Annotated in this window: 232 protein-coding genes, 6 tRNA genes, 1 pseudogene and 2 riboswitches (1 of these 241 only partly in view); of the genes and pseudogenes, 82 read left to right on the plus strand and 157 right to left on the minus strand. The window is 61.7% G+C overall.

Annotation, left to right across the window (positions count from 1 at the left end; translation table 11 throughout):
* From ACFFP0_RS24920 to ACFFP0_RS24930, 3 genes are all read left to right on the plus strand, one after another.
* Positions 1–360, plus strand: partial view of a hypothetical protein gene (locus ACFFP0_RS24920; protein WP_377264918.1) — the 3' portion only. Its footprint begins 144 nt before the window's first position; 360 of the gene's 504 nt are visible here — the last part of the coding sequence; its start codon lies beyond the left edge, outside the window; its stop codon occupies positions 358–360.
* A 118-nt stretch (positions 361–478) separates the two neighbouring features.
* A tRNA-Glu gene (locus tag ACFFP0_RS24925) sits at positions 479–553 on the plus strand.
* A gap of 152 nt (positions 554–705) precedes the next feature.
* Positions 706–780: transfer RNA gene (locus tag ACFFP0_RS24930), tRNA-Glu, on the plus strand.
* Between the two features lie 3 nt (positions 781–783).
* Here the strand turns inward: ACFFP0_RS24930 and ACFFP0_RS24935 are convergent.
* Positions 784–1,041 (minus strand): hypothetical protein, encoded by a 258-nt coding sequence (locus ACFFP0_RS24935; protein WP_377264919.1) that lies wholly within the window; start codon positions 1,039–1,041, stop codon positions 784–786.
* On the opposite strand from ACFFP0_RS24935, the gene ACFFP0_RS24940 reads away from it, so the two are divergent.
* The gene (locus ACFFP0_RS24940) at positions 1,040–1,288 is read left to right on the plus strand and encodes a DUF982 domain-containing protein (protein WP_377264920.1); all 249 of its coding nucleotides are present in this window, start codon (positions 1,040–1,042) and stop codon (positions 1,286–1,288) included. The two genes, ACFFP0_RS24935 and ACFFP0_RS24940, sit on opposite strands and share 2 nt — an antisense overlap.
* Positions 1,289–1,409: 121 nt before the next feature.
* On the opposite strand, the gene recJ is transcribed toward ACFFP0_RS24940, so the two are convergent.
* From recJ to ACFFP0_RS24965, 5 genes are all read right to left on the minus strand, one after another.
* Positions 1,410–3,242 carry a single-stranded-DNA-specific exonuclease RecJ gene (gene recJ / locus ACFFP0_RS24945; protein ID WP_377264921.1) on the minus strand — a complete coding sequence of 611 codons (1,833 nt, stop codon included), beginning with the start codon at positions 3,240–3,242 and terminating at the stop codon, positions 1,410–1,412.
* 92 nt (positions 3,243–3,334) lie between these two features.
* Entirely contained in the window at positions 3,335–3,541 is a 207-nt protein-coding gene (locus tag ACFFP0_RS24950; RefSeq protein ID WP_377264922.1) for a hypothetical protein, read from the minus strand.
* A 182-nt stretch (positions 3,542–3,723) separates the two neighbouring features.
* Positions 3,724–5,046 (minus strand): homoserine dehydrogenase, encoded by a 1,323-nt coding sequence (locus tag ACFFP0_RS24955; RefSeq protein ID WP_377264923.1) that lies wholly within the window; start codon positions 5,044–5,046, stop codon positions 3,724–3,726.
* A gap of 63 nt (positions 5,047–5,109) precedes the next feature.
* Positions 5,110–6,327, minus strand: coding sequence for an LL-diaminopimelate aminotransferase (locus ACFFP0_RS24960; RefSeq protein WP_377264924.1), 1,218 nt, complete (start codon positions 6,325–6,327; stop codon positions 5,110–5,112).
* 103 nt (positions 6,328–6,430) lie between these two features.
* A complete protein-coding gene (locus ACFFP0_RS24965; protein WP_377264925.1) occupies positions 6,431–6,832 on the minus strand; it encodes a hypothetical protein in 402 nt (133 codons plus the stop codon).
* 124 nt (positions 6,833–6,956) lie between these two features.
* On the opposite strand from ACFFP0_RS24965, the gene phaC reads away from it, so the two are divergent.
* From phaC to radC, 4 genes are all read left to right on the plus strand, one after another.
* Complete coding sequence (gene phaC / locus ACFFP0_RS24970; protein ID WP_377264926.1) at positions 6,957–8,807, plus strand: class I poly(R)-hydroxyalkanoic acid synthase; 1,851 nt, start codon at positions 6,957–6,959, stop codon at positions 8,805–8,807.
* An 11-nt stretch (positions 8,808–8,818) separates the two neighbouring features.
* The gene (sfsA, locus tag ACFFP0_RS24975; protein ID WP_377264927.1) at positions 8,819–9,550 is read left to right on the plus strand and encodes a DNA/RNA nuclease SfsA; all 732 of its coding nucleotides are present in this window, start codon (positions 8,819–8,821) and stop codon (positions 9,548–9,550) included.
* A 139-nt stretch (positions 9,551–9,689) separates the two neighbouring features.
* A complete protein-coding gene (gene map, locus ACFFP0_RS24980) occupies positions 9,690–10,526 on the plus strand; it encodes a type I methionyl aminopeptidase (RefSeq protein ID WP_377264928.1) in 837 nt (278 codons plus the stop codon).
* Between the two features lie 2 nt (positions 10,527–10,528).
* Positions 10,529–11,332: a RadC family protein gene (gene radC, locus ACFFP0_RS24985; RefSeq protein ID WP_377264929.1), complete on the plus strand. Its 804-nt coding sequence runs from the start codon at positions 10,529–10,531 to the stop codon at positions 11,330–11,332.
* Between the two features lie 38 nt (positions 11,333–11,370).
* On the opposite strand, the gene ACFFP0_RS24990 is transcribed toward radC, so the two are convergent.
* The 7 genes from ACFFP0_RS24990 to ACFFP0_RS25020 form a co-directional block, all read right to left on the minus strand.
* Complete coding sequence (locus ACFFP0_RS24990) at positions 11,371–13,182, minus strand: ABC transporter ATP-binding protein (RefSeq protein WP_377264930.1); 1,812 nt, start codon at positions 13,180–13,182, stop codon at positions 11,371–11,373.
* On the minus strand, positions 13,179–13,943 hold the full coding sequence (locus ACFFP0_RS24995; protein ID WP_377264931.1) for a DUF1028 domain-containing protein: 765 nt from the start codon (positions 13,941–13,943) through the stop codon (positions 13,179–13,181). Before ACFFP0_RS24995 ends, ACFFP0_RS24990 begins: the two co-directional genes overlap by 4 nt.
* A 3-nt stretch (positions 13,944–13,946) precedes the next feature.
* On the minus strand, positions 13,947–15,731 hold the full coding sequence (locus ACFFP0_RS25000) for a gamma-glutamyltransferase family protein (RefSeq protein WP_377264932.1): 1,785 nt from the start codon (positions 15,729–15,731) through the stop codon (positions 13,947–13,949).
* A gap of 23 nt (positions 15,732–15,754) precedes the next feature.
* Entirely contained in the window at positions 15,755–16,630 is an 876-nt protein-coding gene (locus ACFFP0_RS25005; RefSeq protein WP_377264933.1) for an ABC transporter permease, read from the minus strand.
* A complete protein-coding gene (locus tag ACFFP0_RS25010; RefSeq protein WP_377264934.1) occupies positions 16,627–17,574 on the minus strand; it encodes an ABC transporter permease in 948 nt (315 codons plus the stop codon). Before ACFFP0_RS25010 ends, ACFFP0_RS25005 begins: the two co-directional genes overlap by 4 nt.
* Positions 17,575–17,648: 74 nt before the next feature.
* Positions 17,649–19,157: an ABC transporter substrate-binding protein gene (locus ACFFP0_RS25015; protein WP_377264935.1), complete on the minus strand. Its 1,509-nt coding sequence runs from the start codon at positions 19,155–19,157 to the stop codon at positions 17,649–17,651.
* Between the two features lie 64 nt (positions 19,158–19,221).
* Positions 19,222–20,001 (minus strand): FadR/GntR family transcriptional regulator, encoded by a 780-nt coding sequence (locus ACFFP0_RS25020; protein ID WP_377264936.1) that lies wholly within the window; start codon positions 19,999–20,001, stop codon positions 19,222–19,224.
* 219 nt (positions 20,002–20,220) lie between these two features.
* On the opposite strand from ACFFP0_RS25020, the gene sthA reads away from it, so the two are divergent.
* Entirely contained in the window at positions 20,221–21,714 is a 1,494-nt protein-coding gene (gene sthA / locus ACFFP0_RS25025; protein ID WP_377264938.1) for a Si-specific NAD(P)(+) transhydrogenase, read from the plus strand.
* A 41-nt stretch (positions 21,715–21,755) separates the two neighbouring features.
* Here the strand turns inward: sthA and ACFFP0_RS25030 are convergent, their stop codons facing one another.
* Positions 21,756–22,361 carry a TetR/AcrR family transcriptional regulator gene (locus ACFFP0_RS25030; RefSeq protein WP_377265138.1) on the minus strand — a complete coding sequence of 202 codons (606 nt, stop codon included), beginning with the start codon at positions 22,359–22,361 and terminating at the stop codon, positions 21,756–21,758.
* A 98-nt stretch (positions 22,362–22,459) separates the two neighbouring features.
* Here ACFFP0_RS25030 and ACFFP0_RS25035 point away from each other — a divergent pair, with 98 nt between their 5' ends.
* Positions 22,460–22,984, plus strand: coding sequence for a DinB family protein (locus tag ACFFP0_RS25035; protein ID WP_377264939.1), 525 nt, complete (start codon positions 22,460–22,462; stop codon positions 22,982–22,984).
* 163 nt (positions 22,985–23,147) lie between these two features.
* Here ACFFP0_RS25035 and rpsD read toward each other — a convergent pair whose 3' ends face one another.
* Positions 23,148–23,765: a 30S ribosomal protein S4 gene (gene rpsD, locus ACFFP0_RS25040; RefSeq protein WP_377264940.1), complete on the minus strand. Its 618-nt coding sequence runs from the start codon at positions 23,763–23,765 to the stop codon at positions 23,148–23,150.
* Between the two features lie 300 nt (positions 23,766–24,065).
* Between rpsD and ACFFP0_RS25045 the strand changes: the two genes are divergently transcribed.
* Positions 24,066–24,311 carry a DUF982 domain-containing protein gene (locus ACFFP0_RS25045; RefSeq protein WP_377264941.1) on the plus strand — a complete coding sequence of 82 codons (246 nt, stop codon included), beginning with the start codon at positions 24,066–24,068 and terminating at the stop codon, positions 24,309–24,311.
* A gap of 20 nt (positions 24,312–24,331) precedes the next feature.
* Here the strand turns inward: ACFFP0_RS25045 and ACFFP0_RS25050 are convergent, their stop codons facing one another.
* The 9 genes from ACFFP0_RS25050 to ACFFP0_RS25090 all read right to left on the minus strand — a co-directional run bounded on the left by ACFFP0_RS25050 (position 24,332) and on the right by ACFFP0_RS25090 (position 32,017).
* Complete coding sequence (locus tag ACFFP0_RS25050) at positions 24,332–25,849, minus strand: helicase HerA domain-containing protein (protein WP_377264942.1); 1,518 nt, start codon at positions 25,847–25,849, stop codon at positions 24,332–24,334.
* 118 nt (positions 25,850–25,967) lie between these two features.
* Positions 25,968–26,372, minus strand: coding sequence for a VOC family protein (locus tag ACFFP0_RS25055; protein ID WP_377264943.1), 405 nt, complete (start codon positions 26,370–26,372; stop codon positions 25,968–25,970).
* Between the two features lie 9 nt (positions 26,373–26,381).
* Positions 26,382–26,753 carry a GFA family protein gene (locus ACFFP0_RS25060; protein ID WP_377264944.1) on the minus strand — a complete coding sequence of 124 codons (372 nt, stop codon included), beginning with the start codon at positions 26,751–26,753 and terminating at the stop codon, positions 26,382–26,384.
* A 24-nt stretch (positions 26,754–26,777) separates the two neighbouring features.
* Entirely contained in the window at positions 26,778–27,416 is a 639-nt protein-coding gene (locus ACFFP0_RS25065) for a LysE family translocator (RefSeq protein ID WP_377264945.1), read from the minus strand.
* Positions 27,417–27,676: 260 nt separating this feature from the next.
* Positions 27,677–27,913 (minus strand): DUF1127 domain-containing protein, encoded by a 237-nt coding sequence (locus tag ACFFP0_RS25070; protein WP_377264946.1) that lies wholly within the window; start codon positions 27,911–27,913, stop codon positions 27,677–27,679.
* A gap of 416 nt (positions 27,914–28,329) precedes the next feature.
* Positions 28,330–29,568 carry an MFS transporter gene (locus tag ACFFP0_RS25075; protein ID WP_377264947.1) on the minus strand — a complete coding sequence of 413 codons (1,239 nt, stop codon included), beginning with the start codon at positions 29,566–29,568 and terminating at the stop codon, positions 28,330–28,332.
* A gap of 78 nt (positions 29,569–29,646) precedes the next feature.
* On the minus strand, positions 29,647–30,447 hold the full coding sequence (murI, locus tag ACFFP0_RS25080) for a glutamate racemase (protein ID WP_377264948.1): 801 nt from the start codon (positions 30,445–30,447) through the stop codon (positions 29,647–29,649).
* The gene (locus tag ACFFP0_RS25085) at positions 30,431–31,297 is read right to left on the minus strand and encodes an RNA methyltransferase (RefSeq protein ID WP_377264949.1); all 867 of its coding nucleotides are present in this window, start codon (positions 31,295–31,297) and stop codon (positions 30,431–30,433) included. The genes murI and ACFFP0_RS25085 overlap by 17 nt, the downstream gene beginning before the upstream one ends.
* A gap of 189 nt (positions 31,298–31,486) precedes the next feature.
* Positions 31,487–32,017 (minus strand): hypothetical protein, encoded by a 531-nt coding sequence (locus tag ACFFP0_RS25090; protein WP_377264950.1) that lies wholly within the window; start codon positions 32,015–32,017, stop codon positions 31,487–31,489.
* A 234-nt stretch (positions 32,018–32,251) separates the two neighbouring features.
* Between ACFFP0_RS25090 and ACFFP0_RS25095 the strand changes: the two genes are divergently transcribed.
* The 3 genes from ACFFP0_RS25095 to ACFFP0_RS25105 all read left to right on the plus strand — a co-directional run bounded on the left by ACFFP0_RS25095 (position 32,252) and on the right by ACFFP0_RS25105 (position 34,790).
* Complete coding sequence (locus tag ACFFP0_RS25095; protein WP_377264951.1) at positions 32,252–33,466, plus strand: NADP-dependent isocitrate dehydrogenase; 1,215 nt, start codon at positions 32,252–32,254, stop codon at positions 33,464–33,466.
* Between the two features lie 68 nt (positions 33,467–33,534).
* On the plus strand, positions 33,535–33,981 hold the full coding sequence (locus ACFFP0_RS25100) for a GNAT family N-acetyltransferase (RefSeq protein WP_377264952.1): 447 nt from the start codon (positions 33,535–33,537) through the stop codon (positions 33,979–33,981).
* A 179-nt stretch (positions 33,982–34,160) separates the two neighbouring features.
* Complete coding sequence (locus ACFFP0_RS25105) at positions 34,161–34,790, plus strand: glutathione S-transferase family protein (protein ID WP_377264953.1); 630 nt, start codon at positions 34,161–34,163, stop codon at positions 34,788–34,790.
* A 95-nt stretch (positions 34,791–34,885) separates the two neighbouring features.
* Here the strand turns inward: ACFFP0_RS25105 and ACFFP0_RS25110 are convergent, their stop codons facing one another.
* From ACFFP0_RS25110 to ACFFP0_RS25135, 6 genes are all read right to left on the minus strand, one after another.
* A complete protein-coding gene (locus ACFFP0_RS25110) occupies positions 34,886–35,098 on the minus strand; it encodes a hypothetical protein (RefSeq protein ID WP_377264954.1) in 213 nt (70 codons plus the stop codon).
* A gap of 209 nt (positions 35,099–35,307) precedes the next feature.
* On the minus strand, positions 35,308–35,478 hold the full coding sequence (locus ACFFP0_RS25115; RefSeq protein WP_377264955.1) for a hypothetical protein: 171 nt from the start codon (positions 35,476–35,478) through the stop codon (positions 35,308–35,310).
* 182 nt (positions 35,479–35,660) lie between these two features.
* Positions 35,661–36,047: a hypothetical protein gene (locus ACFFP0_RS25120; RefSeq protein WP_377264956.1), complete on the minus strand. Its 387-nt coding sequence runs from the start codon at positions 36,045–36,047 to the stop codon at positions 35,661–35,663.
* Positions 36,048–36,507: 460 nt separating this feature from the next.
* Positions 36,508–38,130, minus strand: a complete 1,623-nt coding sequence (locus ACFFP0_RS25125) for an ABC-F family ATP-binding cassette domain-containing protein (RefSeq protein ID WP_377264957.1) — start codon at positions 38,128–38,130, stop codon at positions 36,508–36,510.
* Positions 38,131–38,211: 81 nt separating this feature from the next.
* The gene (gene tig / locus ACFFP0_RS25130; RefSeq protein WP_377264958.1) at positions 38,212–39,702 is read right to left on the minus strand and encodes a trigger factor; all 1,491 of its coding nucleotides are present in this window, start codon (positions 39,700–39,702) and stop codon (positions 38,212–38,214) included.
* A 148-nt stretch (positions 39,703–39,850) separates the two neighbouring features.
* A tRNA-Leu gene (locus ACFFP0_RS25135) sits at positions 39,851–39,935 on the minus strand.
* Between the two features lie 728 nt (positions 39,936–40,663).
* Here ACFFP0_RS25135 and ACFFP0_RS25140 point away from each other — a divergent pair.
* The 3 genes from ACFFP0_RS25140 to trmFO all read left to right on the plus strand — a co-directional run bounded on the left by ACFFP0_RS25140 (position 40,664) and on the right by trmFO (position 42,773).
* Positions 40,664–40,810 carry a DUF1127 domain-containing protein gene (locus tag ACFFP0_RS25140; RefSeq protein WP_377264959.1) on the plus strand — a complete coding sequence of 49 codons (147 nt, stop codon included), beginning with the start codon at positions 40,664–40,666 and terminating at the stop codon, positions 40,808–40,810.
* 258 nt (positions 40,811–41,068) lie between these two features.
* Positions 41,069–41,212 (plus strand): DUF1127 domain-containing protein, encoded by a 144-nt coding sequence (locus tag ACFFP0_RS25145; protein WP_081952840.1) that lies wholly within the window; start codon positions 41,069–41,071, stop codon positions 41,210–41,212.
* Between the two features lie 151 nt (positions 41,213–41,363).
* The gene (trmFO, locus tag ACFFP0_RS25150) at positions 41,364–42,773 is read left to right on the plus strand and encodes a methylenetetrahydrofolate--tRNA-(uracil(54)-C(5))-methyltransferase (FADH(2)-oxidizing) TrmFO (RefSeq protein ID WP_377264960.1); all 1,410 of its coding nucleotides are present in this window, start codon (positions 41,364–41,366) and stop codon (positions 42,771–42,773) included.
* On the opposite strand, the gene ACFFP0_RS25155 is transcribed toward trmFO, so the two are convergent.
* The 4 genes from ACFFP0_RS25155 to yajC form a co-directional block, all read right to left on the minus strand.
* The gene (locus ACFFP0_RS25155; RefSeq protein ID WP_377264961.1) at positions 42,751–43,278 is read right to left on the minus strand and encodes a BRCT domain-containing protein; all 528 of its coding nucleotides are present in this window, start codon (positions 43,276–43,278) and stop codon (positions 42,751–42,753) included. The two genes, trmFO and ACFFP0_RS25155, sit on opposite strands and share 23 nt — an antisense overlap.
* 75 nt (positions 43,279–43,353) lie before the next feature.
* Positions 43,354–44,208 (minus strand): phytoene/squalene synthase family protein, encoded by an 855-nt coding sequence (locus tag ACFFP0_RS25160; protein ID WP_377264962.1) that lies wholly within the window; start codon positions 44,206–44,208, stop codon positions 43,354–43,356.
* 1 nt (position 44,209) lies between these two features.
* Entirely contained in the window at positions 44,210–44,596 is a 387-nt protein-coding gene (locus tag ACFFP0_RS25165; RefSeq protein WP_377264963.1) for an Mth938-like domain-containing protein, read from the minus strand.
* Positions 44,597–44,684: 88 nt separating this feature from the next.
* A complete protein-coding gene (gene yajC, locus ACFFP0_RS25170; protein WP_377264964.1) occupies positions 44,685–45,032 on the minus strand; it encodes a preprotein translocase subunit YajC in 348 nt (115 codons plus the stop codon).
* Positions 45,033–45,242: 210 nt separating this feature from the next.
* Between yajC and ACFFP0_RS25175 the strand changes: the two genes are divergently transcribed.
* The gene (locus tag ACFFP0_RS25175; RefSeq protein WP_377264965.1) at positions 45,243–46,112 is read left to right on the plus strand and encodes an ATP-binding protein; all 870 of its coding nucleotides are present in this window, start codon (positions 45,243–45,245) and stop codon (positions 46,110–46,112) included.
* A gap of 162 nt (positions 46,113–46,274) precedes the next feature.
* On the opposite strand, the gene ACFFP0_RS25180 is transcribed toward ACFFP0_RS25175, so the two are convergent.
* From ACFFP0_RS25180 to ACFFP0_RS25245, 14 genes are all read right to left on the minus strand, one after another.
* On the minus strand, positions 46,275–47,888 hold the full coding sequence (locus tag ACFFP0_RS25180; protein WP_377264966.1) for a peptidoglycan DD-metalloendopeptidase family protein: 1,614 nt from the start codon (positions 47,886–47,888) through the stop codon (positions 46,275–46,277).
* Between the two features lie 160 nt (positions 47,889–48,048).
* Positions 48,049–48,690 carry a protein-L-isoaspartate(D-aspartate) O-methyltransferase gene (locus tag ACFFP0_RS25185; protein ID WP_377264967.1) on the minus strand — a complete coding sequence of 214 codons (642 nt, stop codon included), beginning with the start codon at positions 48,688–48,690 and terminating at the stop codon, positions 48,049–48,051.
* 8 nt (positions 48,691–48,698) lie between these two features.
* The gene (surE, locus tag ACFFP0_RS25190) at positions 48,699–49,469 is read right to left on the minus strand and encodes a 5'/3'-nucleotidase SurE (protein ID WP_377264968.1); all 771 of its coding nucleotides are present in this window, start codon (positions 49,467–49,469) and stop codon (positions 48,699–48,701) included.
* A complete protein-coding gene (gene serS, locus ACFFP0_RS25195; protein ID WP_377265139.1) occupies positions 49,469–50,752 on the minus strand; it encodes a serine--tRNA ligase in 1,284 nt (427 codons plus the stop codon). The genes surE and serS overlap by 1 nt, the downstream gene beginning before the upstream one ends.
* 144 nt (positions 50,753–50,896) lie before the next feature.
* Positions 50,897–51,721: a twin-arginine translocase subunit TatC gene (gene tatC, locus ACFFP0_RS25200; protein ID WP_377264969.1), complete on the minus strand. Its 825-nt coding sequence runs from the start codon at positions 51,719–51,721 to the stop codon at positions 50,897–50,899.
* Positions 51,718–52,548: a Sec-independent protein translocase protein TatB gene (tatB, locus tag ACFFP0_RS25205; protein ID WP_377264970.1), complete on the minus strand. Its 831-nt coding sequence runs from the start codon at positions 52,546–52,548 to the stop codon at positions 51,718–51,720. The genes tatC and tatB overlap by 4 nt, the downstream gene beginning before the upstream one ends.
* 33 nt (positions 52,549–52,581) lie before the next feature.
* Positions 52,582–52,794, minus strand: coding sequence for a twin-arginine translocase TatA/TatE family subunit (locus ACFFP0_RS25210; RefSeq protein ID WP_377264971.1), 213 nt, complete (start codon positions 52,792–52,794; stop codon positions 52,582–52,584).
* A 40-nt stretch (positions 52,795–52,834) separates the two neighbouring features.
* On the minus strand, positions 52,835–53,935 hold the full coding sequence (locus tag ACFFP0_RS25215; RefSeq protein ID WP_377264973.1) for an ABC transporter ATP-binding protein: 1,101 nt from the start codon (positions 53,933–53,935) through the stop codon (positions 52,835–52,837).
* A gap of 48 nt (positions 53,936–53,983) precedes the next feature.
* A complete protein-coding gene (gene scpB / locus ACFFP0_RS25220; protein ID WP_377265140.1) occupies positions 53,984–54,628 on the minus strand; it encodes an SMC-Scp complex subunit ScpB in 645 nt (214 codons plus the stop codon).
* Between the two features lie 68 nt (positions 54,629–54,696).
* A complete protein-coding gene (locus ACFFP0_RS25225; RefSeq protein WP_377264974.1) occupies positions 54,697–55,542 on the minus strand; it encodes a segregation and condensation protein A in 846 nt (281 codons plus the stop codon).
* Between the two features lie 26 nt (positions 55,543–55,568).
* Positions 55,569–56,585: a beta-N-acetylhexosaminidase gene (nagZ, locus tag ACFFP0_RS25230; protein WP_377264975.1), complete on the minus strand. Its 1,017-nt coding sequence runs from the start codon at positions 56,583–56,585 to the stop codon at positions 55,569–55,571.
* A gap of 78 nt (positions 56,586–56,663) precedes the next feature.
* Positions 56,664–59,657 (minus strand): SPOR domain-containing protein, encoded by a 2,994-nt coding sequence (locus ACFFP0_RS25235; RefSeq protein ID WP_377264976.1) that lies wholly within the window; start codon positions 59,655–59,657, stop codon positions 56,664–56,666.
* Between the two features lie 66 nt (positions 59,658–59,723).
* A complete protein-coding gene (gene argS / locus ACFFP0_RS25240) occupies positions 59,724–61,481 on the minus strand; it encodes an arginine--tRNA ligase (protein ID WP_377264977.1) in 1,758 nt (585 codons plus the stop codon).
* 64 nt (positions 61,482–61,545) lie between these two features.
* Positions 61,546–62,763, minus strand: coding sequence for a deoxyguanosinetriphosphate triphosphohydrolase (locus ACFFP0_RS25245; protein WP_377264978.1), 1,218 nt, complete (start codon positions 62,761–62,763; stop codon positions 61,546–61,548).
* A gap of 161 nt (positions 62,764–62,924) precedes the next feature.
* Between ACFFP0_RS25245 and erpA the strand changes: the two genes are divergently transcribed.
* Positions 62,925–63,254 carry an iron-sulfur cluster insertion protein ErpA gene (gene erpA, locus ACFFP0_RS25250; protein ID WP_377264979.1) on the plus strand — a complete coding sequence of 110 codons (330 nt, stop codon included), beginning with the start codon at positions 62,925–62,927 and terminating at the stop codon, positions 63,252–63,254.
* 99 nt (positions 63,255–63,353) lie between these two features.
* The gene (gene xth / locus ACFFP0_RS25255; protein ID WP_377264980.1) at positions 63,354–64,142 is read left to right on the plus strand and encodes an exodeoxyribonuclease III; all 789 of its coding nucleotides are present in this window, start codon (positions 63,354–63,356) and stop codon (positions 64,140–64,142) included.
* A gap of 25 nt (positions 64,143–64,167) precedes the next feature.
* On the opposite strand, the gene exoR is transcribed toward xth, so the two are convergent.
* The 8 genes from exoR to ACFFP0_RS25295 all read right to left on the minus strand — a co-directional run bounded on the left by exoR (position 64,168) and on the right by ACFFP0_RS25295 (position 72,770).
* Positions 64,168–64,962 carry an exopolysaccharide production regulator ExoR gene (gene exoR / locus ACFFP0_RS25260; protein WP_377264981.1) on the minus strand — a complete coding sequence of 265 codons (795 nt, stop codon included), beginning with the start codon at positions 64,960–64,962 and terminating at the stop codon, positions 64,168–64,170.
* A gap of 483 nt (positions 64,963–65,445) precedes the next feature.
* Positions 65,446–66,675 (minus strand): OmpP1/FadL family transporter, encoded by a 1,230-nt coding sequence (locus ACFFP0_RS25265; protein WP_377264982.1) that lies wholly within the window; start codon positions 66,673–66,675, stop codon positions 65,446–65,448.
* 371 nt (positions 66,676–67,046) lie between these two features.
* A complete protein-coding gene (locus ACFFP0_RS25270; RefSeq protein WP_377264983.1) occupies positions 67,047–69,878 on the minus strand; it encodes a valine--tRNA ligase in 2,832 nt (943 codons plus the stop codon).
* A gap of 121 nt (positions 69,879–69,999) precedes the next feature.
* Positions 70,000–70,833, minus strand: coding sequence for a PopZ family protein (locus tag ACFFP0_RS25275; RefSeq protein WP_377264984.1), 834 nt, complete (start codon positions 70,831–70,833; stop codon positions 70,000–70,002).
* 248 nt (positions 70,834–71,081) lie between these two features.
* Entirely contained in the window at positions 71,082–71,735 is a 654-nt protein-coding gene (locus tag ACFFP0_RS25280; protein ID WP_377264986.1) for a protein-L-isoaspartate O-methyltransferase family protein, read from the minus strand.
* A gap of 140 nt (positions 71,736–71,875) precedes the next feature.
* On the minus strand, positions 71,876–72,073 hold the full coding sequence (locus ACFFP0_RS25285; RefSeq protein WP_377264987.1) for a hypothetical protein: 198 nt from the start codon (positions 72,071–72,073) through the stop codon (positions 71,876–71,878).
* A 175-nt stretch (positions 72,074–72,248) separates the two neighbouring features.
* Positions 72,249–72,322: transfer RNA gene (locus tag ACFFP0_RS25290), tRNA-Cys, on the minus strand.
* Positions 72,323–72,473: 151 nt separating this feature from the next.
* Complete coding sequence (locus ACFFP0_RS25295) at positions 72,474–72,770, minus strand: KTSC domain-containing protein (RefSeq protein WP_377264988.1); 297 nt, start codon at positions 72,768–72,770, stop codon at positions 72,474–72,476.
* A gap of 34 nt (positions 72,771–72,804) precedes the next feature.
* Between ACFFP0_RS25295 and ACFFP0_RS25300 the strand changes: the two genes are divergently transcribed.
* Both ACFFP0_RS25300 and ACFFP0_RS25305 read left to right on the plus strand, forming a co-directional pair.
* Positions 72,805–73,200, plus strand: a complete 396-nt coding sequence (locus ACFFP0_RS25300) for a DUF982 domain-containing protein (RefSeq protein WP_377264989.1) — start codon at positions 72,805–72,807, stop codon at positions 73,198–73,200.
* A 788-nt stretch (positions 73,201–73,988) separates the two neighbouring features.
* On the plus strand, positions 73,989–74,636 hold the full coding sequence (locus ACFFP0_RS25305) for an exopolysaccharide biosynthesis protein (protein WP_377264990.1): 648 nt from the start codon (positions 73,989–73,991) through the stop codon (positions 74,634–74,636).
* A gap of 19 nt (positions 74,637–74,655) precedes the next feature.
* Here the strand turns inward: ACFFP0_RS25305 and ACFFP0_RS25310 are convergent, their stop codons facing one another.
* Positions 74,656–74,925: a hypothetical protein gene (locus ACFFP0_RS25310; RefSeq protein WP_377264991.1), complete on the minus strand. Its 270-nt coding sequence runs from the start codon at positions 74,923–74,925 to the stop codon at positions 74,656–74,658.
* A 192-nt stretch (positions 74,926–75,117) separates the two neighbouring features.
* Here ACFFP0_RS25310 and ACFFP0_RS25315 point away from each other — a divergent pair.
* The 3 genes from ACFFP0_RS25315 to ACFFP0_RS25325 all read left to right on the plus strand — a co-directional run bounded on the left by ACFFP0_RS25315 (position 75,118) and on the right by ACFFP0_RS25325 (position 77,003).
* Positions 75,118–75,192 (plus strand) — tRNA-Asn (locus tag ACFFP0_RS25315).
* A gap of 170 nt (positions 75,193–75,362) precedes the next feature.
* Complete coding sequence (locus ACFFP0_RS25320; protein ID WP_377264992.1) at positions 75,363–76,685, plus strand: DUF6538 domain-containing protein; 1,323 nt, start codon at positions 75,363–75,365, stop codon at positions 76,683–76,685.
* Between the two features lie 78 nt (positions 76,686–76,763).
* Positions 76,764–77,003 (plus strand): hypothetical protein, encoded by a 240-nt coding sequence (locus ACFFP0_RS25325; RefSeq protein WP_377264993.1) that lies wholly within the window; start codon positions 76,764–76,766, stop codon positions 77,001–77,003.
* 95 nt (positions 77,004–77,098) lie between these two features.
* On the opposite strand, the gene ACFFP0_RS25330 is transcribed toward ACFFP0_RS25325, so the two are convergent.
* The gene (locus tag ACFFP0_RS25330) at positions 77,099–77,329 is read right to left on the minus strand and encodes a hypothetical protein (RefSeq protein WP_377264994.1); all 231 of its coding nucleotides are present in this window, start codon (positions 77,327–77,329) and stop codon (positions 77,099–77,101) included.
* The gene (locus ACFFP0_RS25335; RefSeq protein WP_377264995.1) at positions 77,326–77,643 is read right to left on the minus strand and encodes a twin-arginine translocation signal domain-containing protein; all 318 of its coding nucleotides are present in this window, start codon (positions 77,641–77,643) and stop codon (positions 77,326–77,328) included. Before ACFFP0_RS25335 ends, ACFFP0_RS25330 begins: the two co-directional genes overlap by 4 nt.
* A gap of 167 nt (positions 77,644–77,810) precedes the next feature.
* Here ACFFP0_RS25335 and ACFFP0_RS25340 point away from each other — a divergent pair, with 167 nt between their 5' ends.
* On the plus strand, positions 77,811–78,029 hold the full coding sequence (locus tag ACFFP0_RS25340; RefSeq protein ID WP_377264996.1) for a hypothetical protein: 219 nt from the start codon (positions 77,811–77,813) through the stop codon (positions 78,027–78,029).
* Here the strand turns inward: ACFFP0_RS25340 and gp17 are convergent.
* The 24 genes from gp17 to aztA all read right to left on the minus strand — a co-directional run bounded on the left by gp17 (position 78,023) and on the right by aztA (position 97,623).
* Positions 78,023–78,427 carry a tail completion protein gp17 gene (gene gp17 / locus ACFFP0_RS25345; RefSeq protein ID WP_377264997.1) on the minus strand — a complete coding sequence of 135 codons (405 nt, stop codon included), beginning with the start codon at positions 78,425–78,427 and terminating at the stop codon, positions 78,023–78,025. The genes ACFFP0_RS25340 and gp17 overlap by 7 nt on opposite strands.
* Complete coding sequence (locus ACFFP0_RS25350) at positions 78,424–78,843, minus strand: hypothetical protein (protein WP_377264998.1); 420 nt, start codon at positions 78,841–78,843, stop codon at positions 78,424–78,426. Before ACFFP0_RS25350 ends, gp17 begins: the two co-directional genes overlap by 4 nt.
* A complete protein-coding gene (locus ACFFP0_RS25355) occupies positions 78,840–79,541 on the minus strand; it encodes a hypothetical protein (RefSeq protein WP_377264999.1) in 702 nt (233 codons plus the stop codon). The genes ACFFP0_RS25350 and ACFFP0_RS25355 overlap by 4 nt, the downstream gene beginning before the upstream one ends.
* Positions 79,538–81,784: a tape measure protein gene (locus ACFFP0_RS25360; protein ID WP_377265000.1), complete on the minus strand. Its 2,247-nt coding sequence runs from the start codon at positions 81,782–81,784 to the stop codon at positions 79,538–79,540. The genes ACFFP0_RS25355 and ACFFP0_RS25360 overlap by 4 nt, the downstream gene beginning before the upstream one ends.
* On the minus strand, positions 81,777–83,426 hold the full coding sequence (locus ACFFP0_RS25365; protein ID WP_377265001.1) for a terminase large subunit: 1,650 nt from the start codon (positions 83,424–83,426) through the stop codon (positions 81,777–81,779). Before ACFFP0_RS25365 ends, ACFFP0_RS25360 begins: the two co-directional genes overlap by 8 nt.
* Positions 83,398–83,805: a phage terminase small subunit P27 family gene (locus ACFFP0_RS25370; protein ID WP_377265002.1), complete on the minus strand. Its 408-nt coding sequence runs from the start codon at positions 83,803–83,805 to the stop codon at positions 83,398–83,400. The genes ACFFP0_RS25365 and ACFFP0_RS25370 overlap by 29 nt, the downstream gene beginning before the upstream one ends.
* A complete protein-coding gene (locus ACFFP0_RS25375) occupies positions 83,805–84,152 on the minus strand; it encodes a phage head completion protein (protein ID WP_377265003.1) in 348 nt (115 codons plus the stop codon). The genes ACFFP0_RS25370 and ACFFP0_RS25375 overlap by 1 nt, the downstream gene beginning before the upstream one ends.
* Positions 84,149–84,565, minus strand: coding sequence for a gp17 family tail completion protein (locus ACFFP0_RS25380; RefSeq protein ID WP_377265004.1), 417 nt, complete (start codon positions 84,563–84,565; stop codon positions 84,149–84,151). The genes ACFFP0_RS25375 and ACFFP0_RS25380 overlap by 4 nt, the downstream gene beginning before the upstream one ends.
* A complete protein-coding gene (locus tag ACFFP0_RS25385) occupies positions 84,562–84,999 on the minus strand; it encodes an HK97-gp10 family putative phage morphogenesis protein (RefSeq protein WP_377265005.1) in 438 nt (145 codons plus the stop codon). Before ACFFP0_RS25385 ends, ACFFP0_RS25380 begins: the two co-directional genes overlap by 4 nt.
* The gene (locus ACFFP0_RS25390; protein WP_377265006.1) at positions 84,999–85,313 is read right to left on the minus strand and encodes a head-tail connector protein; all 315 of its coding nucleotides are present in this window, start codon (positions 85,311–85,313) and stop codon (positions 84,999–85,001) included. The genes ACFFP0_RS25385 and ACFFP0_RS25390 overlap by 1 nt, the downstream gene beginning before the upstream one ends.
* 90 nt (positions 85,314–85,403) lie before the next feature.
* Positions 85,404–85,763, minus strand: a complete 360-nt coding sequence (locus ACFFP0_RS25395; protein WP_377265007.1) for an HNH endonuclease signature motif containing protein — start codon at positions 85,761–85,763, stop codon at positions 85,404–85,406.
* A gap of 8 nt (positions 85,764–85,771) precedes the next feature.
* On the minus strand, positions 85,772–86,152 hold the full coding sequence (locus ACFFP0_RS25400) for a hypothetical protein (protein WP_377265008.1): 381 nt from the start codon (positions 86,150–86,152) through the stop codon (positions 85,772–85,774).
* 97 nt (positions 86,153–86,249) lie between these two features.
* Positions 86,250–86,681 (minus strand): hypothetical protein, encoded by a 432-nt coding sequence (locus ACFFP0_RS25405; protein WP_377265009.1) that lies wholly within the window; start codon positions 86,679–86,681, stop codon positions 86,250–86,252.
* 15 nt (positions 86,682–86,696) lie between these two features.
* Positions 86,697–87,761, minus strand: coding sequence for a phage major capsid protein (locus tag ACFFP0_RS25410; protein ID WP_377265010.1), 1,065 nt, complete (start codon positions 87,759–87,761; stop codon positions 86,697–86,699).
* Positions 87,754–89,007 (minus strand): phage portal protein, encoded by a 1,254-nt coding sequence (locus tag ACFFP0_RS25415; protein ID WP_377265011.1) that lies wholly within the window; start codon positions 89,005–89,007, stop codon positions 87,754–87,756. The genes ACFFP0_RS25410 and ACFFP0_RS25415 overlap by 8 nt, the downstream gene beginning before the upstream one ends.
* Positions 89,008–89,110: 103 nt before the next feature.
* Positions 89,111–89,353 (minus strand): hypothetical protein, encoded by a 243-nt coding sequence (locus ACFFP0_RS25420; protein WP_377265012.1) that lies wholly within the window; start codon positions 89,351–89,353, stop codon positions 89,111–89,113.
* Positions 89,354–89,616: 263 nt separating this feature from the next.
* Entirely contained in the window at positions 89,617–91,260 is a 1,644-nt protein-coding gene (locus ACFFP0_RS25425; protein ID WP_377265013.1) for an AAA family ATPase, read from the minus strand.
* Positions 91,257–92,528, minus strand: a complete 1,272-nt coding sequence (locus ACFFP0_RS25430) for a hypothetical protein (RefSeq protein ID WP_377265014.1) — start codon at positions 92,526–92,528, stop codon at positions 91,257–91,259. The genes ACFFP0_RS25425 and ACFFP0_RS25430 overlap by 4 nt, the downstream gene beginning before the upstream one ends.
* Before the next feature lie 167 nt (positions 92,529–92,695).
* Complete coding sequence (locus ACFFP0_RS25435) at positions 92,696–92,854, minus strand: hypothetical protein (RefSeq protein ID WP_377265015.1); 159 nt, start codon at positions 92,852–92,854, stop codon at positions 92,696–92,698.
* A 600-nt stretch (positions 92,855–93,454) separates the two neighbouring features.
* On the minus strand, positions 93,455–93,775 hold the full coding sequence (locus ACFFP0_RS25440) for a hypothetical protein (RefSeq protein WP_377265016.1): 321 nt from the start codon (positions 93,773–93,775) through the stop codon (positions 93,455–93,457).
* Positions 93,772–94,842 (minus strand): CobW family GTP-binding protein, encoded by a 1,071-nt coding sequence (locus ACFFP0_RS25445; RefSeq protein ID WP_377265017.1) that lies wholly within the window; start codon positions 94,840–94,842, stop codon positions 93,772–93,774. Before ACFFP0_RS25445 ends, ACFFP0_RS25440 begins: the two co-directional genes overlap by 4 nt.
* Before the next feature lie 150 nt (positions 94,843–94,992).
* The gene (gene aztC, locus ACFFP0_RS25450) at positions 94,993–95,931 is read right to left on the minus strand and encodes a zinc ABC transporter substrate-binding protein AztC (RefSeq protein WP_377265018.1); all 939 of its coding nucleotides are present in this window, start codon (positions 95,929–95,931) and stop codon (positions 94,993–94,995) included.
* Between the two features lie 20 nt (positions 95,932–95,951).
* Entirely contained in the window at positions 95,952–96,818 is an 867-nt protein-coding gene (aztB, locus tag ACFFP0_RS25455; protein ID WP_377265019.1) for a zinc ABC transporter permease AztB, read from the minus strand.
* Positions 96,811–97,623: a zinc ABC transporter ATP-binding protein AztA gene (aztA, locus tag ACFFP0_RS25460; protein WP_377265020.1), complete on the minus strand. Its 813-nt coding sequence runs from the start codon at positions 97,621–97,623 to the stop codon at positions 96,811–96,813. The genes aztB and aztA overlap by 8 nt, the downstream gene beginning before the upstream one ends.
* A 207-nt stretch (positions 97,624–97,830) precedes the next feature.
* Between aztA and aztD the strand changes: the two genes are divergently transcribed.
* Complete coding sequence (aztD, locus tag ACFFP0_RS25465) at positions 97,831–99,069, plus strand: zinc metallochaperone AztD (protein ID WP_377265021.1); 1,239 nt, start codon at positions 97,831–97,833, stop codon at positions 99,067–99,069.
* A 166-nt stretch (positions 99,070–99,235) separates the two neighbouring features.
* On the plus strand, positions 99,236–100,441 hold the full coding sequence (locus ACFFP0_RS25470) for a GTP-binding protein (protein ID WP_377265022.1): 1,206 nt from the start codon (positions 99,236–99,238) through the stop codon (positions 100,439–100,441).
* 98 nt (positions 100,442–100,539) lie between these two features.
* Here the strand turns inward: ACFFP0_RS25470 and ACFFP0_RS25475 are convergent, their stop codons facing one another.
* From ACFFP0_RS25475 to ACFFP0_RS25510, 8 genes and pseudogenes are all read right to left on the minus strand, one after another.
* The gene (locus tag ACFFP0_RS25475) at positions 100,540–101,484 is read right to left on the minus strand and encodes an ABC transporter substrate-binding protein (protein ID WP_377265023.1); all 945 of its coding nucleotides are present in this window, start codon (positions 101,482–101,484) and stop codon (positions 100,540–100,542) included.
* Positions 101,481–102,263, minus strand: coding sequence for an ABC transporter permease (locus tag ACFFP0_RS25480; RefSeq protein ID WP_377265024.1), 783 nt, complete (start codon positions 102,261–102,263; stop codon positions 101,481–101,483). The genes ACFFP0_RS25475 and ACFFP0_RS25480 overlap by 4 nt, the downstream gene beginning before the upstream one ends.
* 133 nt (positions 102,264–102,396) lie before the next feature.
* A riboswitch (TPP riboswitch) is annotated at positions 102,397–102,499 on the minus strand.
* 98 nt (positions 102,500–102,597) lie between these two features.
* Complete coding sequence (gene nrdF, locus ACFFP0_RS25485; protein WP_377265025.1) at positions 102,598–103,572, minus strand: class 1b ribonucleoside-diphosphate reductase subunit beta; 975 nt, start codon at positions 103,570–103,572, stop codon at positions 102,598–102,600.
* 174 nt (positions 103,573–103,746) lie between these two features.
* A complete protein-coding gene (nrdE, locus tag ACFFP0_RS25490) occupies positions 103,747–105,900 on the minus strand; it encodes a class 1b ribonucleoside-diphosphate reductase subunit alpha (RefSeq protein ID WP_377265026.1) in 2,154 nt (717 codons plus the stop codon).
* Positions 105,882–106,286 (minus strand): class Ib ribonucleoside-diphosphate reductase assembly flavoprotein NrdI, encoded by a 405-nt coding sequence (gene nrdI / locus ACFFP0_RS25495; protein WP_377265027.1) that lies wholly within the window; start codon positions 106,284–106,286, stop codon positions 105,882–105,884. Before nrdI ends, nrdE begins: the two co-directional genes overlap by 19 nt.
* 12 nt (positions 106,287–106,298) lie before the next feature.
* On the minus strand, positions 106,299–106,520 hold the full coding sequence (gene nrdH, locus ACFFP0_RS25500) for a glutaredoxin-like protein NrdH (protein WP_377265028.1): 222 nt from the start codon (positions 106,518–106,520) through the stop codon (positions 106,299–106,301).
* A 242-nt stretch (positions 106,521–106,762) separates the two neighbouring features.
* Positions 106,763–106,987: riboswitch (cobalamin riboswitch) on the minus strand.
* A gap of 189 nt (positions 106,988–107,176) precedes the next feature.
* Positions 107,177–109,072 (minus strand): annotated as a pseudogene (locus tag ACFFP0_RS25505) (bifunctional sugar phosphate isomerase/epimerase/4-hydroxyphenylpyruvate dioxygenase family protein).
* Positions 109,073–109,302: 230 nt separating this feature from the next.
* Entirely contained in the window at positions 109,303–109,944 is a 642-nt protein-coding gene (locus ACFFP0_RS25510) for an alpha/beta hydrolase family protein (protein ID WP_377265029.1), read from the minus strand.
* Between the two features lie 179 nt (positions 109,945–110,123).
* Here ACFFP0_RS25510 and ACFFP0_RS25515 point away from each other — a divergent pair, with 179 nt between their 5' ends.
* Positions 110,124–110,363 carry a DUF982 domain-containing protein gene (locus ACFFP0_RS25515; RefSeq protein WP_377265030.1) on the plus strand — a complete coding sequence of 80 codons (240 nt, stop codon included), beginning with the start codon at positions 110,124–110,126 and terminating at the stop codon, positions 110,361–110,363.
* Between the two features lie 50 nt (positions 110,364–110,413).
* Here ACFFP0_RS25515 and ACFFP0_RS25520 read toward each other — a convergent pair whose 3' ends face one another.
* Complete coding sequence (locus tag ACFFP0_RS25520; protein WP_377265031.1) at positions 110,414–111,052, minus strand: ChrR family anti-sigma-E factor; 639 nt, start codon at positions 111,050–111,052, stop codon at positions 110,414–110,416.
* A 338-nt stretch (positions 111,053–111,390) separates the two neighbouring features.
* Between ACFFP0_RS25520 and ACFFP0_RS25525 the strand changes: the two genes are divergently transcribed.
* From ACFFP0_RS25525 to ACFFP0_RS25550, 6 genes are all read left to right on the plus strand, one after another.
* The gene (locus ACFFP0_RS25525) at positions 111,391–112,428 is read left to right on the plus strand and encodes a cysteine synthase A (RefSeq protein ID WP_377265032.1); all 1,038 of its coding nucleotides are present in this window, start codon (positions 111,391–111,393) and stop codon (positions 112,426–112,428) included.
* 21 nt (positions 112,429–112,449) lie between these two features.
* A complete protein-coding gene (locus ACFFP0_RS25530; protein ID WP_377265033.1) occupies positions 112,450–113,187 on the plus strand; it encodes an alanyl-tRNA editing protein in 738 nt (245 codons plus the stop codon).
* A 50-nt stretch (positions 113,188–113,237) separates the two neighbouring features.
* Positions 113,238–114,104, plus strand: a complete 867-nt coding sequence (sseA, locus tag ACFFP0_RS25535) for a 3-mercaptopyruvate sulfurtransferase (protein WP_377265034.1) — start codon at positions 113,238–113,240, stop codon at positions 114,102–114,104.
* A gap of 5 nt (positions 114,105–114,109) precedes the next feature.
* Positions 114,110–114,670 (plus strand): GNAT family N-acetyltransferase, encoded by a 561-nt coding sequence (locus ACFFP0_RS25540; protein ID WP_377265035.1) that lies wholly within the window; start codon positions 114,110–114,112, stop codon positions 114,668–114,670.
* Between the two features lie 55 nt (positions 114,671–114,725).
* Positions 114,726–115,379: a hypothetical protein gene (locus ACFFP0_RS25545; RefSeq protein WP_377265036.1), complete on the plus strand. Its 654-nt coding sequence runs from the start codon at positions 114,726–114,728 to the stop codon at positions 115,377–115,379.
* A gap of 67 nt (positions 115,380–115,446) precedes the next feature.
* The gene (locus ACFFP0_RS25550) at positions 115,447–115,950 is read left to right on the plus strand and encodes a DUF1203 domain-containing protein (protein WP_377265037.1); all 504 of its coding nucleotides are present in this window, start codon (positions 115,447–115,449) and stop codon (positions 115,948–115,950) included.
* Positions 115,951–115,998: 48 nt separating this feature from the next.
* Here ACFFP0_RS25550 and ACFFP0_RS25555 read toward each other — a convergent pair whose 3' ends face one another.
* Together ACFFP0_RS25555 and ald are read right to left on the minus strand one after the other, a co-directional pair.
* Positions 115,999–116,691, minus strand: coding sequence for a PadR family transcriptional regulator (locus ACFFP0_RS25555; protein WP_377265038.1), 693 nt, complete (start codon positions 116,689–116,691; stop codon positions 115,999–116,001).
* 196 nt (positions 116,692–116,887) lie between these two features.
* The gene (ald, locus tag ACFFP0_RS25560; protein WP_377265039.1) at positions 116,888–118,006 is read right to left on the minus strand and encodes an alanine dehydrogenase; all 1,119 of its coding nucleotides are present in this window, start codon (positions 118,004–118,006) and stop codon (positions 116,888–116,890) included.
* Positions 118,007–118,162: 156 nt separating this feature from the next.
* Between ald and ACFFP0_RS25565 the strand changes: the two genes are divergently transcribed.
* Both ACFFP0_RS25565 and ACFFP0_RS25570 read left to right on the plus strand, forming a co-directional pair.
* Positions 118,163–118,630: an Lrp/AsnC family transcriptional regulator gene (locus ACFFP0_RS25565; RefSeq protein ID WP_377265040.1), complete on the plus strand. Its 468-nt coding sequence runs from the start codon at positions 118,163–118,165 to the stop codon at positions 118,628–118,630.
* A gap of 306 nt (positions 118,631–118,936) precedes the next feature.
* On the plus strand, positions 118,937–119,281 hold the full coding sequence (locus tag ACFFP0_RS25570) for a PilZ domain-containing protein (protein ID WP_377265041.1): 345 nt from the start codon (positions 118,937–118,939) through the stop codon (positions 119,279–119,281).
* 11 nt (positions 119,282–119,292) lie between these two features.
* Here the strand turns inward: ACFFP0_RS25570 and ACFFP0_RS25575 are convergent, their stop codons facing one another.
* Positions 119,293–120,006 carry a hypothetical protein gene (locus ACFFP0_RS25575; RefSeq protein ID WP_377265042.1) on the minus strand — a complete coding sequence of 238 codons (714 nt, stop codon included), beginning with the start codon at positions 120,004–120,006 and terminating at the stop codon, positions 119,293–119,295.
* A 183-nt stretch (positions 120,007–120,189) separates the two neighbouring features.
* Here ACFFP0_RS25575 and ACFFP0_RS25580 point away from each other — a divergent pair, with 183 nt between their 5' ends.
* Together ACFFP0_RS25580 and ACFFP0_RS25585 are read left to right on the plus strand one after the other, a co-directional pair.
* Complete coding sequence (locus ACFFP0_RS25580; protein ID WP_377265043.1) at positions 120,190–122,178, plus strand: bifunctional 2',3'-cyclic-nucleotide 2'-phosphodiesterase/3'-nucleotidase; 1,989 nt, start codon at positions 120,190–120,192, stop codon at positions 122,176–122,178.
* 88 nt (positions 122,179–122,266) lie between these two features.
* A complete protein-coding gene (locus ACFFP0_RS25585) occupies positions 122,267–123,103 on the plus strand; it encodes a PhzF family protein (RefSeq protein WP_377265044.1) in 837 nt (278 codons plus the stop codon).
* A 12-nt stretch (positions 123,104–123,115) separates the two neighbouring features.
* Here ACFFP0_RS25585 and ACFFP0_RS25590 read toward each other — a convergent pair whose 3' ends face one another.
* Positions 123,116–124,027, minus strand: a complete 912-nt coding sequence (locus ACFFP0_RS25590; RefSeq protein WP_377265045.1) for an alpha/beta fold hydrolase — start codon at positions 124,025–124,027, stop codon at positions 123,116–123,118.
* A gap of 8 nt (positions 124,028–124,035) precedes the next feature.
* A complete protein-coding gene (locus tag ACFFP0_RS25595; RefSeq protein ID WP_377265046.1) occupies positions 124,036–124,596 on the minus strand; it encodes a DUF2087 domain-containing protein in 561 nt (186 codons plus the stop codon).
* 298 nt (positions 124,597–124,894) lie between these two features.
* On the opposite strand from ACFFP0_RS25595, the gene ACFFP0_RS25600 reads away from it, so the two are divergent.
* Entirely contained in the window at positions 124,895–125,923 is a 1,029-nt protein-coding gene (locus ACFFP0_RS25600) for a CorA family divalent cation transporter (RefSeq protein ID WP_377265047.1), read from the plus strand.
* Positions 125,924–125,963: 40 nt separating this feature from the next.
* On the opposite strand, the gene ACFFP0_RS25605 is transcribed toward ACFFP0_RS25600, so the two are convergent.
* Complete coding sequence (locus tag ACFFP0_RS25605) at positions 125,964–126,932, minus strand: LysR family transcriptional regulator (RefSeq protein WP_377265048.1); 969 nt, start codon at positions 126,930–126,932, stop codon at positions 125,964–125,966.
* 145 nt (positions 126,933–127,077) lie between these two features.
* Between ACFFP0_RS25605 and ACFFP0_RS25610 the strand changes: the two genes are divergently transcribed.
* Positions 127,078–127,695 carry an FMN-dependent NADH-azoreductase gene (locus ACFFP0_RS25610; RefSeq protein WP_377265049.1) on the plus strand — a complete coding sequence of 206 codons (618 nt, stop codon included), beginning with the start codon at positions 127,078–127,080 and terminating at the stop codon, positions 127,693–127,695.
* On the opposite strand, the gene ACFFP0_RS25615 is transcribed toward ACFFP0_RS25610, so the two are convergent.
* Both ACFFP0_RS25615 and ACFFP0_RS25620 read right to left on the minus strand, forming a co-directional pair.
* Positions 127,692–128,972: a GGDEF domain-containing protein gene (locus ACFFP0_RS25615; RefSeq protein WP_377265050.1), complete on the minus strand. Its 1,281-nt coding sequence runs from the start codon at positions 128,970–128,972 to the stop codon at positions 127,692–127,694. The two genes, ACFFP0_RS25610 and ACFFP0_RS25615, sit on opposite strands and share 4 nt — an antisense overlap.
* A gap of 285 nt (positions 128,973–129,257) precedes the next feature.
* Complete coding sequence (locus ACFFP0_RS25620) at positions 129,258–129,581, minus strand: HlyU family transcriptional regulator (protein ID WP_377265051.1); 324 nt, start codon at positions 129,579–129,581, stop codon at positions 129,258–129,260.
* Positions 129,582–129,684: 103 nt separating this feature from the next.
* Here ACFFP0_RS25620 and ACFFP0_RS25625 point away from each other — a divergent pair, with 103 nt between their 5' ends.
* A complete protein-coding gene (locus ACFFP0_RS25625) occupies positions 129,685–130,704 on the plus strand; it encodes a glycerophosphodiester phosphodiesterase family protein (RefSeq protein ID WP_377265052.1) in 1,020 nt (339 codons plus the stop codon).
* Between the two features lie 56 nt (positions 130,705–130,760).
* Positions 130,761–131,759 (plus strand): alpha/beta hydrolase, encoded by a 999-nt coding sequence (locus ACFFP0_RS25630; RefSeq protein ID WP_377265053.1) that lies wholly within the window; start codon positions 130,761–130,763, stop codon positions 131,757–131,759.
* Here the strand turns inward: ACFFP0_RS25630 and ilvA are convergent.
* The 3 genes from ilvA to ACFFP0_RS25645 form a co-directional block, all read right to left on the minus strand.
* Positions 131,752–132,966: a threonine ammonia-lyase gene (gene ilvA, locus ACFFP0_RS25635; protein ID WP_377265141.1), complete on the minus strand. Its 1,215-nt coding sequence runs from the start codon at positions 132,964–132,966 to the stop codon at positions 131,752–131,754. The two genes, ACFFP0_RS25630 and ilvA, sit on opposite strands and share 8 nt — an antisense overlap.
* Before the next feature lie 104 nt (positions 132,967–133,070).
* Positions 133,071–133,721, minus strand: coding sequence for a metallophosphoesterase family protein (locus tag ACFFP0_RS25640; RefSeq protein WP_377265054.1), 651 nt, complete (start codon positions 133,719–133,721; stop codon positions 133,071–133,073).
* A 56-nt stretch (positions 133,722–133,777) separates the two neighbouring features.
* Positions 133,778–133,863 (minus strand) — tRNA-Leu (locus tag ACFFP0_RS25645).
* A 118-nt stretch (positions 133,864–133,981) separates the two neighbouring features.
* Here ACFFP0_RS25645 and ACFFP0_RS25650 point away from each other — a divergent pair.
* Positions 133,982–134,878, plus strand: a complete 897-nt coding sequence (locus tag ACFFP0_RS25650; protein ID WP_377265055.1) for a TylF/MycF/NovP-related O-methyltransferase — start codon at positions 133,982–133,984, stop codon at positions 134,876–134,878.
* A 214-nt stretch (positions 134,879–135,092) separates the two neighbouring features.
* On the opposite strand, the gene wrbA is transcribed toward ACFFP0_RS25650, so the two are convergent.
* Complete coding sequence (gene wrbA / locus ACFFP0_RS25655) at positions 135,093–135,692, minus strand: NAD(P)H:quinone oxidoreductase type IV (protein WP_377265056.1); 600 nt, start codon at positions 135,690–135,692, stop codon at positions 135,093–135,095.
* Positions 135,693–135,951: 259 nt separating this feature from the next.
* Here wrbA and ACFFP0_RS25660 point away from each other — a divergent pair, with 259 nt between their 5' ends.
* The 9 genes from ACFFP0_RS25660 (at position 135,952) to prmB (ending at position 148,839) form a co-directional block, all read left to right on the plus strand.
* Positions 135,952–136,728: a competence/damage-inducible protein A gene (locus tag ACFFP0_RS25660; protein WP_377265142.1), complete on the plus strand. Its 777-nt coding sequence runs from the start codon at positions 135,952–135,954 to the stop codon at positions 136,726–136,728.
* Between the two features lie 112 nt (positions 136,729–136,840).
* On the plus strand, positions 136,841–137,683 hold the full coding sequence (locus tag ACFFP0_RS25665; protein WP_377265057.1) for a putative universal stress family protein: 843 nt from the start codon (positions 136,841–136,843) through the stop codon (positions 137,681–137,683).
* Between the two features lie 111 nt (positions 137,684–137,794).
* Positions 137,795–138,292 carry a xanthine phosphoribosyltransferase gene (gene gpt, locus ACFFP0_RS25670; protein WP_377265058.1) on the plus strand — a complete coding sequence of 166 codons (498 nt, stop codon included), beginning with the start codon at positions 137,795–137,797 and terminating at the stop codon, positions 138,290–138,292.
* A gap of 821 nt (positions 138,293–139,113) precedes the next feature.
* Positions 139,114–142,935 (plus strand): vitamin B12-dependent ribonucleotide reductase, encoded by a 3,822-nt coding sequence (locus ACFFP0_RS25675; protein ID WP_377265059.1) that lies wholly within the window; start codon positions 139,114–139,116, stop codon positions 142,933–142,935.
* A gap of 431 nt (positions 142,936–143,366) precedes the next feature.
* Complete coding sequence (locus tag ACFFP0_RS25680) at positions 143,367–145,745, plus strand: putative bifunctional diguanylate cyclase/phosphodiesterase (protein WP_377265060.1); 2,379 nt, start codon at positions 143,367–143,369, stop codon at positions 145,743–145,745.
* Positions 145,746–145,813: 68 nt separating this feature from the next.
* Positions 145,814–146,539 (plus strand): substrate-binding periplasmic protein, encoded by a 726-nt coding sequence (locus ACFFP0_RS25685; RefSeq protein ID WP_377265061.1) that lies wholly within the window; start codon positions 145,814–145,816, stop codon positions 146,537–146,539.
* Between the two features lie 84 nt (positions 146,540–146,623).
* Positions 146,624–147,367, plus strand: coding sequence for an aminoacyl-tRNA hydrolase (pth, locus tag ACFFP0_RS25690; RefSeq protein WP_377265062.1), 744 nt, complete (start codon positions 146,624–146,626; stop codon positions 147,365–147,367).
* Positions 147,368–147,370: 3 nt separating this feature from the next.
* Positions 147,371–147,835 carry a GNAT family N-acetyltransferase gene (locus ACFFP0_RS25695; RefSeq protein WP_377265063.1) on the plus strand — a complete coding sequence of 155 codons (465 nt, stop codon included), beginning with the start codon at positions 147,371–147,373 and terminating at the stop codon, positions 147,833–147,835.
* Between the two features lie 62 nt (positions 147,836–147,897).
* A complete protein-coding gene (prmB, locus tag ACFFP0_RS25700; protein ID WP_377265064.1) occupies positions 147,898–148,839 on the plus strand; it encodes a 50S ribosomal protein L3 N(5)-glutamine methyltransferase in 942 nt (313 codons plus the stop codon).
* Between the two features lie 34 nt (positions 148,840–148,873).
* Here prmB and clpS read toward each other — a convergent pair whose 3' ends face one another.
* The gene (gene clpS, locus ACFFP0_RS25705) at positions 148,874–149,182 is read right to left on the minus strand and encodes an ATP-dependent Clp protease adapter ClpS (protein ID WP_377265065.1); all 309 of its coding nucleotides are present in this window, start codon (positions 149,180–149,182) and stop codon (positions 148,874–148,876) included.
* A gap of 182 nt (positions 149,183–149,364) precedes the next feature.
* On the opposite strand from clpS, the gene ychF reads away from it, so the two are divergent.
* From ychF to ACFFP0_RS25720, 3 genes are read left to right on the plus strand one after another with little or no spacing between them, the layout of a single operon-like run.
* A complete protein-coding gene (gene ychF, locus ACFFP0_RS25710) occupies positions 149,365–150,468 on the plus strand; it encodes a redox-regulated ATPase YchF (protein ID WP_377265066.1) in 1,104 nt (367 codons plus the stop codon).
* A gap of 21 nt (positions 150,469–150,489) precedes the next feature.
* Positions 150,490–150,960 (plus strand): MaoC family dehydratase, encoded by a 471-nt coding sequence (locus tag ACFFP0_RS25715; RefSeq protein ID WP_377265067.1) that lies wholly within the window; start codon positions 150,490–150,492, stop codon positions 150,958–150,960.
* The gene (locus ACFFP0_RS25720; protein ID WP_377265068.1) at positions 150,957–151,424 is read left to right on the plus strand and encodes a MaoC family dehydratase; all 468 of its coding nucleotides are present in this window, start codon (positions 150,957–150,959) and stop codon (positions 151,422–151,424) included. Before ACFFP0_RS25715 ends, ACFFP0_RS25720 begins: the two co-directional genes overlap by 4 nt.
* 190 nt (positions 151,425–151,614) lie before the next feature.
* Here the strand turns inward: ACFFP0_RS25720 and ACFFP0_RS25725 are convergent, their stop codons facing one another.
* The 4 genes from ACFFP0_RS25725 to petA form a co-directional block, all read right to left on the minus strand.
* Positions 151,615–152,154, minus strand: a complete 540-nt coding sequence (locus ACFFP0_RS25725; RefSeq protein ID WP_377265069.1) for an adenine phosphoribosyltransferase — start codon at positions 152,152–152,154, stop codon at positions 151,615–151,617.
* 115 nt (positions 152,155–152,269) lie between these two features.
* Positions 152,270–153,154 carry a cytochrome c1 gene (locus ACFFP0_RS25730; protein ID WP_377265070.1) on the minus strand — a complete coding sequence of 295 codons (885 nt, stop codon included), beginning with the start codon at positions 153,152–153,154 and terminating at the stop codon, positions 152,270–152,272.
* Positions 153,155–153,183: 29 nt separating this feature from the next.
* Complete coding sequence (locus ACFFP0_RS25735; RefSeq protein ID WP_377265071.1) at positions 153,184–154,452, minus strand: cytochrome b; 1,269 nt, start codon at positions 154,450–154,452, stop codon at positions 153,184–153,186.
* Between the two features lie 14 nt (positions 154,453–154,466).
* Complete coding sequence (gene petA / locus ACFFP0_RS25740; RefSeq protein ID WP_377265072.1) at positions 154,467–155,045, minus strand: ubiquinol-cytochrome c reductase iron-sulfur subunit; 579 nt, start codon at positions 155,043–155,045, stop codon at positions 154,467–154,469.
* A gap of 392 nt (positions 155,046–155,437) precedes the next feature.
* On the opposite strand from petA, the gene ACFFP0_RS25745 reads away from it, so the two are divergent.
* The gene (locus ACFFP0_RS25745) at positions 155,438–156,382 is read left to right on the plus strand and encodes an endonuclease/exonuclease/phosphatase family protein (protein WP_377265073.1); all 945 of its coding nucleotides are present in this window, start codon (positions 155,438–155,440) and stop codon (positions 156,380–156,382) included.
* A gap of 16 nt (positions 156,383–156,398) precedes the next feature.
* On the opposite strand, the gene ACFFP0_RS25750 is transcribed toward ACFFP0_RS25745, so the two are convergent.
* Both ACFFP0_RS25750 and ACFFP0_RS25755 read right to left on the minus strand, forming a co-directional pair.
* Complete coding sequence (locus tag ACFFP0_RS25750; protein ID WP_377265074.1) at positions 156,399–158,261, minus strand: ABC transporter ATP-binding protein; 1,863 nt, start codon at positions 158,259–158,261, stop codon at positions 156,399–156,401.
* Positions 158,262–158,582: 321 nt separating this feature from the next.
* Positions 158,583–160,436: an ABC transporter ATP-binding protein gene (locus tag ACFFP0_RS25755; protein ID WP_377265075.1), complete on the minus strand. Its 1,854-nt coding sequence runs from the start codon at positions 160,434–160,436 to the stop codon at positions 158,583–158,585.
* A 382-nt stretch (positions 160,437–160,818) separates the two neighbouring features.
* Between ACFFP0_RS25755 and ACFFP0_RS25760 the strand changes: the two genes are divergently transcribed.
* Positions 160,819–161,292, plus strand: coding sequence for a tRNA (cytidine(34)-2'-O)-methyltransferase (locus ACFFP0_RS25760; protein ID WP_377265076.1), 474 nt, complete (start codon positions 160,819–160,821; stop codon positions 161,290–161,292).
* A 139-nt stretch (positions 161,293–161,431) separates the two neighbouring features.
* Positions 161,432–163,084, plus strand: coding sequence for a Na/Pi cotransporter family protein (locus tag ACFFP0_RS25765; protein ID WP_377265078.1), 1,653 nt, complete (start codon positions 161,432–161,434; stop codon positions 163,082–163,084).
* A gap of 160 nt (positions 163,085–163,244) precedes the next feature.
* Here the strand turns inward: ACFFP0_RS25765 and ACFFP0_RS25770 are convergent, their stop codons facing one another.
* Positions 163,245–163,814 (minus strand): NADPH-dependent FMN reductase, encoded by a 570-nt coding sequence (locus tag ACFFP0_RS25770; protein ID WP_377265079.1) that lies wholly within the window; start codon positions 163,812–163,814, stop codon positions 163,245–163,247.
* Between the two features lie 93 nt (positions 163,815–163,907).
* On the opposite strand from ACFFP0_RS25770, the gene soxR reads away from it, so the two are divergent.
* Positions 163,908–164,387: a redox-sensitive transcriptional activator SoxR gene (gene soxR / locus ACFFP0_RS25775; RefSeq protein ID WP_377265080.1), complete on the plus strand. Its 480-nt coding sequence runs from the start codon at positions 163,908–163,910 to the stop codon at positions 164,385–164,387.
* Between the two features lie 85 nt (positions 164,388–164,472).
* Here soxR and ACFFP0_RS25780 read toward each other — a convergent pair whose 3' ends face one another.
* On the minus strand, positions 164,473–164,730 hold the full coding sequence (locus ACFFP0_RS25780; RefSeq protein ID WP_377265081.1) for a hypothetical protein: 258 nt from the start codon (positions 164,728–164,730) through the stop codon (positions 164,473–164,475).
* Between the two features lie 177 nt (positions 164,731–164,907).
* Here ACFFP0_RS25780 and hemF point away from each other — a divergent pair, with 177 nt between their 5' ends.
* The 3 genes from hemF (at position 164,908) to ACFFP0_RS25795 (ending at position 166,514) form a co-directional block, all read left to right on the plus strand.
* Complete coding sequence (hemF, locus tag ACFFP0_RS25785) at positions 164,908–165,816, plus strand: oxygen-dependent coproporphyrinogen oxidase (RefSeq protein WP_377265082.1); 909 nt, start codon at positions 164,908–164,910, stop codon at positions 165,814–165,816.
* A gap of 134 nt (positions 165,817–165,950) precedes the next feature.
* A complete protein-coding gene (locus tag ACFFP0_RS25790) occupies positions 165,951–166,220 on the plus strand; it encodes a hypothetical protein (protein WP_377265083.1) in 270 nt (89 codons plus the stop codon).
* A 102-nt stretch (positions 166,221–166,322) separates the two neighbouring features.
* Entirely contained in the window at positions 166,323–166,514 is a 192-nt protein-coding gene (locus ACFFP0_RS25795; RefSeq protein ID WP_377265084.1) for a DUF1059 domain-containing protein, read from the plus strand.
* 14 nt (positions 166,515–166,528) lie between these two features.
* Here ACFFP0_RS25795 and ACFFP0_RS25800 read toward each other — a convergent pair whose 3' ends face one another.
* Genes ACFFP0_RS25800 through ACFFP0_RS25810 form a run of 3 tightly spaced genes read right to left on the minus strand, consistent with a single transcriptional unit; the run spans position 166,529 to position 169,052 of the window.
* Entirely contained in the window at positions 166,529–167,800 is a 1,272-nt protein-coding gene (locus ACFFP0_RS25800; RefSeq protein ID WP_377265085.1) for a CCA tRNA nucleotidyltransferase, read from the minus strand.
* Entirely contained in the window at positions 167,797–168,432 is a 636-nt protein-coding gene (locus ACFFP0_RS25805; RefSeq protein WP_377265086.1) for a CoA pyrophosphatase, read from the minus strand. The genes ACFFP0_RS25800 and ACFFP0_RS25805 overlap by 4 nt, the downstream gene beginning before the upstream one ends.
* Positions 168,429–169,052, minus strand: a complete 624-nt coding sequence (locus ACFFP0_RS25810) for a DUF1285 domain-containing protein (protein WP_377265087.1) — start codon at positions 169,050–169,052, stop codon at positions 168,429–168,431. Before ACFFP0_RS25810 ends, ACFFP0_RS25805 begins: the two co-directional genes overlap by 4 nt.
* A 196-nt stretch (positions 169,053–169,248) precedes the next feature.
* On the opposite strand from ACFFP0_RS25810, the gene ACFFP0_RS25815 reads away from it, so the two are divergent.
* From ACFFP0_RS25815 to ACFFP0_RS25840, 6 genes are read left to right on the plus strand one after another with little or no spacing between them, the layout of a single operon-like run.
* Positions 169,249–170,262: an AAA family ATPase gene (locus ACFFP0_RS25815; protein ID WP_377265088.1), complete on the plus strand. Its 1,014-nt coding sequence runs from the start codon at positions 169,249–169,251 to the stop codon at positions 170,260–170,262.
* Positions 170,263–170,289: 27 nt separating this feature from the next.
* Positions 170,290–171,210, plus strand: coding sequence for a DUF58 domain-containing protein (locus tag ACFFP0_RS25820; protein ID WP_377265089.1), 921 nt, complete (start codon positions 170,290–170,292; stop codon positions 171,208–171,210).
* Positions 171,207–174,053 (plus strand): DUF4159 domain-containing protein, encoded by a 2,847-nt coding sequence (locus ACFFP0_RS25825; RefSeq protein ID WP_377265090.1) that lies wholly within the window; start codon positions 171,207–171,209, stop codon positions 174,051–174,053. Before ACFFP0_RS25820 ends, ACFFP0_RS25825 begins: the two co-directional genes overlap by 4 nt.
* Positions 174,054–174,065: 12 nt before the next feature.
* Positions 174,066–176,132 (plus strand): hypothetical protein, encoded by a 2,067-nt coding sequence (locus ACFFP0_RS25830; protein ID WP_377265091.1) that lies wholly within the window; start codon positions 174,066–174,068, stop codon positions 176,130–176,132.
* 6 nt (positions 176,133–176,138) lie between these two features.
* Positions 176,139–176,558 (plus strand): GNAT family N-acetyltransferase, encoded by a 420-nt coding sequence (locus tag ACFFP0_RS25835; RefSeq protein WP_377265092.1) that lies wholly within the window; start codon positions 176,139–176,141, stop codon positions 176,556–176,558.
* A gap of 45 nt (positions 176,559–176,603) precedes the next feature.
* A complete protein-coding gene (locus ACFFP0_RS25840) occupies positions 176,604–177,029 on the plus strand; it encodes a GNAT family N-acetyltransferase (protein ID WP_377265093.1) in 426 nt (141 codons plus the stop codon).
* Positions 177,030–177,041: 12 nt separating this feature from the next.
* On the opposite strand, the gene ACFFP0_RS25845 is transcribed toward ACFFP0_RS25840, so the two are convergent.
* Complete coding sequence (locus tag ACFFP0_RS25845) at positions 177,042–178,355, minus strand: MFS transporter (RefSeq protein WP_377265094.1); 1,314 nt, start codon at positions 178,353–178,355, stop codon at positions 177,042–177,044.
* 124 nt (positions 178,356–178,479) lie between these two features.
* On the minus strand, positions 178,480–178,995 hold the full coding sequence (locus ACFFP0_RS25850; RefSeq protein ID WP_377265095.1) for a GNAT family N-acetyltransferase: 516 nt from the start codon (positions 178,993–178,995) through the stop codon (positions 178,480–178,482).
* 266 nt (positions 178,996–179,261) lie between these two features.
* Between ACFFP0_RS25850 and ACFFP0_RS25855 the strand changes: the two genes are divergently transcribed.
* A complete protein-coding gene (locus tag ACFFP0_RS25855) occupies positions 179,262–180,251 on the plus strand; it encodes a glutathione S-transferase family protein (RefSeq protein ID WP_377265096.1) in 990 nt (329 codons plus the stop codon).
* A 17-nt stretch (positions 180,252–180,268) separates the two neighbouring features.
* Here ACFFP0_RS25855 and ACFFP0_RS25860 read toward each other — a convergent pair whose 3' ends face one another.
* Complete coding sequence (locus ACFFP0_RS25860) at positions 180,269–180,757, minus strand: NUDIX domain-containing protein (RefSeq protein WP_377265097.1); 489 nt, start codon at positions 180,755–180,757, stop codon at positions 180,269–180,271.
* A gap of 66 nt (positions 180,758–180,823) precedes the next feature.
* On the opposite strand from ACFFP0_RS25860, the gene ACFFP0_RS25865 reads away from it, so the two are divergent.
* From ACFFP0_RS25865 to ACFFP0_RS25875, 3 genes are all read left to right on the plus strand, one after another.
* Entirely contained in the window at positions 180,824–181,777 is a 954-nt protein-coding gene (locus tag ACFFP0_RS25865) for a metallophosphoesterase family protein (RefSeq protein WP_377265098.1), read from the plus strand.
* Between the two features lie 100 nt (positions 181,778–181,877).
* Positions 181,878–182,357, plus strand: a complete 480-nt coding sequence (locus ACFFP0_RS25870) for a sigma factor (protein ID WP_377265099.1) — start codon at positions 181,878–181,880, stop codon at positions 182,355–182,357.
* 2 nt (positions 182,358–182,359) lie between these two features.
* The gene (locus ACFFP0_RS25875) at positions 182,360–183,199 is read left to right on the plus strand and encodes an anti-sigma factor family protein (RefSeq protein ID WP_377265100.1); all 840 of its coding nucleotides are present in this window, start codon (positions 182,360–182,362) and stop codon (positions 183,197–183,199) included.
* A 330-nt stretch (positions 183,200–183,529) separates the two neighbouring features.
* On the opposite strand, the gene ACFFP0_RS25880 is transcribed toward ACFFP0_RS25875, so the two are convergent.
* The 3 genes from ACFFP0_RS25880 to ACFFP0_RS25890 all read right to left on the minus strand — a co-directional run bounded on the left by ACFFP0_RS25880 (position 183,530) and on the right by ACFFP0_RS25890 (position 187,558).
* The gene (locus tag ACFFP0_RS25880; protein ID WP_377265101.1) at positions 183,530–184,306 is read right to left on the minus strand and encodes an alpha/beta fold hydrolase; all 777 of its coding nucleotides are present in this window, start codon (positions 184,304–184,306) and stop codon (positions 183,530–183,532) included.
* Positions 184,307–184,310: 4 nt separating this feature from the next.
* The gene (leuA, locus tag ACFFP0_RS25885; protein ID WP_377265102.1) at positions 184,311–186,047 is read right to left on the minus strand and encodes a 2-isopropylmalate synthase; all 1,737 of its coding nucleotides are present in this window, start codon (positions 186,045–186,047) and stop codon (positions 184,311–184,313) included.
* A gap of 326 nt (positions 186,048–186,373) precedes the next feature.
* Positions 186,374–187,558 carry a benzoate/H(+) symporter BenE family transporter gene (locus ACFFP0_RS25890; protein WP_377265103.1) on the minus strand — a complete coding sequence of 395 codons (1,185 nt, stop codon included), beginning with the start codon at positions 187,556–187,558 and terminating at the stop codon, positions 186,374–186,376.
* Between the two features lie 201 nt (positions 187,559–187,759).
* Between ACFFP0_RS25890 and ACFFP0_RS25895 the strand changes: the two genes are divergently transcribed.
* A complete protein-coding gene (locus ACFFP0_RS25895; protein WP_377265104.1) occupies positions 187,760–190,456 on the plus strand; it encodes a bifunctional diguanylate cyclase/phosphodiesterase in 2,697 nt (898 codons plus the stop codon).
* Positions 190,457–190,563: 107 nt separating this feature from the next.
* Here ACFFP0_RS25895 and ACFFP0_RS25900 read toward each other — a convergent pair whose 3' ends face one another.
* The 3 genes from ACFFP0_RS25900 to ftsZ form a co-directional block, all read right to left on the minus strand.
* On the minus strand, positions 190,564–191,196 hold the full coding sequence (locus ACFFP0_RS25900) for an outer membrane protein (protein WP_377265105.1): 633 nt from the start codon (positions 191,194–191,196) through the stop codon (positions 190,564–190,566).
* A 341-nt stretch (positions 191,197–191,537) separates the two neighbouring features.
* Positions 191,538–192,323, minus strand: coding sequence for a class I SAM-dependent methyltransferase (locus ACFFP0_RS25905; protein ID WP_377265106.1), 786 nt, complete (start codon positions 192,321–192,323; stop codon positions 191,538–191,540).
* Between the two features lie 134 nt (positions 192,324–192,457).
* The gene (ftsZ, locus tag ACFFP0_RS25910; protein WP_377265107.1) at positions 192,458–193,483 is read right to left on the minus strand and encodes a cell division protein FtsZ; all 1,026 of its coding nucleotides are present in this window, start codon (positions 193,481–193,483) and stop codon (positions 192,458–192,460) included.
* 221 nt (positions 193,484–193,704) lie between these two features.
* Here ftsZ and ACFFP0_RS25915 point away from each other — a divergent pair, with 221 nt between their 5' ends.
* The 3 genes from ACFFP0_RS25915 to ACFFP0_RS25925 all read left to right on the plus strand — a co-directional run bounded on the left by ACFFP0_RS25915 (position 193,705) and on the right by ACFFP0_RS25925 (position 195,781).
* Positions 193,705–193,923 carry a hypothetical protein gene (locus ACFFP0_RS25915; RefSeq protein WP_377265108.1) on the plus strand — a complete coding sequence of 73 codons (219 nt, stop codon included), beginning with the start codon at positions 193,705–193,707 and terminating at the stop codon, positions 193,921–193,923.
* Between the two features lie 82 nt (positions 193,924–194,005).
* Complete coding sequence (locus ACFFP0_RS25920) at positions 194,006–195,007, plus strand: ketopantoate reductase family protein (protein WP_377265109.1); 1,002 nt, start codon at positions 194,006–194,008, stop codon at positions 195,005–195,007.
* A 459-nt stretch (positions 195,008–195,466) separates the two neighbouring features.
* A complete protein-coding gene (locus ACFFP0_RS25925; protein WP_377265143.1) occupies positions 195,467–195,781 on the plus strand; it encodes a DUF1883 domain-containing protein in 315 nt (104 codons plus the stop codon).
* 6 nt (positions 195,782–195,787) lie between these two features.
* Here ACFFP0_RS25925 and ACFFP0_RS25930 read toward each other — a convergent pair whose 3' ends face one another.
* Both ACFFP0_RS25930 and ACFFP0_RS25935 read right to left on the minus strand, forming a co-directional pair.
* Positions 195,788–197,104, minus strand: a complete 1,317-nt coding sequence (locus ACFFP0_RS25930) for a replication-associated recombination protein A (RefSeq protein ID WP_377265110.1) — start codon at positions 197,102–197,104, stop codon at positions 195,788–195,790.
* Positions 197,101–198,504 carry a DegQ family serine endoprotease gene (locus tag ACFFP0_RS25935; protein WP_377265144.1) on the minus strand — a complete coding sequence of 468 codons (1,404 nt, stop codon included), beginning with the start codon at positions 198,502–198,504 and terminating at the stop codon, positions 197,101–197,103. Before ACFFP0_RS25935 ends, ACFFP0_RS25930 begins: the two co-directional genes overlap by 4 nt.
* 138 nt (positions 198,505–198,642) lie before the next feature.
* Between ACFFP0_RS25935 and ACFFP0_RS25940 the strand changes: the two genes are divergently transcribed.
* Together ACFFP0_RS25940 and ACFFP0_RS25945 are read left to right on the plus strand one after the other, a co-directional pair.
* Positions 198,643–199,023 carry a YkvA family protein gene (locus ACFFP0_RS25940; protein WP_377265111.1) on the plus strand — a complete coding sequence of 127 codons (381 nt, stop codon included), beginning with the start codon at positions 198,643–198,645 and terminating at the stop codon, positions 199,021–199,023.
* Positions 199,024–199,058: 35 nt separating this feature from the next.
* Positions 199,059–199,421, plus strand: coding sequence for a lysozyme inhibitor LprI family protein (locus ACFFP0_RS25945; RefSeq protein WP_377265112.1), 363 nt, complete (start codon positions 199,059–199,061; stop codon positions 199,419–199,421).
* 11 nt (positions 199,422–199,432) lie between these two features.
* On the opposite strand, the gene ACFFP0_RS25950 is transcribed toward ACFFP0_RS25945, so the two are convergent.
* On the minus strand, positions 199,433–199,840 hold the full coding sequence (locus ACFFP0_RS25950) for a DUF3024 domain-containing protein (RefSeq protein ID WP_377265113.1): 408 nt from the start codon (positions 199,838–199,840) through the stop codon (positions 199,433–199,435).
* A gap of 43 nt (positions 199,841–199,883) precedes the next feature.
* Here ACFFP0_RS25950 and ACFFP0_RS25955 point away from each other — a divergent pair, with 43 nt between their 5' ends.
* Complete coding sequence (locus tag ACFFP0_RS25955) at positions 199,884–200,321, plus strand: SWIM zinc finger family protein (protein WP_377265114.1); 438 nt, start codon at positions 199,884–199,886, stop codon at positions 200,319–200,321.
* Positions 200,322–200,336: 15 nt separating this feature from the next.
* On the opposite strand, the gene ilvD is transcribed toward ACFFP0_RS25955, so the two are convergent.
* The gene (ilvD, locus tag ACFFP0_RS25960) at positions 200,337–202,172 is read right to left on the minus strand and encodes a dihydroxy-acid dehydratase (RefSeq protein WP_377265115.1); all 1,836 of its coding nucleotides are present in this window, start codon (positions 202,170–202,172) and stop codon (positions 200,337–200,339) included.
* Between the two features lie 321 nt (positions 202,173–202,493).
* Here ilvD and msrP point away from each other — a divergent pair, with 321 nt between their 5' ends.
* A complete protein-coding gene (msrP, locus tag ACFFP0_RS25965; RefSeq protein WP_377265116.1) occupies positions 202,494–203,438 on the plus strand; it encodes a protein-methionine-sulfoxide reductase catalytic subunit MsrP in 945 nt (314 codons plus the stop codon).
* Positions 203,439–203,440: 2 nt separating this feature from the next.
* A complete protein-coding gene (gene msrQ / locus ACFFP0_RS25970) occupies positions 203,441–204,091 on the plus strand; it encodes a protein-methionine-sulfoxide reductase heme-binding subunit MsrQ (protein WP_377265117.1) in 651 nt (216 codons plus the stop codon).
* 71 nt (positions 204,092–204,162) lie between these two features.
* Here msrQ and ACFFP0_RS25975 read toward each other — a convergent pair whose 3' ends face one another.
* The 28 genes from ACFFP0_RS25975 to rpsJ all read right to left on the minus strand — a co-directional run bounded on the left by ACFFP0_RS25975 (position 204,163) and on the right by rpsJ (position 219,944).
* Positions 204,163–204,744, minus strand: a complete 582-nt coding sequence (locus ACFFP0_RS25975) for a DoxX family protein (protein WP_377265118.1) — start codon at positions 204,742–204,744, stop codon at positions 204,163–204,165.
* Positions 204,745–205,145: 401 nt separating this feature from the next.
* Positions 205,146–205,571, minus strand: a complete 426-nt coding sequence (gene rplQ / locus ACFFP0_RS25980) for a 50S ribosomal protein L17 (protein ID WP_377265119.1) — start codon at positions 205,569–205,571, stop codon at positions 205,146–205,148.
* A 47-nt stretch (positions 205,572–205,618) separates the two neighbouring features.
* Entirely contained in the window at positions 205,619–206,629 is a 1,011-nt protein-coding gene (locus ACFFP0_RS25985) for a DNA-directed RNA polymerase subunit alpha (protein ID WP_377265120.1), read from the minus strand.
* Positions 206,630–206,828: 199 nt separating this feature from the next.
* Positions 206,829–207,218 (minus strand): 30S ribosomal protein S11, encoded by a 390-nt coding sequence (gene rpsK, locus ACFFP0_RS25990; protein WP_007766864.1) that lies wholly within the window; start codon positions 207,216–207,218, stop codon positions 206,829–206,831.
* Positions 207,219–207,344: 126 nt separating this feature from the next.
* Positions 207,345–207,713 carry a 30S ribosomal protein S13 gene (gene rpsM, locus ACFFP0_RS25995; protein WP_377265145.1) on the minus strand — a complete coding sequence of 123 codons (369 nt, stop codon included), beginning with the start codon at positions 207,711–207,713 and terminating at the stop codon, positions 207,345–207,347.
* A gap of 298 nt (positions 207,714–208,011) precedes the next feature.
* Positions 208,012–208,662 (minus strand): adenylate kinase, encoded by a 651-nt coding sequence (locus ACFFP0_RS26000; protein ID WP_377265121.1) that lies wholly within the window; start codon positions 208,660–208,662, stop codon positions 208,012–208,014.
* Complete coding sequence (secY, locus tag ACFFP0_RS26005) at positions 208,659–209,999, minus strand: preprotein translocase subunit SecY (protein ID WP_377265122.1); 1,341 nt, start codon at positions 209,997–209,999, stop codon at positions 208,659–208,661. Before secY ends, ACFFP0_RS26000 begins: the two co-directional genes overlap by 4 nt.
* A gap of 237 nt (positions 210,000–210,236) precedes the next feature.
* On the minus strand, positions 210,237–210,716 hold the full coding sequence (gene rplO, locus ACFFP0_RS26010; protein WP_377265123.1) for a 50S ribosomal protein L15: 480 nt from the start codon (positions 210,714–210,716) through the stop codon (positions 210,237–210,239).
* A gap of 16 nt (positions 210,717–210,732) precedes the next feature.
* Positions 210,733–210,939, minus strand: a complete 207-nt coding sequence (rpmD, locus tag ACFFP0_RS26015; protein WP_377265124.1) for a 50S ribosomal protein L30 — start codon at positions 210,937–210,939, stop codon at positions 210,733–210,735.
* A gap of 12 nt (positions 210,940–210,951) precedes the next feature.
* Positions 210,952–211,521, minus strand: coding sequence for a 30S ribosomal protein S5 (rpsE, locus tag ACFFP0_RS26020; protein WP_046792680.1), 570 nt, complete (start codon positions 211,519–211,521; stop codon positions 210,952–210,954).
* Between the two features lie 129 nt (positions 211,522–211,650).
* Complete coding sequence (gene rplR, locus ACFFP0_RS26025) at positions 211,651–212,013, minus strand: 50S ribosomal protein L18 (RefSeq protein WP_377265125.1); 363 nt, start codon at positions 212,011–212,013, stop codon at positions 211,651–211,653.
* A 12-nt stretch (positions 212,014–212,025) separates the two neighbouring features.
* Positions 212,026–212,559 (minus strand): 50S ribosomal protein L6, encoded by a 534-nt coding sequence (gene rplF / locus ACFFP0_RS26030; protein WP_377265126.1) that lies wholly within the window; start codon positions 212,557–212,559, stop codon positions 212,026–212,028.
* 43 nt (positions 212,560–212,602) lie between these two features.
* Positions 212,603–213,001, minus strand: coding sequence for a 30S ribosomal protein S8 (gene rpsH, locus ACFFP0_RS26035; protein WP_377265127.1), 399 nt, complete (start codon positions 212,999–213,001; stop codon positions 212,603–212,605).
* Between the two features lie 12 nt (positions 213,002–213,013).
* Positions 213,014–213,319: a 30S ribosomal protein S14 gene (gene rpsN / locus ACFFP0_RS26040; RefSeq protein ID WP_377265128.1), complete on the minus strand. Its 306-nt coding sequence runs from the start codon at positions 213,317–213,319 to the stop codon at positions 213,014–213,016.
* A gap of 33 nt (positions 213,320–213,352) precedes the next feature.
* Entirely contained in the window at positions 213,353–213,910 is a 558-nt protein-coding gene (rplE, locus tag ACFFP0_RS26045) for a 50S ribosomal protein L5 (protein WP_377265129.1), read from the minus strand.
* Entirely contained in the window at positions 213,903–214,211 is a 309-nt protein-coding gene (gene rplX, locus ACFFP0_RS26050; RefSeq protein WP_248684926.1) for a 50S ribosomal protein L24, read from the minus strand. Before rplX ends, rplE begins: the two co-directional genes overlap by 8 nt.
* Positions 214,212–214,226: 15 nt before the next feature.
* The gene (gene rplN / locus ACFFP0_RS26055) at positions 214,227–214,595 is read right to left on the minus strand and encodes a 50S ribosomal protein L14 (RefSeq protein ID WP_007770138.1); all 369 of its coding nucleotides are present in this window, start codon (positions 214,593–214,595) and stop codon (positions 214,227–214,229) included.
* 249 nt (positions 214,596–214,844) lie between these two features.
* Positions 214,845–215,081, minus strand: a complete 237-nt coding sequence (gene rpsQ / locus ACFFP0_RS26060) for a 30S ribosomal protein S17 (protein ID WP_003495195.1) — start codon at positions 215,079–215,081, stop codon at positions 214,845–214,847.
* An 11-nt stretch (positions 215,082–215,092) separates the two neighbouring features.
* Complete coding sequence (gene rpmC / locus ACFFP0_RS26065) at positions 215,093–215,293, minus strand: 50S ribosomal protein L29 (protein ID WP_037151107.1); 201 nt, start codon at positions 215,291–215,293, stop codon at positions 215,093–215,095.
* A gap of 12 nt (positions 215,294–215,305) precedes the next feature.
* On the minus strand, positions 215,306–215,719 hold the full coding sequence (gene rplP, locus ACFFP0_RS26070; protein ID WP_377265130.1) for a 50S ribosomal protein L16: 414 nt from the start codon (positions 215,717–215,719) through the stop codon (positions 215,306–215,308).
* A 38-nt stretch (positions 215,720–215,757) separates the two neighbouring features.
* The gene (rpsC, locus tag ACFFP0_RS26075; protein ID WP_377265131.1) at positions 215,758–216,495 is read right to left on the minus strand and encodes a 30S ribosomal protein S3; all 738 of its coding nucleotides are present in this window, start codon (positions 216,493–216,495) and stop codon (positions 215,758–215,760) included.
* Positions 216,495–216,884, minus strand: coding sequence for a 50S ribosomal protein L22 (gene rplV, locus ACFFP0_RS26080; RefSeq protein ID WP_377265132.1), 390 nt, complete (start codon positions 216,882–216,884; stop codon positions 216,495–216,497). The genes rpsC and rplV overlap by 1 nt, the downstream gene beginning before the upstream one ends.
* Before the next feature lie 2 nt (positions 216,885–216,886).
* Entirely contained in the window at positions 216,887–217,165 is a 279-nt protein-coding gene (gene rpsS, locus ACFFP0_RS26085) for a 30S ribosomal protein S19 (RefSeq protein ID WP_029620128.1), read from the minus strand.
* Positions 217,166–217,183: 18 nt separating this feature from the next.
* The gene (gene rplB, locus ACFFP0_RS26090; RefSeq protein ID WP_377265133.1) at positions 217,184–218,020 is read right to left on the minus strand and encodes a 50S ribosomal protein L2; all 837 of its coding nucleotides are present in this window, start codon (positions 218,018–218,020) and stop codon (positions 217,184–217,186) included.
* Between the two features lie 11 nt (positions 218,021–218,031).
* Positions 218,032–218,325, minus strand: coding sequence for a 50S ribosomal protein L23 (locus tag ACFFP0_RS26095; protein WP_046792692.1), 294 nt, complete (start codon positions 218,323–218,325; stop codon positions 218,032–218,034).
* Complete coding sequence (gene rplD, locus ACFFP0_RS26100) at positions 218,322–218,942, minus strand: 50S ribosomal protein L4 (protein ID WP_377265134.1); 621 nt, start codon at positions 218,940–218,942, stop codon at positions 218,322–218,324. The genes ACFFP0_RS26095 and rplD overlap by 4 nt, the downstream gene beginning before the upstream one ends.
* A gap of 14 nt (positions 218,943–218,956) precedes the next feature.
* Positions 218,957–219,598, minus strand: a complete 642-nt coding sequence (rplC, locus tag ACFFP0_RS26105; protein WP_377265135.1) for a 50S ribosomal protein L3 — start codon at positions 219,596–219,598, stop codon at positions 218,957–218,959.
* A gap of 37 nt (positions 219,599–219,635) precedes the next feature.
* Positions 219,636–219,944 (minus strand): 30S ribosomal protein S10, encoded by a 309-nt coding sequence (gene rpsJ, locus ACFFP0_RS26110; RefSeq protein ID WP_003547547.1) that lies wholly within the window; start codon positions 219,942–219,944, stop codon positions 219,636–219,638.
* Positions 219,945–220,225 lie beyond the last annotated feature (281 nt).

A 220,225-nucleotide genomic window follows, 5' to 3' on the forward strand; every position in this document is an offset into this window, starting at 1 on the left:
AATCTCTATGTCGATCCGGTCGTCTCCAAGGCTCCCGGGCAGCAACAGGCCCAAGCGCCGGCCCCCGCTGCGGTCCCGGCCGCCGAGAACGCCTTCCCGCCCGCACCCGCCGCGCAGCAGCAGGCCTCGATTGCCGGACTTGCCACCCAGCCGACCGCCGTCCGGGCTGGCATCGGCACGATCTTCTCGGCCAACCCGCCGATGCCTGCCGCGGCAGCCCCTTCGGCAAACGGGCCGGTGCCGGCCGAGCTGCCACGACGGAATTTCAACGCTACGACCGCCAGTCTCTTCGGCCTGCAGCAGCCGGCGCCGGCCGCAGCTTGCGGCACCGACGAACGGGGAAATCCGATAAGCTGCTGATTTGGCAATCCTTTCGCGCCTTCCTCATGACGAAAACGACTTGTCATTTTTTTGCAAAAAAGATGGTTTTGGCGCTTGCGGGAAAGAAATCACCTCTCTATAAGAGCGCTCACCGCACGCGCCCTTCGTCTATCGGTTAGGACGCCAGATTTTCATTCTGGAAAGAGGGGTTCGACTCCCCTAGGGCGTGCCACTCTCCCCCTTACAAGTCATTGCTTTTTCTGGTTTATCAGCCTTCGTGGAAGCGCATTCGCGCGCGTGATTTTTTTACGTTGGCGAAGCGAAAAAGTGCAATTTTGCGCTTGCGGGAAATCAGCTCCCTCACTATAAGGGCGCTCACCGCACGCGCCCTTCGTCTATCGGTTAGGACGCCAGATTTTCATTCTGGAAAGAGGGGTTCGACTCCCCTAGGGCGTGCCAACATCACCTCAAGTCAAATATTTGGAAAAGGCCGGACAGAAGTCCATCCTTTGGGATTTCGTTGATGCTCATGCCATAGAGCCGCCGTGCGTCCGCACGGCGCCCCAAACCTGTCGAATCCACGCGTCGCGGATGCCCGGCAAGACGGCAGCGCTCCCGGATCGGTCCAAAAAACTGATCCACATCAATGACATCGCCCTCCATTTCGTGTTTGACGAACGCTCGCCTTGCGCCGATCGGCGCACAAAGGAGCATGGACATGGCACCTCGCGCTTTCGCACCAGTCAGGATCGGCATGTATGGGACGACCGGCGATGTCAGGACGGTCAGGTGCGTGTTCGGGGCCTCCGAAGTCCTACTTGAGCAGTGGCCCTGTTTCAGCGGCGACGGGTACATTCACGCGCTTCAGTCCTGCATAGACGGCATAACCGGCAGGGTTCCCCCGGAAGCCGTAAGAGCCGCACTGATCGCGGCTGCCCAGGAGGCGAATATCGCATTCACTGGCTGAACCAGCAGCGCTTCCCCGGGGATTCCACCGCCATGACGAAAATGGGATTGTTCCGGAGGTCGGATAAGACGGCTTGCGGCGTGCCCGCCCTATTCTCGCTCCCCCGTGACGGCGCCTGCCGTTACATAGCCTTCACCGCGTCGAGCAGACGAATCTGGATTCGGCGGTTGCCCTGCCAGTGATCGGCGGTCAGGCAGCCGGCGGCGTGGATCTGCGATCCCCGCGAATTGAGCAGCAGGTTCCCGAGCGGCGTCTCTGCCGCGCGGAATGCTATTCCCTCGATTCGCGAACCGTCCGCCGCCTCCAGCGTCACCTTGACATGCGCGGCGCCGACAAGGCGCGCATCCTTCAGGCGATGGGCGGGAATGACGAAGACCGGCTGCGCATGTCCGGAGCCATAGGGGCCGGCCTGTTCGAGCATGTCGAAAAGCTCCAGCGTCGCGCCGGAGGCGGAGAGCGCTCCGTCGATTTTCAGAACATGGCTGGCCACCAGCGACGGCACGCTTTCGCCCGCCATCTCCTCGAAAAATGCTCGCAGGCGGCCGAGATTGACGCGCTCGACCGTCAATCCCGCCGCCATGGCATGGCCGCCCCCCTTCACGAGAAGGCCAGCCTCCACCGCGGCCCGCACCATGCGGCCCATGTCGAAACCGTTGATGGAGCGGCCGGACCCGGTTCCCTTGCCGGACGGATCGAAGGCGATCGCGAACGCGGGTCGCTTGAACTTTTCCTTGAGCCTTGCGGCGATCAGCCCGACGATGCCGGGGTGCCAGTTGTCATGCGCCGTCAAAAGCACCGAGGCGTCCTCGCCCGTCCCATATTCGGCGAGCACTTCCGCTTCCGCTTCCGCGAGCATGGCCGCTTCCATGGCCTGCCGTTCGCGGTTCAATTCGTCCAGCCGCCCGGCTATCTCTTCGGCCTCGATCGCGTCATCGAGCGTCAGCAGCCTGCTTCCGAGCGCGGCATCGCCGATACGGCCGCCGGCGTTGATGCGCGGACCGATAAGGAAACCGAGATGATAGGGCGTCACTGGTCCACCCAGCCCCGCCTTGCGAAAGAGCGCCGCAAGCCCCGCATTTCCCATATGGCGTGCCGCAAGCAGGCCTTTGACCACATAGGCGCGATTGAGCCCCTTGAGCGGCACCACGTCGCAGACGGTCGCCAGCGCCACGAGGTCCAGCCAGCCAAGCAGGTCCAGTGATCTGGCGCGCGGATCGCCACGTTCGCGCAGGAAGCGGGCCGCAGCCACCAGAACCATGAAGACGACGCCTGCCGCGCAGAGATGGCCCTGGCCGGAAAGATCGTCCTCGCGGTTCGGATTGACCAGCGCCAGGCATGGAGGCAGTTCGTGGCCAAGCTGGTGATGGTCGATCACCACGACATCGCATTTCTCCTCGCGGGCCGCCGCGAGCGCGTCAAAGCTGGTGGAGCCGCAGTCCACGGTCACGATCAGCTTCGCGCCGTTGGCGATCAGCTGGCGGATCGCTGCGGGATTAGGCCCATACCCCTCGAAGATGCGGTCAGGGATGTAGATTTCCGCCTCGACACCGAAATGCCGCAGGAAGCGATAGAGCAATGCGGAGGAGGCCGCCCCGTCGACGTCGTAGTCGCCGAAGATCGCAACCTTCTCCCGTCTTGCGACCGCGTCGGCCAGCCGCGTCACCGCCTTTTCGCAGTCGGTGAGAGTGAACGGCTCGGGCATCAGCGCGCGGATCGTGGGATCGAGAAAGGCAGGCGCGTCGTCGAGGGAAACGCCGCGCCCGGCGAGCACGCGCGCGACGAGATCGGGAATGCCGTGGACCTGGGCAATCGCAAGCGCCCGGTTCTGGGCGGCCTGATCGAGACGCGAAATCCAGCGCTGGTCGCCTGCTGAGCGTTCAACACCGAGGAATGCGCGCGGCACGGGATCAACCGTTTCCGCCGCCGAGGAAAGCGCGGAGATAAATCTGGTCATCGACCGCTTTTAGCGTATCCGGAGCAAAACAGGAATCCACCTTACCGAAGCATCATGTGGATTCAGCAACCTGTCTGAAGCTTCTGCACAGGTCAGATGAAAGACCAGATCGCAGCCGAACTGGTCACACCCGCCAAGGCTGCGAACAGAACCAGCATGAAGCTCCAGTTCCTCCGCCCTTCGAAGTCGTCGCCGCTGTACTGGTCGTTGGCGTGAACCAGATGCAGGGTCCGTGAACGCACCGGTCCGTCAACGGGTCCACCGATTTCCAGCCGGCATGCCTTATTCCTCGTGCTCATGATCATCACGCAAGCGCCTCCCTCGCTCTAGTGACTACATGATCAGTGTAAGCCCGCCGATTTTCTACCGCTAGTCATGAAATCTTCACGATGCGTTTTTTATTTCCGGCCGGTGGATATCCCTGCCGCACCGCAACAACGGAATGCCGGCGGCAAATCCACTTTCCGATAAAGTGCAGATTTCAGAAGGCTTTAGGCCGTTCGATGCGAATGACCTGCGGCTCGCCGACCAGATAACTTTCAGCCTTGATCGCATCGACCGCCTTGCGGATCGAAGCCTCGGTCGTTGCATGGGTAACCAGGATGATCGTCTTCGGGCTGTCGTCGGCCGTTTCCGGATTCGCCCGCTGCATGATCGATTCCAGCGATATATTGTTTTCGGCCATGCGGGCCGCGATGCTGGCGAAAACGCCAGTGCGATCCACCACCGTGATTCGGATGAAATAGCCGCCTTCATGGCTGCGCATGCGCGCCCGCTTGTAGGGGGCAAGCGCTGCCGCCGGCGTGCCCAGGACCGGGACGCGCTGGGCGCCAGGACGGCTCTTGGCGATGTCGGCGATATCGCCGAGCACGGCGGATGCGGTCGCGTTGCCGCCGGCGCCCGGACCGACCATCAGCAGTTCGCCAAGGATATCGGATTCGATCGCCACCGCATTGGTGACGCCATCGACCTGGGCAATCACCGAATCATGCGGCACCATGGTCGGATGCACGCGCTGCTCGATGCCGCTCTCGGTCTTCTGGGCGACGCCGAGAAGCTTGATCCGATAACCGAGATCGGATGCCGCCCGGATGTCCTCGATCGAGATGTTGGTGATGCCTTCCAGATAGATCTCGTCGGCGGCAATCTCCGTGCCGAAAGCAAGTGTCGTCAGGATGGCCAGCTTATGGGCCGTATCATTGCCCTCGATATCGAAGGCGGGATCGGCTTCGGCGTAACCCAGACGCTGCGCTTCCCTGAGGCAATCGGCAAAGGAAAGCCCCTCCTTCTCCATCCGGGTCAGGATGTAGTTGCAGGTGCCGTTCATGATGCCGTAGACGCGTGAGACGGTATTGCCCGTCAGCGATTCACGGAGCGCCTTGATGACCGGAATGCCGCCGGCAACGGCCGCCTCGAAATTGAGGAGCGCGCCCTTGTCTTCGGCGATCCTGGCAAGTTCCACGCCGGAAGCCGCAAGCAGCGCCTTGTTGGCGGTCACCACATGGAGACCCCGTTCCAGTGCTGCACGGACGGATTCCGCGGCCGGACCATTGGCGCCGCCTATCAATTCCACGAAAACATCGATATCGGCTTCCGCCGCGAGCTTCTGAGGCGTGTCGAACCAGGTGATGCCAGAAATGTCGATACCGCGGTCGCGCTTCCTGTCGCGCGCCGTGACTGCGGTGATCTCGATCGGACGACCGCACGTCACAGCAAGCTCGTTCGCGCGGTTCTGGATGATCCGGACGAGCGAGGCACCCACGGTGCCGAGACCCGCAATGCCGACTTTGAGGGCATCTGCCATGCTATTCTTCCTGGTTTGATGAAGGTGGCGGCCCGCGCCGGGGCCGCCCTATGCAAAATCCGGTCAGCGGCGCGTATTGAGCGAGATGACGTTATGCATCGTGTCATCCGCCGTCGACAGGAACTTCTTGATATTGCGGGCAGCCTGGCGGATGCGATGCTCGTTCTCGACGAGCGCCAGACGGACGTAGTCGTCGCCCATCTCGCCGAAGCCGATGCCGGGGGCGACCGCGACGTCCGCCTTCTCGACGAGGAGCTTGGAGAATTCCAGCGATCCGAGATGGCGGAACTTTTCCGGGATCTTCGCCCAGGCGAACATGGTCGCGGCAGGCGGCGGCACTTCGAAGCCGGCCTTGCCGAAGCTGTCCACCATCACGTCGCGGCGGCGCTTGTAGACGTTGCGGACCTCCGCGATGTCGGAGCCGTCGCCGTTCAGCGCGTGGGTCGCGGCCACCTGGATCGGCGTGAAGGCGCCGTAATCGAGGTAGGACTTCACCCGCGTCAGAGCCGAGATCAGCCGCTCGTTGCCGACCGCAAAGCCCATGCGCCAGCCGGGCATGGAGAAGGTCTTCGACATGGAGGTGAACTCGACCGTGACGTCCATCGCGCCCGGCACCTGCAGGACGGACGGCGGCAGCACGTCGTCGAAATAGATTTCCGAATAGGCCAGGTCGGAAAGGACGATGATGTCGTGCTTCTTCGCAAAGGCCACGACTTCCTTGTAGAAATCGAGCGTCGCGACGAAGGCCGTCGGGTTGGACGGGTAGTTGAGGATCAGAGCCAGCGGCTTCGGGATCGAGTGCTTCACCGCACGCTCCAGCGGCGGGAAGAAGCTGTCGTCCGGCTCGACCGACATGGAGCGGATCACGCCGCCAGCCATCAGGAAGCCGAAGGCATGGATCGGATAGGTCGGGTTCGGGCAGAGGATCACGTCGCCCGGCGCGGTGATCGCCTGCGCCATGTTGGCGAAGCCTTCCTTGGAGCCGAGCGTCGCGACGACCTGCGTCTCCGGATTGAGCTTCACGCCGAACCGGCGTGCATAATAGGCGGCCTGGGCGCGACGCAGGCCCGGAATGCCCTTCGACGAGGAATATCGGTGCGTGCGCGGGTCCTGCACCACTTCGCACAGCTTGTCGACGATCGCCTTGGGCGTCGGGAGGTCGGGATTGCCCATGCCGAGATCGATAATGTCGGCGCCACCCGCTCGCGCGCTCGCCTTCAAACGGTTGACCTGTTCGAAAACGTATGGCGGCAGTCGCCGGACCTTATGAAACTCTTCCATGGCTCCCTCGAAGATGGATGCTGCAAGCAGGCGTCATTGCGCTGCTTCGTGGCGCATCTTAGGCGATTTGTGCTTTGCGGCCAAATACGGCGAAACGCAAGCGCTATTTGGTGATATTGGCCAATGCGTCGCTGCCGTGTTCGGCGGCAAGCTTGCGGTATTCGGCCACGCGCCGCTGATACTCCGCTTCCGAGATCGAACCGGCCTTGCGGGCGCGGGCGAGAGCGGCGAGCCTGGGCTCGCTCTTCTTGTAATCCTCGTCCTCGATCTGCTCGGCGGCTGCGGTCAGCGTCGGATCGAAGGTGGGATAGGCGCCGGTGTCCCTCCTGACGACGGGACCGGGCGGCGGCGCGGCCTTCGACTGGGCGATCACGGCCGGCGGCGGCGTGTTGGGGATGCCGTCGTCGAGCGCAAACCCCTTGCTGTTGCAGCCCGTCAAAAGAGGCAGCGCGCCGAGACCGACAAAAAGCGGTAAGCCTACGATCCTATGCCTCAGTTTTTTCATGTCCGTTGCCCAGTTCTCACCCCTCGAATACATCCACCTGGATGCTCCGATCGCTGGCACTTGTATTCGCTTTCAGGCACAATGTACAAACGAAAACAAACGACAGTTCACCGGGAGGTCGCGCGTGGCGGAAAAGACCGAGGACAAGGGTAGCGCCGGACGGGAATTTCCGGGCTTCGACCCCAAATCGGTCGAGGCCTACATGGTCAGGGACCCGCAGGCGCTTGCGATGAATTTCGCCCGCGCCGCCGAGAATCTCGGCAAGGCGGCATCCGAATGGCTCGGGCCTCGCGAGCGCGGCGAAATTGCCGAATCGGTCGCCGATCCCCTCACCGACCTCGTCAGGACGCTTTCCAGGGTTACGGAATACTGGATATCCGAACCGAAGCGCACGCTGGAAGCGCAGACCATGCTCTTCGCCAGCTACATGGGCATCTGGACGCGCACGCTCAGCCAGTTCTCCGGCGAACCTGCGGCCGCAACGGAAGCGGACGCGCTGCCGAAGGACAAGCGTTTTTCCGATGAGGACTGGGTGAAGAACCCGTTCTTCGCCTTCCTCAGGCAGGTCTATCTCGTCACCGCCTCCTGGGCCGAGAAACTGGTCAGCGAGGCCGAAGGGCTCGACGAACATACCCGGCACAAGGCCGCCTTCTACGTGAGGCAGATCACCGCCGCTCTCTCGCCGGTCAATTTCGCCCTCACCAATCCCGAAGTCTACCGCGAGACCGTCGCCACCAGCGGCGCCAATCTGGTGGCCGGCATGAAGATGCTTGCGGAGGATATCGCCGCCGGCGGCGGCGAGCTTCGCCTGCGCCATACCGACGCGACGAAATTCGCGATCGGCCACAATCTGGCGCTGACGCCGGGCAAGGTGATCGCCCAGAGCGACATATGCGAGATCCTCCAGTACGAACCGTCGACCGAAACGGTGCTGAAACGGCCATTGATGATCGTGCCGCCATGGATCAACAAGTTCTATATCCTCGACCTCAACCCGCAGAAGAGCTTCATCAAGTGGTGTGTCGACCAGGGACATACCGTCTTCGTCATCTCCTGGGTCAATCCGGACGCGCGGCATGCCAGGAAGGACTGGGAATCCTACATGCGCGAGGGCATCGACTTCGCGCTGCAGACGATCGAGAAGGCGACCGGCGAGAAGCAGGTGAACGCCATCGGCTATTGCGTCGGCGGGACGTTGCTCGCCGCCACGCTCGCCTACCACGCGAAGGAGAAGAACCGCCGGATCGCCTCCGCCACCTTCCTCACCACGCAGGTCGATTTCACCCATGCGGGAGACCTGAAGGTCTTCGTCGACGAGGAACAGCTCGCCGCGATCGAAAAGCAGATGAACGCCGCCGGCTATCTCGAAGGGTCGAAGATGGCGATGGCCTTCAACATGCTGCGCGCCTCGGAACTCATCTGGCCCTATGTGGTGAATAATTACCTCAAGGGACAGGACCCCCTGCCCTTCGACCTGCTCTACTGGAATTCCGATTCGACGCGCATGGCGGCCGCCAACCACGCCTTTTACCTGCGCAACTGCTATCTCAACAACAACCTGAGCAAGGGCGAGATGACGCTCGGCGGCAAGACGATCTCGCTGAAGGACATCAAGATCCCGGTCTACAATCTCGCCACCCGGGAGGATCATATCGCGCCCCCGAAGTCCGTATTCCTCGGTTCATCGCTTTTCGGGGGACCGGTGGATTTCGTGGTGACCGGCTCCGGCCATATCGCCGGCGTGGTCAACCCGCCTGACAAGCAGAAATACCAGTACTGGACCGGCGGCAAGGCGAAGGGCGAATACGAGGACTGGATGGCCGCGGCCGAGGAAACCAGGGGCTCATGGTGGCCGCACTGGCATGCCTGGATCGAGGACAGGAACGACCAGCGCGTGCCGGCCCGCAAGCCCGGCGGCTCGGCCCTGAATGCCATCGCCGACGCGCCCGGCACGTACGTCCTCGCCCGCGTCTGAACACCCATCCGATGCGTTTTCACCCGCCGCTCGTCCCCGCGACCCTCCTGCAGCGCTACAAGCGCTTCCTTTTCGACGCCATCGCCGAAGACGGCACGCCGTTCACCGGCTCATGCCCGAATACCGGCTCGATGCGGGGGTTGACCGCGCCCGGCTCGAAAATCTGGGTTTCGCTGCACGACAGCCCGACGCGCAAGTACCGCCATATGTTCGAGATGGTCGAAGTGGACGGAGAAGTGGTCGGCATCAATACCGGCCTGCCGAACAAGCTGGCGGACGAAGCAATCCGGGCCGGGCTGATCCCGAGCCTCGCGGACTACGAGACCATCCTTCCGGAACAACGTTACGGCCGCAATTCGCGCATCGACTTCCTGCTTTCGGGGGCCGAGCTGCCCGACGCCTATGTGGAGGTCAAGAACGTACACTACAGCCGGACACAGGGACTGGCGGAATTTCCCGATACCGTCACGAAGCGCGGAGCCAAGCATCTGGAAGAACTCGGCGACATGGCTGACCGGGGTCACCGGGCGGTGATGATCTACCTGATCCAGCGGCACGACTGCGAACGCTTCTCGATCTGCGCCGACCTCGACCCGCTCTATGCGGCTGCTTTCCAACGGGCAAAGGGCCGCGGTGTTGAAGCCTATGCGGTTCGCTGCCGGGTTTCGCCGGACGAAATCGCGCCTTCCGGACTGATCCCCGTCGATGATCTCGCCGAACCTCACGCCTGGTGGCCCTCTTGACAGAGGACATTTCGGTCGCGCCGGCCGGCTGCAATCACCGGCACCGGAAGTTGCCGAGAAACCGGTCACAAATCGCTGATCCCGATAGACGAACCGGGGGCTGCTGCTTTATGAACGGAGAAATTGCGGGAAAAGAACCATGGTCAACTATATCGAGGCGGTTTCCGCCCCAATGAAGAACACGGGCGCGATCCGGCTCTATACACCGGAAGACTTCGCCGGCATGCGCAAGGCCTGCCTGCTGACGGCGCGCTGCCTTGACGAACTTGCGGCGATCGTGAAGCCGGGTATCACCACCAATGCGATCGATCGTTTCGTGTTCGAATTCGGCATGGATCACGGCGCCCTGCCTGCGACGCTGAATTACCGGGGCTACAAATACTCGGTCTGCACCTCCATCAACCACGTCGTCTGCCATGGGATGCCCGACGACAAGCCGCTGCGCGAAGGGGATATCGTCAACATCGACGTGACCTATATCCTCGACGGCTGGCATGGGGATTCGAGCCGCATGTATCCGGTCGGCCAGATCAAGCGCGCCGCCGAGCGCCTGCTCGAAGTCACCTATGAATGCCTTCTGCGCGGCATCGCCGCCGTCCGTCCCGGCGCCCGCACGGGTGCGATCGGCGAAGCGATCCAGACCTATGCGGAGGCGGAACGCTGCTCGGTGGTGCGCGATTTCTGCGGCCATGGCGTCGGCAAGCTTTTCCATGACTCGCCGAACATCCTCCACTACGGCCGCGCCGACGAGGGACCGGAGATGAAGGAAGGCATGATCTTCACCATCGAGCCGATGATCAATCTCGGCAAACCGCATGTGAAAGTGCTTTCGGACGGCTGGACCGCCGTCACGCGCGACCGGTCGCTTTCAGCACAATACGAGCATGCGGTCGGCGTGACGGCCACGGGTTGCGAAATCTTCACCCTGTCGCCTGCGGGCCTCGACCGGCCAGGCCTGCCGTCGCTTCCGAGGTAGTCATGGCGAACCGCTCGGCTCCTCCGCCGGACGACCAGACCTCTTTCATCGACGATGAACGCGGCTTTTTCGCCGAGCAGCTTTCGAAGCCGAAAGCCATCAAGAAATCCCCCGCTCCCCCCAAGGAGGAGCCGGGCGCCCATTACCATGGGCATCGCGACCGGCTGCGTGCGAAATACCGTGAGCATGGCGATACGGCGCTGGCCGATTACGAGATGCTCGAACTTCTTCTCTTCCGCTCCATTCCCCAAAGAGACACGAAACCCATCGCCAAGGCGTTGCTCGACCGGTTCGGCAATCTCGCCGGCGTCTTCGGCGCATCGGCCGCGCTGCTGCAGGAGGTCAAAGGCGTCGGCGAGTCCGTCGCGCTCGACCTGAAGCTCGTCGCGACCGTCGGCCAGCGAATCCTGAAGAGCGAGTTGCGGGACAAGCAGGTCCTTTCCTCCTGGTCGTCGGTGATCGACTACTGCCATGCGGCCATGGCCTACGAATCCCGCGAACAGTTCCGCATCCTCTTTCTGGACAAGCGCAATGTGCTGATCGCCGACGAGGTGCAGGGCCATGGCACGGTCGACCATACGCCGGTCTATCCCCGCGAAGTGGTGCGCCGGGCTTTGGAGCTTTCGGCCACGGCGATTATCCTGGTCCACAATCACCCAAGCGGTGATCCGACGCCTTCGCGCGCCGATATCGACATGACGAGGACGATCATCGATACCGCAAAGCCGCTCGGGATCACGGTGCACGACCACATCATCATCGGCAAGGACGGGCATGTCAGCCTGAAAGGCCTCAGGCTGATCTGAGCGGGCATCAGGCCGGATATCCGATGCCTGCCCGAATCCTAGGCCATCTGGACCAGATGGCCTGCCGAGACCTCGCGATATTCCCGTTTCGGCGGAAGGTAATCCATGCCGCGGACAGGGCTCTTCAATTCGTCGCTGGAAATGCCCCGGCGGATGCCGCGGCGCGCCGGGTCCGGCACCGGCACGGCCGCCATCAGCTTCTTCGTATAGGGATGCTGCGGGTTCTCGAAGACCGCGGCGCGCGGGCCGATCTCGACGATCTCGCCGAGATACATGACCGCGACGCGGTGGCTGACGCGCTCCACCACCGCCATGTCGTGGGAAATAAACAGGAACGCCAGATTGAGGCTCTGTTGCAGGTCGAGCAGGAGGTTGCAGACCTGCGCCTTGATCGACACGTCGAGCGCCGAGACGCTTTCGTCGGCGACGATCACCTTGGGGTCGAGCGAAAGCGCACGGGCGATCGCGATGCGCTGCCGCTGGCCGCCGGAGAACTCGTGCGGGTAGCGGCTTGCCATGTCCGGCGAAAGCCCAACCTTGCGCAAGAGGTCGACCGTCTTCTCCCTTGCCTCCTTCGCCGTCCCGAGCTTGTGCTTGATGAACGGTTCGGCGATCGCCGCGCCCACCGTCATGCGCGGGTTGAGCGAGGAGAACGGGTCCTGGAAGATCATCTGGATCGTCTTGCGCATGTTGCGCAGGCCGATGCCGTCCAGCCGCAGGACGTCGTAGCCATCGAGGGCCACCTCGCCGCCGGTCGGCTCGATCAGCCGCATGATCGAGCGGCCTGTCGTCGACTTGCCGCAGCCGGATTCACCGACCAGTGACAGCGTCTCGCCCTGAAAGAGATCGAAGGAAATGTTCTCGACCGCATGCACCGCACCGGTCTGGCGAGCGAAAAGGCCGGAACGGACCGGGAAGCGCGTCACGAGATTGCGGACCGCGAGGACCGGTGTCCGGCCCCTGGCGACGGTATCGGCAATCTCTTCTGGCTCAGCCGTCTCCCCCGTCTTCATGTCGACGACGGCGAAGCGCGTCGGCCATCTATGGTTCCGCATGGAGCCAAGCCTGGGCACGGCGGAAAGCAGCGCGCGCGTGTAGGGATGCTTGCCGTGCTGGAAGATCTCTTCCGTGGGACCGCTTTCCACCGCCTCTCCGCGATACATGACGATGGTGCGATCGGCGATCTCAGCCACCACGCCCATGTCATGGGTGATGAAGAGCACGGACATGCCCTCCTCTTCCTGCAACACCTTGATAAGGTCGAGAATCTGTCCCTGAATGGTGACATCGAGCGCCGTGGTCGGCTCGTCGGCGATCAGCAGCTTCGGCTTGGACGCCAGCGCCATGGCGATCATCACGCGCTGGCGCATGCCGCCCGAAAACTGGTGCGGATAGTCGTCGAAGCGCGACGACGCGTTGGGTATGCGGACCTTTTCCAGAAGCCGCACAGTCTGCGCGCGCGCCTCCTGTTTCGACAGGCCCTTGTGGCGGGTCAGCACCTCGGAGATCTGCCGGCCGATCGTGAAGATCGGGTTGAGTGAAGTCATCGGCTCCTGGAAGATCATCGAGGCGCCGTTGCCGCGCACGCCGCGCATCTCCTTTTCGGGGAGCGCGAGAAGGTCCGTGCCGGCAAGCTCGATCCTGCCTTCGATGCGGCTCGACCCCGGCGCCAGCAACCGCATGATCGACAATGACGTGACGCTCTTGCCGGAACCGGACTCACCGACGATCGCCACTGTTTCGCCCGGACGCACGTCGAAGGAAACATTGCGCACGACGCTCTTCCATTCGCCGTCGATGAGAAAGGACGTCGTGAGGTTCTGGACGGAGAGGACGGGGGTCGAGGTCATGCCGGTTTCCATGGGGTCGCGAAGGAGGCGGAGGGCCGGCCTTCCGCCTCGCGGGCGGCTTCCAGCTCGGCGATCTTCTGGTCGATGATGCGGCGGTCGATCATGCCATGCGGGTTTTCGCGGGTCGGCATGGTCTCGGCGACATGCAGGAAGCGTTCCTGCGCCACGGCGTAGAGCCGGCGCAATTCCTTCAGCGGGTCCGCATGATCATCCGCGTGGATGCGCAGCCAGGCATAGTCCTGGTCGCGGCAGAGGACCATGGCGGCGGACTGCCTGCCGCGCTTGTCGCCGCCGGCCGCCTCGCCGGCATCCATGGCGTCGAGCAGGCGTTCGGCAAGCGGCACGCCTGCCGCGGCCTTTTCCCTGTAGACCCTCAGCGTCTCGGCGATCACCTGTGGACCGGCCAGCATGTTGCCCGCGACGGAGACACCGTCGTCCACCAGATGCCCGGCCCAGTCGACGCAGGCATCGCCGGTATAGGCGACATTCCGGCCGTTCGCGTCGATCAGGTGAAACTGGCGCTGCCGCCGCCCGTCGTCGCGGGAAGTCAGCGCCTCGACGATCTCCTGCGGCGCCTTGCCCTCTTCGAGCAACTTCAATCCATCGGTGCCATAAAGCGGGCTGACGAAGGCCTGCGTGGCCACGGCCCCCACCCTGCCCTTGATATGCGGCACGGCGCTGCCCACCGCGAAGAAACGGCTCGCCACGGCAATGCCGAGATGGCCGGTCTGCGGATCGCGTGCGACGATCGACCAGGTCATGGATTACCTCCCTACCGCATAGGCCTGCATCAGGCGCGGCGTCGCCGCCGCCCGCATCAGGCCGTCGGCATCGCGGCGGGCCGCCGTCAGCCGGCCGACGCTCCACGGATCGGCCACCGTCACCTGATGGCCGCGGCGACGCAGCTCGTCGAGCACGTCCACGCCGATATTGCTTTCCACCATGATGTTTCCCGGCTGGCTGGTGCGCGGATAGAAGGAGCCGGGGAAATGCGTCGTGTGGAAGAGCGGCATGTCGATCGCCGCCTGCAGGTTCTTCCTGTGATGGACGTAGCGCAGGAAGAAGGGAAGCTGCCATTGATCCTGCTGGTCGCCGCCGGGCGTGCCGAAGACGAGCGTCGGCCGCCCCTGATGCAGCGCGAGCGACGGGGTGAGCGTGGTGCGCGGCCTCTTTCCCGGCGCCAGGGATGTCGGCAGGCCGGGTTTCAGCCAGAACATCTGGGCGCGCGAGTTGAGCGCGAAGCCAAGGCCCGGCACGATCGGCGAGGACTGCAGCCAGCCGCCGGACGGCGTGGTCGAGACCATGTTGCCCCAGCGGTCGATGACATCGATATGCACCGTGTCGCCGCGCTTTTCGGTCAGGTGCGACATGGTGGGTTCATAGACCGCGCCCTTGCCGCTCACGTCCGCCAGCATCGCCATGGTGAGGTCGAACTGATTGTCGTAACCCGGTACGCGCCCGGGCCGCAGTTCCAGCGATGCGGTTTCACCGATCAGCTTGCGCCGTTCGGCATTGTAGCCTTCCGAGAGCAGGTATTCCGTCGGAATCTGCGCGAATTCCGGGTCGCCGTAATAGACTTCACGGTCGGCATAGGCGAGCTTCATCGCCTCCACGACCACATGCACGAAATCCGGGCCGGCGGGGTCGATGGCGGAGAGATCGAAGCCCTTCAGCAGGGCGAGCGATTGCAGGAGGACCGGCCCCTGCCCCCAGGCCGGCGTCTTGGCGATCGTCCAGTCGTGATAGTCGTAGGTCTGCGGCGCTTCGACCGTCGCCTGCCAGTTCGCCATGTCGTCGGCGGTCAGGACGCCCTTGTGGCGCGCGCCGCTGGCGTCCATCACCGCCGTGGTGCTGGCATACCGGTCGATCGCCTCCGCCACGAAGCCCCGGTAGAAGGCATCGCGGGCGGCTTCGATCTGGTTTTCGCGGCCTGTCCTGGCTTCCGCCTCGGCGATGATCCGCTTCCAGGTCTCCGCCAGGACCGGATTCTTGAAATTGCCGAGCGGTTCGGGCACCGCCCCGCCCGGCAGCCACGTCGCATGGGATGTCGGCCATTCCTTCTCGAAGAAGCCGGCCAGCCCCCGGATGGTGGCGGAAACGCGGGCGAGCATCGGATGCCCCTGCCCGGCGTAATAGATCGCCGGCTCCAGAACCTCGCGCACGCTCATCGTGCCGTAGTCGCGCAACATCAGCATCCAGCCGTCGAAGGCGCCCGGAATGACGGTTGCGAGCAGGCCGTCGCCCGGGATCAGCTTCAGGCCTTCGGAGGTGTAGTGCTCGATCGTGGCACCTGCGGGCGCGGTCCCCTGCGCGCAGATGACTTCGACCTTGTCCTTGCTCCTCGAATAGAAGACCGCCGGCATGTCGCCGCCCGGACCGCACAGATGCGGCTCGACGATCTGCAGCACGAAGCCGGTCGCCACCGCCGCGTCGAAGGCGTTGCCGCCCTTTTCGAGGATCGCCATCCCGACGGCGGACGCAATCCAGTGGGTCGAGGTGACCACGCCGAACGTGCCGAGGATCTCAGGTCTTGTGGTGAATTCGGTCATTTTCGGAAATCCTTGTTCAAAACTCATGCTTCGCGCGGATCGAGTGCGTCACGCAAGCCGTCACCGAGCAGATTGAAGCCGATGACGACGAGGAAGATTGCAACGCCCGGCCACATGGCCATCCAGGGCGCCTGGCTCAGGAAGTTCTTGGCGACGTTCAGCATGGAGCCCCAGGACGGGGCCGGCGGCTGCTGGCCGAGGCCGAGGAAGGAAAGGCTCGCCTCGGCGATGATCGCGGTCGCGATCGTCAGTGTCGCCTGCACGATGATCGGCGCCACGACATTCGGCAGGATGTAACGGACCATGATGTCGAAGTGGCTGAGGCCTATCGAGCGGGCGCCCTCGACATAATCCTCCGTCTTGACCGCAAGCACCTGGCCGCGCGTCAGCCGCACGAAGATCGGCATGGCCGAAAGGCCGATCGCGATCATCGCATTCATCAGGCTCGGCCCCAGGAAGGCCGCGAGCGCGATCGCCATGATCAGGAACGGCATGGCGAGCAGCGCCTCGGTGATGCGCGAGATCACCATGTCCACCCAGCCGCCGAAATAGCCGGCGACAAGCCCGAAGGGCACGCCGATGCAGACGGCGATCGTCACCGAGAAGATGCCGGCCATCAGCGAGGCCTGCGCACCCCAGATCATCCGGGAGAGAATGTCGCGGCCGAGATCGTCGGTGCCGAGCCAGTGCGCGGCCGACGGCGCCTTGCGGATCGCCGACCAGCTCGTGGCGACCGGATCGGCGATCGGCAGGATGGGCGCGGCGATGGCAAGGACCGCGAAGAACAGCACGATCGCCGCGCCGATCACCGCACTTTTGTTCCTCTTCATCTTGCGCCAGGCGCGGCTTTCGGCACGGCTGGCCGCCGCGACGGGCGGGGCCTGGTCGATGGTGGTCATATCGTTGCCCTCAGACGCGGATTGAGCAGGACGTAAAGAACGTCCGCAATGAGGTTCATCAGGATGAAGCCGACCGCCGTGCAGAGCACGACGCCCTGCACCACCGCGTAGTCCCGGTTGAAGACGGCATCGACGATCAGCTTGCCGAAGCCGGGGATGGTGAAGATCTGCTCGGTCAGCACCGCACCGGCGAGCAGTTCGCCGAAGAGCAGCGCCGAAAGCGTCACGACCGGCAGAAGCGCATTGCGGAAACTGTGGCTCAGGACCACCTCGCGCGGCGAAAGCCCCTTGGCGCGGGCGGTCCGGATGTAGTCGGCGCTCATCACGCCCACCATGGCCGAGCGCGTATGGCGCATCAGCGTCGCGGCCAGCGCGTTGCCGAGCACGAAAGCCGGCATGACCATGGTCTGCAGCGACCTCACCGGATCGGCGAAGATCGATTCATACCCGGATGCCGGCAGCCAGCCGAGCTGCACGGAAATCAGCAGGATCAGCATGATGCCGAGCCAGAAATTCGGGATCGACAGGCCCGAAAGAGCAACGATGTTGGCGACATAATCGATCATGGTGTTCTTCTTGACGGCCGCCAGGATGCCGATCGGAATGCCGATCAACATGGCGAAGAACATGGCCATGACGGCGAGCTGGATCGTCACCGGAAGCTTCTGCAGGACGAGCTCCAGGACAGGCTGGTTGGTGCGCAGCGAAACGCCGAAATCGCCGGTCAGGATGCCGCCCAGCCAGTAGAAATACTGCACGATCACCGGATCGTTCAGGCGGTATTTTTCGCGCAGGAATTCGATGACGGCGGGATCGCGCTCCTCGCCGGCCATGGTCAGGACCGGATCGCCTGGAAGCAGCTTCTGCAGCGAGAAGACGAAGATGGAGATGATCAGCAGGGTCGGGATCGCGACCAGCAGACGCTTTCCGATGTAGACAGGCATTGCCGCCCCCTTTGTTGCAAAGGCGGGTTGGAAAGGTGCCGCACGGGATCACTTCCCCGCGCGGCACAAGCGGATCAGCCCTTCTTTACGCCCTGAAGGCGGATCATGCCGTCGGGAGAAGGCACGAAACCGGTGACGTTCTTCTTGTAGGCCCAGATCCACGACTGGTGGCCGAGATAGATGACCGGCAGCTCGTCGTTCAGGATGACGCCCGCCGCATCGTATTTCTGCTTGCGGACCGCATCGTCGGTCGAGGCGCGCGCTTCGTTGAGCAGCTTGTCGACTTCCGGATTGCAGTACTTGGTGTCGTTGATGCCACCCTTGCAACTGATGAACTGGTGGATGTTGCCATCCGGATCGACACGGCCGGACCAGTCCGAACGGCTGAGCTGGTAGTTGCCGCGGGTCTGCTCGTCGAGCAGCGTCGCGAATTCCGTCGACTTCAGGCTGACGTCGAAACCGGCTTCCGCCACCATCGACTGGACGATCTGCATCATCTGCGCCGCGACCGGGTTGTTCGGGATCTGCAGCTCGACCGGAACCCGGTCCAGGCCCGCTTCCCTGATCAGCGCCCTGGCCTTGTCGACATCCCGGGCAGGAACCGGGATCGCCTTGTTGTACCACGGGCTGTTCGGCGGATACGGCTGGTTGCCGCCCACGGCCGTGCCTTCGTAGACGATCTGGTTCAGCGCATCGCGATCGATCGCCAGCGAGAAGGCCTGGCGCAGGCGCTTGTCCTTGCCGAACGGATTGTCGGCGCGCGGGCCGTTGCCGATATTCGCATAAAGCGCCATGTAGCCGATATTGACGACGGAATCGAATTTCAGGCCTGCTTCCGACTTGACCGACGCGACGTCGGTCGGGGCCAGGCGTTCGATGAAATCGAGGTCGCCGGAGCGGAGGTTGGCGAGGCGCACGGTCGTATCCGGGATCGGCAGATAGGTCACCTTGTCGATCAGGATCTTGTCCTTGTCCCAGTAGTCGGCGAATTTTTCGAGCACGATACGGTCCTGCTGGACGCGCTCGACGAACTTGAACGGACCGGCGCAGACGGGCCGGGAGCCGAAATTGGCGCCGAGCTCCCTGGCCGCCTTCGGCGAGACGATCATGCCGGCGCGGTCGGACAGCTGGGCAAGCAGCGTGACGTCGGGAGCCTTGAGGGTGAACGTGATTTCCAGCGGGCCGCTCGCCTCGACCTTCGCGACCGAGGTCAGCTCGCTCTTCCGGCGCGATTCCGGCAGGGTCATGTTGCGTTCGATGGTGGCGACGGCGGCGGCGGCATCCAACGCGGTGCCATCATGGAACCTGACGCCGTCCCGGAGCTTCATGGTGAGTTCCTTGCCGTCGGCGGACCACTTCCACTCGGTCGCAAGCTGGGGAACGATCTTCAGGTCCGGCGAAACGTCAACCAGCTTGTCGCAGAGCGCGGTGTAGACGATGCGGCCCACGAAGGTTCGGGACTGGGCCGGATCGAGGACGTCCGCATCATCCTGAAGGCCAATGCGCAGTTCGGCGGACATGGCCGGAAAGGCGAGAAGCGCGCCGGCAAGCAGCGCTGTCGTCAGCTTGGCAAGTCGTTTCATTTGGTCATTCCTCTCTGTTTAGCTTGGTTCCTGTTTTGCTTCGTCCGGTTTTTTCACCGGCTTCTCATGCGGTCGCGTCCTGCGCCCGAAATTCTTCCGCGCCATCCGCTGCATCCGGGCCGGGTCCGATATGATCGTCCCCCATGGAGGTCGCCCGGATGAGCCGCTCCTGCAGCGTCAACATGTGTTCGCGCATCGCCTCCCCCGCGCGCACGGGATCGCGCGCCGCGATGGCCTCGATGATGTTCTGGTGCTGGGCAAAGGAGACCTGGACCGCATTCCTGCCGGAACGGGCGCGCTCGCGCACCGCGCGCCACGCCTCGTCCTGCCGCACACGATTGATCACGTCGAAAATGGAGAGGAACAGCTGATTGCCGGCACTTTGCGCGATCAGCCGATGAAGCGCGCCGTCCCAGAGCTCGCGGGCGTCGGCATCGCTGCCCTCGATGATCTTCTGGGCGAGCTCGCGCATCTTTTCCACGTCGCGTAGTCTGGCGCGCATGGCCGCGAGCTGGGCCAGCTGCGGCTCGATGCGCAGGCGGACCTCCATCAGCTCCATGAAATTGGTTCCGGCCACGATGTCGCCGAGCTGCTCGCTCCAGCGGTCGGGACGTTCGCCGACAAAGGTTCCCGATCCCTGGCGGCGCCAGATCAGCCCCTCCGCCTCCAGCACTTCCAGTGCACGCCGCACGGCCCGCCGGCTGATCCCGAGCATTTCCGCCAACGCCCGCTCTGTCGGCAGGCGACCCTCGGAGCCGAACTCGCCAGCCGAGAGCAGCTCCCTCAGCCGGTCGAGCGCATAGTTCGAATTGTCGTGGGCTTCGCCCGCCTTCCCCTGCACCATTTTGTGTACCAATCTTTAATTGGTTCAAAAAGGAGGATATTTCATGGACGGCGTCAAGTCATATTTTCGGCAATTTCCGCATTGCACAATTTATGGGCATTCGCGCCGGAATCGAGGCTTGGACGTGTCGCAATCAAACCTTTAGAATAAGCGGCTACAAAGGGATTCGTGAGCGCCGCCGCGTCGCGGCAGCCTAGAGATTTCGAAGACGGAGCACCCATGAACCAATACGACCTGATCGTCGTCGGCAGCGGTCCGGCCGGCCGCCGCGCAGCCATCCAGGCAGCCAAACTCGACAAGAGGGTGCTCGTCATCGAGCAGGGACGACGGGTTGGCGGCGTTTCCGTCCATACCGGCACCATTCCCTCGAAAACGCTGCGCGAAACGGCCCTCAACCTTTCCGGCTGGCGCGAGCGCGGCTTTTACGGGCGCGCCTACCGCGTCAAGCAGGAGATCAGCGCCGAGGACCTGCGCCGCCGCCTCCTGATCACGCTCGACCACGAGGTGGAGGTGCTCGAGCACCAGTTCGCCCGCAACCACGTCCAGCACATTCGCGGCAAGGCGAGCTTCGTGGCGCCGGATACGCTCCAGGTCCTCAAGGAAGACAACGAGACCGTTCACGTCACCGGCAAGAGCATTCTGCTTGCCGTCGGAACGCGGCCGTTCCGCCCCGAATCCATGCCGTTCGACAACAAGACGGTCGTCGACAGCGACGAACTGCTGGAGATCGAGGAGCTGCCGCGCTCGATAATCGTGATCGGCGCCGGCGTCATCGGCATCGAATATGCGACGATCTTCAGCGCGCTCGACACCGCCGTCACGGTCATCGACCCGAAGCCGACCATGCTCGATTTCATCGACAAGGAGATCGTCGAGGACTTCACCTACCAGCTCCGCGACCGCAACATGAAACTGCTGCTGGGCCAGAGGGCCGACAAGGTCGAGCGGCTGCCGGACGGCAAGGTGTCGGTCACCGTCGATACGGGCCGCAAGATCACCGCCGACATGGTGCTCTATGCCGCCGGGCGCGTGGGCGCGACCGATTCCCTGAACCTCGCCGCCGCCGGCCTCGAAGCCGACAGCCGAGGCCGGCTGAAGGTCAATCCGGAAACCTTCGAGACCTCCGTTCCCGGCATCTATGCGGCCGGCGACGTCGTCGGCTTCCCGAGCCTCGCCTCGACCTCGATGGAACAGGGCCGCGTAGCAGCCCGCGTCGCCGTCGGCGCGATCGCCAAGGAGCCGCAGAAATATTTCCCCTACGGCATCTATGCCGTGCCGGAAATCTCCACCTGCGGCCTGACGGAAGAGGAAATGAAGGAACGCGGCATTCCCTACGAATGCGGCATCGCCCGCTTCCGCGAGACATCGCGCGGCCATATCATGGGCCTCGACACGGGGCTTCTGAAGCTGATCTTCTCGCTGAAGACCCGCCGTCTTCTCGGCGTCCATATCGTCGGCGAAGGCGCGACCGAGCTGGTCCACATCGGCCAGGCCGTCTTGAACCTCAAGGGCACGGTGGAATATTTCGTCGAGAACACCTTCAACTATCCGACGCTTGCCGAAGCCTACAAGATCGCCGGTCTCGACGCCTGGAACCGCATGGGCGAACTGCCGAAGGAAGCGCCTGTCGCAACCGAACAGCCGCTCGACACGACGGAGACCAGCACGGTCGAGCCGGCCCCGGTCGAAAAGAAAAAAGCCGCCTCGAAATGAGGCAGCCCTGACGGGAGAAAACCGGGTCGGGGCCTCGCACGTCAGGCCCCGACCGGTTCGCCCGGATCTGAAAGATACAGGCTGACCAGCCGTATAAGCTCGTCCTGTACCGCGGGGTCTCTCAACGCGCCGCGGCGCGCCGCATTGTGGATCACCCCGTCGATGGCATCGGAAACGATCAGGGCGGCAGTGCGGTCTTTCGCGTTGGGCGCGCGCTTCCGATAGGTCGCGACAGCTTCCGCATAATAATCCAGATATTCGATCTCAAACTCGCTGTTGGGATTCCTGTAGTCCTCGGAACCGGGCGCCTCGTCGAGTAGCACCCTATGCAGCCCGGGATAGGCGCTATGGGCCGCGATCATGTCCCGCACGAGGCTTGTCGCGAATTCCACCGGCGACAGTCCTTCCGCGCGAAATTTCCGCACGACGGCAAGGCAATCGTCGAGATGGCGGCGGCGGATCGCGTCGACCAGCGACAACTTGTCCGGAAAATACTGATAGAGCGAACCGATGCTCACTCCGGCCAGGTCCGCAACCTTGTTGGTGGTGAACCCCGCCCATCCCCCATCACTCAAAATGCGAGCACCGGCCTGGACAATCGATTCAACGGTTGCCCGGGAACGGGCCTGGCGCGGCTCCTTCCGCATGACCTGCTGCGGGTTTGCAATGCGAGTAGACAATGGAACTCCCTCATACAGAATATGAAGACATTGCTCACATTTATAATTTGGAAGGACCCGCGACAATGACGATCTTGCTCCGGAAGCTTTACAGCTATCACGCCTGGGCCAACAACGACCTGTTCGACAAGCTGGAAACCCTGCACCGGGAGCAGCACGAGACCGCGCTGAACACGGCCCTGCGCCTGATCAACCATTTCCATGTGGTGGCTCGGATTTTCGCCGCGCATCTCAGCGGCGCGCAGCACGGCTACACCTCGGACAATACGGCCGAAACGCCAGCGCTGGACGCGCTGCGCGCCGCCGTATCGTCGTCCGATCAATGGTATCTCGGCTATCTTCGTGAGGTTACGCCGGCGAACCTCTCCGAGGCCATCGCGTTCACCTTCACCGATGGCGACAAGGGGTACATGACCAGGGAAGAGATGCTCCTCCATGTCGCGCTGCATGGGGGCTATCATCGCGGCGAAGTCGGCCGGATACTCTGGCAGCTTTCCGTCACTCCGCCCTGGGACACCTTCGCCGTCCACCTTCACCAGACCGAACCGGTGCGGCGGCTTCAGGGCGGCAGACAGTCCATTCCGGCTTGAGGGGAGTTGGTGCGGCTTCCACCTGCGAAGCCGGACCCGATTGCCGCCCGCTTTGGGCAATCAGGAAATCTGCGGCGCAAAGCCGCTCGAAAGAACAAGGGTTCGGGACCGATTTTGCGACCCGGATATGAAAATGGCCCCTTTCGGGGCCATTTCCTTGCGATTATCGCGAATAGAATTCGACGACGAGCTGCGGTTCCATGACGACCGCATACGGTACATCGGACAGGCCCGGCGTGCGAACGAAGGTCGCAACCATCTTGTTGTGGTCGGCTTCGATGTAGTCCGGAACGTCACGCTCGGCGAGAGCGACGGATTCAAGAACCGTGACCAGCTGCTTCGACTTCTGGCGCACTTCGATGACGTCGCCGGCCTTGCAGCGGTAGGAACCGATGTTGACGCGAACGCCGTTAACCGTGACGTGGCCATGGTTGACGAACTGGCGGGCGGCAAAGACGGTCGGAACGAACTTGGCGCGGTAGACGATCGCGTCAAGGCGCGATTCGAGCAGGCCGATCAGGTTCTCCGAGGTATCGCCCTTGCGACGGTTCGCTTCGTCATAAATGGCGCGGAACTGCTTTTCACGCAGGTCTCCGTAGTAGCCCTTCAGCTTCTGCTTGGCGCGCAGCTGCACGCCGAAGTCGGAGAGCTTGCCCTTGCGGCGCTGGCCGTGCTGGCCCGGGCCATATTCGCGGCGGTTGACCGGGGACTTCGGACGGCCCCAGATGTTTTCGCCCATACGGCGATCGATTTTGTACTTGGACGACGCGCGCTTGCTCATCGCATTTCCTTCTCAAACGGTTACACCGGTTTGTTGCCAAACCAGATCAAGGAAACACGCCCTCCTCTGAACCCTGGGTCAAGGGCTCTGACAGGTTTCTCACGAAAGCGATCGGAGATAACCACGGGACATGTCAAATGAAACACCGGGCGTTGCCACCCGGTGCTGGCGGGGTCTTTAAGCGGATGTCATGGAATTGTCAACAGCGCGCGGTCTTAACCATTCGGCAAGCCCGTTTTCAGATCCGATTTGATTTTTCCTATATTCGGATCATCTCATAATCATGGGAGGTAATGTGTCATGGTACGCACAATCTGGACCACCCCGCTCAAGATCGAGAACCCCGAAACCGGCCTCATCAGGACCGTCAAGACCGTACGCGAGGCCAAGACCGTGCTGGATCGCTTCTGGCCCGCCTATCACGGCAGCCAGCATCATCGGGCCGAACAGGTCTGCGGCGACGCCCTGAAAGGGAAATCCCAACCTTCGGAAGCGCGCCGCGCCTTTATCGCAGCCGCGGTGGAAGCGCATTTCCACATTCAGTAGAGTTTCGATCGGCAACAGGTCTATTCGGCGGCCGCCCTCGCCTCGCCCTCGTCCGGCGCATCGGCATTGCCGGGCGCGGTTTCAGCCTGCAGGTCCGGGAAGGCGACGATCCGTTTCCCGGAAAAATCCGCGTGGACCACGATCAGGCCCTGTTCCTCGAAATAACCGAGCAGGCGGCGGGCGCGGCGGGCGGAATGGGTGCCATAGGCCTTGGCGATCCGGGCGTCCGAGGGGCAGTCCTCGCCGCAGATCGCCGCCTTCGCCATCATCAGGAAGACGCCCTGCAGATCGTCCGAGACGCCGACAGACAAAGACAGGGCCGTCGCCCAGGCCTCTCCCGCCGCCGTCTCGGCATCGATGCCCGAACGGGCGATCGCCGCGCGGCGGCGGAATTCGGAAAGCGACAGCGGCGGACCGGGAAGCCGCCGCATGCGGGCGCGCACCAGAAAATCCTGATAAAGCACCGAATCCGTCCTGTAGCCCGACTGAGGATCGTCGAGGATTTCCGACAGCACGGCGCCAAGCCGCTCCTCGCGTTCCTCCGGCGTCAGTTCCGGCTGGGGCGCGCGCGGCTCCTGCGGGGCGGGCGCGCCGGCCGGCATGGAGCGGGAAAGCTCCGCCAGGATATCCGTCGTCGGGCGCGGCTGCGGCGTCGCGCGGCGAACGACGGGCGGCCGGGCGAACTCTTCCGGATCGGGCGTGAAGATCAGGTCCTCGACATCCTGCGGCGCATCCGGCAGCGGCATCAGCTTCGGGCTCGACGAGCGCGCGGAGGTCTCGACCGAACCGATCACGATCGGCAGCGGGCGGCGCGACAGGGCCGGGCCGAGCGCAACGAAATTGCCGCGCTTCAGGTCGCGGAACATTTCCGCCTGGCGGCGGTCCATGCCGAGCAGGTCGGCGGCGCGCGCCATGTCGATATCGAGAAAGGTGCGGCCCATCAGGAAGTTCGAGGCTTCCGCCGCCACGTTCTTGGCGAGCTTCGCCAGGCGCTGGGTGGCGATCACCCCGGCAAGCCCGCGCTTGCGGCCGCGGCACATGAGGTTGGTCATGGCGCCGAGCGAAAGCTTTCGCGCGTCTTCCGAGACGTCGCCGCCGACCGAGGGGGCGAACATCTGCGCCTCGTCGACCACGACTAGGACTGGATACCAGAAATCCCGGTCGGCATCGAAAAGCCCGTTCAGGAAGGCGCCGGCGGCCCGCATCTGTTCTTCAAGATCGAGGCCTTCCAGCGTCAGCACGCAGGAAACGCGATGCTGGCGGATACGGTTGGCGATGCCCGCAAGCTCCGCCTCGGTGCGCTCCCCATCCACGACCACATGCCCGAACCTGTCGGAAAGGGTGACGAAATCACCCTCGGGGTCGATGACGACCTGCTGCACCCAGGGCGCGGACTGTTCCAGCAGGCGGCGCAGCAGATGCGACTTGCCGGACCCGGAATTGCCCTGCACGAGAAGGCGCGTTGCCAGAAGCTCCTCGATATCGAGCTTGGCCGGAGCGCCTCCGGACACAATTCCCATATCGATACCGACCTGCAATGCACTTCCCTCTCATGCCGTCTCTTGGCGGTGACCCATTGCACCGCGACTCCGTGGCCTTAACAGAGATCGGGATTCGTTTCGCCGGGCAAGAGCGAAAATGCACAGGGTTTGCACCCTATTCGAAATTGATTTGCCAGGAGACGCCGAAACGGTCCTTCAGCCAGCAGAATTTCCGGCTGAACCCGTAGCTGTCGATCGGCATCAGGAACATGCCACCCTCACCGAGCGCCGCCGCCAGCCGATCGAGTTCCTCCCCGGCCGCGCATTCCACGAAGAAGGAGAAGGACGGGGTGAAGTCGAAGGCATGCTCCACCGGGCTGTCGATACAATCCACCTGCTGACCCACGAGTTCGAAGGTGGCACGAAATACCGTGCCCTCCGGCCCCATCTCGCCCGGTCCGTAGCGCTTAATGTCAACGATCCGGCCTTGCGGCAGCACCGACGTATAGAAGGTGATCGCCTCCTCGCATCTGCCGCCCTGGAACATCAGGAACGGCCGGACTGATTTGACCGAACTCATCCTTTTCTCCTACCAGAGGTTCCGGCCGTCGATGACCGTATGTGGCCATTCCTCGGCATCGAAATCGTCGAACAGCCTTGCATTCACGCCGAAGCGGCGGGTCCTGCCGTCCCAAGTGCCATCCATCTGGAAATCGGGGCTGTCGCTATAGGTCGTGCAACCGCAGGTGCCGCAAAAGTGGTGTTCCACCAGCATGGAATTCCAGCGATAGATCCTGTCGCTCGCCGGATCGGCCTTCACATGCACCTGCTTCGGCTCATAATAGGCATAAAGCGTGCCGCGCCTGGAACAGAAGCTGCAGGTGCAGCGGGTCAGCGCCTGCGGCGGCTCGCCGTCGATCGTGAAAGTGGTTTCGCCGCAATGGCAGCGTCCTGTCAGCATATGCTCCTCCTCCCGGATGATAGCTTATGCGGCCGTGCGCTTCAAACCAACCGACAGAATACCGGCGCCGATCATCAACGAGCCGCCGGTACGGTTGACGATCCTCTGGACCCTGGGCTTGCGGATCGTGTTCCGGGCCATGGCGGCCAGCAGCCCATAAAGCGTCGCGTTCAGTGTCGCCAGAACGAGGAACGTGGCCTCGAACACCACCATCTGCAGGAAGAGCGGCTTCGAAAGGTCGAGGAATTGCGGAAGGAAGGCCACGAAGAAGACGATGCTCTTCGGGTTCAGCGCCGTCACGGCATAGGTGTGCAGGAAGATACGGAAGGGTTTTTCCGGGGTTCCCTCGGCGTCTTCGATATCCGCTGCCCGTTCGGAAACCGGCGCGCGCCAGAGCTTGATACCGAGATAGACAAGATAGGCCGCCCCCACCCATTTCAACACGGTGAACAATGCCGCCGACGTCGCGAGCAGCGCCCCGAGGCCGAGCATCGAGGCTGTCATGGCGGTGAAGTCCCCCAGCGCCACGCCGGCAACCGTGGCGGTCGCGACCTTGCGGCCATGGCTCAGAGCATAGGAAATGACGAGCAGGATCGTCGGCCCCGGGATGGCGAGCAGAACGGACGATGCGGCGACGAAAGCAAGCCAATGTTCAAGCGACATTGCAAAAAACTCCTCCTGGAAAGGAGGCGAGCAAGCCACCGAATTCCGAGCTTTGCAAGCGGTGATTTACTAGCTGCATAGGCCTATTGGTTTCCTACGGGATTGCGAACGGATAGCGGTTCCGGCGGCCTGTCCGCCGGAACCGCAATGCGTCGTGACCCGAAGCAGGTCGCCATCTTCCGGATTCGCCTGTCCCGGCTTCTGGTCTCCGTTCTTGCGCATGTCATGCAAAACCGAACCATGCTTTTGCATGACATGCTTCAAACCCGAATATCCCAGAAGGGAGGCCTCACCTCTCCGCGTGCATCCTCGATTTCGGGCAGGCCGATATCACGGCGCATCCGGTTGGACAGATCGGAGATGTGATTTTTCATCCGGCAGCGTTTCCAGGCGACCAGCACCAGCGCATGCACGGTCTTCCGGACACCATATTTCCGATACAGTTCATCGACCGTTGCCGAAAGCGTTTCAGCAACCAAAGATTGTGATTCACGCATGGTCTTCCGCCCCGGCGCAGCAACGCAAGCCGGGTCCTCTCGAAAGTCAGGGACGTGAACATCGACACTCAAACGCGGCAATGCGCTTCGGTCGCCGATCACGTCAGGTCAAAATCATGAAAATGCCAAAACGGCAGGAAATCCGGGCTTAGAAGGCTCGGAGGCACATACCGGCCGGCATCGGCGCGCTCTGCGCCGAGCCCATAAGGGCCGATCCGCCAGAAAGGCGCATAGATACGATAATGAATTGCATTTCACGCCTCCTGTATTCGAATTGCGGATAAGGCTATCATACACGAGCCTCCGATATCGGCAAGCGCACAATCCCGAATTGCAGGCATCCAGCGGAAAGCGTTGCAGGAAAGCCACATCCCTGCCCTGCGGCGGCATGACCTGCAACAAAGAAGGTTCGGGCTTCAGTCCCGTTGCGGCAGGTTGCTCATCCGGCGGTGCAGCAGCAAAAGGCCGAGAAGCGTGCAGAAGGCAAAGATCGAGATCGCAAAGGCCAGCCACAGGGCGGCGTGGGGACCGGCAGACGTCATGATGGCGGCAAATGCCGGTGGCGCGGCGGCAAAGGAGAGGTTGAGCGGCACCGCCAGCTGCGCCGACGCGCGGGCATAGGCGCCGGTGGGGAAAATCTGCAGCGGCAGCGTGGCGCGGGTGACGGCGGTGACGCCGCTGGCAATGCCGTAGAGCGTGGCGAAAAGCATGGCGCCCACGAAATTGCTGGTCAGCAGAAGAACGACGAAGCTCAGCGGAAACAGGGCGAAGGCGGCAAGGCCGGTGACGAAGCCGGACCAGCGCCGGCCGCCGAGGAAATCGACCATGCGCCCCGCCCATTGGGCAATGCCGATGAAGGCGGCCGCCGCCAGCGCGCTGGCGTGATCGAGGCCCGCGGCCTCGAACAGGATGATGATCGTGAGGGCGAAACCCCAGGTCACGAAGCCATTGGCGGCAAAGCTCATGGCGAGCAGCACGAAGCGCGGCCGGTCGATGGGAGCAGGCTCGGCCGCCGTCTTTTCCGAGGGTCTTCCACCGGGATTTCCCCGGGGCCGGCGGGCAAGCGAGGTCCAATGCAGCGGCATGCAGACAAACAGCATGAGGGCGGCAAAGACAAGTGTCGTCGCGCGCCAGCCCCACCCGGACTGCAGAAGCCCCGTCAGCGGCCAGACGATGGTCGACGTCAGCCCACCGGCCAGGATCAGCACGCCGAGCGCCTGACGCGCCTTCTCCCCGGCGATCTCGGTCACCGCGATCTGCGCCGGCGTCGTTAACATGCAGGCACCGGCGAGGCCGAGAATGATCCACGACAGGACATAGGACACCGGACCATTGGCCAGTCCCATGACCAGCAGGCCGGCGGCTCCCAGGGGCGATCCCGAGGTCATGATCGGGCGCGCGCCATGGCGCTCGAAGACGATGCTCAACGGCCAGGACACCATGGCCATGACGACGAGCATGACCGTCGGTCCCGCCATGACCACGGGCAGCGACATGCCCAGGTCGCCGGCCATGGCGGGTCCCGTGACGGCGGGCAAATAGAACGTGGCGCCCCAGCCGATGAGCTGGGTCAGCGACAGGGCGGCAACAGCACGGACTGTAGGCGAGCGGAACGGCATGGGGGAATCGACGGCAGGAGGAGTGACCGCCGGCATGATGATGTCTGGCGGTTGAAAGTCCAGACCTAAATCGACAGGCGTCACATCCGGGTGTGGCTGCGGCGCGTCGTGGCGTTAAGCCACGTCGAGCCCGAAACCCTGCATCAGCCGACGCGTTGCGAAATCCGGATTGCCGGAGGTGAAGACGGCGAAATCGTAGTTGTCCGGATGCTCCGCTTCTTCGACCAGCGGCACCTTTCTCCGCGCCTGGCGGGCGATCGCCTCGGCCGGATCGAGCCAGTCTACCGGCCACGGGGCAAGGCGCCGGAAAACATTGGCCATGAAGGGATAATGCGTGCAGGCGAGCACGACGATATCGGTCTTCCGGCCATCCTTTTCGATGAAGCACGGGGCGATCTCGGCCATCACCGCCTCGTCGGCAATCGTTTCCCCGCGGATATAGGCCTCGGCCATGCGGGCGAGGTTTTCCGAGCCGACAAGCCGCACATGGCATTGGGTCGCGAAGGACTGGATGAGATCGCGGGTATAGGCGCGTTTCACAGTGCCGGGGGTCGCCAGCACGGAGACGAGACCGGAACGGGTGCGCTCGGCCGCCGGCTTGATCGCCGGCACGGTGCCGACAAAGGTCATGTGCGGAAAAGCCTCCCGCAGGTCGGCACCGGCCAGGGTGAAGGCCGTGTTGCAGGCAATGACGCAGACTTCGGGATCATGGTCGTCCAGCAGCTTTTCGAAGAGCGAAAGAATGCGCTGCTTCAGCGCCGCCTCCTCCCAGCCGCCATAGGGAAAGCCGGCGTCGTCGGCCACGTAGATGAAGCCCCGTTCGGGGATCAGCACGCGCGCCTCGCGCAGCACCGTCAGCCCGCCGATGCCCGAATCGAACATCAGCACCGGCTTCAGCTCATTCTTCTGCGACATTCCCCGCATTCTCCCCTGAAGCCCCCCGGGCCTCGCCGCCCTTTTCCTGTTTCGGGCCTTCCTTCTTCGGCCCCCCGCTTTTGCGCCATTGTCGCGGAAAGCGGTCGAGCGAATTGATGACGCCACGGAACACGCTGATCTCCTGTTCCGTGAATCCCCGCCGCGAGATGACGGCACGGAGATTGTCGATCATTTTGGGCTTTTTCGCGGGCGGATGAAAATAGTTGCGGGCGTCGAGCGCCTCCTCCAGATGCTTGAAGAGGCCGAGCACCTGCTCCTTGGTCGAAGGCCGCTGTTCGACGGGCTGGAATAGCGTCCCGGACAGATCGCCCATGCCGGACTTCATCCATTCGTAGGACATGAGGAGCACGGCCTGGGCGATGTTGAGCGAGGCAAAGGCCGGGTTCACCGGAAATGTGACGATCTCGTCGGCAAGCGCCACTTCCTCGTTGGTCAGCCCCCAGCGCTCGCGCCCGAAGAGGATGCCGGTCCGTTCTCCCGCCCGGAATTTCCCGCGCAGAGTTTCGGCTGCCGTCACCGGAGAACGCACCGGCTTGAAACCGTAGCGCTCGCGGGCGGTCGTCGCATAGACGAAGTTCAGGTCGGCGATCGCCTCTTCCAGCGTCTCGTAGACCTTGGTCCCGTCGATGACGTGGTCGGCCTTGGAGGCGGCCGAACGGGCCCTCTCGCTCGGCCAGCCGTCACGCGGATTGACGAGCCTGAGCTCGGCCAGCCCGAAATTGGCCATGGCGCGCGCCACCATGCCGATATTCTCGCCGAGCTGGGGCTCCACCAGAATGATCGCCGGTCCTTCGGCGATCAGTTCGCGCTCGCTGTTCGTGCCTGACATGGTCCCTTTCCGATGATTGTCCGGCGGAAATAGCCAGCGATCCCGATATGGGCAAGGACATTGTGGCTCACGTATCCGGTGAACGCGGAACGAGATGTCATGAGCATCCCTTCAAAGAGCTCGCGACTGCTCATATGACGCACGGCGGAAGACCGTCCAATTCGAACAGATCCTTATTCGCCCTTGTTTTCATTCTCCCTTGGCGATCGACTGCATTTCCTCGATGACCGAATCCCGCTCGTCGTCCACGACCCGATGGATATCGTCGATGACCGGCTTGCCGCCTTCCTGGATCACGTCGAAATGCAGCTCGTTGACGCTGTCCTTGACCTCGGCCTCCTCGACACAGGTCCACATCTTGAAGGTGACGGTCACGTCTGTCACGCCGTTGGCGCCGGACGCCGCGTTCATCGTTATGTCCTTCAGCGGACAGCCGTCCTGGGAACTGGTGACGACGTCATAACCGAAGGGATCGCCCGGCTGGTTGTTCTCGGTCTCGTAGGCGGGGTGCTTGGCGGCCTCCGCATAGGCCGCCTGGAACTTCTTGCTGAAGAGACGCGCCAGCGGATCGGCGTCGAAGATATACTTCCATTCGCTGTCGACGGTGTTCCAGTTATCCTCCGTAACCTTCATCACCTCCTTGACGGGATCGGTGGCGTCGGCCGCCACGGCGAAGGTGGAGATCAGCGAAAAGGCGATGGCAAGCGGCATGGTCCGCATGGAGAAGATCCGATCGTTGGAGGGATTTGGAGCGGACATTAAACAGGGTTTGGCATTTGGCAATGGGCAATCTCCCATACCGTCCCGATCGCCGGAAGACCGGGGCTGATTATCACGCAAAAGCTGGCTTTATGAAGGCTTGACGCCTTTGCGTTCCGGCCGGTCGATGCTATAGCGCACCCACTGGTGTCCACCCTCGGGATCCACGATCCCTTCAGTCTCAAGAGGAATTCCATGCAAAAGATCAAGGTAGCAAACCCGGTCGTCGATCTCGACGGCGACGAGATGACCCGCATCATCTGGCAGCTCATCAAGGACAAGCTGATCCTTCCCTATCTCGATCTGGACATCGAATATTACGACCTCTCGGTCGAAAACCGCGACGCCACCAACGACCAGGTCACCATCGACGCCGCCAACGCCATCAAGAAGCACGGCGTCGGCATCAAATGCGCGACGATCACGCCGGACGAAGCCCGCGTGAAGGAATTCAACCTCAAGGAAATGTGGAAGAGCCCGAACGGCACGATCCGCAACATCTTGGGCGGCGTCATCTTCCGCGAGCCGATCATCTGCAAGAACGTGCCGCGCCTCGTTCCGGGCTGGACCAAGCCGATCGTCGTCGGCCGCCATGCCTTCGGCGACCAGTACCGCGCCACCGATTTCAAGTTCCCGGGCAAGGGCAAGTTGACGATCAAGTTCGTCGGCGAGGACGGCCAGGTCATCGAGAAGGAAGTCTTCAACGCGCCGGGCGCCGGCGTCGCCATGGCGATGTACAACCTCGACGAATCGATCCGCGAATTCGCCCGCGCCTCGATGATGTACGGCCTGATGCGCAAGTGGCCGGTCTACCTCTCCACCAAGAACACCATCCTCAAGGCCTATGACGGACGCTTCAAGGATATCTTCGAAGAAGTCTACCAGACCGAGTTCAAGGCGAAGTTCGACGAGATCGGCATCACCTACGAGCACCGCCTGATCGACGACATGGTCGCTTCCGCGCTGAAGTGGTCCGGCGGCTACGTCTGGGCCTGCAAGAACTACGATGGCGACGTCCAGTCCGACACGGTCGCGCAGGGCTTCGGCTCGCTCGGCCTGATGACCTCGGTCCTGCTCACCCCGGACGGCAAGACGGTCGAGGCGGAAGCCGCCCACGGCACCGTCACCCGCCACTACCGCCAGCACCAGAAGGGTCAGGAGACCTCGACGAATTCGATCGCCTCGATCTTCGCCTGGACCCGCGGCCTCGCCCATCGCGCCAAGCTCGACGACAATGCCGAGCTCGCCAGGTTCGCCCAGACGCTCGAGGAAGTCTGCGTCGCCACCGTCGAAGCCGGCTTCATGACCAAGGACCTGGCTCTCCTCATTGGCCCCGACCAGCCCTGGCTCTCCACCACCGCCTTCCTCGACAAGATCGACGAGAACCTCCAGAAGGCCATGGCTGCCTGAGCTTTCGAAATGCTGTAGAACCGAAACGGCGGGACAGGCTCCCGCCGTTTTCTTTTCCGGAGACCGTCATGACGAACACCGTCCGACCGCTTGAACCATCCGACCGCGCCCAATGGGAACCTCTCTGGGAGGCCTATCTTCGTTTCTACGAAACCGTGCTGCCGAAGGAGCAATATGACCTCACCTGGAGCCGGCTCCTCGATCCCGCGGAGCCGATGCATGCCTTCGGAGCCTTCAACGGGAACGGCCGGATGGTCGGCATCGTTCACGCGATCTTCCATCGCTCCTGCTGGCTGCCGGACTGGACCTGCTACCTCCAGGATCTCTACGTCGACGCCGGCCAGCGCGGCAAGGGCACCGGCGAGGCGCTGATCGAGGCCGTCGCCGATCTGGCGCGGCAGAACAAGGCCGGACGGCTTTACTGGCTGACGCATGAAAGCAATGGCACCGCCCGCCGCCTCTACGACCGCGTCGCGCAGAATTCCGGTTTCATCCAGTACCGCAAGCCGCTCTGAAGGCGATCCGGCCCACTGGCTTGACCAACAAAGATCTCTCCCTGGAGCGCCGGACATCCTTTCGGGCGCACGAGTAATATTCGCCTCTATTAGATCGACGCATCGCGCCTTCCAAAAATCGATTCCGGTTTCTGCGCCGATGCTGTAGACCTTCGGGCGCAGGAACAAGGGAGAACACGATGACGGACGAACTGGTACTCTACACCAATCCCATGTCGCGCGGGCGCATCGCGCGCTGGATGCTGGAAGAGATCGGCGTGCCCTATCGCACCGAGATCCTTCATTTCGGCACGACGATGAAGGGCGATGCCTACAAGGCCGTCAATCCGATGGGCAAGGTGCCGGCCGTCAAGCACGGCAAGCACGTCGTAACCGAATGCGCCGCGATCTGCGCCTATCTGGCGGATGCCTTCCCGGAAGCGGGCCTTGCTCCGCCGACGGAGCAACGCGCCGATTATTACCGCTGGCTCTTCTTCGCTGCCGGTCCGCTGGAGGCATCCGTCAGCAATCGCGTCCTCGGCTTCGAGGTGCCGAAGGAACGCGAGCGGATGATCGGCTACGGCACCTACCAGGATGTGATGGACGTGCTCGAAAAAGCGGTGCGGACCAGCGCCTATATCGCCGGGAACACGTTCACCGCGGCGGATGTCTATGTCGGCTCGCATCTCGGTTACGGCCTGCAGTTCGGCACGATCGAGAAGCGCCCGGCCTTCGAACAGTATTTCGGCCGTCTCACATTGCGCGATGCCTACCAACGCGCCAACGAAAAGGACAATGCCGCCGCCGCGGAACTGCAGAAGGCCGGATAGTTTTTTACCACCGACTGAAGATTCGTGATGAATCCCGGTCTCCGTTGCTTGTGAAAGCAGGATTTCCACAGCCCCCGGATCGCCGGGCCAACGCCCTATTTCTCGGCATCGAAAGCAAGAGATGTCGCGAGGTAACCGAGACCGAAGATCGAGCCGAGACCGTAGACCATCAGCCATATCGCGATCAAACCGATCATGGAGAGCGCCGGAAAGTCAGGCGCCTGCGCCAATATCGCCACGGCAGCGGCGGCCCCCAGGGTAAACCCGATCGATATGCGGACAAGCATGTAACTGATCAGAGGAGGCATGTGTCGCTCCCGGGCGCGCACCGTCCGCCGATACGGGGCGCCGACACTATAAACGGGAGAAACCCCGTGGAAGTTCCGCGGGGGTATGTGGACATGCAGGCAGCACGCACCACCCCGCGGGCAGGAAGCGATCAGGCCTCAATGGCAGAAGCATCGCGTCAGTCCGGTATCGCATTGAACGAGACGACCGGGGTCGCCCCGGCCGCACTTCAGTTCGAAGGCGCAGGCGTACCGGGAGCCGGTGCCGGCGTCGAAGGTGCTGGCGTGGTTGGCGCAGTCCCCGTCCCAGTCGGCGCGGTCGTCGGACGTGGCCACAGGAAAAGCGCCAGCAGAACGACGACGATGACCACGATGATCCCGATGATGGCGTTTCTGCTCATGGATTCCTCCCTCTCGAAACGATCGGAGAAACAATCATGAGCAATTGCTGTGGCGAGAGTGTGGATGTGTAGCGGTTATCGAAGACAAGCGGGAATTGCCGGAAGATACAAACCTCGCATCCGCTGGCCTCCACCCGGGAACGGCAAGATGCATGGTCGATACCTCCGGCAAATTCGCATGCTTAAACGCGATCGCAACCAAAGCCCGTGGAAATCCGAACATCGTCGGGATGGCCACGCCGGCGGCCGCTCTTGCCGTATCCGTCGATATAATAATATCTGCGGTTCGCCGACCTGATGCGCGGATCGTACAGATATCTCGTAGCGGCATTCAAAGCCTGGCCGGGGCTGCAGCCCGGACGACTATAGCGCCGCTCTCCGCGCCAGTCATCGCGACGGTCATCGCGACGATAATATCGCCGCTCGTAATCATCCGGCCGCATGACGCGTACGCCGCCGTCGTCAAGGTCGAACTGTACCACTTGGGCCACGGCAGGCCCGGGCAGCATGCTCATCCCAACAAACAAGGCGGACATCCCCGCCAGCAAAGCCATATGTTTCGCTTTCATCTCTCTCGCTCCGCCAGATTCAAGGCACACCGCCATTCTAGCGAGAGAAAAATGAACGATAGCAAAACAAGTTCCCTAACCCTGCAGGTATCAATCGAGAAAGTCCTGGAACAGACATCGTCATCGGCCTGCGGAGGGTCACATTTCGCCAGAAGACACGGGTTCCACCCGTCAGGCAAATGAAAGAGCGCATCCTCATGCGCTTCTCCGGACTGTTCCTTGAAAACCACCGCAAGAAACCGGGCGAGGAACGGCACCCCTCAAAAGCTGCCTTCTCACCAACAAAATCTGTGACTTGGCTGAAGCTAAGATCGTGATTTTGCAATCTCTCCCGCCAAGGGAGAGGTGGGGTGCCGAGTTCGCGGCGCCGGCATCCCTCCCCTTGTGGGAGAGAAAGCAATGTCGAAATCGTAGCGAGGCCAAGTTTCAGAAGTTGCAAGTGAGGGGATAGCTCTTCCGCTCAGCTCCGCAACCCCGGCGCTTCGTAACCCGTGCGCTCCACATATTCGGTATAACCGCCGTCATACCGGTGAATGCCGTCCGGCGTCAGTTCCAGCACGCGATTCGAGAGTTCGGCCAGGAAATGCCGGTCGTGGCTGACGAACAGCATCGTCCCCTCGTATTCCGACAATGCCTTGATCAGCATTTCCTTGGTGTCGAGGTCGAGATGGTTGGTCGGCTCGTCGAGGACCAGGAAATTCGGCGGATCGAAGAGCATGGCCGCCATGACGAGACGCGCCTTCTCGCCGCCCGAAAGCACCCGGCACCTTTTCTCGACGTCGTCGCCGGAAAAACCGAAGCAGCCGGCGAGCGTCCTCAAAGCCCCCTGCCCGGCGCGCGGAAACTCCGCCTCCAGCCATTCGAAGACGGTGAGGTCTCCGTCGAGCAGATCCATGGCGTGCTGGGCGAAATAGCCCATCTTGACGCTGGCGCCCACTGTCACGCTGCCCATGTCCGGCTCGGTCGTACCCGCCACCAGTTTCAAAAGCGTCGATTTGCCTGCGCCATTGACGCCCATGATGCACCAGCGCTCCTTGCGGCGGACCATGAAATCCAGCCCCTCATAGATCGGGCGGCTGCCATATTTCTTGTGAACGTTCTTCAGGCTCACCACATCCTCGCCCGAGCGCGGCGCCTGCTGGAATTCGAAGGCCACCGACTGGCGGCGGCGCGGAGGCTCGACGCGTTCGATCTTGTCGAGCTTCTTTACCCGGCTCTGCACCTGCGCTGCATGGCTGGCGCGCGCCTTGAAGCGCTCGATGAACTTGATCTCCTTGGCGAGCATGGCCTGCTGGCGCTCGAACTGCGCCTGCTGCTGCTTCTCGTTCTGGGCACGCTGCTGCTCATAAAAACCGTAATCGCCCGAATAGGTGGTGAGCGAACCGGCATCGATCTCGATGATCTTGTTGACGATGCGGTTCATGAACTCGCGGTCGTGCGAGGTCATCAGCAACGCGCCGTCGTAGTTCTTCAGGAAGGCCTCGAGCCAGATCAGGCTTTCAAGGTCGAGGTGGTTGCTCGGCTCGTCAAGCAGCATGACATCGGGGCGCATGAGGAGAATACGGGCGAGCGCGACGCGCATCTTCCAGCCGCCGGAAAGCTTGCCGACATCGCCGTCCATCATCTCCTGGGTGAAACTGAGCCCTGCCAGCACCTCGCGGGCGCGGCCCTCCAGCCCATAGCCGTCGAGCTCCTCGTAGCGCGCCTGCACCTCGCCGTAGCGCTCGATGATCGTGTCCATCTCGTCCATGCGGTCCGGATCGATCATCGCGGCTTCCAGATCGCGCAGTTCGGCGGCGACTTCACTCACCGGCCCCGCCCCGTCCATCACCTCGGTGACGGCGCTGCGGCCGGACATCTCGCCGACATCCTGGTTGAAATAGCCGATCGTCACATTCTTCTCGGTGGCGACCTGGCCCTCGTCGGGAATTTCCTGGCCGGTGATCATCCGGAAGAGCGTCGTCTTGCCGGCGCCGTTCGGGCCGACGAGGCCGATCTTCTCGCCGCGATTCAGCGCCGCGGACGCCTCGATATAGAGAATGCGGTGGCTGTTCGACTTGCTGATGTTCTCGATGCGGATCATGGGGCGGAACTTTGGTGGAGGATGGCAACAAAAAAGCCGGATCGTCGCCGACCCGGCTTTTCTATCTCTTGTCTGCGAAGCTTATTCGGCGCTGTCTTCAGCGGCCTTCTTCTTCGGAGCAGCCTTCTTCTTCGGCGCGGCTTCTTCGCCTTCACCGGCGTCGGCAGCCTCGGCCTTGGCGGCAGCCTTCTTCGGCGCAGCCTTCTTCTTGGCCGGCTTCTCGGCGGCGTCGCCGTCCTCGTCTTCAGCCAGCAGCTCTTCCTTCGTCACGGTCTTGTCGGTGACGTTGATCTCGGAGAGCAGCTTGTCGACGACCTTTTCTTCGAAGATCGGGGCGCGAAGCGAAGCGGAAGCACCGGGGGTGTTGCGGAAGAAATCGAGGATTTCCTTCTGCTGGCCCGGGAACTGCTGGAGCTGAGCGTAAAGCGCCCGCTGCATTTCCTCTTCGGTCACCTCGACACCGGCCTTCTCACCGATCTCGGAAAGAACCAGACCCAGGCGAACGCGGCGCTCGGCGAGCTTGCGATATTCGGCGCGCGCATCCTCTTCCGTCGTGTCTTCGTCCTCGAAGGTCTTGCCGGACTGCTGGAGGTCGGTGTTGATCTGGCGCCAGATGTTTTCGAATTCCGCGTCGACGAGGCCCTGCGGGGTGTCGAACTGGTACATCTCATCGAGCTGGTCGAGGATCTGACGCTTCACCTTCTGGCGGGTGACGTTGCCATACTGGCTTTCGATCTGGCCGCGGACGATCTCCTTGAGGCGATCGACGGATTCGATGCCAAGCTTTTCGGCGAGTTCGTCATTGATCTCGATGGCAGCCGGTGCGGCCACGTCCTTGACGGTGATCTCGAAGGCGGCTTCCTTGCCGGCGAGATTGGCAGCCGGGTAATCGGCCGGGAACGTGACGGTGATCGTCTTCTCGTCACCAGCCTTGACGCCGACGAGCTGGTCTTCGAAGCCCGGGATGAAACGGCCGGAGCCGAGAACCAGTTCGGCATCGTCGGCAGCGCCACCATCAAAGGCTTCGCCGTCGACCTTGCCAAGATAGTTCATGGTGACGCGGTCGCCCTCGGCAGCCTTGCCCTTCTTGGTCTCGAAGGTGCGGGCGCTTTCGGCGATCTTCTCGATCTGCTCGTTGACTTCGTCCTCGCTGACCTCGACGACCTCGCGCACGACGGAAAGGCCGTTGGTCGGCTTCAGCTCGATCGGCGGAATGACTTCATAGGAGAGCGTGAATTCGAAATCGACCTGCGCGTTGAGGATCTTCTCGGCTTCGGCCTCGTCCTCGGTCATGGCGACCGACGGCTGGGTCGCCGACTTCTCACCGCGCTCAGAGAGGATCTGGCCCGGACGCTCGCGAACGATCTCGTTGACGAGGTCAGCCATGATCGACTTGCCGTACATCTTCTTCAGATGCGCGACCGGGACCTTGCCCGGACGGAAACCGTTGATGCGGACCTTGTCCTTGGCGTCGGCGAGGCGCAGGTTGAGCTGCGCTTCCATATCCTGCTTCGGGATAACGACCTTGATTTCGCGCTTCAGCCCTTCAGCGAGCGTTTCGGTAACCTGCATTTTCAAACCTTCATATCGTGGCGGCAGTGCCCAGACAGCCGTTTGTTTCCATGAGCACATCGCCGGAACTGTTCAAACCGGCCGCGGCTTCAAGGAGCGCCGGTCCCTTGGAAGCCGAAACCGGCTCGGACCGCACTCCCGGCGGTTCTGGTGCGGGTAGAGAGACTTGAACTCCCACGCCTTGCGGCACCAGAACCTAAATCTGGCGTGTCTACCAATTTCACCATACCCGCGCCCCAACCGCGTCGAAAATCCTCGTGGCCAGAGGCCTTCCGGAGCGCGCGTCTCTATATCACCCGTTTCAGCACACGCAAAGGGAAAATGACGCTTTCTTGGCAGTTCCGGAAAAGTGCAATCCGGCGCCTTCAAAAGAAGGAAAACCGGGCCGATGCCGGCCTTGCAGACGGAAGCGGTTAACCTGTCGTTAAATTAGAATGTGTAAATTTAAACTCATCCCGCGATGGAGCCATGCAAGGGTCGCATGCCATCCATTCAGATATTGCACTGCACAATGAGGATGCGATTTCATATTATGCAAATGCAGGGATTGATCGAAACCGACTGATCTCCCTGTTTCGGGCAGTCTGGCACCTGCACGAAAATAGAGTGCCCTCGGGATGTCTCCCGTGACAGAAATTCGGGCCGCGCACTCCTCCTCCCAGCGCGGTCCCGATGGGACTGGCGATCCTCCTCCTCCCAAGTCGCCAGTCGTTACAAATGACGCCCACCGGACCTCCTCCCCCGGTGGGCGTTATTTTTTTGCCTTGCGGTACAAAGCCCTGCAAATATGCCTACCGTTTACCCAAGGATACCATGGTTAATCGTTTCGCAATGCGCAAAATGCATAGGTGGCATACCAAACGGGCGCTGTTCATTTTTGCAGCGCAGCATATATTAGCGGTCATGAGATCGAAGTCAGCGCCGAAGGGGCTGCTGGCAAGGCCTAGAAAAGGACAGGACCATGAACATCGCTCAGAAGATCACCACCTGGCGCAAGTACCGCGAAACCGTCAACGAGCTCGGCCGCATGACCGACCGTGAGCTCAGCGACCTCGGCATCGGCCGCGCCGATATCCGCCGCGTTGCCCGCACGGCAGTCGGCTACTAAGCCGTCGACTTCATTCACGTCAGCGACTTTTGAAAGCGCCTCCTTCGGGAGGCGCTTTTCGTTTGGGTCTATGACGGCCGTCCTTTCCGAAATACCTGCCTGATTTTCAGGCTTAGCCGCATATTTCACCAACCCATTGCACATTTGCATGGCAGTCGCACACTTTTTGCACTGCACTTTTTTATTATGCGGCTGTATAAGACGCTCATCGCTGATGACGATAGAGCATCAGGACAAAGATGATTTGAGGAAACAACCATGAACCCGATCCGCATCGCTAAGAACTGGATCAGCTACCGCCGCACGATGAACGAGCTTGGCAATCTTTCGAACCAGGCGCTCAACGATATCGGTCTGACCCGTTACGACATCCGCCATATCGCGGCACGTTCCTTCCGTTAATCCGCTTCTCGCAGGCGGACCCGCGCGGCATCAGGCCGCTGCGGCGAGAGGGATCGGCAGTCTCAGGAATACATCCAAGGACGTATCAAAGGCACCTTTTCAGGTGCCTTTTTGATTCCGGTCGGACACACAGCGTGATATTGAGCCGGCCATGAGCAATAATTCCCTCTCTCCCATTCATATCGTCGGCGGCGGACTCGCAGGCTCCGAGGCCGCATGGCAGGCGGCCGAGGCCGGCGTGCCGGTGATTCTCCATGAAATGCGCGGCGTGCGCGGCACCGACGCCCACAAGACCGACGGCCTTGCCGAGCTCGTCTGCTCCAATTCGTTCCGGTCCGACGACGCCTCGGCAAATGCCGTCGGCGTCATCCATGCAGAAATGCGTCTTGCCAATTCCCTGATCATGGCTTCCGCCGACCGCAACCAGGTGCCGGCCGGCGGGGCGCTGGCCGTCGATCGCGACGGCTTCTCCGAAGCGGTCACCGGGGCGATCGAAAAACATCCGCTGATCACCGTCGTCCGCGAGGAATTGCAGGGCCTGCCGCCCAGGGAATGGGATCTGGCGATCGTCGCGACAGGTCCCCTCACCTCGCCATCGCTCGCGGCGGCGATCCAGGCCGAGACCGGCGAGGACCAGCTAGCCTTCTTCGATGCGATCGCACCGATCGTGCATCGCGATTCGATCGACATGGACATCTGCTGGTACCAGTCACGGTACGACAAGGTCGGCCCCGGCGGCACCGGCAAGGACTATATCAACTGCCCGATGGACGAAGCGCAGTACAACGCCTTCGTCGACGCGCTGATCGCCGCCGACACGGTCGGCTTCAAGGAATGGGAAGGCACGCCCTATTTCGACGGTTGCCTGCCGATCGAGGTGATGGCGGAACGCGGGCGCGAGACGCTCAGGCACGGGCCGATGAAACCGATGGGCCTGACCAACGCCCACAATCCGACCGTCAAGGCCTACGCCGTCGTGCAGCTGCGTCAGGACAATGCGCTCGGCACGCTCTACAACATGGTCGGTTTTCAGACGAAGCTGAAATACGGGGCGCAGGTCGACGTGTTTCGCCTGATTCCCGGCCTGCAGAACGCCGAATTCGCCCGCCTCGGCGGGCTGCACCGCAACACCTATATCCACTCGCCGGTGCTGCTGGACAGGACCCTGACACTGAAAAGCAGGCCCGGCCTCAGGTTCGCGGGCCAGATCACCGGCTGCGAAGGTTATGTGGAGAGCGCGGCGATCGGGCTGCTGGCCGGCCGCTTCGCAGCCGCCGAGCGCAAGGGCGAAACGCTCCCGCCGCCGCCGGCGACGACCGCCTTCGGCTCGCTGCTCGGACATATCACCGGCGGCCACCTGGTTTCGGAAGACGAGCCGGGCAAGCGCTCGTTCCAGCCGATGAACATCAATTTCGGGCTGTTTCCGGAGCTGGAGCCCGGTTCGATCGTCAAGCCGGAAGGCGTCAAGCGCTTCCGCGGCAAGGACAAGACCGTGATGAAGCGGCAACTGCTCGCCGCGCGGGCATTGACCGATTGCGCTAATTGGCTCGGTCGGGGGTGATGCCCTCGACCTTGGCCTCCACGCCACCCGGCGCTTCCGAGGCATCGGGCGCTTCCGGCTGGTCCCCGATCTCGCGATCGGTAACGCTGACGTAATTGTCGAGCAGCCAGAGCGAAACCTCGGCGGCTTCCTTCTCCGTCGAGAAGACGAAAGTACCGTTCTGGCTCGGCGCATCCAGGAACTCGACGCTGAAACCCTTTGCGTCCGGCAGGGGCGTGATGCGCGCCCGGCCGGGGTCGATCAGGTGGCAGGCGTAATGGTTGCGCTGGCTACGCATGAAGCCGGCCTTGCTGCCGTACAGGCGCACGAAAATCGCCTCGCCATCGGCGGTCACATGCAGGCTGCGAATCGCCTCGTTCGGAAACGCGCGGCCGAATTCGAGGATGGCCAGCCCGGTATCGTGGCGGTTTCCCTCGGGACGTTCGCTGCTGACCAGGCCGGTCACGTAATAGGCGAGCCCCATCAGGAGCACGAAGATGATCGACCAGACGATGACGGGGCTCACATCGCTTCTCCTTTGATGGGCCTATCTCTGCCGATGCCCCTTTAGCCCATGAGGCTTGTGCGAATTTGGCGTCTCTCAAAAACGGCGCGTGACGGCAGCCTTGAGGAGCCGCAATTGCCGGCGCCATTGCGGCGGCTGCAGGGCCGTGTCGAGCACCGCAGCACCCGCCCTGGCCGCCCGGAGCAGGACGGGTTCCGCAAGCGTCACCGGCAGAAAGGCCGGCAATATGGACGCCCTTGCGGGGCCGGCCTTTCGCGCCTTGGCCAGATGCTCGAGCCCAAGCCCCGCGAAGGCCTCGACGGCGGCCGAGATGCGCTGCCTGTCCTCGCCGCGAAGGAATGTATCACGATCAAGCCCGGTCGCCGAGAGGATGTCGAGCGGCAGGTAGAGTTGATGGCGGCGGCGATGGACCGGCATGAGGAGCAGGAGCCCCGCAATCGACTGCGCCACGCCCGCATGGCCGGCGGCCTCCGCCGAATGCGCGGCATCGTCAGGATTGAGGACGAGGCTGGCAAGCTGGATCAGCGCCGATGCCGTCTCTCCGGCATATCCTTCAAGCGCATTCCTGTCGGCCAGCGGGTCGTCGTAGAGATCGAAGGTGCGTGCCTCGATCATGTCGATGAGCGTCCGTCTCGGCAGGCGGTTCGCCCCGATCGCGTCGAGCAGGCCGGTTGCGACCGGATTGCCGCCGCTGTCGCCGGGGGAATTGCCCTCCAGCAGATCATGCCACCACTGCAGCCGGATTTCGCCGGGCAACGGTTCTCGCACGACATCACGCACACGGGCAATCTCGGCATTGAACGCATAAAGCGCGGCGAGTGCGCCGCGCTTGTCTTCCGGCGAAAGAAGGCAGGCGAGATAGCGGTCGCGGTCAGTCTCCCGAAGCGTCGCAAGACACAGATCGGCAGTTTCTTTTGCAGCTCCAGCCATCTCAGACCGCGATCAGGGCGACCGCAACGGCGCGCGATTCGGCAAGCATGATATTGAACGTGCGGACCGCGGCACCCGTGCTCATGGGATCGGACGCAATTCCCCGCCCCTTCAGCGCGGCCTTCAAATCGGCGGGTATCGGCTTCAGATTCCGGCCGGTTCCGACCAGCAGCACCTCGATCCCGTCGGATTCGGCGAGCACCCTGGAGAAAGCCTCGACCGTCAGCGGATCGCCCTCCTCGATATCCCAGCCGTAGATTCCGGACGGCAAGCAGAGAAGAGAACCGCGATGCGACATATCGGCGAAACGGAAACCGCCATTGCCATAGGCATCGATCGGAGCGCGACCGGGAAAATGGGCTTCGCGGATTTCGATGCCTTTCGCCATGATGTTACGCTCTCTTGAAAAATTTCGGGCCGGACGATCCGGCCCTTCTGCTCAACGGGTTCGCGACAGGCACGTTCCCGCCCTGGGGTCAGGCTTCGGTCTTGACCGGTTCGCCCTTGACGCGGACTTCCGCGATATAGGCGCGCATGGCGCGGATCTTCACGCCGTCCGCGATTTCGATTTCCAGTTCCGCGTCGTCGACGACTTTCGTAACCTTGCCGGTGATGCCGCCGCCGAGCACGACCTGATCGCCGCGACGGATATTGGCAAGCGTCTCTGCCCGCTTCTTCTGCTGGGCGCGTTGCGGGCGGATCAGGAAGAAATACCAGACCACCATGAGCGGGGCGAAGAGGAAAAGCATTTCAAGGCCGGAGCCGAATGCGGAGGCTCCGGGGGCGGCGCCTTCGGCCTGGGCGAATGCTTCGGTAATGAACATCGACAACTCCTAAGATTACCGGAGACGTCGAAGCCCCCGTTTCAAGCCGCCGGAATATAGTTGCGACGGGCTGGAATGCAACAGAAACAAGCCTTTCGGCGTACCGAATCCACGGCTCTCAGGCTTTTGAGACGAAAAACCACATGTTACCGCCTTACCAAGCCATGCCAGCCGGCGCGGGCTACGGAGAAAAGACCGGAGGTAAAATCGATGAGCGACGAGATGAACGCCCTGATCCTGGCCGAGGTCCGCAGGCTCGCGGACGCGGTGGAGCGACTTGCCGGACCGCCGCCCGCGGTCAACGACTGGAATGCGGCCGATTGCTTCGTATGGGTGCCGGCGAGCCAGCGCCTCCAACCCGTGCCGCGCCCGAACCGCGTGTCCTTGAAGCTGATCCGCGGCGTGGATCACGTACGCGACATCCTGCACGAGAACACCCTGCGCTTCACCGAGGGTTTTCCGGCCAACAACGTGCTGCTCTGGGGCGCGCGGGGCATGGGAAAATCCTCGCTCGTGAAGGCCGTGCATGAGGATGTGCGGGCGGCAACCGGCGTATCGCTGAAGCTTGTCGAGGTGCATCGCGAGGATATTTCCTCGCTGCCGGATCTTCTGGAGATCCTGAAATCTTCCGGCCATCGCGTCATCGTCTTCTGCGACGATCTTTCCTTCGATCACGACGACACAGCCTACAAATCATTGAAGGCGGCGCTCGACGGCGGCATCGAAGGACGGCCGGACAACGTGCTCTTCTACGCCACGTCCAACCGGCGCCATCTCCTGCCCCGCAACATGATCGAGAACGAGCAGTCGACGGCCATCAATCCATCCGAAGCCGTCGAGGAAAAGGTGTCGCTGTCCGATCGTTTCGGACTCTGGCTCGGCTTCCACAAATGCAGCCAGGACGATTACCTGACGATGATCGACGGTTACGCCGACCATTTCGATCTGGGACTGGACCGGGAGACACTGCATACGCAGGCTCTCGAATGGGCGACGACCCGCGGCGGACGTTCGGGGCGTGTCGCCTGGCAATATATCCAGGGTCTCGCCGGACGGCTCAGAAAGCCGCTGGACAGGTAGTGGAACCATGTCGCGCAGAGTGTCGTGCGGTTTTACGACCACGGCATGCGCAAGAACAAAGGCCTTGAGCATAGCAGGCAGGCCTGAAGGACGCGGTACGCCCTGACGCAAAAAAGCCCGGCATTGCCGGGCTTTTCTTCATCCCCCTTGAGACGCACTACTCTATTCAAGGTAGGTGATCGGGTTGACCGGGGTCGCATCCTTGCGGACCTCGAAATGCACCTGCGGACGCTTGGCGTCGCCGCTCATGCCGGACGCTGCGAGCGTCTGGCCGCGGGTGACCTTCTGGCCGCGGGTGACGTTGATGTTGCCGGCATGGCCGTAGACCGTAACCCTGCCGTCGTCGTGACGGACGAGAACCGTGTTGCCGAGCTGCTTCAGGCCGTTGCCGGCATAGATGACCACGCCGTTTTCGGCCGCCTTGATCGGCGTGCCTTCCGGAACCGAAATATCGATGCCGTCATTGCGGTTTCCGTCGACATTCTGGCCGTAACCGGCGATGACGGCGCCATTGACGGGCCAGCGGTATTTGCCGATGCCCGTGGACTGGGGAGCCACGGCCGCGACATCGGCCTTCTTCTCGACCTCGGACACGGACGCGGTTTCGGCAACCGGCTTTGCCGCTGCCGGAGCAGATGCCTGCACCACCGGAGCGGCGGCGGGAGCAGCCGGCTTCGGCGAAGCTGCCGGCTTATCGGCAGGCTGCTTCGGAATGGAAGCGGTCTTGACCATGTCCGCAGCCGGCGCGGCCGCACCCTTGCCGATCTTCAGCGTCTGGCCGATGCGGATACCGCCGGCGGTCAGGTTGTTTGCGGCCTTGAGTTGCTCGACCGGCGTGCCGGTTTCGCGGGCGATCTTAGTCAGCGTGTCGCCGGGCTTCACCGTATAGGTGTCGCCGACCGGCTTGCCGCCGGCAGGAGGCGTGAGTTTCGCAGGCTCGGCGACCGCCTTGTCGCGGGCGGGCGACGGCAGCACGGCGACTTTCTGCTCCGGCTCGCGGACGGGAGCAGGCATCTTGTTCTGCAGGTCGATTTCACCGGCGGCCGTCTTGGCCGAATTGGCTGCGGTGCCGAAGGTCGGAATGATGACGGCCTGGCCCGGAGCGACCGCGCCGCCATTGGCCTTCAGGATTTCCTTTTCCGGAACCCCGTAGCGCCTGGAGAGCGTCGAGACGGTCTCGCCCGGCCGCAACGCAACCTTCGGAGCGTTGACCGTCGACCAGCCGGACATCGGCTTGACCTGGGCCTTGACAGTGCCGGTGACGAGATTATCGGCCCTGGCCGCCGCGGACGGAGGCACAAGCGCCTGCGAGCCGGACCGGCCACCGGGGAACGGCTGGGCCAGCGCTTCCTGACGGGTCGCGGGATCGCGGGCTGCGACAGGCGCGCTGCGCGGGGGGCTCATGCTGCCCGGCGCGGCAAGTTCGGAACGCTGGACGGAGGCCGGAGCCGAGGCGACGCGGGCCGGAGAAGAATATCCGCCGTAATTGCCGGGATAGGGCTGAGCCGCGGCGTTGCGCGAACCGTAGTCATTCTGCGGGATCGGAGGCAGGGCCGAACCGTTGCCCAGATCGGCCTGCGGCGTCGGCACCTGGCCATAGGCCCCGCCGCCCTGCCGCTGCGGAATGGACGCCGTCATTATGTTATCGGATTTGGAGAAAAGGCCTGAGAAGCGCGTCGCGTCCGAACTGCACCCTGTCGCCGCACTGGCGAGAAGCGCCGCCACGGCAAATTTGGCAACGGACTTTCCGGCTTTCGGAGAACTCTTGAAACGCATGACTCGACCTACAGATACGCAACCATCGTGTAAGTCATTAAAACCCGTTAGTCTTACCGTCGGGTTAAAGCGCGGGGTCCGCTCCGATTTTTTTGTCAAATTGATAACCATGACTCGCCGAAGGCTTCCTTGTCATGGAACAAACAGCCCTGTCCGATAATCAAAGGGCTGCCGCGATGTGCGGGACGATCGGCAGATAGGGTACGGCGAAGAGGTCTTCCCGCTCGAATCGGCTGCCGGTCTTGGTCAGCCGCATCATCATGCAATTCTCTTCGTCGATCATCAGCGGGGCGACCATGGAGCCGCCATGGGTCAGCTGTTCGGCATAAAAGCGCGGCGGGGCCGAAAACGCCGCCGTCACGAAAATCCGGTCGAAGGTTCCCTCGCCCGGCATGCCATTGCTGCCATCGGCCTGGCGCACCACGACATTGCGCAGGCCCAGCGCATCCACGCGGCTTTGGGCGCTGGTGACGAGCGTGCGATACCGCTCGATGGTCAAAACCCGCTCGGCGATGCGTCCCATCACCGCTGCGGTAAATCCGCTGCCTGTGCCGATTTCGAGCACCCGGTGCCCCGGCTTGACCTGCAGGCGGTGAAGCAGCCGCACGACCAGGTCTGCGCCCTCCATGAAAGACCCGCATTCGATCGGCACCGTGCGGCTGGAATAGGCGTCTTCGGCAAAGGGCGCCGGCACGAATTGCGAGCGCGGGGTCTGCTCGACAGCCGTCAAAAGGTCCAGGTCGGAAATGCCTTCCGACCGCAGGCGCAGTACGAGCGCGGCAAAACCTTCTTTTTCGACCATGCCCGATTTCAATCGGCCGCTCCGAATCCCAATGCTGTCGCGACCCGATCCTGAACCGAATGGTCGGTCAGGTCCAGCTTCAAAGGCGTTACGGAAATCTTGTTTTCCTTCAACGCCTGAATATCCGTGCCATCGCGGAACTGCCCTTTCCGCTCGCCGAAGCGCAGCCAGTAATACGGCAGGCCGCGCCCGTCCTCGCGGGCGTCGATCGTCAGGCCGAAATCGAGCTTGCCCTGGGATGTCACCTGGATGCCCTGCACGTCCTTCGGCTCGCAATTCGGAAAATTGAGATTGAGGAACGTGCCGTCCGGAAGATCCACGTCGCTCAGCTTGCGGATCAGATCCGGGGCGTAGGATTCAGCCACTTCCCAAGGAGCGTAGCGGCCGTTCTCCCGGCGTACCGCCTGGCTGAGCGCGAAGGAGCGCACACCCTGAAGCGTCCCCTCGATCGCGCCGGCGACCGTGCCGGAATAGGTGACGTCATCCGCCATGTTGGCGCCGTCATTGACGCCCGAAAGCACCAGATCCGGCTTTTCCGGCAGGATTTCGCGGATGCCCATGATGACGCAATCGGTCGGCGTGCCGCGGAGAGCAAAGCGCTTTTCCCCCGCCTTGCGGAGCCGGAGCGGTTCGGACAAGGTCAGCGAATGGGCAAGGCCGCTCTGGTCGGTCTCGGGCGCGACGATCCAGACATCGTCCGAAAGCGTCCTTGCGATGCGCTCCAGCACCGCAAGGCCTTCGGCGTGAATGCCATCGTCATTGGTCAGAAGGATACGCATCAGGCCGCACGCTCGATCTTGGTGATCCCACCCATATACGGCAGAAGCGCGTCCGGAATTGTGACCGAGCCGTCCTCGTTGAGATAGTTTTCCATGATCGCGATCAGGCAGCGACCAACGGCGACGCCGGAACCGTTCAGCGTGTGGACGAATTTCAGGTTCTTCTCGTCCTTCTGCCGATAACGCGCATTCATGCGGCGCGCCTGGAAATCGCCGCAGACGGAGCAGGACGAGATTTCGCGATAGGTATCCTGGCCCGGCAACCATACCTCGATGTCATAGGTCTTGCGCGAGCCGAAACCCATGTCCCCGGTGCAGAGCGTCATCGTGCGGAAATGCAGGCCGAGACGCTTCAGCATGTTCTCGGCGCACTCGGTCATGCGCTCGTGCTCGGCGACCGAGCTTTCCTGGTCGGTGATCGAGACGAGTTCGCACTTCCAGAACTGATGCTGGCGCAGCATGCCGCGCGTATCGCGGCCGGCCGAACCGGCTTCCGAACGGAAGGACGGCGTGAGCGCCGTGAAGCGCAGCGGCAGCTTCTCCTGCTCCAGCACCTCGCCCGAGACGAGATTGGTCAGCGTCACCTCCGCCGTCGGGATCAGCCACCGGCCGTCGGTCGTGCGGAACAGGTCCTCGGCGAATTTCGGGAGCTGGCCGGTGCCGTACATGGCCTCGTCGCGCACCATCAGCGGCGACGAGACTTCCGTGTAGCCATGCTCGGTCGTGTGCATGTCGATCATGAACTGACCAAGCGCCCGCTCCAGCTTGGCGAGCGGGCCAGTCAACACCGTGAAACGGGCGCCGGAAAGCTTTGCGGCGCGCTCGAAATCCATATAGCCGAGCGCCTCGCCGATTTCGAAATGCTCCTTCGCCGCGTGGTTCCAGCGCGGCCTCTCGCCGACCACATGCTTCACTACGTTGTCGTGCTCGTCCTTGCCGACAGGCACGTCGTCGAGCGGGATATTCGGAATGCGCGACAGGGCATCGTCGAGGGCAGACACCACCTCGCGCTCCTCCTGCTCGGCGGCCGGCAGCGTGTCCTTGATCTGCGCGACCTCGGCCTTCAGCCTCTCGGCGAGCTCGGTGTTCTTCTGCGCCATGGCCGCGCCGATCTCCTTGGAGGCGGCGTTGCGGCGGGACTGCATGTCCTGGACCTTCTGGATGACGGAGCGGCGCTTGTCGTCCAGCGCCAGAAGGGTCGTCGCCATGGGTTCGGCGCCACGTTTCCTCAGCGCTTCGTCCAAAGCCCCGTCGTTTTCACGTATCCACTTGATATCGAGCATCGTTCGGCCTCTCATTGCAGGTCTCCCGACACGCAGCGGTTCGGGATGGCGCCATGCAATAAACAAAACTCAAAGCGCGCCGCAATGATCAATTCCGACGCGCTTCGGATAAGAACACCGCCTGTCCGGCAAGAAGACGAAGGCTCAGGCCTCGTCGGTCGTCGCAAGGTCCGAAGTCGCCTCCTTTTCAAGCGACTCTTCGGCCCGCCTGCGCTCGACGAGTCGGGCGGCGTAGATGGAAATTTCGTAGAGAAGGATGGTCGGCAGCGCAAGGCCGATCTGGGACATGGGATCGGGCGGCGTCAGGACGGCCGCGACGATGAAGGCGATGACGATCGCGAACTTGCGCTTCTGCCTCAGCCACTCGCTGGTCAGCAGACCGACGCGGGCAAGCAGCGTGGTGACAACCGGAAGCTGGAAGACCAGCCCGAAGGACAACACCAGCGTCATGATGAGGCTCAGATATTCCGAGACGCGCGGCAGGAGCGAAATCCCGAGCTCGCCTTCGGTCGGAGCCTGCTGCATGGCCAGGAAGAACCACATGACCATGGGGGTGAAGAAGAAATAGACGAGCGCGCCGCCCATCAGGAACAGGACCGGCGATGCCACGAGAAACGGCAGGAAAGCCTGCCTTTCGTTCTTGTAGAGGCCGGGCGCCACGAACTTGTAGAGCTGCGATGCGATCACCGGAAAGGCAATCACCAGCGCGCCGAACATGGCGACCTTCACCTGCGTGAAGAAAAACTCCTGCGGAGCGGTGTAGATCAGCTCGGACTTTGCAAGATCGAGCCCCGCCCAAAGGACCGCCCACTTGTAGGGCACCACGAGCAGGTTGAAGAGCTGCTTGGCGAAATAGAAGCAGACGATGAAGGCGACGAAAAATGCGCCGATAGACCAGATCAGCCGGGTGCGCAGCTCCATGAGGTGCTCGATGAGCGGCTGCGGCTTGTCTTCGTAATCACCGCTCATGCGTCACCCTTCGGGGTCTCTGTCTTCTTCGCCGCGCGCTTGCGGGCCGGAGCCTTCACCGCCGCCTCTTCCGTGGCCTGTATCGTCGGCGCAGGCTTTGCCGGACGGCTGCGTTTCGGCGTCTCCGATACGGAAGAAGCGACCGCGGACGCCGGTTCTGCGACCGGGGCCGGGCTCGCCTTAGCAGGAGCGGTCTTGCGCACCGGCTTCGGCTTCCCGGCGACGGGGGCCGACGCTTCCGGAACGGCTGGAGCCGGTTCCGCGGCGGGCTTTACCCTGGCGGCGGCCTTGCGTGCGGGCTTCGCCTTTCCGGCATCCGCAGCGGGCGCGGTCGGGTCTGCGGCAGCCGGCGCCGCCTGTGCGGACGCAGATGCCGGAGCCGTTGCGGTCGCCGGCGCCGATGGCGAATTCATGGCGGGCAACGGGAAATTGGCGGGAACTTCCGGAACCGGATCACCCGAAGACGACCCCTCGACCGCCTGCTGTGCTTCGACATCGGCCCCAGCGGCTGCGGGTGAAGGAACCTGCGTCGCCTTTTCCAGATCCGCACGGATCTCCTGCCCCATCTGCCGCAGCGGATTGATGGCGTCGCGCAACGCATTGGTGGGGTTCAGACGTTGGGCATCCGAGATCGTCTTGCGGACGTCGTCAAGTTCCGACTCCCGCAGGGCCTCATCGAATTGCGTACGAAATTCGCCGGCCATCTTGCGCAGATTGGCCGTCATCTTGCCAAACGCCCTGAGCATGGGCGGCAAGTCCTTCGGGCCTACGACGACAATCAGCACGATGGCGATGACGAGTAGCTCGGTCCAGCCGATATCAAGCATTCAACGAGGCTCCTGGAACCCTCACCCCGATCCTTACGACCGGCCGGTTTCCTTGACCTCTTCAGGCTTGTGATCGACAGTCTTCGCCGTCGTCGCTTCCTGGGCGTCGTCGTCGGTCATGCCCTTCTTGAAGCTCTTGATGCCTTTTGCGACGTCGCCCATCAATTCCGGAATCTTGCCGCGTCCGAAGAGAACGAGCACGATGACCAGAACGATCAGCCAATGCCACACACTAAAAGAACCCATAGTCCAACTCCATTAGAACCGTGTATTCGATGTAAGCTCTTTATGATGCTTTTTCAAACACCAAAATGTCCTCGGGCGCGACCGATATCGAGACATCGTCAACGCCTGCCGGCAACCGGTCGGCGCGAATGCGGGCGCAGATCGGTTCCTCCATGCCGGGCACCGCAAGCGTCACGAATTCCACCACGCCCAGGAACCGCCGGGACAGAATGCGCGCCGGGGCAGAGCCGCCTGCAGGCCCCACGTCGACATCCGACAGGCGAACCGCGACGGAGACGGCCCTGCCCTCGCCGATGCCGCTCGCCGATGCGCTTCCGAGCGGCGTCGCCACCATGCCGGCTTTCACCGCGCCGCCGAACTCGTTGATTTCCGAGAAGAAGCCGGCGGCGAACAGGTTTACGGGCCGGCGATAGAGCTCTTCCGGCGTGCCCTGCTGCACCAGACGGCCGTCCCTCAGAAGGGCGATCCGGTCGGCCATCCGCATCGCCTCCTCGGCATCATGCGTGACGACGATCACGGTCGCGCGGCTTTCCTTGAGGATCGCCAGCGTATCGGTGCGGATGGCATCCTTTAACCGGGAATCGAGGCCGGAAAAGGGCTCGTCCATCAAAAGCACGCCGGGCCGGGGCGCGAGCGCGCGGGCCAGCGCGACACGCTGCTGCTCTCCGCCGGAAAGCGCATGCGGATATTTTTCCGCGTAGTGCGACAAGCCGACGCGCTCCAGCGCCATGCCGGCTTCCGCGACAGCCTCCCTGGAGGAAAGAGCGGTCAGCCCGAAACGGACGTTTTCCAGAACGGTCATGTGCGGGAAAAGTGCGAAATCCTGGAACACCAACCCGACACCGCGCTTTTCCGGCGGGAGAAAATCCTTCGGGCCGGCCACGTCCCGTCCGTCTATGACGATCCGTCCGTGGCTTTGCGCTTCCAGTCCGGCCGCGATGCGGAGCAATGTCGTCTTGCCGGAGCCGGAAGGACCGAGCAGGCACAGGACCTCGCCCGGTTCGGCCGCCAGCGAAATGCCGAAAAGCGTTTCCTTGCCGTGATAGGAGTGACGGATATCCTCGAAAACCAGCCGCGACGCAAAAGTCACGTTGCTCCTTCGTCTGGTCTCTCTGCTGGCTGACTGCGCCGGTATGCTCATCCCACTGCCCGTCCACACCCGGAAAGCGGGCTCCAAGAAGATATGAGGCTATTCCTCCGCATCCCCTCCCGGTGTCAAGAGGCCCAGTTCCTCCAGATCGAGCTGCGTGATCGGGTCCTCGTCGTCGGCAAGCTCGTCAACATTCGGCGGAATGGGGATTGTGAAGCCCGGCGGGATGCGGCCGGACAACAGTCCCGCCCCCTTCAATTCTTCGAGACCAGGCAGATCTCGCAGTTCCTCCAGTCCGAAATGGTCCAGGAAATCGGACGTCGTGCCGAGCGTCACGGGCCGGCCGGGCGTGCGCCGGCGGCCACGGAAACGCACCCATCCGGCCTCCATCAGCACGTCCAGCGTGCCCCTGGATGTCTGGACGCCGCGGATTTCCTCGATCTCGGCACGGGTCACCGGCTGGTGATAGGCGATGATGGCGAGCACTTCGAGTGCCGCGCGCGACAATTTCCTCGCTTCGTTGTCATCCTTACGGATGACGAAGGAAAGGTCGGCCGCCGTGCGGAAGGCCCACCGGTCGCCAGTCCTGATCAGGTTGACGCCGCGCGGGGCGTAGGCATCAACGAGCCGTTGCATGACGGCGCCGACATCGGTGCCGCGGGGCAGGCGCTCGGCGAGGAAGGCTTCCGAAACCGGCTCCGCCGAGGCGAAGACCAGTGCTTCGGCGATCCGCTCCACTTCCATCAACGAAAAAGGCTCGAGCCCGGCATCTTCCTCCGGCGCAACCGGCAGGTCCTCTTCCTCGTGCGGCTTCAATCAGTGTCTCCCGTGCCGGGTTGCGGCGGGGCCGGCTTGCGCGGCCCTGTCCCCTTGCGCAGGTAGATCGGCTGGAAGGCGCCGTCCTGACGAATTTCGAGCTTGCCCTCGCGCACCAGTTCCAGGGACGCGGCGAAGGCGCTGGCCGTCGCGGTAACCCTGTCTTCCGGCGGAAGGTAGGGGAGCAGATAGTGCTGCAGGGCCGTCCAGTCGGCGATCTCGCCCAACATGCGGGTCAGGAGTTCGCGGGCGTCGACAAGCGACCAGACCTTGCGCTTCTCGATCGTGACCTGGGTAACCGCATTGCGCTGGCGCAGGTTCGCATAGGCCGAAAGCAGGTCGTAAAGGGTCGCATCGAAAGCGGACTCGATGCGATGGGGAATATGCTCCGGCGCGCCGCGGGCGAAGACATCCCGCCCGAGGCGGTTGCGGTTGACGAGGCGGGTCGCCGCTTCGCGCATGGCCTCCAGGCGCTTGAGGCGGAAGGCGAGCGTCGCGGCCATTTCCTCGCCGCTCGGGCCGTCGTCGCCCTTCGCCTGCTGCGGAATGAGGAGCTTCGACTTGAGGTAGGCGAGCCAGGCCGCCATCACGAGATAATCCGCCGCAAGCTCGATGCGCACCCGCCGGGCGCTCTCGACGAACTGCAGATATTGCTCAGCCAGCGCCAGAACCGAGATGCGGGCAAGATCGACCTTCTGGTTGCGGGCAAGATGGAGCAGCAGGTCCAGCGGCCCTTCGAAGCCGCCGACATCGATCATCAATCCCGGCTCGTCCGTCGCCCGTTCGGCTCCCTGCCAGAGCTTGTCCATCGGAATGGCATCCTGCGATGTGTTCATGGCCATTCCAAACCTCTTGTTCCCAAAGGCCATCAGGAGACGGCAAGCAGTCCGTGAAATTCGGCGCGGACGGCCTGCTCGTCGGCACCGTCGCCCGGTCCGAAGGCCGCCTCCACCGCACGGGCGCGCCTCAGCGCCTCGCCAGCAAGCGGGATCGCTTCCTTCACCACCGCCTTCATTTCCTCCATGAGGCCGTTGCAATGCAAGACGATATCGCAACCGCCCCCAACGATTCTCGCCGCGCGCTCGCCGATCGTGCCCTTCAACGCATTCATCGACGTATCGTCGGACATCAGCAGGCCGTCGAAACCGATATGGCCGCGGATGATCTCCTCGATCACCTTGCGGGAAATGGTCGCCGGCTCGTCGGGATCGATGGCCGTGAAGACGATATGGGCGCTCATCGCCATCAGCTCGTCCTTCATGGCTGCGAAGGGCAGAAAATCATGCGCCTCCAGCTCGGCACGCGAAGCGGCGACGACGGGAAGCTCGTGATGGGAATCCGCCATGCCGCGGCCGTGGCCCGGCATGTGTTTCATGACAGGCAGCATGCCGCCGGCCTTGAGCCCTTCCGCCCCCGCCCTGCCCATCTCGGAAACCGCCTTCGGATCGAAACCATAGGCACGGTCGCCGATGACATTGCTCGCCCCTTCGACCGGCACGTCGAGAACCGGCAGGCAATCGACGTTGATGCCGAACTTCTTCAGATCGAAAGCATGCAGGCGCGACATCAGCCAGGCGGCGCGCAGCCCCTTTTCGCGGTCCCCGCGGTAGAGTTCGCCCAACACGGCGGCAGAAGGATAGCGCTCGATCATCGGCGGGCGGATGCGCTGCACGCGCCCTCCTTCCTGATCGATCAGTACCGGCGCATCCGGCCGGCCGACGCTATCGCGCATGGCCGCCACGAGATCCGCGATCTGCGCCGGCTCAACGCAGTTGCGGGCAAAGAGGATGAAGCCCCAGGGCCGTTCGTCCCTGTAGAGGGAGATTTCGTCCGGAGTGAGTGTCGGGCCGCTGGAGCCCAGGATCATTGCTTTTGATTCGCTCATGGTCCGACCATAGAGGATTGGGGGACAACGAAAAACGGGGCGCCAGACGCCCCGTTCGATCTTCGCAGGCCAGGCCCCTTATCTGGCGACCAGGCAACTCCCGCCGGCGGCGCGGTAGCGTTCGCAAAGCGCGACGGCGTCGTTCTTGCTGCCAGCCGGGATGCGGACGCGGTAGAAGGTTCCCTTGCCGGCAATCTCGGCGGCCTTGATATCGACACCCCGTCCGCCGATCACGCCGCCGAACTTCGACGACAGGCTCTGATAGGATTTCTGGGCTTCCGCCTGGGAGGGCAGCGAAGCGATCTGGATCACATAACCGCCGTCGCCGACTGAGGCGGTTTGCGCGGAGGCAGCCGGAGCGGCATTCGGGGCGCGGACATTGCCCTGATCCGTCACGGCGGCGACCACGTTGACCGGCTGTTCGGCCGGGCGCGCGATCGGGACCGGAGCCTTGACCACGGCCGCGGGCGCGGAGGCCTGGGCAGGCACCTCCGCAGCAGGCGCAGCTTCAGCCGGAGCAGCCTGGAGCGGAGCCGACGCAGCGGCAGGCGCAGCAGGAGCCGAGACCGGGATGGCACCGGCGGTTCCGGCATTCGGCGCAGCGGGAGCCGGATGAGCCTGAACGGGTGCTGCCGGAGCCGAGGCCGGAGGATGCTGCGACACCGCCGCGACTTCCGCAGGCTTCGTCCCGGCCGCCGGGACCTTTCCGGGTTCAGACGCAGCCAATGCCGGAGTCGGGACTTCCTGCTCCACCAGCTTGCCATCCGGTCGGACGATCATCGTCTTGACCTTGCGCGGCATGACCGCCACCGGCTGCTGCGCGCCTGAGACGGCGGCCTGTTCCTGCTGCTGCGGCAGGAGACGCGGATCGTCGGTTTCTCCGATATCGGTCGGCTCGATGTCGTTTTCGCCCTCGAGAGGCAGCGTATCGGGCATCAGCGTCTTCTGGACGACGTCCACCGGCTCCTCGTTGGAGGAGATCAGCGACTGCTGCTTCGGCTCCTGCGACGCGACGCCCGCAACACGGTCATAAACGGCCTTGTCCTGATTGGGCACGGTCTTGCCGCCCGGATTTTCCGGGGCAATCTTCACCGGATCGGGGTCGGCGGCGATCACCACGGGCTCGCCGCCCGATACGACGGCCGAAACACCGTTGCCAAGCCAGGCATAGGCACCGACACCACCGAGAACGACGACACCCGCCAGTGCCAGGGGCACGGCCCATCTGCCGATGGCGGAGCGGCGCGCGGTTTCCACCGTCGCGACGTAATCGGCCTCTGCATATTGCAGCTCTTCATGATCGGCCTGCGGCAGGGGGGCCGCAAGGCTGCGACGGAAATCCTCCTCCAGAGCCCGCTCGAAATCGTCGAGATCGGCAAGGTTCGTCTGCCGGCCGGCCTGTCCGGCGGCTGCATTCGCAGAGGTGGCGATATCGATTTCCGGCTTGCGGGCCGGTGCCGCATCCGCCTTGTCCGGCGTCATCAGCAGCGTAGCAAGCTCGGCATCGATATCAAGGTCGTATTCCGGCCGATAGACCTGGGGCTGTTCCGGCTCCTCCACCGGCAATGCCGGGACATCGAGTTCGGCGATCGCCTCTACCTGATCTTCGGAATCGGCGATCTGGGCAGGATCGAATGGCAGGTCCGTCACTTCCGCATCGTCTGCCGCTTCGGCAGCCGCGGGTGTGGCTGCCACAGCCGCAGCAGCCGCGACGGCCACGGGCGCAACCTGCTCCACCGGCGCTTCCGGCCTGGGAGCGGCGACCTCAGGCCTCGGAGCCGCTGCGACGACCTTCTCCGGCTGGGTGCGGGTCTCTTCCACGACAATATCGGCAAGGTCGAGTTCCAGATCATCGAGCGCCAGCTCGAACTCCTCGTCGGAGAACGGGTCTTTTTCCTCGACAGCCGGAACCTTGGCCGCCGGAGCCACGGGGGCTTCGACCACCGGCAATACCGGCTCGACGAAGGCGGCCTGCGCAACCGGCGCAGACGAGACGGCCTCTTTCGGCTTCGCGTCGGCGGCCGATACCTCGTAGCGCTGGACGTCGTAGATCAGTTCGTCAAGCGCGGAGAACCGATCCTCCGCCTGTGCCGGCTCGGCGACCGCAGCAACGGGCGCTGCTGAAGGGGCAGTAGACGCAACCTCGACGGAAACGACAGGCCGGGAAGCGGGAGAAACCGCCGGCGCAGGGACCTCGGCAACGGAAACCGGCTCCTGCGGTGCGGCTGGAAAATCCTCCCGAGCCGACAGACCGGCGGCATGCTCACCAAGTTCCGGCGCAGCAGGCTCCTGTCGTGGAGCAGCCGGCATCGACGCGCGAGCAAAATTGGCAAGCGGCATGCGGAAACCGGGAACGTAACCGCTCCCGGCCTTCGGCGCAGGCACCGCTTCGGATTCCGTCTCGACAATCGCCTCCGCGCCGATCGAGCTTTCAAGCTCTGCGGCAAGATCGAATTCGTCGAGAAGCTGTTCTTCCGGGGCCGGCGCCGCATGCCCGACCGGCGGGACAGGCACGACCGCAGAAACATCAGCGGGATCGAAGGCGGGTTCGACACGGTCGGCCTGCGGGAGAGGCCGGGCGACAACCTCGACGGCCGGCTCGACATAGGCCGCCGCGGGCGGTTCTTCATCGCCGAAACCGAAATCGTCGAGATCCTCCACCTCGCCTACCGGCAAAGGAGAAGCCGGCGACGTTTCCGCAGCGTTGGGAACGACCGGAACGAAATCCCACTCTTCGGCTTCCGGCGAGTGACGGGGAGCATCCGCCGGCTGACCGGAAACGGAAACAGCAGGCGCCGGCTCTTCGGAGCCATAAGGCGCATCGTCCAGAGCGATATCGTGAACGGGATCGAGACGCGGCGCATCATAGCGCTCGAACTCGCGCAGGAGTTCGTCTTCGAGATTGAGCGCGGGCTCGCGCCGCGATTGAGACGCGGCGTCGCCCGACGCTGCGTGTTTTTGTGCAGGCCGATCCTCGTAACCTACGATGCGGGCGAGTTCTGCCAGCGGGTCGTCATCGGCAAAGAAATCCGGCAAATCATTCCGGCTACGCGCAAGGTTGTTATCTGCCATTACCTCGTCCACTCACCTACACTAGAACACATATGCCAGTGCAATGTGGGGAAATGGTGGCGTTTTTTACCGCATTTCTTCCGGTGCCGCAGTGCCTGTGATCGTAAGTCCTGACTTCAAAACAGAGGCGACTGCATGCACCAGCCCAAGCCTGGCAATGCTCAATTCTCGGTTTTTATCGTTAACAAAACGTAATTCAGGTTGTTCCTTGCCCTTATTCCAGTGGGCGTGGAAGAAACTTGCCAGATCGTAGAGGTAGAAAGCAAGCCGATGCGGCTCCTGCGCAAGGGCTGCAGCCTCAATAATCCTGGGATATTCGGCAAGCTTGGCGACGAGCTGCAACTCGTTGGGGTCCGCGATCAGATCGACCGATGCGGGAAGATCGAGCGAATCAAAATCGAGATCCGGAAACGCTTCCTTCGCCTGGCGGAAGACCGATGCGCAGCGCGCATGCGCATACTGCACATAGAAGACCGGATTGTCCTTCGACTGCTCGGTCACCTTGGCGAAATCGAAGTCGAGGGGCTCGGAACTCTTGCGATAGAGCATCATGAAACGCACCGCATCGCGCCCGACCTCGTCGACCACGTCGCGCAGGGTCACGAAATTTCCGGAACGCTTGGACATCTTCACCGGCTCGCCATTCCGGAACAGCTTGACGAGCTGGCAGAGAAGAACGGTGAGCTTGGCCTTGCCGCCGGATACGGCGCGCGCCAGCGCTTCGAGACGCTTCACGTAACCGCCATGGTCGGCCCCGAGCACATAGATCATCTCGTCGTAGCCGCGGTCGTACTTGTCCTTGAAATACGCGACGTCGGCCGCGAAATAGGTGTAGCTTCCATCCGACTTGATCAGCGGCCTGTCGATATCGTCGCCCACTTCGGTGGACCGGAACAGCGTCTGCTCGCGGTCCTCCCAATCCTCCGGCAACTGCCCCTTCGGCGGCGGCAGCGTCCCCTTGTAGACATGTCCCTTGAAGGTCAGATCGTTGATCGCCTGACGGATGCTCTGGGCTCCGTTCGCATGCAGCGTGCGTTCCGAGAAGAAGACGTCGTGATGGACGTTCAAGGCCTCCAGATCGTCGCGAATCATCGCCATCATGGCGTCGATCGCCTTGTCCTTGACGATCGGCAGCCAATCCTCCTCCGGCATATTGTGCAGCCGCGGGCCGTATTCAGCCGCGAGCTCCTGCCCGACCGGCACCAGATAATCACCTGGATAGAGCCCCGAGGGGATCTCGCCGATGTTTTCGCCAAGCGCCTCCCGGTAACGCAGGAAAACCGAACGGGCGAGCACGTCGATCTGGCTGCCGGCATCGTTGATGTAATATTCCTTGGTCACGTCATAACCGGCGAACTCCATGAGGTTCGCAAGCGCATCGCCCACAACGGCGCCGCGGCAATGGCCGACATGCATCGGACCGGTGGGGTTGGCCGAAACATATTCGACGTTCGCCCTCCTCCCGGCCCCCACCCCGGAGCGGCCGTAGCTCAGGCCTTCCCTGACCATTCCCGCGAGCACCCGCTGCCAGTAGCCGGTCGAAAGACGAATGTTGATGAAACCGGGACCCGCGACCGAAACCTCGCTGATATCCGCGTCGCTGCGCAGCGCCGCGGCGATAATATCGGCCAAAGCGCGCGGATTGGTGCCGAGCGACTTCGCCAGCACCATGGCTGCATTGGTCGCGACATCACCGTGGCTCTGGTCCCGCGGCGGCTCGACCGCGACACGGCCGAAATCGACGTCGCTTCGCTTTTCCTTGATGATATCAAGAGTTTCCAAAGCGTTCTTAATTCTTGTGTCGAAGTCGGCGAACAGATTCATGTCACTCATCCGCGCGGGGCGCGCCGCGCGGGCCCTTGAAAAGCCGTTGTTATTGGCCGGGTGCCTAGCGCAAATCGGGGGTGTGGTCAAACAGCTCGCCATGCGCCTTGATGGCGTATGTATCGGTCATGCCGGCCAGATAGTCCCCGACATGCCGCGCCCTCGCCGTCTCGCCAAGCCCGGAGATGTGATTAACCCAGTAGTGGCTGCGCATCAGCGTCGGGTCGTCCATGTAGGCCCTGAAGAGATCCGAGACGATCTGCGCGGCGCCGGCCCGGATGCGCATGATGTCCGGATGACGATAGATGCGGGAGAAGAGAAGCCTCTTGATGCAGCGGTCCGTCTCGGCCATCTCCGCGGAAAAGGTCGCGATCACATGATCGGCGGCCCGGATATCGGCAGCATTTTGCGGCTTCAGGGCCTTCAGATTGTCCTGCGCGACGCCGATCACATCCTCGACCATGCGGGTGATCTGCCGACGCGTCATCTCATAGGTGAAACGGCTCGATTCGAGGTACGGATAACGCTCCCTCACCTCCGCCATCAGACCCGCCAGGAAGGGGACCTCTTCAAGCATGTCGAAGGTGAGGAGGCCGGAGCGCAGCCCGTCATCGATATCGTGGGTGTTGTAGGCGATATCGTCGGCAATCGCGGCGACCTGCGCCTCAAGGCTGGCATAACTTGCCAGTTCCAGATCGTGCAGCTCGCAATAGTCCCGGATCGGCTGCGGCACCGGACCGTGTGTGCCCTTGCCATCCTTCGTCAGCAGCGGACCGTTGTGCTTGACCAGGCCTTCCAGGCTCTCCCATGTGAGATTGAGCCCGTCGAAATCCGCATAACGGCGCTCGAGCTTGGTGACGACCCGGAGCGATTGCGCATTGTGGTCGAACCCGCCATAGGGCTTCAGCATCTCGTCGAGCGCGTCCTCGCCCGTGTGGCCGAAGGGCGTATGGCCGAAATCATGCACCAGCGCGACGCCTTCGGCCAAGTCCTCGTCCAGCTTCAGGGCGCGCGCCAGGGCGCGCGCGATCTGCGCCACCTCGATCGTATGGGTCAGCCGCGTGCGGTAATGGTCGCCATCCGGGCTGATGAAGACCTGCGTCTTGTGCTTCAACCGGCGGAACGCCGTGGTATGGACGATCCGGTCGCGGTCGCGCTGGAATTCCGAGCGCGTCAGGCTGCTTTCCTCCGGGAACATCCGGCCGCGCGACGCCCAGGGATTGGCGGCATAGGCCGCGCGCTCGCCGCTGCCGAACCCCAGCACCCCGGTATCGATCATCATGCCTTCACCTGTCTGTTCGCGTGCAGCCAGCCCATTGACGCGCCGTTCACGTCTTCATACCTATAGTTCAGCCGCGCGCAATGCCGGTGACGGTTTATCTCCGGGCATTACCCGGAACTCACTGTGTCAGCCCCGGGCCTTGAACCCGGCAGGAGACGGATATGGATGCAAGTGTAACTCTCTCGGATGCAGCGGCAAAGCGCATCGCCGAAATCGTCGCCGGCGAAACCGGCAAGCAGGCGCTTCGGGTTTCGGTCGAAGGCGGCGGCTGTTCCGGCTTTTCCTACAAGTTCGATCTCGCCGGAGCCCCCGAGGCCGACGACCTCATCGTCGCCAACGGCAATGCCAAGGTGCTGATCGACAGCCTCTCGCTGGTCTATATGGCCGGCTCCGAGATCGACTTCGTCGACAATCTGCTCGGCCAGTCCTTCCAGATCCGGAATCCGAATGCCGTCGCAAGCTGCGGCTGCGGGACCAGCTTCTCCATCTGATATCGATCAGGCTGATATCGATCAGGCGCGGCCACTTTGGCCTTCCCAACGCTTCCTCTTGCGATAAAAGAGGAAGCGGAAAGACGGAAGGACGAGGCCATGAAGATCGCCACCTGGAACATCAACGGCGTCAAGGCGCGCATCGACAACCTGCGCCAGTGGCTCACCGATTCCCAGCCCGACATCGTCTGCCTGCAGGAGATCAAATCCGTCGACGAGGCCTTTCCGCGGCTGGAGATCGAGGCGCTCGGCTATCATGTCGAAACCCATGGCCAGAAGGGCTTCAACGGGGTGGCGCTGCTGTCGAAGGTGCGGCCGGACGAGGTGCTGCGCGGCCTGCCCGGCGGCGAAGGAGACGAACAGTCGCGCTATATCGAAGGCGTCTTTTCCGTGCCGGGAGGAGCGATCCGCGTCGCCTCCATCTACCTTCCGAACGGCAATCCGCCCGATGATCCGGTGAAGTATCCCTACAAGCTCGCGTGGATGGAGCGGCTGCGCCAGCATGCGCGCAACTGCCTGCTGCTGGAAGAACCGCTGATTCTCGCCGGCGACTACAACGTCATTCCCCAGCCTCACGATTGCTTCGACCCGGCCGTATGGGCGACGGATGCGCTTTTCCTGCCCGAAACGCGCGCCGCCTTCCGCCGGCTTGAAAACCTCGGTTTCGTCGACGCGGTCCGCGCCACGACGGACGCCACCAAGCTCTATTCGTTCTGGGACTACCAGGCAGGCGCCTGGCAGAAGAACAACGGCATCCGCATCGACCACCTCCTCCTGTCACCGGAGGCGGCGGACCGTCTCAGATCCACGGCCATCGAAAAGCATGTGCGGGCCTGGGAAAAACCCTCCGACCATGTACCGGTCGTGGGAGTATTCGATTTCGGCTGATTCCCCCGGCGAAAGAGAGCGCCGCCTATTCGGCGCCCTGGGCAAACTGCTGGGAGAGCGCGACCGCGCCGCGACGATCCTCTTCGCCGGCCACGGAGAAGGCCTGCTCCTGCAACTGCTGCATCCAGACACAGTCCTTCGGAACGCATTTGTCGAGCGCCGCCGTCATGAAGGCAAGGCCGCGCACCGTCTGGCCTTCCTGAAACAGCACATTGCCGAACACCGCCATAGCGCCGGGATGCCCATTCCGGCGAGCCTGGTTCAGCCATTTCTTCGCCTGCTGGATGTTGGCGCCGCCGCCCTCGCCCGAAAGCATCATCTTGGCGAGCTGGAACTGCGCCTCCGCCACGCCGAAGGTCGACGCGACCTGGAAATAAAGCTGACGCGCCTGCGAAAGATCGGGCTTGATCGGGCTGCCGGGAATGCCGCGGCGGTAATAGTTGGCCAGGGACAGAAGCGCGTTGATGAAGAAGCCGGTGTCCTCCGAACCGGGCTCGACACCCTGGGCGGCGATCTCGTTATAGATCTTGAAGGCTTCGAAATCGTCCTTCGCCACCCCATCGCCATAGGCATACATGTTGGCGAGCGCCCAGCGCGAACCCGTGTGGCCCTTCTCGGCAGCGTAACGATAGGCCTCGACCGCATCTTCCTTCTGGCCGTTCTTGTAGGCCTTGAAGCCGAATTTAAAGAGGTCGAAGGGGCCGGATTCCTTGGTAACACCCGATTTGATGTCAAAAGCCGCAGCCGATCCCGCCAGAACCGAGGCGAGCGACATTCCAAGAAGCAATACTCTCAAGGATACTATGTCAGACTTCGGCATGTTTCAGTTTCTTTCACTCCGCGCGCGGTTACCTACCGCAGCCCGAGTTTTGCCCGCCGCCGGAAAAGGGTACGTCCGGGAATTTCCGGTGCCTGCTCCTCCCGAGCGACGAACGAAACTGTAGGTGCCGTTTTCGGCAAGACTTGGACCCGATGCCGCAGCTTTCGCCGCAAAACAGAACGGCATCAGAATCCGTCCGCCAGTGCCCAAAAAGCCCAGCTTTTCATTAAGAAACCCGCCCATGATGCTCCAATTGCACGCCCCGCCCCCGCGGTCCGCGTCTGTTACCCCTCTACCGCTGCGCCCCGTTTGTGGCGGGAAATGGACAGAACGCCCCCTCTCAAGACGCCTGACAATAGTCCCCCAAAAGTGTTGCGAAATCGTCACAACTTGAGCGGCTAATCTTCTTCATCATGAATCATTCTTCAACGCACCAGAAAAAGCCCGGCAGTTGCCGGGCTTTCACTTCGGAATGCTTTGGGATCAGAACCTGATTTTGAGCGATGTCGAGAGCGCCGCCACCAGGTCGTCGTCGAACTCGTAGGCCGCCTCGTCGCCGGCAGCGACGCCATCGATCGTCGTTGCATTGGAATCCCCGCCGGTCAGGATGCCGATCACGCCTCCGAGGCGTATCTCGACGTTCTTGTTCGGGGAATAGGCAATGCCGGCGCCGAACAGCCAGCTATCCGTCTGGGCACCGAATTCCTGCGATGTGCCGCGGTCCCAGGTGACGCTGACCGCGCCGCTCCACTGCTCATTGAATTTATGACCGATACCGCCGGTGATCGTCCAGCCGTCGCGGTAGCCAAGGTCGAGAGAGGTGATCTCGACGCCGCTATTGTAGAACGGGATGCGCTGCAACTGGCTCCAGTCCGTCCACTTGACCGAACCGAAGGCAAGCCAGTCCGGGGCGATGCCCGATTGAAGCTTCAATTCCACGGCATCGGGCATCCTGGCCGATCCCTCGACGGGAATGACGAGCCCCCCAAGCGGGTGGACAAAGGCCGGCACCTGCGTCAGGTCGACCGTTCCGGTGACCTCCTTGAGCTTGACTTCGCTGTAGTACATCAAGCTGGCCCGCAGAGCGTATTCCGGAATTTCGTACGCCACACCGGCCCGCCAGCCCCAGCCGTCCCCCTCGAGATCGAGACGGCCAACGCCTGAAGCCGCGAAACCGATCGCCTCCGGCGGCACCAGCAGACGTTCCTTGAAGCCGTCCATCTCCAGATAGTTGACGCCGCCGATGACGCGGAGCTGCCCCGGCCCCATATCGAAACGGTAGGAGCAAGTCAGAGCGTAGTTGTCGCTGTTGACCTTGGTCTCCATGTTGTCGCTTGCGCCCGCCCAGCGCGCGCCCGGATTGGTATGGGCTCCATAGGGCTGCGAATAGTCGAACATGCAGTCCGCCGCGTCGCCGATCGCCGCCTTGACGCCGATACGCGGAGACCAATAGTTCTCGCTGTCGTCCGCCGAAGTGGAATATCCCGGGATCGCATTGAGATTGCCGTTGGCGGGATAGATATCCCGCACGTTCTTCAGCTTGCGCTGCGGCATCACGAAAGTTGACGTGGATTCGACTGCGAACTGCGAGGGATCGAAAAGCAGATCGATATTGTAACCGCCCCGCTCAAGCCCCCCTGCCAGGGCCTGCGACTGAAGGGCGCACCCCGCCGCCATCGCCCAAAGCCCCCTCCTCACGTATTTATTTATCATAGTTGCTCCCACTCCCTGTCACTCCCTGGTAAGTGATCGGAATCACTGTAGATGTCCCCTTTCAAAAGACAACTTTCGGCTGTCGGGCTTCTCGCAGTGCAAAAACGTGACAGATTTACGTAAAAAACTCTGGAACCGGACACTCGGCGGCGATTCTCGCATTAAATTACTATTTAACGGTCTTGCTTGCCCGGGCCTGTAGAATTTTCTCGCTTTGCGGAATTGAATTGTGTCAATCCGGCAACATGCCGGCTTTCTCCCCGTGAGCAGCCGCACATAGCGGGCATGAAGCGCCCGAACACTGTCCCGGAAACGCAAATGCCGCGCCCATTCCTGGACGCGGCATTCGATTCGATGTCCCGAACCTGAGATCAGCCGGCTTCGGAGACCCGCAACAAGGCGGTCCTGAGATTCGCCATCTGGATTTCGAGCTCGGCGAAACGCTCCCGCTCGGCCGCAACCACTTCGGGGTTGGCGTTGGCGACGAACTTCTCGTTCGCCAGCTTCTTGCCGATACGGTCCATCTCGCCTTCCGTCTTGGCGATCGTCTTTTCGATACGCGCCTTCTCCGCCGCAAGGTCGATCAGACTGCCAAGCGGCAGGCAGGCCGTCGCCTCGCCGACAACGATCTGGGCCGCTCCCTTCGGGGCGACATCGGCGGGCTCGATGTTTTCGACGCGGGCGAGCCGCCGGATGGCAGCCTCATGGCGGCGCATCCGGAATGCCGTGACCTCGTTGGCGCCGACCACGATCAGCGGCGCGACCGCCGACGGCGGGACATTCATCTCGGCACGGGCCGAACGCAGGCCCGAAACGAGATCGACCAGCCAGTTGATCTCATCGGCGGCGACCTCGTCGACGAAGGACGATGCCGGCCAGTCCGCATGGCAAAGCAGGTTGTCGCGGGTGTCCGTATGAGCCCAGAGCTCTTCCGTCATGAACGGCATGAACGGATGCAGAAGCTTGTAGGTCTCTTCCAGCACGTAGGCCATGCAGGCCTGGGCTTCCGCCTTCGCCTGCTCGTCCTCGCCGGAGAAGACCGGCTTCAAGAGTTCCAGATACCAGTCGCAGACCTGGTTCCAGACGAAGCGGTAGAGCGAGCCCGCCGCATCGTTGAAGCGCAAGGCTTCAAGCGCGTCGGTCACATCGCGAACCGCATTCGAAAGCTCGGTCAGTATCCAGCGGTTGACCGTCTGCCTGGCCGCCTCCGGCCTGAAGGCCGGGTCCCGCTTCATGCCGTTCATCTCGGCAAAACGCGTGGCGTTCCAAAGTTTGGTGCCGAAGTTGCGATAGCCGGCGATGCGGGCGGGGTCCAGCTTCACGTCGCGGCCCTGCGCGGCCATGATCGCCAGCGTGAAACGGAGCGCATCGGCGCCGTATTCCTCGATAAGGCTCAGGGGATCGATGACGTTGCCCTTCGACTTCGACATCTTCTGACCGTTCTTGTCGCGCACCAGGGCGTGAATATAGACGGTGTGGAAGGGCTCGATGCCGTTGCCTTCCTTGTCCCGCATGAAATGCAGGCCCATCTGCATCATGCGGACAACCCAGAACGGAATGATGTCGAAGCCGGTGACCAGAATGCTGGTCGGGTAATAACGGGCGAGTTCCTTCGTCTTCTCCGGCCAGCCGAGCGTCGAAAAGGGCCAGAGCGCCGAGGAGAACCAGGTGTCGAGCACGTCCTCGTCGCGGACAAGGATCTCACCCGGTTCGTAGTTCTCGATCTTTTCCTGCACCCAGGCTTTCCACGGGCCTTCATGCGAGAGATAGTGCTGGACAGCGGCCTCCAGCGCCTCCTCCTCGGTCTTTTCGACGAAGACCTGACCATCCGGGCCATACCAGGCCGGAATCTGATGACCCCACCAGAGCTGGCGGGAAATGCACCAGGGCTGGATGTTCTCCATCCACTGGAAGTAGGTATTCTCCCAATTCTTCGGGACGAAATTGGTGCGCCCTTCACGAACCGAGGCGATCGCCGGCTGGGCGAGCGTCTTGTTGTCGACCCACCACTGGTCGGTCAGGCGCGGCTCGATCGGCACGCCGCCACGGTCGCCGTGCGGCACCATATGCTTGTGCGGCTCGATCTTGTCGAGCAGGCCGGCCTCTTCGAAAATCTCGACGATGACCTTGCGCGCGAAGAAACGATCCTGCCCTTCGAGACGATCCCAGGCGCCGTGCAGGGCAGCCGGATGATCGAGGCCCTCCAGGAAGTCCTCGTTGTCCTTGATGGCGATGGTGCCGTCGACATTCATGACGTTGATGGCGCGCAGGCCCGCACGCCGTCCGACCTCGAAGTCGTTGAAGTCGTGAGCGGGGGTGATCTTCACGGCACCGGTGCCGGCGGCCGGATCGGCGTAGCTGTCGGCGACAATCGGGATCTTGCGACCGACAATCGGCAGGATGACGTGCTTGCCGATGATCGCCTTGTAGCGCTCGTCGTCGGGGTTAACGGCAACGCCGGTATCGCCCAGCATGGTCTCGGGGCGGGTCGTCGCAACGACGATATAGTCGCGGGTCTCGAATTCCGTCGGCTTGCCCTCTTCGTCGAAGGCAACCGGATATTGATAGGTGACGCCCGGCTCCAGCGGATAACGGAAATGCCAGAGGTTGCCGTTGACCTCGAGCTGCTCGACCTCCATGTCGGAAATCGCGGTCAGCAGCTTGGGGTCCCAGTTGACGAGGCGCTTGTCCTTGTAGATCAGGCCCTGCTTGTAGAGCGTGACGAAAACTTCAAGGACGGCTTCGGAGAGCCCCTCGTCCATGGTGAAGCGTTCGCGCGACCAGTCGCAGGAGGCGCCGAGGCGCTTCAGCTGGTTGAAGATCAGGCCGCCGGATTCCGCCTTCCATTCCCAGATCCTGTCGACGAAGGCCTCGCGGCCCATCTCGCGCCGTCCCGGAAGCTGGCGCTCCATCAACTGGCGCTCGACGACCATCTGGGTGGCGATGCCGGCATGGTCCATGCCGGGCTGCCACAGCACGTCCTTGCCGCGCATGCGTTCGAAGCGGATCAGGATGTCCTGCAGCGTGTTGTTCAGCGCGTGGCCCATGTGCAGCGAACCGGTCACGTTCGGCGGCGGGATCACGATCGTGAAGGTCTCCGCTCCCGGTTTTGCATTGGCACCGGCGCGGAAGGCGTCCGCTTCGTCCCACGCTTTTGCGATCTTCGGTTCTACGGCTGCGGAATCATAGGTCTTTTCGAGCATTTCCTGACCCGGTTTTCTTCTTCAGGGATATCGCGGTGTAAACAGGATGGGGTGTTCCAAGTCAATAAAAAAGCCGCCCCGTCGCCGGAGCGGCCGTCCTGGCCGTAGTCCCGGAGGCGTATCAGCGGCGTGGACCGCGCGCCACCCGCTCGATTTCCTCGCGCACGAGGCGCTCGACGAGCGTCGGCAGGTTGTCGTCCAACCATTCCTGCAGCATCGGGCGCAGCATGTCTCCCGCCATCTCCTCCAGCGAGCGACGCTCGATACCGTTGAACACGGCGGCAAGTTCGCTGAACGACTTCGCGACCTGCGCGCCGGCCTCGGCGGAAAGAAGGTTCGCAGCTTCCTCGATCTTCGCCGGAAGACTTTGCGGCGCAGGCTCGGGTGCCAGTTTCGGCATCTGCCGAAGCGGAGCCTCCGCTCTCGGAGCCGGACGCGGAGGCTCGAAAGCCGCCAGGGCCTGGTGAACGGGCTCCGGCTGCACCATCACCGGCCGGGCGGCGGCAGGTGCGGCCTGCTCCACCGGATCGGCCGCGACAGGCAGCGCGCCGCGGAATTCCGCCATCGGAAGCTGCGGCTCCTCGTAACGCATCGCCGCCGCAGGCGCGGGCGCGGCAGGGCGCGCCTCCTGCTGGCGTGCGGAGGCAGCCCTTACCCTTGCGGCGACATCCGCAAGCGACAGCGTGCGTTCCGGCTGCTGACCCTGCTGGGCCGCCAGCCCCGGGGATGCAAAGCTTACCGGCTCGTTGCGCAAGGGTAGACCGGGATCGTTGGCTGCCATATCCGGACCAAAGTTCATCTCTTCGGAATCTTCTATTTCCTCGTCGCCATAAGCCTGCGGCAACGGATGGGGGAGCGCGTTCTCGGCGTTCGGCTCATTGCTCTCAATGATCCGGCGAATGGACGCCAAGATTTCTTCCATGGAGGGTTCACGCGCTACATTTGGCTGAGCCATCTTCATCCCCACTGTTACCGGCACTCGATTCGGCTCCGCGCAGGAGACGCCCGAATCGCAGTTACCTTAAGGTGTTGGGGGGGCTGGAAACAATGACAAGTGCCCCAGACGCACTACCGATACACAGTTTTGTTGGCGATGTGAATCCCTCAAGTCACACTCGGTTCAAACAGGCATGTTTCGACAGCCCTGGAACGACAAAAGGGGCCTCCGAAGGCCCCTTTCCGGTAATGCCGATGGCATCGCCTTCAGAACACGAATTCCTTCGCCTTGCGGAAGCCCGGCAGCGGTTTCACGGAGGCGTTGAAATAGTCGCTTTCGGAAACCACCCCCTGTTCCCGGACCAGAACCTTCGCCTTGGCGGCATTGCCATAACCCACGACGGCAACGAGGCGACCACCGTCGCGGAGCTGCTCCAGCAGTGCCGCCGGCACTTCCTCGACCGCACCGTTGACGAAGATCAGATCGTAGGGCGCCTTGGCGGCATACCCCTTCTCCATCTCGGCAGTTACGACCGTCACGTTGCCACAGCCCAGCGAAGACAGTTTCTCACCGGCCTGGGCGGCCAGCGCCCCATCCGCCTCGACCGAGACGACGGAGCCTGCAAGATCGGACAGGATGGCCGTCGCATAACCGCTGCCGGTGCCGACTTCCAACACGGCATCGTCCTTGGTGATCACGGCAAGCTGCAGGAGCTTGGCCAACGGCGAAGCTTCCATCAGATAACGGCCCGGCGCCACCTCGATATCGGTATCGATATAGGCAAGCGACTTGGCCTTTTCCGGCACGAAGGCTTCACGCGGGACCGCATAAAAGGCCCGCAATACCGAATGCGACGTGACATCGGTGGTGCGAACCTGATTTTCGACCATCTTTGTCCGTGCTGCTTCGAAATCCATCATCTCAGTCGTCCCAAATCACCCGGCCATCTGCCGGCCCACGCACGTTCGTCTTACTGACGGCGGGACACGCTTTCAAGACATAGCCCGTCCTTGACGCAAAAAAGCGTGGGGCATCGCGCCGCAGCGGCGAGCGGGGACAATCAGGCGTAAGCCGGCGGGGGCTCCGCCAGCCTGGAGGCGACGTGATAGTCCTGGCTGTAGGAGGTCCGGAGACCATGCCCCTTGTCGAAAGCGAACTGGTCTGCGGAGGTCAGCGGGAAAATGCCATCGGCGAATGTACCGGTGCCTTCACCCTCGTTGGCCGGCTGGCGATGGACGGTGATAATCCTGGTGATCATGGTGCGTTTCCCTCCGTTCCGCGCTTAAAGCAATGAACAGGCCTTTCTGTTCCGGAGACTAGGACGAGAAAGTTAAAAATTAACCATGTTGCGGCGCACACAAGCGTGCATGGTAAACGCTTGATGGAAAAGAAGAAACGGATTTAAGAAAGAGATCCGGAAAGCCGGAATGTTTTGGAGGCCTCGTCCGGAATCGAACCGGAATAGAAGGATTTGCAGTCCTCTGCGTAACCACTCCGCCACGAGGCCGTCCGAACGCATGAAGAGCGAGTGGTGTCGGGCGTTTAGAACGAATCGAATGACGGTGCAAGCGGGTTCGTCTCGATTGTCGTCATCTTTTTCCTGCAAGGGATAAAAACGAATCTTCACGCGGGCGGTTCCAGCCTTTGCGAACACTATCCTAAAGCAGGAAGCCATGTGCTGACAGCAGCAGCGCGCCTGCTCCCAGCATGCCGATCTTCAGCAGGTATCCGGCGATGGAAGCCGCACCTTGCCGGTCGGACACGAGCGATGGCGCTATATAGATACGGTAATAGAACTGCTGATCGTTCGAGGTGACGAGGTTCTCGAACATGTGCGGCAGGATACCCCTGTGATTGCGGATGGAACCGTTTGACGTCCTGATCAGGAGCTCTTGCCGTTCGGCATCATAGGAGGCCGCTTTCAGATGCTTGGCATTCAGGGATACCCACTGCATCACGACCTCCGTTCGCTACTGCAGCATTTGCGCATTGGAAACTGCGCCAGTCAAGTTTTGCGACACGGAAGAGAACGTCCGGCATCCCGGCCTTCATGAAAAATTCACCAAGAACCGCGGAACCAAATCCGATCCGATGAGTTTTGCCCGCCGCAATGCAGGGTATGGAATGATGAATGACGTAACCGAAACAGACGAAGTCCTGTGGAGTTCTCCTGTCAGAGTACGTGTCGGATATGGTTTTCCAGAAACGATCCGCGGCCCCCGGGAGGCTCTCGAATATCTCAGGTGGCGCTGGCCGGTGCGGGAAGGAACCTATTACATCAAGGCGTTGAGAGAATGCGCAGCGGGATTGCAGCGCAAGCTTCCCCTGGAGAGGGTCAGGGAGACCTTCGTTCTCGCAAGCATAGAAGCCAAAATGCTGGGCTGACCGGCAACTCCCGTCCCAATCCGGCCGCCCCGTCGCCTCAAGGCGGCAAGGTCCGCCGCGCTGCCGATTTAAGAGATCGTTAAGCCTCCTTACCGGCCGCTTTATTAAAGAGTCCTCATTAAGGATGACGGATAGCGGCGATGTTGCCGTCGATATCCTTATGAGAAGGATCGCCATGACGGCGATGATCAGTATGAAGCTTACCGCCTCAGACGCCGTCGCGGCGTGCGCAACCATCGGTTCGATTTCCGGCATCCTCTATGTAGGGCATCTGTTCATGGCCCTCTTTTAAGCGCGCGAGCCGAATTCCCGCCGCCTGCCTGAGCCGTTGGATATCGAGATGGAAATCTCCGGATTCCGGCCATCCGGCCTGTTGCTTCGGTAACACCCATTTCCGCCATCATTCCCGCCCCGCCAAACATGCCGGCGGTTGAAAGAATGGCACTTTACGGCACCCTGCTCCTTCCAAAGTAGAAAAACTGCAGGAACCATGTTATGATTTGTCCGTTGCCGGGTGGGGGAGACACCGGGCGGCAAACATGCGGCAGGAGGAGACCGCCATGGAATATCTGGAGTTCGTTACGGCTATCAATCCGGTCGTTCTCGCGATCCTTGCGATGGTTCTGGTCTGCGGTGCCTACGACCACTGGGTGCAACCCAAATAGGACCCGACACCAGGACCGAATGAGACTTCGCGCATATCCGTGATCGTTGCGGATGTCGGCTACAGCCTTTGCTCGCCGGTCGAATGCTGGTATGCATCCGGCCCTACAGAGACTGTGCGGAGCATGACCTTGGACGAAAGCATCGAATTCCGGGATACTTCCACCTCGCTGAGCGACACGTTGCGCCGGCTCGTCAACGGCATCAAGGGGCAATCGATCACGCTGCGGGAGATCATGGACGCGGTGGGAGAACAGGGCCTGCTGCTCATCTGCGCCGTAGCCTCCCTGCCCTTCCTCCTTCCTGTATCCATTCCCGGCGTCAGCACGGTCTTCGGCGCCGCCATCATCCTGATCAGCCTCGCGATCACGGCGAACCGGCTGCCCTGGCTGCCCCGCAAGATCCTCGATCGCCAGCTTGAGACGAAAACGCTGGTGCCGGCCCTGGAAAAGGGCATCAACATCGTCTCCCGGTTCGATCGCTTCCTGAAGCCGCGCCTGTCTTCGCTGACGAGCGGCGCGCTGGTCAACCGGTTGAACGGCCTAGCGATCACCTTTGCGGGCGTGCTGCTGATGTTCCCGCTGGGTCTGGTGCCCTTCTCCAACACCCTGCCGGGCGTCGCCATCCTCCTGCTGTCGACGGGCATGATCCAGCGCGATGGCGCGATCGTGCTTGGAGGCTACCTCTTTAACGTCATCACCGTCGCCTATTTCGGCGTGCTCGCCTATGCCGCCTTCAGCGCCGGGCAGGGAATCGCGTCGCTGTTCGGCTGAGCGGCCGGCAGCACTCCTGTCACTTCCGGCCCCGCTGGGCCCGATCTGCCTTCCGCGCCCGGCGCCTCGCCCACCAGATCGTCGTGCGCCGCCGCTGACGCCGGACGAAGGACAGGTCGTGCGACAGAACCAGAAGACCCAGCGGCAGCATCCAGAAACCGAGAACCGGCAGGAAGCCGAGCGTGCCGCCTACCATCAGGCTGAAACCGACGCCTATACGGCCGATCCGCGAACGCGGCATGGGAATCTGCCAGTTTCCGAGCGCGAGCTTGCCGCTTCGCGGGTCCATGCCGAATCTCGTCGATTTGGGGTCCTGTGCCACCGGCAACGGTTTTCCTTCTCTCAAAAGGCCGAGGTTGCCGGGCAGATGGGGCTTAAATGGGGACAAAACAAGCAAGTTCGATTTTTTTTCAAAAACCGCTTGGCAAAGCGGCAAAGCATTTGTATTACCCGCCGCACACGCCGCCACCGACGCGGATGATCCCTGGTAGCTCAGCGGTAGAGCATTCGACTGTTAATCGACAGGTCGCCGGTTCGAATCCGGCCCGGGGAGCCAAGTTTTAAGGCGCTTTCGCAGAAAATGTGAGAGCGCCTTTTCATTTTAAATACAATACCTTAATGACCAAACCAGACTGCTGCGAGCAGGTCGATGGCATCTCCTGATCTTGCAATTTTGGTTACATTCTGTCTACATTTCGGCTTCTAACCGAACCGAAAGGCATCGTCATGCGGTGGGATGACATCGAGAAATACGTCATCAAGCACAAGGCCAGCGGCATCTACCGTTATTACAGGCGTGTGCCGACCGAGGTGCAGCACCTGGAGAGCCGAACCCACGTCAAGGCATCGCTGAAAACAAAGAACCTCAAAGAAGCCTTGGAGCGAGCGGAGACCATTCACAGGGCCACGGAAAAGCTTTGGCGGGCGATGCTGGCCGGCAATGATAACGCCTCGTCCATGGCGCAGTACGGGGCGGCGGTGAAGGCGGCGCAATCGCTCGGCTTCACCTATCAGCCGATGATTGACGTAGCTGACCTTCCAATCGCGGAATTGGAGCGGCGGGTCGCTATAGCGCAGCAACACATAGACAGGTCTAGCACCATCGTCCACGCGGTCATGGGGACCGCTGCAACGCCCTCCCCGCGCATATCTGACATCTGGTCTCTGTATGAGGAACATAATCGTGCAGGCTTGCTTGGCATGTCCCACGGCCAAATGGCGAAGCACAAGATATCCCGCGAGCGAGCACTCCGGTATGCACAAGACCTTCTTGGCGACATGGAACTATCAGCGATCAAGCGGACGGACGTTCTGCGCTTCAGGGACTGGTGGACCAGCAAAATCGAATCGGAGGGCCTGAAGGCGTATTCGGCTAATCGAAGTTTCTCCGACATCGCCGGCATGTTGGCGGCGATCGACACGGCGCTCCATACCGAATATCGGAAGCCATGGACGCAAGCTCGCATCAAGGAAACCAACGCCACCAAACTCGGCAAGCGGGAATCCTTCTCCAATGAGTTCATTCAGGAGAAGCTTCTCGCCCCAGGCGCACTGGATGCGATGAACGAGGATGCACGCCTTATAGTTTACACGATGGTGGAGACCGGCTGCCGCCTTGGCGAAGTCTGCAACCTTCGTCCGGAAGATATTAAGCTAGACGACGAGATTCCGCATATCGAAATCGCCGAACGCGATGATCGCCGCCAGAAGACCAGCCATTCAGTTCGGCGCATCCCGCTTGTGGGCATAAGCCTATGGGCGATGAAGCAGCGTCCGAACGGCTTCCGGCGCTATCAGGATAAAGCAGACGTTGCCTCTGCCCTTATCAACAAGGTGCTCAAGTCTTCCGACCTACGCCCGACAACTCGGCATACAATCTACAGCCTAAGGCACAGCTTCCAGCAACGGATTGAGAACGCCGGAGCGTCTGACCGAATGCAAACCGATCTCATGGGCCATAGCTTCGACAGGCCCGTCTATGGCGATGGCTCGGAGATGAAGCGGCGGCAGGAATTCCTGGACGGCATCAAGTTCAATTGGCCCCAGTGATCCCTGCCCTTGCAATCGGTGCAAGCATAAACAAGAGTAGTTGCAGCGGATGAACCGCGCAACTGAGGGAGGGGGAAGATGTCATTGGATGACGAATCGGAGATGGAATATGCGAAGGCGGCGATCCCGCTTCTTATGAAGGAGCGAAAGCAACTTCTACATGACCTGACATACCACGAGGATGGACCTGTCGACCACGAGTTGCTGAATAAGCTATTGAAAGTCGTCGAAGCGATTTCGATGGTAGAGGCTATCGCTAGAGGGAAACCAGAAGATCCCTACCTCAAGCGGGGAATAATAGGCTTTCCAGAGAGCTAGATTCTTTTTCCAGCGTCACGGAAAAAGCCGCCCCCGTTGAAGGGAGCGGCCGCGTCGGTTATTCTCCTAGAGTGCCCCGATTGGCGGGGCTGACATCACCTGTCGCTGAATGCCATCATCGTCTTCCCCATTTCTTCCTTGGCCTTTTCAAGGACGGTGTAGACGACGTCGAATTCTTCGACGTTGAAGTTCCGCGTTTCCCTCGGGTTGCCTTCCAAGGCGTCACCGAGAAGCGAAAAGGCTGCGGCGATCAGTCGGCGGGTGTCGTTAAGGCAGGTTTCGAGATCGCCATCGCGCTCTGCTTCGGTTCGAACGTTGGTGTTCACGCGCTCACTCCCTCAACCTTTATAAGATAGTTGCTGGACCTTGTTCCTTCCGCGTTTGGATCTTCACCGTCGCGATAGTATCCGACGCTCATCCACACCTCTCCGTTGTAACGAGGCATGACGAAAATGAACTGGCTATGCCCCAGTGTCCCTGCCGCCTGGAACAGTTCTCGCGCATGAAACTGCATCGCGTCGGCGGGGTTCATCGGCTGCGGTGGCGCTGCCATGGCAACGGCAGGTACGGCGGCAGCAGTGGCCGCCGCCGGGATCAGTTTCAGGACATTTCTACGTGTGGTATTGGCATCATTAGCCATGATCGATCCCCTATGATCGGTTTCGGTTAGCGGCGGAAAAGTGGGCCAACACCTTTCCGTCGCGCCTAAGAATCGTCCGCCAAGATCATTCGGCGGTCAATGTTCTGACCATAGAAAAGAATTTCAGTGTTTTTGCCTCAGCATCTCAAGGAATAGAAAGCCAACTTATGACTATTGAAATTGACGTTATCAGGATTGCATTGGAGGTCGCCGGCCGCGTTGCTAACGGCTCTATTGCAATTGATGAAATCGGCGAAGAGGTGACGGCATTAATCGATACCGACGGTCTTGATCAGGATCAGCATGAGACCATAACGACACTGGTAACTTCGTTCTGGCTTTTTGCGAGAAACGTTAGAATTGGAATGGCAAGCCCGGATCATTGACCACTTGAGGATCGGTATCTCATCGTGAAACCCTGCCGCCTTCGCCAGATGGTTCCGCTCTGTCCCCTGTCAAAGAAGTCGAGATCGTCGGTAAGAACATAGTCAACCTGATGGCCGGCAATAGTTCCCCTATAATCACGTAGGCAAGTCTTTACCGCTTCGCCTACAGCATCGGCAACGGCATAAGATTCACCGCAGGCATCGGTGATGAAATCGGCGACTGGGTATTGATCCTGACCTTGCAAATGCCTTCCATCAACCTCCCGCGACAGATGCAGCACGATAGCGGGCAATGGTCCCGTCTGCGGAAGTTCGATTGGATATATGCGGCTGGCAACCATTGTCGTTACCGGCGCATTCGCTGTCAGGACAGCGCGGACAATGGAAATGGCGCTCATGCGAGCGGCTCCTTTTCATTCTGCACCGCTATGTTCCGCTCATGCTGCTTCACGGCCATGATGGCTTCTTCCAGGGGGATGCCCTTCAGGACGCGTATCTGCGCGTCGAAAAGCCGGGTGCCAAGCTGTTCCAATGTCAGGCCCCACGGCGCTCCATCCGGTTCAGCGCCCTTCAAGCATACCGCCAGGCAACGGCTAATGATGAGTGGCGAAGGCTTCTGGAATCCGGCAGAAAGGATCGTCCAATAGTCCTCGCCAAAATCTCGCTCCAACTGCGCTAGGGCGTCGATGTCCATGTGGACATATGCGCCGGGAGCGACCTCTGACATCGGGACATGGAAGATGCTGGTAACGGTTGGCGCCGGGTTTTCTTCCGTGATTCCGATCATGGTCTTTATCTTCTCAACGATGTTCATGCCGCCACGACCTCCATGGAAACGGGGTTGATCTTTTGGCCGATCCTGTCTTCGGTCCAAGTCTTCAACCGTTCAGTTTCGCAGCCGTTCGTAGTGACGGTAGTCAATTCGAGGAAGCCGCCAATACCGTGGAGTGGAGGCTTTTCCGGAGCCATCCAGTTCTGCATCTTCTTCCGGCGCATATGTTCGGCGAACACGGCTCCATAAAGTCTCAGGAAGTCGCGGCCGGCGGCTTGTGCCATCTGAGGTGTAACTCCCATGGCGGCAATGTCGTCGGGATTGATGATGGCACCGCTGCCGATGTCCGGCGTGCCTGGATGAAAAAGTGTGTAGGCCGGCGCATCGTAGGGCGGCTTCGTGAAAGCAACGAAATGGCTGGGGCCACGATTCTCGGAGATGCCGGAGATTATAAGCATGAAATCATGGCCGGTTGGCACATGGCCTTTCAGCCGTTCGACCACCTGTGCCGCCAAGGAAATCGTCATGTCGAATGAGCCTATCTCGCTGAGTTCGACAATGCCTTCGCACACAGCCTTGCCCACCGCGCTGCTGCCAACGGAGATCACCGCGAGTGGGATAAATGGCGAGGTGTGAACCTTCTGCTGGATATCGACCAGCGTGCCGTCCGGGAGGTAATGCGCGGCATCGGAAAGGATCTGCACGCAGTCGCTATGGACCAGCGAATATGCGAGGGTCATGCTGTTTCACTCCATAAATTGAGGGAGAAGATTTCACCGCCGGCACCGCCTCCGCCGCCGGTCTTGCCGACGCTGAAGAGGCCATCAAGCGCCATATCGATGAGCTTGTCGGTAACTCTGTCCAAGACGTTACCCAAGGCTTCGGCGGCAGACTTCCCGTTGCGAAGATCGTCAATGAAGCCCTTCGTGGCATCCTTGGCGGTGCCTGCCCATTCCTCTGCCGATTGGCGTAGTGCATCCTGAGTATCGTGCAGGCGAGCCGCATTGGCTTCCGTCTTGGCATAGGCTTCCGCCGTCGACTCGATCTCTTTCCGCAGTTCCGGCGTGATCGTCCTGCCGGCTTCCATGGCTGCGTTCAAAAGCTCGTGCTCCGTCCTCGCCTTCAGGACGGCATAGCCATAGTCTTCAACGGTCGGATTCAGCGCCTCTTGCGCCTGCGTCTCTGCGATCGTCGCGGCGGTGGCCTCAGCAATCCGCTTCGATAGCCGTTCATATTCATCCAGGCGGGAGCCTTTGCCACCCTTGCCTTTGCCCGATCCGGAGCCGCTGTCCGAAGGCTTGACGCCCCCACCGCCCTCGCTATCGCCGAAGGTGGTGTTCAACGCTTCTTCAAGCTTGCCGGCGCTGATTTCTGTCAGGGACATCTCAGCCCGGATCTTCTGAATCTCGGCAGTGATCGGGCTGGCATCGATGACGGCCTGAGTCTTTTCCAAGCCGGTGATATCGTCGGGAAGGCGGACATAATCGCGGTTAGCATCACCATAGCCGCGTTCAACAGCGCTGTTCCGCGTGAAGACGCTGCTTCCGACTTCGGCTTTCAGGGCCGCCCCCTTCTGCCCGAGTTCGGCCTGCTGCACGGCAATCAATGCTCGCTGGCGTTTCAACTCCAATTCCAGAAGGGAGCGTTTCGCATTGAATTCTTTGAGGGTATCCGCGACAATGCTCTTGCTGGCTTCCGTCTGAGTGTTCGCCGTGTTCGCAATGGCGTCCTGATATGCCTTCTGCGCCTTGGCGACGTCGGCGATCATTCCTTCGATGGCAGCACCGCTGCCCGCCTGATCGGCAAGGGCACGGGTGGCGTCGTCAATGGCGCCTTCCCAGTTATTGAAAGCCAGGTATGCGGCGGTGGCAGCGCCGGCTATAAGACCAATCGGCCCAAGTGCAGCGGTGAAACCAGCCGCTGTGAGCGTTCCAGCTCGCATCGCCGTCACGAGCGCGACGACGGCGGAAGCAGCCTGCGGGATGGCGGAAAGCATACCCGCGATGCTGCGGCCGACAAGGGCACCGGCAAGGACGGACGCAAGCTGCAACGTTACGTCCGCTGTCTGGTCAAAATTATCCGCAAGGGCGTTGAGGCCCTGCACCAGCCGTTGCGAAGCACCGAGCGATTCATCTGTCTGGCCGATGTATTTCAGGAAGGCGTTAGAGACCTTCGTGACGCCTTGGTCGATTGTCTGGGTCGCATTCGCGGCCATGGACTGGATAGAAGGCAAGCCTTTCAAGAAGGCTTCGAAGAACTGCCGGCCGGAAACCTCACCGTCGTTGACCAGTTGCTTCAGCTTGTTGACGGAACCGCCTGCCTTATCGAGTCCGTTGGCAACGGCGATCAAGATGGGGCGGGCACCGTCGTTGACGCTGTTGAATTCCTCTGCTTGAACTCTGGCAGAACCAAGAAGCTGCCCGAGCTGGGTCAAGGCACCGGATGCCTGACCTGCGGAGGAGCCGGCGACACGGAGAGCGACGGCAACACCATCGCTGAATTTCAATAGATCCTGCTGACTAGCACCGAGATTGTCGGACGCTTGCGCGGCCTTGCCATAGAGATCGGCCATGGCGGAAAGCGGCGTCGCATTCGCTTGCGCCGACTGATAGAGTTGGTCGAGGATTTTGGCCTGTCTCTCTCCGGTGACACCTGCGACAGCAAGACTGTTTTTCGCCGAAGTCCAAGCGTCCGCGTAGGCCAAGACCTCACGAGCGGACAATGCGGCGCTGATGGCACCAAGGGATGGAAGCAGCGATCGGCCGAAATTGGCAAAGCCCCGGTCCATGCGGGAGAAAGCAGCTTCGAACTTCGCCGTCCTCGCCATGGTCTGTTCGAACTGCGCAACGCTGCGGTTGGCCGAATCCTTGACCGTGTTGAAGGTCTTGGCCGTGTTCTTCTCAACCCGGACCAGTGCCTTTTCAAAGGCAGCGGTCCTGGCTTCGAGCGTGAGCAACAAGCCTGTGTTGGCATCGTCAGCCATTGGCGGCGATCTCCTGATTTCCTACGATCATCTCGGCTGATAGATAGCCGTGCTCTTCCGCCACCGTGGCTAGGTACACCGCCATCATCGACGCTACCGCGCCGTCGATCTTCAAAGAGCGTGATTGCGATTTAGAAGGCTTGATGTTGCCATTCGGATCGGGCTTCGGGACCGGCACATTCATGAAGTTCCACTTCAGGACCGGATGATCCCCGTGGATGAAGCGACCGTCGATGACCGCCTTTTCCGTGCCCTTCATGGCAGGCGACATATGGCTGTATCGCTGCGCGATCTCGATCACTGGAAGGCCAGCGTCCAAAAGACGGCCCATCATTTTCTTGAGATTGTAGGGATCGAAGCCGATGCCGTGTACATCGAACTGGTCACAAAGCTCGATTAGCTTTTGTTCGATAACATCCTCATCAATGGAAGCGCCTTCGGTCTCTTCGATGAAGCCATTCGCCGCCCATTCTGCATAAGGCACGCCTTCTTCTTCCGATCGCTTCACGATGGATTCAGCGGGACACCATATATACGGGACCGCGTAGAAGGTCCGGGCGTCGACGTCATGGAAGACGGCGACAACGGCGGTCAAGTCCGATACGGCACCGGCATCGACACCTATGAAGCAAGGCAGGTAACGAACATCATCAATGTCGAATTTCTCAGCGCCTTGAGCATAAGCCTCCCGAGTGATCCAGGGATCAAGCGTGCCGTCGTGCCAAATATTAAGATGATACCGCTCGAATTCTCTCCGGGCGGTGACACTGGTCTTTGCCTCCAGAAACAGGTTCCGAAGCGTCGATAACCGCTTGAACGAACCGAGCGCAAAGTTAACGCGGTGCCAAACGGATTCGTCGTGCCAATCGTCGTCCTTGTCTGCCTCATAGATGACCGGGCACCAGGATTCGTTCTTCACTTTCCCGGTGGCAATATCCTTGGCTTGCGAATAGAGATCGAAGCCGACGCCGCCATGGCCAACGCCGGCCGTGGTGGCGACAACGGTCAAGGGCGAGGTTTTGCGGACCTTTGCCTGCGATTTGCGTAGCACCGGCCATAGGCGCGGACGGTTCCACGCATGGGTTTCTTCCGCGATCAAAAGATAGACCGAAAGCCCTTCCTGAGATTCCGGTGCGCGGGAAAGGACCTTGAGGGTGGAGCCGCTGGCGATATGTTCGATGGATTGCTCCACCGCGTTCGACACGATCTTGAAGCGGGATTCCATCGCTTTCGGCTCATGGTCCCATATCGGCTTGGCGAACTCCCTTTTGATGAAGTTCTCCACCATTCCGAAGGCTGTGGCCCGCGCCTGCTGCTTCGTCGCTGCCGCAACCACGATCTGACCGTTCGGGATACGGAAATCGACGTGGCTGAGCATCATGAAGGCGATTGCCGCCGCCAAGGTCGATTTCGCCTGTCCGGATGGCAGGTGCAGATAAAGGGTTTCGATATAGCGGTTGCCGTTCGGATCGACGTTGCCGAAGACATAGCGCAGAATCCGCTCCTGGACCGGATGCAGGTCGAACGGCTCGTCACCTTCCAGAAGAAGGCTCGAAACGAAATCGACCGCCTTTTGACCGAGGCCAAGAGGATCAGGAATCGGGCTGTTTAGATCAGTCAAATACTGAGGCAACGGAACCATTCGTTCCCTCTTTGTTCTTAGACTGTCTAGCCTTCGCCGTTGCGGTGATACCGAGGGATTCAGCGTAGCGGAGCGCCATCGCCTGGTACTGTAGATGTTGGCGAACGGCGGGATGCGCCCTTGGTGGCTGCCCGCGACGATGGACAATACGACCTTCCTTGCGGAGAATTTTTGCGCAATCGCTCGCTCCTTCCACCGCCTCGCAATACAAGGTGAGGATGGTTTTCATCTCTTCGGTGAGGACACCCGAAGCAGCAAGCGCCGGAACCACCTTACGCCACTCCGCCTTACCGACGTCGCCAAGGGTGGCCGGAGCGCGGGGCGAGCGTACCGGGTGATCGTTGTCGCTGACGATGACGAAAGGCTTGCGTCCGCGCATTACACGGCCTCCGGAGGTACGCTGTCATTGGCGACAGCCATCAGCAGAAGGCCATCCTTGAAGCCGAAGGGTGCAACCGACTTGATGTCCCACACCCGGCCGCCGCCGCGACCGAGATGGACGATGCGATCAACCTGGCGGAGGCCCTCGCGATAGTTGACGGCGAATGTGGCGCGTTCCTCACCGATGATGACACTGCCATCTCGGAATTCGCGACCAGAGGCAGGGCGGAACTCCGTCCAGAACTCTCCGATCGTCTCATACGTTTGGCCAAGCCACGGGTCGTATTCACCAGCCTTCTGCAGGCGGATTCGGTCTAGCATCTTTCCCGGATCAAGCGGCATCATCCGATCTCCCGCCTGAACGTGATGGATGCGACGGCGGAGCCGGCCGTGCTGTTACCAGGACGCTGGAAACCAGTCGAGACATGCTCGAATGAGGCCGGAAGGGCGTGCTTTATGGCGTCCGCAATCGCGGTCGTCTCAGGTGTCCATCGCCCCCACGCCTCGATTGTGATGGAGACCGCGCCGTATTCCTTCTTGGCATCGGCGATGACGATGAAGGGCCATGCGGGATTCTTCGGAACCTCATGTGCATTCCAGACGCGGCCGAAGACGAACGGGGCGACACCTTTGCCGATGGTGAGATGGAGCTTGGTCAAATATGCGACAGCATCGACGGCCGTATTCATGGTCGGCATCGGCAGACGGTCATGGCCAAGCGTGCGGAGCGGTTTTTCGATTGCGCTGAAGACTGTCATTTCCCGCTCCATATCTTCTTGGCGGCCTTGTTGATGGCCCTTGCGGTACGGTTGCGGATGCGCTTCTTCTTCGACCTGTAGGCGGGCCAGAAAAACGGACGTGGCGCAGCTCCGTCGGGCTTGCCGTCGCCGTCGTGGCCGAACTCGACAGGTGCGGCGTAGCGGACAGCGGAGTTCCCAGCCGTGACGGCCACGGCCATGTCACCGACCTTGTGCGAGCCGCCTGACGAATAGAGCGGCGTCAGCTTTTCCGGTTCGGTAACAACGATGGAATCCTTGAGATCACCGTCATCAACAGGCGCCAGCGCGCGGGCGGTATCGGCGATCTCGTTTGCAGATTGGACCAGCGATGCCCGCACCTCTGCTTTGATGGCTTCCGGCATAGCCTTCAGCTTGGCTCGGAGGGCTTCAAGCCCCTGTATCTTCACGCCCATCAGCCGAAACCCCAAACACGGTGATTGGCGATCAGCGCGAAATATTCGTCGGGCATTTCCGGCGCCAGGCGGTTCCGATAGTGGACCAAAACGTCAAGGATCACAGCTCGCTGGATCGATGACGGAATGCCGTCCTCGAATTCGGAAAGTTCTTGATCCACATAGCCCTCGATACGCTCTTCCGCCGCCTCGATCAGCGTTCGGATGAAGGCTCTGTCCACCGGAACGAGCTGCGGCGGGCTGCTACCGTCTTCGGCCAAATCGACCTGAAGGGCGTCCCAGACGTCGGCCTCCGCTATTGAAATCTCAGCCATTTTTCAGTTTTCCCATTTCGGCGGGCAGTGTTTTTTTGTGCTTGGCGGCGGTCATGGAGCGCCCTCCCATTGTCTGCGCATACCCAGGGGTCATGGTTTCGATCCCCTTTTGTTCCGGGCAAAGCCCTGCGTCGTCGCCGTGATGCGGGAATGGCAGGGCTTGCAAAGGCAGATGGTGTTTTGCCAATCGAGGCGGAGGTCAGGCCGATCACGTACCGATTGGATGTGGTGAACTTCCTTTGACCGATTGGCGCATCCTGGCGACTGGCACCAAGGATTGGCGGCAAGGCGGTCCATGCGGAAGAGACGCCATGCGTTATCGTATCCACGCTTGTCCGCGCTACCACGCTGGCGGTCATATTGGACTGTGGCTTCCGCCTTGCAGACGCACCGCTTCCCTGCCGGGACAGGGCGGCCACATTGGCAAAGTCGGGGTGCGAGTGATGGCATCTCCGACCTCACTGCAATTGACCATAAAGCCAGAACTCTCCGTCTGGCATTCGAGCGATGCCACCAAGAGCGTACTGACCACCAGATGTATCGGAACCTCCAAAGGAACGGATGGTGACGCCATCACCTGCGACGAAGGTGATTGCATCCTCTGATGCTTGCGCCCATCCGCAAGAGAAGCCGGGGCGCAGGTCAGCGGGGATGGTCACTTCACATTCGCCGGTGAGGATTACCAAGCGCCCCTGATGATTGTCGGAGAGGGTGACCGCGCTTTCCGGGTGATACACGCAATTCGTACCAACGGCCGGCATCAGCTCCTCGATCGAAACAAGACCATCAGATTCATGGGTTGTTCCAGAATTGCGTCTGATCTTAACTTTGTCGGTCATATTGAGATCCATGTGAGAGGTGCCCCTCACGCCGTATTGCCGGCGGCGCAAGGGGCGGATTGCCGGGTGAATCTGGCGGAAGCCCCGGCAATTCTGGTTAGGCAACCGGAGCGACGGCCGGATTGCCCTTGATGACAATGGCGGAGATCGGCGTCGGGCTGCCGTGCGTCCCGGAGAAATCGGCAAGCAATTTCAGATATCGGCGGTTGCCGATGTATCCGACCTTTGTCACCGTCGCGGCGGCATGGGCTGCGGTAAGGGCGTAGATGATGCCGCCCGTACCGACAGTTTCAACGCCTTGAACGTCGTCGATCGTCACCGCATCATAGGTGTCGTCGTCATCGCTATGCGACAACTTGAATTCAACCTTATTGGAACTGGTGAAGGTGATGCCGCCGACACCGACTTCGATGGCAACGACGGCGCTATTGAAGCCAAGCAAATCGATCACAGCCGGCGTGTTGTCGGCGTCGAGTGCCGCCGGGGCGATGGCCGTAACCAGGCCAATGTTCGAGACTAGATCGCGCATTGTACGTTTCTCCTGTTACGCGGCAGACGTTTTGAGCTTGCGGAAGCGAGCGCCCTGAAGGACGCGGCCCGATGTTCTTCGAGTCGCATGGATGCGGGTGACGCCCCTGCGTGCCTGGGTGTACGGGTCGGAAAGGATGCTCAGGGAAAGACGATCCACGATGCGGTAGGCGCTGAAGTCACCGAAGATGATCGGGAAATTGCCGTCACCGATGTCCGGCATATCCACCATTTCGACAACCGGCTTGCCCAGAATGGTTTCCGGCTGACCGGCGACATAGGCGGGCTGCCAAAGATAGTTCTGCTGACCGTCCTTGAGCTTCCGCACCGCTGCAAGCGTGGTGCCGTTCATAGCCCATGCTGCACCGGGAGCGTTGCGGTAGGCGGCGGGCAGTGCATAGAGCAGGTCAATAAGCTTGTCCGCGCTCAGGTTCGTGGCATGGCCGTTGACGGTGAAGCCGATATCGGGGTTGGTCATGAGACCTTCAGGCTGCTTCACACCGGAGCCATTGACGAACGCAACCGCCTCCTTCTGGCCGAAATCTTCGGCAAGAGCGAGACGAACCTCTGCCTCTGCCTGGCCGTGAGAGTCCGCAAGCAATTCGTTGCTGATATCAACGAATGTGCGGATTCCGTGAATCGGAACCTCCAGCATCCCAAACGTGACGTTCGATTCTTGCGATTCCTCGGTTTCGCCTTCCCACATCGCATTACCGATACCGGTACGTTTCGGGTACTTTACCGAGGGTGCCCCGGTCGTGCGGACAGATGCATATCGACGGATCGGAGAGAACTCGACAAGGTTTCGGATGAACTCGCTCGACATCTCTTCCGGTGCCAGATAGCCGCCCTGCGGGTCCGACGATACGGTCAAGGCACGGGTTTCGGTTTCCGGCGTTTGGTTGCCAAGGCGCAGATAGGTGCCGAATGCGCGCTGTTCAGCGGTCGGTTCCTGGCGCTGCTGGCCGGTCGGGCGCTGCGCCCTGATTTCGGCATCATCAAGCGCCTTCTCCATGGCTTTCTCAAGCATGTCGATAGTGGTATCCAAGTCCTCAAGTCGTTTGTCGAGGGGTTTAGGCATTGCTGTCTCCGTTGTTGTTCCCGGTCGCCTTCGGGGACGCGCCCGCAACCGGATAGAGTTTGTCACCGCCATCGATACGAGGCAGATTGAGGCGGGCGCGGGCGTCATTCGGGGTCAGGACCGGTCCACCGGCCAAGTTCTTCAAGCCTTCCGAAACGCTTTTGAAGTCGCCGGATGTGACGGCGGCGGTCTCGAATTCGACGTAGACGGAAGTCCGGTCCTCTGGATCGATGAGGGGAACGCTGATCGCGTCTACCCAAGCAGAAAGCCAAGGGCCGAGGGTGAAAGCCAAATACTGCTTTCCAAGAGATTCAGAATTGTTGAGGCTTGCATCTGCAAGTTCGCCTGCAAGCGTCGGAGAGATACCAAAGAACCGTAGAACATCGATCACCTGATTCTTGCGAAGCTCAAGCGTCTGCGCGTCAACACTGCTGAAGGTAATAGGTGTCCACTTCGCATCTTCGCCAAGGACGGAGGCACCGCCTGGATTCTCGGTACGCTGTAGCTTCCATGCTTCCAGAACGTCTTGAGATGACTTTGCGGTGAGCTTGCCCTTGACGCTGAGAATGCCGACTGGCTGACCGCCATTACGGAAGAGTTCGGACGTCGCCTTCTCAATCGTGAGGCCAAGATGGATGGCCTTAGCCGCCTGCTTGGCAGGGGCGTCGCCGGTCGGGGATTCGAGGCGAAGGATATCGCGGTAGGACAGGGTTTCGGAACCGCCGCCCTTCTTTGAGACGACGTAGCGCGGTTCGGAAGTCCACTCGTCGACCTCGACCTTGACCGCACCGTTTGCGATCTGGTGAATCTCACGCGGAACGCCGCGAACCCGAACGATCCTGGCGAAGGCGTTGCCTTCTAATAGGCATGTCTCCGTCATCTTACGGAGGAAGCCGGGGGCAAGCTGCCATGGGTTCGGATACCCATTGAAAAGCGTCTCAATCGGATGGTCGCGAAGGCGCTCCTTGTTCCGGTCCTTGCCGTCACCGACATTGCGGAAGGCATGAACGGGGCACTCTGCAACGCTGGTGGCAATCAATCGGATTGCGGCGGCGCTGGCGCTATACCACTTGGCAGCGTGGTCGCCGGTGGGGATACCGTCGATCAGCGCGACACCGAACAACTCGCGCAACCAGTCTTCCGGGTCGGCGAGCGAACGAACCTGCCCGTTGGCAATCAGGAAATGCCGCGCTTCGGCTTGTGCCGACTCGGGCTGAGATTCGCGCTTTCGGGTCCAAAGGGCCATGGGGTCACATCCGTAAAAGATGATGTGACAAAGATGGCGATCAGGAAGCGACTAGAATAGCCCAAGTCTTAGTCGTCATTGGTCGGCAATGATCGGTTTTGAATCAGATTTTACCTTCCGCACTCAAAACCATGTACGCGAACAACTCTGACTTGATGCTGAAGATTCGGCCTGCCCGACTGTAGACCGGTGCTTTCTCATCTTTCAAGAGCGTCTTCACGTAGTGAGGGGTGCATCCAAGGAAGCGCTCGATAGCTTTGCTTCCCCATAGAGAATCCTTGGCGAGGGAATCGGGAATGCGGGCGATATTCGACACATTGTCGTTCGCGACGTCTGTCTGGGTCATATTGTAAACTCTGCTGATATCGGCCATCGGCCTTGATCAGCAATATAGCATGAGAACGAATAAAGAACAAACCTAGTGAATGACATCGGACTTCAGGTTCTTTGGATTCGCAAAGCGTAGGACTTCCCTACCGATTGCAGAAATCCTTACAGGGTCACCTTCCGCCCAACGGAGCGCCAGCAACTCCGGCACTATCGAAGGGTCAGGTTTCTTGCTCAGAGCTAGTTGAAAGAGCGCCTTGATTTGCTCGTGACTAGCTTTCTTCATGCAGTCTCCCCCACGGCGGAAAGCAGGTCCATGATATCGATCTGGCTCGGGTCATGGATTGCTTGATGATAGGCCGCGTTTCCCGCGGGAGTGACGTCGTAGATGTTATTGTTCAACGTGTCCTTTTCTTCATCGATCTTCTGGACAGTGATGTATTCGACCTCCATCAGCCAGTTAGATGCTTCTTTGATCTCTGCGGCGTTCATGAACTTACCGAGCGTTTTGAAGAGCCTTCGGTATTCGATCGGCCGCTGACTATTGACCATGGATTCCAAGAGACGGAAGGCGTTTGGGGGGAAGGTGTCACATGTCACACCTTCACTATAAACCATTGTATTTTCAACGACTTCACCTGTGACATCGCCGATTTCAACAGATGTCACACCACCACTGTAAATGTCACAGCTATCGGGTTCTAAGCTTTCACTCTGTTGGGAATCCTTCGGATCGCCTTCGGCGGTTCGATCTACGATCTCACCCAACTCCTCAACCGTCTCGGCAAGAATCTCTTTCTTGTCCTGTGACAGGTGACTTTTTTCTTCCTGCTGTGACATTGCCGATGTCACAGGCTTTTCGTTGTTCTTCTCCTTGTTTCCCTTTGGTTTTTCTCCTTCATGGGAAGGCTGTGACATTGGTACACCTACCCCCCTGATGACGTACTTGCCGTTTCCGACAGACATCGCCTCGCCGATCTTTCCATCCCTTCCCATCCTGCTCAACATCTTCCGCACAGATTGGCGTGGAAGATTGGTTTCGTCTGAAACCTCTAAGGGAGAGAGCGGCCCATATTTACGGAGGGCCTCAAGGATGTCGGATTTTTGCTTTGATGTAGCGATATTGGCGGCGTCACCGAGAACCCGCAACCAACCATTGTCATGACCGATGGCAACCAGCCTGTTACCGGAAGGCAAGCCGCGACCGCCTGCCCAGAGCGTGTTTTCGCTATCTGTTTTTCTCAGCACTAAACGGCAGTCAGGTGTGCCAATGATCGCGGTGCTACCAACAACATTGCCAAGATTTGCTAACGGATCATCGCGACTAATAGGTTTTTTCGGCGTAAGGTGAACCAGCATGAAAACGCACACGTTGTTTTTCTCTGCCCACGCTCGCAGCGGCACCAAGGTTTTGTTGTCGTTCTTCGGTGCTGTACTTTTCAAGGGTGAATCGTCGGGTTCGGCCTTGCTGTAAACGTCGATGACAACAGCACGCGGATTATCGGCCCAAGCGATCCAGGCATTCATTTCATCCCAAAGTCCGCCGACAGGGTTGCCGTCCTTGTCTCTGGTGAGGGCAAGCGTCGGCTGTTCTCTGAGTATGGTGAGCCTGTTCAGGTCAGGCTTGTTACCCCGGAACATGCTATCTCGGGAGGCGCAGTAATTGTCATGACTATCCTCATAATCGAGGTAGAGGACGCTACCGGGCGGGCGAGCTGTACCGATTCCAAGCAGCGGCTCACCCAGCGCAATATTGAAACATATCGACCTCATGAGCGTCGACTTACCTTCACCGGGTCTACCGGCAAGCAGGATCAGTCCGCGCCCCGGAATCAGGCGATCGATAAGATCAGGATAGCGGAACTCGGGCGGCGCATCGTTGCCGTTGTTCGCTGTCCCTTGCTTCGGCTTATAAGGCTCCTTCATGCCTCACCCCCGTAGCTTTTCCGCTCGCGAAGCACGGCAATATGGTCGATCAGTTCCATGTCGCTGTGCACCAAGGCCAGCGGCAGTGGGAGGTCGATAAACGGCTCCGGCAGGTGGAAGGTTGGAAGGTTCATGTCAAGGCTGTTGATCTCGCCGCGAATGTCTTCCACGCTAGACTTGAACAATTCGAGCGCGGTGTCCGCTTCGGCAATCTTGGCCGCCAATGCTGTTGACGCACTCTGCCGAGCAAATTCAGCAGCAGCTTGTTCAAGCCATTCGTCGCGCGCCTCGCGGACACGATCATCAAGAGTGCGATCAATCCATGGATCAATGGCGTTCGTGACAATGGAACGGAGCACGTCCGGCCGGAGAGTAGCCAATGCGTCGATTTCCGTCTGTTCCACGCCGAACCGTTCCCGCCACCGGCTGGCGCGCTTCTCCGTCTCCTTGAGCGGCGTTGAAGGAAGACCAAGATCCTTGACCTGTTCGACTGTCAGGCCGATGGGGATCAGCCGAAAATCAAGGCTTGGGTAGATGCTATCCTTCATCGCCCTGAGCTTGTGAGCGATTGAAGTGGACATTTGATAGCCGCTTGGGTCGGCGTCCGCGAGCGTGAAGACAACTATCGGGCGCCCGTCGTTCATGGCGTTGGTGGCCATGCGATAGATAAACGTGTCGCTGATCTCCCCGGAAGGAAGATAGAGGTCGGCACCGTATTGTTCCGCCACCGGCCACAGGACGGTTTCAAGGGAGGTCTTCTCGCCGAAGATCACTACCTTATACATCTGACGAGCGTGGAAGTCGCACAGATCGATACGAGGGCGAAGTTCGGCTGGATCGAAGGCGTAGCCGTCCACGTCGAACGCAATCGCCGAATAAGGCGACAACGGCTCCGAAGTGCGGATGACTGGATCAGAATTGCGAGCATCGAAAATGCGCTCCCACGGCACGTATCCTAGCCATCGGGCAGCCTTTGAGGCTTGCTCAAGGAAAGACCAGCACTCATCGTCATTGACGAAGGGTATGCCGTCAGGCTTGAGGACATCGCCAGCGGCAACAAGGGCGTAGAAGACACCGCGATTGTGGGTTCGCTTCCAAGGCTTGAGAAGACCGGCAGCCTCCATGTGTTGAGCAAGCCACTGGCCATTGCGGTGGTTGGTCTTCGTATCGAGTCGATACGGGTCGTTCTGGGCAGACAGAACCGTCAATTCTTGAAGGCTTGCCTTATGGAAAGACTTCGTAATGCGAATAATGTTACCGAGGGTCAAGGGCCACTCCTGTCGTGGAAAGTTTGTGCGCAAGGGCGATGGCCTGGCAAGCCTGCAAGGCGGTCAGGTCAAATCGATCCTTCAGGACGGGAACGGCGCGGTGCGGGCGTTCTGTCTCGCTGAGGAGCCACATGGCTGCGGCATGGACAGCGGGCGCGTCTTGGTGGTCAGTGCTCATCGGCACCACCATCGGCTTCGAGCATTGCCCGGATGCGATCGACCTCGCTTCCCTTTTTCAGGGCCGCGTATTCTCTTTCCATCCGGTCTAGCAACGGTTGTGCGACTGGTCCGAAGCGATCGACCAGTTCAGCGGCAAACAGCAGCATTTCCGCAATTCGAGTCGCGGAAACGCTGCCATGGGCAGAGCGGCAAATTTTATTCAAGGAGGTTGTCTAGGATAGCGCGGACGCATACGCCACCGGGCACCACACCTGGCGAACATTATGCGCGACGTGCGCACGTCGCGGAGCCCTAGAACTTTTTGAGCGAGACGCTAAGTCTCTATGTCTTCGCGGTATGCGATTTGGCGGGCTGAGCCGTGCCGGACATCGACACGGAATCTGAAATTTCATACTAGCCTTAAAAAGTCAAGAGCCTTTTTAAGGGCAAGCACAAAGAATACATTTTGGTTACATTACGGCCACATGATACGGGCGAAATTGGGAGGAAATTCTACCATCATATTGAAATTACTTATACTGATTGCTCCCATTAGTTCGAAACCACACCGGCCCGGGGAGCCAGTTTCAAAAGGCCTGTCCATAACCGGACGGGCCTTTTCTCGTTACAGATCAAGAAATTAGGCTTTGCGGCGACGCATCCCGCAGGTCCGTCGCAGCTTCCCGATTTGCTTTGAATGACTGCGTTACAGGCCCCTTGATCGTGGTTCCCGCGCGGTCCTCGACGATATTCGAAGTCTTTCAAGGTTACCTTGCAGGAGAAATCGGCAGCGAGCCCCTCGCCCCGGTTTCTGCCGCAGTTGTCCATGCAGCAAGGACATCGTCGCGCGTCGCCTGACGCATCGCCTTGTGAATCGACGCCTGCAGCGCCTGCTCTCCGGGGCGCATGACGAGGATAACCGTTTCCCGAGGCGGGCAATCGGGCAAGGCGCAGGCAAGCTCGTTGACCGAGACGACCACGTCGTCCGGAAGAGCCAGGATTTCACGGGTCCATTGCTTGATGGCGCGGGCACTGCTGACAAGCGCCGGATCGTTGCGTGCCAATGGATTGGCGAACGCGCGCTTCATGCCCGTTTCCTCTTCCGCCCCGCAGAACGTGGCGCGAGGACATCGAACAGCTCACCGATCGGCTCTCTCGGCATATCCTGTCCAATCAGGACCACCCGCGTCTGCCTGCGGCCGTCGGGCCAGCGGTCGAGACGGTGAAGAGGATAGAGACGATGCTGGACGGCATGCGCGACCAGGGGACGGTCGGGATTGTCGGCCATGGCGAAGATGCCCTTGAGACGCAGCAGGCCGGAGCCGATATTGCTGGTGACAAGCTCCAGAAACGTCATGACGGATCTGGGCGCCAGCGGTTCGTCATGGGTCAGGATGAACGCCTCCACCTCGTCGCCGTGGCGATTGGGGTCGTGTTCGTGGTCCGGATGCCTCACCAGTCCCTCCATGGCCAGCCAGGCCGGCACATCCTCTGCCTTGTACTGGGTGGAATAGGCTCGCGCATCCATCAGGTTCTCCAGACGGAAATCGGTGGAATGGCTGTCGTGAAAGGTCGCAGCGGGATTGAGGGCGCGCAGTTCGTCCACCCAGGATATCCGCTCTTCGGCGATATCGGTCTTGGTCAGGACGATGTGATCGGCGAAGGCAAGCTGCTTCCATCCCTCCATGAAGCTGTCGAGCGCCAGCCGCCCCGCAACCACGTCGAAGGCGGTGATCACGCCGGCAAGGTAGAAATGCCGCGCGACCACATGATCCCGCATCCCCATCGCGGGGGCGCCGCCCGGGATCAGGCTGTTGATGATCGGCGCCGGATCGGCAAGGCCGGTCGTCTCGATGACGACGCGTGAGACCGCCGGGATCTCTTCCCGCCGGCAGGCCTCGTGCAGCTCGAACAAGGACGCGCGGATATCGCTCGTCGCCGTGCAGCAGATGCAGCCGGTGGTCGTCCGGAAATAGCGCTCGGAGCCGGCATGGACGAGGTCATGATCGATCGGGACAGTCCCGAATTCATTGACGATCACGGCGGCATCCCGCATTCGGGGGCTCGACAGCAGACCGTTGAGAAGCGTCGTCTTGCCGGAACCGAGGAAGCCGGTCAGCAATGTCACCGGTGCGGGCTCATAAAGCTGGTTCATTGCGTTCTCCGGCGCTCTTCCATCCGGCTTGCGCCGATATCCGAACAGGTTGCCGATCATCGCCGCTCCGTCTTTTCGACCGTCATCATCGTGTATCTGTGGCCGCGTGATGGAAATGGCCCACCCGGTACCGGGTGGGCCGGGCTCCGCTCAGCTTCCGAGGATGGCCGCCTTCATCGTGCTGATATTGTTCCGGAACATGTCGATATAGGTGGAGGCAGGACCATCCTTCGCCGAAAGGGCGTCGGAATAGAGCGTGCCGCCCACCTTGAGACCGGTTTCCCTTGCGATCTGCTCGATCAGGCGCGGGTTGCTGATGTTCTCGACGAAAATCGCCGAGGCCTTGTCCTCCTTCACCTGGTCGATCAGTTTCGCGACATCTGCGGCGGAGGCTTCCGCTTCGGTGGAGACGCCTTCCGGAGCGATGAATTTCAGACCGTATTCATGCTCGAAATAACCGAAGGCGTCATGCGAGGTGATGATGGTCCGCTTGCCGGCGGGGATCGATGCGATGGCTGCCTTCACCTCCCCTTCGAGCGCAGAAAGCCTGGCGACATAGGCACTGGCATTGGCCGTATAGGTCGCGCAGCCGGCCTTGTCGGCCTTGCAGAAGGCATCGGCGATGTTCTTCACGTAGATTTCCGCATTGTGGATCGACTGCCAGGCATGCGGATCGAACTCACCGTGATGATGATGCCCTTCATGACCATCGTCGTCATGATCATGTTCCTCTTCGCTCGCCTTCAGCGGCTCGATGCCCTTGGTCAACTCGACGACCGGCGCCTTGGTGCCGCTCGTCCCGATCAGCCGGGACATGAATCCTTCGAGCTGCAGGCCGTTGACGAGAACGACGTCGGCCTGCTCCAGAGAGACCGCATCGGCCGGGCGCGGCTCGTAGACATGCGCGTCGCCGTCAGGCCCGACGAGCGTCGTCACCTCCACGCGGTCTCCGCCGACATTCGTGGCGAAATCGGCGATGATCGAGAAGCTCGCAACCGCCTTCAGCTCGGCTGCGGAAGCCGTTGCGGCCCAACCTCCCGAGAGCCCGAGAAGGCTGACGCAGGTTGCAATGCGGATGGTCCTGAACATGGAAATCTCCTTTTCGTCTATCAGGCTGTTCTGTGGCCGCGCGAAGCGAAGGCGTTGCGGAGAACGCCCCTCCGCCCGGCCAGAATGGAAAGGATGTAGATGCCGCCGGCCGTGAGAATGATCGCAGGCCCGGAGGGCAGCGACGCATGATAGGAAAGCAGGAGACCTCCCAATGAAGAGGCTGCGGCGATGGCAATCGCAATGAAGCACATCGAACGTACCTGGTTGGACCAGAAACGCGCCGCCGCCGCCGGCAGCATCATCAGGCCGACCGACAGCAGGGTGCCGAGCGCTTGGAACCCGCCGACCAGATTGAGCACGACCAGTACCAGGAAAAGGAAATGGACGGGCGCTCCGACGCGGCTCACCGAACGCAGGAAAAGCGGATCGAGGCATTCGGCGACCAGAGCCCGCCAGAATATCCCGAGTGCCAGAAAGGTCAGTCCGGCAATCATGGCGATCAGCGCCAGGGCTTCGTCGTTCAAGGCGAGAACCGAACCGAACAGGACGTGCATGAGATCCACGCTGGAACCGCGCCACGACACGAGCAGCACCCCGACCGCAAGCGATATCAGGTAGAAAGCCGCCATCGTGGCATCCTCCTTCTGGACGGTGAAGCGCGACACGACCCCCGACCCGATGGCGACGAGAAGCCCGACCGCGAGACCACCGAGCGTCATGGGAACGATCTTGAGGCCGAACAGGAGGAAACCGACCGCCGCACCCGGCAGGATCGCATGCGACATGGCATCACCCGTGAGGCTCATGCGCCGCAGCATCAGGAAGACGCCGACCGGTGCGCAGCTCGCCGACAGCAGCAAGGAGCCGACAAGGGCGCGCTGCATGAAACCGTAGCGGATGAAGGGCTGGAGCAGATCGTCATACATGGGCGCCAACCTTGTTCAGGCTCCGCGCGGCGGGCGCATTCCGGTCCGCAGGGCGAGGATCGGTCGAAAAATTCCCACCGGCGTCGCACCAGCCGGCGTCTTCGTCCCATGCCTCCTGGAATTGACGCGCCCGGAGCAGGTTCTCAGGCTCAAGAACCTCGCTCGTCGGCCCCAGGGCGACGAGTTCACGCGCAAGAAGCAGGGTTTGCGGAAAGCGTTCGCGGACAAGATCGTGATCGTGAAGAACACAGAGCACCGTCCTGCCCTCCCCGATCCAGCATTCGATCAGCCGGAGGAGGTCATCGACGGTACGTGAGTCAATCGCGTTGAACGGTTCGTCCAGAAGGATGAGATCGGCATCCTGCAACATCGTGCGCGCAAACAGCGCTCGCTGCATCTGCCCTCCGGAAAGGCTGTCCAGGGGCCGTTTTTCGAAGCCTGCGAGCCCTACCGCCTCCAGACATGCGGCAAGCGCGGCCCTATCCTCTCTGCCGATGCGCCCGAGCAGGCCACACTTTTGCCAGAAGCCGAGCGAGACGAGATCGATGACGCGTGCCGGAAAGCTGCGGTCGATTTCCGATTGCTGCGGCAGGTAGGCCAGGCGCCCGCAACGGGCAAAGCAATTGCCGCCGATCGGCTTCAGGATGCCCGCTATCCCCTTCATCAGGGTCGATTTGCCCGAACCATTGGCGCCAATCACGGCCGTCAGAGTGCCGCGCAAGATCCTGCCCGTCAGATGGTGGACGGCCGGATGGCCGTGATAGCCGAGCGTGAGATCGTCGAAGCGCAGGCAGGTGTCGGTCATGGTCACTCCGGGGGTTGACACCGCCTGTGTATGTAATGTTATTACGTTCGTCAAACGGAAAGTTATGTAATAACGTATCATTTATATGTAGCGACGATGTATCCGCCGGCGGCAGGAGAGAGGACACGAAGCCGCCGCAGGCCGATCCAGGCCGCATCGCGATCCGTTTTATCCGCACTTCTTTTTGCAACCAGGGAAGGGAAACCCATGAGTTTGAATGTCACCCGAAACCGCCTGATGGCAGCCGTCGCGGCCGGTCTCGTCTTCGTCGCGCAGGCAACTCTTGCCGACGACGATCACGAGACGAAGGAAGCGTGGCGGCTCTTCGTCGCCGATCATACCCAACCGGTCGTTCGCGCCATCGACTTCGAGAGCGGCAAGGAACTTGGCCGCTACGACACGAAGGGTTATGCGGCGTTGACCGCCAGCGCATCCGGCCAGACCGTCTTCGCGACGCAGTCGGATTCAGATATCGTGCATGTGATCAGGACCGGCATCGAGTTCTCCGACCACGGCGAACATCGCGATCTGGATGTATCGGATGCCGGCCTGCTGCCGGTAACCTTCGAGGGGAAACGCCCTTTCCATGTCGTGCCGCACGACGATCACGCGATCCTTTTCTACGATCGCGGAGGCAAGGCCGAGATTATCGATGAAGCCGCGCTTCTCGAAGGCAAGGCCGACGTGCGAACGATCGATACCACGGCTCCCCATCACGGCGTCGCGGTCACGATGGGCAAATTCGTGCTGGTGTCCGCCCCCGATACCGAAGCCAAGACGAAACCGGACGAGCTGCCGCCACGCATCGGCCTGAGGGTCATCGACGAAAAGGGCGAACAGGTCGGCGACATCACGAAATGCACAGATCTCCACGGCGAAGCCACATCTGCGCGCCTTATCGCGGTCGGCTGCAAGGAAGGCGTTCTGGTCGCGCGGCCCGGCGGCACCGGGGGACCGAAGCTCGAAATGCTGAACTATCCGGAAAACCTTCCCAAGGGTTATGTCGGCACCCTGCTCGGGGGCAGGACGATGCAGTTCTTTCTCGGCAACTACGGCGAGGACAAGGTCGTGCTGATCGACCCCGACGGCAAGGAGCCCTATCGCCTCGTCGAACTCCCGACCCGGCGGGTGGATTTCATCCTCGATCCCGCCGATCCCCGCAATGCCTATATCCTCACCGAAGACGGCAATCTCCATGTCCTCGACGTCATCAAGGGCGAAATCGTCCGCAAGGCGAACGTCACCGAGCCCTATAGCAAGGACGGACACTGGAGAGACCCGCGGCCGCGCCTGGCGGTCGCCGACGGCCGGATCGCCCTCACCGATCCCCGCCATGCGCTCGTGCGCGTCATCGACGCCGAAACGCTGAAGGAAACCCGCACGATCCCGGTCGAAGGGCAGCCTTTCTCCATCGTCGCGGTGGGCGGTTCCGGCGCATCTCATTGATGTGAGATGTGCAGATACGGGGTCGAGACGGCGGCCCCGTATCCTGGCCCGCCGAAAACAGCGGAGCGTCGAAGGTCCGAAGCCGACCGGGGCCAAAGCCCTGAAACCCTGTGCCCCGGCTACGTCGCCCGCTCGTCGAACTACAAACATGAATGGAGATGGACATATGAAGAGGAAGCTTCCGGTCACGGTTCTTTCCGGCTTTCTCGGCGCCGGCAAGACGACATTGCTCAACCATATCCTCGCCAACCGCGAGGGGATGCGGGTGGCGCTCATCGTCAACGACATGAGCGAGATCAACATCGACGCCGCGCTTGTGCGGGAGGGTGGCGCCAACCTTTCCCGCACACAGGAACAGCTTGTCGAAATGACCAACGGCTGCATCTGCTGCACGCTGCGGGACGATCTTCTCAACGAGGTGCGGGCGCTCGCCGAACAAGGCCGCTTCGACTACCTGCTGATCGAATCCACCGGGATCGCCGAACCGCTTCCCGTTGCTGCGACCTTCGATTTCCGCGACGAACAGGGCCGGAGCCTCTCCGATGTCGCCCGGCTCGATACCATGGTCACGGTGGTCGATGCTGCGAACCTGCTCGCCGACTACGGTTCCGCGGACTTCCTCGCCGATCGCGGAGAGACAGCCGGCGACGGCGACAACCGTACCATCGTCGATCTGCTCGTCGAACAGATAGAGTTCGCCGATGTCGTCGTCCTCAACAAGGTCAGCACCGCCACGGCCGCGCAACGGGACGCGGCGCGGAAGATCATCGTCGCACTCAACCCGGATGCGAAACTGATCGAGGCCGATTTCGGCAGGGTGGACCTCGAGGACGTGCTTGGCACGGGCCGCTTCGAGTTCGGGAAAGCCGAGCAGAATCCTCTGTGGTTCAAGGAATTGCATGGCTTCAAGGACCATGTGCCGGAGACCGAGGAATACGGCATCCGCTCTTTCGTCTACCGGGCCAGGCAGCCCTTTGAACCCATGCTCTTCCAACGCTTTGTCGAGCGGTCGTGGCCGGGCGTGGTGCGGGCAAAAGGTTTCTTCTGGCTGGCGACGCGTCCGCTCCATGTCGGTGAGATCAGTCAGGCCGGATCGCTGGTCAGGACCGGCAAGATGGGGCTGTGGTGGGCCGCCGTGGCGAGGGAGCAGTGGCCGCGCGATCCCGGTTTCGCTGCGATGATGAAACCCTATCTCGACCCGGTATGGGGCGACCGGCGGCAGGAAATCGTCTTCATTGGCGCCGATCCGATGAGCGAGGAGAAAATCCGCACCGAACTCGACGCCTGCCTGATCGACAGCCCCGTTTTCATGCCGGAACTGTGGCGCAACCTGCCCGATCCTTTCGCAAGCTGGGATCGCCAGGCGGCCTGAGGCCGACATGAAGCCGGCGCGATGTCCTGCGCAATGAGCAACCGCCTCTTCCGACTGAGGCGCTCGGATATCATTGCGCGGGACTTCATTGTGGCGATCTAGCGGATCTCGACCGCGACGTCGTCTGGAGCCGGTGCAGCCTCGATCAGCCCCATCTCCTGCATGAAGGCGCCGAAACGGGCGTAGCGGGCACGATCGAGAGCGGACGGGCGCTTTGCGAAACGCGGCAGCGTATCGAAGAACGCCGTCCGGTTCAGTTCGTCGTCGAGGTTGGGATAGGCCTTGACGAAGAGACGCCATGCCTCCTGCGGATGGTTGGTGATATAGATCGAGGCCTGTTCCACGGCCGCGAGAAACCGCGGCAACCTGCCGTCCTGCGCGAGATCGCGGCGCGTGACGAAGATCAGCTCGTCATAAGCCGGAACGCCATGCTCCTCGGGAAAGAAGGCGCGTCCCTCATGTCCTTCGAGCTTCATCTGCGTCAGTTCGAAGTTGCGGAAGCCGCCGAGCGTCGCATCCACCTTGCCGCCGATCAGCGAGGGAGACAGGGAAAAGTTGACGTTGATCAGTTCCACGTCCTCGTTGGTGAGACCTTCGGAGGCCAGCATGCGCTTCAGCATGGCGTCCTCGAAACCGGTCACCGAAAAACCGACCTTCCTACCCTTCAGGTCCTTGAGACTTTTGACCGGGCCGTCCGCCAGCACCGTCACCGTATTGAGCGGCGTTTCGACAAGCGTCCCGAAGCGAACGAGCGGCAGGCCGGCTTCGTGGTCGAGATAGAGATTGGGCTGGTAGTGGATGCCGATATCCGCCTGACCGGCAGATACCAGACGCGGCACCGCGGAGGGGTCGGAGGGAGGGATCAGTTCCACATCGAGGCCCGCAGCGGTGAACAATCCCCGCTCCCCGGCGATCACCATCGGCGCATGGTCGGGATTGACGAACCATTCGAGAAGCACGGTGAGCTTGTCGGCGGCTTGCGAGGAGGCAGGCGCAAGCGCGCCGGCAAGCGCCACGAAGGAGGCGAAAAGGATGCGGATCATGATCGTGCAGAACTCCTGAACGAGGGTGAGGATGTGGGATCGGCTTCGCTGGCCCAGGGCGCCAGGCCAACTGTCAGCCGATCGATGAGAAGCCGTAGTGCGAGCGTGAGGATTGCGAGCACGGCCATTGCCGCAAACACCATATCGGTCTGCATGCGGGCATTGGACTGAACCATGACGAAGCCAAGCCCGCCGGACGCGCCGACCCATTCGCCGACGACGGCGCCGAGCGGCGCCAGCGGCCCGGCAACCCGAAGGCCGGAAACGAGGCTCGGGATCGCCAGCGGCACCCGGATGCCGACAAGAGCCTGCCAGTGATGGGCGCCGTCGAGCGAAACGGCATCGAGGATTTCCCGGTCGGTGCGCCGCAGCCCGTCGGCGAATGCCGAGGCAACCGGGAAGAAGATGATGATTGTCGTCATTGCCACCTTCGAGGCTAGGCCGAAGCCGAGCCAGAGAACCAGGATCGGAGCGAGTACGAAAACGGGAAAGGCCTGCAGGATCAGAACCATCGGCCAGACGAGGCGGCCGAGAAGCGGCAATGCCGCAACCCCGAAGGCGGTGGCGGCGCCGAGGACGGCGCCGAACAGCAGCCCCAGGACGATCTCCGTCAGGGTGATGATGCTGTGCCGCAGCAGAAAGCCGGGCTGATGCAGAAAGGCGGCGGCCACCGCCATCGGCGACGGCAGAATATATCTCGGCGGCGCAAACAGCCAGACGCCCGTCTGCCAGAGAGCGACAAGCACGATGATGCCAAGACCTGCATGAGACGCGCGCATGACGTGGTCAGCCGCGATGATAGGCCGCTACCGGACATTCCTCGAATAAAAAGCGAAGCGCAGATATCATCGTTCGATCTCCAGACAAACCAATCACGGAGATCCAGGTGAAGCGGAGAAGAGAAAGTATCGTCGGCGACGCCATTTCCGTTCCTACGCCGGCATAACCCGGATCAGGTTCAAGGGTCCGGCTCACCGCCATCTCAGCATCGTACGATGCTCCCCTCGGAATGGTACGAAACTGTCGACTTTCCAGGCGCCTGTCAATGGGCACGGAAAGATCGACAAAAAGCGCGGCAACAGCAGCGCCGGGACCCAACGATACACGCAGTCGTCAGAAATTCCAGTCCTCGTCCTCGGTCGCCACCGCCTTGCCGATGACATAGGACGATCCTGACCCGGAGAAGAAGTCGTGGTTCTCGTCGGCATTCGGCGAGAGCGCCGAAAGGATCGCGGGATTGACCTTGCAGGCTTCGGACGGGAACAGTGCCTCATAGCCAAGGTTCATCAACGCCTTGTTGGCGTTGTAATGCAGGAATTTCTTGACGTCCTCGGTCAGTCCGACGCCGTCATAAAGGTCTTCCGTGTACTTTGCCTCGTTGTCGTAGAGTTCGAGCAGCAGGTCGAAGGCGAAATCCTTGATCTCCTGCCGCCTTTCCTCGCCCAGCCGCTCAAGCTCGCGCTGGAATTTATAGCCGATGTAATAGCCGTGCACCGCCTCGTCACGGATGATGAGGCGGATGAGATCGGCAGTGTTGGTCAGCTTGGCGCGGCTCGACCAGTACATCGGCAGATAGAAGCCGGAATAGAACAGGAAGCTTTCGAGGAAGACGCTGGCGACCTTTTTCTTCAGCGCATCACCGGATGCATACTGCTCCATGATCAGCGCGGATTTGCGCTGCAGGAATTCGTTCTCCTCCGACCAGCGATAGGCATCGTCGACATCCGGCGTCAGGCAGAGCGTCGAGAAGATCGATGAATAGGAGCGCGCATGCACCGCCTCCATGAAGGCGACATTGGAGAGCACGGCCTCCTCGTGCTGCGTGGCCGCATCCTCCATCAACCGCACGGCGCCGACCCCGTTCTGGATCGTGTCGAGCAGGGTCAGGCCCGTGAAGACCCGGATGGTGAGTTGCTGCTCCTCGGGCTTCAGCGTCGCCCAGGAGGGGATGTCGTTCGACAGCGGCACCTTTTCCGGCAGCCAGAAGTTTCCTGTGAGGCGGTTCCAGACTTCGAGGTCCTTGTCGTCCTCGATGCGGTTCCAGTTGATGGCTCGGATGCGTGAGATCGGCCTGATGGCGACGTTCATTGATGGATTTCCTCGACAAATTGTGATGGTGCCCGGAGCCCCCTCACCCTGCCCTCTCCCGAAGGAGAGAGGAGGACGCCGCGCATGCCGCATCTGTCTTCTTCCCATCGGGAAGAAGGTGCCGGCAGGCGAATGAGGGGGCCACGCGCTCGAAGGCCCGCGGCTGAAATCAGGTCAGAGCGTACAAGACACGCAGCCCTGCACCTCGGTGCCGGACAGCGCCATCTGGCGCAGCCGGATGTAGTAGATGGTCTTGATGCCCTTCCTCCAGGCGTAAATCTGCGCCCGGTTGATGTCGCGCGTCGTCGCCGTGTCGCGGAAGAACAGCGTCAGCGACAGGCCCTGATCGACATGCCGGGTGGCCGCAGCGTAGGTGTCGATGATCTTTTCCGGACCGATCTCGTAGGCGTCCTGATAATATTCGAGATTGTCGCCGGTCATGAAGGCGGCCGGATAATAGACGCGGCCGATCTTGCCCTCCTTGCGAATCTCGATCTTCGAAACGATCGGATGGATCGAGGAGGTGGAGTGGTTGATATAGGAGATCGAGCCGGTCGGCGGCACCGCCTGGAGGTTCTGGTTATAAAGACCGGAGGTCATGACCGCCTGTTTCAGCGCCAGCCAGTCCTCCCGCGTCGGGATGTGGATGCCGGCCGTCTCGAACAGCCCGGCGACCTTCTCCGTCGCCGGTTTCCATTCGGCCTCTGTGTATTTGTCGAAATACTCGCCGGATGCGTATTTCGAATTCTCGAACCCCCTGAAGCTCGTACCTCGCTCGGCCGCCAGAAGGTTCGAGGCGCGCAGCGCGTGATACGTCACCGTATAGAAGTAGATGTCGGTGAAATCGATGCCCTCTTGCGAGCCGTAGAAGATGCGTTCGCGGGCGAGATAGCCATGCAGGTTCATCTGCCCGAGGCCGATCGCGTGGCTTTCGTCATTGCCCTTCTCGATCGATGGAACCGAGGCGATATGGCTCATGTCGGAGACTGCGGTCAACGCCCGGATCGCCGTCTCGATCGTCTTGCCGAAATCGGAGGAATCCATCGCCGCCGCAATGTTCAGCGAGCCGAGATTGCAGGAGATATCCTTGCCCATATGTTCGTATGACAGGTCGTCGTTAAACGTGCTTGCCTCGCTCACCTGCAGGATCTCCGAGCAGAGATTGCTCATGGTGATGCGCCCCGCAACCGGATTGACCCGGTTCACCGTGTCCTCGAACATGAGGTAGGGATAGCCGCTCTCGAACTGGATCTCGGCGATGATCTGGAAGAACTCGCGCGCCTTGATCTTTCTTTTGCGGATGCGGGCATCCTCGACCATCTCGCGATATTTCTCCGTCACCGAAATCTCGGTGAAGGGCATCCCGTAGACGCGCTCCACGTCATGGGGCGAGAACAGGTACATGTCCTCGTTGTTCCTGGCGAGTTCGAAAGTAATGTCCGGGATGACGACCCCGAGCGAGAGCGTCTTGATCCTGATCTTCTCGTCGGCATTCTCACGTTTCGTATCGAGGAAACGCATGATGTCGGGGTGGTGTGCATGCAGGTAGACCGCGCCCGCCCCTTGCCGTGCGCCGAGCTGGTTGGCGTAGGAGAACGAATCTTCCAGGAGCTTCATGATCGGAATGATGCCGGAGGACTGGTTCTCGATCTGCTTGATCGGCGCACCAGCCTCGCGGATGTTGGTGAGCGACAGCGCAACGCCGCCGCCCCGCTTCGATAGCTGCAGGGCCGAGTTGATCGAGCGGCCGATCGACTCCATGTTGTCCTCGACGCGCAGCAGGAAGCAGGAGACGAGTTCGCCCCGCTGCTTCTTGCCGGCATTGAGAAAAGTCGGGGTCGCCGGCTGGAAGCGGCCGGAAATGATTTCCTCCACGAGACCGCGGGCAAGCTCCTCGTCGCCGCGCGCCAGCGTCAGCGCCACCATGCAGACGCGGTCCTCATAACGCTCCAGATAGCGTTTTCCGTCGAAGGTCTTCAGCGTGTAGCTGGTGTAGTATTTGAAGGCTCCCAGGAAGGTGGGGAAACGGAATTTCCTGGCATAGGCCTGATCGAAGAGATCGCGGACGAAATTGAAGGAATACTGGTCCAGAACCTCCTGCTCGTAATAGCCTTCGGTCACCAGGTAATCGAGCTTTTCCCGAAGGTTATGGAAGAAGACCGTATTCTGGTTGACGTGCTGGAGGAAATATTGACGTGCGGCCAGCCGGTCCTTGTCGAGCTGGATTCGGCCCTGCTCGTCGTAGAGGTTCAGCATGGCGTTCAGCGCGTGGTAATCCAGCGCGGGTTCCGCGGCCTTCGCCGGCCTGTCTAGCGTAAGCGTGTCCAAAATCGTTCCAATCCATGTCTGACGTTAGCGACGTCCTCGACCGTTCCAAGAAGCTCGAAACGATAGAGGAAGGGCACGGCGCACCTGGCGGAGATGATGTCTCCGGCAAGCGCGAAAGCCGCGCCGAAATTGGTGTTGCCCGCTGCGATGACGCCACGAAGCAGATTGCGGTTGCCGGCATCATTCAGGAAATGGATCACCGGTTTCGGCACCGCCCCTTTCGTGCCTCCGCCGCCATAGGTCGGCACGATGAGCACATAAGGCTGCCGTACCGAAGGCGGAATCGCGCTGCCGTCCATCGGCAGGCGCAGCGCCGGCATGTCCAGCCTCTCCACGAAACGCCGCGTGTTCTCCGACCGGCTGGAGAAATAGACGATATCGCCCATGGCTGGGACGTATCAGACGAGACTGCCGATCATGTCGGGCCGGAAGCCGGCCCAGTGCCGCTCTCCCGCCACGACGACCGGGACCTGGCGATATCCGAGCCTCCGGACGAGCTCGTAAGCCGCGGCGTCAGCGGACACGTCGATGACGGTGTAATCGATCCCCTGGCGATCGAGCGCGCGGGTGGTCGCGGTGCACTGGACGCAGGCAGGCTTGCTGTAGACGGTAATGTTCATTGTGTTCCTCGTGTTTCGAAAAAGCATGCAACATCGTTCGGGCATCCGCCGATGCCCGGGCAATGAAACTGGAATGGACGCAGCCGTAACCGGCAGCCGGACGCAGAGCGTCCGTCACGCCTTACGGATCAGTACTGTTCAACATGGACTTCACCCCGAAGTGGCTCTGCGGGGTATTCGGGAAAACGGCGCCCACAGGTTTCATCCCGCAAACCGCCGTTCGCCATCCGGACACCCCGCCCGTGGACGTTCTGCTCGAGGCAGGTCTCCTGGCTCGCGGGTCGTCGCATCCGCCCCTCGCCTTCCCGAAGCCTTCCGGCCCAGTGGCTTTATCGGACGTATGCTCTCCGCCTACAGTTGCGGGGGCAGCTCCGGACTTGCAGCCTTCCTCATGAAGGCCACGCACCGTATTCCCTCTTAGCTCCCCATCCTTACGAATCGGAAGCACCTCGAACACTAGATATAGTAGACGAGGTTAAAATCACGTCAATAGCTATGAAAATCACACATCAAGAGCAGGCAGCAGCGGAAAGCCTCCCGGACGGTGGACGGGCATGGCGAAACGGCCCTCGCGATGGGGCCTCGCTCGTCGGAGGAACGCTATGGATATGGCGTGACATGGCCAGTTGCAGTTCAGGCGACAAACGCGGTTGCCGTCAGATCCTTGGTATGCCGTCCGGTCTCAGGGCTTTCTTGAGCGCCGCGATACGGAAGATCGCGTTGGGGGCGCCATAACCGCGATATCCTCGCCTTTCGACGATCTCGAAGAAGAAGCCTTCTCCGTAGGTCATGCTGTAGAGCTGGAAATATTCGCCGTGTTCGTCGCGATCGTAGAGGATGTTGTCGGCCTTCAGCCGCTCCGTCAGGTCCGGATCGAGGCCGAAGCGCGCCTCCACGTCGCCATAGTAGTTCGGCGATATCTGCAACGGCCGGAAACCGTTCCGGCGGAGCGCCGCCGCCGTCGCAAAGATGTCGTCCGTGTGAAATGCGAGATGCTGGACGCCTGAGCCGAACTTTTCCGCGATGAAGTGCCCGGCCAGCGTCCGACGGTTCGGCGCCGTTGAGCGTGATCCGCAGCGATCCGGAACCATTCTCCACCACCTGGCTGCGCACAACGCCGGCGGGATCGATGATGTCGACCATCGGCGTTTTCCGCATGCCGAAGATCGAGGTATAGAACAGAAGCTAGGTCAGCATCTCGTCATAACCGACGGTCTGGGCGATGTGATCCACATGCAGGAGATGCGCCGGCATCACCGCGGCATCGTCCTCGATGGGCATGAAATCGATCTCGGAAAACCTGCCGAGCTCGCTTTGATCGTCGATGAGATAAACCAGCCCGCCGCCGACGCCACGGATTGCCGGTATCTCCACTTCGCCGGGGCCGACCGGCTGGCTGAACGGCTCGGCGTCCAGCGCCACGGCACGCGCGAGCGCAGCCCGGGCATCATCGACGACCAGCGCCATCGCATAGGCCGAGGTGCCGTGCATGGCAAAGGAGGCATTGGGAACCCCTTCCCCTCGGTGTTGACGAGAAGGCGGATATCCCCCTGACGGAACAGATCGACCTTCTTCGCGCGATGCGACGCCACCTTCGCAAAACCCAGCGCCCTCAGGATGCCGACGAGATCGGCCGCCTCCTTTTCATCGGCGGAGAACTCCACGAAGCCGACGCCCCTGACCTCGGCCCGGTCCGGCATGGCGGCTACGGTCAATCCCGTCGCATCGGGTATGCGGCGCACCCGATCGCCCAGGTAGATCAGCGAGCGGTGACCGTCCGCGGCAATCGACCGGGTCGAGCCGCTGCGGAACTGGTCGTTGAAGATCTCCAGCGAAAAATAGCCGTCATAACCGGTCTCGGCGACCGCGGCCGTGAAATCCGTCACGGGAAGGTCCCCCTCGCCCGGCATGTTGCGGAAATGCCGGCTCCAGTAAAGCAGGTCCATGTCGATCAGCGGGGCATCGGCAAGCTGGACGATGAAGATCTTGTCCCTGGGGATGGAACGGATCGAGTTGATGTCGATCTTGCGCGCTTGCGCGACAGCGTGTGGAAACTAGCGAGGATGAGCCCGATATTCGAATGGCCGGCACGGCGCACGATCTCCCACGCGTCGCGATGGTCGTTGATGTGGCGCCCCCAGGCAAGCGCCTCATAACCGATCCTCAGACCTCGTCTGGCGGCCCGTTCGCCGAGCTCATGGAAATCCGCAGCCGCCCGGTCGATACCACCGAGCGATACCGGCGAGACATTCGAGCAGACCAGCAGAAGATCGGTACCGAGTTCCTGCATGACATCAAACTTGCGTTCGGCGCGGTCGAAAGTGCATGTCCGCAGGGGTTCGGGCATGCCTTCGAAATCTCGGAAGGGCTGGAACAGAGTGATCTCCAGTCCGAAATCGCGCACCATCCTGCCCACATCTGCCGGACTGCCGTCGAAGGCCAGAAATCGTTTTCGAATATCTCCACCCCCTCGAACCCCGCCTTCGCTATCGCCTCAAGCTTCTCGGGCAACTCCCCGCTGATCGATACGGTCGCGCGATCGACGTCTTCATGCATTCCTCCATTCCCCCGGAACGGCTCGGAGACATGAAGGCGCCGGCGTGTCCGAAGTCGCATGTCCAACATCGCAACCTTTATCATATCCATTATTTGTACCAAATAGTTCGTAAGGGAAATAATGGCTGCCCGGCTCCGCGACGCCCGCACGTCTCCTTTCGGAGACATTGGTACTCATGCCTCCTGCAGGCGCTCCAGATTCCAGGAAGGCGCAATGACCTCCCCGCTAGACTTCCAATCCTCCAGCCCAGGCGAATACCGCTTCCGCCATGGCGGCGAGGTGATCGGCCGTGGAGAAGCCGGAGATCTTCCTGCGCGGCTTCAGATCGTGGTCGCCATCCTCCAGCCAGAGGATTTCGATCGTTTCGGACAAATGATAGCCGGGTACCTCATCCCGGGCGCCGAACTCGTCACGCGTTCCCTGGCAGATCAGGGCGGGCGTCTTCAGTTCCTTCAGGTGCTGCGTGCGGAGTTGGTCGGGCTTGCCCGGCGGGTGGAATGGATAACCGAGGCACAGGAGGCCCGCGATCCTGCCCTCCGCATGAAGTTCATCGGCGACCATGCTCGCGACCCTTCCGCCCATGGACTTCCCGCCGATGATCAGCGGGCCTTTCGCGTGAAATTCGGCGATGGCCGCCTTGTATTCCGGATTGAGGGTCTCCGCTCGCGGCGGCGGTTTGCGGTCCCCCGACATACGCCGGGCCGCCATGTAGGCGAATTCGAAGCGCGCTACGCGGAACCCTTTCTCCGACAGCGCTTCGGCCGACGCCGTCATCGAGGCGGAATCCATCCGAGCACCGGCGCCATGTGCAAGCAGTATGGTGAAACGCGCCTCATTCGGTCCCTTGATCAGAAATCGGTCCGACATCCTATTCCCTTCATTTCGCAAGTATTCCCCAAAATCCCGCGCCTGAGAATAACAGATGGACGACATGCCAGGGGCGTCGCCGCAATCGTCCATGATTGCAAATTTTTCTCATTCTCGCGGAACCAAACTTCATCTAAATTGTTTCTACGGGTTGGGTACTCAGGGAGGAGGCGAAAGACATGCAGACTAGCTGGCAGAAACCTGTTCGTGTTGCGTTTGGACATCTTGGGACCGAAGTCATCAACGGGCCGTTCGAAGCACTGGCCTTGTTGACCGACCGCTGGCCCGATATGCGCGGGCCTCATTTCGTCAAGGCACGCAGCGCCTGCCGCGCCGCGCTCGACGGACGGAGGTCGCCGGAAGAAGCGCGCCAGCAGTTCGAACAGGCCGTGAGCGAAGCACAGCTTCATTTGAACTGAGAATACGAAGGAAAAGCTGGCCGGCATCGCCGGCCTTTTTCTTTTCCGCTTCAGATGCCGAGAATATCCGCGACCAGCCTCAATCGAGAGCCGGAAAGCGTGATCGGCGCGAAAAGAACGGAAAAACAGATGCACGGCCCCTGCTTTCCCGCAACCGGCCGATGTTCCAGCATTTCGTCGGCAATCGAGACATCCCCGCGGCTGAAATTGCCGCGGTGATCGTGGAATTCCCCTTCCAGAACCAGGGTCAGTTCGAGGCCGCGATGACCGTGATGGGGCAGCGCCCTGCCCGCCCGCACCCACAGAAGACTCGCTTCGACATCCGGCACCTTTTCGATGACGTACTGGCGAAATCCGGGCAGCTTCGTTTTCCAGGGAATGTCCGCGAGGCTGCTTCCCGTATAGGCCTGCATCGATGAGGGAAAGCGCTTTTCCGCGTCCATCCGGGGCGCCGCCGGCAAGGGAGCCGAGTTCAGGATCGTCGTCAACTGCAAGTCGCGGGAGGACATTGCAACCGGGTCGCTGCGCCGCAAGGCGGCGCCGGCCAGTTCGTCAAGGGTATCGGCAAACCGCAAGGCCGTGGCCTGCATCTCCAGATGAGCCCCAACAAGGACATGAGCCGGCTCCGGAAGGGAACCGGCAACGTAATGCGCGATCAGAAGATCCAACCTTTCAAGGTTCAGCAGCATGTCCGTGGCCAGTTTCGCGAGCGGTATTTAAGCACCGCACGACAAATTCACGAATGGCATGGATCAGTATTTGCTTCAACAACATTCGCGCCATGCGCGGCAGGAAGTTGATATTACTATTTCCGATATAATAACGGGCGGGTTTCCGTGATCTGCGCACCGGCCGAAGAGCCGGCCGCGAAACCTCTTTACCGTCCTCCATCGCCTCGGCCAGGCGGCCCGCAGGGAGATGAATTTTACCGGGCCCCAACCCGAACGGAAACAGAATTTCTTGCCCTCGGGTGCTTGTGCGCGGAAAAGACCCGTCTTAAATCTCCAGGGAACAACAAGGTGCCGCGATGACCTCTCACTCCTCCGTCCTCAGCGTGATCGGCAATACGCCCCTTATCCGGCTCAAGGGCGCCTCGGAAGCGACCGGCTGCGAAATCCTCGGCAAGGCGGAGTTCCTGAACCCAGGCCAGTCGGTCAAGGACCGCGCCGCGCTCTACATCATCCGCGATGCGGAAAAGAAGGGCCTTCTGCGTCCGGGCGGCGTGATCGTCGAAGGCACGGCCGGCAATACCGGCATCGGGCTCACGCTGGTCGCCAAGGCGCTCGGCTACCGGACGGTCATCGTCATCCCGGAAACGCAGAGCCAGGAGAAGAAGGACGCGCTGAAGCTGCTTGGCGCCGAGCTGGTCGAAGTTCCCGCCGTTCCCTACAAGAACCCGAACAACTACGTGAAGATTTCCGGGCGCCTGGCCGAAGAGCTTGCCAGGACGGACCCTGCCGGCGCGATCTGGGCAAACCAGTTCGACAACGTCGCCAACCGGGAAGCCCATATCCAGACTACAGCACCTGAAATCTGGGAACAGACCGAAGGCAAGGTCGATGGCTTCATCTGCTCCGTCGGCTCGGGCGGTACGCTCGCCGGCGTTGCCATGGGACTGAAGGCCAGAAACCCGAACATCAAGATCGGCATCGCCGATCCGGAGGGTGCGGCGCTCTACGATTATTACGCCCATGGCGAGCTGAAGGCCGAGGGCTCCTCGATCACCGAAGGCATCGGCCAGGGCCGCGTCACCGCCAATCTCGAAGGCTTCACGCCAGATTTCGCCTATCGCGTCACGGATGCGGAAGCGTTGCCGGTCATTTTCGACCTCGTCGAGAACGAGGGCCTCTGCCTCGGCGGTTCCACCGGCATCAACGTCGCCGGTGCGATCCGGCTCGCCAGGGACCTCGGTCCCGGGCACACGATCGTGACGATCCTCTGCGACTACGGCAACCGCTATCAGTCGAAGCTCTTCAATCCGGACTTCCTGAAGTCGAAGGGCCTGCCGATTCCCGCCTGGCTGACGCGAAAGCCGAACATTCCCGTCCCCTTCCAGACTGCCTGATATTCGGGATTCGAGTGATCCATGCCCGTTGAAACCCTTTACCGCGACGACTTCTACCTTTCGACGGCCGAAGCGGTGGTGACGGCGCTTCACGAAGACGGCGGCATAGAGCTGGACCGCACCTGCTTCTATGCCACGTCCGGCGGGCAGCCCGGCGATACCGGTTTCCTCGAGCGCGCCGATGGCACGAAGATAGCACTCGGCCAGACCAGGCACGGCGCCACCAAGGATATCGTCATCCATGTGCCGCTTGAGGGCGAGCAACAGCCGCTTGTCGGCGAAAAGCTGGTGCTGCACATCGACTGGCAGCGGCGCTACCGGCTGATGCGCATGCACACCGCCTGCCATCTGCTTTCGGTCGTGTGCCCCTACCCCATCACGGGCGCAGCCGTCGGAGAAGAGGAATCGCGCGTCGATTTCGACATGAGCGAGACGATCGACAAGGACGAGGTGACGGCGAAGCTGATGGAGCTCGTCCACCAGAACCACCCCGCCTATGTCCAGTGGATCACCGACGAGGAACTGATCGCCAATCCGGGAATCGTCAAATCGAAGAACGTCCGCCCGCCGCTCGGGCTCGGGCGCGTCAGCCTCGTCTGCATCGGGGAAAATTCCAGCGTTGACAGCCAGCCCTGCGGCGGCACACATGTCTCCGAAACGCAGGAGGTCGGAGCGATTCATATCGCCAAGATCGAGAAGAAGGGCAAGGAGAACCGCCGTTTCCGCATCAGGTTCGGCGAGCCCGGCGCAGAGGTCTGAGCGACAAATCCTAACCGTCCGGAGCCCCATGGGCCCAAGGGAGACATATCATGAGCGAAACCAGCCGTTTCGTCGTTTCGTCCGAGTGGCTTCACAAGGAACTCGGCAGCCCGGATCTCAGAATTCTCGACGCGTCGTTCTACCTGCCGGCACAGAACCGCAATGCCGATGCGGAATATGCTGCCGGGCATATTCCCGGCGCCATCCGCTTCGATCACGACAAGGTCGCCGACCATTCCACCGGTCTGCCACACATGGTCCCGTCGCCCGAGGTCTTTGCGGAAGCGACCGGCCGGATGGGCATCAGCGAAAAGGATCGCATCGTCATCTATGACGGGCCTGGCATCTTCTCCGCGCCCCGCGCGTGGTGGCTGTTCCGCATCATGGGCGCCAAACAGGTCTTCGTGCTCGATGGCGGGCTCGACGGATGGAAGGCCGAGGGACGTCCCCTGGAGACGGCATTGCCTTCCTCCACGCCCAGCACCTTCAAGACAGATTTCCGGGTGGACAAGGTGATCGACTTCCAGACGATGCTGTCCATCGTCGGAGACGGTTCGCGGCAGATCGCCGATGCCCGGTCGGCCGGACGCTTTGCCGGCACGGAGCCGGAACCCCGCGCCGGCATGCGCTCAGGCCATATGCCCGGCGCTCGCAGCCTTCCCTCCGGCACATTCTCCGTAAACGGCAAGCTGAAGTCGCTGCCGGAACTGCGGAAAGCCATAGAAGATGCCGGGATCGACTTCGGGCAGCCTGTGGTGACGAGCTGCGGTTCGGGCATCACCGCCGCGATCATCACCCTGGCACTCGAGTCCCTCGGCCATGAGGACAACGCGCTTTATGACGGCTCGTGGACCGAATGGGGCAACCGTCAGGATACGCCGGTCGTCACCGGCCCGCCGTCGCCCAGCGCGGCCTGACGCCCATGGCCAGGAAGCCCGCTCCGCTCACGGCCCATGTCACCCAGCTGGAAATGACCGCACCGCCCAAGGCTAGCCTGCCGGTGCCGGTCAACATCCAGACGGCGATCATTCGCGCGCCTGACATTCCGCTCCATTACTACCGCTATCTTTACCGGCAGGTGGGCAAGCGCTGGCACTGGTACAAGCGGCTCCGGATGAGCGACGAGGAGCTGGCTGCGGCGATCCACAGCCCGCAGGCGTCCGTCACCGTGCTCTACGTCAACGGCGCTCCGGCTGGTTTCTTCGAACTCCGGCAGGAGAATGAGGAAATCGTCGAGCTCTCCTATTTCGGGCTCTTCGAACGTGCGATCGGGCTCGGCATCGGAAAATGGTTCCTGCTCCAGGCGCTCTATGCCGCCTGGCAGAACAATCCGGCAAAGGTCACCGTCACGACCAACACGCTGGACCATCCGCGGGCGCTGCAGCTCTACCAGATGATGGGCTTCTCGCCGGTTTCGACCTACGAGGCCCTGATCCAGCCCATGACGGACACGGAATTGCTGGCGCTGATCAAGAACAATTGAACGGTGCGACGCGCGGCTTGCCCTCTCCGGCGAGCCGTCATAAAAGCGTCACATAATGAACAGTTTTTCCGATCGGCGCCCTGCGGCCGCCGGACTTCTCAAAATCCTGTCGCTCCTGATCATCATTCTCGGCACTCCGCTGGGTATCGCCCTGCCCGGCTGGTGGGGTTGGGAGAACGGCCCTGTCGAGAACATTCAGGCCGCCATCCTGATCTTCGGGCTGATCCATGCGGTGCGGTTCTACCGCCGGTCGGACGACCGTTCGAAGTGGCTCTGGCTTGCCGGCATCCCGCTCTGGTTCGTGCTGGTCGCGCGGGAATTCAGCTTCGGCGCGACCTTCCTGCCGCCGACCGCGATGTCGGCGCATGGTCCGGCCTATTCGGTGGGCCAACTGCCCTACAAACCCTTCATCACTCCCGCGGTGCTTGTCCTGATCGCTTTCAGCGTCGCAATCATCGTCATCAAGAGGCTGGCGGAACTTGGCCTCGAACTCGCCCGCGAAGGCACCGCACCATGGGTGTCCCTCGGCCTCGTCGCCGTCGGCATGCTGCTTTCCAGCATCGCCGAGGGCCACATGGGAATCAAGCTTCCGTTCGACGGAAACACATCGCAGAATATCGAGGAAATCATCGAGTTCGGCGCTTACCTTGCCCTCTGGGCCGCCCAATTCGAGATTTTTCACGCTCTTTCCAGTCGCAGGCCTGTTTGACGCAGGTATCGGGTGGCGGCGCGTCCCCGGCAGGCGCATTCCTGTACGACAAAAACAGGAGAGTTCCATGACGATCGCCTTCACCGCCATGCCTGCCGAAACCGCAGCACATTTGTGGAACGGCGGCGCCGACGCCTATGGTCGCCCGCCGGAGACAACGGTTTCGGATGGCCCCGGCCACCCCTGCCGCCATTGCCTGAGGAATATCGGGGCCGGCGAAGAAATGTTCATCCTCGCCTATCGCCCTTTCCCCAAGCTGCAGCCCTATGCGGAAACTGGGCCGATCTTCCTGCACAGGCAACCGTGCGAACGTTATCGCGCGACGGAAATCCTGCCGCCCATCCTCTCCAGTCCCGATTACATCGTCCGGGGTTACGGTCATGACGACCGGATCGTTTATGGCAGCGGCGCGGTGACGCCGACCGAAAAGATCGCCTCCCGCGCCGGGGAACTGCTTGCCCGCGACGAGATCGCCTACGTGCATGTCCGCTCGGCGCGCAACAACTGCTACCAGTGCCGCATCGACAAGGGCGACGAAGCCGCATTCGCGGATGCGGGACTGGCGATTTGACAACGAAGGCGCGCCGCCCTTCGGAAGGGGCGCGCCATCATCAAGGGTTCAGTTCTGGCTTTCGCTGCCCCGGGCGTCATCGCCGCGCTCGATGCGGTCGGCAAGGTCGAGCAGGAGCTTGACGAACTCGCCGCCCTTCCTTTCGTCTTCCTCGATCTTGCGGGCGATCACTTCCCGCAAATTCAGCATGGCGGCATCGACGCTACGCGGCAGCACGGGGCCGGAATCACGGCCACGTTCGTGACGCTCCTGGCGCTCCCTGATCCGCTCGGCGACCTGTGAAAGCCGATCGAGGATGGTCGCGGCAAAGCTGCGGTTCTCGTCGAGGAACTTGCGCCCCTCGTCGGTGATCCCATAACGCTTCTTGTTGCCGTCGGCTTCCGCCACCACGTAGCCCGCCTCTTCGAGATAGGTCAGCGTCGGGTAGATCACGCCCGGGCTCGGCGCATAGAAGCCGTAGGTCAGATCCTCGATGTGCTTGATGATCTCGTAGCCGTGGCGCGGCTCCTTCTCGATCAGCGCAAGCACGACGAGACGCAGGTCGCCCTGCATCAGGAAACGGCCGATCCGGCCATCGCCTTCATCACCGAAACCGCGGCCACCCGGGCCACCCCGGCCGCCGAAACCACGCCCGAAGCCGCCGCCGAACGGGCCGCCCCGCGCGGCAAACATTTCCTCAAACTTCTGGCGACCACCGCGTTCGCGGCAGCCATGGCGTCCATCAAACCTGTGTCCAAACATATCCTGTCTCCTTCAGACTGCCTTTCGATATATCTAAAGATAGCCCGAATGCGGCTTGCGTCAAGTTGTTCGATATATCTAAATCATATCGGATTGGTTTTGAACGCAGAAAAACGCCGGATGCAAGGCAACCGGCGTATCAGAGCGAGCGGACGACACGGCAGGCGCCCTACGCCATAGCAGGACGCAAGGCGCCTTACGCCACGTTCAGCAGGCTTTCCGGCGCGAATGCCTCGTAACCCAGCGCTTCGGCGACCGGCCTGCTGGTCACCCTGCCCTTGTGGACATTCAGGCCATTGCGCAGATGCTTGTCCTCTGCAATCGCGCGCAAGCCACGGTCGGCAAGTGCCAAGCCATGATGAAGGGTCGCATTGTTCAGCGCCTGCGCGGACGTGATCGGCACGGCGCCAGGCATGTTCGCCACGCAGTAATGCACGATGCCGTCGACCTCGTAGGTCGGGTCGGAGTGCGTGGTGGCATGCGAGGTCTCGAAGCACCCTCCCTGGTCGATCGCGACATCGACCATGACCGCGCCCTGCTTCATGCCGGACAGCATCTCGCGGCTGACCAGCTTCGGTGCGGCAGCCCCCGGGATCAGCACGGCGCCGATGACGAGATCGGCGGAGAAGACTTCCTCTTCCACGGCGTCGATCGTCGAATAGCGCGTGTGGACGCGGCCGTTGAAAATGTCGTCGAGCTGGCGGAGCCGCGGCAGAGAGCGGTCGATAATGGTGACATCCGCGCCAAGGCCCGCCGCCATCCTTGCTGCGTGCAGGCCGACGACGCCGCCACCGATCACCGCGACCTTGGCCGGCAGGACGCCCGGCACACCGCCGAGCAGGATGCCGCGACCGCCATTGGCCTTCTGCAATGCGGTGGCGCCTGCCTGGATCGCCAGCCGGCCGGCGACTTCGGACATGGGAGCCAACAGCGGCAAGCCGCCGCGCTCGTCGGTTACCGTCTCATACGCGACGGCGGTTACGCCGGAGGCGAGCAGGCCCCTGGTCTGCTCCGGATCGGGTGCGAGATGGAGATAGGTATAAAGAAGCTGCCCCTCCCGAAGCTCGGCCCATTCGGCCGGCTGCGGTTCCTTGACCTTCACGACCATGTCGGACTTTTCGAAGATTTCCTTGGCGGTGCCGACGATCCTGGCGCCTGCGGCCATATAGGCGGCATCGTCCGCGCCGATGCCCGCGCCCGCCTTGGTTTCGATCAGGACCTCGTGGCCGTGCGCCACGTATTCGCGCACCGCACCGGGCGTCAGGCCCACACGATATTCATGATTCTTGATTTCCTTCGGGCACCCGACACGCATGCAGCGCTCCTCCTTGTCCGTCGGCTTTCGCCTGTTACAGTTCCCACCATCCAGCTAACCAGAGAATCCGTGGAATGTCCTTGCGAAGACGAATTGCGGGGAACCCGTTTTTCGTCGATTATTGCATCTGGAGAGAATTTTTCGAAGGAACTTCGAATGAGCAGCCTGGATGCCATCGATCTTGCGATCATGCGGACGCTTCAGGAGAACGGCCGCATCTCCAATGCCGAGCTTGCGGAGCGCGCGGGCCTGTCACCCTCGGCCTGTTCGCGCCGCCTCGACATCCTGGAGAAGAGCGGCACGATCAGCGGCTATCATGCCCGCCTTTCCAACAAGGCGCTCGACTACAAGATGATCGTGATCGTCCACATCTCGCTGTCGGGCCAGTTCGCCAAGACGCTCGCCGAATTCGAGGCGGCGGTCAAACTCTGTCCCAACGTGCTCGTCTGCTACCTGATGTCCGGCGAATACGACTATATCCTGCGTATCGCGGCCAAGGACCTGGAAGACTACGAACGCATCCACCGCGACTGGCTTTCGGCCCTGCCGCATGTGGTGAAGATCAATTCCAGCTTTGCACTTCGCGAAATCATCGATCGCCCGAATATCAATGTCGGGTTGTGACATGCCGGCTCATTAAATGCCCTCGAGGATTGCGCCTGCTGCAACGACACAGGCGGCAGTATATTCTCGCGGTCGGAGTTCCCCTGGGAATAACCAGCCCAACCGGAACAGCAACGGTGGCCTCACGCAGCACCGGGACGGACAGGTCCGTATCAGGCCTGCGATGTCCTCCGAAGAGGCCGCCAAACCGTTTCGAATCTTCTCGCGCGGCGGCGGGAATTGGTCGACTTTTAAAGATCGCTCTAAACGGGCTGAAACCTGTGCCTGTTATCAAGCGGGCACAGGGAACAACCATTTGGAGGTGTCATGCTGAGCAAGACCATCGGGATGAAGATCCGCAGCACCCCGCGCCGGAAAACTCGCGTCCTCGGCACGGTGAAATACTACAGCCAGGCAGCCCAGGGCCGTATCGTGGATCTCTCCGCCACCGGCATGGCGCTTGACATTACCGGCCCTTTCCACGCCGCGAACGGGAGCACGGTCAAGATCGAGAGCGACGAACTCGGCGTTCTAGAAGGCACGGTCAAATGGCGCCGCAGCGGTCGTCTCGGCATCCAGTTCAGGCCGAATTCAAACGCCTCCGCGCAGGTGTCATCCTATTTCCGCTTCTTCCACAAGGATGTGAAGACCACGCTCACACGGGAGCGGTAATCCCGTAGCGATCATCTCTCGATCTGCACCCTGAAGTCATAGGGCTTGACGGACCTGGCGCCGAATGAGCGCGTCAGGTCGTTCCAATAGCTTCGGTTGACATCCACGCCGAGGGTCACGGGACCCGATTTCGGCGCCGCGCCCACCTCGAGATCCTTCACGTCGATCGATGCGGCATTGGTATTGGCCCCGGAGAGGACGATGGTTGCGGCCTCCTTCGGAACGGCGATGGCCGTTGTCTGCTCCTCGGGCGACAAGGGCTGAGCGGAAAGCACCTTGCCATCCCGGCCCAGGAACGTCACGCCACAGGTGGGGCACTCTCCCTTGCTCCAGGAGGAATCCACCTTCAATTCGAACTGGCCGGGAAGTTCGTTCGTCACCCCCTGGGCATAAGCGGTTCCGACAAGGCTGCCGATGAGCCCCCAGCCGACCTCGATCGGTTTCGGGGCCTGCGCATCTCCCTGCGTGGCCGCCATGATCAGCGCCGGCGCACCTATTCCCAGCAGCAGCGCTTTCTGCAACTCCTGCTCCTTGTAGATGACGGCGATGGCGGCCCCTATCCCGAAATAGACGGCAACCGCGACGGAGGCGCAAAGAACGGAAATCAAGGGATTGGGCGCGGAAACCAGCCACCGCTCGATTTCACCGCTCGCGAAAGCCTGCGCCTTGTCCACCAGGCTCGGGGCGACGCCACCGAACCCTCCGACCAATGCAATCTTGAACATCTCAACCCCTCCCATAATATTCCCCGTGGATTAAATCACAGATTGAATAATATATCAATATTCCCCTTATGCGAGATTATTTCAACTTGCATGTGGAACGGTTTCCGCCTGTCATTTTACTGATGCAAGCTTGTGCAATTGCGCTAAGCTGACCCTGGCCAAAGACCAGAGAGGGAGATAACCATGTCGTTTCCAACCGGCTTTCAATCCATGACCCGCCGCTCGCTTCTCGGCGGCATCGCGGCGTCCTCGGCGCTCGTGGTGCTGCATCCGTTCGCCGCCCGCGCACAGGCCAATCAGGCACATTTGCGGATCATGGAAACGACCGACATCCACGTCCATGTCTTCCCCTACGACTACTATGCCGACAAGCCGAACGACACGCTGGGCCTGGCCCGCACCGCCTCGATCATCGATGCGATCCGTGCGGAGGCCGGCAACTCCATGCTGATCGACAACGGCGACTTCCTGCAGGGCAACCCGATGGGCGACTACATCGCCTACGAGCGTGGCATGAAGGAGGGCGACAGGCACCCAGTCGTCAAGGCGATGAACGTGCTCGGCTACGATGCCGGCACGCTGGGCAACCACGAATTCAACTACGGCCTGGATTTCATGTTCAAGGTCCTGGCCGGCGCGGGCTTCCCCTATGTCTGCGCCAACCTGACCAAGGGCCAGCTTGCCTCCGATCCGAAGAAGGACGAGCTTTTCCTGAAGCCATACGTCATCGTCGAGAAGCAGATCCGTGACGGTTCGGGCGCAACGAGCCCGATCAAGGTCGGGTTCATCGGCTTCGTGCCGCCGCAGATCATGGTCTGGGACGCCAAGAACCTCGAAGGCAAGGCACAGACCCGCGATATCGTCGACGCGGCAAAGGCGTGGGTGCCGGCCATGAAGGAAGAAGGTGCCGATATCGTCATCGCCCTGTCCCATTCCGGCATCGACGGTTCCGGCTCAAGCGAGCGGATGGAGAACGCTTCGCTTTATCTGGCCGGCGTCGAGGGCATCGACGCCATCTTCACCGGGCACCAGCATCTCGTCTTCCCGGGGCCGAAGGACTTCGAAGGCATTGCGGGCGCCGACGCCAAGAAGGGCACGCTGATGGGCAAGCCCGCCGTCATGGGCGGCTTTTGGGGCTCGCATATGGGCCTTATCGACCTGCTCGTCGAAAAGGACGGAAAGAGCTGGAAGATCGTGGACTCCACGTCGGAGGCGCGGCCGATCTACCACCGGGACGAAGCGAAGAAAGTCGTCGCCGATTTCAAGGACAAGCCGGAGGTCACCGCCGCGGTCAAGGAGGAGCACGAGGCGACGCTTGCCTATGTGCGCCGCCCGGTTGGCAAGACGTCTGCGCCGCTCTATTCCTATTTCGCCCTTGTCGCCGACGATCCCTCCATCCAGATCGTTTCCAACGCGCAGACCTGGTACATCAAGGACATGCTCAAGGAAGGCCCGTACAAGGATCTTCCGGTGCTTTCGGCCGCGGCCCCCTTCAAGGCCGGCGGGCGCGGCGGCGCAGAATATTTCACCGACGTGCCGGCAGGCGACATCGCCATCAAGAATGTCGCCGATCTCTATCTCTATCCGAACACCGTCCAGGCGGTGCTGATTACCGGGGAGCAGGTCAAGAACTGGCTGGAGATGTCGGCCGGCATGTTCAACCAGGTACCCGCCGGAGCAAAGGACGCGCCGTTGCTCAACGACAGCTTCCCCTCCTACAACTACGACGTGATCGATGGCGTCACCTATCAGATCGACCTGTCGCAGCCAACGCGGTTCGACAAGGACGGCAAGCTGGTGAACCCGGATGCCAACCGCATCGTCGACCTCAAGTTCGACGGCAAGCCGATCGACCCAGCCCAGAAGTTCGTGGTCGCGACCAACAATTATCGCGCCGGCGGCGGCGGCAAGTTCCCGGAAATCGCAGGCGACAAGGTGATCTTCGTGGCCCCGGACACCAACCGCGACGTCATCGTGCGCTATATCGTCGAACAAGGCACCATCAACCCGTCCGCGGACGCCAACTGGTCGTTCAAGCCGGTGCCGGGCGCAACGGCGATCTTCCAGACCGGTCCCAAGGCCCGCCAGTTCGCATCCGCAGTCAAGGGCGCCAAGATCGAGGATGCCGGCGACGGCGAGAACGGTTTCGCCAAGTTCCGGCTGGTGCTGTAAGCCGCAGGGCTACATAGTGACGATGCGACGGCAGCCTTGTGGCTGCCGTCTTTCTTTGCGGTCTTTTCCTTCCGATCGGTTTGAAACCATGCCCACATTTCCCTTCCAGCAGGTTGACGTGTTTTCGAGCCAGCCGATGCGCGGCAACCCGCTGGCGGTCGTCGTTGGCGCAGATTCCCTGACGGACGCGCAGATGCAGGCTTTCGCCAACTGGACCAATCTCAGCGAAACGACTTTCCTGCTCGCTCCACGAGATCCAGGGGCTCATTACCGGGTCAGGATATTCACCCCGAAGCAGGAGCTGTCCTTCGCCGGTCACCCGACGCTCGGCAGTTGTCATGTCTGGCTGGCGCATTCCGGAAAGTCTCCTGATAGAGACATCGTTCAGGAATGCGGCGCGGGCCTCGTACGCATCCGGCGCGAAGGTACGAACCTTGCTTTTGCAGCGCCGCCTCTCCGGCAAAGCGGACCACTCGACGCCATCACCATGCTGCGGATCGCCAGGGGTCTCGGTCTCAGTGAAAACGCGCCGATGAAGGCGGAATGGGTCGACAACGGACCCGGCTGGACGGGCGTGCTGCTCGGCTCCCGAACCGAACTCCTGGCGTTGCAGCCCGACTTTTCCATTCTCGCAGGCCTCCGCGTGGGCGTCGTCGCTCCGGTGGACCGGACGCAGGACGACACCGACGCCGATTTCGAAGTGCGTGCCTTCACAGCGGCGGGCTTCGAAGATCCGGTTACCGGCAGCCTGAACGCCGGGCTGGCGCAATGGCTGATCGGGAGCGGCATCGCACCGGTAACCTATGTCGCAAGCCAGGGGACTGTGCTCGGGCGCGCCGGGCGCGTCCATGTCCGCCAGGATGGCGACGACATCTGGGTAGGCGGCGGCGTCACCACCTGCATTCGGGGCACGGTCCAGATCTAGGCCGATCCGGGGTCAGGACGGCACGGTTTCGGCGAAGAAAGACGAGACCATGTCCCGGACATCCCGGAGATGCGTGAACAGCACGACATGCTCGCCGCCCGGAATGGCGCAAACCCTTGCATGCGGGGCATGTTTCGAAACCTGCTCCGCGTGGCTGAACGGCACTACCGGATCATCCGTGCCATGCAGCACGAGAACCGGCACGTTCAGCCTGTCCAGAGGCAAACCCGGCAATGTCTGGAGCAGCCGGGTATCGTTGGCGGTCCCCGGCAGGCGCTCCGCCGTCCTTGTCATCGCGCTCTCCTGCAAGGCGAGGAAAAGCGGCCCCGCCTCCGGATGGGCAAGCGTCCGCTCCAGCACGGCGGGATCACTGATCGAACGTGCCGCCGTGCCTCTTTGATCGCCCAGAGCCCTGCGCCTCAACCACGCCTGCATGCCCGGAATCCTGACCAGCAACATCACCATCCGGAGACGTCGAAGCACGCGAACCGGAATGTCCAGCATGCCGGTCGCGGCCGAAACAAGGATCACCGCCTTGCATCGGTCGGGATGCCGCAGGGCGAACTGCAGTGCCGACGGACCGCCTGCCGAAACCGCCGCCATCACCGCCTTGTCGATCCGGAGCGTATCGAGCAGAGCCGCATAGGCATCCGCCTGGGCTTGCGGCGTTTCGCCGACAGCAAGCGGCGTGCCGAGATATCCGGGCCGGGACAGTGCCAGCACCCGCCATGACGCAAGGTCGGGGAACAGCGCCCGCGCAAGAAGCCAGGACTGGTCGCAACCACCCAGGCCACCATGCAGCGACACCAGGACCTGCCCCTCCCCGCGTTCGATAAGCTCGATCGGGCCGCACCGGGTCGATAGGACTTTCGCGGCCTGCATGGCGATGCTGCCCGCCGCCAACGGCGCCTGGGATGACGTCATCGGCCCCCTCAGGCCGCTTCCGCCCGGGCGATGCCCACCCGGGAGAGCAGGAGCCTCAGCTCCGGCGGCGGCTTTTTCTCGATACGCCGGTAATCGCTCCCGTCCCGCTTGCGCTGCACAAGGCCGAGGTCGAAAAGATCACGCCGCAGCAGCGCGGCATCCCCAAAGAGATGCTGCGTGTTCAGGAACTCGCCGATCTCACGTTCCGTGAACGTACGGCCCCGTGGGATTTTGGACCAGAGGAACCACAGGCACAGCTCCTGCTGCGACCGCTTGCCCGGCCAGCGGACGAGACGGCCCTCACGGTCGAAAACGCGAAGGGTCTTCAGGACGCGCGCTTCATCGGCCACAGGCTCCGGCTCCGCCGCGACATTCCAGTTCTCGATGACTTCGGCGGTCGTCGAAACGGAACGGAAATGCTGGTAGTTGCGAAAACCCGCGGCACGGCTGAGAAGATTGAGCATTTCCACATGACTCGGCCTGCGGTCGAGCTTTTCGAGCTGCTCACGAACGGATTTTGCAAAGGCCGAAATATCGGCGATCGCCATCGGAAAGATGGATCTCGGCATGTCTTATCCTCGAACGTGCCGTTCCTTCGGTGAGGTGTCGCTGGTCGCCGGCTTTCGACTTCGGCACAGGATAAGTGCTGATCATCTTTTGGAGAGCAGGTTTAGCTTCCCTTTCGGGACGGCGACGCCTCGGTGAACTGCAGACCGTGGCCCCGTTATAGCAGAGGATGGCACGTCGTCAACTCGGCACCCATGCGTCCCGACCACCCATCTTTTCGCAGGCCACGAACACACTCTTCGTCGGCGAAGGATTTGCTGGTAAAATCGATTGAAAATCGCGCGGGGAGGAAGCGCACCGATGCTGGAAAAAGCAAAAGCGACAGTAAGCTACGGCGACGAGCCTGGATTGCGCTTCGCCCTCATCCTCGACGGCCACGGCGGCTGCAGGACGGTGGACATGGCCCAGGCCTGCACCTGGAGACCGGATGACGGCATCGTCTGGCTGCATTTCGAACGCGATCATCCGGCGGCGGCGGAATGGATCAACACGAAAGGCGGCTTCGACCCGCTGGTGGCCGAGGCGCTTCTCGCGGAGGATTCCCGGCCGCGGGTGGAGCCGGTGGACGACGGACTGCTGATCATCCTGCGCGGGCTTTGCGCGGCTCCTCCGGAAGAGGCGCAGGAGCCCTCCTCCGAGATCGACCTGGTCCCGCTGCATATCTGGGTGGACGAGCGCCGCCTGGTGACCTTGCGGGACAGCGGCCACTACATCACCGCCCTGCGCGATATCCGGCAGGCCCTTGAAAAAGGCAAGGGTCCGCGGCAGGCGGGCGAGCTTCTGGCGCTCGTCAGCGACAAGCTGGTCCGCGACCTGGAGCCCGTGCTGGACGGCATGGACGAAGAGGTCGACGAACTCGACGAGCTGATTTTCAAGGGGGAAGCAAGCGAGGTTCGCCAGAGGCTGAAGCTCTTGCGTCGCCGCTCCGTGCAGCTACGCCGTTATCTGGCGCCGCAACGCGATGCGCTCAACAGGATCGAGCACGACGATGCCCCATGGCTGAAGGAGCGGGACAAGCTCCGTTTTCGCGAGGTGATCGACAAGCTGATGCGGTTCATCGAATATCTCGACGCCATCCGCGACCGCACCGGCATTCTTCATGACGACCTCTCCACGGTCATCGGCGAGCGGATCGCACGCAATTCGAACAGGCTTGCCGCATTGGCCGCATTGCTCCTGCCGCCGAGCGTCGTCGCCGGCCTTTTCGGTATGAATGTCGGTGGCATTCCGGGCGTCAACGACACCTGGGCTTTCCTGATCATCGTCGTTTTTGTCGCCGCCATTTCCGCGGGCACATTGTGGGTATTGAAGCGCATCGACTGGCTTTGAAACCCGCCTCGACCAGGCCCCGATCGACGTTACATTCGGGTTATTCCGCCGCGACAGGCATGACATGCGGGCTGTCCAGCCCGAGCTTGTCCTTGAATTCCCCATGGGACGGGCAGGACGAAAGCCGGCGCTGAAACGCCTCTATCAGCCACTGCCCTGCCGGTCCGGGGGGATGGGAAGTCCTGCGGATCGCATAGATCGGATATTCGCCCTGTTCATAGGCGTCGAGTTTCAGGGCGACGAGCGTCCGCTCCATGATGTCCCGGCCGGCGACGGAGGCCGGCAGGCCGCCCCATCCAAGTCCTCCCCTGATCAGCTGATGCTTGGTCGCGATGTCGCTCACCCGCCAGGTCCTGTAGGAAAGAACGTTGAAATCCCGGCCCTTGGTCAGGCCGGACGCATCGGTCACGACCAGTTGCACTTCCTCCCTGACGTCTGCAAGCGTCAGCGGACGGTCAAGCCTGGCGAGGGGGTGGTCGGGCGCGGCAACCGGGATCATGAAGGAATAGCCGATCTTGTCGGCGACGATCGCATCGTCCTGCCTGAGCAGCGCTCCGCCCAGCCCGATATCGGCCCGGCCGCTCATCACCATGTCCATCACCATGCCGAGCTCACCGACATTCAGGTTGAGCGATACGCTCGGAAACCTTTCGCGAAACTCACGCAATTCCGTGACGACGGCGGCGGAAGGCACCATGACGCTGATCGCCAGCGAGATTTCGGCTTCCAGACCCTGCCGGATGCTTTTCGCCCTGGCGCGCATGACCTGAAGATCGGCAACGATACGGCGCGCATCGGTGAGCATCGCCTTGCCTGCTTCCGTCAACCTCGGCTGCCGCGCCCCGCTCCGCTCGAACAGCGGCACTTCAAGCTGGGCCTCGAGATTGCCGATCGTGTAACTCACGACGGACTGGGCCCGGTTGAGCACCCGCGAGGCCGCCGAAAAGCTTCCCGTCTCGGCAACGGCGAGGAATACCTGCAATTGATCCAGGGTCGGATTTGCATCCATAGATCACCATCCAAATTATCGATAGATTACTTCGATATTATCTCAGTTTAATCGATGGTCGTCCATGCCTATCTTGCGCTGCGAAGCGGACGAGCCCTCCCACTCGTTCGGGAAAACCAGAAATCTCCAGGTAAGGAAGCAACGAATGTCCTCCATTCTCCTCGTCACCTCCAGCCCGCGTGGCGATGATTCGCTGTCCAGCAAGGTTGCCCATGACCTTGCCAACGAGCTGAGCGCGCGTGACAACGGCACTTCCATCGTCCATCGCGATCTCGGCGCCAATCCGATTCCGCATCTCGACAGCGTGACGACCTCCGCCATCCGCAAGGCTCCCCAGGATCGCACGCCGGAAGAAGCCGCAGCTGCCGACTATTCCGACAAGCTGGTTGCGGAACTGCTCGCCGCAGATACCGTCGTGATCGCCACCGGCCTTATCAACTTCAACATCTATTCGACGCTGAAGAGCTGGATCGACAACATCGCCCGTGCAGGCCAGACGTTCCGCTACACCGAAAACGGCCCCGTTGGCCTCGTCACCGGCAAGAAGGCCTACATCGTCATCGCCGCCGGCGGCGTCTATTCCGAAGGTCCAGCGCGCGGCATGAACCACGCCGTACCGTACCTCACCACCGTGCTCGGCTTCATGGGCATGACCGATGTGGAAGTCATCTATGTCGAAGGCCTCGCCTTTGGCCCGGAAGCCGCGGAAAAAGCCATCGCTGCTGCCCAGCAGCGTAACCGGCAGCTTGCTCTCGCCGCCTAAATCCCCGTCCCTGACGGAGCAAGCCTGCCAAAACGGCCGTGGACATTGTCCCGGCCGTCATTTTTTGCGCGGTAGAGACGCTCGTCGGCGCATCCGAGCAGCGCGTCGAGCGTGAGGCCGTCTTCCGGCGCCGTTGCAACGCCGAGCGACACCGTCACATGCTGCCCGTCGGGCCGCACGATCGCACGGCGGATTTCCACACGCAAACGTTCGGCGAAAGTCAACGCGCCGTCGTGACCGGTAGATGGCAGAAGCAGGACGAACTCTTCGCCGCCAAAGCGGGAAAGATGGTCTCCGGGCCGCAGGACAGCCTGCAGCCGCGCGGCCACCTCCTTCAGGACCTCATCGCCTTTCAGGTGCCCGAAGCGATCGTTGACCTCCTTGAAACGATCGGCATCGACAATGACGAGACTGACCCCTCTTCCCCGATCGAGGCAGTTGCGGATCAGAAGCGGCGCGTCCGTTTCCAACCGGCTGCGATCGAAAAGGCCCGTCAGCGCATCGACGCCGCTGCGGGCGAGAAGCGCCTGATAGCGTTCGCGGAATGTCAGGTCGTTGAAAATGTCGGAGATTTCGCGTGTCGATTTCGTGAGCCGGGGAATTTGCTCAATCTTGAGATAGGCCGCGAACAGCAGCGAATAGATCGCCACAGCGAGAAGCTTGGCCCACCAGCCACCCAGGAAGACCGAAGCCGGCGCGTCGAACAGGATGCTCAGCGCCGAATAGAAGCCGACCTGGTCAAAGGTCAGCACAACGGCTCCACTTAACGCGAACCGCAGGACCAAATGGCCCCGGAGAAGACGGCCAAGCCGCTCATAGAGCAGAATGATGCCGATCGCGTCTATGTAGAGGAGCGCGGTCCCCCAGACCATCAGCCAGCCCATCTCGTTCAGGAAGCCCATGTCGACGGAGCGTCCGGCCGGCAGCGCCACGACCTCATGGCTCTGCAATATCTGCGCGATACCGACGGTCAGGAGATTGCCTAGGAAAAGCCCATAGATCGGCTGGCGGACAGTCGCCGCATCCTCCTTCAGATAGAGCAACAGGATCATCATCAGCTTGCCGGCGAAGAAGACGGAAGAGCCTGGAGAAACAGTGCCGAACGGAAGCTCGATATAGAAGACCGCTGCGAGATAGGTTTCCATGAAATGCATGACGCCAAGCGCGGCCAGAAAGACGCCGAGGCCAAGCTGGCGCCGGAAATGCAGGAAGGCCGTCATGACGGTGAAATAAACGACCGCCTCCAGCAAGAACAAGCTGAGATTGAACACTTGCATTCCGATCCACTCTCAACCTGTGCGGGTGCCAAGCCGCTGTAACAATTACCTTTTCGAAAGCTCGAATCTGCCGGGAATTATCGCCGTTATGCGTTGCGTTGCAACAATGGCCGAAGCATTTCATCCCGAAGGCAGGCGCACCCGATCAATATCCGGTACGTTTCCCTGTCGTTTCGAGACTTTTCCTGCAGCGTCATCCCGCAGGCCGTCGCATCGGCGTGAGCGAGGCGGCTTATTGCTCCGGTGGGGACGCTTGCGGCGCTCCTGGGTGCAAGCCTGCACCCATCAGGCGGAGCGCGATTTCTCCCCGTCGGCGAACAGCGATGCACCGTTCTGATCAATGATCTGCTGGGCCTTCTTGACCGTATATTCGACGGCATCGTCCATGGAGGTGAAGACATCGGCGCGGACGAAATCACGCACCAGCACGTCGCCGTTCACTTCCTTCTCGATACGGCCCGCCAAACGGAACTGAGAACCCTCCCGGATCGGAGCGGCATAGATGAGGCAGCCGCCATGCTCGACGGGCTCAACGGATTTGCCCGCCGGTTCGGCGGATTTGCCGCCGCCGGAGAAAATGGAGAAGACATTTGATAAAAACGAAGCCATGGCGGCTGCCTAGCACATTCCTTAGCAGGCAGGAAGAAGGGACCAAGGAAAAGTCGCGACGGGACGTCTCATATATAGCCGCAGCTTTCAGGAGCCCATCCGCATGAAATGGAAGATCGTTGCACCCGTGCCCGCCGTGATCGCCGCCGCGCTCTGGATCGGCAATACATCGCTGTTCTCGCATTTTCCGGACGACAAGCCGCTCGGGATCATCGCCCACCGCGGACAGCACCAGCTCTTCGACAAGACCAATGTCCGGAGCGACACCTGCACGGCAAGCCTGATGCTGCCGCCAACCCATGATTTCCTCGAAAACACCATTGCCGGAATGAAAGCCGCCTTCGATGCCGGCGCGGACGTGGTGGAACTCGACGTGCATCTGACACCAGACAAACAGTTCGCCGTTTTCCACGACTGGACGCTCGACTGCCGCACCGATGGCAAAGGCGTTACCGAACAGACGCCGCTGCCTGTTCTGAAAACGCTCGACATCGGCTACGGTTATACGGCGGACGACGGCAGGACCTTTCCCTTCCGCGGCAAGGGGGTGGGGCTGATGCCGACGCTGGCGGAGGTCTACGAAACGCTGCCGGACGGCCGCTTCCTCGTGAATTTCAAAAGCCGCCGCGTGGAGGAAGGCGAGGCGCTCGCCGCGCTGCTGACTGCGCAGACCGCCTCCCGCGAGGCGACCTTCGGGGTTTATGGCGGCGCCGAGCCGACCGAGAAGAGCATCGCGCTGGTCGCCGGCCTGCCTGGCTATTCAGTACGCACGGCGAAGTCTTGTCTTCTCAACTACCTCGCGCTCGGCTGGAGCGGTCATGTGCCCGAGGATTGCCGACACGGCCTCGTGCCGGTGCCTGCCAACTATGCCTTCCTGCTCTGGGGCTGGCCGGAGCGTTTCTACAACCGCATGCGGGCGGCCGGTTCCGATGTCGTGCTGATCGGTCCGTACGAAGCGGGCGACGCGGGCAGCACCGGCATCGACGACCGGGAGACCTGGGACATGGTGCCGGATCGCTTTCCCGGCTTTGTCTGGACGAACGTCATCGAGAAGACACGCGTCGAGGTCGACCGCCGTGGTTTCTGCGCCCTGCCTGCCAAACCGGCGATCTGTGCGAAGTAGACTTTTCGTCGTCATGAGGTCCGCCTATCATTCTCTCGGTTCGGAGGAAGCGCCGGATGCGGATGGGATTTTCATTGTGGCGGGCTGTCATCACAGTTTCGATGGTGATGATCGTCGCCTTCGGAGGCATGCTGATGATCGGGCCGAGCCTGCCCTCCGAAGGTTTTCCTGCGTTTGACCGAAGTCGCCTGGGCGCCGATATAGACGCCTATCTCGCCGCCGGCGAGAGCGCCTTTCCCGATATTCGTCCGGGTGCTGCCAAGCGCATCGTCTGGGCCAATCCGGATACGAAAACCAGGACGCCTTTCGCGATCGTCTATATCCATGGCTTTTCGGCATCGGCGGAGGAACTGCGCCCCCTGCCCGACCGCGTCGCGACGGCTCTCGGCGCCAACCTCCATTTCACCCGGCTTGCCGGCCATGGCCGCGCCGGTGAGGCCATGGGCGAAGCGACGCTTGAAGACTGGATGGCGGATTTCTCCGAGGCTCTCTCGATCGGCGAAGCGATTGGGGAAAAGGTAATCGTCATCGGCACCTCGACCGGCGCTTCGCTCACTACGCTGGCGCTCGCCGAGCCGCAGATCGCGTCACGGATTTCCGCCACTGTCCTGCTCTCCCCCAACTACGGCATCAACAGCTTCGGCGCCTTCCTGCTGACAACGCCGATCGCGCCGCAGCTTTCCCGGCTCCTGCTCGGTCCGACGCATCGTTTCACGCCCTATAATGAACGGCATGCGGCGCATTGGACGACGGAATATCCGACCAGGGCGCTCCTGCCGATGGCCGCGCTGGTCAAGCTTGCCGTGAGGAGCCCGGTCGAGGGGATCAGCACGCCTACCCTCTTCCTCTACTCTTCATTCGATCAGGTCGTCCGCCCCGACAAGGTGCGCGCGATCGCCGGCCGCTGGGGCGCCCCGCATGAGATTGTCGATGTCGGCACGACAGGCGATCCGGCAAACCACGTGATTGCCGGCAACATCATCTCGCCGGCGACAACCGGCCCGATTGCCGACCGTGTTGCCGCATGGCTGAAGAAAACGCTTGCGATCAGATGATGAGGCTCGCCAGGATATCGTTTTCGGTAATGTCCTGATAACCCATGCCGGCCGCTTCGAAACGCCCGATCAGCGCCGCGAAATTCTCCGGCCTCGTCGTTTCGATGCCGATCAGGATGGAACCGAAATTGCGGGCGGATTTCTTGAGGTATTCGAAGCGGGCAATGTCGTCCTCCGGCCCAAGCAGGTTGAGGAAGTCGCGCAGGGCGCCGGGACGCTGGGCAAGCCGGAGGATGAAATATTTCTTGACGCCGGAATAGCGCATGGCGCGCTCCTTCACGTCCGGCAGGCGCTCGAAGTCGAAATTGCCGCCGGAAACGACGCAGATCACCCTCTTGCCGGCCAGCCTTTCAGGCCCCAGGGCCTCCAGCGCCGCGATGGACAAGGCGCCCGCCGGCTCCAGCACGACGCCTTCGACATTCAGCATTTCGGTGATCGTCACGCAGATCGCATTTTCCGGCAGAAGCAGGACCTGGTCCGGGGAAAAGCGTTTCAGCGCCTCGAAATTCAGATCGCCGATCCGCGCGACCGCCGCGCCGTCGACGAAATTGTCGAGCTTTGCGAGCGTCACCGGCTCCCCCGCTTCCAGGCTCTTCTTCAGGCTTGGCGCACCCTGGGGTTCGGTGAAGACGAAATTCTCCGGCGCGACCACATCCTTCAGGTAACCGGTCATCCCGGAAGATAGCCCGCCTCCGCCGACAGGCATGATGACTAGGTCGGGCAGGACGCCTGCCGGCAACTGTCCGACGATCTCGGCCGCGACCGTCGCCTGTCCCTCGATGATGTCGGGATCATCGAAGGGCGGCACCATGACGCCGCCGATTTCCTCCACATGGGCGCGCGCCGCCGCATAGCATTGATCGAAAATATCCCCGACCAGCCGGATGGTTATGAAATCGCCGCCGAACATGCGCGTCTTGTCGATCTTCTGCTGCGGTGTGGTCACCGGCATGAAAACCACACCCGGCACTTCGAAATGGCGGCACACGAAGGCAAAACCCTGGGCGTGGTTGCCGGCCGAGGCGCAGACGAACGTCCTGTCACGGGTGCCGGTCGCGATCGCCTTGCGGAAGAAGTTGAACGCGCCGCGGATCTTGTAGGAACGGACCGGCGACAGGTCCTCGCGCTTCAGCCAGATCTCGGCGCCGTAACGCCGGCTCAAATGCTCGTTCATCTGCAGCGGCGTTTCGGCAAAAATCGTCCGCATCGCCGCCCTGGCTTCGTCCACACCCGCTTTCGTCACGACAAACCATCCTTCGGAATTCAAGATTACCGGCTCGCTATGCCACAGGCCAAGGGCCTGTGTACAGGTCAGGATCGGGCCGGAACGCGCAGGAAGCGGACAGGACCGCCAGGCTTGTCGTCATCGAAGACCGCGCAGGAAAGCGCATCGCCGAACACACAGCCGCTATCGATATTCGTGCGGTTACCGACCGTTCTCGGATTGCCGGGAACCGGCGTATGGCCGTGGCAAAGATGATGCCCCCAGAAATCCGCCGTGTAATCGGCCGGAAAGCGTTTCCAGATCAGGTCGCGCTCGCGCTGCCCGTAAAGAGGCATGGTCTCATCCACCCCGGCATGCACGAAGATACGATGTTCATCGACATGGATCAGCGGAAGTTCCGCACACCACCGCAGGACCTGATCCGGGACGTGTCCGCCAAAGGATTGCAGAGCCCTCTGCCCGCCGTTTTCCTTCCACACGTCCGCGTCGAAACCACCGTGATGGGCGCCGACCATCATGTCCTCATGGTTGCCCTTGAGAGCGGTCCATCGCCAGCCCTGCCTTTTCGGCCCCGCCATGACGAGATCGATCACGCCCTTGCTGTCAGGACCGCGATCGATGTAGTCGCCGACGAAGACGACATGGCCGGCAGGCGCCAGATCCTCCACGCGGGCGAGCATGACCTCGAGCTCCCGAAGGCAACCGTGGATATCGCCGATGGCAAACGTGAAGCCCAAGGCATAACTCCCTGATCTGCGGGCCAAAAAGAAATTCTAGCAGAAAACCGTGGAGATGGTGCGGACGGCGGGAATCGAACCCGCATGGGATATACCCGAGGGATTTTAAGTCCCTTGCGTCTACCAGTTTCGCCACGTCCGCGCCGGAGCTTTTTCAACGGGTTACACGAAAAAAGCAAGGGCGATTTGCGACCCTTCGCTTATGCTTTGCAAATGCTGATTCACGAGGTGTTCCTGTAGGCGGAAGATTGGATTCTGCCATGGGGCCGATCGAAGGCCCGCGCGATTGCAGCAGAACTGGCAGTCGGACAACACGCAGTGGCGCCGAGCCCTATATATTTGCCGCATTTTCAGAACGCGATATAAATTCGCTACTGCAAAAGCATGGAGGGCAACACATGGGTGTGCGGGAGTTCAAGAGGCGCGTAAACTATTTCCTCAACGGCGACAGATCGCTACCCGGGTTTCATTCCGACAATCTTCGCGTGGTGCGGAAAAATATCGGGTTCCTGGATGAACCGAAATTCAAGAAGGCCTGGGAATTCGCACGCGACGGCAATATCAAGGCATGGGGCAAGAAACGCAGCGTGCCGGATATTCGCTGGCGGGCTCATGTCTGTTGCTGGGCGGCAAGAAATGCGCTGAATCTCGAAGGCGATTTCGTGGAATTCGGCGTCAATGCCGGCCTATTATCCGCTACCGTATGCAAATATCTGGATTTCCAGACGTTAGATCGTTCATTTTGGCTATTCGATACCTTCGCCGGCATCCCGATCGAGCCTCTGACCGGCAAGGCCGCGATCAAAGCAATCAAACAAAATGACGGTCTTTATTCGGATATCTACGATATAGCCGTGAGGAATTTTTCCGATTTCCCAAACGCGAAACTGATACGCGGTCGCCTTCCGGAAACGCTGGACGGTACACCGATCAGAAAGATCGCCTATCTCTCCGTCGATCTGAACGTCGCCCAATATGAGAAAGAGTGCATTGAACGGGTCTGGGACCGGATTACCTCCGGTGCGCCTATCATCCTGGACGACTATGCCTTTGCGGACCACGAGGATCAGTATCAAATGTGGAATGAATTCGCGGCGTTGCGGGGCCAGATGATCTTGACCCTGCCAACAGGCCAAGGGCTTCTCATCAAGCCTTGAAACTGGCATTGCGACCGGCAGCGTCACGACGGACCGCAGCGGTTTTCCCGGCGCCGCGCTGTAAGGAGGGTGACGACGTAGCGGACCTTGTTGTCCACGTCATCGGCCTTGAATCGAGCTTCGTCACGGGATCATCGACAACAGCTTCCAGCACAAGGAAAAAGCGCGGCGATTTCTCGCCGCGCCGATTCCATGGGGCTTCCTGATCTTGGGATCAGCCAGCCAGCTTGGCTGCCAGTTTCGCGACATGCGCGCCCTGGAACTTGGCGCCTTCCAGTTCGATATCCGAAGGCTGGCGGGAGCCGTCGCCGTCGGTGATGGTGCTTGCGCCATAGGGCGAGCCGCCCTTGATGGCGTCGACGCCCATCTGGCCGGCGAAAGCGTAAGGCAGGCCGGCAACGGCCATGCCGTGATGGAGCAGGGTCGGGATGAAGCCGAGGATCGTCGATTCCTGGCCGCCGTGCTGGGTGGCGGACGAGGTGAAGACGGAGCCGACCTTGCCGACGAGCTTGCCGTTGAACCAGAGGCCACCGGTCTGATCCCAGAAATTGCGCATCTGGGAAGCGACCGTACCGAAACGCGTACCGGCGCCGACGATGATCGCATCATAGTCGGCAAGCTCATCGACCGTGGCGATCGGTGCGGCCTGGTCGAGCTTGAAATGAGAAGCCTTGGCAACCTCTTCCGGCACCAGTTCCGGCACGCGCTTGACCGTCACGTCGGCACCGGCCGACTTTGCACCTTCCGCAACGGCGTAAGCCATCTTCTCGATGTGACCGTAAGCGGAATAATAAAGGACGAGAACCTTCGCCATGATCTTCTCCAATGCCTCTCTGTCTGTCTTAACAAGGCCGTGTCCGGCCGGACCAGGCGAAGATGTAACGGGTTCCTCCGTCGGCGACAGTCCCTCGCCCGGTCAACGCACCGTTCAACATCTGGAGACGACTTTCCGCTTACCGATCATAAATCCGTAACAGACGGCAGTTCCCGGAACGAACATCACGAAATCGCTTCTGCCGTGAAAATTTTGGGCTTAGGAGTGTGGCATCCTTGGAGGAACATTCATGTCAGAAATGCCGCAATCGCCCTCGATCGTCACCGCCGCCATGCTCGCCATCGGCGACGAACTTCTGTCCGGCCGGACCAAGGACAGGAACATCGGCCATCTCGCCGACTTGCTGACGCTGTCCGGCATCGATCTCAAGGAGGTGCGAATCGTGGCCGACGAGGAGGATGCGATCGTCGACACCCTGAACGCCCTGCGCGCACGCTACGACTACGTTTTCACCTCCGGCGGCATCGGCCCCACCCATGACGACATCACCGCGGATGCCGTTTCCAGAGCCTTCGGCCTGCCCTGCATCTACGATCCCGACGCCATGACACTGCTCGGCGACATGTACAAGCAGCGCGAGATGGAATTCACGCCGGCCCGTCAGCGCATGGCCCGCATGCCGGAAGGCGCGAAGCATATCGCCAATCCGGTTTCCACGGCTCCGGGCTTCATCATCGGAAATGTCTACGTGATGGCCGGCGTGCCACAGGTCTTCCAGGCGATGGTGGACAACGTCCTCCCGACGCTGCGTTCCGGCGCGAAGATGCTGTCGCGCGCCCTTCCCTGCCCTTACGGCGAAGGCGACATCGGCACGCTGCTTGCCGCGGTTCAAAAGGCGCATCCGGAAACGAGCATCGGCTCCTATCCGAAATACGACGGCCAGCGTTTCTCGACGGAGATCGTCGTGCGTGCCCGCGACCCGCAAGTTCTCGACGCGGCCGCCGGGGCCGTTGCCGAGATGATCGCAAGCATCGACCGGGCAAAGACGCCGACCAATCCCACCGCGGACGCCTGACCTCTTTTGGCGATGCCCTGCCCTCTTCTTGACCAGCATCAAAGTGCGCCCCAGGTAATTGTCTGAGACTGGCTTTCGAAAGATCAGTCCAGCGCCGTCAGGAGACACCGCCATGGCCTACAAGACCATTCTCGCCGTCCTCGATACCCCGCAAAATGCGAGGCAGATTGCGGATTTCAGCATCGCACTCGCGGAAAAATTCTCCTCCCACCTCATCGGTGCGCATGCGGAAACGCTGGCCGCCGTGCCGCTGATCGCGCCGATGGAGATTCCCGACCCCGCAGCCGTGCAGGTCCTCCAGGAAGTGGCGCAGAAGGAGACGGCCGAAGTCGAGCGGATTTTCAAGGAACGGACGGCCCGCGAAGGACTGTCCGCCGAATGGCGCAGCTTCATGTCGGCTGCTGGATACAGTTCCGCTTCGGTCATGGAAACGGCCCGGACGTCCGACCTGATCGTCGCCAGCCAGAGCGACCCCGCGCATGCCGACCACCGCGCGGACCTCGAGACATTCCTGTTCGAGAGCGGCAGGCCGATGCTGCTCGTCCCCTACACGATGAAGGAACCCGTGGCGATCAATCGTATCCTGGTGGCTTGGAACGGATCGCGCGAGGCGGCACGCGCCACTTTCGATTCGCTGCCCTTCCTGAAAGCCGCGACGACGGTCGAGATTCTTCTGATCGATCCGCCGGATCGCGGCGACCGGGCGCCGGAGCTGGCGGGAACGGAAATCGCCGCGACCCTTGCCCGCCACGACATCAACGTGACGCTTACGACGCAGGAAACCGGAGGCTCGCTTCCCGCCGCGGCGGTGATCGAAAACCGGCTTTCCGACAACAGCATCGATCTGCTGGTCATGGGCGGCTACGGCCATTCCCGCTGGTGGGAGATGCTGTTCGGCGGCGTCACGCGCAGCCTGCTCGATTCGATGACGGCGCTTACCCTGCTGTCCCGCTAGCGCATTCCCGGTACTGGAAATGGTGTGCAGCACCATACGAAAACTTGCGTAACGACCTGAATTGCCGCTATTAGCGAGAGCCAACGCAGCTCTCGCTAACGGCACCCGATCATGTCTCTTCCCGAAAAAGCCTTTCCCGTCTCCTGGGATCAATTCCACCGCGATGCCCGGGCGCTTGCCTGGCGGCTCGCAGGCCTCGACCAGGATTTCCGCGCGATCGTCTGTATCACCCGCGGCGGCCTCGTCCCGGCGGCGATCATCTCCCGCGAACTCAACATCCGCCTGATCGAAACGGTCTGCATCGCTTCGTACCATGATTACGTCAACCAGGGGGAAATGGCGCTGCTCAAGGGTATAGCCCCCGAGCTCGCAAAGGACGAGGGCGCCGGCGTGCTGGTGGTCGACGACCTGACGGATACGGGCAAAACCGCGTCGGAAGTCCGCGCCATGCTGCCCAAGGCGCATTTCGCCTGCGTCTATGCCAAGCCGAAGGGCGTGCCGACGGTGGATACGTTCGTGACCGAAGTCAGCCAGGACACCTGGATCTACTTCCCCTGGGATATGGGCTTCACCTACCAGGAGCCGATCGCCAAGGGCAGCAAGGGCTGATTCTCGCCTGCCCAATTCCCCTTCCTGTCCGAGAACCCGTCCTGCCGGAATCCACATGGCTTCGTTCATCGCCGGGATGCGCCCTATGGCGGTCGCCATGCGAATGCCAGCTCCGAAATGCCCCTGGAATCATAAGGTTGCCGGTGTCTTCTGGATTCCGACGTTCGCTTGGGGCTGCAACAAGATGTAGCGACGATCGGAAACGGGCACGAACAGGCACGGAATCCCGAGACGCCTCAATATGGTATGGGGAATTCCTCATTCTCCCGCCCAACCGGTGCATGCGAGCGCCTCCGCTTTGCGAAAATACCGGCAGCTCCGCTACACGGGTTTCAAACCGTTCTCGCAAAACCTTGAGATTCCTGCGCTATTTTTCATCCCCGTTATCCACAAGCAGAAAGCACAATATCTTGTGGTTATAAAACCGTTGCAATCTACGCCTTGACGAATCTCTCCGCTCGTCCGACAGTGGCCTTTATGTTGCGGCGGCGACTGGACCGGAGGTAACGAGGCCGGTTCTCTTTCGGGTTGAACGGAACAGACGATGGGTATGGCCGGCTGTGAGGGGCGGTCCTGCCAACGCCTTGTCGTGTACTCGATTTCCTGCCCCGGAACGACGGTTGGGACTGGCATAAAGATTCTGTTAATACTATATGTAGTAGTGTTGCAGCCGTCATCACCACAACATACAGGTCGACATCTCCGGATGTTTTGACCTGGAATTTGGAACTTTCAACCGGCTGCGCGCGTCGATTCCGTGTGGGCTGGAGTGGTACATCTGCGTCCCTTTTCCGGGCGCCAATTGATGAGGGACTAAGGCAATGCGCATCGAACGTCGTTTCACCAAGCCTGGCCAGGGCGCCTATGCGGACATCGAATTCTGCAAGGCCACCAGCGAGATCCGCAATCCCGACGGTTCCGTCGTCTTCCGGGCCGCCGATATCGACGTGCCGGCGCAGTTCTCCCAGGTCGCGACCGACGTTCTGGCCCAGAAATATTTCCGCAAGGCCGGCGTTCCGAAAATTCTCCGGAAGGTCGAGGAAAACGACGTTCCCTCCTTCCTGTGGCGTTCCGTTGCCGATACCGAGGCCCTGAAGGCGCTCCCCGAGGGTGAGCGCTACGGCTCCGAAACCAGCGCTGCCCAGGTTTTCACCCGTCTCGCGGGAACCTGGACCTACTGGGGCTGGAAGGGCGGTTATTTCTCGTCTGAAGAAGATGCGTCCGCCTTCATGGACGAGCTCGCCTACATGCTCGCCACCCAGCGCGTCGCGCCGAATTCGCCGCAGTGGTTCAACACCGGGCTCCATTGGGCCTATGGCATCGACGGCCCCGGCCAGGGCCATTTCTATGTCGACCCGTTCACCGGCAAGCTGACGAAGTCAAAGTCGGCCTATGAGCATCCGCAGCCGCATGCCTGCTTCATCCAGTCCGTCGAGGACGACCTCGTCAACGAGGGCGGGATCATGGACCTGTGGGTCCGCGAAGCCCGCCTCTTCAAGTACGGCTCCGGCACCGGCTCCAACTTCTCCATGCTGCGCGGCGAAGGCGAGAAGCTTTCCGGCGGCGGCCGCTCCTCCGGCCTGATGAGCTTCCTCAAGATCGGCGACCGCGCCGCCGGCGCGATCAAGTCGGGCGGCACGACGCGCCGCGCCGCCAAGATGGTCGTGGTCGACATCGACCATCCGGATATCGAGGAATACATCAACTGGAAGGTCAAGGAAGAGCAGAAGGTGGCGGCCCTCGTCACCGGCTCGAAGATCGTCGCCAGGCATCTCAAGGCGATCATGAAAGCCTGCGTCAATTGCGACGGCGGCACCGGTGAAGACTGCTTCGATCCGGCTAAGAATCCGGCGCTGAAGCGCGAGATCCGCGCCGCCAAGAAGGACCAGGTTCCGGAAAACTACGTCAAGCGCGTCATCCAGTTCGCCCGCCAGGGCTACAAGGACCTGGAGTTCAAGACCTATGACACGGACTGGGATTCGGAAGCCTATCTCACCGTTTCCGGCCAGAACTCCAACAACTCCGTCTCTCTGAAGGACGACTTCCTGCGCGCCGTCGAAAATGACGGCGAATGGAACCTGACCGCCCGCAAGGACGGCCGCATCATGAAGACGCTGAAGGCCAAGGACCTGTGGGAGCAGATTTCCTATGCCGCCTGGGCGTCCGCCGATCCGGGCATCCACTTCAACACGACAATGAACGACTGGCACACCTCGCCGGCCGGCGGCCCGATCCGCGGCTCGAACCCGTGCTCGGAATACATGTTCCTCGACGACACTGCCTGCAACCTCGCCTCCATGAACCTGCTCGCCTTCAAGGATGCCGCCACCAAGCGCATCAATATCGGCGACTACGAACATGCGACGCGGCTGTGGACGATCGTGCTCGAAATCTCGGTCATGATGGCGCAGTTCCCGTCGAAACGGATTGCCGAACTCTCCTACGAATACCGCACGCTCGGCCTTGGTTATGCGAATATCGGCGGCCTGCTGATGTCCTCGGGCATTCCGTACGACTCGGCCGAAGGCCGCGCCATCGCCGGTGCCCTCACCGCCATCATGACCGGCATTTCCTACGCCACCTCGGCAGAAATGGCCTCGGAACTCGGCCCCTTCCCCAATTTCGCGCCGAACCGCGACAACATGCTCCGCGTCATCCGCAACCATCGCCGCGCCGCTCATGGCGAGACCGCCGGCTATGAGGCGCTTTCCGTCAACCCGGTCGCGCTGATCCATTCCGAAAACCCGGACCAGGATCTGGCGGCCCATGCCAAGGCCGCCTGGGACAGGGCGCTGGAACTCGGCGAAAAGCACGGCTACCGCAACGCGCAGGTCTCGGTCATCGCGCCGACCGGCACGATCGGCCTCGTGATGGATTGCGACACGACCGGCATCGAGCCCGATTTCGCGCTCGTCAAGTTCAAGAAGCTCGCCGGCGGCGGCTATTTCAAGATCATCAACCGCGCCGTTCCGGACGCGCTGCGCTCACTCGGTTATACGGAAAGCCAGATCGCCGAGATCGAGGCCTATGCGGTCGGTCACGGCAACCTCAACCAGGCGCCCGGCATCAACCCCGGCTCGCTCCGCACCAAGGGTTTCACCGACGAGAAGATCGAAGCCGTCAACGGCGCGCTGAAGGCCGCCTTCGACATCAAGTTCGTCTTCAACCAGTGGACGCTCGGTGCCGACTTCCTGAAGGGCACGCTCAAGGTCACCGACGAACAGCTCGCCGACATGAGCTTCAACCTGCTCGAACATATCGGCTTCTCGAAGAAGGACATCGAAGCGGCCAATATCCATGTCTGCGGCGCGATGACGCTCGAAGGCGCTCCCTTCCTGAAGGCCGAGCACCTGCCGGTCTTCGATTGCGCCAATCCCTGCGGCAAGATCGGCAAGCGTTATCTCTCGGTCGAGAGCCACATCCGCATGATGGCGGCTGCCCAGCCGTTCATCTCGGGTGCGATCTCCAAGACGATCAACATGCCGAACGAAGCGACCGTCGAAGACTGCGGCGCCGCCTACATGCTTTCCTGGAAGCTGGCGCTGAAGGCGAACGCGCTCTATCGCGACGGCTCCAAGCTATCGCAGCCGCTCAACTCGTCGCTGATCGACGAGGACGATGCGGAAGACGCGATCGAGGAACTGATGCAGTCTCCAGTGGCGGCACAGGCCGTGCAGATCACCGAGAAGATTGTCGAACGGGTCGTCGAGCGCATCACCCGTGAACGGGAAAAGCTGCCGAACCGCCGCCAGGGTTACACCCAGAAGGCCAATGTCGGCGGCCACAAGGTCTACCTGCGCACCGGCGAGTTCGGCGACGGCCGCCTCGGCGAGATCTTCATCGACATGCACAAGGAAGGTGCGGCCTTCCGTGCAATGATGAACAACTTCGCCATCGCGATCTCGCTCGGCCTGCAATACGGCGTGCCGCTGGAAGAATATGTGGAGGCATTCACCTTCACCAAGTTCGAGCCGGCCGGTATCGTCACCGGAAACGACGCGATCAAGAACGCGACCTCGATCCTCGACTACGTGTTCCGCGAACTCGCCGTCTCCTATCTCGGCCGCCACGATCTTGCCCATGTCGATACGTCGGATTTCTCCAACACGGCGCTCGGCAAAGGGATCAAGGAAGGCAAGACCAATCTGATCTCCACCGGCTGGACGCGCGGCTACAAGCCGACGCTCGTACCGAACACCGGCTCGGAACGCCCCGCTTCCGAAGCCAAGGGAGCGGCGACCGCCGCCCCTGCCCGCGCCTCCGCAACGGTGACGTCGTTCACCGGCTCTGCGGCCCGCAAGCTGGAACCGACCGTTTCGATCGCGACTTCCGAAATCGTCTCGTTCAAGCGGGATTATGAAGAACGGGCGAAGGAGCTGGCGGAAGAAATCGCCGAGGAAGTGATCGAGGAGATCGTCAGCGAGGACCAGCAGGTCGCCACCGCGCTCTTCTCCGACAAGGCTGCGGCCGATGCCGCCACGGCGAAGACGGAGGCCAAGAAGGTCGAGAACGAACGCCGCATGCGCTCGATCGCTCAAGGCTACACGGGCAACATGTGCTCCGAGTGCCAGAACTTCACGATGGTCCGCAACGGCACCTGCGAAAAGTGCGACACTTGCGGCGCGACCAGCGGCTGCTCTTGATGGCCTGAGGCGCGACATGCCGTGGACAATCAATGGTCACGGCATTGCCTGCCAGGAAATGGAAACACTTCAACTTTCGGGCGCTTCGGCGCCCGAATTGTTTTCGGGAGCCGGAAATATTTACTTCCAGTATTTGCTGCCACGGCGCTGAATTCTGGCGGAAGTTCCTTGAAAACATCCTATCGGGCCTTCTCGCGAACTTGACATCTATACCTGCAAATGACGTTGCATCAGGCTGTTCAAGTATAGCCATATTGCGATAAAGTTCACGGCCGGAGTTGAGCGCGTGTCCAAGGCTCCAACCTCGTTATTATATCAAATTTTCGCATATCCGTTTCAGTGAAGTTTAATGAATACGTGAAACGATGCCTACTGCTTCAGCATGAGGAAAAGATCCGGAATCAACCGGAGGACGCATTCAGGGAAGGCGAATGACTCGTTCCGTCGAGAGTCGTTTTATTGCGATCATTTCGGGCGCCCTGCTGGTCGTCGTCGCTCCGCTATTCACGCTGTTCCTGGCGCTCTCCTCGCAGCAGGCCGCCAAGAATCTCGATGAGCACGTCAACGTCGTGCTGGTCACCAACTCCCAGGCCCTTGGCAAGCCGCTGTGGGAATTCGACACGGAAAGCATCCGGCAGATCGCATCCATACTCGTCTCCGACACCACGATCCACGGTGTGGAGATCAGCGACAACACGGGCAAGCTGCGGATTTCGGAAGTCGATGTGAATCCGGCGGATTTCCGCGGTCTGGAATCGATCTCGGAACCCATCTTCTACAAGTCGCCGCAGGGTACGCGCACTGTCGGCAGCATCACGGTCTACGTGCCAAAGCTCGGATGGTTCTCTGCCCTGCACCAGATGGAGATGGCTTTCATCTCCATCTTCATCATCGCCATTCTCACGGTTTTCGGCGCGGCGATCCTGGGCAACCGCGTCATGGTCATCAAGCCGCTGATGCGATTGACCGCAGCCATCGAGGCCACGCGCCGGCTCGGCTCGCGCCACCATGTCGACTGGCGCTCGAATGACGAGATGGGCCGGCTGGCGAAGAGCTTCAACGAGATGCAGACGCTCCTCGAACGCGAGGAACGCGAACTCAAGCGAGCGCACCAGCAGACCACGGAAATCTACAACCTGACACCCGCCATGCTGTTCTCGCTCACGAGCAACGATCAGATCGCCGCTGTCAGCGACTACTGGCTGCTTGCCACCGGGTATCGCCGTGAAGACGTCATAGGCCACCCGTTTTCCGATCTCGTCGCGCCCACCGACCGCGATGCCTACCGGAAGCGCAAGGCGCAAGGAAAGTCATCCGGGCCGGCGTTCGAAGTGACCGTCCGCTTCCTCTGCGCCGACGGCCGGTTGATGGACGTGCTGATCGTCGAGACCGAGCTTGGAGCGGCGGGCGGCAGCATGCCCGGCTCGCTCAGCGTCATGACCGATGTCACGGAACTCAAGCAGTCGGAACTGCGCAACCATCAGCAGGCGATTTCCGACCATCTGACCGGTCTCCTGAACCGGCAGGGGTTCGAGGCAATGCTCGACCGCAAGATACACGAGGCCGACAAGACCGGCACGGATGTCGCCTGCCTCTTTGTCGACCTGGACCGCTTCAAGTCGATCAACGACAATCTCGGTCATGCCGCAGGCGATGCCGTGCTTTGCCAGTTCGTCGAACGTACAAAGCCCCTACTGCGCAATACCGACAGCGCCTCGCGCCTCGGAGGCGATGAATTCGCCTTCCTCATTGCCGGCGAAAGCGCGGAGCGCCGCGCCACCGAGCTCGCCCAGAAGATCGTCGACATGTTCGAGATGCCGTTCCGCATCCAGGGCTCCGGCGTTCGCCTCAGCGCCAGCATCGGCCTTGCCTTCTATCCGAACCACGCCACCAGCGCCGCCGAGCTTCTGCAGAAATCGGACATGGCGATGTATGCCCGAAAGCGGGACGGCAAGAACGGAGCGCAGCTCTATGACCCGGCGATCCTGGATCAGACCCGGGAACGGGCGGAGATCGAGAGCGACATCGAGGTGGGCATTGCGGCGAGCTGGTTCGAGGCGCACTTCCAGCCGATTGTCGACATAGAAACAGGCGTCGCATCCGGTTTCGAAGCGTTGATGCGCATGCGCCACCCGCGCAAGGGCCTCATGGCGCCGGGCAGCATCATCAGCGTCGCCGAGGAAACCGGCATGATCGCGCAGATCGGCAACCTCATCCTCGAAGACGCCATGGCCAACCTCGCCCGGGTTTCCAGGCTGCCGGGCATGGACGACACCTACGTCGCCGTCAATTTTTCGCCGTTGCAGTTCGAGCCCGGCCTGCCAGCCCGTCTTGCGGGCCTGCTCGGCCATTACGGCATCCAGCCGCAGCGCCTCGTGGTGGAAATTACCGAGGCCGTGCTGATGCACGACAATCCGGAAATCCGCACAATCCTCAACGAAATCCACCATTTCGGATGCCTCATCGCGCTCGACGACTTCGGCACCGGCTATTCTTCGTTGAGCTATATGAGCCGTTTCCCGGTCGATATCGTCAAGATCGACCAGTCCTTTGTCCGCTCGCTCACCGACAAGGCCGGAGACGTCGGCAGCAAAAACAAAATGTTGATCGAGGGGATCAGCGCGATTTCGCATAAAATGAATTGCAAGGTTGTCGCCGAAGGCGTCGAAACGGAAGAGCAGCGGATGCTGCTCAGACAGATGGGCATCGACTACGCCCAAGGCTATCTCTTTTCGAAACCTCGTGAGATTTCCGAGCTGCTTTCGGCCCTAACTGCCCGGCAGGCCGAATTGAGGTCCATGGCGAGCTAGCGAAATATCGCCCCGCCGGACGAGATGCTGGGTCAAGAATGACAACATGCTCGTTTGGAGGGGGACAGATGAAAACCGCATCGCTGCTTCTCGCCAGTCTAAGCTTCGCGTCTGGCGCCATTGCCCAACAACCTATCGCCTTTTCGACGGAATCCTATCCGCCATTCAGCTACCGGGAGCCGGATGGCCGCTACCGTGGTGCCGGTGTCGACCAGATCGAAATCATCATGCGTGACATGGCCATGCCCTTCACGATGGAAATCATGCCCTGGGCCCGCGCCATAGCGGTCGCCGAGACACAGCCCATGCACTGCGTCTTCGCCGCCGCCCGAACGCCGGACCGGGAACCTCGCTTCAAGTGGATATTGCCGCTCTTCGTTGACCGCAGCATTCTTGTCCGACATGCCGGCACCAGCATCGATGCGACGACGATAGAGGAAGCCAGGCAATACACGGTCGGCACCCACAGGGAAGATTATACCGAAGCCCTGCTGAGAACCTCAGGCTTCCCGAAGATCGATCTCAGTGCGGATTTCGATACCACGCTTCGCAAGCTGCTCGGCGATCGCATCGACATGATGCCGATGTCGCAGAGCGTCTACGAAAAGCTGAGGAAGGAGGGAACCCCGATCGAGCGGGTCATGCTTTTTTCCAAGCAGCAGCTCGGCATTGCCTGCAATCTGGATGTGCCGGACGAACTGATCGCGAAGATGCAGGCAAACCTCGACAGGCTGATCAGGGACGGTGTCCAGGAGGCGATCTTCAGGCGATACGGCATCGAAGAACCACAATAGCGTGGCCGATCCAGCGAAACCGGTTGACTTTGCCCGCGTTTCGCGGTGGTGAAACCCTCGCTGTGCAACAACGGAAGTTCGTTCATGCTCATCATCGCGGGTCTCGGCAATCCCGGTTCCAAATACGCGGGAAACCGCCACAATATCGGCTTCATGGCGGTCGATGCCATCCAGCGGCGTCCCGGCTTCTCGCCCTGGTCGAAGAAGTTCAAGGCGGAGATATCCGAAGGGGAGCTTGCCGGCGAAAAGGTTCTGCTGATGAAGCCGCAGACCTTCATGAACCTTTCCGGCGAGGCGGTCGGCGAGGCGATGCGTTTCTACAAGCTTGGGCCGGAAAACGTCATCGCCATTTATGACGAACTCGACCTGCCGCCCGGCCGGGCCCGCATCAAGACAGGCGGCGGCCATGGCGGCCACAATGGCGTAAAGTCGCTCGATGCCCATTCCGGCAAGGACTATCGGCGCCTGCGCCTCGGCATCGGCCATCCGGGCGCCAAGGAACTCGTGCACAATCATGTGCTCGGCGATTTCGCCAAGGCTGACCAGACATGGCTCTCTCCCCTTCTCGACGCGCTCGCCGACAATGCGGAAATGCTCGTCAAGACCGAGGATTCGCAGCTTATGAACAAGCTGGCGCTCGCCGTCGGCGGCAAGCCCGAAGAGAACAAACCGGAAAAAGCCGGGCCGAAGACGGAAAAGCCGCCACAACCGAAGACCACCGGCAAATCCCACATCCACCAGGCCCGCGGCGGCGCAAAGCCGAATCTCCCGACGACCGGTCCGATGGCCGAAATGCTCAAGAAGATGTTCGGCAACAAGGGCGAATGACCGATGAGCGATCCGAACCTCGCCATTCGCGCAGCCGGAGACGGCGATCTCGATTCCTTGCTCAAACTCTATCGCCATCTCAACCAGGATGACCCGATCCTGGAACCGGCGCTGGCCGAAGAGAGGTTCAGCGCCATGCTTGCCCAGCCCGGAATGACCGTCTTCATCGGTTTCGCCGATGGCCAGCCGGCCTCGACGGTAACCCTGATCATCGTGCCCAACCTCACCCGCAACGGCGCATCCTACGCGCTGATCGAAAACGTCGTCACCCATGCCGACCACCGCAGACGCGGTTATGCCGAAGCGCTGATCCGCACGGCCGCCGGCAAGGCATGGCAGAACGGATGTTACAAGGTCATGCTACTCACCGGTTCGCAGAACCCCGCCACGCTGCGCTTCTACGAGGGTTGCGGTTTCGTCCGGAACAAGACCGGCTTCCAGATGCGCCGGCCCTGGGCACCCTCGTGACGGAAGGAGTGGCGCCGTTGTGCGAGCCGCTATGGGAAGCCTACGAAAACTGGAAGTACGACATGAGCAAGACCTCGAACATCGATGACATCGTCGGCGAACTCGCCACGCTGCGCGACTATTGGCGCTACGCCATCTCCCGCTTCAACGCGGCGAACTTGAGCTATGGCCACGGTACCACGACGGCCGGCGACGATGCGGCCTTCCTGATCCTCGACTCGCTCGACCTGCCGATCGACGCTCTCGATCCCTTCCTCGATGCGCGCCTCCTGCCCCCGGAGCGCAAGCTGCTGGCCGAGCGGATCGAAGCCCGCGTTACGACCCGCAAGCCGTCTGCCTATCTGACCGGGCGTTCGTATATCCAGGGCGTCCGCTTCCATGTCGACGAACGGGTCATCGTACCGCGCTCTCATATCGGCGAGATCCTGTTCAGCGAATACCTGAATCAGGAAGGCTCGTCCTATCTGCCCGATCCGCTGAGCGTCGAAAGCGCCGTCGACATCTGCACCGGCTCGGGCTGCCTTGCCGTACTGGCCGCGAAATTTTTCCCCTATGCCGAGGTCGATGCCGTCGACCTGTCGTCCGACGCGCTGGACGTGGCGAAGCTCAATGTCGCCGAGCACGAGCTTGAAGACCGGGTGGCATTGCATGAGGGCGACCTGTTCGCACCGCTCGGCAAGAAGAGGTACGACCTGATCATCACCAATCCGCCCTATGTCGATCATGAGGCGATGGACGGCTTCCCCGAAGAATTCCGGGCAGAGCCCGCAATGGCTTTCGATGGCGGAAAGGACGGCCTGGATATCGTCCGACGGTTGCTCGCGGAGGCGCCGAAGCACCTGAAGCCCGAGGGCGGCATGATCTGCGAAATCGGTTCCGGCCGTGAAATCCTCGAAGAGGAATTCCCCGATCTCGATTTTCTTTGGCTGGAAACAGCGGAATCCCAGGACGCCGTCTTCTGGATTTCCGCAGAGGCGCTCGGCGTCAGGGCCAAGAAGAAATAGGCAGGTTCCGTCCCCTCGCCCGCGGCGAGCCCGTTTATTCCTCGGGCTCGGTCGTGAACATCAGCGGGAAGCCCGCCTCCTTGGCAAGGTCGACCGCCTCCTTCGCCTTGGTCTCGGCGATGTCCCTGGCGCAGACGACGACCACCGACGTTCCCGTGCGGTGGGCGGTCATCATCACGCGGTAGCCGGTCTCCTCGCTCATGCGGAACACGGCTTTCAGGACCATGATGACGAATTCGCGCGGCGTATAGTCGTCATTCACCAGAATGACCTTGTAGAGCTTCGGCCGCTCCAGCTTCGGCTTGGTGATGGTTTTCGGTTTTAGGGTGATGTCTTCGGCCATCGGCATCTCCTGATGACACGCTCCTCCGTCGGAGGCATGCGCGCTATATCGCACCGCAACCGGAATTTTTCAAGCGACGGTCATGGATTGAATGTTCGACAAAGCTGCGGACCCTTGACCCGGCGAGCCCATTCCCCCATAGCCACAGCAACGAAAGTTTCAAAGATACAGGGTCCGGACCCATGGGTTTCAAATGCGGTATCGTGGGCCTGCCGAATGTCGGCAAGTCCACGCTTTTCAATGCGCTCACCAAGACGGCGGCGGCACAGGCGGCCAACTACCCTTTCTGCACGATCGAGCCGAACACCGGCGAAGTGGCAGTTCCCGACCCGCGCATGCAGAAGCTCGCGTCGGTCGCAGGCTCGAAGGAAATCATCCCGACCCGCATCTCCTTCGTGGACATCGCCGGCCTGGTGCGCGGAGCATCAAAGGGTGAAGGCCTCGGCAACAAGTTCCTCGCCAATATCCGTGAAGTCGATGCGGTGGTGCATGTGCTGCGTTGCTTCGAAGACGACGACATCACCCATGTCGAAGGACGGATCAATCCGGTCGGCGATGCCGACACGATCGAGACCGAACTGATGCTCGCCGACCTGGAGAGCCTCGAACGCCGCGTCGAGCAGACCCGCAAGCGCGCAACCGGCAAGGACAAGGATTCGATCGCCCAGCTTCCGGTGATGGAAGCCGTGATCAAGCTTCTGAACGACGGCAAGCCGGCACGCCTGCTTCTGAAGACGCTCGCAGCGGAAGAGATCGAAATCCTGAAGGGTCTCAACCTTCTGACCTCGCACCCGGTCCTCTATGTCTGCAACGTCGCGGAAGCCGACGCGTCGACCGGCAACAAGCACACGGAAGCCGTCGCCGCCATGGCGAAAGAACAGGGCGCCGAATGCGTGATTATTTCGGCTGCGATCGAATCCGAGGTCGCACAGCTTCCGGAAGAGGAAGCCAGGGAATTCCTGTCGGCCCTCGGGCTTGAGGAAGCGGGCCTCGACCGGCTGATCCGCGCAGGTTACCACCTGCTCGACCTGATCACCTATTTCACCGTCGGCCCGAAGGAAACCCGTGCCTGGACGATCGTGCGCGGCACCAAGGCGCCTGCCGCCGCCGGCGTCATCCATACCGACTTCGAGCGCGGCTTCATCCGTGCATTCACCATCGCCTATGACGACTATATCGCCTATGGCGGCGAAGTCGGCGCCAAGGAGGCCGGCAAGGCGCGCGACGAAGGCAAGGAATATGTCGTTCAAGACGGCGACGTGATCCACTTCCGCTTCAACACCTGATCCTGCAAGCGGAAGGGTCCCATGACCGAGCAACGATATTTCTTCGAGGATTTCACAGCCGGGCGCGTCTTTCCGCTCGCGCCGAAGCAGGTCGTGGCATCGGAGATCGTCGAATTCGCGACCGAGTTCGATCCCCAGCCCATGCATATGAACGAGGAGGCCGGCAAAGCCAGCATTCTCGGCGGGCTGGCCGCCTCGGGCTGGCATACGGCCAGCATGTTCATGCGCATGATGTTCGATGGCTGGCTGTCGCGCTCCTCCTCGGAAGGGTCGCCCGGGATCGAGTTCATGGAATGGAAGAAACCGGTGCTGGCCGGCGATACGCTTTCCGGCCGTTCGACCGTGCTCGAATCCCGCCCGCTTCGCTCGCGCCCCGGCATCGGCATCGTGAGATTCCTGCATGAGGTGGAAAACCAGGATGGCGAAGTGGTCATGCGCGGAGAAAATCCGATCATGATGCGGCTGCGCGACGCCCCGGAGATCATGGCATGAGGTTGGTCGAGCTCTCCCCGCCGGGCAGGAAGATCGTCACCGGGACCCTGCTCTTCACGGCCGAAGACATCATCCGCTTCGCCCGGAAATTCGATCCGCAGCCTTTTCACGTCGATGCGGAAGCGGCAAGGAATTATGTTTTTGGTGGCCTCTGCGCCTCGGGCTGGCACACCTGCGCCGGCTGGATGAAGACCTATCTGGCTTACTGGGCAAGGGAAGTGGCGCGGCTCGAACGCGAGGGCATCGTCGCACCCAAACTGGGGCCGTCCGTGGGTTTCAGGAAGCTGCAATGGCTCAAACCCGTCTATGCGGGCGACAGCATCACCTATTCCGTGGAATTGGTCGAAAGCCGGCCTCTGGCTTCCCGCAAAGGCACATGGATCAACATGACCGTCTGCGACGGCGTGAACCAGCATGGCGATGCGGTCATGCGTTACGAAGGCACGGTGCTGGAGTTCGGGTAAGAACGGGCGTGCCCAGTTTCGGGATTGTCGACAAGGTTCAAGAACCCCTGATCGTCATGCCCGGGCCTGCCCCGAGCATCCGCATCCATTTACGTCTGCAGATCCTCGGTGCGTGGCCGAAGATCGCGCCAGGTAAAAGATAAGCTTTACCGACAATCCGGGAACAGGCGTATCCCGCTGCCTTTCGTTCTCAGTGTCCCTCGAACGCCACCAGCGTTCTGACTTCGACACCCAGCGCCTCCAGTTTCCTGCGCCCGCCAAGATCCGGCAGGTCGATGACGAAACATGCGGACACGATCTCCGCGCCAAGCTGTCTCAACAGCTTCACGGCCCCCTCCGCCGTGCCGCCGGTGGCAATGAGGTCATCGGTCAGGATCACCTTCTCTCCCGGCCTCAATGCATCCACATGCATTTCCATCTCGTCGGTTCCGTATTCGAGGGTGTAGGCCATGCGAACGGTCTCATGCGGCAGTTTGCCCTTCTTGCGGATCGGCACGAAACCAGCCGAAAGCTGGTGCGCCAAGGCGCCGCCCAGGATGAAGCCGCGCGCTTCTATCCCGGCGATCTTCTCGACCCCCTGCCCCACATAGGGCTTCACCAGTTCATCCACGGCCTGCCGGAAGGCAACGGCATCCCCCAGCAACGTCGTGATATCCCGGAAGATGATGCCCGGTTTCGGATAATCCGGGATTGATCGGATGGAAGCGGCAAGATCGGTTTTGAAAGACATGAGGCCCCAGAGAGAATGACAGGACATGGGAGATAGGAGCCTATCAAGTCAGATCCGTTCCCCCAACAAAAAAGGCGGCTCGAGTCCGCCTTTTCCAATCTCCCGAGGCGGAACCTCAGTGTTCCTTGTTGGCGTAGACCGACTTTTTCGTCAGGTAGATCAGGCCGGTGAAGATCACCAGGAAGACCATGACCATGAAGCCGGTGCGCTTGCGATCTTCGAGATGCGGCTCCGCCGTCCACATCAGGAACGCGGAAACGTCCTTGGCGTACTGGTCCACCGTCTGCGGTGCACCGTCCTCATAAGTCACCTGATCATCGCTGATCGGCGGCGCCATGGCCAGCGAGGCGGCAGCGGCGAAATAGGGGTTGTAGTGAGTGCCGGTCGGCACCTCGACCCCGGCCGGCGGCTCGTGATAGCCGGTGATCAGCGAATAGATGTAATCCGGACCACCTTCCTGGTACTGGGTGAAGATATCGAAGATGAACTGCGGGAAACCGCGGGTGACGCCACGCGCCTTGGCGAGCAACGACATGTCCGGCGGGGCGGCGCCATTGTTGGAAGCGGCAGCAGCCTGCTCGTTCGGATAGGGCGACGGGAAGTAGTCCGACGGCACGGCAGTGCGCTCGAACATCTCGCCATCGTCGTTCGGCCCGTCCTGAACCTTGTAGTTGGCGGCGAAGGCTTTCACCTGCGCTTCGGAATAACCGAGGCCTTCCAGGGTCCGGAAGGAAACGAGCCTCATCGAATGGCAGGCGGAACAGACTTCCGTGTAGACCTTCAGGCCACGCTGAACCTGGCCCTTGTCGTAGTGACCGAACGGTCCCGCGAAGCTCCAGTCGACATGCTTCGGATGCTGGATCGGATAATGCGGGGTGCCGCCTTCGGCATGCTCCCCGCCGGCAGGTGCCGCACCGCCGCTTTCCTGCGCCATGGCCGATGCGACACCAAGACCTGCCACGAGGACCAGCGACGCGAGGCTTGCAACAAGCTTTTTCATTTTTCTAAATCCCTCTCGGTCGCGAGCTGTCAAGCGCCGGCTGCGGCGGATTTGCCGTTCTTTTCCAGAACAGCTTCCGTGATGGAGTTCGGAATGCGTCTCGGCGTCTCGAACAGGCCGAGCAGCGGCATGATCACCAGGAAGAAACCGAAGTAGTACAGCGTACCGAGCTGCGACAGGACGACGAAGATACCTTCCGCAGGCTGGGCACCGAGCCAGCCGAGCATGATGGCGTTCGCCACGAAGATCCAGAAGAACAGCTTGTACCATGGGCGGTAGACCGCGGAGCGCACCTTGGAGGTGTCGAGCCAGGGCAGGAAGAACAGGATGATGATGGAGCCGAACATCACCAGAACGCCACCGAGCTTGGAGTCGATCGGGCCGACATTGAAGGTGATGGCGCGCAGCATCGCGTAGAACGGCAGGTAGTACCATTCCGGAACGATATGGGCAGGGGTCTTCAGCGGATTGGCCGGGATGTAGTTGTCCGGATGGCCGAGAAAGTTCGGCATGTAGAAGATGAACCAGGCATAGGCGATCAGGAAGACCGATACGCCGAGCGCATCCTTCAGCGTCGCGTAGGGCGTGAAGGCGACAGTGTCCGTCTTGGTCTTCACTTCGACGCCGGTCGGGTTCGTCTGGCCCGTCACATGCAGTGCCCAGACGTGCAGGACGACGACGCCCGCGATCATGAAGGGCAGCAGGTAATGCAGCGAGAAGAAGCGGTTGAGCGTCGGCTGGTCGACGGCGAAGCCGCCGAGCAGGAACTGCTGAATCCACTCGCCCACCAGCGGGAAGGCCGAGAAGAAGCCGGTGATGACGGTCGCGCCCCAGAAGGACATCTGCCCCCAGGGAAGCACGTAACCCATGAAGCCGGTCGCCATCATCAGCAGGTAGATGACCACGCCGAGAATCCAGAGGATTTCGCGCGGCGCCTTGTAGGAGCCGTAGTAGAGGCCGCGGGCGATGTGGAGATAAACGGCGATGAAGAAGAAGGATGCGCCGTTGGCATGCATGTAGCGCAGCAGCCAGCCATGATTGACGTCGCGCATGATCTTTTCGACCGAGTCGAAAGCGACGCCGGTCGCGGCGGCATAATGCATGGCGAGCACGACGCCGGAGAGAATCTGCACCACCAGCATGACCGACAGCATCGCGCCGAAGGTATATGCGTAGTTCAGATTGCGGGGAACGGGGTAGGAAACGAAACTGTCATGGACCATGCGCGGCAGCGGAAGCCGCGAATCGATCCACTTCTCGATGCCGGTCGACGGCTGGTATGTGGAATGACCGCTCATAGATATGAATCCCCTCACCCGATCGTGATCACTGTGTCGGACGTAAATTTGAAAGTCGGAATGGCGAGATTCTGCGGCGCCGGGCCCTTACGGATACGGCCCGCCGTATCGTAATGCGAGCCATGGCAGGGACAGAACCATCCGCCGAAATCGCCGGACTGGCCGAGCGGAACGCAGCCGAGATGGGTGCAGGAGCCGATCATGACGATCCAGTTTTCCTTGCCCTCGCCGGCCGAGCGGTCGATACCCGTCGCCTCGGCATCGGCCGGAAGGTTGGCGTTGCGGGCGACCGGGTCCTTGAGGTCGCCGAGCGGCACCGCCTTCGCCTCGTCCACTTCCTGCGGCGTGCGGTTGCGGATGAAGACGGGCTTGCCGCGCCACTTCACGGTCAGCGACATGCCGGGCTCGACGGCCCCGACATTCACTTCGATCGAAGCGAGCGCCAGCGTCGACGCATCCGGGCGCATCTGGTCGATGAACGGCCAAGCGACCGATACCGCGCCGACAGCGCCCGCCATGCCAGTCGTCAGGTAAAGGAAATCACGGCGAGTAGGCTCGCCCAGTGTTTCGCTATGTGTGTCGTGCTCGCTCACGGCTCAATCTTCCTTCTCACGCAAGTCGCGAAAACAGCATTGCCCCCAAGGTCGGGCGAATCTCATTTGAACACAATTCGAACACAGATTCCCCGACAATCCGGCGCGTTCTATGCTTGATCGCAAATTATGTCCAGCCTTGGCAAGCCTCCAGGGCCAGTTTGTCGCGGGAAAACGCAAGGCATTCCGGTCATTTGGAACAGATGCCACGGAAAGCGTCGCAGGCGAACCTCAACTCGGCATCTGTCCCCGCAAAATCGGGCGCCGGACCCCAAAAATGCCGGCTATCACGCATCTGTGCGCCGTCGCATCGCGGCGTGCCGCATTGCAACAATCGGGGCTGCATGATAGGCCACGGGCACGAACGTGGCGGCCGCTCCGGATATCCCCGAATGAGACAGACATTATCGGTTGCCATCTGCGTCATCGTGTCGCTTGCGCTTGCCGCGCTGGGCACTCGATATGTCCACCCCCACTGGCTGCTGGCGACGCTTTACAGCCTGCAACTGCATGTGGCGGCCGGCTGCGTGGTCGCCATGCTTGCCGCCCTCGCCATCAAACGGCATTTCCTCATCTGGCTGCTCTTTTCCGCCACCCTGCTCTTCGCCGGCCATGCCATCCTGATGAACCGCGAATTCGCAGCGCCTGCCACCGCGGCGGACGCCTCTTCACCGACGTTCCGGCTGCTGTCCTTCAACATCCTGAGCGACAACTACGAGAACGGGGAGGATATCGCACGCGCCATCCTCTCGACCGACGCCGATCTGGTGAACATCATGGAGGCGGCGCCATTGCGGGTTCATCTGGATGAGCTGGCAAGGGTCTATCCCTACCGGATCGGCTGCGGCATCCTTATCCAGATCTGCGATCAGATGATGCTGTCCAAGGTGCCGATCGAAACACCGACGGTGCGCACGCTCAGCGATATCTTTCCCGACCGCTTCATCCTGGCGAAGGTCACGCTGGCCGGCAGGACCGTCAACTTCGCCGGCATCCACACGACAAAACCCTATTTCGACAGCTTCCACTCGCTTGAACTGACGCGGGCGGCCCTGGCAATCGCCGAAACGACCGGCCCCCTGCTCCTCTCGGGGGATTTCAACGCCTCGAGCCTGGCGCCGAACATGCGCCGCTTCCTGCGCGTGACGGAACTCAGAACCGGGGAGTGGGAGCCGGCCACCTGGCCGATCAAGGCCGGCAGGTTCGGTGTCCCGATCGATCACATCTATGTCCGGGCGCCGCTGAAGATAAAGTCGCTGAAGCGGCTTGCCGATGCGCACGGATCGAACCATTACGGCCTCGTGGCCGAAATCGCCATTACCGGCAGCGGACAATGATTGCTGCCGGGGAATGCTATTGGGCCGCGTCCGCGGCCAGGAAACCGCCGGACTGCCGCGCCCAGAGCTCGGCATAAAGGCCGCCTCGGGCGATCAGCTCACTGTGGGTGCCTTCCTCGATGATCCGGCCCTTGTCCATGACGATAAGCCGGTCGAGCGCGGCGATGGTCGAAAGCCGATGCGCGATCGCCAGGACGGTCTTGCCCTGCATCAACCGCTCCAGGTTGGACTGGATCGCCGCCTCGACCTCTGAATCGAGCGCCGACGTGGCCTCGTCGAGCACCAGGATCGGTGCATCCTTGAGCATCACCCGGGCGATTGCGATGCGCTGGCGCTGACCGCCCGACAGCTTCACGCCCCGTTCACCCACATGCGCGTCCAGGCCCCTGCGGCCACGCTGGTCCTCCAGAATCCGGATGAAAGTATCCGCCTCCGCCTTGCGCGCGGCCTCCAGAAGCTGCTCTTCCGTCGCATCCGGCCTGCCGAACAGGATGTTGTCGCGGATCGAACGGTGCAGCAGCGAGGTGTCCTGCGTCACCATGCCGATCCGGGCCCGAAGGGATTCCTGCGTTACCTTCGAAATGTCCTGCCCGTCTATCCGGATGCGGCCCCCTTCGAGATCGTAGAAACGCAGCAACAGGTTGACGAGCGTCGACTTGCCCGCGCCCGAGCGCCCGATGATGCCGATCTTCTCGCCGGGCCGGATCGTCAGGGAGAGATCGTCGATCACACCCTTGCTCCTGCCGTAGTGGAAGCTGATGTTCTCGAAACGGATTTCCGGCCGCCTGACGACGAGTTCCGTCGCGTCCGGCGAGTCCACCAGCCCGATCGGCTGGGAAATCAGCTCGGCGGCATTCTGCACCGTGCCGAAATTGCGCATGATGCCGTTGAATTGCGTCATCAGCCTTCCGAGCAGGAAGTTGAGGCGGAGGACCAGCGCCAGCGTGAATGCGACGGCACCCGAACTGATCCTGCCGGAAAGCCACAGATGGATGCAGAGCGCCGCCATGCTGGTGATCATCACGCCGGACAGGAGCGCCATCGACGCCCGCACGCCCGTGATGAAGCGCGTGAACATGATGAGCGTATTCTGATAGATTTCGAAGCCCTGCTGCATATAGCGGTCATTGGCTTCGTCGCGGCCGAAGAGGCGCAGCGTCTGGATGTTGCTGTAGGCATCCACCATGCGCCCGCTCAGCATCGAGGCGGCCTCGGCCGTCTCCCGCGAATGATAGCGGATGCGTGGCACGAAATATCGGGCAAGCAGTGAGAAGATGAAGACCCAGAGGCAGACGACCACGGCGAGCCGCCAGTCCAGTCCCCCCACGAGCAGAAGCATCGAGACCGAATAGATGCAGACGAACCAGACGCTTTCCATCAGCGACGTCACCAGGTCGCCGGCCGCCTGGCCGCCGGACCAGACCTTGGTGACGATCCGCCCGGAGAAATCGTTCTGGAAGAATGTCAGGGATTGCCGCGCCACATGCAAATAGGATTGCCAGCGAACGAGATTGTAGAATCCCGGCGTTATGATCTGCTGGTCCGTCAGCGCCGTCAGAAGCGCGATCACAAAGCGCACGCCGGCGATCAGCACGAGCATGCCGAAAAGTTCCGACCCGTGTTGCGCAAGCAATCCCTGCCATCCGTCGCCGGGCTTCACGGTCGCCAGAATATCCACGAGACGGCCCACGAACCAGAACAGCGCAGCCTCGATAGCAGCCGTAAGCCCGCCCAGGACGAGCATGGCGAAGAACGGGGCCCTGGCTTGCGAGACGTAGAACCAGATGAACGCGAAGACGTTCTCAGGCGGCTTGAGATCGTCCCGCCTGTCAAATGGTTTGATCCAGTTCTCGAAAGTGCGGAAGAGCCAGCCAATCATGACACGGATATAGGCGGTTTCCCCCGGTCGGCAAAGCAAAAGCAGGAAGATGACGGTTTACTTTTTCGTAATGTCGGGGCGGAAGCTCATTCGGTCCGCTTGATGGACATAATCAGGATCAATCGCCATGCTTGCGTTGAAGCGGCTGGACGAATTCGCCCTGCGTGAAGTCCGTCGCCTTCTGATCGACGGCTATGAACGACGATATGAATCCAGGACGACGTAATCTTCTTGCTGCGTATCTGGCACAGGCGCGAAAACCGACCCTGACACCTTCTCGCGACAGATCCACCCAGGAGCCTCCGAAGCGGCGGCGGAGCGTCACTCCGCCGCCGCTTCCTCCACAGCCTCATGGCCGATGAAACCGCCGGACTGGCGGTTCCAGAGATCGGCGTAGATGCCCCCGCCCGCCACGAGTTCCCGGTGCGTGCCGGCCTCGATGATCCGGCCGCGGTCGAGCACGATCAACCGGTCCATCTCGGTGAGCGTCGACAGCCGGTGCGCGATGGCGATCACCGTCTTGCCCTGCATCAGCGCGAAGAGGTTTTCCTGGATCGCCGCTTCCACTTCGGAGTCGAGCGCCGAGGTCGCCTCGTCGAGCACGAGGATCGGCGCGTTTTTCAGGAAGACGCGGGCGATCGCGATGCGCTGCCTCTGGCCGCCGGAAAGCTTCACGCCGCGTTCGCCCACATGCGCATCGAGACCCTTGCGTTCCTGCATGTCGGCGAGGCCTTCGATGAAGTCCCAGGCGTTCGCCCGCTTCGCCGCCTCGATGATTTCCGCATCGCTCGCCTCCGGCTTGCCATAGGCGATGTTGTCGCGGATCGAACGGTGCAGCAGTGACGTATCCTGCGTCACCACGCCGATGAGCGAGCGCAGGCTGTCCTGCGTCACGGTCGAAATATCCTGCCCGTCGATGGTGATGCGCCCGCCTTCCAGATCGTAGAAACGCAGCAGCAGGTTCATCAGCGTCGTCTTGCCGGCGCCGGAGCGACCGACAAGACCGACCTTCTGGCCGGCGGGAATATCGAGGCTGAGACCTTCGATGACACCTTTCGCCTTGCCATAATGGAAGCGAATGTTCTCGTAGCGGATATGCCCCTCTTTCGCGGCAAGCCTGCCGGCATCCCCCCGATCGACAACGTCGTGCGGTTTGGTCATCATCGACATCCCGTCATAAACCGTGCCGATGTTCTCGAACAGCGCCGAGACTTCCCACATGATCCATTGCGACATGCCGTTGATACGCATGGCAAGGCCGATGGCGATGGCGATGGCGCCGATCGAGATGGCGCTGTCGAGCCAGAACCAGATCGACAGACCGCCGACGACGAAGAGAGCCGCGCAGTTGTAGAAATAGACCAGCACCTGGAACATCGTCACCTTGCGCATCTGCGCATGAACGGTCTTGAGGAAGACGTCCATCGCGTCGCGCGCGTAAGCCTCTTCCCTGCCCGCATGCGAGAAGAGCTTCACCGTCGCGATGTTCGTGTAGCTGTCCACCACGCGGCCGGTCATCATCGAGCGGGCATCGGCCTGCTCCGAGGAAATCTTGCGCAGGCGCGGCACGTAATAGGCGACGGTCGCCGAATAGACGACGATCCAGACGACGAGCGGCACGGCAAGACGCAGGTCGGCCGCAGCCACCACCGCCACCATCGAGATGAAGTACGTGAAGACGTAGACGAAGACGTCGAGCACCTTCATGACCGTCTCGCGGATGGCGAGCGATGTCTGCATGACCTTGGTCGAGACCCGGCCGGCAAATTCGTTGGCGAAGAACGTCATCGAGTGCCGAAGCAGGAAGCGATGCATCTGCCAGCGGGCGATCATGGGGAAATTGCCCATCAGGATCTGATGCATGATGAACGCGTTGAGGGTCGCCACCGCCGGCAGGCCAATCAGCACCACGAGGGCCATCAGGACAAGCTTCGGCCCCTCCGTCTGGAGGAAGGTCGCCCGGTCGGCATGGCTCAGCCAGTCGACGATGTCACCCAGGAACTGGAAAAGCGCCACTTCCCCGATCGCAATGAGCGTCGTGCAGACCGACATGACGACAAGCCACGGCCAGACGGGCCGGGTATAATGCCACAGAAAGGCCAAAAGGCCCGATGGGGGCAGCGCGGGCGCTTCATCCGGGTAGGGATTGATACGCCGTTCGAACCACGAGAACATGAAATAGCTCCGTCAATCGGACGGCCGTCCTGCCCTGCGATACACGTCGGGCGTTGAATGGACGGCAGAAATTCAAGATATGGCGGCCGCAGACCGGCCGCGTAATGGATTGGAAAGGGAAGAGTTTGCGTGAAACCGCGAAACGCCTAGGCCAGAATAGAGATATTCCGGCTGCGGAGGCGCGAGAGCACGGTCATATCCATGTAGGCCTCCTTGAATTGGCGTTGTAATGCATGGACCTTGTAGCCGCTTCATCGAAAATTGAAAAGGGCAAATCGACCTGAAAACCGATCCGGGATTTTCCTGTTGCCCTATCGTCACAGCCATCGCGGGTGGTCGAAAAGGCTTGAGACTTCCGCCTCGTTTCCCGTAAGGAACCGCCATGAGCGACATTTCCCCCAGGCTCCGCATCGCCCTCTACCAGCCCGATATTCCCGGCAATACCGGGACGATCCTGCGCCTTGCCGCCTGCCTCGGCCTCGGTGTCGAGATCATCGAGCCCGCGGGCTTCGACATCTCGGACCGCAACCTGAGGCGCTCCGGCATGGATTATCTGGCGAGCGTGACGCTTACCCGCCATGTCAACTGGCAGCGCTTCGACGAATGGCGACGGGGAAACGGCCGGCGCATCGTGCTCGCTTCCACCGGGGCCGCCCTGCCCTATACGCGTTTCGAGTTCCAGCCGGACGACATCCTGCTTTTCGGCCGAGAAAGCGCCGGCGTGCCCGACCACGTCCATGAAATGGCCGATGCGCGCATCCTCATTCCCATGGTCGAGGGCCAGCGCTCGATCAATGTCGCCATGTCCGCGGCGATGATCGCCGGCGAAGCGCTCCGGCAAACGTGTTGGAACTAGTTCCATACGCCTCTTGTTGGATTCTGTTGCAAACAGCTCTGTGCACGCGCGTGCAAACGGCCTATATTCATTAGCCGGCAACTGAAAACCGTCGCTCATTTGCAATGATTCCAATGGCTTCTCGGCGAGGAGATTCCGAATGCAATCCACTATCGTCATCATCAACCTCCTCGGCGCCGTCGCCCTGCTGCTGTTCGGCCTCGCACAGGTGAAGGATGGCGTGACCCGGGCTTTCGGGGTACGGCTCAGGAGCGGGCTCGCCACCGGCACCCGCAGCGGCGCGCGTTCCTTCGTCTCGGGCCTTTTGGCGACCATCGCGCTACAAAGCTCCACGGCAACCGCACTGACCGTCGCCTCCTTCGCCGAGCGCAACCTGATCCGCCCGCGCATGGCGCAGATCGTCCTGCTCGGCGCCAATGTCGGGACGGCGATCACCGCCTGGCTGGTCGCGACCGGCATCGAATGGCTCTCGCCGCTGATCATCCTCATCGGTCTCATCCTCCTTCGCGGCCGTTCCAGCCCGCGTCAGGGCGCCGGAACCGCGCTGATCGGCGTCGGCCTCATGCTTTTGTCGCTGCACCTGCTCGGCCTTGCGACGGAGCCGATGCGCCAGTCGCCGGCGCTCGCCGCCTTCATCGGACTGCTCGACAATGCCTGGCCGGTGGCGCTCATTCTCTCCGCGACCCTGGCTTTCGTTTCCTCTTCCAGCCTGGCGATGATCGTGCTGATCCTGTCCCTCTCCTCGACGGGCATCCTTTCGACCGGCCTCATCATCGTGCTGGTCCTCGGCGCCAATCTCGGCGGCGCGATACCACCCGTCATCGCGACGCTTTCCGGACCGGCCGCTGCAAGACGCATAACGCTCGGCAACCTGATCGTCCGCGGCATCGGCTGCGCGATCGCCCTGCCGCTGGCCGGCTTTGGCGCGGACATCATGCAGACGCTGCCGCTTTCGCCCGGAAAGCTGCCGGTCGATGCGCATCTCGCGTTCAACATCCTGCTGGCGATGGCAGCCTGGCCTTTTTCAGGCCTGTTGTCGGACCTCGCGACACGGATCGTCCCCGCCGATCCGGAAATCGAAGACGGCCCGCGCTTTCTCGACCCGCAGGCCCTCGAAAGCCCTGTCATGGCACTCGCCAACGCAACCCGCGAGGTGCTTGGCGTCGGGGATGCGATCGAGCGCATGCTGATCCGCGCCGAAAACGCCTTCAAGCACAACGACCTTGAGCCGCTTTCCGAAATTGCCGCGCTGGAAAAACGCGTCGACCGCCTGCAGCAGGACGTGAAGATCTATCTCTCGAAGCTCGGCCGCGAGGGTCTCGACGACGAGAATGCGCGGCGCTCGATCGTCATCATCGACTATGCCATCAACCTCGAGCATATCGGCGACATCATCGAGAAGGGCATCTGCGAGCAGGTGCGCAAGAAGATCACGAACAGCCTGAAATTTTCCGACGACGGATACGACGAGCTGAAGGATCTCTTCAACCTGACGATCGACAACCTGCGCACCGCGCAGACCATTTTCGTGACGGGCGATTTCAACCTCGCCCGCCACCTCATGGAGATCAAGGTCGACGTACGCCGGCTGGAGAAACGCTCCGCCGAGCGCCACCTGGAGCGCCTGCGCGATGGCCGGATGGAAAGCCTCCAGACCAGTTCGCTGCATCTCGACATGCTGCGCGACCTGAAGCGCATCAATGCCCATATCGTCTCGGTCGCCCACCCGATCCTCGACGACAGCGGCGTACTCATCGAAAGCCGCCTTCGCTACGCCGAGCCAGGGGCCTGACGCCTCACAGCTCATGTGCCTCTCTCCGACCCGTGTCCGAAACCGTGGTGCAAACCGCACGGCCAGATGATGGTCGGCACGCAGACCGGAAGCGGGATCGCATCGGGCCGAACGTAGAGGCGACCGGCGCCGCCGAGGGTGTCTTCGCGCGGGGCAAGCATCATGCGATCTCCTCGAGAACCACGGTTTCCCGTCCCGCCTTGAGCGTCACCGCCCACCAGGAGAGCTGCTTTGCAAGGCGTTCGAGCTGGCGCAACGTCCGCCCGGGATCGCGCAGATTGCCGTTTTCGTCAAAACGCTCCACGGCATGGGTGAAGCTGACCGTCTCGCGGATGGTCGCCGCGCCAAGTTCGGCGAAAACCTGCCGCAGCTGCTCGATTGCGCGCAGGCCACCGGAAATGCCGCCATAGGAAACGAAAGCGATCGGCTTTCCCCACCATGGCCGGTAAAAGCTGTCGATCAGCTCTTTCAGCGCCGCCGTATAGCCATGATTGTATTCCGGCGTCACGATGAGAAACGCATCGGCACGGGCGAGATTGCGGGCAATGCGGTTCTCCGCCTCCGCCCTCACGATACGGGATTCCGCTATGAGATCCGCCGGGTCGACAATCAGGATGTCGGCAGCGAGCATGTTCGGCAGGTGGGTCAGAAGCCAATCGACGACTGTATCGCAGAAACGGCCTTCGCGCGCGCTGCCATAAATCAGCGCCAGAGTGAATTTTGCCTGCATCGGACAGGGCTCCCAAAGTTCTTGATCGAGTGGTTTTCGCATCGGGGAGCCTCTGCTATAAAACCTCAAGCAATATTGAGGTCAATAGCAGTGATGAAGAAAAATCCGGATGGGCGCATTCCCCTCGAACTGACCGTCGGCGAGGTCGCAAAACGCAGCGGCGTCGCGGTCTCGACGCTGCATTTCTATGAAACCAAGGGACTGATCAAAAGCTGGCGCAATCGCGGCAACCAGCGGCGTTATCCGCGTGCCGTGCTGCGACGCGTCGCGGTGATCAAGGTGGCGCAGAAGACGGGCATTCCACTGGCCGATATCGGCTCGGCGCTTTCCGTCCTGCCGCACGACCGGCCGTTGACCGCCAGGGACTGGCAGCGTCTTTCCGAAATCTGGAAGCAGCAGCTCGACGAGCGCATCGCGAGCCTCACGGCATTGCGCGACCAGCTGACCGGCTGCATCGGCTGCGGCTGCCTTTCGATGCAGGACTGTCCGCTGAGAAACCCCCATGACGTCCTTGGCGAAAAAGGCGCCGGCCCCCTCCTTCTGGAGGGAGACGAACCCGGAAAGACCGATTGAATGTATTCTCCGAAGATGATGAAAACGTCCGCGCCCGAATCCAGGCCCAAATCCGGCCGGCTCCCGTCAGGACGGAGGTTTCCGATCAATCCGCGCTCGGCAGCCGCCGCATGGTGAACTCGATCTTGTCACCGTCGAGCTGACGCCAGCTTTCCACCTCGGTCCAATAGGCGGCCTTCGGAAATGCGTCGAACCATTCGCGCGCCTTCTGCCGGGCCTCGTCCCTTGACAGGAGAAAGGTCTCCCGCACGAACATTCCGGAATGCTCGCCACCCTTTTCTTTCCGGTGGCGTTCGATCCTGCGCTTCAGCCCGTCGAGCGGCGGGGGTGTGAATTTTGCCATGAAAGCCTCTGATCCGCACCTATCCAAGGATCAAGATAATGTTTAGGGACATGCTTTGCGAGTCTCATTTTCCACCCGCGACCGACGACGGAATGGTTCGCACAAAAGTCATAGCTGCTAATGCCCGACCAGGGAGATGCGCGAATCGCCAGGGGGATGGCGAAAGGGGTCTAGGATATGGAACGACCGGTATTGCCCAAGGGGCTGCCCGAAGACATCGAAGAGAAGAAGGCGACGGCCAGGGCCTGGTTCGAAAGCCTGCGCGATACGATCTGCGCTTCCTTCGAAGCGCTGGAAGACGAGCTTGCCGGCCCCCTTTCGGACCTGGCCCCGGGCCGTTTCCAGAAGAAGGACTGGCTGCGCGAGAGCGGCGGCGGCGGCCGAATGTCCATGATGGAAGGCCGCGTCTTCGAGAAGGTCGGCGTCCATACCTCCACGGTCCATGGCGAATTCTCTCCGGACTTCCGCGGCCAGATACCCGGCGCCGAAGAGGACCCGAGCTTCTGGGCGTCTGGCATTTCGCTGATCGCCCATCCGGTCAATCCGAACGTCCCGACCGTGCACATGAACACGCGCATGGTGGTCACGTCCAGCCAGTGGTTCGGTGGAGGCGCCGACCTGACGCCGATGCTCGACCGGCGCCGCAACCAGACCGATCCGGACAGCACCCTTTTCCATCGTGTGATGGAGATCACCTGCGCCCGTCATGCGGCTATCGCCGACTACGGGCGCTACAAGACCTGGTGTGACGACTATTTCTTCCTGAAACACCGCAACGAGCCGCGCGGCATCGGCGGCATCTTCTTCGACTGGCTGCATTCCGACGAGGAAAAAGGTGGCTGGGACGCGGATTTCGCTTTCGTGCAGGATGTCGGCCGCGCCTTCAATCTCGTCTACCCGAAGATCGTGCGCGCCAACTTCAACCAGCCCTGGACGGAAGAGGATCGCGACGAGCAGCTTGTCCGCCGCGGCCGCTATGTGGAGTTCAACCTGCTCTACGACCGCGGCACGATTTTCGGATTGAAGACGGGCGGAAATGTCGAGTCCATCCTCTCTTCACTCCCTCCGGTTGTAAGATGGCCCTAGATCAAGCCTCACTCACGGGAAGATGAGTTGCAGAAAACGGCCTGAGAAATTAGATTTCGTCCTTAACAAATGCGATATCCGAATCGTTGGGCGGGTGTTAGCTTTCGTTCCGGTTGTACCGGAGGAGGATCGCTATGACCGCACCGAACAGCATGCCGATGCCGGATGTGTCCCCCGTGAGGGACATGTCCCGTTCCCTCAATACTCCTGAACTGATCGACCGGCTCGCCACGGAAATGCGCGTGAGAAGCGGCGGTGAACTCCCCCATTCCTTCTGTGTGGAGCAAGTGAAACGCCAGCTTGCGGGCAAAGCCGCCGAAACCTCGGCCGCCAACGATGAACCCGCCCGCCTGAAGACGCCGGAGCAAACCTCCGTCTTCAACGCCTGGGCCATGCCCGAATAGACCGCGGGAACGGTTGACGCCTTCTTGAGTTATCGGGACGGAGGCGGGAAGAAGCGGGGAAACCTGCCCGGCTCCGATCCAGAGACAAAAGGAGGAAACGTCATGCGACTGTTCGAATGCGGCACGTTTGTGCCCGGCTGCCAGTGGCATACCCGGGCAGACGAGGACGCTGAAGTGGTTCGCCGGGCGGTGGAGCACATGCGCAACGTCCACGGCGAAGAGATCATTCGTGAGAACATGGTCGAAAACATCAAGGCTCGCATCCGCAACGACGGTAATGCGGCGGCGGCCTGATCAAGAAAACAGCTTCAGAGTGAGTTCCGGATCATCTCATCGAGCCGGGCGGTGAGCGCCGCCCGGTCGGGCGTGAAATTGCGCTCCACCCAGAAGTCCTCCAATCCCTTCAATATCTCCCCCACCCGTTTCCCGGGGGGAATGCCGGCCGAGACGATGTCGGCGCCGGTCAAGGGAAAGACCGGTTTCCTATATCTTTCCGCCCGCTGCAGAAGCGTCGACAGGCGGGCCGATCTGCGCATCGCCGAGGCATCGTCCTCCGCCCCTCCCCGCGCCGTCGACAGGCCAAGCCTGAGCCGCGTGATCATACCTTCCGCTCCGTGGCGGTAGAGCAATCTGTCGAAGACGACATCGGTGATTTCGTCCGGCGGCATCGGCGTACCGGCCCAGGCCGCCAGCCGCGCCGCCTCCGCGTTCGACATCCTCAGCCGTTTTGCCAGTACCTCCAGGCGGTCCGCATCGGGCGGGACGATCGCCACGAGCCTCAGCATGGGATCGGGCGTCCAGCCAAGCGCCTGCTCGGTGGCGACAAGGCCGTGAATGCCGTCGATGCCCCACTTCTCCGTCTCGGGCAGGACCTCGGTGAGTACACCCACCTGCCGCATCCACAGAAGCGCCCGCGAGGGATCGGTCGCCGACAGCAGCTTCTTCATCTCGGACCAGATGCGTTCGGCCGAAAGCGTCGAAAGCCTGTCCTTGGCGCGGGCGCAGGCTCTCAAGCCGTCCGCGTCCGGCCGGCCGGACCCGTAATGGGCGAAAAAACGGAAGAAACGCAGGATGCGAAGGTAGTCCTCGGCAATCCTCTGCGCTGCATCGCCGATGAACCGCACCGTGCGCGTCTCGATATCCGGCAGGCCGTTTACGAGATCGATCACCTTGCCGTCGGCTGCCGCATAAAGGGCATTGATCGTCAGGTCCCGCCGCTCCGCATCCGCCTGCCAGTCCGTGCCGAAAGCGACCTTAGCGCGGCGGCCGTCGGTGTCGACGTCGCGGCGCAGCGTCGTCACCTCGAAGGGGTGGCCATCGGCGACCAGCGTCACCGTTCCATGCTCTATCCCGGTCGGTACCGTTTTGATGCCCGCATCCCTCGCCCGCTCCACGACCTGTTCGGGAAGAAGCGTCGTGGCGATATCGACGTCGGCGACCGGCAGCCCCATGAGCGCGTTGCGCACGGCGCCGCCCGCCACCCGGGCCTCGCCGCCTCCGGCATTGAGCATCTCCAGCACGCGCTTCAGCGCCGGCTCCCGGAACCACGCCTCGTCCGCAACGGAGGTAGCCAAGGTCATGCATACAGCCTTTCATACAACGTGCGCAGGATGCCGGCGGTAATGCCCCAGATGTTCCGGTCTTCGTATGGCATCAGATAGAAGTGCCGTTCGGTGCCGTCGAAATCTCGGCTGCCGCGCTGGTGGTTCGCCTCATTCATCAGAAAGGAGAGCGGCACTTCGAAAACCTCGTCCACCTCGGTCGGATTGAGCGTGAGGTGGAAGCCGCGCCTGACCACCGAAAGCACCGGCGTGATGCGGAAACCTGTGGCCGCATAATAGGTGGGCAATCGCGACAGAGGCTCGACGAAGGACCGGTCGAGGCCGATTTCCTCCTCCGCTTCGCGCAGCGCCGCCTGTTCAGGAGAAAAATCCTCCGGATCGATCGCCCCGCCCGGAAAGGCGATCTGGCCGGAATGCTTCCTGAGGTTCGAAGTCCGCTGGGTGAGGATCACCTTGGCTTCATCGCCGTCATCGACGACCGGCACCAGGACCGCCGCATCCTTGAGCTTCAGCCCCGCGGCGAAATCCACCAGCGTCGGATTGAGCAGGTGATCGCCGTGATTGCGCCAGGCATGGTCGACCGGGCCACCGTTCTGGTTCAGCGCCCGGCTGCGGAAGTCACTTGCCGAAAAAAGGGGAAATTCATTCATTGGGACAGGGCATCCAGTTCGGCCTCGGGCATGACGGGAAAGACGTCCGCTCCGGAACGGACGGAAAACATCGGTACGCCATCCATCATCATCGTCTCGCCGAGTTCGACAAGGTCGTACATGACGGCGCGCGAGACAAGCGCTTCCAGCCGGCCGCGCACGAGAAGATATGGCTTGAGCTCATGGTTCTGGCCGGCGATCTCGAAACGCAGCGGATGTTCCGCACCCGCCTCCACCACGTCACCGACATTTGTACGGAACGTGAGGACCTGATTTCCCTCACGTTGCGTGACCTGCATTTCTACGGCCAGGAACGGTGCATCGACGACCCGGATGCCGACTTTTTCCACAGGTGTTACGAGATAGATCCTGCCGTCCTCATCCTTGCGCAGAACGGTTGAAAACAGCCGGACGAGCGGCGCCCGCCCGATCGGCGTACCCATGTAGAACCATGTGCCATCGGCACGGATTTCCATGTCGATATCGCCACAAAAGGGCGGATTCCACCTGTCGACGGGCGGCGGGCCACGCTTTCCCGCGCCAGTCTGCTCGGAAGCACGCGAAATCAGGGCCGCGAGCCCCGCGGCATCGGATGCCGAATTAATCATCTGCGCCGCCATCTTTCAGTCCCGGTTCGACCGTAATCATTCACCCCAGCAATCGTTCCTCACGAGATAGTCATTCAATACGTGCTTGTCAGCCATATTTCGGGGAATAAGTTTGTTCGAATGGGTGTGTGCTGCGGCGCAGCGATTCGCCGCCGGGGCATGAGCCCGGTCTGTGCAAGCCTGCCGGTTCTGAACGATGGAGAACGACATGGGCATGATGAATTCCAGCGAAACCGTTCTCGACGAGAAGGCCATCATCGCCGCCGCCGAAGGCGCCCTCGCCGATATTGCCGCGATCCGCACCGAAATCGCCAAGGTGATCTTCGGCCAGGAAAAGGTCGTGGAGAACACGCTGCTCGCCCTGCTCTCCGGCGGCCATGCGCTCCTCGTCGGCGTGCCCGGCCTCGCCAAGACCAAGCTCGTGACCACGCTCGGGTCCGTTCTGGGCCTCGGCTCCAACCGCATCCAGTTCACGCCGGACCTGATGCCCTCGGACATCCTCGGATCGGAAGTCATGGATACCGACGAGACGGGCCGCCGCTCCTTCCGTTTCGTCAAGGGACCGGTCTTCGCCCAGCTCCTCATGGCCGACGAGATCAACCGCGCCTCGCCACGCACCCAGTCGGCGCTTCTCCAGTCCATGCAGGAATATCACATCACGGTCGCAGGCCAGCGCTACGACCTGCCTGCCCCCTTCCATGTGCTCGCGACCCAGAACCCGCTGGAGCAGGAAGGAACCTATCCTCTTCCCGAAGCCCAGCTCGACCGCTTCCTGCTGCAGGTCGACGTGCTTTACCCGGAGCTTGCCGCCGAACGGCAGATCCTGCTCGAGACGACCGGCCTTTCGGAAGCAAAGCCCCGTGGCATCATCGATGCGGCCCGCCTGCAGGAAATCCAGATCCTCATCCGCCAGATGCCGGTCAGCGACAAGGTGGTCGATGCGATCCTCTCGCTGGTGCGGTCCGCCCGCCCCGGCCATGGCAACGCGACGACGGACAAGAATGTCGCCTGGGGTCCCGGTCCCCGCGCCGGCCAGTCGCTGATGCTGACGGCCCGCGCCCGCGCCCTTTACGAAGGCCGCCTCGCCCCGTCGCTCGACGACGTCTACGCACTTGCCGAGCCGGTATTGGAACACCGCATGGCGCTGACTTTCGCGGCGCGCGCCGAAGGCATGTCGGTGCGCGACGTGATCGCCGGGCTGGTGAAGCAGGCCCGCGGATAAAGGGCGCCGGCTTAGAAAGGACAATGCGTGGCATCCATCGGCCAGATTGTAGAGCAGACACCGAGTAGCGAAGTCCTCTCCCGCGCGCAGGCGCGCGCCGCCCTGGTTCCGGATTGCATGGTGGAGGCAAAGCGGATCGCCAACACGGTGATCGCCGGGTGGCACGGACGCCGCAAGCGCGGCATCGGCGAGAATTTCTGGCAATTCCGCCCCTATGCGGAGGGAGAGAGCCTGTCGCGCATCGACTGGCGCCGCTCCGCCCGCGACGACCATACCTATGTCCGCGACCGCGAATGGGAGGCCGCCCACACCGTCTGGCTCTGGGCCGACATGTCGCCGTCGATGATGTACAAATCGACGCTGGCGCTTGTTTCCAAGGAAAGCCGCGCACTCGTGCTGATGCTGGCGCTTGCCGAAATCCTTGCGCGCTCCGGCGAGCGGATCGGATGTCCCGGCGTCATGGAGCCGGTCTCGTCCCGCAACGCCGCCGAGCGTCTCGCCGCCGCCATCATGCATGCGCCGCTGACCGCCGGCCTGCCGGAGACGAGCATGATCCGCGGCCATAGCGATATCGTGCTGATCGGCGATTTCCTCGATGACGCGAACAGGGTGATGGAGCGCATCGCGCCCCTCGGCCGCCGCGGACTGCGCGGCCATGTGGTCGAGATCGCCGATCCGGCCGAAGAAACCTTCCCCTATAGCGGCCGGACCGAATTCACCGATCCGGAAACCGGCGAAAAACTTGTTTCCGGCCGCGCGGAAACGATCCGTGAAGACTACCAGCGCGCATATCTCGCGCGCCGAGAGGCGCTCGGAGAAGGCCTGCGCCGGCTGGGCTGGAGTTTCGTCTTCCACCGGACCGACCATCTCGCATCCGAAGCACTGGTCGCCGTGCATGGCTATCTGTCCGGCATGCCGGCGCCTAAACCGGGCGGAAGCAGACCATGAGCGCACTTGCCTTCGCAAACCCCGCCATCCTCTTCGGCCTGATCGCACTGCCGATCATCTGGTGGCTGCTACGGCTCACCCCGCCGCGCCCGAAGACGGAGGTCTTTCCGCCGCTGAAGATCCTGGCAACGGTGCTGAAGCGCGAGGAGACGCCCTCAAAGAGCCCGTGGTGGCTGACGCTGCTGCGTATGCTGCTCGCTGCCGCGGTCATCCTGGCGATCGCCGACCCGGTCCTGAACCCTCGCGCCAATTCACTGAATGTGGGCGGACCGCTCGTCCTCCTCGTCGATAACGGCTGGGCGACCGCCACCGACTGGGAGCGTCGGGTGCAGACCGCCAGCCTTCTGATCGATGACGCCGAAAACGCCGATGTGCCCGTCTCCATCACCTTCACCGCCGACCCGAGCCACGAACCCGTCCCCGGCACGGCCGCGGCCGCGCGCGACAAACTTGCGGCGGCAAGCCCCAGGCCGCTGGTGCCGAATCGCGCCCGTGCAGCCGAAGCCATCAGCGAAGCCATGAACGGCAGCCGCCCCGGTACGCTCGTATTCCTTTCCGACGGCATCGCCGCCCCCGACGACGACGAGGCCCTGTCGGCGCTGACGGCGCTTTCGCCCGCCGAAATGCGCGTGATCGAAGGGGACGGCCGAAGCGCCGTCGCGATCACGGATGCGGTCAACAATGCCGGGGCGATGTCGGTCACGGCGACACGCCTTTCGATCGAAGCGCCGCAACAATTGAGCGTCAATGCGCTCGACCCTCAGGGCCGCGCGCTGGCGTCCGGCACGCTGGAATTCGCCGCCGGCGCGGCGACGGCCACCGCCGAGATCACCTCTCCCTTCGAACTGCGCAACGATTTCGCCCGACTCGGCGTCGACGGCCTTGCCACGGCAGGCGCGGCGCACCTGCTGGACGACGGCTTCAAGCGCCGGCGCATAGCCCTGCTCGCGGGCGAGAGCGGCAGCGACTTCCAGCCGCTTCTCCAGCCGCTCTACTATATCAGCCGCGCCTTGCAGCCCTATGCGGACGTCATCCAGCCGAATACGGCAGATCTCGCGGTCTCCATTCCGCAGATTCTCGAAGGCAACCCCTCGGCCATCATCATGGCCGATATCGGCCGCCTGCCGGCTGAAACCTACGCGCCGCTGCAGCAGTGGATTTCCCGCGGCGGCACGCTGATCCGCTTCGCCGGACCCCGCCTTGCCGCCGCGCCTGCAGACGATCCTCTGGTTCCGGTGGTCCTCCGCCAGGGCGAACGCGCCCTCGGCGGCGCCATGTCCTGGTCGGAACCGCAGCCGCTTGCCGATTTCCCGGGCTTCGGCCCCTTCGCCGGCATGCCGCGCGCCGCCGATATCACCGTCACCCGTCAGGTTCTCGCCGAACCGACGCCGGATCTCGCCGAACGCACCTGGGCGAGCCTTGCCGACGGAACGCCGCTCGTCACGGAAAAGGAAGTCGAGGCAGGCCGTATCGTGCTCTTCCACACCAGCGCCGAAGCCACCTGGTCGAACCTGCCCCTTTCCGGCAACTTCGTCGAGATGCTGCGTCGGCTGGTACAGCTCGCCCGCGCCGGCGGTGCGGCCTCTTCCGGGACAGGCGCCGATGGCGCGACTGCGACATTGCCGCCATACCGGCTGCTGACGGCCGACGGCATCCTGACCACCGAAACAGGCACCGCGCGGCCGATCGCGATCGCCGCGAACCAGACCCCGGTCGCGAGCTTCGACCATCCGCCCGGCCTCTACGGCACCGAAGACGGGTTTACAGCTGTCAACCTGCTGCCACCGAAGACGGTGATCGCCCCCTTCGACGTGGCGGCGGCCGGCCGGCCGGTCGCCCGGGAAGGCCTGGCCGGCGGGGAAGCCCGTTCGCTCCGCCCCGCCCTGTTTGCCGCCGCCTTCGCCCTGCTGTTGCTCGACAGCCTCGTCGTGCTGTTCATGAACGGCGCATTCTCGCGCGTCCCTCGCGGTCCGCGTCCGGGCCGGAGTGCTGCGGCCGCAAGCCTTGTCGCGGCCCTCGCCTTCGGCCTCCTTGCCCTCCTGCCGGGACAATCCCGGGCTCAGGAAATGCCACCCGGAGCGGGCTCCAAACCTGGCGACGAACAGATTCTGGAACGGCTCGACACCACCCATCTCGCCTATGTCGTCACCGGCGAGACGGATGTGGATCGTCTGTCGGAACAGGGGCTCGAAGGTCTCAGCCAGTTCCTCACCTATCGCACGACGCTGGAACCGGGCGCACCCGTGGGCCTCGATATCAGCAAGGACGAACTCTCCTTCTACCCGATTATATACTGGCCGGTCTCCGCCAACGCGCCCATGCCGTCGCAGGCCGCGATCTCCCGCATCGACGCCTATATGCGCAACGGCGGCACGGTTCTCTTCGATACGCGCGACCAGTATTCGTCGCTCGATGGCGGCGGCACCACGCCCAACAGCGAGCGGCTGCAGGCAATCCTCGCCAATATCGACATCCCGCCGCTGGAACCGACGCCGACGGATCATGTTCTGACCCGCTCCTTCTATCTGCTGACCAATTTCCCCGGCCGCTATACCGGCAGCCCGCTCTGGGTCGAGGCCCGCCAGGATGCCAGGAATTCAGGCGCGCAGCTTTCGTCCTCGGGCGACGGGGTGACGCCGCTCCTGATCACCGGCAACGACCTTGCCGGCGCCTGGGCGATCGATCCGCAGGGGGCTCCGGTGCTGCCCACGGTGCCGCCGGACGAGATGCAGCGTGAATATGCCTACCGCGCCGGCGTCAACATCATGATGTACATGCTGACCGGCAACTACAAGGCCGATCAGGTGCATGTGCCCGCACTTCTCGAACGCCTTGGCCAATAGGGAGGGAACCGGATGACGATCGAATTCGCGCCCTTCTTCTCCTGGCCTATCCTTGCCGGCCTCGGCCTGCTGGCTGTCGTGCTCGCCGCCCTCGCCTTCCGGCGAAGCGTACGCGGTGCGGCGTTGCGCGCGCTCGCGCTTGCGGCTCTTCTTCTGGCGCTTGCCAACCCGACCCTGACGCAGGAGGACCGGGAACAGCTTTCGACCGTCGTGCCGATCATCGTCGACCGCTCGCAGAGCCAGGAGACTGCGCAACGCAAGGAGCAGACGGACGAGGCGCTCGCAAGCCTGCAGGATCGTTTCTCCCGTTATCCCCGCATCGAGACGCGCATCGTCGAAGTTGCGGACGACGGCGAGTCGGACACGCCGTCCACGAAGCTTTTCACCGCTCTGCAATCGGCGATCTCCGACGTGCCGCCGGCGCGCATCGGTGGGGCCGTGTTCCTGACGGACGGCCAGATCCACGACCTGCCGGGCATCAATCAGGATCTCGGCTTCAACGCTCCCCTCCATGGCCTGATCACCGGCCGGCCCGACGAATTCGACCGTCGCGTGGAAGTGGTCCGCGCACCGCGCTTCGGCATTGTCGGCGAGGAACAGGAACTGACGCTGCGCGTCTTCGACGACGGGCGACAGAGCGGAGGCAACGCGCAGGTGACCGTGCGCATGAACGGCCAGCAGATCGCCACGCTACAGGCAAGGCCGGGTGTCGAAACCCCCTTCTCCTTCAACGTTCAGCGCGGCGGCAACAACGTCATGGAATTTTCCGTCGCGGAACTGCCCGGTGAAGTGACGACCGCCAACAACCGCGCCGTCCATGTGATCGATGGCATCCGCCAAAACCTGCGCGTCCTGCTCGTCTCCGGCGAACCGCATGCGGGCGAACGTGCCTGGCGCAACCTGTTGAAATCCGATGCGTCGGTCGACCTCGTCCACTTCACCATCCTGCGCCCGCCGGAAAAGCAGGACGGCACGCCGATCAACGAACTTTCCCTCATCGCCTTCCCGACCCGCGAACTGTTCGTCGAGAAGATCAAGGACTTCGACCTGATCATCTTCGACCGCTACAAGCATCGCGGCGTCCTGCCGATCCTCTATTACGACTATATCGCCCAGTACGTTAACAATGGCGGCGCCCTGCTGATCGCGGCTGGCCCCGAGCATGCCGGTGAGGATTCGATCGCCTCGACGCCGCTCGAACAGGTTCTGCCCGCCGCTCCGACCGGCGAGGTCCACAATGCCGCTTTCTATCCGCATCTTTCGGAAGCCGGCCAGAAACACCCCGTCACCCGGGGTCTCGATGGGTCGAACCAGAACCCGCCGGCGTGGGGCCGCTGGTTCCGCACCATCGATGTCGACAGGCCTCAGGGCCAGACGGTGATGGAAGGCGACGGCAACCGCCCGCTCCTCGTGCTGAACCGTCAGGGCCAGGGACGCGTCGCGATGTTGCTGTCGGATCAGGGCTGGCTCTGGGCGCGTGGTTTCGAAGGCGGCGGCCCGCACGTCTCTCTCTATCGCCGTATCGCGCACTGGCTGATGAAGGAGCCGGAGCTTGAGGAAGAGGCGCTGACCGCGCGCGCCGTCGGCCGCACGCTGGAGGCGACCCGCCAGACGATCGGCAACGATCCCGGCCCCGCGACGATCCGATATCCCTCCGGGCGCACCGAAACCGTGCCGATGACGGCAGCCGGCCCCGGCCAGTACAGGCTGGAGCGCCGCATGGAGGAAACCGGGCTGTTCGAGGTTTCGAACGGACAGTTCTCGACCCTCGTCCATGTCGGCACCGTCGACGCGCCGGAATTCAAGGCGATGATCTCCACCGAGAACACGCTGAAACCCTATGCCGACAAGACCCACGGTCTGGTCACCCGCGTCGCCTCCGGGGACGGTATCTCGCTGCCGGATATTCTCCCCGTGCGCGGCGAGGTGCGTGTCAACGATCCGGATCGGCTGGTCATCCGCCTGACCGACGAAACGGTGCTGCGCGGCATCAATACGCTGCCGCTGTTTGCCGGTTTTGCGGGCCTCTCCGCCCTGCTCTTCGCGGTTGCGGCCATGTGGTGGCGCGAGGGACGATAGGAATAGATGTCTGCACAATTCGAAGTGACCGCCTCTCCTCTTCCGGAGGATCTGGCAACGATCGGCGACGGGCTCTCCGCCTTCAACGATGCCGATGTCGGCCCTTCCGGCCGCAAGCCGCTTGCCGTGCTGATCAGGGATGCGGAAGGCAAGGTGATCGGCGGCCTCCACGGCTACACGGCCTGGGGCTGGCTTTTCACCCAATGGCTCTTCATCCCGGAAGCGTTGCGCGGAGGCGGCATGGCCAGCAAGCTGCTGACGGAGGCCGAAGGGGAAGCCCGCTCGCGCGGATGCCATGGGGCTTGGATCGACACGTTCAGCCCGGTCGCCCGCAAGGCCTATATGCGACAGGGTTATGAGATTTTCGGCGAACTGCCGGATTTCCCGGCCGGCCGGACCCGCACCTTTCTCAAGAAGACACTTTGAGCTATCCATTCGCTCGTCACGCCCTTATGCCCAACGGTGAGTCGCATGGATATCGAACTGAAGCTCACCCAAGGCGTCGCTCCCGGGGAAGAGGAGATCATCCTCAACCGGATCAAGGCCTACAACGTCGCAACCTTCGGGCAGACGGATCGACGTGAGATCGCGGTCCCTCTCTACGACGACGACGGCAGGCTCATTGGCGGACTGGTCGGCTATACCGGGCGCGGCTGGCTTTATACGTCCCTGCTTTACGTGCCCGAGGAGTTGCGCGGACGCGGGCTCGCCGCTCGCATGCTGGAGATGGCGGAAGCCGAAGCCCGTGCCCGCGGCTGCATCGGCGCCTATATCGACACGATGAACCCGCAGGCACTCAGGCTCTACCGGAAACAGGGCTATACCGAAATCGGCAGCCTGAAAGATCTTGCCGGCGGCCATTCGGTGACATGGCTGGAAAAGCGGTTCTCGTCCTGACCGCGGGATATCTCAGGCCAGGGAGGCCTGCCGGGTTTCCGCGTTGATCAGCACGGCCGCCAGCGCGGCAACGACCAGCAGGCCAGCAAAGATACCGATCGTAAGCCCAACCCCTTGCGCGACGACGTAACCGACCACGGACGGAGCGAGCAACCCGCCGAGACGCGCCATGGCGCCGGCCAATCCCATGCCCGTGGCACGCGACGTGGTCGGATAAAGTTCCGGCGTGTAGGCGTAGAGGGCGCCCCAGGTGCCGAGCAATGCAAAGCTCATGATCAACAGCGCTATCGCGATCAGAAGGGCGAAGGGCGCGATGACGAAGAGCAGGCAACCAAGCGCGGACAGCAGGCAGAAACCGATCAGCGTCGGCTTGCGGCCCCATTTTTCAACCCCATAGGCGGCGAGCGCATAACCCGGGATCTGCGCCAGCGCCACCAGCACGAGGAAGCCATAGCCCCGCACGAAGCCGAAACCGTCGCCGGCGAGCTTTGCCGGCATCCAGGTGAAGACACCGTAATAGGACACGGAAACGAGAAACCAGATCGCCAGGATCATGATGCTGCGCTGGCGCAGTTCCGCCGAGAAAATACCGGTCGCCTTTATCGGCGCCGGAGACACGAGGCTGGTGCCGGGACCAAGCTGCGGCCGGCCGTTGACGGCGAGAATCCGGTCGACGATCGCCTTGGCTTCGTCGCCGCGACCGGACCGAATCAGGTAGAGCGGCGATTCCGGTACGAGGAAACGAAGCCCGATACCGGCAATCGCGGGGATCGCAGTCACCGCGAAAATGTATCGCCAGGCATCGGCCACGCCTGCGAGACTGGCCGCCCAGGCGGCGAGCGCGACAATCAGCGTCCCCACCGCCCAGAAGCCTTCGAGCAGGACCAGCCATCGACCGCGGTTCCTGGCCGGCAGGAATTCCGCCATCATCGCATAATCGACCGGAAGGGTGCCGCCTACGGCCGCGCCCGTGAGAAAACGCAGCACGAGCAGGATCGTGAAACTGGGCGCAAAGATCGAGAGCGTGCCGAACAAGGCGTCGCAGGCGACGGTCACGATCAGCACACGGCGGCGGCCGATCAGGTCGGCCAGCCTGCCGAACCCCATGGCGCCGAGCAGCATGCCGAGGAAGAAAGCCGTGCCCGTCTGCAGCGCCTGCGGCACGGTGAGCCCGAAGGTCGCCGCGATCGAGGCGGCGGTAAAGCCGACCGCCAGAACCTGCATCGCGTCCGCCGCCCAGACGAGGCCGAAAATACCCATCAGACGCCGCTGGTACGTTCCCGCCCCTGCGCGGTCCAGCGCCTCGTCCATCGTAATTGCCGTCATGCACCCATCCCCCGGCTACAAGCCTGCCTCCCGAAGCGCCGAACGGCGCCGGGACGCTCTGCGAAAGACACGAATCCCGCCGGCATTCCCTGCCGGCCACGCAAAGAGGCTTAGCGGAATTGCCCTATGGGCGCCAGCCGATCGTTCCCTTGAGGCGGGGATGCACATTTTCCGCAATGGGCGCGACGAGAACGCGGCCGGGATCGACAGGTCCCGGAAATTCCAGCGCGTTATAGGCGACCTTCTCGAAACCGAGCGGGCAATAATATGGCGGGTCGCCGACCAGGATCACCGCTTCCGACCCCTTGCGCCTTGCCGCTTCGATGGCGATCCGGACCAGTTCCCGTCCGATGCCCATATTCTTGTGCGACGGCCGGACGGCAAGCGGTCCCAGGAGATGCCCCTTCACGTCCCCCGCCAGAACCGGCGTCATCCGCACGGAAGCGATCGTCTCGCCGTCATCGGCGCAGATGAAGGAAAGCGACCGGTCATGTGGCCCCTGCTCGCGGATACGCGCCGCGGCGCGGGTATGCCGGCCGGGGCCGAAAGCTTCCGCATTGATGAGTTCGATGACGTCGTCATGAGACGCGTCCTCGGTGAGGTAGACGAGTTCGTGCTTATAGAGAAGTTGCTGGGACATGGATGAACCGAAGCCGTAGGATCAAGAGCGGACAGGACAAGGGATCTCGGTGACGCCTTTCGATCAGCGTCCTGGTGTGAAGATCAGCGTCGTCGCAGTGCCCGTGCTTCGGTCATGACAGGAAATAGCCCTTAAATTGCGGAAAGCGACCTAGCAGGAAAATTTGTCCACGTCCAATGCAAAAACGCAGTGTTCATGAAATCCCGCCTCGCAATCTCCCTTCGCTGCCGTATCTATTGCGCGAGAGAAACCGCAAGGAGACCACCATGGGCACGCTCGTCGACGGAAAATGGCAGGACGCCTGGTATGATACGAAGGCTACCAAGGGTCATTTCAAGCGTGCCGCATCGCATTTCCGCAACTGGGTAACCGCCGATGGCTCCGCAGGCCCCTCCGGAGCCGGCGGCTTCGGGGCAGAGGCCGGTCGCTATCATCTTTACGTCTCGTACGCCTGTCCCTGGGCGCACCGCACGCTGATCTTCCGCAAGCTGAAGAAACTGGAAGACCTGATCTCCGTCTCGGTCGTCGATTATTTGATGCTCGAAAACGGTTGGGAGTTCAGGAAACGCGACGGCGCGACCGGCGACGATCTCTTCGGCTTCGATTATCTCTATCAGGCCTATGTCAAAGCCGATCCCGGCTATACGGGCCGCGTCACCGTACCGGTCCTGTGGGACAAACGGCAGAATACGATCGTTTCGAACGAGAGTTCCGAAATCATCCGCATGTTCAACAGCGCGTTCGACGGCCTGACGGGTTCCACGGCGGATTATTATCCGTCGGACTTGCGCGACGAGATCGATGCGTTGAATGCCATCGTCTACGATACGGTCAACAACGGCGTCTACAAGGCAGGTTTCGCAACGACGCAGGACGCCTATGAACAAGCGGTCGCCCGCCTGTTCGAAATACTCGACATGCTGGAAAAGCGGCTTTCCGGCGGCCGTTATCTCTTCGGCGATCGCCTGACCGAGGCCGACTGGCGGCTCTTCACGACGCTGTTGCGCTTCGACCCGGTTTATGTCGGCCACTTCAAGTGCAACATACGCCGCATCGCCGATTATCCTAACCTCTCAGGTTACCTGCGCGACCTCTACCAGCATACGGGCGTGGCAGAGACCTGCAACCTGTTCCATATCAAGAACCACTATTACCAAAGCCACCGGACCATCAACCCGACGGGCATCGTGCCCGCCGGTCCGGCGATCGATCTTGATGCACCGCACGGAAGGGACACGCTGGGAAAGGCGGCATGAAAGGCAGCGCCCGGCTTTCACCAATAATCCGATTTCGCCGCTTCCCCGGCCAGTTCCCTCAGCCGCCTCCGCGTCGCGCTGGTCGTATCCTTCGGCAAGGCATCCAATGCGAAGAACCCGCTTTCGGCAATCTCCATGTCGGGCAGGCGCGGCGCCGTCTGCTCCACGTTCACCCGATAGAACAGCACATGGTCCCGCTTGCTGACATTGCGGTTGTAATAGACATGGAAGAGTTCCGCTTCATCGCGGATTTCGAGATTACCCTCTTCGCGCAGTTCCTTGCGGAGCGCGACAAGGGCCGTTTCGTGCCGTTCCAGGCCGCCGCCCGGCATGTACCACCCCGGCACATAGGTATGCCGGACGAGGAAAACGCGGCCTTGCGCATCGAAACAGGCGGCCCGCACGCCCATCGTCATGCCGCGCCTCAGGATGAAGAACCGGTGCAGCAGCCAGACCATTGCCCGGGTTCGAAATCCGCGAACCTCCGGAACACCATCTTCAGTCATTCATAACTCCGGGAGCGGTCAGAGAAATCGATAACGATTTCCTCGCCGATGCGTTATGTGTGCGCCATGTTCAAGTTCGCGCATATTTCCGATATCCATCTGGGGCCGCTTCCGAAACTCACGCTCCGTGAACTCTTCTCGAAGCGCATCACGGGATTTGTGAACTGGCATCGCAACCGGCGCAAGCACCTTTTCGTCAACACGCTCGACCTGCTTCTGAGCGACCTGAAGACGCGCGAACCGGATCACCTCGTCGTGACGGGCGATCTTGTCAATCTTGCGACCGGGATCGAAATCAGGCTGGCGGGCGAGTGGCTGGAGACGATCGGCGATCCGGCCGAAACCACGGTCGTACCGGGCAATCACGACGCCTATGTGCCGGGAGCGCACAATAGATCGGTGAAGGCCTGGTATCCCTTCATCCGAAGCGACGATGCCCCGAAGACGTGGCCGGAAGACGACCATGTCTTTCCAACCTTCCGCCGACGCGGGCCTGTGGCGATCATCGGCTGCTCCACTTCCAACGCCACGCCGCCCTTTTCCGCCTCGGGCTACTACAGCCCCCGCCAGGCGCGGGAGACGGTCAACCTCCTGAAAAAAGCCGGCGAGGCCGGGCTGTTCCGCGTGGTGCTGATCCACCATCCACCGATCCACGGCGCCACCTCCTCGCACAAGCGGATGATCGGCATCCGACGGTTCGCCGCCGCGATCTCCACAGGCGGAGCTGAGCTGGTGCTGCACGGCCATACCCATTTGAACACGCTCTACTGGCTGAAGAGCCACCACGGGCAGGTGCCGGTCGTCGGCATCGCCTCCGCCTCGCAAGGCCCCGGCGGGCACAAGCCGCGCGCCGCCTACAACCTTTTCACCCTTTCGGGCGAACCGGGGGCGTGGAACCTCCTGTGCGAGCGCTACAGCCTGACCGAGAAGGGCGACGGCATCGCGCTCGACAACAGCCGGCTTCTCTATGGCGAGGCCCCGGCCAGCGTATCGATTCCGGAAGCAGCCAGAATGTTGTAGACTAAGCGGCGTAATTGTTGCGGAATCGCCACAATCCCGTCATAGCTGATAAATGACTGCGATCGTTGTAGAACATCACAAGTAGAGCCGTTCTCTGTCCATGAACCAACCGAGCCCATCGACCGATATCCGGCGCGATCTTGTCGCCCTTCTGCCGCGCCTGCGCCGTTTCGCGCTGACGCTGGCCGGAAGCGCGGCCGCGACCGACGATCTGGTGAGCGAAGCGGCCGGCCGGGCGATCCAGAAAAGCCACCACTGGAAAGGCGAAGACAGACTGGAAAACTGGCTTTTCAGCCTGATGCGCAGCATCTGGGCGGACGAGGAAAAGAAGCGCAGGCGGATGGAACCGGATGCAGTCGGCGGCAACGCCTCCGCCGAAAGCCGCAAATCATCGAATGCCATTCTTTCCATGCCGGACGGACTAGCCAGCACCTTGCTGCTCGCAGACGTGGAAGGCTTCACTTATGCGGAGGCCGCCGCGATCCTTGGTATCCGGACCGACCAGTTTGCCGAACGTCTCTGCGCCGCCCGTCTCACGCTCGCTTCGAGCGGGATTGCGACGAGCGAGCGGAGAGCCTGACGATGAGCAGCTTCCAGCCTTCGCCGCTCGAAATGCGGCTCTCCGCCTATGTCGACAATCAGGCAAGCGATCGTGACGCCCAGGAGGTCGAGGAACTGCTGGTCAACGATCCGCAGGCCCGGGCGCTGCACGATGCATTGAAGCGCGGCACCGACGCCGGGCGGCTCGCCTTCGAGGACATGCTGAAGGAGCCGGTGCCGCTCGATCTGGTGCGCTCGATCAAGAACGCGCCCTTGCCGCGCCGGGCGGTGCGCCTGCCGCAAGCGCCGCGTCCGTCGATCGCCTTCAAGCCTTCCGGCCCGCAGACCTTTGCCGCCTGTCTCATGCTTTTCCTGCTGGGAAGCGGGCTTGGCTACATGGTGGGAGCACGCCCTGTCGTACCGGACCCCGCTCCGGCCACGGCCCCCGTTGCGGACGGCCGCGACTGGCTGGACGACATCATCGCCAACTACCGGCTTTACGCGCGCCAGACCAACCATCTCGCCGAAATCCCCGCCCAAAGGCCGGCCGATATCCTGGAATGGCTGACGATCAATACCGGGGTCAGCTTCCGCATCCCCGATCTCGGCGACAGCGGCCTGACATTCCAGGGCGCCCGCCTCTTCGCCGCCAGCGGCACGCCGGTCGGCCAGCTCTTCTACCGCCGAACCGACGGGGACGGAGACGTGATCGCCATCACCTTCACGAAGGCGCGGCCGGAGGGCAACCGCTCCGTGGAGGAAATCCGCAACGACACGGGGCTCGTCACCTGGGTCACGCCGCTCGCGACCTATCTGATCGTCGGGCCTTCCTCCGCCGCCGATCTCGACGACATAGCGGCAAAGGCTGCGGGATTGATCTAAGCCCCGGATATCGTCGGCAAGAAACAGGTGGAATGGGCCAGGGCAATCACCGACATTGCGCGGGGAGCAGGGAGGCCCGCGCCAATGCAACTGCTGTATATGCTTCACCTGATCGCCTCGGAGCGAGGTGACGGACTCAGGTTGGAATTCCTGCGAAGGCAACAGGATGGTGAAGGCTATTGCGACGATGAAACCTCGTCGCAACGCACGCCTGTTCCAGAGGTTCGGCCGAACGAGTCCGGCTTGTCGCAAGAACCGCTCCGCCGAGCGTCCCTGCCGACGCCCAATGTCAAGTGAGGCCAGGAAGCGGCAGAGGCGGCGGGAGTTGCTTCAGGTCGTCTCAGCGATGCTGCTGCGGATGAAACGGATAACGTCAGCAGGACGCTCATCAACGAGCATGTGCCCGGCATCCCCGACCCTGTGGACGACGACATTGGGCGGCAGGCCTTCGGCCTGCGTAACCGGAAGAACGGTATCCCGTTCGCCCCAAACCACGCGCACCGGCATCGCCAACCCGGCAAGATCGGCGACCGGCAGCGTGCCCTGTCTCCCGCCTTCAGCGTCGATGAGTATGATGTCGAGGATATTCCTCAATGCCTCCCGGGCTCCGGCAAGACCCCGCCGCTCCAGCGTGTTTTCGATCTCCTCGTCACTCACGAGATGACCGGAACCATTCATCATCCGAAGCGCCTCGCGCATCTCCTCGGCGTCCTCGGCGAGAGCATAGCGCTTCAAGGCCAAGCCGTTGATGACCGGGCCAAAACCGCCCGGTGCAAACAGGGTCAGGCTCTTCGCGCGCTCCTGCGCCCGCAATGCGATCAGCGTTGCCACCGCGCCGCCCATGGAATGGCCGGCGAGATGAAATCGTTCTATGCCCCGCGCCCGGAGATCGGCGGCGATGTCCCTGGCCATCGTGCCGGCACCTCCGGCTGCCCTCGAGAAAAGCGATCTGCCGTGACCCGGCAGATCGTAGGCAACAACCGGCAATTCGGCCGCCAATACCGTCGCCACCTTCAGCCAGGCCGCAGCGCTTCCGCCAAACCCGTGCAGCAGCACGAGCGGCACTGCCAGTTGCGGATCGCCATAAAGCTCGGCATGAAGGCCCATGGGTTCAGCCCTTTGCCGCCCGCTCCTCCAGCACCCTGTTCGCCGCGGAAACGATCGCTTCCAGCGATGCGGCGACGATGTTCGTGTTGATGCCGGCGCCAAAGAGCTTTCCGCCCGGATACTCGACCTCGACATAGGCAATCGCCGAAGCGTTGGAGCCGTGTTGCAGGGAATGCTCGGAATAATCCGCCACCGACAGGTCGATGCCGAGATAGATCGACAGCGCGTTGATGAACCCGTCGATCGGGCCGGTTCCCCTGCCCTCGATGCGCTTCGTCTCGCCGGCATCGGTTATCTCGGCCGCGACGATCCGGATGCCCTTATGGTCCGCGCCGGCCGGATAGGTGTGGTGGTCGACGAATTTCAGCCGCGCGTCCGGCTGTTCGACATAACGTTCGATGAAGCGGTTGTAGATGCGCCTTGAAGGAAGCTCCTTGCCCTCTTCGTCGGTGATGCGCTGGATGTCCTCGCGGAATTCCACCTGCAGGTTGCGCGGCAGGTTCAGGCCGTAGTCCTCCTGAAGGATGTAGGCGATGCCGCCCTTGCCCGACTGCGAGTTGATGCGGATGATCGCCTCGTAGGAGCGGCCGACGTCACGCGGGTCGATCGGCAGATAAGGCACTTCCCAGACGGGGTGGTTGGCGACCTTGATCGCCTTCATGCCCTTGTTGATCGCGTCCTGGTGCGAGCCGGAAAAGGCCGTGTAGACCAGTTCGCCGACATAAGGATGGCGTTCCGGGATCTTCATCTCGTTGGAATATTCGTAGACCGACTTGATCCGCTCGATATCCGAGCAATCCAGCTCCGGATCGACACCCTGCGTGTACATGTTGAGCGCCAGCGTGACGATATCGACATTGCCGGTGCGCTCGCCGTTGCCGAACAGCGTGCCTTCGACACGGTCCGCACCCGCCATCAGGCCGAGTTCGGTCGCGGCTATGCCGGTGCCGCGATCATTGTGCGGATGCAGCGAGATGATGATGTTTTCGCGGTTGTCGATCTGGCGGCACATCCATTCGATCTGGTCCGCATAGATGTTCGGCGTCGCCATCTCCACGGTGGACGGCAGGTTGATGATCAGCTTGTTGTCTGCGGTCGGCTTCACCACTTCGATGACGGCGTTGCAGATCTCCAGCGCCACTTCCAGCTCCGTGCCGGTGAAACTTTCCGGAGAATACTGGAACCGATAGCCGCCACCGGCCTTTTCGGCCATGTCGGTGATCATCTTCGCCGCATCGACCGCGATCTGCTTGATACCCGGCACGTCCTTCGCGAAGACGACCCGGCGCTGCAACTCGCTGGTCGAATTGTAGAAATGGATGATCGGCTTATGCGCACCTTCCAGTGCTTCGAAGGTACGCGTGATCAGCTCCGGCCGGCACTGGACGAGCACCTGCATCGAGACGTCTTCCGGCACGTTGCCTTCCTCGATGCACCAGCGGGCGAAATCGAAATCCGTCTGGGAGGCAGAGGGAAAGCCGATTTCGATTTCCTTGAAACCCATGTCGAGCAGCAGCTTGAACATGCGGGCCTTGCGGTCATGTCCCATCGGATTGACCAACGACTGATTGCCGTCACGCAGGTCGACGGAGCACCAGATCGGCGCCTTGGTGATGACCTTGGAGGGCCAGGTGCGGTCGGGAATATTGATCGCCGGGTACGAACGGTACTTCATCGACGCCTGAGGCATGCCGGCCCTGGCTGGGGTCGCATTCTCGGCAGAATTGGTTTTGGTATCCATGGTCTCAGAGTCTCTTCTCGCTTCGTGCGTCGCTTCGCCACCCTGCAGGGCAAGCCGTCATCGACGCGGACCTTTAGCGGCCTGATTGGGATTGGTCTTGAACGTTTGTGAGAGGAGCTCTTACGCCGGCAGGCTTTATCGGCCGCCGGGCGCTCCTCAACGGACCCGGCAACCGCGCGTAAGGTCGAGGCTAAGAAGCGAGGAAAGCGCAAGAACCGGCGCACCGGCCGCGATGCGGCAGGTCTGCGAACGGTCGGACATGATTGCGCCTGTCATGGTCATGTCAGGATGTATAACCGCGGCGGATTGTCGAGGCAAGTCCCCACCTATTTTTTCAAAGCACGCAGAAAGTGTCGCAGCGCCATCATCATACCGCCGGCGATCAGCCCCCAGAAAGCACCGGAAATGCCGGCAAACGAGGTCCCCGAAGCGGTGACCAGGAAGGTGATCGCCGCCGCTTCCCGCGTCTCCGGCTCCCGATAGGCTGCAAAGGCCGCGCTGGAGAAAGCGCTGACGAGCCCAAGGCCCGCGACCGCCTGCAGGAGAATCGGCGGCGCCAGCGATACGAAGGCGATGATGCCGCCCGCGACCAGACCAAGCACGATATAACCGAAACCGCCGACCATGGCCGCCCAGTAGCGCTTCTTCGGATCGGGGTTGGCATCCTCGCTGGCGCACATGGCCGCCGTGATTGCCGCCATGTTGACCGGCACGCCGCCCACGAGGCCTCCGAGTATCGAGAAAATGCCCGTTCCCGCAAAGAGCACGCCCGGCGGCGGCTCGTAGTGGTGCACCTTGAGGATCGCAATGCCGGGAATGTTCTGGGAGGCCATGGTGACGATGAAGAGCGGGATCGCGACCGAGACGATCCCATGCCAGGTAAAGACCGGTTGGACGAAGGCGAGGTCCGGATGGATCGCCGCCCCGATCTGGGCGAAGATATCCGGCGGCAGGTCGACCCCGAAGATCAGCACCAGGATCAGGGCCGCAAGCGAGGCCGGCACCGCCCATAGCCGCCAGCGCGAGACGACCACCATCCAGGTCAGCACGATGGGCAGGCCGAGCGCGGCATCGAAGGCCACCGCCTTCACGGGCGCAAGACAGAGGCTCAGGAGGATGCCGGAGAGCATGGCATTCGCCAGCGGTGCGGGGATGGCGCGGATCGCGCGGCCAAGCGGCCGGAAAAGGCCGGACAAGACGATCAGGGCGCCGCAGACCACAAAGGCGCCTACAACGACGGGAAACCCGCCTTCGACCATGCCGATGCCGGACAATAGCGCCGCCCCCGGCGTCGACCAGGCGATGCTGATCGGCATGCGGTAGATGCTCGAGAAGACGATCGCCAGCAACCCCATCGAAACGGATTGCGCCAGCAGGGCCGAGGCGATCTCCGGAGCGCTCGCACCCATGGCCTGCAGCCCCTGCATGATGACGGCAAAGGAGCTGATGAAGCCAACGAAGGCGGTGAGCAGCCCCATCATCAGGGCAGGAACGGAGAAATCCTTGAGCATGCCGGCGGGACTCGTGACGTCAAAAACCTCATGGAGCACAAGGTCCGCGGGAAAGGCAAGGCGTCTTTGCCGGGGAAAGGTACGGCGGCGCGGCACAAATCTACCGCCGTCCGGGTCCGCGGCGTCCCAATCGCGGATAGCAAATTAGATAATCTTAAAGTGTTTATCGGCAACAGTGTGGGACCCCTGTCGGAAATCCAAATGACCCCACTGCCGCTCGTCTCGAAATCAAGATCCCTTCAACTTCGCTTTCTCGGTCTCAGCTACTTCCTCCCGGCCATTCTGGCGATCACCGCCGTGGTGATCGGCGTCGTCAGAGCCGATATCGAAAAGCACGAGCAGTTCCATGTGACCCAGCAGGTCAAGGCGGCGGAGCAACTGGCAAGGGTGGCCTCCAGCCTGGAAACCAACATCCACGGCAACGTCAACCTGATCTATGGCTTGGTCGCCGCCGTGGCGGCCAATCCGAACATGACGCAGCCGCAGTTTTCGGCGATGGCCGACCGCATCTTCTCCTCCCCTTCCCAGCTCCGGAACATCGCCGGCGCGCCCGATCTCGTCATCAGGCTCGTTTATCCGGAGGAAGCCAACCGGAAGAGCATCGGGCTCGACTACAGGACCAACGAGGCCCAGCGGGATGCGGTGATGAAAGCGGTCGCAAGGCGGGCGCTGATCATCACGGGGCCGGTCAACCTCGTGCAGGGCGGCCAGGGCCTGATTGCACGCTATCCCGTCTTCTCGCTGGCCAACGGCAGGTTCTGGGGCATCATTTCCGCGGTCATAGACCTCGACAGGCTCTATGCCGACAGCAACATCAACACGCCGCGCCAGGGGCTGGAGATTGCCATCTCGCGACGGCCTATGCCGGGCGAAGGCGATGTCTTCCTCGGAGAGCGCAGCGTATTCTCACAGGACCCGGTCAAGGCGCGAATCGAACTCGGTTACGACACCTGGTATCTCGCCGCCATGCCGAAGGGCGGATGGTTGGGCTCTCCTCCGGACATCGTCAGCTTCCGCGTCATAGCGCTCGTGATCGCCTTCTGCATCGTCGCGCCGCTGATATGGGCCGGTTTCCTGATGAAGCAGCGCCACCGGAATATCCTTACCCTGCAGCAGCGCGAGGAACAGCTCGAAACCCTTTCCCAGCGGCTGGAGCTGGCGCTCGAAGCCTCCGGCGTGGGTGTCTGGGAATACGAACCGTCCTCCGACACGCTGATCTGGGATCGGCGCATGCGTGAACTCTATGACGCGCCCCAGGACAAGGAGACGTGCAAATACAGCGATTGGCGAGATGCGCTGCATCCCGAGGACGCGGAACCCGCCGAGAGACAGTTCCTGGAGGCCCTTCGGGAAGAGACCCGCTTTCGGACGGAATTCCGTGTCGTCTCCAGCAGCGGCGAAATCCGTCATATCCGCGCACATGGCGCTCCCTACAGAACCGCGAGCGGCGTGAAGAGAGTGGTCGGCGCGAACTGGGACGTCACCAGGGACGTGACCCTCCAGACGGAGCTTCGCGAGGCAAGGACGAAAGCCGAGCGGCAGAACGCGGAATTGAGATCGGCCCGGCGGACGCTTGAGCACCAGTCGCTGCACGATGCGCTGACGGGGCTTCCGAACCGCCGCTTCCTCGACCAGTTCATGGCCGCCGAGGAAACGGCGACCCAGGATCACAAACTGGCTTTCATCCATATCGACCTCGACCGCTTCAAGGAGGTCAACGATACGTTCGGCCACGCGGCCGGCGATGCGGTCCTGAAGGAAGCCACGTTCCGCCTTCTTCAATTGATCGGGCACGACGAGTTCGCCTCCCGCATCGGCGGCGACGAGTTCGTCGTGGTGACGGGTGGATCGGCCCCGCAGGAGCGCGCGGAGTATCTTGCGCAGTCCATCGTCGCGGCACTTGCAAAGCCCATCGATGTCAACGGCCATGAATGTCGCATCGGCTGCAGCGCCGGCATCGCCTGCCAGACGAGCGCCGGCGAGGAGCTGAGCCAGTTGCTGATCAACGCCGATATCGCGCTCTATGAAGCCAAGAAGCTTGGCCGCAACCGTGTCGAGATGTTCTCGGAAAAGCTGCGTGCTGCGGCCGTGCTGATGAAACGCATGTCGGACGAATTCCTGAACGCCCTGGAGCGCAACCAGATCGTTCCCTACTTCCAGCCGCAGTTCGATGCCCAGTCGCTCGCCATCGTCGGCGTCGAGGCGCTGGCCCGCTGGCAGCACCCCACGCGCGGCCTGCTGGCACCCGATACGTTCCTCGGGATCGCCGAAAGCCTGCACCGGGCTTCCGACATGGATGCGATCATCCTCGAAAGCGCCCTTTTCCAGATGACGAGATGGCGCGCCCTCGGGCTCGACGTCCCGCATCTTTCGGTCAACATCTCGGCGCAAAGACTGAAGGACAGACAACTTTTCAAGCGGCTCGCCGAGCTGCCCTTCTCCCCCGGAACGCTGGCATTCGAACTGTTGGAGTCGATCTCGTTCGAAGGACAGGACGACGAACTGAAGGCCGCCATCCTCAACCTGAAAGCTCTCGGGATCGATATCGAGATCGATGATTTCGGCACAGGCCACGCTTCCATCGTCAGCCTGCTGGAACTCGGCCCGAAAAGGCTGAAGATCGACCGCAAGCTCATCACCCCGCTCGAGGCTGCCGGACCGCAGCGACGGCTCGTGGCCTCCATCGTGGAAATCGGCCGATCGCAGGGAATCGAGATCGTCGCCGAAGGCGTCGAGACATCCGCCCATATCGAGATATTGCGCAGCCTCGGCTGTCAGGTCCTGCAGGGGTATGCGTTGGCGAAACCGATGCCGGCTTCCGATTTCATTTCGTTCGCGCAGGAATGGCAGGCTGCCGGCAGCCCCCTGCCCCGGCTTGCAATGGCCGGAGCGAGCTAGACCGCAGCGGCCATTCAGCGACCCTCGAATGCCCCTCAGGAAAAGCGACAGCGCCGTGTGCTTTCAGGCACACGGCGCTGCAATCCGCGCAGTTTGGAAATCCCGGCTCAGAACCGGTAGTTCACGCCGGCCTTGAGCACCTGATCGCGCACATCAGTCTTCGAGCTGACGCCGCCGGTGGTGCTGCGGACATCATTGGTCATGGTATAGTTGTATTCAAAACGGGCCGAGAGATTGTCGGAGAGCTTCTGCTCGACGCCTGCGCCGAGAATCCAGCCCGGTTTCCAGCCGTCCGGACCGGAAGTGCCGTTCTTGTCGCCGAAGCTGGAGAGGGCAACGCCCGCGGTGCCGTAGACGAGCGTGTCGTTGATGCCGACACCGGCCTTGGCTTTCGCGGCGACGCGGCCCCGTTCCTTGATCTTGCCGCCCGGCACGCGGCTTTCCACGTTACCGAGATGCGACGCCTCGATTTCGGCCCCGACGACACCAGAATCCAAGTCCATGTTGTAGCCGCCGTGGACGCCGAGAACCAGCCCCTTGTCGCCGTCGAAAGGATTGAGCTTGCGGGATGCCATGCCGATATCCCCGCCGACGTAGGCGCCACCCCAGCCGGAAGACCTCGACGCAGGCTCGTTGTAGGTCGGCGGCTCGGAATAAGGCGTCAGATCGGCGGCCCAGACAGGTGTGGTGGAGAAAGCGGCAATCATCGCCAGCGCAAAAGGCTTCACGTTCGTGGTCATGTTTTACTCCGTACAGCGCCTGCGTCTGGAGGTACGCAAGCAATTACTCGTTACAATCTGCGCGGCAATACCGGGCGTTTCACCGGATGTTCGGACGACATTGCGATCCCGCGTCACCAGTAGATTTCCCTTAATTTTCATGAATCCATAAACAGTTCCTTAACCGGCAGGCTGCGCCGGCACACTTGCCGATCAACAAGTGTAACAGTCCCGGGAGTCCCCTCCTCCAGGCGGCAAGAAGGAACGTAAACACGTCAGGCCGATCATTCGCCCAGCGCTTCCGGGAAGGTCCGGCGGGGCGAATGGCGGCGCTGTTCCGACAGTGGGGAAGCCCGACCGGTTTACGGTTTCACCGCACGGATATGCAGGAAGATCGGAGCGACGCGGGTATCCGCGACGACCGGTTCGGCTGCCGCGACCTCTTCGGAGGCCATGGGCTCGCCGAAAGCCTGGATGACAAGTCCGGCCTCGACGATCATCGCCACCCAGTTCGAAAGCGTCCGGTGGAAGCGCGGAATCGAGAAAGGCGTAAGTTTCTCCCGTTCCTCCGGCGGAATGTCGGAAAACAGCCAGCGTTCGATGCGTCCTTCCGTTTCGTCGAAATAGTCGGCGATCTGGACAGCCACGGCCTCGCCGCGTTCGTCGCGGATGTTCCTGCGTGTCGGCGGCACGAAACAGGGATGCAGGATCGAGAACTGCAGGAAGCCGCCGGGTTTCAGCACGCGGGTGACCTCTTTCAGCATTGCCCGCTGATCGGCCATGTCCATCATCGACATGAAGGCGGTCACGAAATCGAAGCTCGCCTCGGGGAAATCGATACGCAGTCCTTCTCCAAGCAGATAGTCGATACCAAGCGGGTCCTTCTCCTCCGTCTCGCGAGCGTAGCGCAGGAAGGTCGGCGCGATGTCGAGGCCGGTCATTCTTGCCCCGAGACGGGCAACGGCGCGGGTATTCGTCCCTTCCCCGCAGCCGAGATCGAGGCCCCTCAGCCCTTCGACCTGCGGCAGCATGTCGAGGAAAGCGGGGGTGTTCAGCTTGTCCCGGTATTTGTCATGCCCTGCCCGCGAATAGATCGTCCAGGTCTCGGCATTGCTTTCCCAATGGGCTGCAACGGTCTTTGCGTCCATGATCCTCTTCCTCGCTCAGGTCAAATGGGCGGCGAGCTATATCCGCGCTCCGTGACATTGGGAAGACGAAAACGCCTTCCGGAGGGAAAACCTCCGGAAGGCGCGGATCGGAGCAATGACCGGGCTCAGGTTGCCTATTGCAGCGTGCGGGGCGTGGCCTGGAGGCCGGCGGGAGCACCGGGGGCGGCAACGGCCTCGCCACCATCGAGCCCGGTCGCGACGACGGAGACACGGAACTTGCCATCGAGATTGCGGTCGAAGATCGCGCCGACGACGATATCCGCGTCGTCCATCACCTCGTCGCGGATGCGGCTTGCGGCTTCATCCACCTCGAACAGCGTCATGTCGGAGCCGCCGGAGATCGAGATCAGCACGCCCTTGGCGCCCTTCATGGAGATCTCGTCGAGCAGCGGATTGGCGATCGCCGCTTCCGCGGCGCTGAGCGCGCGTTGATCGCCGGAGGCTTCGCCCGTGCCCATCATGGCCCGGCCCATGCCCTTCATCACCGACTTCACGTCTGCGAAGTCGAGGTTGATCAGGCCTTCCTTGACGATCAGGTCGGTGATGCAGCCGACGCCGGAATAAAGGACCCGGTCGGCGGTCATGAAGGCGTCGGCGAAGGTGGTCTTCGCGTCGGCGATGCGGAAGAGGTTCTGGTTCGGGATGACGATCACGGTGTCGGCCGCCCGGCGCAGTTCCTCGATGCCGGATTCGGCCGTCTTCATGCGGCGGTTGCCTTCGAACGTAAAGGGTTTCGTCACGACGCCGACCGTCAGGATGCCGGCGTTGCGGGCGGCCTGGGCGATGATCGGCGCAGCCCCCGTGCCCGTTCCGCCCCCCATGCCGGCAGTCACGAAGCACATATGCGAGCCGGAGAGATGGTCCATGATCTCGTCGATCGATTCCTCCGCCGCCGCGCGGCCGATCTCGGGCAGCGAGCCGGCGCCGAGGCCTTCGGTCACATGCGCGCCGAGCTGGATGCGGCGCGAGGCCTTCGAGGTGGCGAGAACCTGCGCGTCGGTGTTGGCGGCGATGAAATCGACGCCTTCGAGATTTTCGGAAATCATGTTGTTGATGGCGTTGCCGCCACCGCCTCCGACACCGATCACGGTGATCTTCGGCCGCATTTCGGTGATCTGGTATCTATTGCCGTCCGTCATCGCAATCTCCTTGGCATCGGCACCCCGCCGGCCGGGCGGCCCCTTGGCCACCCGAATCGGTCTGCATTTTAGCTGCGCAACAAGGCAGAGGCTTGGCGAAAGAACAAGCTCCACATGGGGGCGGGGCAATAGATGAAATTTTCCACAAGTTGCATGGAACCTTTTTCGAACACAGTAATTGTGCGGATTCGATCATAAGACGGAGAGGAGCACCGCGTATCATGCCTACGTCTGCCGCACGCATGTCCGTCGCCACGCCGGATGATCATATCCTCACCGTGCAGGAAGCACTGGAGCCGCTTTTCCTGGCGCTCGAAGAAGAAGCGGAACTGAAGATGATCGCTGCGGCCGTCCGGGCCGGGTGGTCCGTCGAAGATGCGGTCGCAGCCATCGACGAACTGCGCCGCACGGAACTTCTGCCCGGCAGCCCGGCCCATTGATCCATCACAAAAACTCGTTCGCCTGACCGTGGAAGATGGCCTAAGTCTACCGCATTGCACAAGAAGCGGAGACGAGGACATCATGACGATCAGAAATATCTGCATCTATGGCGCAGGGGCGCTCGGCGGCACGTTCGCGGCGAAGATCGCAAGCGGGCTCGGCGAAGAGGTGAACGTATCGGTCGTGGCGCGCGGCGCACATCTCGCGGCGATCCGCGAAAGGGGCCTGAGCGTCATCAAGGAGGGGGAAGACGCGCCGCTTCACGTCCGCGTTGCCGCCACCAGCGACCCTTCGGAACTGCCGAAACAGGACCTCGTCATCACCGGCCTCAAGGGTCATCAGCTCGCCGATGCGGCGGAGGGTCTCGCAAGCCTGCTCAAGGACGGCACGCGGGTGATCATGATCCTGAACGGCATTCCGTGGTGGTATTTCCACCGGGATGCCGAAAGCGGCCATGCGGAACGCCAGCTTGCGGAACTGGACCCCGACAGCAAGCTCTGGCGGCATGTCGGACCGGAACGCGTCATCGGCTGCGTCGCCTATCAGGGGGCGGAAGTGATCGAGCCCGGCACCGTGAAGCTCAACGGCGATGGCCGTTTCTTCCTCGGCGAACCTTCCGGCGACCTCTCCCGCGACCTTGTGACGATTGCCGATCTTCTCGGCCGCGCCGGCCTCACCATCATCCCCACCCAGCGCATCCGCGATGCGATCTGGCTGAAACTGATGGGCAACGCCGCCTACAACCCGATCAGCGCGCTTACCCGGGCACGCATGGACAAGATAATGGAGAACCCGCCGCTGGTGGAACAGGTCGCCAAGGTAATGGCGGAGACCAAGGCGGTCGGAGAAGCTCTCGGCGCTGTCTTCAGCAGTGGTATCCAGGAAGCGTTGGGCCGCTCCGGCGGCTTCGGCCCGGTCCGTACCTCGATGCTCCAGGACCTGCTCGCCGGCAAGCCGCTGGAGATCGTTCCGCTCACCGGCATGGTGGTCGCGCTCGGCAAGCTCGCCGGGGTCCCCACGCCCACCTGCGAGACCGTCCTGGCGCTCACCATCCAGCTCGACCAGGAGAACCTCAGAAATTGAGTCAGCTCCCTCCAGCCGGATATCAATAAACCTCATCAACAATCTGAAAATACGGGGCGATGCCGGCTCTTCGATATGCCCTCGCGCATCCAGCCGGCATCCTTCAGTCCGCCGGCGAGCATTGCGATAGAATTCCCGCGATATGTCCACGGCGGATCATGTCGCTCTCGCCGAAGACCGGCACGACCGACCTCTCGTGAGCCCCATCACCGCTTTCGAAAAAGGAAATCCCGCCGCAAGGAAACGGCGGGATATCAAGTCAGGAGGTCGAATATTATCGTTATAGGCGGCTGCAGGGGACGAAAGCCGCCCTTCTTGAACCCAATGCGGCACAGTTTCATGCCGGCACGGAATTCCAATCCTCAAGGCTAACCCTTGGGTAACCGCAAGGTTCCATCCTTCGTTAAGGACGTGACGTTAGGATTGATGACCCTGTATGCTGGCATCAATGAGGCAGAGATGGCCGCTCCGCATTTCCGCTATACGCACTACGATCTGAAACCGCAGCGCGCGGGGACGACGATCGAGGTGACGTTGAATGCGGTCAACAACGTGCGCCTGATGACGTCCGTCAATTTCCAGCGCTTCACCGAACTGCTCGATTTCAAATACATCGGCGGCGTGGCCAAGAAGTCGCCGATCCGCCTGGTCATTCCGGAAAACGGACACTGGCACCTGATCGTCGACATGGAAGGTCATCACGGGCTTGCGGAATCTTCGGTGAAACTCATCGTCGCATCGACCACCACCGCCGGACATCAGCAGGCGTCCTAACCCGGCCTATTGGCCGTTCCGTTCCTTGCGGAGCCTCGCCCACCAGTCCAGCCTTTTTCTGATCTCGCGCTCGAAACCGCGCTCCGGGGGATCGTAGAACGTCTGCCGGCCCATCTTTTCCGGGAAATAGTCCTGGCCGGAAAAGGCGTCCGGCTCATCGTGATCGTAGCGATAGCCCTCGCCATATCCTTCGCCCTTCATCAGCTTGGTCGGGGCGTTGAGGATATGTTTCGGCGGCAGAAGCGAGCCGTTTTCCTTGGCGGCCCGGGTCGCCGCCTTGAAGGCCGTATAGACCGCGTTCGATTTCGGTGCGGTCGCCAGATACACGCAGGCTTCGGCAAACGCGAGTTCCCCCTCCGGCGAGCCGAGATAGTCGTAGGCGTCCTTGGCGGCGTTGCAGATCACCAGCGCCTGCGGGTCGGCAAGGCCGATATCCTCCACCGCCATGCGCACGAGGCGCCGCCCCAGATAAAGCGGGTCCTCGCCGGCATCGAACATGCGGGCAAGATAGTAGAGCGCGGCATCCGGATCGGAACCGCGCACCGATTTATGGAGAGCGGAAATGAGGTTGTAGTGGCCATCCTGCGCCTTGTCGTAGACCGGAGCGCGGCGCTGGACGATCTCGGTCAGGCCCGTGGTGTCGAACACCTCCCCTTCCCGCGCCGCGCGCCAGACCTCTTCCGCCAGCGTCAGCACGGCGCGGCCGTCGCCATCGGCCATGCGGATGAGGCTCGTCCGCGCGTCATCATCGAGCGGCAGCGGTTTGCCTTCGGTCTTTTCGGCGCGCTGCAGCAGCTCTTCGAGGCTTTCTTCGTCGTGCGGACGGAAAGTCAGCACACGGGCACGCGACAGAAGAGCGGCGTTGAGCTCGAAACTCGGGTTTTCCGTCGTCGCACCGACAAGTATGACGGTGCCGTCCTCCATGACCGGCAGGAAACTATCCTGCTGGGCGCGGTTGAAGCGATGGATCTCGTCGACGAAAAGAAGCGTCTGGCGGCCGTCCATGCGCCGCATGCGGGCCGCCTCGAACACTTTCTTCAGGTCCGCGACACCCGAGAAGATTGCCGATATCTGTTCGAAAGCAAGCCCCGCCTCGCCCGACAGAAGCCGCGCGACCGTCGTCTTGCCGGTGCCAGGCGGTCCCCAGAAGATCATCGATCCGAGCGAGCCCGAGGCGATCATTCGCCGCAACCCGCCATCTTCTCCGGTCAGATGCGGCTGGCCGGTCACCTCGGCAAGCGTCTTCGGGCGCAGCCGGTCCGCAAGCGGCCGCCGGTTGGCGACCTCCTCCGGGACCCGCGGCGCGAACAGGTCGTTGCTCATCGGAAGAACTGCCGTATACGCTGGCCGTCTCGCTCGATCTCGACCCGCCAGAAACCCGGATCGTCGTCCAGCATGGCTTCCAGCGCCTTTGTGGTGGTGACGGTCGTGCCGTTCAGGGAAATCACGATATCCCTCGGTTCAAAGCCGTAACGGGCCGCCGGCGAACCGCGCGCGACGTCGGTTACGACGACACCTGCCTTCTCGGCGGGGATATGCAGTTCCGTGGCGAGCTTGGGCGAAAGATTGGCGACATGCAGGCCGGCGAAGGGATTACGCCCTTCCAGCATGCGCTCATCCCGCGGCGTCGTTTCCGGCGCGGTGTTCAGCGCGATGTTGAGCTGTCGCTGGCCGTCCCCGGTCTGAACGGTCAGGGCCGCCTGCTTGCCGAGGCCGGCAGTCGTGAGGCGGTAGCCGAGTGCATCGGGATGCTCGACGGGAATGCCGTTGACGGCGATCACCACCTCGCCTGGCTTCAGGCCCGCGCGGTCGGCGGGACCACCCTCGACGACCCGAACGACCAGGGCCCCACGGGCGGTTTTGAGCCCCAGGGCCTCCGCGACATCGGACGTCACGGCATCGAAAGTCGCGCCGACATAGGGCCGTTCGAACGTCGTCCTTCCCTCCGCCGCATTGGCGAGGAACACCTTGACGAGATTGGCCGGGATCGCGAAACCGACACCGTTCGAGCCGCCGCCCCGCGAGAAGATCGCGGTATTGATGCCGATCAGCTCGCCCTTCATGTTCATCAGCGCGCCGCCGGAATTGCCGGGATTGATGGAAGCATCCGTCTGGATGAAGAAGCCGAAATCGCCGGTCGTCACCTGGTTGCGGGCAAGCGCCGAGACGATGCCGCTCGTGACCGTCTGGCCGACCCCGAACGGATTGCCGATTGCAAGCACCAGGTCACCCACGTCGACGGCATCGGAATCGCCGACGGGAAGAACCGGGAAATGCTCCTTGGCCTTGATCCGCAGCACCGCGAGGTCGACGCTCTCGTCCTTGAGGACCACGTCGCACGGGAATTCCCGGCCGTCGGCAAGCGCGATCTTGATGTCGTCGGCACCCTGGATGACGTGATTGTTGGTTACAACCAGCCCATCCTGCGAGAGGATGACGCCGGAGCCCAGCGAAGACTGCTTCTCGGTCCGGTTCGGCATGCGCTGGCCGAAGAACTGCTCGAAGAATGGATCGCCCGCGAAGGGATTGAGGCGCTGTACCACGCGCTCGGCATAGACATTGACGACGGCACCGGCCGTCTGCTTGACCAGTGGCGCAAAGGAGAGCTGCATCTCCTGCCGGTTCTGCGGCACGGCCCTGTTCTCCTGCGCAACGGCTGCGACGGGACACAGAAGCGCCAGGACAAGAAGACCGGTCGAAACGCGTTTCAGCACGCTCATCAGCATTTGATTCCTCACTTCAGAAAATCCGGAACGATTTGTAACGCGGGACGCTAGAAAGGAAAGGTGGCCGAAGCACGGAAAAATGGCAGATATCATAAGGTTTTGAACGCTATATAAGTACAGGATCAGGAGAAAGCCATGGGTATGCTGGCGAAAGCGAAGAGCTGGGCGAAAGCACTGAAACGCGACGTCGTGGCGCTCTGGCTTGCCGCCCGGGACAGGCGTGTTTCCCTCCAGGCCAAGCTTGTCGCCGGCGCGGTCGCGGCCTATGCGCTCTCGCCGATCGACCTCATCCCGGACTTCGTGCCCGTGCTCGGCTATCTGGACGATCTGGTGATCGTGCCACTCGGCATCATGCTGGCGATCCGGCTGGTTCCGGAGCCCTTGATGATCGAATTCCGCGAGGAAGCGACGCGCCGGACGGCACGCCCCGTCAGCCGCGGCGGACTTGCCTTCATCCTTGCCATCTGGCTCGGCTGCCTCATCTTGGTCCTTGGGAGCCTGTCGAGAATGTTCTGATCCGGCTCCGCGCATCGACATCGAGGAGCACTGGCATGAGACATATTTCGACCGTTATCGCCTTGACCGGGCTTTTTGCCTGCCTGCTGGTCTCCGCCTTGCCTCACGCAGCATCCGCCGCGAGTTTCGATTGCGAGCGCGCCGATCTTGCCGCGGACGAGAAGGTCATCTGCGATACGCGCTCGCTCAACGATGCGGACGTGAAGATGGTGACCACCTTCGATCTCCTCACCGGACTTATGCCGATGGGCAATCGCGACAAGCTTCGAGACGACCAGAGCGCCTGGTTGAAGAAGCGGCAGGCCTGCGGCGAGGATGTCGATTGCATCCGCGCCACCTATGACGAGCGGCTGAAACAGCTCGACGAGGCCTACAGGAACCTCAACCGACCGCTGTGAAGCAACACGCCTCACGGAGGGTGGAGAAGTCCGTCCGTTTCCAGCGCCCGCAAGGCTGCCGACAAAACCAGGCCTTCATGCCTCCTCCACCATTGCCCGGTGTGCCGATGCCAATAGAGGTCGAAACGATCCGGCCCCATCCGATCGAGGCGAGCGAAAGGCGCATCGAATTCTTCGCCCTTGTTGTGTTCCACACCCGATCGGTAGCGCTGCACGAAGCGATAGCGAGCGCCTGACCAGCGACCGCGAATATCAACGACGTAATTCCATTCCGCGGCTCTGATCTCAGACAGGAAACGCGGTTTGAAAAAAGTTTCGATAAGACGCTCGCAGGCAGCTATGATGCGCTGCTTCTCAGCCTCGTCCGGTTTGACCGGGCGCTTCGCGCTCCGCACCCATACACATTTTTCACCCGGCATGATATCCCCTGATAAATGTTCGACAATATTGTGAAACATCTCAATGAAGCTGGAACACCATCATATTACCTCGCTTTTCGAGCAGAGATATATCGATCGCGGAAGAGCCTATTTCGAGGAAGGCATGGTGGAGATCGTGACTTCCGGTCCAGGTAACGTCACTTCACGTTGCGCCGGGACACAGCTTTACAAGGTTGAACTGGGGCTGATTGGGGGACAGCTAACCGGTAATTGCAATTGTCCCGCGTTCGCCGATTTCGGACCTTGCAAACACATGGCGGCAACTGCATTCGCGGCTATAGCCCATGCCAAGGAGAGCTATCGCCCGAGCGCTCGCTATGTAACCCGACGGGAAGAATTCGAGCTTCTGGAGCGACGGTTGCGACGTATGACGAAGAGCGAACTCATCGGCATCATTCTCCAGCATCTCGGCGATGACGAAGAAATGGTATGGTCCATCCTTGGCGTTGATCAGGAATGAAGCCGAGTCCCCAGCCTATTCCGGCAAGATCCGGACAGCACCCTTGTCGGCGCTGGCGGCGAACGTGGCGTAAGCCTTCAGCGCCGTGGTGACGTTGCGCTTGCGCGGCACGGCGGGCTTCCAGCCCAGCGCGTCCTGCTCGCGGCGTCGTGCGGCGAGTTCCGCTTCCGAAACCGCCAGGTTGATCGTGCGGTTCGGGATGTCGATCTCGATCATGTCTCCCTGACGGACCAGACCGATCGCACCACCCTGCGCCGCTTCCGGCGAGGCATGGCCAATCGAAAGGCCGGACGTGCCGCCCGAGAAGCGGCCATCGGTGATCAGCGCACAGGCCTTGCCCAAGCCTTTCGACTTCAGGTAGCTCGTCGGATAAAGCATTTCCTGCATGCCCGGGCCGCCCTTCGGTCCTTCGTAGCGGATGACGACGACATCGCCCGCCTTGACCTCGTTGCCGAGAATGCCCTTCACCGCTGCATCCTGGCTTTCGAAAACCACCGCCGGGCCAGTGAATTTCAGGATCGACTCATCGACGCCGGCCGTCTTCACGATGCAGCCATCGAGCGCGATATTACCGTAAAGAACCGCGAGGCCGCCGTCCCTGGAGAACGGATGCTCGACGGACCGGATGATGCCCGTCTCGCCGTCCGTATCAAGCTCGTCCCAGCGCGAGGACTGGCTGAAGGCGACCTGGGTTGGAACCCCGCCCGGCGCCGCCTTGAAGAACTCCCGAACACTTTCGCTATTGGTGCGCGTGATATCCCAGCGATCGATCGCATCGCCGAGCGTTGCGGCATGCACGGTGGAGCAATCGCGATGGATCAGGCCGCCACGCTCCAGTTCACCGAGAATGCGCATGATGCCGCCGGCGCGGTGGACATCCTCCATATGCACGTCGCTCTTGGCCGGCGCCACCTTGGAAAGGCACGGGACCTTGCGCGACAGGCGGTCGATATCCTCCATGGAGAAATCGATCCCTCCCTCATAGGCTGCAGCCAGGATATGCAGGACCGTATTGGTCGAGCCACCCATGGCGATGTCGAGCGACATGGCGTTTTCGAACGCCTTCTTGGTCGCGATCGAACGCGGCAGAACGCTTTCGTCCTCCTGCTCGTAGTAACGGCGGGCGAGATCGACGATGAGATGGCCTGCCTCGACGAAAAGTCGCTTGCGATCCGAATGGGTGGCAAGGGTCGAACCGTTGCCCGGCAGCGACAGCCCCAGCGCTTCCGTGAGGCAGTTCATGGAGTTCGCGGTGAACATGCCCGAACAGGAGCCGCAGGTGGGACAGGCGGATCGTTCGATCGCCTTCACGTCTTCATCCGACACATTGTCGTCGGCAGCAGCGACCATGGCGTCAACGAGGTCGAGCGCATGCTTCTTTCCATGCAACACGACCTTGCCGGCTTCCATCGGGCCGCCGGACACGAAGACCGACGGGATGTTCAGACGCATGGCGGCATTCAGCATGCCGGGCGTGATCTTGTCGCAGTTGGAGATGCAGACCATGGCGTCGGCGCAATGGGCGTTGACCATGTACTCGACGGAGTCGGCGATGATTTCGCGGGACGGCAGCGAATAGAGCATGCCGTCATGGCCCATGGCGATGCCGTCGTCGACCGCGATCGTATTGAATTCCTTGGCGACACCGCCCGCCGCTTCGATCTCGCGGGCGACGAGCTGCCCGAGGTCCTTCAGGTGCACATGGCCCGGCACGAACTGGGTGAAGGAATTGACGACGGCGATGATCGGCTTGCCGAAATCCGTGTCCTTCATGCCGGTTGCGCGCCAGAGCCCGCGCGCGCCCGCCATGTTGCGGCCATGGGTCGTGGTTCTGGAGCGATAAGCAGGCATGGTGTTGTCCTCGATCTCTTCTCGGGCCGGCGACAGTCTACCGTTTTCTCGTCGGACGCGCAAAAGGCCCCTGTTTTGCGGTTTTCCTACCGCAAACGGCGCGGGGTGTCACTATCATGACAGGCCAAAGCGGTACGGTTCGCCGCCGCCCTGCTTTACAGGATGCGGCCTCGCGGTGTTCCTCGCCGTTCTTCCGTCGATCCGGCACGCGCTTTTTCACGCAAACGTGGCCCGCGGGAATCTTCGCATCGCTGTGAAACGTTTTTATTCCGCATTACGTATAGGGAGGAAAGGCATTCGCTGCCGACAAGGAGATTTTCCATGCCTGCCTATCGTCCGCCGCATATTCCCGCTTCCGAGATCACGCCGCGGAACATCTACATGTCGCGCCGCAGCTTCATGGGAGCTGCAACGGTCGCCGGCCTTGCGCTTGTGGGCGCCGACAACGCCTTTGCCGCCCCGCTTGCGGCAGTGCCGAGCGCCTACAAGCCGGATGAGAAGCTGACGCCGAGGGAAGCCGTCACCACATACAACAACTTCTACGAATTCGGCGTGAACAAGGAAGACCCCTCGCAGAATGCCGGCGATTTCAAGCCCGCGCCCTGGTCGGTGAAGGTCGAGGGCATGGTCGGCAAGCCGAGGGAATTCGGCCTCGAAGAACTTGTGAAGATGCCGCTCGAAGACCGTACTTACCGCATGCGTTGCGTCGAGGGCTGGTCGATGGTGATCCCCTGGATCGGCTTTCCTCTGTCGACCATCCTCGATCAGGTCGAGCCGCTCGGCAGCGCCAGGTATGTCTCGTTCGAAACGGTGGTGCGACCGGAGGAAATGCCCGGCCAGAAAGGTTTCTTCCAGCCGTTGCCCTGGCCCTATATCGAGGGTCTTCGTCTCGACGAGGCCCGTCATCCCCTGACGATCCTTGCCATCGGTCTTTACGGAGAAACTTTGCCGAACCAGAACGGCGCCCCGATCCGCCTCGTCGTGCCGTGGAAATACGGCTTCAAGAGCATCAAGTCGATCGTGAGAATCTCCCTCGTCGAGCAACAGCCGCAGACGACCTGGAAAAACGCCAATGCCCGCGAATACGGCTTCTATTCCAACGTCAACCCGTCGGTGGATCATCCGCGCTGGAGCCAGGCGACCGAACAGCGGATCGGCGAAGGCGGCCTGTTCGGCACGGCCCGGCGACCGACCCTGCCCTTCAACGGATATGCCGATCAGGTCGCCAGCCTCTATGCCGGCCTGGACCTGAAGGCGAACTACTGATCATGGCGATCATTCCCGCCCTGCCCCGCCGTTACCACAATGCCAGCATATGGGCGCTCTATGCCCTCGGCCTCTGTCCGGCCGCCTGGTATTTCTATCTGGCGGCCACGGGCGGGCTCGGCTTCAATCCGGTCAAGGAATTCGAACACCTTCTCGGCATATGGGCACTGCGCTTCATCATCGCGACGCTCATGATCACACCGCTTCGCGACCTTGCCGGGATCAACTGGCTCCGGTATCGGCGGGCGCTCGGCCTCATCGCCTTCTATTATGTGCTGATGCATTTCACGGTCTATGCGCTGCTCGACCTGAGGCTGGATCTTGGCGCCGTCGGAGGCGATATCGCCAGACGTCCCTATATCACGATCGGCTTTGCCTGCCTGCTGATGCTGATCCCGCTTGCGGTCACCTCGAACAACTGGTCGATCCGAAAGCTCGCTACGGCCTGGAACCGGCTGCACAAGCTGATCTACCTGATCGCCATCGGAGGCGCGATCCATTATGTGCTTGCCGTGAAATCGGTGACGCTCGTGCCATTCGCACATATCGCGCTGATCGCGCTGCTCCTCGCCTATCGGCCGCTGCGCCGCCCGATCATGAACTGGAAACGCGGCAATCGTCCCACCACAAAAATCGCGCAGTCGAAGATCTGACGCCCTTCAAAAAAGAGAAGCCGGGCCTCAGCAGCCCGGCTTCATTCCTCATGCGCCAGTTCCGCACGAATTCAGAAGCGCTTGTGGAAAAGCAGCCGGTCGAGCGAGAGATAGCCTCCTCCGAACGCCGCGTAGAGGAAGGCTCCGCCCGTCCAGAACAGCGATGCAAGCTCGGCTTTGCTCTGTACCTGTTCGAGGAAACGGTGACCGCCATCGGCCAGCCTCGCCATCGCCTCGGGCGTGAACAATTGCTGCCCGCCGGCCTTCAACGCATCGATGCCGGCTTGCGTAAGGAACGCGTCGCCGTAGGGATGCGAATAGTGAAACCATAGGGTGATTGCCAGCATGACGGCATTGGCAAGCGCGATCGGCCGCGTGAAGAGGCCAACGGCGATCAGCATGCCGCCGAAGAACTGCATCGCGGCCAATGCGGGAGACCAGAGCCAGCCGGGATGGAAGCCAAGACCTTCCACGAAACCGACCTGGGCGAAAGGCGCAATGATCTTGGGCCAGCCTTCCACGGTCAGCATGCCGCCGATCGCCAACCGGAAAATACCCCATGCCATGGGCTGGGCCAGCCTCTCATAGAAGGGACCGAGAGCGGGAATAACGAGTTCTTTCTTTTCGTTATCGAATACCGAAGGATATGTCATTTTACTGCCTCGCCGGGTGTTTGATGTCTATGTGGCAAGACTAAGGCAGCTGCGGCCCCTCACCTTGACGAAGGTCAATCCGGCAATTTTTCCGCCATCGAACTCCGGAGAATGACATGCGCCTCGCACGGCGAGGGCTTCGTCCGCAGAAACGGGAAAGGCGGGGGGAGCCCGGCCTTTCCCCGGACCGCGGGAAAACGGTCCTGCTGCGCCCTTGGGGAGGATGCGCAGATGCTTGGATCGATTTGGCCGAAGCCATTGCAGGAAACGGCATCAGTGAACCGCAGCTTTTGAAAGCCATCGTTGATCCAGATCAAACACCGGAAGCTTCACCCTTTCGGACCAAACGCAAAAAGCCGGGCGTTTCCGCCCGGCCTCGAATCAACCGACGATGTGAGCTATCAAGCGGCTTCGGCAGCTTCTGCTTCAGCAGCAACGCGAGCCTTGTCGGCAGCGCCCTTGGCATCGACGTCGCGCTCGACGAATTCGATGACGGCCATCGCGGCATTGTCGCCCTGGCGGAAGCCAGCCTTCATGATACGCAGGTAACCGCCGTTGCGGTTGGCGTAACGCGAAGCGATCGAGTCGAACAGCTTGCGGACGGCAGCCTGATCCTGGATCTGCGAGATCGCCTGACGGCGGGCGTGCAGGTCGCCACGCTTGCCGAGGGTAACGAGCTTCTCGACGATCGGGCGAATTTCCTTCGCCTTCGGAAGCGTGGTGACGATCTGCTCATGAGTGATGAGCGAAGCAGCCATGTTGGCGAACATTGCCTTGCGGTGGCTTGCGGTGCGGTTGAGCTTGCGGCCGGCTTTCTGGTGGCGCATCTCTCTTCTCCTTTACTTGCAGGCATGCACCTGCAGTTTAATGGTTGTCAGTACTGGTCTTCGTAGCGCTTGGCGAGATCTTCGATGTTTTCCGGCGGCCAGGCGGGAACTTCCATGCCCAGATGGAGGCCCATGGATGCCAGAACTTCCTTGATCTCGTTCAGCGACTTGCGACCGAAATTCGGAGTGCGCAGCATTTCCGCCTCGGTCTTCTGGATGAGGTCGCCGATATAAACGATATTGTCGTTCTTCAGGCAGTTCGCCGAACGGACGGAAAGTTCCAGTTCGTCGACCTTCTTGAGGAGAGCCGGGTTGAACGCGAGTTCGGTGACGGCTTCCTCTTCGACGTCCTTCTGCGGCTCGTCGAAGTTGACGAAGACCGAGAGCTGGTCCTGAAGGATGCGGGCGGCGAAGGCTACGGCGTCTTCACCCGTGACCGAGCCATCGGTTTCGATGGTCATGGTCAGCTTGTCGTAGTCGAGAACCTGACCTTCACGGGTGTTTTCCACCTTGTAGGACACTTTCTTGACCGGCGAATAGAGGCTGTCGACCGGAATGAGACCGATCGGGGCGTCCTCTGCACGGTTACGCTCGGCCGGAACATAACCCTTGCCGTTGTTGACCGTGAATTCCATGCGGATCTCGGCGCCCTCGTCGAGGGTGCAGATCACGTGGTCGGGGTTCAGGATCTCGATATCGCCGACCGTCTGGATGTCGCCGGCGGTTACCGAGCCCGGGCCCTGCTTGCGCACGACCATGCGCTTTGCGTCGTCGCCATCCATCTTGATGGCGATTTCCTTGATGTTGAGCACGATGTCCGTCACATCTTCCCGAACACCGGGGATGGAGGAGAATTCATGCAATACGCCGTCGATCTGGACCGCCGTTACGGCAGCACCACGAAGCGACGACAGAAGCACGCGGCGAAGCGCGTTGCCGAGCGTCAGGCCGAAGCCGCGCTCCAGAGGTTCGGCAACCAGAGTTGCCTTGGTGCGGCCGGAAGAGGTGAATTCCACCTTGTTCGGCTTGATCAGTTCCTGCCAGTTCTTCTGGATCATGATGAATACCTTCCGTTCGTTGCCACCATCCAATCGTGACAACCGAGCATGAGGATTACCGAGCGGAACAAATCTTGTTCATCGGCGATATGGGCAAAGCCGCCGATCCTCCGGGGAGGGTCAGGCGGCTCGTGTCCGAGTTCACGAGAGAGGCCACCCAACCTCCATTGAAGTACGGCAGCCCCTTCAATTCCAACGATCAGACGCGCCGCTTCTTGCGCGGACGGCATCCGTTGTGCGGGATCGGGGTCACGTCGCGGATCGAGGTGATCATGAAGCCGGCAGCCTGCAGAGCGCGCAGAGCCGATTCACGGCCGGAACCCGGGCCGCAGACTTCGACTTCCAGCGACTTCATGCCATGCTCCTGCGCCTTCTTGGCGCAGTCTTCGGCAGCGATCTGAGCGGCGAACGGGGTCGACTTGCGCGAACCCTTGAAGCCCTTCGCACCAGCGGACGACCAGGCAATCGCATTGCCCTGCGCGTCGGTGATGGTGATCATCGTGTTGTTGAAGGTAGAATTGACGTGGGCAACGCCCGACGTGATATTCTTGCGCTCGCGGCGGCGAACGCGGGTGGCTTCCTTGGCCATATTATCCCTTTCGTTGATCTCTGCACCGCCGTAATTCCAGCGGCTCCACCTTGGGAAGCGAATAGTTGGCAGCGAATAGAGGAAAATATCTATTCGCTATTCGCTACTCTCTATTCGCCCCTCAAATTACTTCTTCTTACCGGCGATCGCCTTGGCGGGACCCTTGCGGGTGCGGGCGTTGGTGTGAGTGCGCTGGCCACGAACCGGCAGGCCGCGACGGTGACGCAGGCCGCGGTAGCAGCCGAGGTCCATCAGGCGCTTGATGTTCATCGCGGTTTCGCGACGAAGGTCGCCTTCGACCTGATAATCGCGGTCGATGGTTTCGCGGATCTGAAGAATCTCCGAATCCGTGAGCTGATGAACGCGCTTGTCAGCCGGAAGACCAACCTTTTCGATGATCTCCTGAGCGAATTTCGGGCCGATCCCGTGAATATAGGTCAGCGCGATCACAACGCGCTTCGCAGTCGGGATGTTGACGCCAGCGATACGTGCCACGCCTATTCTCCTTGCGTTCCAGTTGCCATCCGGCAAGTGGTACTTCTTCCATGAAAGCGGCTCATCGGCCGCCAGTTCAAACGTCATACGGAACAGGTCAAAACGACCGGTCCCGGATGTCCTCATCGGGAAATCCGCGCCGATCGCTCAAAGCTGTCGCGAGTTGGCGCGGTGTTTAGCGGAATCAGCGCTGAAATGCAACCGTTCCGCCCCAAGATTCTTTAACAGATCGATGACGGATCTGCTTTTGCGCATGTCTTTGTCCCAAAACCGGTTCCCGCTTTTGGGAGACACGCTCCTAGAGGCCCGCCAGGATCTTTTCGATATCGGCGGTCACCTTGTCCATCTCGGCCATGCCATCCACGACCTTGAGCTTGCCCTTGGCGTGGTAATAGCCGATCAGCGGCGAGGTTTCCTTGTAGTAGACCTCGAGGCGCTTCGTCATGGTCTCGGCATTGTCGTCCGGACGGCGCTTGAAATGCGTCGAGCCGCATTTGTCGCAAACGCCTTCGTTGACCGGCTTCTTGTCCGTATCGTGATAGACCGTGCCGCACTGGGCGCAGGAATAGCGGCCCGAAACGCGCCGGACCAGTTCCTTGTCGTCGACACGCAATTCGACGACCACGGAAAGATCGAGTCCCTTGGACTTCAGCATCTCCTCCGTCGCATCCGCCTGCACCAGCGTGCGCGGAAAACCGTCGAGGATGAAGCCGTTCGCCGCATCCGGCTGGTCGATGCGCTCCGAAACGATCGCATTAACGATCTCGTCGGAAACAAGGTTGCCGGCGTCCATGACAGCCTTGGCGCGCTTGCCCACCTCGGTCTCGGCAGCTACCGCCGCACGCAACATGTCACCGGTGGAGAGCTGCGGAATGCCGTGTTTCTCCACGATCCGCTGGGCCTGGGTCCCCTTGCCCGCACCCGGCGGCCCCAAAAGAATCAATCTCATCGTCCCCTCTTTCCTCCGCGCAATTTCGACTTCTTGATCAGGCCCTCATATTGCTGCGCAATGAGATGTCCCTGAATCTGTGCAACCGTATCAAGGGTTACACTCACAACGATCAAAAGCGAAGTACCACCAAGGGCTAATGGCACGCCGGTGCGGGCCACCAGGAATTCCGGCAGAATGCAGACGAAGACGAGGTAAATCGCGCCGATGACCGTGATGCGGGTCAGCACATAATCGATATATTCGGCTGTCCGCTCGCCGGGACGGATGCCCGGAATGAAGCCGCCGTGCTTCTTCAGATTGTCGGCCGTGTCCTTCGGGTTGAAGACGATTGCCGTGTAGAAGAAGGCGAAGAAGGCGATCAGGAAACCATAAAGCAGCATGAACAGGGGCTGGCCATGTCCAAGGGACGAGATGACCATGGTCGCCCAGTTCGGGAGTTGCGCGTTCCCCGCAAAGCCGGCGGCCGTCGCAGGCAACAGTAGCAGGGAAGAGGCGAAGATCGCCGGAATGACGCCCGAAGTATTGAGCTTCAGCGGCAGGTGCGACGTATCGCCCTGGAACATGCGATTGCCGACCTGGCGCTTCGGATACTGGATCAGCAGACGGCGCTGAGCGCGCTCTACGAAGACGATCAGCGCGATGACGCCGATCGCGACGACGATGACGGTGAGAATCAGCGCCGTCGGCAGCGCGCCGGTGCGGCCAAGCTCCAGCGTGCCGGCCAGCGCCGTGGGCAGACCGGCTGCAATGCCGGCGAAGATGATCAGCGAAATGCCGTTGCCGATACCGCGGGAGGTGATCTGCTCACCGAGCCACATCAGGAACATGGTGCCGCCAAGCAGCGTCACGACGGTGGACAGACGGAAGAACCAGCCCGGATCGAGCACCAGGCCGTTGCCGCTCTCAAGACCGGCCGCGATGCCGTAGGCCTGCAGAGCGCCGAGGATGACCGTGCCGTAGCGGGTGTACTGGTTGATGATCTTGCGGCCCGCCTCCCCTTCCTTCTTAAGAGCTTCGAGCGAGGGCACGACCGAAGTCATGAGCTGCACGATGATCGACGCGGAGATGTAAGGCATGATGCCAAGCGCGAAGATCGCCATGCGCTCCACGGCGCCGCCCGAAAACATGTTGAAGAGGCCGAGAATGCCACCAGCCTGGCCGCGGAAAGCCTGGGCATAGGCTTCGGGGTTCAGCCCCGGAAGCGGGATATGCGTGCCGAGACGGTAGACGAGCAGCGCTGCGAGGGTGAACCACAGCCGCTTCTTCAAGTCCTCCGCCTTTGCGAAGGTGGCAAAATTCAGATTGGAGGCAAGTTGTTCCGCTGCAGAAGCCATGCAATTCTCCGCCTGACCAATTCTCCGGCGGCGGGAAACGTGCCGGGTCCGGAAAGCAGTCTCAAATTCTGGTTCAAAAAACCGGGCGCGGAGATTGCGGGCGCAATCGGATGCCTCACCCTGTTTTCCGTATGATCCCCGTCAGGCGACCGGCAGGATCGCTTCGGGATCGTGAGGCTCACATATGGAGATTAAATCGCCCGGTGTGAAGCTCAAACCGGGCGATTTCCAATCGATTTATTCCGCTGCGGCTTCGGCAACGACGAGAAGCTTGACGGAACCGCCGGCCTTCTCGATCTTCTCGACGGCAGCCTTGGAAGCGCCGGCGACCTCGATCGAAACCTTGGCAGTCAGCTCGCCGTCGGCGAGGATGCGAACACCGTCCTTCGGGCGGCGGATGACGCCGGCAGCCTTGAGGGCGGCAGCATCGATCGTTGCCTTCGGATCGAGCTTCTTGGCATCGATCGCGGTCTGGATACGGCCGAGCGAAACGGTGACGTATTCGGAGGCGAAGATGTTGGTGAAGCCGCGCTTCGGCAGGCGACGATAGATCGGCATCTGGCCGCCTTCGAAGCCCTTGATCGCAACGCCGGAACGAGCCTTCTGGCCCTTCACGCCGCGGCCGCCGGTCTTGCCCTTGCCGGAACCGATGCCGCGACCGACGCGGATGCGTTCCTTGGTCGAGCCTTCGTTGTCCTTGATCTCATTCAGTTTCATGGTGTCTTCCTCCGTCTCACTTCTCGTCGACGATGCGCACGAGATGCTGGACAGCCCGGATCATGCCACGAACGGAAGGAGTGTCTTCCAGCGTACGGGTCCGGTGCAGCTTGTTAAGGCCGAGCCCGATCAGCGTCTTGCGCTGGACTTCCGGGCGGCGGATGGGCGAACCGATCTGCTCGATCGTGATCGTCTTGTTGGCGGCTTCTGCTTTCTTGGCCATGATCCGCTCTCCTTATTCTTCCGACGTTACACCGGAAGACGCGCGGCGAGCCTGAAGCGTAGCATACTTGATGCCGCGCTGGGCTGCGATGTCCTTCGGATGAACCTGGTGCTTCAGGGCGTCGAACGTGGCGCGAACCATGTTGTAGGGGTTCGACGAGCCGGTTGACTTGGCGACGACGTCATGGACGCCGAGCGTTTCGAAAACGGCACGCATCGGGCCGCCGGCGATGATACCGGTACCGGCCTTGGCCGAGCGCAGCAGAACCTTGCCGGCGCCGTGACGGCCGTTGACGTCGTGATGCAGCGTACGGCCGTCGCGCAGCGGTACGAAAATCAGGTCGCGCTTTGCAGCCTCGGTCGCCTTGCGGATGGCTTCCGGCACTTCGCGTGCCTTGCCATGGCCGAAGCCGACGCGACCCTTCTGGTCGCCGACGACGACGAGAGCCGCAAAACCGAAGCGACGGCCGCCCTTGACGACCTTTGCGACGCGGTTGATCGCGACCAGCTTGTCGACGAACTCGCTATCGCGCTCCTCGCGGGCCTGGCGATCTTCGCGCTGGCCTCTTCTTTCCTGTGCCATTGTCCTTTTCCTTTTTCTTTTCCGGGTGCAATCGGCAGATTACAATTGGAATTCCGGTACGATCCGGAGGGCGCGGCGAACCGCAATTCGCCCGGCCCTTCCCTTAAAGAGAAAGACCGGGCGAAATTCTTAGAAGCTCAGGCCGCCTTCGCGGGCGGCATCTGCAAGCGCCTTGACGCGGCCGTGGTAGATGAAGGCGCCGCGATCGAACACGACTTCCTTCACACCGGCCTTGGAGGCGCGCTCTGCAACCAGCTTGCCAACGGCGGCGGCAGCCGCAACGTCAGCACCGGTCTTCAGAGACGAGCGCAGACCCGCATCGAGCGTGGATGCGGCAGCGAGCGTGCGGCCGGCCACGTCATCGATGACCTGGGCATAGATGTTCTTCGACGAGCGATGAACCGACAGGCGCGGACGGCCGTTGGCGACCGCCTTGAGCTGGCGGCGCACGCGGCTCGCGCGCTTTGCAAGTGCTTCTTTCCTGCTAGCCATATCGCGTGATCCTTACTTCTTCTTGCCTTCCTTGCGGACGATCCGTTCCTCGGCGTACTTGACGCCCTTGCCCTTGTAGGGCTCCGGACCGCGGTATTCGCGGATTTCCGCGGCAACCTGACCGACCTGCTGCTTGCTGATGCCGGTGACGACGATTTCCGTCGGCTTCGGCACGGCAATGGTGATGCCCTGCGGCGGCTCATAAACCACGTCGTGGCTGAAACCGAGCGAAAGCTGCAGGTTCTTGCCCTGCATGGCCGCGCGGTAACCGACGCCGTTGATTTCGAGCTTGCGCTCGTAGCCGTCCTTGACGCCCCTGAAGATGTTCTCGATCATCGTGCGGGACATGCCCCATTTCGAACGAGCATCCTTGGTTTCGCTGACCGGGGTCACCGAAACGGCGTTGTCCTTGAATTCCAGCTTGATCTCGTCGTTTGCGACGAAGAACAGCTCGCCCTTCGGGCCCTTAGCAGTCACCTTCTGGCCGTCAACGGCGGCCGTAACACCTGCAGGAACCGGAACGGGCTTCTTACCGATACGAGACATTTTTCAATCCTGTCTGTTCGTTATGGAGTTCCCCTGCCTGGCCTTAGAAGACCGAGCAGAGAACCTCGCCACCTACGTTCTGTTCGCGAGCCTGGTGATCGGCCATCACACCCTTCGGGGTCGAAAGGATGGTGATGCCGAGGCCGTTCGCGACCTGCGGAATGGACTTTACCGAGACATAGACCCGGCGGCCCGGCTTCGACACGCGGCCGATCTCACGGATCACCGACGCGCCTTCATAATACTTCAGCTCGATTTCCAGCTCGGACTTGCCGTTGCCGTAATCGACCTGGGTGTAACCGCGGATGTAGCCTTCGGACTGCAGAACGTCGAGGACACGGGCACGAAGCTTGGAAGCCGGCGTGGTAACGGTCGACTTGCGGCGCGAAGCGCCATTGCGGATACGGGTGAGCATATCGCCCAAGGGATCAGTCATGGTCATCTAACGATCTCCTTACCAGCTCGACTTGACGATGCCCGGCACCTTGCCGAGATTGCCCAGCTCGCGAAGCGCGATACGCGACATCTTGAGCTTGCGATAGAAAGCGCGCGGGCGACCGGTGACTTCGCAACGGTTGCGGATGCGCGTCTTCGAGCCATCGCGGGACAGCGAAGCGAGCTTCAGGGTTGCCTTGAACCGTTCTTCGATCGGAAGTTCCTGGTTCATGATGGTCGCCTTCAGGGCAGCACGCTTTGCAGCCTGCTGGGCGACGGTCTTGCGGCGGCGCTTGTTCTTTTCAACTGCGCTGGTTTTCGCCATATCGGAGTTCCTTTTAAACGCTCGTCGTTACGGTTACTGGCGGAACGGGAAGTTGAACTCTTTCAGAAGAGCCCGGGCTTCGTCGTCCTTGGTAGCCGTCGTGCAAACGATGATGTCCATGCCCCACATCTGATCAACCTTGTCGTAGTTGATCTCCGGGAACACGATGTGTTCCTTGAGGCCCATGGCGAAGTTGCCACGGCCGTCAAAGCTCTTCGGGTTCAGGCCGCGGAAGTCGCGAACGCGCGGCAGCGCGATGTTGACCAGGCGATCCATGAATTCGTACATGCGGGCGCCGCGCAGGGTGACCTTCGCGCCGATCGGCATGTTTTCGCGGACCTTGAAGCCTGCGATCGAATTGCGGGCGCGCGTGATGACCGGCTTCTGGCCGGCAATCGCTGCAAGGTCGGCAGCAGCCACGGTGGGCTTCTTCGAATCGGCAGTCGCTTCACCAACGCCCATGTTGATCACGATCTTTTCGATCTTCGGGATCATCATCTCGTTGGAGTAGTTGAACTGCTCCTTCATCGCGGCGCGAATGCGGGAAACGTATTCCTTCTTGAGCCGCGGCTCGTACTTTGCCTCAGCCATCGATCACATCTCCCGTACGCTTGGCCACACGCACCTTCTTGCCGTCGACGACGGAAAAGCCAACGCGGGTCGGCTTGCCGTCCTTCGCGACAATCGCGATGTTCGACAGGTGAATGGATGCTTCCTTGTTGATGATGCCGGCTTCCTGCGTCTGCGTCTGACGCTGGTGGCGCTTCACCATGTTGATGCCGCGAACAACGGCACGGTCTTCCTTCGGCAGGACCTGGAGGACTTCGCCGGTGCGGCCCTTGTCCTTGCCAGTCAATACGACGACGTTGTCGCCCTTGCGGATCTTCTGCATTTGTCCCGCTCCCTCTTACAGTACTTCCGGAGCCAGCGAGATGATCTTCATATGGTTCTTGGCGCGAAGTTCGCGCGGAACCGGTCCGAAGATACGGGTGCCGATCGGCTCTTTCTTGTTGTCGATGAGAACCGCCGCGTTGTTGTCGAAGCGGATGACGCTGCCGTCCGGACGACGGATATCCTTGGCGGTACGCACAACAACCGCCTTCATCACGTCGCCCTTCTTCACGCGGCCGCGCGGGATGGCTTCCTTGATCGAAACGACGATGATGTCGCCGATCGAAGCGTACTTGCGCTTGGAGCCGCCCAGCACCTTGATGCACATGACACGACGTGCGCCGGAATTGTCCGCCACGTCGAGGTTTGTTTGCATCTGAATCATGTCAGGTCGCCTTTTCCTAATGCCCGGCGAACCCGCGCGCAAAAGCGCCCGGAGCCGGCTTATGAACAGAATTTCAGTGTGCGCGGGATGGATCTTGCCAAGGTGGTTTCCCTGAAAGGGACCTTCCCTGCGCTCAAAGCAAAAGAACGCCCGTTGCCGAGCGTTCTACGCCAGTGGCGTGCTACATACAGGATTCTGCGCCAGACGCAAGGGCCAAAAACATCCAGGCCTGGCGCGGAACCGTAAGAATTAAGCCTGGGCGGAAACGACCGTCCAGCGCTTGTCCTTGGAGATCGGCGCGCATTCCTCGATGGAAACCACGTCACCTACCTTGTACTGATTGTTCTCATCATGCGCCTTGTACTTCTTCGAACGGCGGACCGTCTTCTGAAGCAGCGGATGCGCGAAGCGGCGCTCTACCCGGACAACAACGGTCTTCTCGTTCTTGTCGGAAACGACTACGCCCTGCAGAATGCGTTTCGGCATATTATTCTTCCTTAGGCCTTGGCTTCTGCCGCCTTCTGGCGGGCAATGGTTTTCACGCGGGCGATGTCCTTGCGAACTTCGTTGATGCGCGAGGACTTTTCGAGCTGACCGGTCGCCTTCTGGAAGCGCAGGTTGAACTGCTCCTTCTTGAGGTCGGCAAGCTTGTCCTTGAGCTGGTCGGCCGTGAGGCCGCGTACGTCTTCGGCTTTCATCGTGCCCTCTCCTTACTCTGCGATGCGCTGTACGAAGCGCGTCTTGACCGAGAGCTTGGCGGCGCCGAGACGAAGCGCCTCACGGGCGAGCTCCTCGGGAACACCATCGATCTCGAACATCATGCGGCCGGGCTTGACCTTGCATGCCCAGTATTCGACGGAACCCTTGCCCTTACCCATACGCACTTCGGTCGGCTTGGCGGTCACCGGAACATCCGGGAACACGCGAATCCAGACACGACCGGCGCGCTTCATCGCACGGGTGATCGCGCGGCGGGCCGCTTCGATCTCGCGGGCGTTGACACGGTTCGGCTCCTGAGACTTCAGGCCGAATTCGCCGAAGGCCAGGTCGTAGCCGCCCTTGGCCACACCCTTGATGCGGCCCTTGAACTGCTTGCGGTACTTGGTACGCTTTGGCTGCAACATTTTCTTACTTCTCCGAGCTTATCTTTCGCCAGCGCTTATCAAGCGTTTTCGCGTTCGCGACGACGATCGCCGCGGTCGCCACGTTCGCGGCTTGCCGGACCCTGTGCGTCGCCTTCCAGCGCGCGACGTTCGGAAGCCATCGGATCGTGCTCAAGGATCTCGCCCTTGAAGATCCAGACCTTGATGCCGCAGATGCCGAACGCGGTTTCTGCTTCAGCCGTACCGTAGTCGATGTCGGCGCGCAGCGTATGAAGCGGAACGCGACCTTCACGATACCATTCGGTACGGGCGATTTCAGCACCGCCGAGACGGCCGGCACAGGTGATCTTGATGCCTTCGGCGCCGAGACGCATGGCCGACTGTACGGCCCGCTTCATCGCACGGCGGAAAGCCACGCGGCGCTCGAGCTGCTGGGCGATCGACTGGGCGACCAAGGTCGCATCGACCTCGGGCTTGCGCACTTCGACGATGTTGAGGTGCGTTTCCGAGTTGGTCATCGTGGAAAGCTTCTTGCGGAGCTTCTCGATGTCCGCGCCCTTCTTGCCGATGATCAGGCCCGGACGAGCCGAATGGATCGTGACGCGGCACTTCTTGTGCGGACGCTCGATGACCACCTTGGCGATACCGGCCTGCTTCAGTTCCTGCATCAGGTAGGCGCGGATCTTCAGGTCCTCATGGAGGAGCTGGCCATATTCGGCGTTGTCGGCGAACCAGCGGCTATCCCAGGTACGGTTGATGCCGAGGCGGAAGCCGATCGGATTGATTTTCTGGCCCATTATGCGGCCTCCCCTTTTTCCTCGACTTCGCGGACGACGATCGTCAGGTGCGCAAACGGCTTTTCGATCCGCGATGCGCGGCCACGGCCGCGGGCGTGGAACCGCTTCATCACGATCGACTTGCCGACATAGGCTTCCGAAACGATCAGCGAGTCCACGTCGAGGTCATGGTTGTTTTCGGCATTGGCGATCGCAGACTCAAGGGTCTTCTTCACCGTGCCGGCGATGCGCTTGCGCGAGAACTCAAGTTCGGCGAGCGCGCGGTCGACCTTCTTGCCGCGGATCATGGCGGCAACAAGGTTCAGCTTCTGGGGGCTGATACGGAGCGTGCGCGCAACGGCCTGCGCCTCGTTGTCCTTCAGCCGGCGTTCGGTCTTTGCCTTCGCCATGATTACTTCCTCTTCGCCTTCTTGTCCGCGCCGTGACCGTAATAGGTCCGGGTGGGAGCGAATTCACCGAACTTGTGTCCGACCATGTCTTCGTTGACGCTGACCGGAATGTGCTTGCTGCCATTGTAGACGCCGAACGTCAGACCGACGAACTGCGGCAGGATCGTGGAGCGACGGCTCCACATCTTGATCACTTCACTGCGTCCGCCTTCGCGTACCTTCTCAGCTTTCTTGAGAAGATAGCCGTCAACAAACGGACCTTTCCAAACTGAACGAGCCATTGAACGACTTTCCTTCTCTTACTTCTTGCGCTGATGGCGCGAACGCATGATGAACTTGTCAGTGGACTTGTTCGAACGGGTGCGCTTGCCCTTGGTCGGCTTGCCCCAGGGGCTGACCGGATGACGGCCACCGGACGTGCGGCCTTCACCACCACCGTGCGGGTGGTCGACCGGGTTCATGACAACGCCGCGGTTATGCGGACGCTTGCCACGCCATACGGTACGACCGGCCTTGCCGTCGTTGATGTTGCCGTGGTCCGGGTTGGAAACGGCGCCGACGGTGGCGAGGCACGAGCCCGGAACGAGGCGCTGTTCGCCGGAGTTCAGACGAAGGATCGCCATGCCGGAGTCACGACCGACGAGCTGCACGTAGGTGCCAGCCGAACGGGCGATCTGGCCACCCTTGCCCGGCTTCATCTCGACGTTGTGCACGATCGAGCCGACCGGGATGTACTGCAGGGGCATGGTGTTGCCCGGCTTGACGTCCACAGCCTTGTCGGAAGCGATGACCTTGTCGCCGGCAGCGAGGCGCTGCGGAGCGAGGATATAGGCCTGTTCGCCGTCCGTATAGGTGATCAGCGCGATGAACGCCGTGCGGTTCGGGTCGTATTCCAGACGCTCGACCGTGCCTTCGACGTCGAACTTGCGACGCTTGAAGTCGATCAGGCGGTAGGTACGCTTGTGACCGCCGCCGATGAAGCGGGCGGTGATGCGGCCGTAGTTGTTACGCCCGCCGCTCTTGGAGAGACCTTCCGTCAGCGTCTTGACCGGCTTGCCTTTCCAGAGGCCCGAGCGGTCGACGATGACCAGCTGACGCTGGCTCGGGGTCGTCGGATTGTAGCTTTTCAATGCCATTGTATCTTACCTCAGAGACCGGTGGAGACGTCGATCGTCTGACCTTCGGCCAGGGTGACGACAGCCTTCTTGACGTCCTTCTGCTTGCCGATGAAGCCGCGGAAGCGCTTCACCTTGCCCTTGCGGACCAGCGTATTGACGGCAGTGACCTTCACACCGAAGAGCGCTTCTACGGCAGCCTTGATTTCCGGCTTCGAAGCAGTCTTGGCAACGTTGAAGACAACCTGGTTCTGTTCGGATACCAGCGTCGACTTTTCGGTGATCGAGGGAGATACGATCACATCATAGTGGCGAAGATCGGTCACTTGAAACGCTCCTCTAGAGCTTCAACTGCGGCCTTCGACAGCACCAGCTTGCCGCGACGCAGAATGTCGTAAACATTGATGCCCTGAACCGGCAGAACGTCCACGTTCGGGATGTTCTGGGCTGCGAGCTTGAAGTTGTTGTCCAGCTCGGCGCCGCCGATGAAGAGCGCGTTGTTGAGGCCGAGCGCTTCGAACGAACCGGCGAGAACCTTGGTCTTCGCCTCAGCGGCAACCAGATTGTCGACGATGATCAGTTCTTCAGCCTTCAGCTTGGCAGACAGGGCGTGACGGAGCGCAAGAGCGCGAACCTTCTTCGGAAGGTCATGCTCGTGGCTGCGGACGACCGGGCCGTGAGCCTTGCCACCGCCGCGGAACTGCGGAGCGCGCGCGGAATGGTGACGAGCGCGGCCCGTACCCTTCTGCTTGTACATCTTCGAACCAGTACGAGAAATCTCGGAGCGGCCCTTGGACTTGTGCGTGCCCTGCTGCTTCTTGGCGAGCTGCCAACGAACCATGCGGGCGAGGATGTCTTCACGGGGATCGAGGCCGAAAATCTCGTCCGACAGGGCTACCTTGCCGGCGTCTTTTCCCTCGAGGGTCTTGACGTTGAATTCCATTGTAGCTGGCTCCCTTACTTCGCGGCCGACTTGACGGCGTCGCGAACGACGATCCAAGCGCCCTTGGAGCCCGGTACGGCGCCCTTGACGAGGATCAGGCCACGGTTTTCGTCGGTGGAGACGATTTCGAGGTTCTGGGTGGTGACGCGCGTCTGGCCCATGTGACCAGCCATGCGCTTGCCCTTCCAGACCTTGCCCGGGTCCTGGTTGTTACCAGTCGAGCCATGCGAACGGTGCGAAACGGACACACCGTGCGTGGCGCGCAGACCACCGAAGTTGTGACGCTTCATGGCGCCGGCAAAACCCTTACCGATCGTGGTGCCGGTGACGTCCACCAGCTGACCGGCCGTGAAATGATCCGCCTTCAGCTCGGTGCCGACATCGATCATGTTGTCTTCGGAAACGCGAAACTCGACGAGCTTCGCCTTCGGCTCGACATTGGCTACGGCAAAATTGCCGCGCTCGGCCTTGGACGTGTTCTTTACCTTGGCCGTGCCGGCACCGAGCTGAAGAGCGGTGTAGCCGTTCTTCTCAACGGTGCGGTGCGCGACGACCTGGCAGTTTTCCAGCCGCAATACGGTTACCGGGATATGCTCGCCGGCGTCGTTGTAGACGCGGGTCATTCCCACCTTCTGTGCAATTACACCCGAACGCATCGGTTCAATCCTTCTCACTCAGTCTGAAACCGAAGTCTCAGAGCTTGATCTCAACATCAACACCGGCGGCGAGGTCGAGCTTCATCAGCGCGTCCACCGTCTGCGGCGTCGGGTCAACGATATCGAGAAGGCGCTTATGCGTGCGCATCTCGAACTGCTCGCGGCTCTTCTTGTCGATGTGGGGGGACCGGTTAACCGTAAACTTCTCGATGCGGGTCGGAAGCGGAACGGGGCCCCGGACGCTAGCACCGGTGCGCTTCGCCGTCGACACGATCTCGCGCGTGGAAGCATCGAGAATCCGGTGATCGAACGCCTTCAGGCGAATGCGGATATTTTGGCCGTTCATTCGACGTTATCCTTGTTTTCTGTTTCCTCCGCGCCAACAACAGGCACGGGTTGTTCGTTCTTCCTAAGGCGGACCACCGGTTTCAAAGATCGAAGGGGACACGGAAGACCGCATCCCTTTCCAGTCTTCGGGCCTTGCGACCCACCTTATATCTTGATTGCTGCCCCGAAAGCCGAAGCAGGGGCAAATCGCGCTCGCGCGCCATTTGCTACATTTTTATGTCATAAGCAAGCGGCTAAGGGCCGCTTGCTTAAAAGATTTCCATGCAGTCAGCGCAGACC

This window comes from Neorhizobium puerariae (genome assembly GCF_042429745.1).
GTDB lineage: Bacteria > Pseudomonadota > Alphaproteobacteria > Rhizobiales > Rhizobiaceae > Neorhizobium > Neorhizobium puerariae.

Excerpts from the sequence above, each read along its gene's own strand:
- ACFFP0_RS25545 (WP_377265036.1), top strand. The coding sequence starts at position 114,726 with ATGAACAGTTTTTCCGATCGGCGCCCTGCGGCCGCCGGACTTCTCAAA.
- ACFFP0_RS25175 (WP_377264965.1), top strand. The coding sequence starts at position 45,243 with ATGAGCGACGAGATGAACGCCCTGATCCTGGCCGAGGTCCGCAGGCTC.
- ACFFP0_RS25755 (WP_377265075.1), bottom strand. The coding sequence starts at position 160,436 with ATGTTCTCGTGGTTCGAACGGCGTATCAATCCCTACCCGGATGAAGCG.
- ACFFP0_RS25625 (WP_377265052.1), top strand. The coding sequence starts at position 129,685 with ATGAAATGGAAGATCGTTGCACCCGTGCCCGCCGTGATCGCCGCCGCG.
- ACFFP0_RS25510 (WP_377265029.1), bottom strand. The coding sequence starts at position 109,944 with ATGTCGGACCGATTTCTGATCAAGGGACCGAATGAGGCGCGTTTCACC.
- ACFFP0_RS25770 (WP_377265079.1), bottom strand. The coding sequence starts at position 163,814 with ATGCAGGCAAAATTCACTCTGGCGCTGATTTATGGCAGCGCGCGCGAA.
- ACFFP0_RS25335 (WP_377264995.1), bottom strand. The coding sequence starts at position 77,643 with ATGGCTAATGATGCCAATACCACACGTAGAAATGTCCTGAAACTGATC.
- ACFFP0_RS25070 (WP_377264946.1), bottom strand. The coding sequence starts at position 27,913 with ATGCGTGAATCACAATCTTTGGTTGCTGAAACGCTTTCGGCAACGGTC.
- ACFFP0_RS25395 (WP_377265007.1), bottom strand. The coding sequence starts at position 85,763 with ATGCCATCACTCGCACCCCGACTTTGCCAATGTGGCCGCCCTGTCCCG.
- trmFO (WP_377264960.1), top strand. The coding sequence starts at position 41,364 with ATGAGCAATAATTCCCTCTCTCCCATTCATATCGTCGGCGGCGGACTC.
- ACFFP0_RS24940 (WP_377264920.1), top strand. The coding sequence starts at position 1,040 with ATGGCACCTCGCGCTTTCGCACCAGTCAGGATCGGCATGTATGGGACG.
- erpA (WP_377264979.1), top strand. The coding sequence starts at position 62,925 with ATGGATGCAAGTGTAACTCTCTCGGATGCAGCGGCAAAGCGCATCGCC.
- ACFFP0_RS25865 (WP_377265098.1), top strand. The coding sequence starts at position 180,824 with ATGTTCAAGTTCGCGCATATTTCCGATATCCATCTGGGGCCGCTTCCG.
- ACFFP0_RS25125 (WP_377264957.1), bottom strand. The coding sequence starts at position 38,130 with ATGATCCGCATCGAGAACATCAGCAAGTCGAACAGCCACCGCATTCTC.
- ACFFP0_RS25585 (WP_377265044.1), top strand. The coding sequence starts at position 122,267 with ATGCCCACATTTCCCTTCCAGCAGGTTGACGTGTTTTCGAGCCAGCCG.
- ACFFP0_RS25045 (WP_377264941.1), top strand. The coding sequence starts at position 24,066 with ATGGTACGCACAATCTGGACCACCCCGCTCAAGATCGAGAACCCCGAA.
- ACFFP0_RS25350 (WP_377264998.1), bottom strand. The coding sequence starts at position 78,843 with ATGAACATCGTTGAGAAGATAAAGACCATGATCGGAATCACGGAAGAA.
- ACFFP0_RS25140 (WP_377264959.1), top strand. The coding sequence starts at position 40,664 with ATGAACATCGCTCAGAAGATCACCACCTGGCGCAAGTACCGCGAAACC.
- tatB (WP_377264970.1), bottom strand. The coding sequence starts at position 52,548 with ATGCTTGATATCGGCTGGACCGAGCTACTCGTCATCGCCATCGTGCTG.
- sseA (WP_377265034.1), top strand. The coding sequence starts at position 113,238 with ATGAGCGAAACCAGCCGTTTCGTCGTTTCGTCCGAGTGGCTTCACAAG.
- msrP (WP_377265116.1), top strand. The coding sequence starts at position 202,494 with ATGCCTGCCTATCGTCCGCCGCATATTCCCGCTTCCGAGATCACGCCG.
- ACFFP0_RS25005 (WP_377264933.1), bottom strand. The coding sequence starts at position 16,630 with ATGACCACCATCGACCAGGCCCCGCCCGTCGCGGCGGCCAGCCGTGCC.
- ACFFP0_RS25515 (WP_377265030.1), top strand. The coding sequence starts at position 110,124 with ATGCAGACTAGCTGGCAGAAACCTGTTCGTGTTGCGTTTGGACATCTT.
- ACFFP0_RS25010 (WP_377264934.1), bottom strand. The coding sequence starts at position 17,574 with ATGCCTGTCTACATCGGAAAGCGTCTGCTGGTCGCGATCCCGACCCTG.
- ACFFP0_RS25475 (WP_377265023.1), bottom strand. The coding sequence starts at position 101,484 with ATGATCCGCATCCTTTTCGCCTCCTTCGTGGCGCTTGCCGGCGCGCTT.
- ACFFP0_RS25605 (WP_377265048.1), bottom strand. The coding sequence starts at position 126,932 with ATGGATGCAAATCCGACCCTGGATCAATTGCAGGTATTCCTCGCCGTT.
- rplR (WP_377265125.1), bottom strand. The coding sequence starts at position 212,013 with ATGGCTAGCAGGAAAGAAGCACTTGCAAAGCGCGCGAGCCGCGTGCGC.
- rplD (WP_377265134.1), bottom strand. The coding sequence starts at position 218,942 with ATGGAATTCAACGTCAAGACCCTCGAGGGAAAAGACGCCGGCAAGGTA.
- ACFFP0_RS25675 (WP_377265059.1), top strand. The coding sequence starts at position 139,114 with ATGCGCATCGAACGTCGTTTCACCAAGCCTGGCCAGGGCGCCTATGCG.
- ACFFP0_RS24955 (WP_377264923.1), bottom strand. The coding sequence starts at position 5,046 with ATGGCAGATGCCCTCAAAGTCGGCATTGCGGGTCTCGGCACCGTGGGT.
- ACFFP0_RS25270 (WP_377264983.1), bottom strand. The coding sequence starts at position 69,878 with ATGCTCGAAAAGACCTATGATTCCGCAGCCGTAGAACCGAAGATCGCA.
- rplC (WP_377265135.1), bottom strand. The coding sequence starts at position 219,598 with ATGCGTTCGGGTGTAATTGCACAGAAGGTGGGAATGACCCGCGTCTAC.
- ACFFP0_RS25950 (WP_377265113.1), bottom strand. The coding sequence starts at position 199,840 with ATGCCGGGTGAAAAATGTGTATGGGTGCGGAGCGCGAAGCGCCCGGTC.
- ACFFP0_RS25185 (WP_377264967.1), bottom strand. The coding sequence starts at position 48,690 with ATGGTCGAAAAAGAAGGTTTTGCCGCGCTCGTACTGCGCCTGCGGTCG.
- ACFFP0_RS25795 (WP_377265084.1), top strand. The coding sequence starts at position 166,323 with ATGCGACTGTTCGAATGCGGCACGTTTGTGCCCGGCTGCCAGTGGCAT.
- ACFFP0_RS25445 (WP_377265017.1), bottom strand. The coding sequence starts at position 94,842 with ATGAACCAGCTTTATGAGCCCGCACCGGTGACATTGCTGACCGGCTTC.
- ACFFP0_RS24990 (WP_377264930.1), bottom strand. The coding sequence starts at position 13,182 with ATGACCTCGACCCCCGTCCTCTCCGTCCAGAACCTCACGACGTCCTTT.
- ACFFP0_RS25880 (WP_377265101.1), bottom strand. The coding sequence starts at position 184,306 with ATGGGCCTTCATGCCGAGCTTTATGGCGATCCGCAACTGGCAGTGCCG.
- surE (WP_377264968.1), bottom strand. The coding sequence starts at position 49,469 with ATGCGTATCCTTCTGACCAATGACGATGGCATTCACGCCGAAGGCCTT.
- ACFFP0_RS25105 (WP_377264953.1), top strand. The coding sequence starts at position 34,161 with ATGACGGACGAACTGGTACTCTACACCAATCCCATGTCGCGCGGGCGC.
- ACFFP0_RS25415 (WP_377265011.1), bottom strand. The coding sequence starts at position 89,007 with ATGGCCCTTTGGACCCGAAAGCGCGAATCTCAGCCCGAGTCGGCACAA.
- ACFFP0_RS25750 (WP_377265074.1), bottom strand. The coding sequence starts at position 158,261 with ATGATTGGCTGGCTCTTCCGCACTTTCGAGAACTGGATCAAACCATTT.
- ACFFP0_RS25610 (WP_377265049.1), top strand. The coding sequence starts at position 127,078 with ATGTCCTCCATTCTCCTCGTCACCTCCAGCCCGCGTGGCGATGATTCG.
- ACFFP0_RS25320 (WP_377264992.1), top strand. The coding sequence starts at position 75,363 with ATGCGGTGGGATGACATCGAGAAATACGTCATCAAGCACAAGGCCAGC.
- ACFFP0_RS25715 (WP_377265067.1), top strand. The coding sequence starts at position 150,490 with ATGACCGAGCAACGATATTTCTTCGAGGATTTCACAGCCGGGCGCGTC.
- ACFFP0_RS25165 (WP_377264963.1), bottom strand. The coding sequence starts at position 44,596 with ATGGCGAAAGGCATCGAAATCCGCGAAGCCCATTTTCCCGGTCGCGCT.
- ACFFP0_RS25030 (WP_377265138.1), bottom strand. The coding sequence starts at position 22,361 with ATGCGGAAGGAGCCGCGCCAGGCCCGTTCCCGGGCAACCGTTGAATCG.
- ACFFP0_RS26000 (WP_377265121.1), bottom strand. The coding sequence starts at position 208,662 with ATGAGATTGATTCTTTTGGGGCCGCCGGGTGCGGGCAAGGGGACCCAG.
- ACFFP0_RS25000 (WP_377264932.1), bottom strand. The coding sequence starts at position 15,731 with ATGACCGAATTCACCACAAGACCTGAGATCCTCGGCACGTTCGGCGTG.
- recJ (WP_377264921.1), bottom strand. The coding sequence starts at position 3,242 with ATGACCAGATTTATCTCCGCGCTTTCCTCGGCGGCGGAAACGGTTGAT.
- rpsJ (WP_003547547.1), bottom strand. The coding sequence starts at position 219,944 with ATGAACGGCCAAAATATCCGCATTCGCCTGAAGGCGTTCGATCACCGG.
- ACFFP0_RS24995 (WP_377264931.1), bottom strand. The coding sequence starts at position 13,943 with ATGACCTGGTCGATCGTCGCACGCGATCCGCAGACCGGCCATCTCGGC.
- rpmC (WP_037151107.1), bottom strand. The coding sequence starts at position 215,293 with ATGAAAGCCGAAGACGTACGCGGCCTCACGGCCGACCAGCTCAAGGAC.
- radC (WP_377264929.1), top strand. The coding sequence starts at position 10,529 with ATGGCGAACCGCTCGGCTCCTCCGCCGGACGACCAGACCTCTTTCATC.
- ACFFP0_RS25915 (WP_377265108.1), top strand. The coding sequence starts at position 193,705 with ATGCCTACGTCTGCCGCACGCATGTCCGTCGCCACGCCGGATGATCAT.
- ACFFP0_RS25295 (WP_377264988.1), bottom strand. The coding sequence starts at position 72,770 with ATGCAGTGGGTATCCCTGAATGCCAAGCATCTGAAAGCGGCCTCCTAT.
- ACFFP0_RS25620 (WP_377265051.1), bottom strand. The coding sequence starts at position 129,581 with ATGGCTTCGTTTTTATCAAATGTCTTCTCCATTTTCTCCGGCGGCGGC.
- rplX (WP_248684926.1), bottom strand. The coding sequence starts at position 214,211 with ATGCAGAAGATCCGCAAGGGCGACAACGTCGTCGTATTGACTGGCAAG.
- exoR (WP_377264981.1), bottom strand. The coding sequence starts at position 64,962 with ATGCCGAAGTCTGACATAGTATCCTTGAGAGTATTGCTTCTTGGAATG.
- ACFFP0_RS25850 (WP_377265095.1), bottom strand. The coding sequence starts at position 178,995 with ATGTCCCAGCAACTTCTCTATAAGCACGAACTCGTCTACCTCACCGAG.
- ACFFP0_RS25810 (WP_377265087.1), bottom strand. The coding sequence starts at position 169,052 with ATGGCGGCGCAGATGATTAATTCGGCATCCGATGCCGCGGGGCTCGCG.
- ACFFP0_RS25360 (WP_377265000.1), bottom strand. The coding sequence starts at position 81,784 with ATGGCTGACGATGCCAACACAGGCTTGTTGCTCACGCTCGAAGCCAGG.
- ACFFP0_RS25020 (WP_377264936.1), bottom strand. The coding sequence starts at position 20,001 with ATGGTGCAGGGGAAGGCGGGCGAAGCCCACGACAATTCGAACTATGCG.
- ACFFP0_RS25520 (WP_377265031.1), bottom strand. The coding sequence starts at position 111,052 with ATGCTGCTGAACCTTGAAAGGTTGGATCTTCTGATCGCGCATTACGTT.
- ACFFP0_RS25900 (WP_377265105.1), bottom strand. The coding sequence starts at position 191,196 with ATGACCACGAACGTGAAGCCTTTTGCGCTGGCGATGATTGCCGCTTTC.
- ACFFP0_RS25245 (WP_377264978.1), bottom strand. The coding sequence starts at position 62,763 with ATGATGATCGATACCGGGGTGCTGGGGTTCGGCAGCGGCGAGCGCGCG.
- rpsC (WP_377265131.1), bottom strand. The coding sequence starts at position 216,495 with ATGGGCCAGAAAATCAATCCGATCGGCTTCCGCCTCGGCATCAACCGT.
- ACFFP0_RS25660 (WP_377265142.1), top strand. The coding sequence starts at position 135,952 with ATGCCGCAATCGCCCTCGATCGTCACCGCCGCCATGCTCGCCATCGGC.
- ACFFP0_RS25420 (WP_377265012.1), bottom strand. The coding sequence starts at position 89,353 with ATGACCCAGACAGACGTCGCGAACGACAATGTGTCGAATATCGCCCGC.
- ACFFP0_RS25085 (WP_377264949.1), bottom strand. The coding sequence starts at position 31,297 with ATGTCAGGCACGAACAGCGAGCGCGAACTGATCGCCGAAGGACCGGCG.
- nagZ (WP_377264975.1), bottom strand. The coding sequence starts at position 56,585 with ATGAGCGAATCAAAAGCAATGATCCTGGGCTCCAGCGGCCCGACACTC.
- ACFFP0_RS25235 (WP_377264976.1), bottom strand. The coding sequence starts at position 59,657 with ATGGCAGATAACAACCTTGCGCGTAGCCGGAATGATTTGCCGGATTTC.
- ACFFP0_RS25780 (WP_377265081.1), bottom strand. The coding sequence starts at position 164,730 with ATGGCAAAATTCACACCCCCGCCGCTCGACGGGCTGAAGCGCAGGATC.
- aztB (WP_377265019.1), bottom strand. The coding sequence starts at position 96,818 with ATGTATGACGATCTGCTCCAGCCCTTCATCCGCTACGGTTTCATGCAG.
- xth (WP_377264980.1), top strand. The coding sequence starts at position 63,354 with ATGAAGATCGCCACCTGGAACATCAACGGCGTCAAGGCGCGCATCGAC.
- murI (WP_377264948.1), bottom strand. The coding sequence starts at position 30,447 with ATGTCGCAGAAGAATGAGCTGAAGCCGGTGCTGATGTTCGATTCGGGC.
- ACFFP0_RS25570 (WP_377265041.1), top strand. The coding sequence starts at position 118,937 with ATGCTGAGCAAGACCATCGGGATGAAGATCCGCAGCACCCCGCGCCGG.
- ACFFP0_RS25115 (WP_377264955.1), bottom strand. The coding sequence starts at position 35,478 with ATGAGCAGAAACGCCATCATCGGGATCATCGTGGTCATCGTCGTCGTT.
- ACFFP0_RS25890 (WP_377265103.1), bottom strand. The coding sequence starts at position 187,558 with ATGCTCAAGGATTTCTCCGTTCCTGCCCTGATGATGGGGCTGCTCACC.
- ACFFP0_RS25325 (WP_377264993.1), top strand. The coding sequence starts at position 76,764 with ATGTCATTGGATGACGAATCGGAGATGGAATATGCGAAGGCGGCGATC.
- ACFFP0_RS25090 (WP_377264950.1), bottom strand. The coding sequence starts at position 32,017 with ATGCGGACCATGCCGCTTGCCATCGCCTTTTCGCTGATCTCCACCTTC.
- ACFFP0_RS25870 (WP_377265099.1), top strand. The coding sequence starts at position 181,878 with ATGAACCAACCGAGCCCATCGACCGATATCCGGCGCGATCTTGTCGCC.
- ACFFP0_RS25390 (WP_377265006.1), bottom strand. The coding sequence starts at position 85,313 with ATGGCTGAGATTTCAATAGCGGAGGCCGACGTCTGGGACGCCCTTCAG.
- rpsH (WP_377265127.1), bottom strand. The coding sequence starts at position 213,001 with ATGACCATGACTGATCCCTTGGGCGATATGCTCACCCGTATCCGCAAT.
- ACFFP0_RS25590 (WP_377265045.1), bottom strand. The coding sequence starts at position 124,027 with ATGACGTCATCCCAGGCGCCGTTGGCGGCGGGCAGCATCGCCATGCAG.
- ACFFP0_RS25840 (WP_377265093.1), top strand. The coding sequence starts at position 176,604 with ATGGATATCGAACTGAAGCTCACCCAAGGCGTCGCTCCCGGGGAAGAG.
- ACFFP0_RS25340 (WP_377264996.1), top strand. The coding sequence starts at position 77,811 with ATGACTATTGAAATTGACGTTATCAGGATTGCATTGGAGGTCGCCGGC.
- ACFFP0_RS25275 (WP_377264984.1), bottom strand. The coding sequence starts at position 70,833 with ATGGCTCAGCCAAATGTAGCGCGTGAACCCTCCATGGAAGAAATCTTG.
- ACFFP0_RS25425 (WP_377265013.1), bottom strand. The coding sequence starts at position 91,260 with ATGAAGGAGCCTTATAAGCCGAAGCAAGGGACAGCGAACAACGGCAAC.
- ACFFP0_RS25120 (WP_377264956.1), bottom strand. The coding sequence starts at position 36,047 with ATGAAAGCGAAACATATGGCTTTGCTGGCGGGGATGTCCGCCTTGTTT.
- ACFFP0_RS25725 (WP_377265069.1), bottom strand. The coding sequence starts at position 152,154 with ATGTCTTTCAAAACCGATCTTGCCGCTTCCATCCGATCAATCCCGGAT.
- ald (WP_377265039.1), bottom strand. The coding sequence starts at position 118,006 with ATGCGTGTCGGGTGCCCGAAGGAAATCAAGAATCATGAATATCGTGTG.
- gpt (WP_377265058.1), top strand. The coding sequence starts at position 137,795 with ATGTCTCTTCCCGAAAAAGCCTTTCCCGTCTCCTGGGATCAATTCCAC.
- rpsQ (WP_003495195.1), bottom strand. The coding sequence starts at position 215,081 with ATGCCGAAACGCATTCTGCAGGGCGTAGTCGTTTCCGACAAGAACGAG.
- rpsE (WP_046792680.1), bottom strand. The coding sequence starts at position 211,521 with ATGGCACAGGAAAGAAGAGGCCAGCGCGAAGATCGCCAGGCCCGCGAG.
- ACFFP0_RS25565 (WP_377265040.1), top strand. The coding sequence starts at position 118,163 with ATGAGCAGCCTGGATGCCATCGATCTTGCGATCATGCGGACGCTTCAG.
- ACFFP0_RS25470 (WP_377265022.1), top strand. The coding sequence starts at position 99,236 with ATGAAGAGGAAGCTTCCGGTCACGGTTCTTTCCGGCTTTCTCGGCGCC.
- sthA (WP_377264938.1), top strand. The coding sequence starts at position 20,221 with ATGAACCAATACGACCTGATCGTCGTCGGCAGCGGTCCGGCCGGCCGC.
- ACFFP0_RS25035 (WP_377264939.1), top strand. The coding sequence starts at position 22,460 with ATGACGATCTTGCTCCGGAAGCTTTACAGCTATCACGCCTGGGCCAAC.
- rplP (WP_377265130.1), bottom strand. The coding sequence starts at position 215,719 with ATGTTGCAGCCAAAGCGTACCAAGTACCGCAAGCAGTTCAAGGGCCGC.
- ACFFP0_RS25015 (WP_377264935.1), bottom strand. The coding sequence starts at position 19,157 with ATGAAACGACTTGCCAAGCTGACGACAGCGCTGCTTGCCGGCGCGCTT.
- ACFFP0_RS25665 (WP_377265057.1), top strand. The coding sequence starts at position 136,841 with ATGGCCTACAAGACCATTCTCGCCGTCCTCGATACCCCGCAAAATGCG.
- ACFFP0_RS25540 (WP_377265035.1), top strand. The coding sequence starts at position 114,110 with ATGGCCAGGAAGCCCGCTCCGCTCACGGCCCATGTCACCCAGCTGGAA.
- aztC (WP_377265018.1), bottom strand. The coding sequence starts at position 95,931 with ATGTTCAGGACCATCCGCATTGCAACCTGCGTCAGCCTTCTCGGGCTC.
- ACFFP0_RS24960 (WP_377264924.1), bottom strand. The coding sequence starts at position 6,327 with ATGGAAGAGTTTCATAAGGTCCGGCGACTGCCGCCATACGTTTTCGAA.
- scpB (WP_377265140.1), bottom strand. The coding sequence starts at position 54,628 with ATGGAAGTGGAGCGGATCGCCGAAGCACTGGTCTTCGCCTCGGCGGAG.
- ACFFP0_RS25650 (WP_377265055.1), top strand. The coding sequence starts at position 133,982 with ATGGGGCCGATCGAAGGCCCGCGCGATTGCAGCAGAACTGGCAGTCGG.
- ACFFP0_RS25695 (WP_377265063.1), top strand. The coding sequence starts at position 147,371 with ATGAGCGATCCGAACCTCGCCATTCGCGCAGCCGGAGACGGCGATCTC.
- serS (WP_377265139.1), bottom strand. The coding sequence starts at position 50,752 with ATGCTCGATATCAAGTGGATACGTGAAAACGACGGGGCTTTGGACGAA.
- ACFFP0_RS25925 (WP_377265143.1), top strand. The coding sequence starts at position 195,467 with ATGGCCGCTCCGCATTTCCGCTATACGCACTACGATCTGAAACCGCAG.
- ACFFP0_RS25800 (WP_377265085.1), bottom strand. The coding sequence starts at position 167,800 with ATGACCTTGGCTACCTCCGTTGCGGACGAGGCGTGGTTCCGGGAGCCG.
- clpS (WP_377265065.1), bottom strand. The coding sequence starts at position 149,182 with ATGGCCGAAGACATCACCCTAAAACCGAAAACCATCACCAAGCCGAAG.
- prmB (WP_377265064.1), top strand. The coding sequence starts at position 147,898 with ATGAGCAAGACCTCGAACATCGATGACATCGTCGGCGAACTCGCCACG.
- ACFFP0_RS25285 (WP_377264987.1), bottom strand. The coding sequence starts at position 72,073 with ATGATCACCAGGATTATCACCGTCCATCGCCAGCCGGCCAACGAGGGT.
- ACFFP0_RS25305 (WP_377264990.1), top strand. The coding sequence starts at position 73,989 with ATGACCTTGGACGAAAGCATCGAATTCCGGGATACTTCCACCTCGCTG.
- rplB (WP_377265133.1), bottom strand. The coding sequence starts at position 218,020 with ATGGCATTGAAAAGCTACAATCCGACGACCCCGAGCCAGCGTCAGCTG.
- ACFFP0_RS25375 (WP_377265003.1), bottom strand. The coding sequence starts at position 84,152 with ATGATGCCGCTTGATCCGGGAAAGATGCTAGACCGAATCCGCCTGCAG.
- ACFFP0_RS25210 (WP_377264971.1), bottom strand. The coding sequence starts at position 52,794 with ATGGGTTCTTTTAGTGTGTGGCATTGGCTGATCGTTCTGGTCATCGTG.
- ACFFP0_RS25575 (WP_377265042.1), bottom strand. The coding sequence starts at position 120,006 with ATGTTCAAGATTGCATTGGTCGGAGGGTTCGGTGGCGTCGCCCCGAGC.
- ACFFP0_RS25380 (WP_377265004.1), bottom strand. The coding sequence starts at position 84,565 with ATGACAGTCTTCAGCGCAATCGAAAAACCGCTCCGCACGCTTGGCCAT.
- ACFFP0_RS25745 (WP_377265073.1), top strand. The coding sequence starts at position 155,438 with ATGAGACAGACATTATCGGTTGCCATCTGCGTCATCGTGTCGCTTGCG.
- ACFFP0_RS25215 (WP_377264973.1), bottom strand. The coding sequence starts at position 53,935 with ATGAGCATACCGGCGCAGTCAGCCAGCAGAGAGACCAGACGAAGGAGC.
- sfsA (WP_377264927.1), top strand. The coding sequence starts at position 8,819 with ATGCGTTTTCACCCGCCGCTCGTCCCCGCGACCCTCCTGCAGCGCTAC.
- ACFFP0_RS25180 (WP_377264966.1), bottom strand. The coding sequence starts at position 47,888 with ATGCGTTTCAAGAGTTCTCCGAAAGCCGGAAAGTCCGTTGCCAAATTT.
- ACFFP0_RS25410 (WP_377265010.1), bottom strand. The coding sequence starts at position 87,761 with ATGCCTAAACCCCTCGACAAACGACTTGAGGACTTGGATACCACTATC.
- ACFFP0_RS25060 (WP_377264944.1), bottom strand. The coding sequence starts at position 26,753 with ATGCTGACAGGACGCTGCCATTGCGGCGAAACCACTTTCACGATCGAC.
- ychF (WP_377265066.1), top strand. The coding sequence starts at position 149,365 with ATGGGTTTCAAATGCGGTATCGTGGGCCTGCCGAATGTCGGCAAGTCC.
- ACFFP0_RS25225 (WP_377264974.1), bottom strand. The coding sequence starts at position 55,542 with ATGGCCATGAACACATCGCAGGATGCCATTCCGATGGACAAGCTCTGG.
- hemF (WP_377265082.1), top strand. The coding sequence starts at position 164,908 with ATGGAACGACCGGTATTGCCCAAGGGGCTGCCCGAAGACATCGAAGAG.
- ACFFP0_RS25055 (WP_377264943.1), bottom strand. The coding sequence starts at position 26,372 with ATGAGTTCGGTCAAATCAGTCCGGCCGTTCCTGATGTTCCAGGGCGGC.
- aztD (WP_377265021.1), top strand. The coding sequence starts at position 97,831 with ATGAGTTTGAATGTCACCCGAAACCGCCTGATGGCAGCCGTCGCGGCC.
- rplQ (WP_377265119.1), bottom strand. The coding sequence starts at position 205,571 with ATGCGCCACCAGAAAGCCGGCCGCAAGCTCAACCGCACCGCAAGCCAC.
- ACFFP0_RS25365 (WP_377265001.1), bottom strand. The coding sequence starts at position 83,426 with ATGGTTCCGTTGCCTCAGTATTTGACTGATCTAAACAGCCCGATTCCT.
- ACFFP0_RS25600 (WP_377265047.1), top strand. The coding sequence starts at position 124,895 with ATGCTGGAAAAAGCAAAAGCGACAGTAAGCTACGGCGACGAGCCTGGA.
- ACFFP0_RS25860 (WP_377265097.1), bottom strand. The coding sequence starts at position 180,757 with ATGACTGAAGATGGTGTTCCGGAGGTTCGCGGATTTCGAACCCGGGCA.
- ACFFP0_RS25400 (WP_377265008.1), bottom strand. The coding sequence starts at position 86,152 with ATGACCGACAAAGTTAAGATCAGACGCAATTCTGGAACAACCCATGAA.
- ACFFP0_RS25975 (WP_377265118.1), bottom strand. The coding sequence starts at position 204,744 with ATGACATATCCTTCGGTATTCGATAACGAAAAGAAAGAACTCGTTATT.
- ACFFP0_RS25855 (WP_377265096.1), top strand. The coding sequence starts at position 179,262 with ATGGGCACGCTCGTCGACGGAAAATGGCAGGACGCCTGGTATGATACG.
- ACFFP0_RS25435 (WP_377265015.1), bottom strand. The coding sequence starts at position 92,854 with ATGCTGCTGTTTGCCGCTGAACTGGTCGATCGCTTCGGACCAGTCGCA.
- rplN (WP_007770138.1), bottom strand. The coding sequence starts at position 214,595 with ATGATTCAGATGCAAACAAACCTCGACGTGGCGGACAATTCCGGCGCA.
- ACFFP0_RS25355 (WP_377264999.1), bottom strand. The coding sequence starts at position 79,541 with ATGACCCTCGCATATTCGCTGGTCCATAGCGACTGCGTGCAGATCCTT.
- ACFFP0_RS25720 (WP_377265068.1), top strand. The coding sequence starts at position 150,957 with ATGAGGTTGGTCGAGCTCTCCCCGCCGGGCAGGAAGATCGTCACCGGG.
- ACFFP0_RS25630 (WP_377265053.1), top strand. The coding sequence starts at position 130,761 with ATGCGGATGGGATTTTCATTGTGGCGGGCTGTCATCACAGTTTCGATG.
- ACFFP0_RS24950 (WP_377264922.1), bottom strand. The coding sequence starts at position 3,541 with ATGAGCACGAGGAATAAGGCATGCCGGCTGGAAATCGGTGGACCCGTT.
- ACFFP0_RS25440 (WP_377265016.1), bottom strand. The coding sequence starts at position 93,775 with ATGAAGCGCGCGTTCGCCAATCCATTGGCACGCAACGATCCGGCGCTT.
- rplE (WP_377265129.1), bottom strand. The coding sequence starts at position 213,910 with ATGGCTGAGGCAAAGTACGAGCCGCGGCTCAAGAAGGAATACGTTTCC.
- ACFFP0_RS25265 (WP_377264982.1), bottom strand. The coding sequence starts at position 66,675 with ATGATAAATAAATACGTGAGGAGGGGGCTTTGGGCGATGGCGGCGGGG.
- ACFFP0_RS25825 (WP_377265090.1), top strand. The coding sequence starts at position 171,207 with ATGAGCGCACTTGCCTTCGCAAACCCCGCCATCCTCTTCGGCCTGATC.
- ACFFP0_RS25580 (WP_377265043.1), top strand. The coding sequence starts at position 120,190 with ATGTCGTTTCCAACCGGCTTTCAATCCATGACCCGCCGCTCGCTTCTC.
- rpsD (WP_377264940.1), bottom strand. The coding sequence starts at position 23,765 with ATGAGCAAGCGCGCGTCGTCCAAGTACAAAATCGATCGCCGTATGGGC.
- ACFFP0_RS25955 (WP_377265114.1), top strand. The coding sequence starts at position 199,884 with ATGAAGCTGGAACACCATCATATTACCTCGCTTTTCGAGCAGAGATAT.
- ACFFP0_RS25555 (WP_377265038.1), bottom strand. The coding sequence starts at position 116,691 with ATGTTTGGACACAGGTTTGATGGACGCCATGGCTGCCGCGAACGCGGT.
- ACFFP0_RS25310 (WP_377264991.1), bottom strand. The coding sequence starts at position 74,925 with ATGGACCCGCGAAGCGGCAAGCTCGCGCTCGGAAACTGGCAGATTCCC.
- ACFFP0_RS25940 (WP_377265111.1), top strand. The coding sequence starts at position 198,643 with ATGGGTATGCTGGCGAAAGCGAAGAGCTGGGCGAAAGCACTGAAACGC.
- ACFFP0_RS25405 (WP_377265009.1), bottom strand. The coding sequence starts at position 86,681 with ATGCGCGATCTAGTCTCGAACATTGGCCTGGTTACGGCCATCGCCCCG.
- tatC (WP_377264969.1), bottom strand. The coding sequence starts at position 51,721 with ATGAGCGGTGATTACGAAGACAAGCCGCAGCCGCTCATCGAGCACCTC.
- nrdI (WP_377265027.1), bottom strand. The coding sequence starts at position 106,286 with ATGGGCGATATCGTCTATTTCTCCAGCCGGTCGGAGAACACGCGGCGT.
- ACFFP0_RS25095 (WP_377264951.1), top strand. The coding sequence starts at position 32,252 with ATGCAAAAGATCAAGGTAGCAAACCCGGTCGTCGATCTCGACGGCGAC.
- rpsK (WP_007766864.1), bottom strand. The coding sequence starts at position 207,218 with ATGGCCAAGGAAGCCACCCGCGTTCGCCGCCGCGAGCGCAAGAATATC.
- rpmD (WP_377265124.1), bottom strand. The coding sequence starts at position 210,939 with ATGGCCAAGAAAGCAGAAGCCGCCAACAAGACGATCACGATCGAGCAG.
- ACFFP0_RS25730 (WP_377265070.1), bottom strand. The coding sequence starts at position 153,154 with ATGAAAAAGCTTGTTGCAAGCCTCGCGTCGCTGGTCCTCGTGGCAGGT.
- rpsS (WP_029620128.1), bottom strand. The coding sequence starts at position 217,165 with ATGGCTCGTTCAGTTTGGAAAGGTCCGTTTGTTGACGGCTATCTTCTC.
- ACFFP0_RS25760 (WP_377265076.1), top strand. The coding sequence starts at position 160,819 with ATGAGCGACATTTCCCCCAGGCTCCGCATCGCCCTCTACCAGCCCGAT.
- msrQ (WP_377265117.1), top strand. The coding sequence starts at position 203,441 with ATGGCGATCATTCCCGCCCTGCCCCGCCGTTACCACAATGCCAGCATA.
- map (WP_377264928.1), top strand. The coding sequence starts at position 9,690 with ATGGTCAACTATATCGAGGCGGTTTCCGCCCCAATGAAGAACACGGGC.
- ACFFP0_RS25685 (WP_377265061.1), top strand. The coding sequence starts at position 145,814 with ATGAAAACCGCATCGCTGCTTCTCGCCAGTCTAAGCTTCGCGTCTGGC.
- ACFFP0_RS25100 (WP_377264952.1), top strand. The coding sequence starts at position 33,535 with ATGACGAACACCGTCCGACCGCTTGAACCATCCGACCGCGCCCAATGG.
- ACFFP0_RS25530 (WP_377265033.1), top strand. The coding sequence starts at position 112,450 with ATGCCCGTTGAAACCCTTTACCGCGACGACTTCTACCTTTCGACGGCC.
- leuA (WP_377265102.1), bottom strand. The coding sequence starts at position 186,047 with ATGGATACCAAAACCAATTCTGCCGAGAATGCGACCCCAGCCAGGGCC.
- ACFFP0_RS25110 (WP_377264954.1), bottom strand. The coding sequence starts at position 35,098 with ATGCCTCCTCTGATCAGTTACATGCTTGTCCGCATATCGATCGGGTTT.
- ACFFP0_RS25075 (WP_377264947.1), bottom strand. The coding sequence starts at position 29,568 with ATGCCGGCGGTCACTCCTCCTGCCGTCGATTCCCCCATGCCGTTCCGC.
- yajC (WP_377264964.1), bottom strand. The coding sequence starts at position 45,032 with ATGTTCATTACCGAAGCATTCGCCCAGGCCGAAGGCGCCGCCCCCGGA.
- ACFFP0_RS25145 (WP_081952840.1), top strand. The coding sequence starts at position 41,069 with ATGAACCCGATCCGCATCGCTAAGAACTGGATCAGCTACCGCCGCACG.
- ACFFP0_RS25945 (WP_377265112.1), top strand. The coding sequence starts at position 199,059 with ATGAGACATATTTCGACCGTTATCGCCTTGACCGGGCTTTTTGCCTGC.
- rplF (WP_377265126.1), bottom strand. The coding sequence starts at position 212,559 with ATGTCTCGTATCGGTAAGAAGCCCGTTCCGGTTCCTGCAGGTGTTACG.
- wrbA (WP_377265056.1), bottom strand. The coding sequence starts at position 135,692 with ATGGCGAAGGTTCTCGTCCTTTATTATTCCGCTTACGGTCACATCGAG.
- ACFFP0_RS25065 (WP_377264945.1), bottom strand. The coding sequence starts at position 27,416 with ATGTCGCTTGAACATTGGCTTGCTTTCGTCGCCGCATCGTCCGTTCTG.
- ACFFP0_RS25875 (WP_377265100.1), top strand. The coding sequence starts at position 182,360 with ATGAGCAGCTTCCAGCCTTCGCCGCTCGAAATGCGGCTCTCCGCCTAT.
- tig (WP_377264958.1), bottom strand. The coding sequence starts at position 39,702 with ATGCAGGTTACCGAAACGCTCGCTGAAGGGCTGAAGCGCGAAATCAAG.
- ACFFP0_RS25920 (WP_377265109.1), top strand. The coding sequence starts at position 194,006 with ATGACGATCAGAAATATCTGCATCTATGGCGCAGGGGCGCTCGGCGGC.
- rpsN (WP_377265128.1), bottom strand. The coding sequence starts at position 213,319 with ATGGCGAAAACCAGCGCAGTTGAAAAGAACAAGCGCCGCCGCAAGACC.
- ACFFP0_RS25480 (WP_377265024.1), bottom strand. The coding sequence starts at position 102,263 with ATGCGCGCGTCTCATGCAGGTCTTGGCATCATCGTGCTTGTCGCTCTC.
- ACFFP0_RS25815 (WP_377265088.1), top strand. The coding sequence starts at position 169,249 with ATGGGCATGATGAATTCCAGCGAAACCGTTCTCGACGAGAAGGCCATC.
- ACFFP0_RS25160 (WP_377264962.1), bottom strand. The coding sequence starts at position 44,208 with ATGGCTGGAGCTGCAAAAGAAACTGCCGATCTGTGTCTTGCGACGCTT.
- soxR (WP_377265080.1), top strand. The coding sequence starts at position 163,908 with ATGAAGAAAAATCCGGATGGGCGCATTCCCCTCGAACTGACCGTCGGC.
- ACFFP0_RS25615 (WP_377265050.1), bottom strand. The coding sequence starts at position 128,972 with ATGCAAGTGTTCAATCTCAGCTTGTTCTTGCTGGAGGCGGTCGTTTAT.
- ilvA (WP_377265141.1), bottom strand. The coding sequence starts at position 132,966 with ATGCGGACGATTTTTGCCGAAACGCCGCTGCAGATGAACGAGCATTTG.
- ACFFP0_RS25790 (WP_377265083.1), top strand. The coding sequence starts at position 165,951 with ATGACCGCACCGAACAGCATGCCGATGCCGGATGTGTCCCCCGTGAGG.
- ilvD (WP_377265115.1), bottom strand. The coding sequence starts at position 202,172 with ATGCCTGCTTATCGCTCCAGAACCACGACCCATGGCCGCAACATGGCG.
- ACFFP0_RS25370 (WP_377265002.1), bottom strand. The coding sequence starts at position 83,805 with ATGCGCGGACGCAAGCCTTTCGTCATCGTCAGCGACAACGATCACCCG.
- ACFFP0_RS25930 (WP_377265110.1), bottom strand. The coding sequence starts at position 197,104 with ATGAGCAACGACCTGTTCGCGCCGCGGGTCCCGGAGGAGGTCGCCAAC.
- argS (WP_377264977.1), bottom strand. The coding sequence starts at position 61,481 with ATGAATCTGTTCGCCGACTTCGACACAAGAATTAAGAACGCTTTGGAA.
- gp17 (WP_377264997.1), bottom strand. The coding sequence starts at position 78,427 with ATGAGCGCCATTTCCATTGTCCGCGCTGTCCTGACAGCGAATGCGCCG.
- ACFFP0_RS25765 (WP_377265078.1), top strand. The coding sequence starts at position 161,432 with ATGCAATCCACTATCGTCATCATCAACCTCCTCGGCGCCGTCGCCCTG.
- ACFFP0_RS25830 (WP_377265091.1), top strand. The coding sequence starts at position 174,066 with ATGACGATCGAATTCGCGCCCTTCTTCTCCTGGCCTATCCTTGCCGGC.
- ACFFP0_RS24935 (WP_377264919.1), bottom strand. The coding sequence starts at position 1,041 with ATGTCCATGCTCCTTTGTGCGCCGATCGGCGCAAGGCGAGCGTTCGTC.
- nrdF (WP_377265025.1), bottom strand. The coding sequence starts at position 103,572 with ATGAACGTCGCCATCAGGCCGATCTCACGCATCCGAGCCATCAACTGG.
- ACFFP0_RS25595 (WP_377265046.1), bottom strand. The coding sequence starts at position 124,596 with ATGCCGAGATCCATCTTTCCGATGGCGATCGCCGATATTTCGGCCTTT.
- ACFFP0_RS25805 (WP_377265086.1), bottom strand. The coding sequence starts at position 168,432 with ATGAATGAATTTCCCCTTTTTTCGGCAAGTGACTTCCGCAGCCGGGCG.
- ACFFP0_RS25680 (WP_377265060.1), top strand. The coding sequence starts at position 143,367 with ATGACTCGTTCCGTCGAGAGTCGTTTTATTGCGATCATTTCGGGCGCC.
- nrdH (WP_377265028.1), bottom strand. The coding sequence starts at position 106,520 with ATGAACATTACCGTCTACAGCAAGCCTGCCTGCGTCCAGTGCACCGCG.
- ACFFP0_RS25550 (WP_377265037.1), top strand. The coding sequence starts at position 115,447 with ATGACGATCGCCTTCACCGCCATGCCTGCCGAAACCGCAGCACATTTG.
- ACFFP0_RS25385 (WP_377265005.1), bottom strand. The coding sequence starts at position 84,999 with ATGGGCGTGAAGATACAGGGGCTTGAAGCCCTCCGAGCCAAGCTGAAG.
- ftsZ (WP_377265107.1), bottom strand. The coding sequence starts at position 193,483 with ATGACGGACGGCAATAGATACCAGATCACCGAAATGCGGCCGAAGATC.
- ACFFP0_RS25905 (WP_377265106.1), bottom strand. The coding sequence starts at position 192,323 with ATGGACGCAAAGACCGTTGCAGCCCATTGGGAAAGCAATGCCGAGACC.
- rplV (WP_377265132.1), bottom strand. The coding sequence starts at position 216,884 with ATGGCGAAGGCAAAGACCGAACGCCGGCTGAAGGACAACGAGGCGCAG.
- rplO (WP_377265123.1), bottom strand. The coding sequence starts at position 210,716 with ATGAAACTGAATGAGATCAAGGACAACGAAGGCTCGACCAAGGAACGC.
- secY (WP_377265122.1), bottom strand. The coding sequence starts at position 209,999 with ATGGCTTCTGCAGCGGAACAACTTGCCTCCAATCTGAATTTTGCCACC.
- pth (WP_377265062.1), top strand. The coding sequence starts at position 146,624 with ATGCTCATCATCGCGGGTCTCGGCAATCCCGGTTCCAAATACGCGGGA.
- aztA (WP_377265020.1), bottom strand. The coding sequence starts at position 97,623 with ATGACCGACACCTGCCTGCGCTTCGACGATCTCACGCTCGGCTATCAC.
- ACFFP0_RS25735 (WP_377265071.1), bottom strand. The coding sequence starts at position 154,452 with ATGAGCGGTCATTCCACATACCAGCCGTCGACCGGCATCGAGAAGTGG.
- ACFFP0_RS25525 (WP_377265032.1), top strand. The coding sequence starts at position 111,391 with ATGACCTCTCACTCCTCCGTCCTCAGCGTGATCGGCAATACGCCCCTT.
- ACFFP0_RS25985 (WP_377265120.1), bottom strand. The coding sequence starts at position 206,629 with ATGATCCAGAAGAACTGGCAGGAACTGATCAAGCCGAACAAGGTGGAA.
- ACFFP0_RS24965 (WP_377264925.1), bottom strand. The coding sequence starts at position 6,832 with ATGAAAAAACTGAGGCATAGGATCGTAGGCTTACCGCTTTTTGTCGGT.
- ACFFP0_RS25280 (WP_377264986.1), bottom strand. The coding sequence starts at position 71,735 with ATGATGGATTTCGAAGCAGCACGGACAAAGATGGTCGAAAATCAGGTT.
- ACFFP0_RS25845 (WP_377265094.1), bottom strand. The coding sequence starts at position 178,355 with ATGACGGCAATTACGATGGACGAGGCGCTGGACCGCGCAGGGGCGGGA.
- ACFFP0_RS25835 (WP_377265092.1), top strand. The coding sequence starts at position 176,139 with ATGTCTGCACAATTCGAAGTGACCGCCTCTCCTCTTCCGGAGGATCTG.
- ACFFP0_RS25895 (WP_377265104.1), top strand. The coding sequence starts at position 187,760 with ATGACCCCACTGCCGCTCGTCTCGAAATCAAGATCCCTTCAACTTCGC.